Genomic DNA, 230,686 nt, shown 5'->3' with positions numbered 1-230,686 from the left:
ATAACTGCATAATTAGCATAACCGCCATGATTCACTAGTCCACAAACCTTAGCCCCCGGCTGAAAACGTTGATCCTGACTATGATTTTCAATGACTACTCCTGCAATTTCAACACCTAAAATAGGATAAGGCGCAGTTAAATTTTTATTTTCTCTTGTAACGATATCTGTTCGGTTCACTGCCGTAGCTTTGACTTCAATGAGTAATTCACCCGTTTTAGCTATGGGCATGTCGATATCTACTACTTTTAACACATCATAACTACCAGGTTTTTCCATTTTAATTGCCTGCATTTTATCGTCTCCCTAATAAAAAGTTTGTTGAGCCGGTTAGCTCTGGAAAGAAAATAGGAAAAATTGATAGGACGTTTTTTGTCCTCTCGAATTTTTATCTTTTTCTCGAAGAGTTGGCTCATAAGAACTGGCCTTGATAAAAAGTTTGTTGAGCCGGTTAGGCCTGTCAGAAAAATAGGAAATTCCAAGAAAAGTTGTTCTTTACTTTTTTGGGAATTTATCTTTTTTCCGAAGGACTGGCTCATAAGAACTGGCCTTGATAAAAAGTTTGTTGAGCTGTTTATCTCTGGCAAGAAAATAAGAAAAATTGACAGGACGCTTTTTGTCCTCTCGAATTTTTATCTTTTTCTCGAAGAGTTAGCTCATAAGAACTGGATTTCGACTCTAACCTACCTTTATTGTACCATAGCTCTCATCTAAACAAGTAGCCTAACCCTTAAAGTCTGCGATTCAAATACGTGGTAACTTGTCCATCTTTTTGTAATTCAACATTTATTTCTTCTTCAAAGAAAGCACTTAATGAGTCTTTCGTTATTAATTCCTGCGTTGCGCCTTTAGCAAAAATTTCACCAGACTTTAAAAGCAGCATTTTGTCAAAGCTAGGCAATAGTTCTTCTGTGTGATGGGTAATATAAAGTAACGTCGTTTGTGGGGCATGGCGAGCTAAGATATCAATATGATTCAACAAATTACGTTTAGCGACTAAATCTAATCCAGTACAAGGCTCATCTAAAATAAGTAATTTCGGTTCCGCCATCAACGCTCGAGCAATTAAAATCAATTGTCGTTGCCCTTGAGAACAGACTTCATATTTTTTCCCTATTAAATGTTCACCACCAGAAGCAATCAATTGCGTTTTAGCCTCATTCATTAATTCCTCAGTTGCTAGAACATGTAACCCTATGGTAGCAAATTTCCCACTTGCAACAATTTCTTCAGCTGTTTCATGCTCATACAATCGTTGTTGCAAAGCCGAGCTAACCCAACCAATGGATCGTCGTAAATCAGGCAAAGAAGTTTTTCCAAACACCTCATCTAGTACTGTAATTTGACCTTTGGTGGCCCACATATAGCCATTAATTAATTGCATGAGCGTTGTTTTTCCAGAACCATTTAAACCAAGGATACCCCAACGTTCACCGGCCTTTACTTGCCAATTAATATTTTTCAATATCCATTGTCCTTGCTTTTTAAACCAAACATTTTGAAATTCAAACATCTAATCCCTCCAATTAAATTTGACTTGTAACGTTATTATAATTAAGAGTAGCATACAATTGTCTGTTTTTTCAAAGTTATTATGAATTAAGTATGATTTAATAACTATCGACTCATCTTGATAGAAATGAACAATATGGTCGTTACTTCGAAAATGTTTATTCACTTATAAAAAATTATTAGTTATATCTGTTTACTATAGAGTTTTCCAATAAGAGATTAAGCTTACATCCATATATTTGATTTTCTATGTAAGGATATAGATAAAGCTAACAAAATCCTACAATATTTTAACCTATCTTAAAAACATAAATTGAGTTTTACTATTTTTAAACAAAAAAAGAGCAGCTAAAAAAGCAACTACTCCCAAAAGTTCCATTCATTTTGGAATCGAAATTAAATGGAACTTCCATATTTAATGCAACAAATTATTTTTAATTACTCTTTTATAAACAACTTTGCCAGCCTATCTATTTCCAACTTTTATTTTTCTAACAGTAAAGAAAATAACGCTACAAAAAATGATCAAGCAGAATGCAATGAGCAATAATTGTCCTCTATTTCTTTCATGCTCTGATTTTTTAACGTCCTCCTTCAGTTCCTCTGTATAAGGTATTCGATGTCCTCTAACCAATAGACGATGGGAATTGACCATAAACGGCGTACATGTCATTAAAGTAACATAGTCTTGCTCATCCACCACACGCAACAGTTCGATATCATCTGGTTCAATAACCGAAATTTTATCTACTTTATAAGCATGTTTTTCTTGAGCTATCGTGATAATAAACGTATCACCCATGACTAATTTGGGCAAATCAGTAAACAGCTTGGCAGTCTCTAATCCCCTATGGGCAGAAAGTACAGCATGTGTTCCCATTCCTCCGATAGGATAAGAAGTCCCTTCCAATAAGCCAGCTCCTTTTTCCAGTAATAGATCGTTGGTACCATTAAATACTGGCACTTTTACTTTAATTTTAGGAATATTAAGGTAAGCAATTGTTTGCTGTTCATAAAAATTTTTCTCTGGCTTTTCTGATTCTTTTTTCTTAGTTGAAAAAGGATCCGCACCAATCACTTGGTTATTTGCATCCTTTAACAATTGCTCATTTTTCTCTACCCACTTCTTTTTAGCCGCTTCCATCTCTGTTTCATTTTTTTTATTTGCTTGATTTTGATACGTTTCAATTAATTTATCATCAAGATAATTGTTCAAACCGTTAGAAACAAAGGGGTAAAGAACCAATAATAAGCCAAATAGAAAAAGTGCTCCAATAAAGATTGAGGATAGCTTTACTCTGCTTTTCATTATTCTTCCCCCTGTCTCAACAAACTATTAATCTAAGCTATTCTTCTCTTTACATACCAAACACCTGAAAGAATCATTGCCAAAACACCTATTCCAATAATGACATAAATTCCCATTCCACCAGTAACAGGTAGCGTCCCTTTGTGTTTATTGACAACGTTTGTTGTTAGGATTGACTCCCCATCATAATAACTATTTGCATTTACCGTGAAGGATATTCTATTGGTTAATTTTACATAACCTGTTGGAGGAGTTACTTCTTCTAGCCAGTATGTTCCTGCCTTTAGCCCAACAATATCAATCACACCTGTAGAATCTGTCAAAAATTCTCTTCGTTCACTGGAATTACCTGTCCATGTTGTTGATGTCACTTGTCCTGTCGTAACTACCTGTTTTAAATAGTTAGCTGTATTTGAATCTGATGATCGAACAATGAATGTTGTTCCTGCCAAAGGGATGTTATTATTATCTGCATCCACTTTAATAAATCGTTTACCATATGTCATAACTGATTCTGATGTTGTTGAAGCAGTTGATAAATTAGTCGTTACTGTAGCTGCATTTTCATAACCTTGCTCAAGAACCGAGGTGCCATTCAAATCCATGTTGTAGGTAAAAACAAGATTATTCTTGCCTGCCAACAATGCTTGAAAACCTGCATTTAGTTGGACTGTAAACCCAGTTGCAGTTGGTATCACAGTATAGGCACTGCTATTAATTGTTGTCGTATCTGCTTTTAGGACATAACCAGTAGATTCAAAAGTTAGTTGAGAAGCATGAGTATCTATAATTTCAAAGCTCGTATAACGATTCGTATTGTCAGAAAGCTCATCTGCAATTCCCAACGGGATGGGTACAGTAATCTTGTAAGGGATTGATTCACCAATATTGTAATCATAATCATTATTTGTATTTTTACCCGTCACCTTCGCAATAGCCATACCATCATTTTTCACCGCATCTGCTCCAGTAAATGAAGCATTTAGTGAATTAGTTGTGATTGTAAATGGATGGTTCACTGTTTGAGCATTGATAATTCCATGATTAACAGGAGCAACTACCTCTGTGAAATAATAGTCTCCAAATTCTAGACCATCTGCAAAAAATGAACCTGAAGTTATTGTAAATTGTTTTGCTAAAGCAGGATCTGTAGTCCACTCAATGATACCGTCTACTTTTAATACTTTGTAATATTCAGTACCTGAAATGCCATAATCTCCTTTTCTATGAACAATAAATTTTGCTCCATCTACAGATAAATCAGGAATTGTTGATTTCTTTTCAACGATTAGACTCCCTCTAATAACCACATTTTTAGGATATAAATGGATAGTCTGTAATTCGGTATCCCCGTATAGCAGTTTACCATCGGATGTTCCTGTCACCTCATACACAGGAAATGCTACAACCATATTTGCGGCTTTATTTGCCCCTTCTTTTGTTGTTTCAGTGACCAAATACACTAAATTTTTACCATTATCATCGACAGAGGGTAAATTGAATGATAAATAGCCATCCTCTGAACCATTTGCAGCAGTTAAGCCTGTAGCCACAGCTGTTTTCCCGCTAATATCTGTAGTTGCTACCGCCCCTTGAGCATTTTCTACTGTATTTCCAGCTGTTATAGCATCATAAAATTCTGTTGAAACATCATAAACTTTAAATTCAATTCCATTCAATCCATCTACACTGTCAAATACAGGCATTTGTTGCCCAGTATTTTGAACATTTGCTTGGGTCTCAGAAAATTTCTTTTTGTGTAAAATAATCGTTCTGGCTTCTGCTGCCTCAACTTTCACATCTAACTTTTCACCAAATCCCAATACCACTAGTAATGAAAAAATAACTAAGCCTACCAATTTATACATACTAATTCTATTCTTCTTCATTTCTTTCTCCTCCTTATCAGATAAAAAATTGTAGTACATAAAAGTATGCTTCCTATTACAATAATACTTGTAGAGATTACATCACCCATTTGTGGAAGATTCTCTCCATGTAACTGTTTTGGTACGTCAGGTACCTCTGATTCCTTTGTTATTTTTGCATTTACAATCATCAACGGACTCGTTGCTTGATCTCCTATGTGATAAGAACCCGATTCTATAGTAAAAGAGATCTCTTCATCTAGAATTTTATAGCCATCAGGGGCTTTTATTTCTACTAACTTGTAACTCCCATATGCTAATCCTTTAATAGAAAAATTACCGTTTTCATCTGATGTTAGCTGATAGGCATCGCTCTTATTACTACTCCATTTAAAAGTTCCATTTTTTTCAACCAGATAGCTTCCTTCCCAATTTTTCACAAGAAATGTTGCTAACGCTAGCCCTTTACTTTGCTCGTTCATATCTTTTTTCACAAAATGTTTTCCACCGGTCTCAACTGAAGGTGCTTCGGAAATAACTTCTGGCAGTTGGCTTCCTTCAAATAATGTGGATAAACGGACTGCATTGTCATATGGTACATCTGGTACAGCAGAGTCTGATAACCTCAACTGATAAACTACTTTCACTTTAGAACCAGCTGTAATCCCCCTTTCTCGCAAAATTTCCCCTGTAGCTTCCAAGGACAGCTTATTATTTTTTATATCCTCGATAAAAGTAAAGATGTCTTTTTTTTCTACATTGTTTATATAAACCCGAAGAGAACCTGACACATAATCCAATGGTTCATCATAGATATCTAACAATGTATATTTTGATAAATACATTGTGTTCGTAGGAATAGTCGATTCAATAACATATTCAATTGGTTCACCGTATGAAAAATTTTGCTTTTTCTCATTCAATTTTTTTGTTAACTGTACTTGATTATGAATGGAGCTCTTAGGATATAAATGAATAAATGGGTCCACTTCATTTACTTCATTAATTGGTAAACTAACAATGAAGACACCTGTATGCTCCAATTCATCCCATATAGGAGAGCTTTCTTCATTAAACAAGTACACACCATATTTCTCTTGACCCTCCACCATTACTAACTCAGGTAAACTCATCCTTGCCACACCTTCACCAAATAGTGGATCAGTTTCCGTTACCGTCTCCGCTACTTTTTTAGTATCTGTTATAAGAGTATGGGCATTTTCCTTTAACTTTATTACTATTTCGTCATTTGTTTTTCCTTCACTAGCCAGTTGCCAATACTCACTACTTACATTATAAACAGCATAAATGGCTCCATTAATCCCTTTTGAGTCCTTTAATTTTGGAGAATTTTCTTGCAACTGAACGTTCTCTTGAATAACAGGAATGTTTTTTTCATTCTGATACACCCGCTTATGAAGAACGAACGTTGCTTCTTTAGAACCTGCTTGAACTTGTTGGAAAGAGATAAACAAAGTCAAAACGATTATCACCATACTAATCATTACAAAGAATGATAAGAGGAATGTTTTTGTCTTCATTGTCTTACGCCCCCCTTTCTACATTTTCGATAGATGTAGATAAAGCTTGCGACCAACATTGCGATTGCTCCCGTAGTAATGGGCACATAAATTCCCATTCCCCCAGTTCTTGGTAGCGGCCGTTTTGGATCATTCGTCACTGTATATTGAATCGTATTGTTCCCTGACCCACTAGTTAACCCCACACTCATTTGACTATTGGTTAATACCGTTCCAGCATAATCAACTATTACTTGACCACTGGTTTTCACTTGAATCGTGAATACACCTGTGATTGGTAAATAGCCTTCTGGTACAGCTGTTTCTTTAACTGTATAGTTTCTTCCAGGAATGAGATTTTGATTAAAATCAACTTTTCCATTTACATCTGATACTTGTTTTTCAACAAAATTCCCACGATAGTAAAGTGAAAATTCAGCTCCTGCTATTCCCTTTTGTAGATTGTCTACTGCTACTTTATTTAGAGAAAGGTTAAAGTTTTTTAACTTATTTTGAACTTTTTTCTCTTCTGGAAGACCCTGCACAATGAACTCCCCATCATTTTTGTTTTTTGTAACAACAAGTGGGATATCACTAATCAAATTATAACCATTTGCGGAACTAACCTCCTTAAGCGTATAATTTCCTGGATAAATATTATTAAAAAGAACTGTTCCATTAGTTGTTGAAGTTACTTCCTGAACAACGGATCCTCCTTGTATTAAATCAAAAGTAACTTGACTTAATGGCGTAACTCCATCATTTCCAACTTTTTTAAAGCTAAACTTCCCTTTTTCATATTTATTAATAACAGTTAAATTTTGTCCAGACAAGGTATACATTTCAGCTGGCACTCCTGCCATATTATACGTAGTCGAAAGAAGAGTATCTGAAACCTTACTTACAGTTGCTTTAAAGGATGGCAAAGCTTGATAGCCATTTAAATCAGTAACCTCTGCAATCGAATGAGTCCCAATTGGAATCCCTGTAAAGGTTACAACTCCACTTGAATTAGATGTAGCTTGAATTTTCCGACCATTAGCTGCCCTTAGTTCAAATACAATATTTGGTAAGGCAGTTAGTCCATCATTATCTAATTTTTTAAACGTTAGATTGGTTGTTATTAATGCGTTTGTAACTGTTAAATTTTGATTTGAATATGTGGGAGTAGCATACCCCGTGGGTCCTGCATTTTCAATCACTTGATACGTGTAACGTTGACCGGTAGAATCAAATTTATCTAGTCCTGTAAACGTATTTTGTAACTGCGTCCCTGTGGCACTTGGCTGAATCGTATAAGTTGCACCAGACACATTCTGGTAACTCCCTCCAGGAACCATTCGTTGCAATTGAAGAGTTACTGGTGTTCTAAGTCCCCACATATTAGTACTATCTGACCAGACTTTCTGTACTGTAATACTAGTTGTTGCTTTGTATCTAGCAGACGGTATAGCGAAATGAAGTCGGTTAGCTGAATCATAGGGCGGTCCACTCATCGTAGTCCCATTTTCAACATAAGTTTCTCCATTTGTTTGCTGGAATAATCCAGATTGATACGGTTCTGAAATTTGTACTTGATAAGAAAAACTTAATCCTTCATTTTTACCAAGATAGATATTGCTCCACTCTAATCCTCTGTCTCCCGCTGATTTTGTTAGCACGACAAACTGTTTAGGATCATTTATTGATGTATCACTCCAAGCGGTTTTACCACTAGGGGCCACTGAAAATGAATTGACTATAGGATTTCCTACAAGTGTAACCCCGTCTCCTAACGGATCAATAATATGAGCATTTTTTACTGTTTTCGTAATACTTGAAGCAATTCGGGCTAGCATACCACCTACCTGATTTTGAGCATCGGCCCCAGAATAATGAGTTGGATCTTTTGCCAAATTTTTCAGCGTATTTCTTCCCATAGTTGAAAGGTTGTCTGAGCCACCAAGTCCTACTCCAATGTTATATAAGGAGAGATTAGCATACTGAGGATCTTGATTAAGCAACCAGTTTTCATAGCCTATTGTATAAACCATTCCATCTTTCGCTGAAGTCGTATCTCCTGTCCCTGCCCATTGATAGCCTGTCCACTGGTATTCAAAGTCAGAAACACCATCTGTTGCTGGAAAGCTCGGATTACCAGACGTAACCGGTCCAAATTTATTTGGGTATTTTTCATTATTTGCAATGAATGAACCATCGTAATTAAACAGTGGTCCAGAACTCACGCCAGGCGTCGTACCATTGTTTGTTGCTAAAAAATCTCCCCAGTTAGAGAAAGCACTTGGTGGGGACCCCACCGGTTTACTTCTTACTTGGACGGGCCGATAATACTTGGTTGGAGCTCCATCACTTAACACGATTAGGTATTTGTCAGCAGAATTTCTCGAACCGTTACCATACAAAGCAGCTAAGCCATTTTGTATACCTAATGCAGTTGGCCTATATCCTAACGGTGCTCTAGAAAGAACACTACTATTGTTAATAGTTGAATAAGATGCTGTTAAAAGTTCCGTATCAGAATAGGGCGTACCGCCATCACCTGCGTTACTTGTTGAGCCGAAGCTAGTCAATCCAATTTTTGCACTTAAACCAGCACCAAACATTTTGTCTGCAAAGTTTCTGACAGCCGCTTGAGTTTGAACGTCTTTTGTAGTTGATCCAAGCATTCCAGACATCGTACTGGATTTATCGATGACTATTACAATATCAATGTGCTTTGAGTTATCAACAGTACCATCACCTATGGCTTCTAGATATACATTGAATAGCGAAGGGTCAGTAATCACACCATTTTGATCTTTAGCTGGTTCTACCCATTTTTTTAAATAAGCACCTGAATAATCATGATAGCCTGTAGTGAAATTTAATGCTTGACCGGACATTGTAGAAGGTTTCGCAATAGGTGGCCTACTTCTACCTGTAATTAATGGTGTACTATCTGCAACTCCGTAATTATAATTCCGAACATCAGCTCCTTGTCCTGTAACGCTGTTGTGAGTAGGGTATTTCCCCAAAAGATCAGTGACATAGTTAAAAGGGTCCAATACACTTGGATTCGCAAATGCTGGTTGAATCAAGGAGAAAAGCGACTGACCATAAAAAGTTGGATACATGTCATTATCGTTTGCTTTAAGAACTGAAGGAGTTATATCGCTAGTAACTTCTTGTTTCTGAATGACCTTTTCTTCAAAATTTGATATATTTTTATCTTCAGCAATTTGTGAATTTCCTGTCGATTCTTTTGGAATTTCACTAGTTTGGTCAATTGTCTTTGGAATAATTTGGAAATTTCCATCTGTATTGGCATCAAGAATAATTTTGTTAACTCCATTATCATCGATTTGAGTTAAATTAAGATTAATAAGAACTTGGCCTGCTGCATCGTTTGGTAATTTTGTAGTTGAAAACTCAAATGTATATGAAGCTTCTTCCTTTGATAGTACTGCTTCTTTAAATTGATTCCCTTCACCAGCAATAATAGTATCTGGTAAATCCAATAATTGTGGTGTACCTATGCCTTCACCTTGGGACGATAGTCCTACAGAAAGAATACGATTTTCCATACTTGAATATTTTGTTATTACTAACCTCCAAAAAGTAGTTTTATCCGTCTCGTGATAATCAACTGTAGCTAAAATATCTCCCGTTTTTATCAATTCAACTTTTTCTTTGTTAAGAGATTCTGACTCAGCTTGCATAGTGTAATTTAAAAATATACCTGAAAAACTAGAAATTATAAAAGATAGAATAAAAACAAACCTAACTAATTTCTTACTCATGCATCTCACCCCTTATCATAAAGACATTTCCGAAATAAATATTGCAAATATACTAAAAACTATTTCCTATGATTAACTATTGAAAATTAATAATTTATCTTTTTCTTTCTTACTAAAATATTAATTATCATGATAAAGTAAAGAGCCATAGTAAACTGTATTTCTTACATTTACTATGGCCCTTCAAATTGTAGCGTCAAACCAAGACAACTATCATTTTTAATAAAGGCTTCGATATATAATTTTTCTTCTTAATTACTTACGCTATTCAACTACTAGCTAATGAATAATAGACTTTTTATTAGTGCTGATTTTGTATGAATTACTAGTTATTAAAGACTTAATTCTACCAAAACCACTTAAAAAATTCTCACTATATAATATCGCTTTCATAAAAAAACGAAATGATCACTACTTCACAAAACAGGGAATATTAGCTCTTTCTACTAAAAGCATGCCCTTATTTAGTGTTTAATACTTCTTTAATGCTCATATATTTCGTAAAGTATTCACAATCATATTCACGTTCCCCTTAAAATAACAAAACCATACAACTAAATCCCTATAATTTATTTATTTTTTAGAAATATATTTTTATAAAAAATATTAAAAACTATTGTTAACGACATACTAACACACTTATTTAAAATAAAGAAATGATATCACTTGACATAAATAACAAATGAACAATTCCCTTCAACCGTTATATATACGCATGATCAAAATCTGATTAATACGACTATAACAGCTCATACTCAGCAAACGAATGGATTCTAATAGTTATTTATTTGATAAAATATTCGCTAATAGACTTCCCTAAAATAAATTTGTAATGAACATTAACATAAATAATACTGCTAAAATACGCGTAGCTTCTCAAATATAATTGAAAAATAAATAACAAATAAGACAGTTAGTCTTTTGTATCTTATAATAGTCTATCTAGTAGTTTAACGACCTATACACTTATTTTAGAAATCATTAAGTTAGTGATTGAGTTAAATAAATAAAAAAGACATACCCTTATGTATATTAAAACAACATTTACTCTATTTTATAAGTTAATCAACTGTTTTATACCTTTCTTACTATAATCAATAAATTATAGTCTCTATAGAAAAAAGACATTGACAAAGTTTTTTAGAGTAACTTAGTCTATTCCTAAATAAAAACAGCATGGAAATCATTTTTAAAATGATTTCCATGCTGTTTTATATGTTAAAGTCACTAATAAAGTATACCAATTTCTAAAAAATAGTAGCAAATAATCCGCTGTTCTAACTAGTCATCTTAAAGCTGTTATCAATCATCTCTTTAATTTCTGTGAATTCTGAAATAGAATTTAAATCAATAGACACCCAATGTTCTTTATTCATATGGTATCCTGGATGATATCCTTCTTTTTGTAATAGTGCTCCTATTAATTCAGGTTCGACTTTTACATCAAGAATATCTATTTTTTCATCGCTTGCTATACCAATTTTCCTTTTGGATACATTCATAATAAGCCCATACCACTTATGATTGTCTTTATGTCTTAAAATACAATATGTTGGGAATTTTTTAAACGTCATTTCTGGTTTAGTTTGATAGTTATTTTCTACATAAGATAAAACTTCTTCTCTAGTAGTCATTTTTCACATCCCATCGTTGAACAGTTATTGAGTGATTGCAAGATAGTCATTTACCAATAACTAATCTTCTTGTATAAACTGCTTGACCAGAGTGCATCACAGCATCATCAATCGCTGATACTAAACGAATTTCACGTGTAACGGCAGGAGTCCAATTTCTATCAATAATCTCGCCAAGGCTTTCTTCGTTAAGTGTTTTTAAATAGCGAGTTGTAAATACTACACTGGCATTCAAATAATCTAGTAGTAGCTTTTTATCCGAAATTTGTACTTTAGCAGCTTCTTCTGGAGTGTGATGCCAATCTTCAGTATCATTAGGTAAATCCAATCCAAATTTTTCTGTCCAGCCATCATTCAACCACAATGGCTGACTCTTATTTAATTCAGAAATTTGATAATCAAGTTCTCGTGCAGTATGCCACATTAACCAAGTAACCGACTTAATCAAAGGAGTTGGAACTGTATTGGCTTCATCTAAAGTCATCTGACTAAGAGTATCTTCAAAACGTTCCTGAGCTCGTACTAAAATATCAACTAATAATTGTATCTGTTTCATTGCCATCATCCTTTTCATTAGTGTGAACTAGTATTATGAATCCGCTAACTCTATACATCAAAGTATATCACTAAGGTTTTATAAAAACAAAGTATTGCACTAGCTACGCTTTTGATTCATTTTCAAACTTGTTACTACATTTACTTCAGCAAATAAGCCCTAATAGTAAAACAAAAACAACATGAAATCACTCTTTTTAAGAATAGATTCCATGCTGTTTTATAAGTTTTATTTTTATTAATTTAAAATCAGTAACTTAAACTTTCGTACGATTTAAAGCTAAAGAATTTAACAATACACTCACCGAACTAAAGGCCATTGCGCCTCCAGCAACGATTGGGTTTAATAAGCCAATAGCGGCAAATGGAATCCCAATTGTATTGTAAATAAACGCCCAGAATAAATTCTGTTTAATTTTTCGCAATGTCACTTTTGATAAATGAATCGTTTTAGGAATATTATTTAAATCGCCATTCATTAAAGTAATATCTGCTGCTTCCATGGCAATATCTGTTCCTGTTCCCATCGCTAAACCAACATTTGCAGTTGCCAAAGCAGGAGCATCATTAATTCCATCGCCTACCATTGCAACAGATAAACCTTTTTCCTGAAGAGATACAACATGATTTGCCTTATCTGTAGGCAATACTTCTGCAAAAATATGTGCAGCATCAATTCCAACTTCGCTTCCGATACTCTCAGCAGTCAGACGATTGTCTCCAGTCAACATATAGACTTCGACGTGCATTTGTTTTAATTTTTGAATTGCTTCTTTAGATGTTTCTTTAATTTGATCTGCAACTGCAATCATAGCCACACATTGATCACCTTTTGCAAAAAGCATAGCCGTTTTCCCGCTACCTTCTAATGCTGTAATTTTTTCAGAAAAATGCGAATAATCACTATGATTTTCATCCATTAAACGTTTCGCACCCATGTACATAGTTTCGCCTTGAATATCACCAGAAATTCCAGATCCAACCAGCGCTTTGAAGTTCTCGACAGTCTGCTCTTCACGGTTCAATTTTTTCTTGCCATAGTTATAAATAGCTTTACCCAGAGGATGTTCCGAATTTTTCTCTAAAGCCATAATAAAACTTAATAGTTCCTCAGAATTTTCACCTGGTAGCACTTCATAATCAGTTACTTCTGGTTTTCCTTTAGTAATAGTTCCAGTTTTATCCAAAATAATGGCCTGAATTTTAGCAGCTCCTTCTAAAGCTTCGCCACCTTTAATCAAAATTCCATTTTTTGCTCCTAATCCGGTTCCCACCATAATCGCAGTTGGTGTTGCTAAGCCTAGCGCACAAGGACAAGCAATAACTAAAACAGCCACACTATGAATCAAAGCCAATTCCCAATCACCCGTTAACCAACCGGTAACAATCAGAGTACCTAAAGCAACGACTAACACAATTGGTACGAATATTGCTGAAATTCGATCGGCAATTTGTTGAATCGGCGCTTTACTGCCTTGCGCTTCTTCCACCATTCGAATAATTTGCGATAAAGCTGTCTCGCTTCCAATTTTAGTTGCTTGAAGGACTAGGGTTCCATTTGTGTTTACAGTCCCACCAAAAACAGTATCATCAACTGTTTTTTCTACTGGTAAACTTTCCCCTGTCAGCATACTTTCATCTAACGAGGTTGTTCCTTCAATAATCTTACCATCTACTGGAATCTGTTCACCTGGTTTAATTCGAATCAAATCATATAACTGAACAGACTCAATAGGTACTGTAATTTCTTCGCCATCTCGAATAACGACAGCTGTTTTAGCTTGCAAGGCCATTAATTGTTTGATAGCAGATCCTGTTCTATTTTTAGCATTGTGCTCTAAATATTTTCCAAGTAGAATCAGCGTAATAATCACAGCACTACTTTCAAAATACAAATCATGGGGACGGTTAGCAATAAAAGCATTATAAATACTCAAAGCATATGCAGCCGTTGTTCCCATTGCAACTAAAACATCCATATTAGGAGAAGCAGCTTTAATCGCTTTGTATGCTCCTTTATAAAAACGCCAACCAATAATAAATTGAACAGGTGTAGCTAGAATAAACTGAACAACCGGAATTTCAAAGAAACCTGTAATTGGATTATGCCACCCTGCCAACATAAAAATCATTGAGATAACCATTGGAGCACTTAAAATAGCACTAACTATAAAATCAATTTTTAATCTTTGACTCTTCTTCTCTTTTAACGCAGCCACTTCTTTTTGGTGCTCTTCATCGTAGACAATTGCTCCATACCCCGCCGCTTCAATACTTTTAATAATTTTTGGCAATGTTGTTTCTGCAGGATTATAGGTAACTGTGGCTTTTTCTGTTGCTAAATTGACGTTAGCTAATGTAATCCCAGATTCTTTATTTAATGTTTTTTCAATTGTTTGTGAACAATTCGCACAGGTCATTCCTGTAATTGCTAAAGTTTCCATCGTTGTTTGCTTTTTTTGTGTATTTTCCATTTTAAACCACCTCGGCTTGATAGCCTACTTCAGCAATTTTTTGACTAATTGTTTCATCAGATAATTGTTTCTCTTGATAAGTAACCGTCGCCGTTCCTTTTTTTAAATGAACTTTAACTTTATCTACACCCGCTAATTCTTGGATGCCTTTTTCAACCTTGGCTACACAATGAGCACACGTCATCCCTGTAATTTTAAATGTATTTTTCATTTTAACCGCTCCCTTTTTAGTATCTATTTTTGATTCTTTGGATTACGAATGTAAACGACCAACTAACAACAGTTTACATCTGTAATCGATTTATGTCAAGGATAAGTTTTAGGCGCTACATCATTTACTTCTAATTTCACTTTTAAAGAGACAAAAAAGCCACTCAAAATAGCATTTCAAGTGACTTTCTGATTTTTAAGTTCTTAAAATTTTTTCCATTTTCTTACCTTTCGCTAGTTCATCAATCAATTTATCAAGGTAACGAATTTTTTGCATCAATTCATCTTCAATCTCTTCAACACGATACCCACAGATAACACCTTTAATCAACGAAACATTCTCATTCATTTGTGGAGCTTCATCAAAAAATGTTTCAAAATCGACTTCCTTATCCACTTGCTCCTGTAAACTTTCTTGATTATATCCGGTTAACCAGAAAATAATTTCATCTACTTCAGCTTTTGTCCGCTCTTTTTTCTCCGCCTTTTTAATATAAAGTGGATATACACTTGCAAAGGACATTGTAAAAATTCTTGGTTTTTTCATCTTCACTCACTTTCCTTTCTTTTGTAGCATTTAATTTTAAACTATCTTTTAATCCATCAACTTATTTAAGTCAGCCCTCAAAACACGATCAACCCAAACCTTTTCAATGCCTCGATAAGGTTTAGCTGCAGATTCAAATATAATAAACAATTCATTTTGATACGTTGAAATCTGTTCAGCATGAGCTGGAAAATCACTTATTTTACTAACATCACTATCCAAAAAAACTTCCTTTTCTGCATCATAAGTGAATCTCAGTAATTTAGAATCTTTAAAAGCACCATAGGATTGAGTAATAAAAAATTGGTTCTTAAAAAAAGTAATTCCTTGTAGCTCTCTTACAACCGTATCCTTCTCATTACTTTTAACTAAATCAATTGTCGTCCGAATTCGTTGCTCTTTCGTTAACTTCCCAGCCATCTTTCCATCTTCATCCACAGGGTATGTTTCTAATCGACCTTCTTCATGATCAGCAAAATATCCCACATAAATAGCTTGATTCCAATAAGTAATAACAGATGCTCGTTTTAGTTGTGGCAATTCTACACGCTGAGAATACTCGATTGGTTGAACTTTCTGATTTAAATCATATTTTTCTAAATTAGCTAATGAAATGGCTACAATTTCAGCCTTGTCTTCATAACGCCCACAAACCCAAATATTTTTCCCCTTAGGATCATAGGTGACTCCTCCAGCGTGAGGTTGGTCTTGCAACACAATTGTTTTTAAGTACTTATGACTGTCTTTATCTAATACAAAAAGAACAGAATTGTGTTCATGGTCATGACAATAAGCTGAAATCAACACATAGCCTTCAACAACTGTCACTCCTTGAGGTGTCATAGACTTGCAATCAACTATCGCATTTGCTTCATTACTCGTAACCGATGTTGTATTCAATAAACCAGGAATTACATACATCCCTATATCTTTAACTGACTCATTTGATTCTACAGCCGCCTTAAATAAATCCGGAAAGTCTTTAAGTACATTCGCCTGCTCTTGATTTTCCGGATAAATTGCAGGTGTTTGATTTGATTCAAGTTTCACATTTGATTCAGAAGAATAATCGGATTTTTTATGATAACAGCCCATTAAAATAACTATACCAACAATGACTAACATTCCTATTTTAACTTTTCCTTTCATCTTATTTCCTCCATTCACTTCTTTCTTTAGTTTAGTAAAAAAGAATCAACTAGGCAAATTTAAAGCATTAAAAAAGACCCACATAAAAACTGGGTCCTCTTTATCTTTATTAATCTAAATAGTTATGTTTTAACGCAGCTTGGTCACTTGGAGAAACTTTCAGCCCATTTAAGATATATTCTTGAAATGAACCAAATTCTTGATCGATTGTACGCCAAGCAAATTCAAGATAATCTTGTTTGACACTCATTAAATTATTAAGTCCTTCTAATTGTGAGTCATTTAAACCTTTTTCTTTCGCTTCAGCTAAAATAAGTTGATTTGCTGCCACACGTTGGATATTTGTTTTAAGGTAATCTTGCATAATATCTTGTCGACTAACACCTAATATTCCCAACAAAATAGCAGCTCCCATACCCGTTCTATCTTTTCCAGCGAAACAATGAAATAGAATTGAGCCTTGCTCATTTTCAATCGATAAGTTCACAAATTCTTGATAGCCCTTAATTGCATAATCATTAATCACCATATCTTTATAAAGATCGTGCATTCGAGTAATTGACGCATCTGGATTTAAATTATGTAGCATTCCTTTTTCACTAGCTACATTATCTTCTTCTTTTTTCATAATGTCTATATTTGTATAGGCAACATTCTCTAATGAGTCATCTGGCTTCTCTGAAATTTCTTCGGCACTGCGTAAATCAATGATATGTTCTAATTTAAAGTTAGTTGTTAAAATGTTTGCATCCTGATTACTCAACCCAACCACTTCACCTGAACGCAAAAGACGCTTAGGTTGCAGAACTCGACCATCTCCAGTACTGTATCCTCCTAAATCACGAAAATTTACTAATGTTTTTAATTCAGTCAATTTAAATTCCTCCTTCTATTATCAATTTAATTCTCTATTTTAGTATTCCCTCGAACAAATAAAAAATATATCTCTATCTCTTAGTATAGCGAACCATTTATCCAAATTCAATATAAGAAAAATAGGGTGAAACATTTTCTGATAGACTTTACATTTTAAATAACTATTGGTATAATTAAAACAACTACATAAGATACCGCTTTCAAAAAGAAGGATTTAACATGATTTCTAATAAAAAAATGGAGAAAAAAGCAAAATTAACAACTCTTTCAATTATACTTGTATCCATTCTCACTATCACGGTTACCATCTTATTTAAATTTCCTGCTAATGCTGTACTAATCATTTATGGCTTTATTTGTTTAATTACTTTAGGAATGTACCTACTGAATGTCTATAAACATAAGGGGAAATCTGAAAGACTGATTTATCTTTTTGCTTTTTTAATTATCTTATTATTTGCTTTAAATACAATAAAAAGTTTTACTAACTAAATTATAAAGTAGACAATTTACTAAAAAAGCTTTCAACTTTACTAGGTCTAAACGGCTCAACGAACTTTTTATTCAGGCTAGTTCTTTTGATCCAACTCTTCGGAAAAAAGATGAACTTTCAAGGTGACAAAAAGCGTCACATCAAATTTCCCTATTTTTCTGCCAGAGCTAAACGGCTCAACGTACTTTTTATTCAGGCTAGTTCTTTTGACCCAACTCTTCGGAAAAAAGATGAACTTTCGAGGTGACAAAAAGCGTCACATCAAATTTCCCTATTTTTCTGCCAGAGCTAAACGGCTCAACGTACTTTTTATATAAGGAGGAAAATTTCATGAATGGTTATATTTTAAAATCTATGGAGCGGGTTGATTTTCAATTAAGCTCACAAGTGTCAATGCTCGATGAAGCGAATGAGGCTGACATAGTGCTGGCAAAAGTTGCAGAATCAAAACCAGAAATTCAATGGAAAATCGTTTCTTACGGGGAACTCCGTGATTTATTGGCAGAAAATCCGGAAAATGCTACTATTTTTCTCACGCGCTATTCTTTACCCTATAAAAATCAGTTAAAAAAACTTATCCTCTGATAACAATACTAGAAGATAGTGTTAAAGATATCCCTACAAGCAACAAAGCCATCGTAAAATATGAGAATTGGATTATCGGTATTATAGTGGCTACCTTACTTATTTTAATCACTCTCTCACTCATTAACTAACTCAAAATAAAAGTGCCACATTGCTGATTTTTCTAGCAATGTGGCACTTTTATCCTCCCTCAAATAAGAACTAATGGTATACAAGGAACTTCTCCCACTATCTCATTAATTTTTATTTTGTTGAATAATGGTGTATTTCAAGAAGAATGGCGCAATAATTGTAGTTAAAATAATGACCATAATAATAGATGAATAATACTCATTACTTAGCAAACTTGAATCCAATCCAAGCTTACTAATGATTAAAGCCATTTCACCTCGAGAAACTAAACCAGCTCCAATAATCGTTGCCGATGACCAACTAAATCCACTTAACTTAGCTCCTAATCCTCCACCAATCAGCTTAGAAAGGACAGCTATCAGCGTTAAGACTAAAATAAACGTGATGTGCTCATTAATTCCAACAAAGGTCATATTTAAACCGATACTAACAAAAAAGACTGGAACAAACAATGCATAGCTAACCGCTTCAATTTTTTCATCAATAATTTTTCTTGATTTTGTTTGTCCAACTGCAATTCCTGCGAAAAAGGCACCAATAATTGCTGCCATGCCCATAAAATCTGCAAAATAAGCAAATAGTAAACAGATGCTAATCCCTGCTGCAATCACGGCTTCTGAAGAAAGCATTTTTTCAGATAAACGCATGATCGTTGGCACAAGCCATTTGTAGGCAATAAATATAATAATAAAGAAGACAATTTTCTTCGTTAATAGCAACCATAATGGATAAGTAGCACTATTTTCATCAAACATACTAATCACAATATTTAGTAGAATAACAACTAACACATCATCTAAAACTGCTGCCCCTAAAATTGTTGCTCCTTCTTTACTATCTAATTTTTTATACTCTTTTAAAACTTGAACTGAAATACTTAACGAAGTCGCACCAAACAACAGTCCTAAAAACAGCGCATTTTCAGGAACAAATCCCCACAGCATTCCAATTGCAAAACATAGTGTAATTGGAACGAAAACACTTGATGTTGCAACAATAATAGATGGCTTCATATATTTCTTTAAAATACCTAAATCACTTTCTAAACCTGCCATAAACATTAATAAAATGACTCCAATTTCCGCAAAATCTAACAAAAATGTTGTAGGTAATACCCAACCTAGTAGTGCTGGCCCAATAATAATACCAATCAGTAGATCTCCAACTACAGATGGTATGCCCATTCTTGAACAAAAATGGCCTGCTACTTTCGTTAAAACTAAAATAATAAATAATGTAAATAAAAACTCCATCTTTCTCCCCCAAATCCTTTTTTAAATTAATCAAAACTTCCAAACAAGTATGTACTTGCTCGTGATACTTATTTAGTATAGCATATAAAAAAGCTCTCAACTATTAAAAATAACGTTTTTTATCATTATTTTTAACGCTCGTTATATTTTGTGAGTAACCACACAAAATAATTTCAAACAAAATCCTATTACTTTAAGGAAATTAGTGGAAAGTTTAGATTCTACTTTCTAAATTATGCGCTTTATTTAACTTGTTACTTTTTTTCTCTTCATTGACTCCTTTTTTTAAAGGTATATACTTATAGATAGATAAAAAAAAATAAATCAAAGGAGCAAATAAATGGATAAAAAAGAAGCAATTACCTTACTAAAAGATATTTTAAAAATTGATTCAACAAATGGCAATGAAAAAGCTGTCGCAGACTACTTAATAACCGCTCTAGACAGATATGGTATTGCCTCAGAGCAGGTTGAATATGCCAAAGGCCGTAATCAACTAATCGCCTCTCTTAAAGGCAAGCAACAACAAAATAGTAAAAAACTAGGCTTTACTGGGCACATGGATGTCGTTCCAGTAGGAGAAATCCCTTGGAAATATCCTCCTTTCAGTGCAACTGAAGAAGATGGAAAAATCTATGCGCGCGGTTCAAGTGATATGAAGGCTGGTTTAGCCGCACAAGTTGTCGCAATGATTGAATTAAAAGAGCAGGGACTACCTTTTGCTGGTGAAATTCAATTGCTAGCAACAGTCGGAGAAGAAACTTCTGCAATCGGAGCCGGTCAATTAGTTGAATTAGGTTATGGTTCTGATTTAGATGCACTAGTTATTGGTGAACCAACAAATAATTTAATTGTGATTGCTCATAAAGGGGCTTTGTGGTTACGAATTACGACTTTGGGAAAAACCGCTCACGGTTCAATGCCCAGCGAAGGAATCAATGCTGTTGAACATATGTTAAAATTATTAACTCGTTTCCAAGAAAAATTCGACTTCTCTTTAGAAGTGGATGAACTGGTTGGCGCTTCAACATCAAGTATTGATGTAATTCATGGTGGCAATGGTACCAACGTTATCCCTGATACTTGCACCGTTGAAATTGATATCCGCACAATTGCCAAACAAGATCATCAACTTATTTTAAAAGATGTTCAAACCATGATTACGGAGTTACAAGAAACGATTCCAAATTTAAATGCTACTATAGAGGTCATTAATGATTTAGAGTCTGTCCGGACAGAAAAAGATGATGCTTTTGTTGAACTTGTTTATTCCACAGTTGAAAGTGTGACTGGTAATCAAATTAAACCCTTTGGTGGGCCAGGTTATACAGATGGCTCACAATTTACGAAAGCCAAGAAAAAATATCCTATTGTTATTTTAGGACCTGGGATTGGAGAAATGGCTCATCAACCAAATGAATATGTTGAAATTGATGCCTATTTACAATCTATTGAGATTTATAAAAAATTAGCATTAAGCTATTTAACCGAAACAAACTAATTCTTTTCTGCTTGAACTGAATATAAAGTCCAATTTCTGACTTTATCTTCAGTTTTTTTATTGCTTCGTCTTTATACATAACGACAACTATATATATTTAGACACAATTTAGACATTTTATAGGACAATTTTCACATTTATATGCCAAAAAATCATTTTTTTACGCTAAATTTTACACACTTGTAAAATATAAAAGAAAACAACATAACCTTTATCCTCTATAGTTGATTAAGTAAGGAAAATGAATTATTGGAGGCAACAAAATGAAAATGACAAAATCTTTACTCATTATAGCTGCTGTTGGAGCAGGTCTAATGACGTTTGCACAACAAGCATCAGCACACGGTTACGTAATACAACCAGAAAGTCGTGCATATAAAGGAACAAATAAAATCGGCTTAAATACAAATGTAGGACAAGCACAATGGGAGCCGCAAAGTATTGAGGCGCCTAAGGGCTTTCCAAATGCTACAAACAGCCCTAAAGATGGAAAAATTGCTAGTGGAGACTTAGCAGCCTTTTCTCCATTAGATGAACAAAATCAAAACAGATGGCATAAATCTGATATTACAACCGGTAAATTAAATGTTACTTGGTTTTTAACTGCACAACATCGTACCGAAAAATGGACTTATTTCATGACAAAACAAGGTTGGAATCCAAATGAACAATTGAAACGTGACTCTTTAGAAAAAATCACAACTAAATTGGATAATGGTGCAAAACCAAATGAACTAATGACACAAGAAGTAAATATCCCTACAGATCGTTCAGGTTATCATGTAATTGTTGCTGTTTGGGATATCTATGATACAGCCAATGCTTTCTATCAAGTAATGGATGTTAACGTTAAAGGCAGTAGCGAAATCGTTGAAGATAAAGAAGCTCCAACTACTCCACAAAAACTAGCTGCAACTCACACAGCTTTTAACCAGGTTAGTTTAGCTTGGGATGCTGCAACCGATAATGTAGCCGTTACAAACTATGAAATCTTACGCGATGGAAAAGTTATTGGTGAAACTAAAGGCTTAACATTCTCAGATACAACTGTGGCCCCTAACACAAACTATAACTATCAAATTCGTGCGTTAGATGCTGCTGGAAATAAATCTGCCTTAAGTGCTAACTTAGCTGTTAAAACACCTGTAAAACCTGTTATTGATACAGAAAAACCAACTATTCCTGGTGGTTTAATGCCTCATATGACAACTGATACTTCAACTATGATTCATTGGACTGCTGCAACTGATAACGTTGGCGTAAGTCACTATCTAGTGCTTCGTAATGGCTCAGTTGTTGGCAATACAAAAGAGTTAATGTATACAGATAAAGATTTAACTCCTGCAACTGCTTATGTATACCAAATTGTGGCTGTTGATGCTGCCGGAAATAAATCTGATGCAAGTGCAAAATTAACAATCACAACTAAAGAAGCTGAAGGAACACCCGAAACAAATTGGGAACAAAATAAAACGTATGTTGGCGGAGAAGTAGTTCGTTACAACGGTTTAGAGTACAAAGCACAATGGTGGACTAAGGGAGATAAACCAAGCGCTTCTGGAGTTTGGAAACTTATGACTCCAAATGTCGTGACTGAATGGAATACTTCAATGGTATACAACAGTGGCGATAAAGTTACTTTTAATAAAGTAACGTATCAAGCTAAATGGTGGACACAAGGAGAAAAACCAGGTAACGCAGCCGTTTGGTCTGTCGTTAAATAAATTGATTCTAGAATAAAATAGGTGTACCTAAAGTGAACATTCACTTTAGGTACACCTATTTTATTTCGTCAACCTACTGCTAGGCTTCATTATAGATTCTTCTGAGTTCTTCACTATCTATCTTCATCATCCCATAGACTGCCTGCGTTACAGCAAGCGCTTTTGTTAAATTCTTTCGATCTAACATTGTATCCATATCCCTTGTAACGGTTTGCCAAGCGACACCAAATCGATCACCCATCCAACCACAGGGCATTTCTGTTCCTTTGCTAGTAATAGCTGTCCATAATCGATCAATTTCCTTTTGATTCTCACAATAAACATAAAAGGAGTTTGCCAAAGAAAAAGTAAAATCATGATCAACAGCACTATCCATCGCCATAAATTCTTGCTGATGCAAGGTGAATTTAGCTAATTTAGTCGTTAAATCCTCATTAGAATAATGTTCTAAGATCTCCCCTGATTGGAATACCTCAATCCATTCTGCTACAGCACGACTAGCATTGCCATATTGTTCACCAGAAAACATAAAGCAAGGTGTAATCTTTTGACTAGAGCTAGATTGATCTAAAGAAAACTGCCAAGATATGCCAAAACGATCTTCAAGCCAACCAAATTGTCCTACTCCTGGATAAATAGCCAAGTTCATCAATAATTTCCCGCCCTCACTCAGTTCCTGCCAAAGAACTTGAAGCTGAGTCTCTGACGTACAAGTAACCATATAGGAAATTGACGGTGTTGCCTTAAACTCTGGGCCACCGTTTAACAAAATAAATTCTTGATTCGCTAACTGAACCGATTGTGTTAAAATATCTCCAATCTTACCATGTGCATCTTCCAAAAAATACAATGTCTTTAATGGTTTCCCATTTTCAAAGACTTTTGTATACAATTCTGTCATTTCTTCCACTTGATTATCTACCCATAAACATGGTGCGAACTTATTTTTCATAAAATAATCCCCCTTTGTCTATCTGGACCCGATTCTCCAAAAACACTAGCATTAAACCATTCTTTAATCACCCATAGTATATCCGAATCCGTTTCCATTTGTCCATTATTAAGCTATTTTTAACAGAATGAAAAACCTGATTTAGCTAACTTACTCATTAGCCAAATCAGGTTTACCTTCAAGCAATAATTCAATCTGCTTTTTTAACATTCTAAAATCTTTTTCCGTTGGCTCACTATTCCATAAAAAAATTGGCAAATCAGAGCTTATATTAACTGGATAGTAATCAGATAAAATCAAGTCCACATTCAAATGTGCTTCATCAAAATAAACTTCTAAAGAATTAATCAGCTCAATCCTATTTTGAGTAAATTGTTGTAAAAATTTAGCACCTTGCTTTAATTCTTGGCTATATCCCTTTTCAGAAATAATCGTTACTCGAATCACTTTACTAATCCCACGTAATCTTTCTGAAAACTGATTCATCTGAAAAATGGATTTTAATAAGTATTGACGATTTACCTTTAAAAAATAAAAATCGGATTTTTCTTCATATTCACTAATTAAGTCTTCAACCTGTTTTACAAGTTCTTTATTTGCAAATAATTGTTCATTTTCTTCATCAGAAAATAGCTTAACAACAGAGATATCTTGATAAAGCTCGATAGCTGAGAACACGGCAAACATATCCAATAAATAAGCAAATCCAAAATAATTGGTTTTAGGATTTTCATGGAATACAGCAAACAGCTCTTTGGCAAGTTGATAACTTTCTGGTACCAATGCCTTAATATTTTTAATGCGGCTCATAGCATTTTCATAAGAAGAATAACGGAAAGGTAACTGAATAATACTGTACAGTATATTTATCCGTTCCGCTTCTTCAATTTTTTTACCAATCTTTCTTTCAAAATTTGAAAATGCATTGTTAAAATTGAATTGAGTTTGATAATATTTCCACGATTCCCATTGGCGCTCAGAAGGTTCCCCATGATAATCATTGCAAGAGCGCTGTAAATTAATAGCCACTGCTATACAAAATTGATACTCACAAACGGGGGAAAAATAAATACCTAATTCCTTTGCTAAATCTTGACTTAGCTGGGCAATGGCCTTGACATTATATTTTGAAAAAAGCCACTCTTCATCAATCAATGACGTGTGTTTAAATAATTGGAAGAATAAAAAACGGATTTGGTGTTCAGAACCTTCAATAGTAATAAACTCCCCACCAGTTACTAATTCCAATTTATTTTCTCTTAAAAAAGCGCGTATACTTTTCATTTTACTATAAACATAGGAAGTACTCATAAAATGGTCAAAAGCCCAACTTTCAATGGATACAATTTTTTCAAATAGAATGGAATAGACAAATTGGTATAAAACAGTTTCTTTCAAGATTATAGCTTTTATAAAAGCGTCATTAATGCTTTTTTTTTCTTTTAATATAATTCCATCACTACTCTTTTCAATTGATCCGTATCTGTCAATCAGATTATCTACCAATATCAAGGTGTTATTTAAAGTTGGTCTGGAACAGTTTAATTCCTTTGATAAGTCATTTTTAGTTAACGGCACTGACGAATTGTGCAATTGTCTCAATAACAAATACTGTCGACTTAACCCTTTACCAATTTCATAAGACAACTACATAACCACCTTATCTTTGTTTACTATCTTTCAACTAACTATTTATACTTATTATTAATTATGAATCATTCTAATTTTAAAAATACCATTAATAACAAAAAAAATCCATAGAAAAAAACACGAAGTTGGTTTTTTTTTATGGATTTTAATCTTAAAATACTAACAATAACTAGTCAAATAAACTAGTTGTATACCCCATATATCCTGTAAATAAAGCATAGTGATTATCTACCTCATGCTTTTTTTGGATTTTCATATAATCAATTACATCCGCATCGGATATCACTATCTGATTTGATTTTTGTGCATTGATTAAGAACTCAATAACTGTATCATTAAACTTAAAAAAGTTAAGATAGACTTCTTTATAAGGCGTTGACATGGCTGCTCGATCTTCACCAATACCATAACACAGAGAATTGATATCAGAATCATTATGCATTGCTTCTTGTAGCGCTTGAAATAAGTACAAGCATTCCCTTTTATATCCTGTTAAGTAGTTTTTTTCATCTATACGTAACTTATGCTCTTCTGTATGAACATAATAAGTATCCACCCAATAATCAACAAATGCAGTAGCGTGATTATATAAAAAGTTATAAATTGTCTCTTTACTCATTCCTTGATCCACCTCCATAATCTTAACGATTATATTTCAAATCCTAAAAATAGGATTGCTTAGTTATTTTACCATTTTAAGATTTACTTTTGTTAAAAATAAAATAAAGTTTTATAAATACCTAATCTTATTTTTTCCATAGAAAATGGAATTTCTCATACACTAAATTTTTTTTTTCAAAAACCTTGTCTGGATTGGTCTATAGCTTTTTTTTCAAAAAAAAGAAACGCGATTAGAATGAAATTTCGCCACAATCTTGTAACATTTCTTTTGTATACTCTAATCAATAATAAAAAAAGGATGGTCTATATGAAAAAAAAATTAATCATTACTCAAAAAAATAAAAAAATCATGTTAAGTCTACTACTATCTGTCAGTATTATAGGAGCCTTTCTGTTTTCAAATCGTCAACCAAAAGAATACGAATATGTTGCAGCTGAAGAATATTCAACAAAGTATCAAACTGTCTTTATTGATAAGATTGCCGATGAAGCTCAAAATTTACAAGCTCAAACAAACTTATTTGCTAGCATTACCATTGCACAAGCAATTTTGGAATCTGATTGGGGAAATAGTGAATTGGCGCAAGAATCAAATAACTTATTTGGGATTAAAGCACAAGAATCTGATCAAAGTACAACCTTACCTACCGACGAATATGAGGATGGGGAACGAATCACCATTGATGCTGCTTTTAAAAAATACGACACTGTTCAAGAATCTATGGTTGATCATATTGTCTTTTTAGAAGGCGCTAGTTATGCTCCGGTTAAAACAGCAAAAAATTATATAGAAGCTGCTCACGCTCTTAAAGCTGGTGGATACGCGACAGATCCTAAGTATGCAGAAAAACTAATTGAGCTTATCGAACAATTTAAATTAGATAAATTTGACACCATCTAATTTTAGCTTAAGGTGGCTAAACAATTAGCATTGCTGTATAGTAAAAAGATAATAACCCTATTAAAAGGAGCCTCTTAATCATGAATGTTTTAATCGCTGATGACAATCCAGAAATGCTACAAATTCTTTGTGCATACATGAAAAAAGCTGGATTTACTACTTTTACAGCAACTAATGGCGAAGAAGCCTTGGAAGTTTTTTATCAAGAACAGTTGGATATTGCGATTTTAGACTGGATGATGCCTAAGCTGGACGGTTTGGAAGTCGCTGCCCAAATGAAAAAAGAAAGTCCAATCAAAATTTTAATGTTAACGGCTAAAAATCAAGGCGAAGATGAATTTCACTCATTATCTAATGGAGTTGATTAATTTGTAACTAAACCCTTTCATCCTCAAGTACTAATCTTACGTGTCAAAAAGCTACTTAACTTAACGGATTCCATTCACTTAGCCGATTTAACCATTGACCCCATGACTATGAAAGTCTGGAAAAATGAAGTCCCACTAGATTTAACCAAGAAAGAATTTGATTTATTGATGCTACTCTATAAAAATAGAGGCCATATTCTAACTCGAGAACAATTATTAGTCGGTGTTTGGGGTATGGATTACTCAGGTGTCGATCGAACAGTCGATACGCATATTCGCCGTTTACGAGAAAAAGTTGGCGATACAGTTATTCACACTAAACGAGGAGTTGGCTATAGCATTGAAGCATAAACCTTATAAAATCAGTACCAAACTCCTTCTGATGTTAACAACTCTAATTGTTTCGATTTTTCTGCTAGTTATTCTAGTAAACACTTTATTTTTACCTCGTTACTATCTGCATCAAATGGAAGATAAAGTTGCTACTGTTACATCCACATTAAAAAAATCAACTAGCACAGAGCGAACACCTAAAAAGTTAAAAGAATTGGCTGAAAATGAACAAGTCACCATTATTGCGGCTGATTTCAACGGGTTAAGCACTGATGATTTAAATGAATCCTTGCACACAGCTCTCTTAAGAGAAAGAGTTGCTTTAAATCGTTTTTGGGTAACTGATGATACCATTCAACAGTTGCAAGCCTCACCGAAATCCATTCAAAAACTCTACGACCAGGGCAAACAAAAATCAAGCTTTTTAGTTCATTTACAAATCTTAGACAATCAACTTTATTTGGTTGGAATCTCGCTAGTTGATTTTTCGGAAACTGCAACGATTATCAACACCTTCACCTTTATTTCTTTAGGATTAATTTTAACGTTAGCACTACTTATTATTTATATTTCTACAAAAAAAATTACGGAACCTTTATCCGAACTTAAACGTGTTACAGAGCAGATAGCCAAATTAAACTTTATTAAAGTTGAGGATATTCCACCCAATGAAATCGGTGAATTAGCCATTCATATTAATAAAATGAGTGCTGATTTAGAGCATTATCAAATAAGTCTATTGAATAAAAATCAACAACTAAAACAGTTTACTGCTGATTTAACTCATGAATTAAAAACTCCAATCGCCTTAATTAAAGCATACGGAAATGGAATTATTGACGATTTAGACGATGGTAGCTACCTTGCTACTATTCTAAAACAGGCTGACTTATTAAGTTTAACTGTTGATCAAATGCTTGACTATGCTAAATTAGAGCAACAAGATTTACAAGTAGAAAAAATCGATGTAAAACAGCTATTTAAAGAACGGCTCAGTAATTTTCAACTCGCAGCAGATACGCAAAAAATCACATTCAACCTCACAGATAAAGTTCCAGCACATCGTTTGATTGATGCTGATAGGATTTTACTAGCTCGAGTCTTTGATAACTTGTTAAGCAACGCTTTAAAATATGCGACTGCACCTGAAATCACTATCACTTGGGAAAAAAATGATACTGACTTACAATTTTCAATTCAAAATAAAACATCTCTTTCCGATACTTTTGAGCCACGTAAACTTTTGGAAGCTTTTTATGTAGAGGAAAAGTCCCGTAATAAAAACCTAGCTGGGACAGGTTTAGGCTTAGCGATTGTAAATACGATTATTGAACAACATCAATTTGAGCTAGATGTCTCGATAAAAAAACAAATGATTCAATTTAAGCTACTCTTTCCATTCGCTGATTAAATAAAAAATATAGGCTACAATCATGAATAAAAATAGTCATGATTGTAGCCTATATTTTTCTTGCTTGCCCGTATAGAGAACTCTTATTTTTCTGCATATGGATAAATACGGATCTCACCAGAAATGTATTCCGCCATATAAATTTCACCCATGCTATAGCCACGCTGGTTTAATTCTCCTTCAATCCACTGTTGGTCTCTTTGAATCAGGTCTAAAACATCCTCATTCACCTGACCATCAACCACAATTGGATATTTAATACTTTCATCTCCATATTGAATAATGGTAAATTGTCCATTTTGCTCCATAACAGCTTTTTTGACCGTTGAAACTTCATAAATTCCAGCTGCTCTTAACTTAAAAGACAAATCATTAGCCGAGATACCGCATCTTAAACATTCCTTGACAGACACTTCTCCATTAGAAATTAAGGTAATTGGTTTTCCATCAATCAGACGTTTAATATACACATTATTATTTTTAGCGAATTTCATTACTAGCACTAAAATCGTCCAAATAACTAACACGAGGAAAAATTGCAAGATTGTTATGCTTTCATTATAAATAACCCCTCCAATAATGCCCCCTAACACATAATTTTGAACTTGATCCATAGCCGAACTAGGAGCTAAATTCCCTTTACCTAATAAATTGATTTGAATAATCAGGCAAATAAAGCCGAGACCTAACTTAATAATAGCTGAATAATATAAATCCATCTGACTTTCCCCCTTTTATTTTTGGTTCGTTCCGTTAATTTTTATATCAGAATCAACAATGTGAACTTTCATTAAACTGTATGCAGAAAAATCCGAATTAAAATCAACCTGATAATACTCGTTCTTTAGTTTAATCACCATTTCATCTGTCAGAGAAGTTGAATTCACACTAATTTCTTTCGTCTCAGTATCTTCATTAATCGCTACTTGAGTAATGAAATGAACCATTTGTCCTGACTGGGATATACTCGATTGACCTTGTGAATAATTGGTAAATTGTACACCAATGATAAAAACTAGACTTAAAAATAAAATTAAACTTAAATCTCGATACTTAGTTTGAATTCGATTTCGCATATATTTAATGATGACAAATGCTAAAAAAAGAAGGATACAAAAAATAAGAGAATACTTTAAATAGTTATTGCTTTGCGATTGATTGACTAAATAATCAAATGTATAAAATTCCATACGCTGCTCTCCTTACTACATGCTCAGTTATTTTATTAATCAACTAATTTTCATTCGTACTTATTTTAACGCATAACTAGAAATTTAGCTAGATTTCAACAAAAAAGAGACTGCTGGTTATTAAACTAGTCAGAGCCTTAAACTAAAAGTTTATAAATTGTTTATAGTTTTTTTAGTTTGTGTTTATGCCTTCTCCGTAAGCTCTATGCTAAGATATTGCTAAGATAACTAAAAAATAAAAAGGAGCTTGACTATGACAAACAAAACTAGCTTAAAAAAGTATTTTAATTTATTATTGGTGCTGATTCTGATGCTACCTTTACTACTTCCAATTGAAGGGCACGCTGTTACTAACCGAGCAAACTCAGATGTATTAGGTTCACAAAATTGGCAAGGGACTACCGTTACCGACCAAAACGGCAATGATGTAACAGATTTAAACACAAGCTTTATTGGTTTAGCAAAATATGAAGCTGCTACAAACCGTTATGAATTTTTTGATGCAGCAACTGGTCTTTCCCGTGGTGACAGCGGCATTTACTTCTTAACGCAAGATCAGAAAAAAAGGGTCCTGATTTCCCAAACGCGAAATTACAATGTCGTTGTCGATATTTTGACTCTAAATAATGAACTCTTTACTTACCGTCGGATGGGAAAACTTGCAGATGGTAGCGAAGGTTTAGTCGATGTTGCGCATATACCCTATCAAGGAACTTTAGACTTTACTACGCCACTAACTGATTTAGTTACTGAAACTGGTGAAATTGACAAAAGCAAGTCTGGACGAGATATTTTAGCAGATACTAAGTGGCAAGGTACTGTTGTTTATGATGAAAATGGCTTGGATGTTTCAGCTTATAATGGAGGATTTTTAGGTCTAGCCCGCTACGAGGCTTCAACCAATCGTTATGAATTTTTTGATAAAGTCAGTGGACAAACTCGCGGTGATTATGGGTATTATGATGTTATTCGTGAAAATAAAATAAGAACTCATGTCTCTTTAGGTATGAACTATGCGGCCGCTTTTGAATTGACTGAAATAAACAGCCAACGTTTTACCTATACTCGTATGGGGAAAAACGCTGAAGGAGCAGACATCAAAGTAACTGTAGAACATGAACCTTATTTAGGAGAATATCCTCTTAATTTTACATTTGGCGAAACAAATCCAGAACCTGAGATCCCTGAAATAGAAAAACCTGAAGAAAGCAAACCTGGTCAAGACTTATTAGGTTCTACAAATTGGCAAGGGACTACAGTCACCGATCAAAATGGCAATGATGTAACAGCTTTAAATGCGGGTTTTATTGGTTTAGCAAGATACGATGCGACTACAAACCGTTATGAATTTTACGATGCTGCAACAGGTCTTTCTCGTGGTGACAGTGGTATTTACTTCTTAACGCAAGATCAGAAAAAAAGAGTCTTGATTTCCCAAACTCGAAATTATAATGTTGTTGTTGATATTTTGACCTTAAACACTGACTTATTTACCTACCAACGAATGGGGAAACTGCTTGATGGTAGTGAAGGTTTAGTTGATGTTGCCCATGTACCTTATGCAGGTGAGTTAGAATTTACCACGCCTTTATCAGAACTAGTTACTGAAACTGGTACAATTGACCAGAATCTACCTGGTCGAGATATTTTGGCGAATACAAAATGGCAAGGAACTGTTGTGTATGACGAAAATGGGCAAGATGTTTCTGCCTATAATAGTAGTTTTTTAGGTCTGGCTCGTTATGAAGCGACTTCTAATCGTTATGAATTTTTTGACAAAGCTACTGGGCAACCGCGGGGAGATTTTGGTTACTATGATGTTCTTCGTGGCAATAAACTTAGAGCTCACGTCTCTTTAGGTATGAATTATGCAGCAGCTTTTGAACTGACTGAATTAAATAATCAAAGATTTACCTACTCAAGAATGGGAAAAAATGCCCAAGGCGAAGACATTAAAGTCACTGTTGAACATGAACCTTATCAAGGTGAATTTGCTCTTGATTTTAACTTTGGTCAACCTATTCCAGTTCCTGAAGTACCTGAAGTTCCTGAAACAATTCTTCCACCGACTGAAACGCCAGAAACTACTGTTCCTGAGACTCAACTACCTAAAGTTGAGCAACTAACAAATGATCCAAAACAAAAACCAGCTACTGACGCAGCTATTTTTCCAAAGCTAGAATCAGGCTCAACTGATGCTAGTGATTTCCCACAAACGGGTGAAAAAGACTCCAATCTGCCTATTCTTTTAGGATTTATAAGTACACTATTAGGCACAATAGGTTTTGCTTACCGTAAATTCAGATAAGAACACAGAGCATGAAACGAGGAATTAAAAGGGCTGATGCTCATTTAATTCCTCGTTTTTTATAGCGCCATATTTCTGTAACATTCCTCCTATATACTGGTATTTAATCGAGGAGGAGGAATAAATAGTGAATTTCAAAAAAATAGTTACATCACTAGCTTTACTAAGTTTAACGATGACTGGTTGCGGCATTACTGGTCAATCAAAAACAAATAAACCTAGCTTAAAAGTAACTGAACAAGAATTTTCAAAAAATAAAAGCTATGCTAAAAAGGATTTTGATTACAAAGTTGATCCTGAAACCTTTCAATTAAGCCTGACAACCAATGGCAAAACTGAAATTGTGGCACAACCTCAACAGCCACGAAAAATAGCCGATTATCAAGAAACAGCTAGCGAAATTAGTTGGAGCTATCCTGACGAACACGTTGAAATTACACTAAAAAAAGAAAAAGATCATTTAGCTGTCAAGATACTCAATCAAGCAAAAAAAGACAATACCTTTAGTTGGCCTAAAATTGATGCAGAAAATTACACACTCCCAATTGCTGAAGGGAAATCGATTCCTAATAACCAACCAGAATGGCTTAAGTATTTCCTGGGAAATAACGAAATCGACTTACTTGAAGCTTTCTCAATGAGCTTTTTTAGTATTAATCAACCAAACTTTGCCACGACCTTTGTTTTAGATAATACCTTCAATAGCCAAATGACAGCTGCTACTGAACCACATCTAAGTTTTGAAACGAGTCATACCTTTGTAGGCTTCGACCCGAATAAAACTTTGAATTATCGTATCTATTTAACCGATAATGATCCAGTTGCGATTGCAAAAACTTATCAAAAAGACCGAGTTGCACTGGATAAATTTAAAACATTAGAACAAAAAGCGCAAGAAAATCCTGAAATTAATAAGATGAATGGTGCTTTACAAATCTACTTTTGGAACAACCGACTGCTGACTAGTGACGATGTAAAATGGCAAGCTTTAGCTGCTAAAATAGATGAACCGATTTTCAAATGGATTGGCGAACTATTAGCCAAATATGGCGAAGATGGTGATGAAGAATACCAAAGTATTTTACCTGCTATCAAAGCTGGCGAAGCTTATAAATATGAACAAAATGTTTTCTTAAATTCACTAAACTATGTACTACTTTATCCGGAATTTTACAACTCTGAGATTTTCACCAAGCCTGATGAAGTTGCTAGTAAACTGATTGAAAAAGGCGTTGATAAGTTAACCGAGCAAGAACGTTACACATTAAATCAACATTTAATGGCTGGTACTTTAGGTACAGATGTTACAAAACCACTTGAACAATGGGGACAAAAAGCTTCAACTAATGTTCTAACCGATATGAAAAAAAGTGGAATCAACAAGGCTTGGATTGGCTTGCCTAACTGGGCAAATGGTTTAATGAATCCTAAAATGGTTGCTGAAGCCAATGATAAAGGCTATTTAGTTGGACCTTATGATTCTTATCAATCCATTCAAGAAGATGCTAGCATTGATTGGAATACGGCTTCTTTCCCAAATCCAACATTATATGAAGATGCTACTATTACCAATAAAAAAGGCGATAAAATCCCTGGTTTCTTAGGCAAAGGCCGTAAACTAAATTCTACGTTAATTTTCCCTGACGTAAAAGAGCGTGTAACTGGGATTTTAGCCAATAACATTCCCTTCAATTCTTGGTTCTTAGATACGGATGCAGCTGGCGAAATCTATAACGATTATGATCCTACTCATAAAACAACTCAAGCAGATGATGTTGATGCTAGATTAAAAAGAATGAATTATCTCAATTCATTAGGAATGGTAGTTGGTGCTGAAACAGGAAATGATTTTGCCAGTGAAGGGATGGTCTATGCTCATGGCTTAGAAACGCCTGTCATTATGTGGTCAGACCCTGATATGCGTCAGAATAAAGAGAGTGAGTATTATGTGGGTGATTACGCTGCTGTTGACGGTGGAATTCCATCTAAATACAATAAAGTAGTCCCAATTAAAGATGAATACAAACCAATCTACACGGACCCTTTATACTCTGTCCCTCTTTATAAATTAGTTTATAACCGCTCTGTTATTACTTCACACCACTGGGAATGGGATAGCTATAAAATAAAAGGACTAACCGGTCAACGTCGTTTACAAGAGTACTTGTATAACACTCCACCGATGGTTCATTTAGACCAAGCAACTTGGCAAGATAGAAAAGAAGATATTGTCCAAAATGCCAAAACATGGACCCCCTTCCAAGAAAAAGCGCTCCAACATGAAATGACTAATTTCAGTTATTTATCAGAAGACCGTCTCGTTCAAAGAACAGATTTTGGAGCTGATTTAAGTGTCGTTGCAAACTTTTCAAAAACTGACTTCCAACTGGGAAAAGAAACAATTCCACCAGGTACAGCTTTGATTATCGAAGGGACTAAAACGACTTTAATCGATACTCGTACTGTCGAAAAATAAGAATACTCAAATAAGTATCAAACAAAAAGGCTGAACAACTAGAAAAATCTAGTTGTTCAGCCTTTTTTATTTAGAGTTAATCTACCTCAAGTATTTTTAAATGTTAATCCCTAAACCAGCTGCAACACGCGCTCCATATTCTGGATCAGCTTTTAAGAAATGTTGGATTTGACGAACTTTAATCGCTTCATCTTCAACTGGCTGCATGTGTCCTACAATATTCGCAATCAAGCGTGTTTTACCATCTTCAGATAGTAGACGATATAAATCACCAGCTTGAGTATAATGGTCATCATCGTCATACGCTACTGAATCCGCCATTCCATGAACTTCAAAACTAGCTTGTTTATTTGCTAGCGTTTCAGTTGGTCCACCTAAGCTATTAGGCTCGTAATAAACGGAACTTCCACCATTCGCATCTGAACGCATTGCTCCATCACGATGGTAGTTTTTAACTTCATTTTTCGGGCGATTAATTGGCAATAAGTGGCTATTTGCCCCAACGCGATGACGATGAGCATCACCATAAGCAAATAAACGACCTTGCAACAATTTATCTGGTGAAAAATCAACTCCTGGTACAATATTGCCTGGCGTAAAGGTTACTTGTTCTACTTCTGCAAAGTAATTATCTGTATTACGATCTAAGACCATACGACCAACTTCAATTAATGGATAGTCTTTTTGTGACCAAACTTTGGTTACATCAAATGGATTAAAACGATAATGATCTGCATCGGCTAAAGGCATAATTTGGACACACAATTTCCAAGCTGGTGCGTCTCCATTTTCAATGGCATTAAATAAATCTTCTGTATGGTAATCAGGATTACTTCCTGCCAACTCTTCAGCTACTTCAGCTGTTAAATTTTTAATTCCTTGCTCTGTTTTAAAATGATATTTAACCCAAACACTTTCGCCAGCAGCATTGGTCCATTTAAAGGTATGACTTCCAAAACCGTGCATATGACGGAACGTCGCAGGAATTCCACGATCTGACATTAAAATCGTCACTTGGTGTAAAGATTCTGGTGACAATGACCAGAAATCCCAAATAGCATTATGGTTTTTCAAATGTGTTTGAGGATCACGTTTTTGTGTATGGATAAAATCTGGAAATTTGATTGCATCGCGAATAAAGAAAATAGGCGTATTATTTCCGACAATATCATAATTTCCTTCATCAGTATATAATTTTACTGCAAAACCACGAGGATCACGCAATGTATCTGCAGAACCACTTTCACCTGCAACCGTTGAAAAACGTGTGAATACAGGTGTCTTTTTCCCGATTTCAGATAAGAAATCAGCTTTTGTATATTCCGTTAAATCATTCGTCACTTCAAAATATCCATGGGCACCGGCACCTTTTGCATGTACCACACGCTCTGGAATACGCTCACGGTTAAAATGCGCCAACTTTTCTAAAAGTGCAACATCTTGGATTAAAACTGGACCACGATTACCAGCTGTCATTGAGTTTTGGTTATCCCCAATTGGTGCGCCTGCATCAGTAGTTAAATTCGATTTGTGGCTGTCTAGATTTTTTGTCACAAATAATCACCTCGTTAATTATTTCCATTCCTAAATAAGAATAGCTACAATTAGTATACCGATGAATAATTTGAAGGTCAACCTATCCTTTTTATAAAAAACCATATTATAACAAAAACATTCTCAAAAACCCTTTCAAATCAAGAATACAAACAATAGAAATAACAAAAAGATTTTTTACTTTCCCACTAAACAAGACCGCTTAAATCAAGCTAAAAAAATAAAAAGTAGAGCTAGACTCTACTTAATAATCTCAAGTAACCGTAATCCATTGAGAATGCCATCGTCCTCTGGTTTATCGGTAATATAATCAGCAATCGCTTTTAATTCCTCACGACCATTTTCCATGGCTACCCCTGTTCCCACAATTTTCAACATTTCTTGATCATTAAGCCCGTCACCAAAAGCGACTGATGCTTCTATTGGGAATTCTAAAAATTGCATTAATTTAGTAATTCCAACTGCTTTTGATCCATTATTTGGACAAACATCCACAGAATACGGATTCCAGCGCATAAAACTGCAGTCAGGAAATTCTTGACTATAATAGGCATCATGCTCTTCAGTTGCATGTAACATACATTGATAAATCAAACGATTCTCATAATACTCTTTCAAAACAGGGCGGTTGCCATGGATTTTATCTGAACGTTTAAAAGCCGCATTTATTAAAAAAGTCGGTGGACTGAAAGGCAAAATTCGACTTAATTTTTTCTGCCATTTGCGGCTTCCTGTTGTAGTTAGTGAATTTCCTGCTATCATTTCTGAGCCTGCAAAGGCAATGCCTTGTTTGTTTATTTCAGCTGCTTGGGCTAAGCGCTCGACTAAATGGGCTTCCATTGGGTTTTGGTACACAATCTCACCTTTATGCACAACATATTGACCATTTAAGCTAATATGTGTATCAATTGCTAATTCTTCTAAAATTTCTTTAATTAGAAAAGGTGGGCGACCAGTTGCTATCGCCGGAATAATTCCTTGTTTTTTCAATTCTAAAATAGCTAATTTTGCAGACGCGGGAATTCTTCGCTTCTTATCTAATAAGGTACCATCTATATCAAAAAACACTATTTTTGTCATTGTTTGTCCTCCCTCACTTTGTATTATTTGCCTTTAGTTTACCGTTTTACCAAAGCTGATACAAGGATAAAAAAGTGCCTAGTCACTAAGTACACCTATTCAATCGCGAAATTCTTATCTACACTCTTTAATCACAAGTACTTCTTGGTAAACATCAACCGAAAGAACCTCATGGACATCATTAAAGTTTCTTTTAATTATTTTTGAAATTTCATCTATCTCCAATTCCTCATATAAGACAAGCGTCTTATCAATTACGCGGAATAAATTACACTGTTCCACTCTAAATGTCACATAATATAAATAAGCATCTTTCCATTTATCTTCAATCTTCATCAATAATTTCCTCATTTCTATCTAATCGGTTATAAGTAAGAACTTAAAACTAAGTATAATATATTTATCAAATGTTATTTTATTTAAAATTAGATAAATAGTCACTAATTTCATAGAAAATGAGAATGGGTATCTTTTACTCCAAATAAAAAAGCTGAAAGGTTTCCCAATCAGCTTTTCAATCTATTTATATCCAACTATCGTATTTCAGCCAAAATTTTCTGAGCTTGTGCTAAATTTTGATTTTTTGATTTTTTTAATTGCGCTACAACTTCCTCAATTTCAGACTCTGTTGCTCCCGCATGAATCGCTAAAGATTTCATTTGTAAGGACATATGTCCCTTTTGAATGCCTTCAGAAACTAAGGCTTTTAAGGCAGAAAAATTCTGAGCAAGACCAACAGAAACAATAACACTTGCTAATTCACTCGCTTTTTCAATTGCTAAAAGTTGTTGATTAACTTTAACTAACGGTAATACACTAATGGCGCCGCCCACCATTCCTACAGGCATAGGTAACGTCAATTCTCCCACTAAATGACCGACTTCATTAATACTCCAATTAGACATTGCTTGATAACGTCCATTTCGACTAGCATAGGCATGCGCTCCAGCTTCAATCGCTCTAAAATCATTGCCCGAAGCTAACACAACTGCATCAATCCCATTCATAATCCCTTTATTATGGGTCGCTGCTCTGTACGGATCTAAATCAGCATAACGTGTCGCTTCCACAATTCGCTGAGCAATCCATTGTCCATCATAGCTCGAAGTTGTCAGTTGGTTTGGATCAATTTCACAAGTCGCCGTTACTAAAGAGCAATCGCCATAATTGCTCAATATTTCCATCAATACATCGCCTTGAATCCATTCCGTTATCGGTCCAACAGTCGCCTCTAAAATAGTATTAATCATATTGGCACCCATCGCTTCTTGAACATCAATAATCAAATGAACGGTTAAAAATTCAGGCTCAGATTTTTCATTTAGAATCACCCGCGTTTCAACGCGCTTCACTCCGCCGCCACGTTTCACAATTGATGGATACGCTAAATTAGCAATTTCAATAATCTCAGCGCTTCTAGCTTGCACTAATTTTTCAGCAGCTAGAACATCTACCAAATTTTGGAAAATCAATTGACCAATCATAGCACGTTCTTTAATAGTTGTCGTAAACCCACCTAATTGGCGAATCACTTTTGCGCCATTACTACTAGCAGCAATCACAGAAGGCTCCTCGACAACCATTGGTACGATGACATCTTTTTGATCGACTAAAAAATTCAAAGCCACTCCCAACGGTAACGGAAATTGCCCAATTTGATTCTCAATCATACTATCCGCAATCGCATCACTTAACAGTGGATTGTCCAACAATTGACGGCCCGCTTCCTGCGTTAAAAAACCTCGTTCCACCAAAAGCTGAATACGCTCAGAGCGGTTTTTTTGATAAAATTTAGAAATAGACGAATCCAAATTACATCTCTCCTTTAATTGACTGTTGAGAGCCGTCTTAAGCTCCTATCAAATGTTAATGGGCTGAATTAATCTCGCTCAACAACCATTGCCACACCTAGTCCACCACCGATACATAAGGAAGCTATCCCAACTTTAGTATTGGTTTGTTGTAATTCTTGAAGCAAACTGGTCACAACTCGTGCGCCTGATGCACCGATTGGATGACCTAATGCAATTGCTCCACCATAAATGTTTAACTTTTCCGCTGGTACTTCTAAGTCACGAGCAACAGCAATCGACTGAGAAGCAAAGGCCTCGTTTAATTGGAATAAATCAATTTGATCAATCGTATAATCGCCTTTTTCTAAGACTTTTTTTACAGCATAATAAGGTGCATAACCCATAATTTCAGGAGCAATCCCAACTTCAGAAGTTGCTTTTATTGTTGCTAAATAAGGAATTCCTTCTGCAATTGCTCGTTCCTTAGACATTAAAATCAAGGCTGATGCGCCGTCGTTAATGCCTGATGAGTTACCAGCAGTCACGGTCCCATTTTCTTTAAAAACCGTTTTTAAAGTTGCTAATTTTTCAACTGTTGAATTGCCACGAATCGTTTCATCTTCAGTAAACCATGTTCCTTCAGCTAATGGAACAGGAACAATTTCAGACTTAAATAACCCTTTTTCTTGAGCTGCGGCAGCCTTCATATGGGACTGATAAGCAAACAAATCTTGCTCTTCTCGACTAACCTTAAATTTTTCAGCAACATTTTCAGCTGTCACGCCCATTGGATATTCCCCAAAAGCGTCTGTTAATCCATCATGAAACATGCTATTGATTAATTCTTCTGATTTTAACTCCATTCCGACCGCTGTACTGGCAACCAAAGAAGGGGCCTGTGACATGTTTTCAGTCCCACCAACAACGACAACATCTGCTTCACCCAGTTGAATAGCTTGTCTACCTAACATGATTGCTTTTAAACCAGAACCACAAACTTCATTAATCGTCATAGCAACAGCTTGATAAGGAATTCCTGCTTTAATTGATATCTGACGAGCTACATTTTGACCTAAACCAGCTTGCAAAACATTTCCAAAGATAACTTGATCAACACTCTCTGGATCGATATTAGCACGTTCTAACGCACCCTTTACTACTGTTACGCCTAAATCAACTGCTGAGCTATCTTTCAAACTACCACGGTATTTCCCAATCGGTGTTCGCACTGCATCTATAATAACTATTTCTCTCATAGCAATCTCCCTTTTTAGTCTATTGAACTCGCAATTTTAGCCACATTATAAAAACAAAAAATACCCGAAAAAGTGTTTTTTTTACTTCTATTGGAATTCTGCTTTTTCCTCCCGTGGTTTGCGAGATGAAATGAACCTTAATTATAATCTACTTGCATTATAGCATGGGAATTCTTAAAAATTGTATAAATTTCTGAATTTCCAGTGATTTGACTCAAGCAAATCGAAAATTCCACTATTTAAATCGAAAAAGCAGTTAGGAACTAAAGATTTAACTAAATTTTGACTAGAATCAAGCGAATGTATTGTTTTTTACCAGATTTTCTACTAAACTTAAAGTGTTTCAAAATATATTAACAAAAAGGACGTTCATATGAAAATAGGAATCGATAAACTAAGTTTTTATACCCCTGCTTTTTATGTTGATATGACAGAATTAGCTAATGCGCGCGGTATCGACCCAAATAAATTCACCATTGGAATCGGACAAGACAAAATGGCTTTTGCACCGATTACCCAAGATGCTGTGACCATGGGTGCTAATGCAGCACTTAATTTTTTAACAGAAGAAGACCGCAAAAAAATTGATTTAGTCATCTTAGCGACTGAATCAGGAATTGATCAATCAAAATCTGGCGCTATTTATATCCACCGTCTCTTAAAGTTACAGCCTTTCGCTCGTTCAATCGAGTTTAAAGAAGCTTGTTACGGAGCCACTGCTGGCATTAACTTAGCAAAAGATTATATTGCACAACATCCTGATAGCAAAGTCTTAGTCATTGGTTCAGACATTGCTCGTTATGGACTTGATACGCCTGGAGAAGCGACTCAAGGAGCTGGAGCTGTTGCCATGTTACTTTCTACAAATCCACGCTGTATTGCTTTAGAAAATGACCAAGTTTTCTTAACAGAAGATATTATGGATTTTTGGCGTCCAACTTACTCTGAATATGCTTGTGTACAAGGAAAGTACTCAACTGAACAATACTTACATTTCTTTGAAACCATTTGGGCAGAATATCAACGGAAGTTTTCACAACCTCTAGAAAAATTTGCAGCCTTGTGCTTCCATTTACCCTATACTAAAATGGGAAAAAAAGCTTTAGACTTGATTATTGAAACTGCACCTAGTGACGTTCAAGAACAATTAACTGAAAACTATCGCTTAAGCACATTGTATAGTCGTAACATTGGCAATATCTATACAGGATCACTTTACCTAAGCTTTATTTCACTTTTAGACCATCAACCAAACTTAGCTGCCGAGGATAAAATTGGCTTCTTTAGTTATGGTTCTGGCGCTGTTGGTGAATTTTTCAGTGGAACTTTACAGCCTGGCTTTAAAGAATTCATCACTACTGCTGAACATCAAGACTTATTAACAAATCGCAAAAAATTATCTATTTCGGAATATGAAACACGCTTTAAAGAAGAGCTTCCTAAAGATGGTTCAACATTAGAAATTAGTAGCACTGACGAAGATCCAGCTCCAATTGTCTTAACTGGCATTACTGAGCATATGCGTCAATACAAACGCAAACAATAAAATTTCCATCAAAAAAACCTACCAAATTAGTTTAATTGGTAGGTTTTTTAATAAGTTACCCTTTCAACCACTTGTCTGTGACATCCTTGGCAGAAACAGGTTTCGAAAAATAATAGCCTTGAATAATAAAATTCCCCATCGTTTTAAGAGTGGCTAATTGTTCTTTCGTCTCGACTCCTTCAACAATAACTTGTAAATGCAGTTTATCTGCTAATTGAATAATTGTTTCAGTCACCGCCGTTACCTTCGCATCTAAATTTAAAGCCTCAGTAAAACTTCGATCAATTTTTAAACTTTGAATCGGAAAATCAATCACATAACGTAAAGAACTATAGCCCGTTCCAAAATCATCAATACTTAATTGGACACCCATTTTATGGAGTTGCTTCAAATTCTTTTGGGATTCAGCTAAATCAGCCATTAATACAGTTTCTGTAATCTCTAATTCCAATAAATTAGGTGGTATTTGATGCTTAGCTAACTGCTTCGCAACTAAACAAACCAAAGCATCTCCATGGAAATCATTGGCTGATAAATTCAATGAAACTGGGATTGTAAAACCTAGATTCAACCAGACTTTAATTTGATGACAAGCCATTTCAATTATTTGTTCACTGAGTTGAATAATATGTCCTGTCTGCTCAGCTAAAGGAATAAATTGATCTGGATAGCGTAAATCGTCTTCCCAAGGAACTTGCCAACGAATCAAGGCCTCAACACCATAAAGCTCCTCTGTGTCTGCATGAACCTTAGGCTGGTAGTGTAACAAGAATTCTTTTTTTCAATCCCCTTCATTAACTCTAGCTCTTTTTGATACTCATTTTGCAGTTGCTTTTCATATTGTGAATATGAAATAATCAATGTTTTACCTGTTTCACGAACTTGCTGTTTGGCAGAATACATCGCTATATCTACTTTTGTCAGTAATTCCTCAAATTCACTACCATCTTCATATGCCTTCACTAGCCCAATACTGGCTGCCGGAAATAATCGGATTTTTTCAATAACCATTGCTTTACCAAATACTTTTAATAAGTTTTCCCCTACATCTTCCGTTTCCCCAGCGTATTCCTCGATAAACGTTAAGACAAACTCATCGCCTCCAACCCTAGCTAAAAAGTATTCTTTTCCGATATACCGTTGAATTCTCTGTGCCACTTTTGTTAAATATAAATCGCCAATATTATGACCATAGCGATCATTAATTTTTTTCAATTCAGTCATATCAATATAATAAATACTGAGGATTGTCTTTTTTTGAAACGCATACCGTTGCCTCAATTCATTTAAACAATCTTCTATATATTCTTTCATAAAATAACGATTAGGGAGCTTTGTCAGTCCATCATGATAGGCTAAACTACGAATCATTTTTTCCACCTGATTTTCTTTCGTAATATCTGCCCCAACTAAAAATATTTCTGTAATTTTTAGCTCTTCAATTATGATAGGCACAATCTGAATCTTAAATTCCTTGACCGTTCCATCATTAGTTGTGACTTTAGTTTCAAATTGAACATTTTTTCTTTCATTTATTGCTTCAGTAAAATAACTAACTGAACGACAATATTGCTGTGGTTCCATTACTTCTTCAATCCTCGTAATCCCTTGCTCTAATTCCGTTGAAAAAAGCAACTGGGCTGCATCATTTAAACTAAGAATCTCCCCCGCTGCATTAATTAATAATACCGGATCCGGATTACTTTTTAGTAAAGAATAACTCATATCTTTTAACTTACTAATTTCACGACGATTTGTATCAAAGGCAAAACTAACAGCTGAAACCCCAAGAAAACTTAATTGTAGAAGAATGGTAAATAAGCTAATTGTAACAACTAAATAAGTAGCTTCTAGTCCCATTTCTGGTTGTAGAAAATAATCCGTTTCAAATTGAAGTTCGACTAATCCAAAATAAAATACGGCGCTTAATAATAACGCTAAAACAATCGCTTTTTTAGCATCTTGGATGATACGTAATTGTCCAGTCAATAACTTATTTTGAGTGATAACAATCCAAATAGTGTACATTCCAGAAATGAAACTAAGCAATACTGAACCCATTAAGAATAGTGGATGATACGAAATGCCATTTGAAACGATTGCTCGCATCCCCATATAATGAACACCTAGCAACCCGCCTGTTAACAACAATCCTGCTATGAATAAGTCATTTTTAGTTGTTTTTTTACGACTCATTAACAAAAAAGCTAAATAACAGCCTAAAAAAAGCAATCCAAGTGCGAACCAAGCAAAAAATGGTGTGTAGCTAAAATTTGTGTGATTTAAATAACCCATTAACCCCACATATTGCATCGCACCAATTCCAACACTCATCACGATTGCTTTCACCAAAATCCAACCATTCCGATACAAACTACTTTTATCATCTAATAAACGATTCACACTAACAACATTATATGCTGTAAACAGAGCGATCAAATACGAGCAAATAACTAAAATCGGGATATAATAACCCATTTGCATGTTGAACCACTCCTCTTTCTCTCCACTAATCTATCTAAAGCTTTATCTCATCCTTATTTTAATCTATTTTATTAAAAAAGGTCAAACATTTAATAACGATATATGTATTTTTTTAAAAATAAAAATTAGCCTGATTCACTTAGAATCAACAAGTCTAAGTGAATCAGGCTAAATTTCTGGCTCATTCTATTTTCCCAACTGTTTATTACACATCATACTCTAACTCTTTTATAGCTGCCTCAACAAAGTCATACGGGCTTTTAATCGTTTCTTGTACATATTCTGCCGCACCAGATTTTATCTCAATTTGAACTTGATTCTTAGCTGAAAAATCACTAATTGACTCTTCAAAAAATTCTTTAATCCGTTCTGTTACAACTCTTGCACCTGCTTGATCTGTAAAAAGTAGCAAACCCCAAGTTAAGTTTTCGCGTTCTAAGACATATAAAATATCATTATCTCGAATCGCCTGCTTCATTGTACTTGTAACACGTCCAATAACAGCCGAAATTTGGTCTTCCGACAACATTCGCTGCAATTCATTCCAGTGCTTCACCTGAATCACAACCATTGTTACAGGTAAGTTAAAACGACGTGAAGTTGACATAAACACCTGTGCATCCTCTTTATAGGCACGGATTGTTCGTAATCTCGTTTCATCATCCAATATTCCTAGCTGACGGTTCTTGCGTTCTAACTGACTATTTTCTGCTTGTAGCTTCTGTGTTCGATAACTAAACATATACAGAGTCACAGATAAAAGAGGTGTCATTACTAACCAAAAATACAAGCTCGCTCCAAATGTTTCACTTGTAGAAATAGATTGGTATAACGCATAACTTCCTTGTAAAAAGATAAAAATTAAATTTAAAATCAAACCAGCTGTAATTGTTGTAAAATATGTGATAATCGCCAATAGTAAGGCCACGTTCATAAAAATAATATTCTGAACAAAACTACTTTGATCAAATGTTGTAAATACGACGATAATAAACATTAATAATAGAAAACCTAATAAGGCTAAATCGGATAATAATTTATTATTTTTCATCATTATCCTCCTTGTCTAAACGATTTTTTCTAAATGCTAAGATTAAGGCAATTAGAATTGAAGCTAACACTAAGCCCACTAATCCAAGGTATAACAAAAGATTCGATTCCTTTTTAACTTTATCAACAAAGGTCGTTGCTTCTCCGATATCCCCTTTCTTTTTAAAGCGATAGCTATTAACCCGATTATCTTTATCCACAGTAAACGCATCTCCACTATGTTTTTGAACTTTGTCTTGAGTCGACAGCTCTTTGGAAGCCAAATAAACAGACTGCGGAGTAGCTCCTGTCACAACCAACAACCCATTACTAGCAGTGTATGGTGAGTGTAGTAACTGCCCAGTCCCAATTTGTTGTCCGTAATTAGATTCAATACTTAATTTTTCATTGGATAAAAATCCTGCTCCGTCTTTATCGTATTTAAAATATAACTTCTCATTAATTCCTTTAATAAACGTATTATCTAGAGCTGAACCCATAGTAATAATATTGCTAGATTTTAGCTCTTCTTTCGTTGCTGAACTTGAATAAAAAACAACTTCACCTGTATTATCTTGCGCGTATTTTCCTAGTAAATTAAAAATATTCGTCAGCCCACGATAATAGTCAGCATTCATCTCTTCCGGTAAAACCACTGCTATTTGATTAAAACTCCCATCTTTTAAAAATGGAAATGGATAGTTTTCAAACAATAAGTCTGTCCGATCTTTCGTGTTTACCCTCATCATAGACTCTGGAGAAATATAGGCCCACGGAGTCTCATCCTGTCTAGGGGTGCATTGTAAATCTTTAATTTCTAAATCAAAACTGACGGTCACTGCAAAATTGCCTGACACATCTAAGTCTGGCGGCAAGGTAAAAGTTGCTGTATCGCCATCAGCATATTCCTTCGTTAATTTTTTACTGCCAATCGGTATACCACCAATCGAAACAGTCATAAGTGAACGATCAAAATCAAGATTTTTAGCATAACGAAAAGCCAAATTCACTTGACTATTTGCAGCTAAAGAACGATTCGCTGGCAACGACATAAAGTAAGTTTGCTCTTGGTGAAAAGGCCCTTTTAATTCATCTCCTGTACTTGTCATTTGAAAATCCTCTTCAATTTTCAAATGAGACGTTGCCGTATCTAAATCTTTAGACACCTCTTTACTAACTAGTTGTGTTTCAGACATTAGTTCCTCGTTTGCACTATACCGTCCTGCCTTAACTAATGCTTTCTTATCACTAGAAGTGATGACTAACACCGTTTGATTTTCTTTTTTTATCACTTTTAGAACAGCTTGCTCTTTGACACTATTTTTATCAATTTTAGTTTGATAGTCAGCAGGTAAATGATCATACTCTGCTACTAAAACAACAAGTGGCAATTGCGCTAAATGCGAATCATTTAATGTGCCGATTGGAATTTGTTGATCATCTTGTCCATTTGCTTTTGCAGACCCAGATAAGGTATAAGTTGCTGTTTCCAATTCAGCTGGAGTGGCTTTTTCAGGAACTATAACGGCCACCTCTTTATGAACAACAGAATCCATCCCACTAAACCGCTCATAAAAAGCTTGGATTGTTTCTGGCATTTCTTTTTTGGTATAATTTACACCAACATTTGAGCCTTTAAAAATATGCAACCAATCAGCAGGTGTCTCCGTCAAACTACATTGATCTTCACCGTTGGTCGTCATAATTGCGCCTTCTATTTTTAATACATTTGAACCTTGTTTAATTAGTTCTTTAGGTATATCAATCACTAAGTGCTGTTTTTCAAGACTTGTTTCTGTTGGTCGAAAAGAATTGAACTTCATCCCATTAATCGATAACGTCACACTCGAAACATCATTTTTGGTCAATTGAGAAATTTGATAGTCCAAATTAAGTCTGACTTGATCGACTTCCCAATAATCCAAAATTTGAAAATATAAATTCGTTGTCGCTGAAACCCCAGTCAAGGAGCTATCTGTATTATCAAACTTGGTAATAAACGTTTGTGGTTCAGCTTCTGCTCCATAAACTACAACTGAGCTTGATACAATACTAAAAATAACAACGAATCCCATTAAAAACCATTTTTTCATCTAACTTTCCTCCACTTCTCGCTAAAACCGCTCTGTTTTATACCATTTGACTTCACGTTTTAGAACTGTTTCTTTAATAAACATTACCATTCCATATGCCGCAACAGCTAACCACATCTGACTGTATGTTACATACATAAGTAAAATAATGCCCAAATTTCCAAACGTCATTTCACCCTTTTCAGTTGTAATCGTAATAAATGTTCCTACGACGAAAAGAATGATTGCTAATAACCACAGCAACCCACTAAAACCAGCCAATGTTGTCGTCACATAGCCCATCAAATTAAGTAACAACAGTACATCTGAAACAACCAACGAAGTCATTAGCAAAAAATAAATGGATAAAAAGTACAAAATATCAAAACGGATTTTACGTGCTTTTGCGTTGAATAATAACGGTGCATTTTTCACAATAACATAAATATTGCCTTTCACCCAGCGTGTCCGTTGACGAAACCAGACCTTTAAGGTTTGAGGTTCTTGCTCCCAAGTTACCGCTTTAGGTTGAAACTTGATTTTATAACCCATCATGTAAATTCGAAAACTAATTTCGGTATCTTCTGCCAAAGCTTTCTCATCCCAACCACCAATTGCTTCAATAATTTCTCGCCTCATGATAAAGTTGGTACCAGGAATCGTACATAATTTGAATAATTGCCAACGACCTGCTTGAGCCATCCACTGAAAAGACAACGTTTCGATATTAATAAAACGCGTCAATAGACTGGCGTTGCGATTTCTAGTTCTAAATTTCCCAACTACGGCACCTAATTTTTCGTCATTGCTCAGTTCTGCTACAAGATAGCGTAATGCTGTTTTTTCTGGCGTATTATCTGCATCATAAATCGCAATTAAATCCCCTTTAGCCTGTTTAAAACCAATATTCAGAGCATTCGATTTACCCTTTCCTCCAACTACAGCATCCGTATTGATAATATGCAGCTGGCGAGTTGGATTTTTGGCTTGAATTGCAGCTAATAATTCTGCGCTATTATCTGATGAATTATCATTAATGACAATAATTTCATAGCGATCTTGTGGGTAATCAAAGCGCAATAATGACTCCACTGTCTTTACAATAACGACGCCTTCATTATGGGCCGGGACCATAATTGTCACCAACGGTGGAACACCCTTAATTTCAGGAAGTTCCTTTCCTTCTATTTTTATATAATAAATGTAGCCCGCAATAATCAAGGCCACATTAACTAATAATAATCCCCAAATAGAAAAAATTGCGACTAGTAATAAATAATCTGCTAGCGTCATATTTTTTCACTCACTTTCTATATTTTCCTTTATATAAATTATAGCCAATAACAAAAAAGATACTTAATACAAATAAAGTGGCACTAATAATAACGATGAAAATTTTGTCCTGTAAATTAAAAAAATCCGTTAAACTACCTGTATCTTTCACTGTTTTTGCTTGCTTTCCTGCTACTGATTTCACCATTGTTTCCGGATACTCACGTTCACCATTAACTGTTAAAATCGCATTTTCCACTTTTATTTGATTGGTTTCTGTCACCACATTGTGTTCTCTCAAATTTATTCCTCGAAATAAAAAAGGCAGCTGATTTAACTCTTTATTGATGCTATCCCATTCTTTTCTCGTGTCAGGTATTTTATAAGTCAAGGCTGTCGGAGTATTAAATTTATGCCTTTCTATTGCTCCCCATTCAATTGCCCTTAATGAAGAGACTGGCAACCCAAAATACGTCGTGTCATAAATTGGAGCAGTCGTCGTCTTATCTCGGTACTGAAGCTTCTTAGGGTTAGGCAGCAACAGAACTGTCGAACTATAAGACAAGCCATCTTGTTGATATTCTGTATCTTGATTCCAATAGGCCGGCGCACTAATGCCTACAGGAAAAACATTATCTGCCACTAGTTCATCAATTGTTTTCGGCATAATAGCTGCTAAATCGCGTTGCTCTCTACTAACACCCATTACCTCAGGAGTTTTTAAAAGTAGCCCGCCATTTCGAGCCGCTACATAACGTAACATGTCAGTATAATTTTTCATTGCTTTTAAATCTACATTTTGCCAAACGCTTGTTGCACTTAATGCAAAGGGAATCCCTGCATCATATAACTGATCTGCTAAATACTTAATAAGAGGGAGATTTGAAAAAGGTGTCACATCTGTGAAAACTAACATAGGGTTAAATGTCCCAGTTTGCTTCAACCATTTTTGAATAAGTTGGCTCGTTAAAATAAAACTCAACCCATCTGGCTTTAGATAAGGAAGATAAGCAGAGTTGCCATTTAAAATGCCATAAGGTTTCAATTCATTGTGGTTCTCAAAATCTATTCGTCCAAATTCTTCAGCTGCTTCCGAAATTCCAGCCACAACCTCAACCGTCAATTCCGTTTCCATGACTTCATTAGCTTTCTCACTAAGACTGACTAAGTTGCCTCGTTCACCATTAATTTGCTCCAATTCAATACCAAGCTGCTTTTGCCATTTCATAGGTAAATTACCACCAATATGTAATTTTAATCCTGTAAAAGCATCACGATCCTTTAAATAAAACGGATTTTCAATAGCCAAGTCTGGTGCATTAATCAATGTAATGATTCCATTAAAATCAGACATTTCGTTTTCATGGTACTCTGCAACTGAAATAGTTGTCACCACAACATTAAAACTAGTGAGCAAACGTTGCAAAGTACTAATTTTTTCTTCTCCTGAACCAGATGTATCTAGACTGTCATACACAAGTAATAGTTTCATCTCACTCTCGTCTGGCTTTGTATCAGCAAATACGGATGTCGGATAGGAAAAGCAACTAACTAACCAGAAAAGACAACCTATTGCCATTAACTTATACCACTTTATCATTTAACGCATCCCCCCTCCTGATTCATTTATTTTAGTTTCAGCGAATCAAATTCTGTTTCTTGCTGCCATAAGCGATTGAATAAAATATCGCTTAGCGTCATAATTGTTAGAAAATCGAATAAAACAGCTATTAAAAAAAGATGTTTTGCCAAATCGGCGTCTCCATCCCCCACGACAGAAATTAATAGAATTCCAAAAATCATGCCAATACTAGCTAAAATCAACCAATAACGCAATAAGCCTCGTGGATTATTTTGTTGATAAGCTCGGTATGTGCTAGGAAAATAGAGAGCTAAATAGACGAGTGTCCAAATAATTAAAAAACCTAGCGTTTTAGGATAGACAGTACGTTTTAAACGACTATAGAGAGTAAAATAAGTCGCCTGACTTTTAGCTTTTTTCCCAACTTTCTTTTCATAGTTCCCCATTTCAACGGTTTGAACTTCATGAATATCATGAGCAGCGACATCCAAAATATCATAAAATTCTTTAGGATGGGCTAAATAATTTTTTAAAATCCAACCGAATCCATATTTTTCATAAAAATTATCCACCATATAAGGACTATTTACATCAATAGCTGTATATTCTTGAAAATAAATATTTTCTTTTAATAAAGCAAATTGTTCACTAATTCCACCGTCACTAAGTGTTGCTTCTGGATTCTCAGATTCCAGTAAAACACCGCGTGTCATCGATTGAAATTGATTAATTTTGTTAAATTCTGAGGTGATTAACTTATAAGTTGCCACACCCGTCACTAATACTAAAACTAAGCTAAAAACAACCATCATTCGCGAAATCACTGTCTTTTTAATAAATAATAACCCAATATAAATAAATGCAATAAAAACTACTAATGGCGCGTTTTGTTGCTTAGATGTGATTAGTAACATCGAACTAACAGTTAATAAAACCAATAGGACACTATCATTGTAGCGTTTCCGACACATTAACAATGTCGAAGAAACAATATATAAACACATAATAAACATAATTGGCTCACTATAAAGTGAGTTAAAATAAGCTATATAAGCTGTATCTGTAAAGATAATCACTACAAAAAGGGCAATGAAGTAGCCTTTCCAACCTTTGATTCGATAAGTCAGAGCTTCTGTTAATAAATAAATGCTACCTAAAAACAAAACATAATAAATGAAGCTCAAAAAACGGATATCAAAAATAGTTTGGCTATAAAACAATTTATTCAATACCACAGCTAAGTGAATAAAAAGTGGCTCTGATGAAAATAAACTAGCACCATGTTCATTGTAATAGTGCATAATGCCATACTCTTTAATAAAATAACTGAAATATTGGTCACTATATTTTGGTAATTGATACAAGCCATTGCTGTACAACATTCTTAAAAAGTCACCATTATCTGCAATTCCTATTAAAGGTTGAATAAATAATGCAATACCAGCTACAATCGCTGCAAGAAAGACTGCTAATAACGACGGTGAAATAACAGTCGAAATAGTTATCCCGCTGTTAAGTAACAGCTTCTTTAGTTGTTTCACTTCTTTACCTCCTTATAAAAAGTTCTTTTGAGTCGTTTAGGCCTGGCAGAAAAATAGCAAATTCCAGAAAAAGTTGCTCTTTACTTTTTTGGGAATTTATCTTTTTTCCGAAGGACTGGCTCAAAAGAACTAGCCTTGATAAAAAGTTCTTTTAAGCCGTTTAGGCCTGGCAGAAAAATAGCAAATTCCAGAAAAAGTTGCTCTTTACTTTTTTGGGAATTTATCTTTTTTCCGAAGGACTGGCTCAAAAGAACTAGCCTTGATAAAAAGTTCTTTTAAGCCGTTTAGGCCTGGCAGAAAAATAGCAAATTCCAGAAAAAGTTGCTCTTTACTTTTTTGGGAATTTATCTTTTTTCCGAAGGACTGGCTCAAAAGAACTAGCCTTGATATATAGAATCAGATTTTCTTGTAGAATTAATATTGATACGCTAATAAAGCAATTAAATTATTGAACGAAAATAAAGCATTCGTTTGGCTATCTCCGTATCCACCGTTCAAAGGACTTGCTGGGTCATGAATCTGACTCGCTTCCATTCGATCCATCGCACGATTGTACAATTCTTCATCCCCAACTTCGGAAGCTATCATTGCGCAAATTCCATAAGCTGCAGCCGACTGATTCTGATCTAAAACTTCTCCAGTTTTTGAATAGCGATTATATAAAGTCCCTTTCTCAACATTTTCTTTAATAAAAGCTATACTTTGTGACTTCGTTTTTCCCGCTTCACTTAGATGCAAAATGGATAAGAGTGACTCAATGACATTGATTTCTTCACTAGCAATATAAGCTTTTTGGCTATAATCATAGCGTGTTTGATAGAAAGGAAATTGATCCCCTAGATAGCCTTCTGTTAAAATCATTTCTTGTGCATCTATTAAGGCTTTCTTGTCTTCAACTGCGATTGGCAATAAACTTAATGTTTTTAAATCTATATAACACAAAGTAATGGATTGATTGGTTATATCATACTGACTATCTCGAAAATCAACCAGTTTGTTTTGATTAACCATTTTTTTGTAAAAGCGACTACCATATTGTGTAACAAGATTCTCAGACGTTGCACCCGGTATAAATTGTTGAGCTTCTGCTAAACCACGAATAATTCGCAAATCATCGACACTTGCATTAACTGGATACCTTTTTTGCAGTTTTGGACTAAACCGATAACTGAATTGAGTTGATTCATTGAAGGTTGCGACTGTTGTTTCCCATGTTTTTTTAAATAGTGTTTCATCTTGTTTCAAAGCTGCATAGCGTAGCATTAGTCCTGCTGACTCACTAAGGACTTCATGGCCTGTAGCAACCTCTTCATTTTGATCCGTATCTAAATAATTTGTATAAATACCATAATCTCCCGTTAACTTTTCAGCGACGAAGGTTTCTAATTTTTGCTCATTATCCTTGGCGCCTTTACGGTTAGCACCATATTGGTTTGTCTTTTTTATTTTTATTTCCACAGGTGAGCTTTCAGCCTGACTATGCTGCTCCCCAATAAAATTTTTATTGGATTGAATTGGCTGACAACTTAACAAAAAAAAGAAGAGCCCACTTAATCCGCATAACCCAATTGCTTTTTTTAATCTCATAATAGAGTAACTCCCTAACCTTTATTTTCTAACAAAAATTGATTGATTTCATTCTGGTTTTTGAAGTTGGAAAGACGATTCGTTACTTGGCCTTTTTTTACTACCAGAACTGCTGGCACAGATTGAATGTCTGTCACATTAACAATTTTTTCAAAGTTTTTTATATCTGTTTTCTTACCTTCATCCGTATTGTAATACAGAATAGCTTGATTATTCTTTGCAAGTGCCTTTTCAAGCTTTGGCTGAAAAGCCTGACATTTATCACAAGTTGGTCGACCTATATAAATAATTCCATCCTTTTTTTCATCTATTAAGCCCATAATCTCCATCCCAGAAGCGGAAGTAAGAGTAGCCTTATTTTCTTTTGTTTCTGTTTTATTCATCATTATAAAAATAAAAAAAACCGTACTCAACAGAACAACCACTCCACTACCAATCAAAACTCCCTTTTTCATTACATAACCTCCATAATCAACTTATTGTTTAGTAGATTCTAGCACAGCTAATAAAATAAGTAACGTTAGAACTATTACCAATAAAAAATTTCTATTTATTTTTTAGTCATTCAATTCAACATTAAAAAATTCGTTTTTTAATTACTCTATCGTACTCTATTTATTCCTATTTATATATAGCCATACAGCAATTTTCCATGCTCTTTTTTATCATCTTTTGTTGTTATCTTAAAAAAAAATGATAAATAGTTAAATAAATTAACAGGGATTCTTCTCTACTCTTTATTTTGCTTCAATTAAACAAATCCGATTTACTTAAAAAATATCAAGATCCACCATGCTTTTTATGCCATTCATAGTTGCACTACAAAAAAAATCGTTAAATCAAGAAACTCTCCTGATTTAACGATTTTCACTTTTATTGTTCTTGATTCTCACTTTCACCTAAATTAGGATCCATTTTATTGGCTGCAATAACAAACGGTGCCCAAATTGCAAATGAAGCCAACACACAAACTAATGTGACAATAGGCGCACGCCAGTCAGCTCCTGTTGCTAAGAAGGATAATAGGAACGGAGGAGTTACCCAAACTATTGATTGAGAAACTGGATTCACTAAATCCAACATCGTTGCAAAATAACCAATGGATACTGAAACAACTGGTGCAAGCATAAATGGAATAAATAAAATTGGATTTAAAACAATTGGTAAACCAAACATAACTGGTTCATTGATATTAAAAATACCAGGTCCAAGAGATAAATTAGCTACAGCGCGGTAATCCGCACGTTTAGAGAAGATCAAGATAACAACGATTAAGACAATTGTTCCTCCTGAACCACCAAACATTGAATAAGCATCAAATGAACCACGAACCCATTTATATCCTTCTGCCTTAACTAATTCAACTCCACCTTCTTGGAAGAGATTTAAGTTTTTAAGTTGTGCAACACCAAAGACACCTTCTAAAACGGGTGCTAAAACGTTCATACCGTGAATACCGAAGAACCAGAATAATTGAATCGCGATAGTCACAACAACTACAGCACCAAATCCTTGAGAGAAACCAAGCAAAGGTTTAGCAATTGTTTCTTGAATCCATTCTAAGAACGTCATATTCGGAATCAATTTTGCGAATGCCCAATAAAAAACAGCGACTGAATATAAAGCAACTGTTGCGGGAATAATTGCTGCAAAGGCTTTGGAAACAGCAGGTGGTACTGAATCTGGTAACTTAATTGTCATATCTCGTAACATCAATTTACAAAAAATCATTGTTGCAACGAAACCGATAACCATTGCGGTAAAGAAGAAATTACTATCTAAATTATTTAATGGAATCCAACCCCAACCAGTAGCTGTAATTCCTTGAGAAGTAGCTGACCAACCAGTTGTTGCTGATTCTGCATTGATTGTTTCAACCATTTTAGCTGGAACACTTGTTGCCAAGTTACCAGTAAATGAGAATGTTATACCTGCAATAGATGCAGCTAATGAAACAATCCCACCAGCTAAATCATTGACACCATATGCTCGAGAGAGGTTATAGCCCCAAGAAAAAGCAAAAATTAAACCAGCGATAGCTAAAGTTCCATTCCAAATATAGCCATTTATAGAAATAATTTCCTTAATTATAGGAATATCTCCACCAACATAACCTGAGAAAAATTGCGGGGGTAAATCACGAATTATTGCGTTAATCATAACCGCTACTGAACCGGCCATTGTTGCTGGCATTGTGCCAATAAAGGCATCACGTAAAGCGACTAAGTGTTTCTGTGCACCAATCTTTGCCGCAATCGGGAGTAAATGCTTCTCTAGCCAAGCAGATAATGCTTCCATCATATTAAAAACCTCCAATAATTAATTTTATACGCACAAATAACCAATAAAACCCTTACATAGTTTTATTCTTTTAACAGTTGGAACTAACCTACTATTAAACCATGTTTTATTTTTACACAACTCCTCCTCCCTCTTATTTAATGCAAGAGTCGTGCCAAATAAATACGCTGTTTATTCCTATTCTATAAAGGTTCAACAAAAGATAACGCTTACACATAGTTTTAAAAAATCTACACAGTTTTAATTTAATTACTTTTTTTCAGCTCTCTATAACAGATCTAAAATGATTCTAATCCTGCCTTATATGTACGTATCGAACAAAAAAAGACTAAGGCATTTTCTTCCCTTAGTCTTTCCCGTATAATTTTTTAAATTAGTTTGTTTTTCCAGATAAACCTTCATATATTTTATCAATGTTCCATTTAATCATATCATAGTAGGTATCGCCATCTTCACCCTTATCTGCTAAAGAGTCAGTAAATATTTTTGCCGCAATTGGCACGCCTGTTTCTCTGGAAACGGCCTCCATTGTTTTTGGAGAAATACTAGTCTCCACAAACAATGCTTTTACATCATCCTTTTTAATACGCTCTACAATTCGTTTCATTTGTCCTGGTGTTCCTTGACTGTCTGTATTAATCTCCCAGATATACTCAGCTTGTAGCCCATATTGTTTTGAGAAGTATTTAAAGGCACCCTCACTGCTAACTAAGATACGATTTTCTTCAGGAATAGACAACATTTTTTCTTTTGCCTGCGTGTCTAATTCAGTTAATTTAGCTACATAGGCTTCTTTATTTTTTTCGAAATAATCTGCATTTTCTGGACTGATTTTGCTTAATTCATCGGTTATATTCTCAACATACTTAATCCCATTTTGAACATTTAACCATGCATGTGGGTCTTCTTCTGTTTCTTGGCCTGCTTCGCTTAAATACATTGGTTCAACACCCTTACTAACAGCAAATGTCACATCTTCCTTACGACTATTAGTAATAACTTTATCAAACCAGCCCTTACCTGTTTCAAGATTTAAGCCATTGTAAAAAACAATGTCAGATTTTTCAACAGCTTCGGTGTCTCTAGGGGTTGGGTCATAAATATGTGGATCCGTTCCAACTGGAACCATACTATATACATCAACTTTATCCCCGCCCACATTCTCAATCATATCTGCAATAATTGAATAGGTTGCTACAACTTGAATTTTCCCTGTCGAGTCTGCCTTTTTTTTATCTTGGCTACTACTACTTGCAGAACAACCTGCTACAGTCAGCAATACAACTGCTAATCCGACTAAATAAATCATTTTATTTTTCATATCGTTATCTCCTCTTTTCTTCGTTTTAAGAATCCATTTTTTGGTGACAGTATAAATGAGATGGTGAAAAAACTCGCTCCGACTAAAACAATAGCTGCACTGGTTGGCAAATCATAGCTAAAACTAATTAGCACTCCAATTATTCCACTGATTGTGCCTAATGCAGAAGCCATTATCATCATATGAAGTAATTTATTTGACCAAAGATACGCCGTTGCTGCTGGAGTAATTAATAAAGCAACAACTAAGACAATCCCGACTTGTGACAGCGCAGAGACAGTAAAAACTGTCAATAATAACATCAATAGATAATGATAGAAATTATTCTTCAATCCGTATGCTTTTGACATTACTGGATCAAACGAGGTAATCAATAATTCTTTATACAATAATGTGACTGTAACTAGTACTAAAATGAGAATAATCGCTGATGTTCCTATTTCTTGTGGTGTAACAGCTAAGATATTCCCAAATAAAACATGGTTTAAGTCAAGTCCACTATGGGCTTTTGTTATCAAAATGATTCCTAGTGCAAAAAACGTACTCAAAATAATTCCAATTGACGTATCCGTTTTAATTTTGCTTTTTTTGATAATAAACTCAATTAAAATTGATGCTAAAAGTCCAAAAAATGTTGCACCAACCATCATATTAACGCCAAACATATATGACAGTGCCACACCTGGTAACACGGCATGAGATAAAGCATCTCCCATTAAAGAAAGCTGTCTTAAAACAATAAAACTTCCGATAATGCCTGAAATTAAACCTAAAATAATCGATGACAACAAGGCGTTAATCATTGTGACTGACAGACCCGTTGCATCTGAAATTGAAAATAAAATATCCATACTTACCCCTCCACTCCTTTTATAACGATATCCCCTAGAGAATCACCATACGCTTCTTGGATAAATTTCGCCGTAAAAGCTTTATCAATTTGATCAGAGACAATCAACTTTTTATTCAAGATGACTAAGTGGTCAAAGTAATCCACGACTTTATGCAAATCATGATGGACGGTTAAGACTGTTTTCCCCTGTGCTTTAAGTTCATTGAGAATATCGATAATGATTTTTTCACTAACCATATCAATCCCAACAAAAGGTTCGTCTAAAAAGTAGTAATCTGCATCTTGTGCAAGTGCTCTAGCGATAAAAACTCTTTGTAATTGTCCACCAGAAAGGTTGCCGATTTGTTTCTTAGCAAGATTACTTAACCCAACTTTTTCTAAAGCCAGTTTTGCACGTTCTTTCTCTTTTCTCCCTGGAAAAACAAACAATTTTAAACTTGGGTATGTTCCAGTTAGAACAGTATCAAAGACGGTAATTGGAAAAGTTAAATCAATCTCACTCCGCTGAGCTACATAAGCAATTTTCTTTTTGAATCCTGAAATAGGTTGGTCGTTTATGTAGACTTCACCCGAATCTTTTTTGATTACACCTAACATCGATTTAAGTAAGGTCGATTTCCCAGCTCCATTTGGACCAATAATTCCAATCGACTGCCCTGTCGGTATTGTTGTTGTAATATCTGATAATGCATTATGTCCAAAATAGGACACATTAATATTTTTTAATTGAATCACTATATACACTCCTCGTATAAAAAGTTTGTTGAGCCGTATAGCTCTGGCAAGAAAATAGGGAAAGTTGATGTGACGTTTTTTGTCACCTCAAAATTTCATCTTTTTCTCGAAGAGTTGGCTCATAGAAACTAGCCTGATAAAAAGTTTGTTGAGCCGTTTAGCTCTGGCAAGAAAATAGGGAAAGTTGATGTGACGCTTTTTGTCACCTCGAAATTTCATCTTTTTCTCGAAGAGTTGGCTCATAAGAACTAGCCTGATAAAAAGTTTGTTGAGCCATTTAGACCTGGCAGAAAAATAGGAAATTTCAAGAAAAGTATCTTTTTACTTTTTTAGGAATTTATCTTTTTCCGAAGGACTGATTCATAAGAACTAGCCTTGATAAAAAGTTTGTTGAACCTTTTAAGCCTGACAATTTTAACTACTTTAGAAAAATAAGAAATTCTCCAAAAGGAAAGTTCCATTTTTGTTTTAAGGGGCTTGCGAATAAAGTTAACTTTATCTTGATATTCTTATTATAGCATCTATATAAGGTTAGTCAAACATTATTTTTAGCCACGCCTAACTTTTTGAGTATTTAATAAAATAGTAAGGCATTTACAGTGAATTTATGAACTATACATAATTTTCGAATCTTAATTATCTGACATAAAAGGTTACCCTTATTTTACTGAACACTAAAAAACCCAATCCAAAAATTCAGGATTGGGTTTTCGCTTGGTGGTTACTAAAATTAAGCGTTCATTATTTTAGTAACTCCCCTTTTCTTCTTTGAACTATATAAGCTAACATAGCTGTCATTACCACTAAGCTTCCTATAACCATCCATTTAACAGTAGGGTTTTCTCCTGTTTTAGGTAGCGTATAGGTATTATTTTTTGATACTGATGTTCGTGGTAAAGTCTTATTATTTAGTTGATCATTGTATTTATCTACCGTAATCAAATCACTACCTTGAGCAATAGAAAAGTTCATTGGCGTTTGTTCCAATTTATAGCCCGTTGGAGCTTTGGTTTCAACCAATTGATAGTCTCCATTAGCTAAATCTGAGATTTCTAAGGTTCCATTTTCTCCTGTTTCCAGGTTCTTCTGGATAACTTTTCCATCCTTATCTTGTAAGTCAAAGATAGCTCCTGCTAGTAATTCATCTGTTTTAGCATCTTTCTTTTGGACCCTAACTGTTTGCTGTTTCGCTTTATTTGTTTTAGATAGTTGAAGCGCAGAAGATTGCCCCTTTTCTACTGTAAAAATAATTGGCTCTTGGTCTAATTGATAACCAGCTGGGGCTTTCGTCTCAACTAACTGATAGTCATTTGCTTTTAAATCATTGATAGCTAATTTTCCAGCAGCATCGGTTACCATATGTTGAATCAATTTATTCCCTTGGCTGTCTTGTAAATCAAATTCTGCACCTGCTAATGTTTCGCCACTGCGCTCATCAATTTTTGTTAAGACCACAACACCTGCAATCAACTCATTTGAAACCGTTATGTTAACAGCTTCAGTCTGGTCTTTTTCAAGCGTAAAGACAACCGGTTTTTGATTTAATTGATAGCCTGTCGGAGCTTTTGTTTCAACAAATTGATAAGAACCAGGTTTTAAACCTGAAACAGCTAATTTGCCTGAAGCATTGGTTACTAAGTCCCTTTGAAGAACCTTGCCACTTTGATCTTGCAACTCAAAAATCGCTCCTTGTAAAACCGTCCCTGTTTGACTATCCACTTTAGTTAATAGAACGCTACTAGGATTAGCTCTATTCGTGATAGCTATTTTTAGAGCTTCCGTTTGACCTTTTCCAATTTTAAATGGCACTGGAGTTGCATCTAATTGGTAGCCTACTGGGGCTTTGGTTTCGACCAATTGGTATGCATTTGGAGCTAAATCATTGACGGAGATTTTACCAGATTCATCCGTTGTTAACGTACTTTGAACTTGTTTTCCTTCACTATCTTGCAGTTCAAAAACGGCTCCTGCTAAAACTTCACCAGTTTGATCGTCAGTTTTAGTAATCACAATACCACTAGGCGTTAGTTTATTTGTCATTGTGACTTCTGTTGCTTCACTTTGATTTTTTGCAATCGTAAATTCTACTGGTGTTGTATCTAGTTCATAACCTGTTGGCGCTTTTGTTTCAACAAACTGGTACGAACCAGGTTTTAATTCATCCACAGCTAATTTACCCAAATTATCAGTAGTTAATCCACTTTGAATCACTTCTTTGTTATTCTTTTGAAGCTCAAAGACGGCTCCTTGTAAAGTTTCACCTGATTGTTCATCGGTTTTAGTTAGTACGACACCACCAGGGATCAACTCGTTCGTCATTGCCACTTCAACACTCTCTGTTTGGCCCTTTTTGATTTCAAATGTCAATGGAGTTTCATCTAATTTATACCCAGTTGGAGCTTTGGTTTCAACAAATTGATACGATCCAACTTTCAAATCTTGTAATGTTAAGGTACCATTCACATCCGTTGTTAATGCACTTTCTAAAGGAGTGCCTGTTTCATCTTGTAATTCAAAAACAGCCCCTGCTAAAGATTCATTTGATTCTTTAGCTGTTTTTTTCAAAGTAACACTATTTAAAAAGGTGCGTTCATTCGTCACTTTAATTGGAAGCATCGACTCAGTTAAACTGATCAATTTACCTGTTTTATATTCTGGATTAATGTCATAACCAGTTGGTGCTTTGGTTTCTTTTAGTTGATAGTCTCCCAAAGGTAAACCAGTAAAGGTTAATTCACCTTGTGCATCTGTATCACCTTTCAACCCAGTTTCAGTTCCATCAGCTTTTAAAATTTCAAAAGTAGCGCCAGCTAATAATGTGCTTTCGTCTAAATTATCGACTTTTAAAATCGTTAAATCAGCGGTTTTTACAATTCCAGAACCACTCCCACTGGAGAAACCTAAATTAATCGCAGCTTCAGCTTGTCTGTAATACGCATTTAAACCAACATAACTAGCTGAATCAACCTGCGCTTTACTTTTTACTCCACCTGGAAATTCGCTAATTGTATTATAAGTTACTTGAATATTACTTTCAGCTTTATAATCTGTAAATGTTATTGTAAAAGTATTCCCCGTAATTTTCAAGCTATAGTGATCACTACTTATTTTTTCACCTGTTGCCGTATTTTTAACGACAAATGAAATTGGATCGTAAGCCGCATTCGTACTGCCATTATCCAAAGTATCAGAAATCACCGGATTTTCAACTGGCAAGTTTGTTGAAATACTTTTAGTTGTGACTGTCCAATTCGCTACATTTTCTTTAGCACTATCTAAAGTAACTGCCTTAGTTAAAGCCATTTCATAGTTGTATGCATAAACGGTTGTTTCATATTCTGCCGTTTTCGTGTCATACTTGACTACCGCTTTATTTTTCAATTGATTGTAGGTGTACCAATCTTTTTTCACTCGTGTTTTATATTTAACATAGACACGTTTACTACCCAGTTTATTAAATTCTAAATTAAGAGCATTGTTTTCTGTATCAATTTTTGTTGGATAAACATCATCTCCAACTGGAACTAAATTGTAATCATAGCGCAAGTAATTTCTCATGTTATCTAACATCGACTGGCTAGTTACTTCCTCAAATCTCAATGAGCCTGGTACAAGTTCACTACCTAATGGCAACGTATCCGATAGACTTGTTTGATTAAAGTTACTTCCTTTAGAGTTCACTAAAATCAACCAATTTTGGTATAAATACTGACCATCTGAGACAGCTGCTTCACCCATTTTTTGCCCGCCTGTGTAGTAAGGATCTATAAATGTCCCTTTAGCTTCATACTCGATTACACCGGGAACATCCCCATAATTTAGCGTAGCTTTATTTTTAATTTCTGTTTCTTCTTCTGAAGTATTTAATTTCGTATTGATAGTCACAACTAGGGTATCTTTCAATTGAGCGTATTCCCCAAGAAGGTCAATCCGAACTCCACCATTGAAACTTGCTGGCGCCCCATTTACATTGGGTTGTGCACCCACTGGCGACCCTGTTTCATCAAAAAGAGTGACTTTATAATCAATTCCTTCCGTCAAGTTTTCAAATTGTGTTTCTGACAACTTTTTCTTAACGGTTAAAGAGGTATGACTGACCACTGAATCAATAAAATAGTCATGAATAACAGGATTTTTCATGGTATATTTTTCAGCATTGATTGTAATACTCCACTCCATTGTCTGGTTAAAGACATCAATTTTACCTGACTCTTTTTGGAGTAAATTTGGAATTAAACTAATTTTTGCTTCTTTTTGCGTAGTGCCATCACTGATTTTATTCGTAATCACGCGTTCAGTAGGATCAGTGATTTTAGTTGAATAGGTTACACGGTACGCTTGATTTGTAGCACCGTTGGCATTCATTTGGATCGTGCCATTAGTGTTGATGCTTGGGGTTCCCCACTGATCAGCACCATCCCCTTGTTCAATCACTGTATAGTTATTTCCACTAATATAGTTAAATCCAATTTTTTCAATTTTTAAAGAATCAGGAATATATTCAACTCCTTGATTGGCCAAATCAGTTGTTAATTTCGACATCGTTGTTAACGGTTGTTCGTTAAAATTATAATCAATTGTCCAATCAATGAATCCTGTCTCTTTATTGATTTTTCCACTAGTTGTTAATGGCTGAACCGTGTAGAAATTTTGACTAGCAAATGAATACTGTGAATTTTTCCCATCTTCATATGTGTAAGAATATGAATAAAAATAATTGTACTCATTGCCACTAGTTGAATCATCTATATAAGATTTTCCATTAATTCCTGAGAGGGAAGATTCAACAATAATCGCTTTTTTATTTAACTTATTCGTTAATTTTATTTCTGCTGTTGCTTGATAAGTTCCACTATTTTTTTTCGTAACTTGAAAGTCGACGCCTTCCGTCAACTCCGTTTTTTCTCCAACTAGTACCCCATTAAAGTCTACATCACTAGTTGAAACTTTTACTGAATCAAAAACTAATTTACTATCACTTTGGTAAGGCTCAACTGTAAATCGACGATTCGCGCTATCTGTCCGATCCAAATTAAATATTGATTCTATTTTAGCTGTTTTTGGATTAAAATCCCCTACTGTAATAGCTGTGCTACTTTTTCCTGAATCAATGTTTGAGGTAACTTCTAAATGATAAATCGTTTCATTTGGAGTCGTTGTAAATATAATTTCTTGGTTTTCTTCAGCACTATTTGATACTTTTTCTAACGAAGTAATTAAACTCAATTTGTACTCTTCTGAGGCAATATTATCTTCTAAAAAAGTAATTGTTAATTTTTTTGTGGCTGCGTCAATCGCCCATTTTGCTGATGTCATCGGACTGAAATCACCAGATAAATCTTTGGCAATCGCTATTTGAGGCGGCAACTGAGTCGTAAAAGTATCTCCTGTTTGATAATTTTTATTTGTAAAAGAAAAGGTCATATTTAATTTAATTCCCGACATATTCGGAATAATATCATTTTCTTTAACTTCGTCTCCATTGATTTTATACATTTTTATATTCGTAAATAAATTATCTGTAATAGCTAATTTTGGTGCCTTTTCTATTAAAGTTTCAGGCTGTTTGTTAGTAGTCTCAGGCTTAACTTCATTAGCTTCTACTGGTTGATTTTCTTCAGCTTGAGTTGAAGTTGGTACTTCTTCTGGCTTAGTAGGTGTATCTACTTCAGTTGAATTTCCTTCATTTTCTACCTGCGTAGTAGGTTCTTCAACTGGTGCAATTCCTGTTGGCAACGAACTTTCTGCTGTTGCAGGAATCTCAGCATCGTGCTGGCTAGAGTTGGTTTCAGTTGCCGTTCCTTCCGCATAAATAAGTGCTGGGCTTGAAACTTGAAAAACCAGCATTGTGACTAAAAACAACGTAATGATCTTATTTTTCATTCCATATTTCCTCCTAATTATTACTATAAGATTGATTGAACTGACTAAATAAGGTAGAAAACACATACAATGTATCTTTTCTCGACGGATTGGCTCATAAAAATGGGCTTTTAGATATTTAGATACAACTATGAACCTTGATAAGCTAAGTATAATTGAGATTTTCCCCTATATTATCCACTATACAGAACTTAAAAACGGTCATTCACTTTAATTTTCTAGATAACTGTTGTATTTTGACAAAAAAAAGTGATTCGTTACTAATTTTTTTATATTTAGCTAATACTTTTTTTAACTTTCAGTTCCTATAAATTGATTCATGCGTTAAAATAAAGAAAAAGAGTCCTATTATTATGGCTAGCTCTTTTGAACCAACTCCTCGGAAAAAAGATGAATGGTAAAAATGACAAAAAGCGCCATTCCTCCCATTCCCTATTTTTCTGCTGGAGCTAACCGGCTCAACGAGCTTTTTATTAGGCTAGCTCTTTTGAACCAACTCTTCGGAAAAAAGATGAATGGTAAAAATGACAAAAAAAGCATTCCTTCCATTTCCTATTTTTCTTTCAGAGCTATCAGTTTCAACGAGCATTTTATTATAAGGAGGTTGCTATGATTACAATTGGTTTAACAAATTGGAAAGGTCACGAATCTTTGCTCGTAGATAAAAATAAAGAATTAGAAAATTATACAGCACATTTTCCTTTTGTTGAAATGGATACTAGTTTCTATTCCATTCAGCCCGAAACGAATATTGTTAATTGGATGGGGAAAACACCTGATGGTTTTCAATTTATTCCAAAAGCTTTTCAAGCTATGACTACCCATCGAGAATGGGGAGATTACTTTCCAAGTGAAAAAGCGATGTTTCAAGCTTTTATTGCTTCTTTCACACCTATGCTCGAGGCCAATCGCATTAAGGCTTTTTTATTTCAATTTCCACCTTATTTTGCTTGTACCAAAGAAAATGTCGATTATTTACGAAAAATTCGGTATTGGATGGGTGAATTGCCTGTCGCAATTGAATTTCGAAATAATAGTTGGTTTTCGGAAAATCATTATGGAGCAACACTTAAATTTTTAACTGAATTACAGTTTATCCAAACAACAGTTGATCAACCTCAAACTCAGACAAATAGTATTCCAATGGTTCTTAACGTAACCAATCCATCACTGACTCTTTTACGTTTGCATGGTCGGAATTTTACAGGTTGGTTGGAGTCCAGTAGTCCCGATTGGCGAAAAAAAAGGACCTTGTATAATTATTCTCCAACAGAAATTAAGGAACTCAAAGGATATGTAGAAACCTTAGCACTCGATGCTAAAGAAGTTGCCGTTATATTCAATAATAATTCTGGAGGGCACGCGGCTCCAAATGCAAAAGCTTTACAAAAAGAATTAGACCTAAGCTTTGAAAACTTAGCCCCACAACAATTAGGCTTAGATTTATTTTAACTTTTTAGATTTGGCTGTAAGGATTTGAATATTTGCATGAATATAATAGAAAGGTGGAGGGAGGGGTGATAGAAAGAATTGAAAAAGAAACCATGCATCAACATAGTTTCTTTTAAAGTAAAATTGTTCAAAAAACGATGACTCCTATGATAGCACTATTAAACCATCTAACTTGCCAAAGTGTTTAGATGGTTATTTTTTTTTGTTAAATTTTAGGATCGCGATAACTCGCAAACTGAAATTAATCAGTAATACTGGTGTATCGAAAATACTGCTAACTTATATTTGTAACATAAAATTAGTTTCTATTCTCAGTTGCAATAAAATTCACCCACACTCAATTATTTGAGCATGGGTGAATTTTTTTTATTCGCTTATTTTATAACTACCTTTAGTCTTCTAAAGGCACTTTATTTGCAGCTAAGACAAATGGCATCCAGATAACCAATGCTACTCCTAAGTTAACTAGAGTTAAGATAATTGCACGCCAGTCACCACCCGTGGCTAAGAAACCACTGATTCCCGCTGGCATTACCCAGATTACACTAACCACAACCGGATTGACCAACCCGGCCATTGTTGCAACATAAGCAACAGAAGCTGTTGCCATAGGTGCTAAGATAAATGGAATCATGTAAAGTGGATTTAAAACGATTGGCATACCGAACATCACTGGTTCATTAATGTTGAAAATACCAGGTCCTAAAGCTAATTTACCAACTGTTCTAGAATCTGCTCGTTTAGAGAAAATTAGAATTGCCACAATGAGCATCAATGTTACTCCTGCTCCACCTGGCCAAACAAATGCTTCAAAACTTCCTGCTACCCATTTGTAAGGAATCATTTCTTTTCTTTGATAAGCATTCATGTTTGTTGTCATTGCACTTCCATAAATTGTTTGTAAAACTGGTGCCATTACGTTTGTACCGTGGATTCCGAAGAACCATAATAAATGAACTAAGAAAACAATTAAAATTACGGCACCAAAACCTTGCGATAAGGCTAATAATGGTGTTTGAATTGTTTCTGTAATCCAGTCAATAATTGGTTGACCAGTTAAGGTTGTGAAACCATAGTTAATAATTCCACAGATATATAATGCCACTGTCGCTGGAATAATAGCAGCAAAAGCTTTAGCAACTGCCGGTGGAACAGAGTCAGGCATTTTAATTGTAATTTTTGCTAGCATTAATTTAGAAAAGATAATTGTTGCGATAAAACCGAAAATAATTGCTGTAAATAATCCTGTACCACCCATGTGTTTGCCGAAGTTAAAGAATCCCCAAGCTTCTGCACTGATAACATTACCATCTGTAACAGTTCCACCAGCTGCTGTAATCATGCTGATCGCTTTTTTAGGTAATTCACCATCTAGCGTTAAAGCTGTTGATGCAGTTTGAGTTAGACCCATAAAAAATGCTGTTAATGATACTACAGCGCCAGATAAAGCATCTACATTATAAGCTTTAGCCAAATTGTAACCCAAAGTCATTGAGAAAACGACTGCCATAATTGCTAAAGTACCTGTCCAAACAAATCCGTTAACGGCTACCACAGGCTTCATAAATTCAACAAAACCTAACCAACCCCATTCAGTTGGGAAATCACGGAAGAAGGCATTTAGTAAAACAGCTACTGAACCTGCCATGGTTGCTGGCATCGTAGCAATAAACGCATCCCGTAGCGCTACTAAGTGTTTTTGAGAACCAATTTTTGAAGCTACTGGAATGATATATTTTTCTAACCAATTCATTAATCCATTCATGTATATTCTCCTCCAAAGATGTATTTTTAGGATGTCGCTTTGGCCACCCTTTTCTAGTATATTTCACTTGATTGATACTACTTTCTTACCTATAAAATTGTAAACGTGTTCATTAAGTAGGTTTCGCTTTCTCTACCTTTTTCTGACTCCTTTCTTTTTATTTATTCATTAAAGCTAAGGCTTGATCCAAAACTTTTTCGCCATTCATCATACCGTAATCTTGCATATTGATGACATCTAGTGGGATTCCCTTAGCAGCAACTTTCGGTTCAAATTGTGCTTTCATAAATCGAACTTGAGGACCTAATAACATTACGTCAATTGGTTTTGTTTCAAGATTTCCATCAGCTTCTGACGCTGACACTGCAAAAATCTCAGCCTCCATTCCTCTAGCAATAGCTGCTTTTTCCATTTTTGTTACCAATAAACTCGTACTCATACCTGCTGAACAAACTAACATTATCGTCTTTTTTTCCATTTTCCTTCTCCTCCATCTCTCTTTCACTTAAAATAGATTAGCCAATTGACTTACTCACTATACTATATAGCAAATAGCGTGCCAAAGATTATAATGTTACAATCTTTGATTTGACTAGGTTTTACTAGACTTATTTATTACACACTTAATTGACACCGCTTACACAAATCGTTTTATGGCTACACACTCCTTAAAAGGCACATAAAAAAGCCAGATAATGAACTATCTGACTTTTATAATCTATTTTAATTAGAAGTAATTTTCTTTTTCAACTCAGCATTTCTTTATTCCCAATAGCAATAACCTTCTAATTTAAATTCTCGCATATTTTTTTTAATCGCTTCACTAATGATTTTATTTTCAGTTAACTTTGCAAATGAAGCTGCATGAAAATAAAATTCAGTTGCTTCTTCTATCCGATCTAACTTAGCTAAATTAAAGGCTTTTTCATAATATAAGCGATCTAATTCATAGTTGGTATGTTTCATTTGCTGCAATGTGATGCCTAATGTACAAAGGTTGACAGCTTTTTCGTAGTTTCCAATGTGAGAATAAAATTTCGCACTGTTAAAATAAATAATGGTAATCTCGGCACTATCATTTATCTCTCCTAAATCCTCAATTAGTTCATCTAATTGTACCAGAGATTTTTCATAATAAGTTAGTGCCTTGTCAAGTTCATCTTCTAATTCATAAGCTATTCCAATACCGTTTGTAGCTAAAACATCAATCAAATCTAACTTACTGTCTGATTTGTCTGACAATACTAAGTTAAAATAATAATGGGCATCAATAAAATTGTGATGACCTGCTAATGTTGTTAATCCTAAATAGTAATAATATTTTTTTCTTTCATAGGCTGTTTCAACTTTTTTTATATCTATTTCGTTTTTTAGTAATGTATAGGCTTCTTCATGCTGATAAGCCGCACATAATTGTTTGACTTTATTAAAAATACGGGAAGTCTGAGAATTAACACTAGTTAAGGCATAACCAGAAAGCTCACTAAATTCAATATTTAGTCGGTTGGCAATTGCTAATAAAATAGACATCGTGGGCATTCTAGATTTATTTTCCAGATTACTAACAGTCGCTTGTGTACAGATTCCCTCTGCCAATTCACTTTGCTTTAGTCCTTTAGCTAAGCGCTTCTCTTTTATTATTTCCCCTAGTGTGCTCACTATTATGACTTCCTTTCTATCATTAAATCCAGATTTATTGATTAATTGTACCTTACATTGTATTATTAGAGTAGTATTTTGTTTTTATTTTATTACTAAAGGAGGTACCACATTATGAACAGTGCAGATATTATTGCTATTTCAGCTGGATTCCCTATCACAACACCATTTGGAGATATTCCTCATGGCTAAATAATCTGACCATGCTTATATAAACCTAGTGCTTTAAATTAGCACTAGGTTTATTTTTTTATATTCGTTTACTACTTATCTTCTCCAATAATTCGCACTTCAGTCTCTAATTTAACTCCAGTGTTTGTCAGGATAACTTCCTGAATATAGGCAATCAACTCGATGTAATCTGTTGCTGTTGCTTCATTAATATTTACAATAAAACCGGCATGTTTTTCTGATATTTGAGCCCCACCCCAAATTTTACCTTGTAGTCCAGCTTCTTGAATCAATTTACCTGTAAAATAACCTGTTGGGCGTTTAAAAACACTGCCACATGATGGGAATTCTAAAGGTTGCTTGGCTTCACGTAAGGCTGTTAGCTCATCCATTCGTGCTTTAATCGTAGCTTTGTTGCCTTTTTTTAATTGGAAGACAGCTTCTAATATAATTCCGTGATGTTTTTGGATAGAGCTATAACGATAACTAAAATCCAAATCTTCATTACTTAAACGTGTAACTTCACCTGTTTCAGAAATCACTAGAGCACTCTCTAAAACTTCGCTAATTTCACCCTCGTAAGCCCCTGCATTCATAAAGACCGCTCCGCCAATACTACCAGGAATACCACAAGCAAATTCTAAACCTGTTAAGCCTTCTGACCAGGCACGATAAGAGGTATCAATCAATTTAGCGCCACTTTGGACGGTTAATTTTTCTTTTTTCACTTGCATTTGGTTCATTTCTGTTAAAATCATTACTACGCCGCGAATTCCGCCGTCTTTAACAATTAAGTTGCTTGCATTTCCTAACACTGTTAAGGGTAATTGTTGTGCTTTTATCCAAGCAACTAATTTAACAATCTCATCTTCTGTTTTTGGGAAAGCCAGTATATCTGCCGGACCACCTGTTTTAGTGTAGGTATAGAAGGACAGAGGTTCATTTGCTTTTATCAGCACCGTTGGAAATTCTTTTATCATTTCATTTAAGATCATTTTATTTCCCTCACAAACTTTTGTTTTTCATATTTCCCATTCTAACATGAGAAGTCCTACTTTAACAGCATTTGGATGATATTTATACGATCTTTAACAAATGGCGATTGAATTTAGTTTAGTTGAATATTCTTTGCTATTTTTTGATAATTTTCATAAGAAGGATGTTGCATTAAACTTTCATCTAGCTGTTCAAAATTTTGAGATTTGATAATTTCCTCTCCTAACTGATCAGAAAAAGCAACAAAATTATCCCCACTAATTTTCTGGTAATCTAGTGAATAATATTTTGATTGGCGGTATAGAGGTTGAAGTTTTTCTTCACTAATTGACTCTTTTTTATCAGCAAAATATTCATCATATCTAACCGTATCTATTTTTCCATCTTCTGTTGTCACTTGTAAACGGCCAACAATCCCATTCCCAAATTCTTCTGCATAACCATAATAGTATGATTTATATGGTGTTCGAATCCAATCAGCCATTTCAGCTGCGATCGGCATAAACCCATTTCGAGCACTTGTTGAGGAGCCTTTTACCGTTTCAAATGCGCCATCTACTCGATTTTCTTCACGCATTTGTTTTTCTAAAAAGGTAATTCCGTTTACAACAGTCACTAAGGTTTCATCTGTTCGCGTATTTTGGGCTTGGAAAAAAGCATAGTCTGAAAGTCGTTTCGATTTCCCTGCATACTTCGGTTCATAATAATTTTCAGAAGCAAATTCATTGAATTCAACATGTAAAATCTTGCTATCATCGTCTGTTACAACTTCAACAATCCCACGATAATCCCCGTCAAAACGCCGTTCATTTCGATAATAATTTCCTTCAATTAAGCCCAATGGCGGTTGTGTAGACCAAAACATCTTATCCAACTTTTCTTCATAAGTCATCTTAGCTGCCGGAGTAGTCCCGAAGGTTGTTTTAGTCGCAGAAGTTACGACATCGTAATCGTACTCATAGTTATCAAAACTGACTTGATTTTTTTCATTCTCTTCTATATTAGAAGAATCATTTACAACTTGTGATTCTTTAGGTTCTATAGTTGTTTGATTTTCTGAATTTTTTTGCTCATTTTTCCCACAAGCTGCAAGTAAAAAAAAGCTACTCACTACGAACATACTGATTCGCCATTTTTTAGTCATCATCATATCACTCCCCTATTTTTGCTGATTAAATCGATAGCCACTTCCCCAAATAGTCTCAATATAAAGTGGTGAACTACCTGTTTGTTTCATTTTCTCTCGAATTTTTTTAATATGCACAACTACAGTAGCCACATCTCCACCATAAATTTCCATTCCCCAAACCTGTTGGAACAGTTGCTCTTTACTTAACACTTGGTTGGGATGCTCCATTAAGTAAACGAGTAAATCAAACTCCTTTGTTGTAAAAAATTGTTCTTCCTCAAGTACAAAGACTTTTCTGGCTCGCTTATCAACATTGATTCCATCAATTTCAATTGTTTCTGTCGGTTGATGGCTAGCTGTTAAACGCTCATAACGAGCAAGGTGTGATTTCACACGAGCGATTAATTCCCCTGGACTAAAGGGTTTCGTCAAGTAATCATCCGCCCCTAAACCAAGCCCACGAATTTTATCTATTTCTTCTTTTTTTGCTGAAACCATAATAATTGGAATATCTTTGACTTTACGCACTTCTTTACAAATTTCGAAACCATTTAATGTTGGTAACATCAGATCTAAGAGAATTAAATCAAAATTATCATTCAAAGCTAACTCTAACCCTTCTTGACCATCTACACTGATAACTGAGGAAATGCCGTTAATTTCTAAATAATCTTGCTGTAATTCAGCGATGCTTCGTTCATCTTCAATAAGCAAAACTTTTTTCATTTCCACTCACTCTTTCTCTACTAGTTTATTTAAACAAAAGGCAATTTTTGCACCTTGGCCCTTAATACTATTTAATTGCAACGTTCCGCCATGAGCTTCAACTAATTGTTTGACAATAGCTAATCCTAAACCCGATCCACCCATTGCAATGTTACGTGAACTTTCACCACGATAAAAACGATCAAAGATAAAAGCCTGTTGCTCTTCGTCAATTCCAATACCATTATCTTCAACTTCAATCCAAACCTTACTTTCTGTTTGAGTCAAACGAAGAATAACTTGATTGAATTCTTTTCCCATATCTCTAAAATTCAAACTATTTTGGATTAAATTTCCTAATATCCGGTTTACTTGTTCTCGATCAATAAGACAATAGGCATCTTGCTCCTCACCAAATTCAGTGCTTAAATGTGTCCCTTGATTAGCCAACTCCATCTGATATTCTTCACTAATATGAACAAGAAATTGTCTGATATTGACTTCCTCAAAATTAAAGCCAATTTTTTGTAAGTCTAATTTAGAATAAAGAAACAACTCTTCAATTAAATGATTTAGACTTGTCGCTTTTTTATGAATTGTCGCTAAATATTGAGCTTCTTTTTCTTTTGTTGTAGCAACCCCGTCCTGCAAACCTTCGACATAACCGATAATGGAGGTAATTGGTGTTTTTAAGTCATGAGAAATATTGGCAATTAATTCTTTCCGATTTTCTTCATACCTTTTTTGTTCAATAGCCGATTGCTTAACTTGCAAACGCATCTCTTCAAAACTATCTGCTAACTCTTTAATTTCATTGGCTGCGTACTCATTATCTAATGGAACTTCTATACTTTCCAAATTTCCAGTTTTCATCGTTTCAGTGCTTTTTTTCAGCTGATCTAACGGTTCAATAATAGTTTTTGTAATCGACCGATTAAAGAGTTGCACAAAGATTAAAGCAATTAGTATAATTATGCCACTAATCAGCAGTCCCCATTTTTGTAAGAACTCCACAAAGGTATTTTCTTTTTTCAAAACCATCACACTGTTAGCCATCTGACTACTGTCTTTAAAATCAAATTTCATGTAGCGATATAAGCGACCAGCATTATCAATCGTACCATTAACTTTTAAATTATTGGGTTCATATATTGGGAAATGAGCCAAAAGCGATTTTTCAACAAGTCCATTAGAATAATAAGAAATATCCTCGCCTTGACGAATAACAACTGCTAAATTCTGCTGTTCAATTTCTTGAATAATTTTTACTAATTCAGGATTCTCTAAATTCTTTAAGCTATCTGGTTCATTTTTTGCCAATAAACGTAGTTCTAAAAAAGCCCCTTCTTCCTCAAGACTTAATGAACGTTCTCTGGTAATCATTTTATATAAATTATTTGGTGATGGAACGCTCCCTGTTACAACAAAAAGTGTGATTGAGCTAATTAAAAATAATGACAATAGCGTCACAATGATGCCGCCTAAATAAGAAATTAAAAACCGCATTTTTATCGTCATCCCGAACCTCCTTGTTTAAGTTCCTCTTTTTATCTATCCTAACATAAAGTTTAAAATTAATTAGTTAATCTACCTCTTTAGCATACCAATTAGACATAAATCTCACCTAAAATAAGTATAAACATTTGATAAACTTTTATGTAAAAAAGCTAGTCTAATAAAAATAGTTATTAGCAAATTCACTAATAACTATTTCTATTCTATAGAGTATGTTTAATGTCACCCATCACAATTTGATGGCATAGTTGATGGCTAATATAAGCAGATTCAGTACTTACTGGTTGTTCACCTGTCGATAATCCAGAAATAAATTCACGAATTAAAGGAGCAAATCCTCGTTTTTCTAGAGTTGGAGTCCAATCTCCAAAGTGTTGGATCGTCTCTTTTCCTAGTTCATTACTTGAATACTCCGTCAGATTCAATACGCGATGCGTTCCAGTTGGTGACATGACTTCCATTACTTCAGAATTAGCTCCTGAAACATAATTCATCGAAGCAACACAAACTGTACTAGCTGTAATTAGCTGCATGATACAATTTTTCAACTGACCTTTTTCTTCAACTAGATGATAGCTGCTTTTTAGAATAGGTTCATCTAATAAATACGTAGCTGTATCCAAAACATGAATAAACATATCATAAATTCCACGTTCGACACTACCGCCACCATTTTCTTTATTTTTTTGGACGAAAACCATATTTTTATTAGGTACAGCTTTTAATTTTTGAACCATTGGTGCAAAACGACGGTTGAAACCAGTCACTAGCTGTAAATTTTTACTTTCACCCAACTGAATCAATTCTTTTACTTCAGCTATATTCTCACTGATTGGTTTATCTACATAAACATGAAGATTATGCTCTAGTAATTGGCGAATAATCGCACCATGAGTTTCAGTGGCAGTATGCACAAAAGCTGCTGTTATTCCACTTTCAATTAAGGCTTCAATGCTTGGATAGGTATGTTCAACACGATATTGTTGGCTAATTTCAGTTAATCTTTCTTGATTTCGTGTATATAAATGCCATTCTACTTCTTGTCCCATTGCCATCATAACAGGTAAATAAGCTTTTTGAGAAATACCACCTAAACCAATAATACCAATTTTTTTCATTAAATTGCCTCATTTCATTTATTTTTTGAGCCTATTCTTTATGCTTAACTTACAGTTCTAGTTTACCAAATTTTATAGAGAAAGAGTACTTATTTATAAGCGCTTCAATTTACTATTGATCTTCCTTTGAGTACAATAGAGGAAAGAAACTTTATTTTCTTTATTAAAGTTGAAAGAATCGCAACATTAGATGAAGGAGCTGTATGTATGAAATTAATCTCATGGAACGTCAATGGTTTACGAGCTGTTGTGAAAAAAGGCTTTATCGATATTTTCAACCAATTGGATGCTGATTTTTTCTGTCTCCAAGAAACTAAATTACAAGCTGGCCAAATTGATCTTGAGCTACCCGGCTATCATCAATACTGGAATTATGCTGAAAAAAAAGGCTATTCGGGAACAGCTATTTTTACCAAACATGAACCTGATGAAGTTTTTTATGGATTAGGCAAAGAAGAACATGACCAAGAAGGACGAGTCATTACTCTTAGTTATCCTGACTATTATGTTGTAACTTGCTACACACCTAATTCACAAAACGAATTAAAACGCTTAGATTACCGCATGACTTGGGAAGAAGATTTCTTGGCTTATTTAAATCAATTAGATGCTGAAAAACCAGTTATTGTATGTGGTGATTTAAATGTAGCTCATGAGAATATTGATATCAAAAATTGGAAAACCAACCGGAAAAATGCTGGATTTACAGATGAAGAACGTGGCAAATTCACTGATTTTTTGGAAAATGGTTATATTGACACTTTTCGTTATTTTTATCCAGAACTAGAAGGGGCTTATTCTTGGTGGAGCTATCGTTTCAATGCTCGCGCTAATAATGCTGGATGGCGTATTGATTATTTCATTGTTTCTGAACGTTTACAAGAAAAACTCGTCTCTGCTGCTATCCTAAATGAAGTTGTTGGAAGTGATCATTGTCCAGTTGAGCTACAGATTAATCTATAATAGCTTATATTTACGTCTTCCACAAAAAATCTTTCTATCATATATGCAATTATGATAGAAAGATTTTTTTATGGTACGTCAGTCAATGTCCAATTCAGTGTTCCTTTATATGTCCCTAAATAATTATCATTAGCTATTGTTAACCTTAATCCTTTATCTTTAGACCAGACTTTTGAAATATCAACAACTGAATTCCCAATTGGCTTAGTTCCATTTTCAATTGTTTGAATAGTTGAACCAATTGCTAAATTGGCACCCTTACTATTTGCATAGCTTAGTTCTCCTTTTAATGCTTGTCCACTATCTGTTTTTAAACTTGTTGCCGTCACTTGCAGCTTCCAAGGACTACCAGATACACGAGTATCATTAATACTTAGACTTTTATTTGGTACAGCCTGTACTAAACCTAATGATACCGCTGGGTCTCCTTCAATAAAATCGATGGTTTCTGGAACAGAGCTAAAACTAAGAGCACCGTTCTGAAAAATAACCTGAATACTCAAAATTGAAGAGGAATTATCTGTTTTTTTTGCAATCAAATCTAGATTAACCACTCCACTTTTTAAATTCCTAATTCGATCATACACCGTTTCATCTACTGCTTGAATCGTAATTCCATCTGCTGTATTTCCTTCTGGATCATGCGCAACTATATTTAAATTTGTAATAAACCTTTGTAAAATTTGGCTATTTGTTAGTTTTAAAACATTGACTTCTTCTATCTCTGAAGAGGTTAGATTTATGCTTGGCTTGTCCGAAGTTAATATAAGTGTATCTCCTTTACCTTTTACAGAAAATGCTAATTTATTTGTGTCTCCAGTGTAATTATCAGCTTTGATTGTTGCTGATGCCCCAGTTTTTATTACATCATGGCGCCCTACATCCTCTGTCTCAACATCAAAAGAAATTGACGCCTTAGGATTTGTTAATGATAAATTAGTCGTTGGAACTACGAAAGATTTGTCAATCCATTTTGAGTCATCCATTTGAATTCCATTATATTTTAAAGTTCCTTTCTTATAATGGATTTTATCCTCTAATGCTAACTCTACAGTAGGAAGTAACAAATTTTGCTTTCCATTTAAATAATTAATATCAAACGTTGCTGTGATACTCTCTTTCTCAGCAACCTGTTTATCTTTTACTGTTTCTCCTTTTTGATTTACTAAATTCAGGTTTTCTGTCACGTTTACAAGTCCTGGTACTTTATTGAAAACAACAGCCGTTTCTGCTACATTAGCACCTGTAGAACCTGTAAATCCCCAATAAACTTTATCGCTCGAAAATATTAAATTAGTGTCTATCGGTACCTCTACCAATGGAGCAACATCAAATTTGTAACTAAGAACTTTTGAAGTTGCATTCCATTTCACTTCAAAAGGCTTCCATTTCCCATTAGCCAAGTAATCATTAGGATAATATACTGCAATATGGTGTAAATAGTTTAATTCTGGACCAAAACTGTAATAATTTTGTCTATTTGGAAAAGAATAGGCTACATGTCCCTCATTATTTCTTGGCCATAAGGTTGTATCCATACCACCAGCATTGAAATACGTATCAAATTCTATCGCAAAGCTATTTTTAATTTGCTGCGTCATAATATAACTACCCGAACGACGCTTAGCATATACCCCTAACTGCTCTCCAACACCTGCAGAAAATTTCTTCGTACTTTCTATATCATTATGCATGACAAATGTCATTCCATCCCCTGCAGAATATCTAGTATCCCCCAAATAAATAAACATACTTGCAGAAAAATCATAATTTAAGTCAAGCAAATTATTGGGAGTCGAAAAAATTGACCCAACTTGTGACTGTTGCGCTTTTGTAATAGTTACCATTTTCCCACCTGGGTCCACAAAACTATTCGATCCTGCGGGAACTGAAAAAACTCCAGACACAGGTACACCTTTAACTGGAGATGCTGGTGCAGCCTCTACTATATTGATATAAGTAAACAAAAACACACTACTTAAAAAAAGAAGTTTCAACGTACTACTTAAATTTTTTTTCATTATTTTCACCCTTATTCTTAAATTTATATGTGCAACATTGATTATTCCTTCATCAAAATAGCCTACTAACTAGTTAGTAAATCTTTGGTTTACGAAGGCGCATCTTGTAAGGTCCAACTTAAATTGGCTGAGTAACTATCTAACAATGCGTCTGATGGAACCGTAATCGTGACCGGTTCTCCATTCCCTTCAAAAGAATTGGTATATGTTCCCATTCCTTTTCCTTTTGGTGCAGAAAAAATTGAGCTATCAAATTCATTTAACACGACACTAGTCGCAGTAGGAGCATTTAGTATGTCGCTTTTCTGCGAGGCTACTTTTCCCGCTGGTATTGATACATCCGCTTTTAAAATACGATCTTTTTTCAAGTTCTGAAATTCAGATATTTTAACCATCACGTTCCATCCCGTTCCTAATCCCCGAGTATCTGTTACTTGAATTCCCAATACTTCACCTTGTGGTACTTGGGCTATCCCTTTCTTGCCCATTTCTATTGAGGCAAAATTAAACGTTGAAACTGCATCAATGGATAGAGGACCTAACTGCCCTGTGGCAGGTAAAATTGGAATTTCCGGATTAGTTTTACCTGATCCAGCTTTTATCACAACACTTGTATTAGATGAAACGGCTCCCGCTGTAGCAACAGTTGTTGGTACATATACTAAAACAATAGCTATTAATATTATTAAAATTCCTTTTGATCGTTTCATTGTCTTCACCTTCCACTCCCTAGATTATTTTGTAAAATTGCCTATCCATCATCTGAACTCAGTCATAAAATAATCTAAACTGATTAGCTTCTTGTCATTTTTCTTTTATGAGCTTGTCTTTTTCTTTTTCTAGCTAAACGTGCTCGTTTTTCTGCTGCTAGTTTCTTTTTATGGCGATAAATAAAATAGAAAATAATGCTTATTAGAAGAATAAAACTACCTATTACTATGAGAATTATCACTAGCCAATTCACTGGTTTTTTTTCTAATTCTACTGCTTCCTTATTTAGTTTATTGGATCCTTTTGCTGATATTTCAAAGTCTTTTTCAAATTTCCACTCATCTTCTCCTGATTTTGCATTTAATTTCAATGTATATGTTCCTACCTCTAAGGTTTGATTATCCCAATTAATCGGGAAATCAAAATTAGAATTAGGTGCCATGGATAGATTCTCTTTTACAGTTTCATGTAAGACGTCTGAACTCCCTTTTCTCATTACTTTTCCATCCACGCTTAAATCCTTAATCTTAGTAGCTTTCGTATTTTGTATATTTGCTGTCACCGCTGTTCGATAATTAAGTAGCGCTGGCTTAATTTGATTTAATTTTAAGTTAGGTTTTACTTCCGCTGTATTTTCACTTAATTGAATCCCAATAACGTATGAATAATTGTTAACTATCTGTACATTTTTTTCTGATTCTTCAGCTTTATCTTTGTTTTCTTTCTTAGCAATGTAAAAACCACCTAAAATCACCCCGTCAAATTCTTTCTCAGGCATTTGCAATGTAAAAGTTACTTGCTTACTTTCATTAGGAGCCAAGCTGACTTCTTGGGCTTCCGAAATGACTGATGTTAAAGGAACCGTAAGACTTGAATCTCCTTCACCTTTTGATTGACTATAGTCAATTACACCATTTTGATTTGTTTTTGCATTGTTTGGAGTGATCACTATAATTTCTTCTTTATCACTTGCGTTACTAACATTTAAGACAATCTCTTGTTTTTGATTTGGTTCCATTTTTAGATCAAAGTAAGTAAGTGTTTTGTCAATTTGATTTTCAGGTATTACGGCACTAACTGAATAGGCCATATTATCATCGGCTTGAGCAATGTAAGGTACTAGCTGGCTACTTAAAAAAAAGAAAGCCACTATTATAAGTATTTTTTTCATTTTTTTCTTTCCTCTTTTCTTAATGAAACAACAAGAATCACCTCATATGATTCTTGTTGTCAGGTTTAATTATTTAGGTGCATCCTCTAATTCCCACGTAATGGTTGAGGAGTACTCTGTATTTGCTTCTGGATTTCCTGCTAAAACATTCAGCTGAATCGCTTCGTTAGCTTGATCTGTACCCGACCAAACATTTAACCAAGTTCCACGACCGGATTTATTCTTCGCACTAAGAACGACTTTACTTTCTAGATTATCAAATACAACATCTGATTTGGCTGGAGCTAGAGAAACATTTCCTGTACTTCCCGCTTTTACAACACTATTTTTCATATTTAATGTTGCACCTTTTAAAACTTGCTGCTTACTACTTGTAAACAGACTCATTTTAGCGGACAAAGTCCACCCATCTCCATCTCCTCTCAAGTCAGTTACTTGAACAAAAGGATTTGGATTTAAGACTTTATAGTTTATGTTCTTTCCTGATATTTTATTTACTCCAAACTTTAAGTTAGATACATAATCCACAGACAGTGGTCCAGGTTGTCCTGTTCCTGGATTTCCTGGATCAACAGGATCAATCGGTAGAGTCGGATTTGGATTTTCAGGATCAAGTGGGTTAACCGGTGGTGAAACAATTAAATCACCCGGTGTAAACGAAATTTTATTATCTGAGGTTCCAATGCTAATTCCCGCTACAGGCTGTCCTCCCACTAAAATTAATCCCAAAGTTAAGGCTATAATTGCACTTATTTTCTTTTTCATTGATAGAACTCCTCCGTTTCCACTAACTAAATAGTAAATAGTTTTATGGTGCATCTTCTAATGACCAAGTAATAGTAGAACTATAATTACCTGCTTTATTCCCAGATGGGATTGCTAAAGTAACTTTCTCTCCTTTTCCTTCAAAGGAATTTGTCCAAGTGGAGCGCCCTTGTATTGTTGAAGCACTCATAATTGTTGCTGGTGTAGCTGTTAAACTCACTTTATTCGCTACTGGTGTTAGTAGTGGATCAACACCTGCTTTTGTAGTCAATGCACCTTCTGGGATTGTAACAACAGCCCCTTTTAGTTCAATAGTTTCTGGACCTTGCCCAATTTTTTCTGTAAAAGACGTTCCACTGACTTTTAGGTTCCAACCTAAATCTAACCCGCGATTATCCGTTACTTGAAGTCCTAACTTTGTTCCTGTTGTTGGTGTTGCATTAATTGGTGCAGAAGTCTCAGCACCTATTTTCTTTGTTTCAAATGTAAAGCTTGAAACAGAATCCAATGTTAACAAGCCTTTATTCCCTGTAGCTGGTCCTATTTCTGGATCTAAAATCTCTGGTGGTACCGTAGCATCTCCTGCTTGTAATTGAAATTTTGCAGTTGATTTTGCTGTACTCACTTCAACTGCTTCCACTTTTTGTTCTGCTAAAAAAAACGAACAACTTATTGCTACTATTCCAACACTCACTAGCCCATTTTTCATCTTCATATTTACTCTCTCCCTTTGATTTAATTATTTTGGTGCATCAGTCAGTGACCATGTAACAGTTGACATATATTCACCATTTCTATTTCCCGCAGGAACTGTTAATTTCAAGTCTTTTTCTGCAAATGTATTTACCCATGTACCAGCACCGCTACCTTTAGCAGCGTTTATTAATGTAACAGGTGTCTCATTTACTTCAACCGCATAAACCATAGGTTGAAGAGATACATTCGTTCCAGCTGTTTCAATTGTTCCAACAGGCAAAGTTAATTTTGCACCTTTCAATATTTTCAGTGGATCTACCACGTCTTTAAATTGTGTTTGTGAAACTTGAACACTCCAACCTGCTTCTTCCCCTCTGTTGTCGGTTACTTGCACATTTGATCCTACAACGGATGATGTATAAACTTGCTCTTTTCCTTCTAATTTATGTGTATCAAACAGTAACGGTGCTACATTATCAATTGTCAACGGACCTGCATTACCGGTATCTCCTTTAGGGGTTGTTGGTTTAACTGGAGCAACTGGTCCTACAGTAACATCTCCTGGTGTTAATTTAATATATCCATGTGAAGTACCGCCTAACCCATTCGTACTACCTAAAATTTCATCTTGAGGTGCTGCTTTTACAACTGTTGTTGCTCCTAAAATCGCACTTCCTAAAAAACCTACTAACACAACTTTTTTTAAGTTCATATTTTGCACTCCCTATTCCTCTTTTTCTTAACCATACGACTATACTTAATAGCAGTACTCCTATCAAAGTTAAAAGGCCTTGCCTTTTTTCTCCAGTTTGTGGAAATTGATTATTTTCTACGCCATTTTGTGAAATTTCTTCTACTTGTTTTCCATTTTCAGTAGAATGCTCACTTTCTTTTCCATGGTTCTCTCCCTTCTCACTCACCTCCTTTTCTGTAAATACAATTCCAACATTGCTAGTTGTTGTTGTAGCGCTACTATTAATTGGATAACAAAAAATAAAAACCAAACAACACATTGTTAAAAACATACGACCTTTTATATTCATTCTTTTCACCTTCTTTAAAAAAATTGACTTTCAATTCATTTATTTTAGATACAATCCGTCTCCCCATTCTTCAATAAACAATACTTTATCAACATCACGAAATTTTGTTTTTATAACTTCACTGATTTGACTTTCCTGATTAAAGGTTGCTGGAAACGTTAAAAATTTAGTTATTTTTCTTCCATTTTCCGTTTGGAATTCAGCACGATAGAGAATCACATCTGTCCAAAAATCTTCAATCCTCATATATTCATCTCCTTTCTTGATAAAACAATTCAAAAAAAAAATAACATCCACGTATATAATTGATAGTACTCTTTTACTATTCATTTTGTTTGAAATAATTTAATTGCTAAAAAAAATATAACATATACAAATCGTTAATTTTACACACTTATGAAAAGAAACACGCTGTTTCAGTGGAAAACACCTATTTAGGTAGGTTAAAATTTAAATCTGCCTAATTTCTCAAACAAAAAAAAGCGATAATTATATACAATTATCGCCTTTCTATTTCAACCCATATTCTTAAAACATAACAAAGAAAATTATGTGATATTCCCATTTACTATTGATTTTTTCCTGATGCTCATTTAAAATAAGCCTTACTCTTTAAATCTTAAACTAACAATCCTCACTAGCCTCTCATTCAAAGCTTCCAAATTAGTTATTTAATCTATTCAAAAAGTTTCTAAAAAACTAAATACTAGCCTTCATTTTCTATATCTAACTACTCAGTTCATTTATCAAAATAGAGCATGTAATTAATTTTTATAAGGGGGGATTCACTTGGACTTACTATTAGACAAAAGAAACTACCAAAAAATAGAACTAATAAAATATTTAAGCAAACAATATGAATTTATCTCAATTGATGAGCTATGCGAACTATTGGATTTATCTAAAGTGGCTATGCGCAGATTACTTGATTCACTTGAGGAAGATTTATATGAACTTTTCAATCATACAGTAAAAATTGATACCAATGAATCATCTCAGTACTATTTAGTCATTGATTCACAGTACTATAAAAGTGCTAACGTTATTAATATGTTAACACTACATTTTCTGAAGCAATCTCTGTCTTATCAATTTTTATTAACACTTTTTTACACTAAATACCCTTCATCAATTTCGCTGATGGATGAATTATTAATTAGTAGCTCTTATTTTTACAAACTTAATAAAAGCTTATCCAAAATCTTAAAAAAATGGTACCTTGAACTCGATTTTTCAATAAATGATTCTGGATTTAATTATATGGGTAAAACTGAATATATGCGCTTATTTACTTATTACTTTTTTTGGAATTCCTTTAAAGAACAAAAATGGCCATTTTCAAAAATCACCTTAGATACGACAAAAAGATATCTTGCTACTGAACCAGAGTTAGTTTCACCAAATCTTAGTTTATCTAAAGCAACGCGAGTTGAGTATTTCTTTAAAATTACAATGAATATGATTGTAAATGAAAAAAAGTATGTCTCTCTTGATAAAGAATATCAAGACTTCCTTACTTGTATTCAAGATGTCCATGATCTTTCAGAACCAATGAATCAAATTTTTAACAAGAGACTTCTTGTTCTTCCGCAAGAAAAAAAAGCTAGTGAGAAGCTATTTTTCAATTTTGCTTTAAGATTAATTTTAGCAAGTATTGATTCACCTGCGCAAAGAATAGAGATTGGACAAAAATTTTTATTACTCGATAATTCTTCTATTGATTTTAATAAAAAATTTTTCCACCGTCTTTTACAATTCTTTAACTTAACTTGTAACGACATCCAATATGCAGATATGATTTATTATGTGACTCTTTATTTTCTATCTATTGAAAAACTAAACATTAATTTACTCAGTTTTGCTAGAGAACATCCTCAAGTGAGTTGGTTTGGAATTGATCGGATTGAATCCAAAGAACTGTCTGATAATATCAAGAAATTTTCAAATGAATTTATTTCAGAACAACCCACTTACGATTCTAGCTATTACACGGAGAATAATCTAGATATTATGTATAATCTTGTTTACTTTATTATCAGCTCCCTGCAAGAGTCTAAATTTAATATTTACATTCAGTACTCAAAAAATATACATTCTGAAGCGTTTATAAAAAAAAGACTACATGCCGTTTTTGGAGATCAAATTCTAACAATTGTTACTAGCATCGAAGAAGCTGATTTGATTATTTCCGACTGTATTGAATTGACAGATTATAGTAAACAAGAATTTTTTTATTTTAATTTCACTTATGATATTGATACTTGGACCCAACTTACTAACTACATTCAAAAGAAAATTATGACATTAGCATTCAATGTTTAAAATGCTTTTCTGACTTTACTCTATGGACTATTTCAGTTATGATTATTAAAAATTAGTTGAAAGTAGCAACACTTTCAACATCTATTAGTGGAGGTTCTTAGCTATGCAAATGGAACAAGATTTTATGAAACGCGCGCTTGAACTGGCAAGTACAGCTGCCAAATCTGGAAATGAACCATTTGGAGCTATTTTGGTAAAAGATGGAGAAATAGTCTTTGAGACACAAAATTCTATCCACAAGTCTAGCGATCCAACAGCCCATGCTGAAATGAGCTTGATTAGAGAATTTTGTCATACCAACCAAATTAGTGATTTATCCGATTATACTTTATATACTAGTTGTGAACCTTGTTGTATGTGTTCAGGCGCCATGGTTTGGTCTAAATTAGGTAAATTAGTTTATTCTGCTAGCCATAGTCAATTACAAGAAATTGCTGGATTTAATATCATGATAAGTAGCGAAGAAGTTTTTGAAAAAAGCCCTTTTAGACCAACCACACATGGTTTGATTTTAAATAACGAAGGGACCAAAATTTTAGCGGATTATTTTTGATATGCTAAACAAACAGAGAATCTATTATTGTTAGGAATTATTCTAACAATAATAGATTCTCTGTTTTTATGTAAAAAAAACGAGCTTCATCAGCTCGTGGTCTTACTATTAAGCATATTGGCGACTGTTTTCGTCAAAAAATTGAATTTCAACGGATTGAGTCAAAACATCTGTATAACTATAAGAAACACGTTCAAATGCATTTTCATCTTGATCTAAATCTACAACGAAAACAGACGGGTAAGTTTCTCTCAAAACGCCCTTTCGTTCGGTCTTTCTTTTGCGACCCGTTTGCGCGGTCAACATAATCTTTCTACCTAACTGACAATCCAAGTTCTTTTTGATACTTGCTAATGTATTTGGCATTAGATTCACCTCACTGAGGTAAAGTATACCATATTCTGACAAATTTAACAAGTATACCACATGAAATAGCTAGATGCAACTACTTATTCTTTAAATTAGAAAAAATTAAAAAAACTAAGATTTTTTCGCAAAAGACTGCTATATATGGCTTAAAACCACTTAAAAAAACAATTTTTTGGTATATCATTATGACCCATAAGATAATAATATGAAAAATAAATCTACTAATACTAAGTACTAATTTATATCTTCACAGTTATTATTTTGGTCATTAAACTAAAATTGAACAAACTAGTAGTATCTAAAAAAATAGGTAACTAAATCAAATTAATTTTCCCTAGTTACCTCTATATCCTTTTCAATTTCGCTGATTTATTAGGTAATTTATTCATTTCCTGCCTTTTAAAGATAGAAAATAGAAAAACCTTAGTTCTTTCACTCTGTTATACTTAATTAGTCACCTATCTCACAGGAACAATCCCAATATGTGAGGAGGTGCTTCATTTGATTCTTTTTTAACAACGTTTATCTTACCTTTGTTGATTGCATTACTGGCAGAGTTTTTCGGTTATTGGCTTAACCGCAAAGATAAATAAGAGGTGACTAGGCCAGCACCTGTTTACTTAGATTAAACAAAACCCCCATACTCACAACAGTATGGGGGGTTCGGTGTTTCATTTGATTTTTTTCTACCTTGAGTATAACACGTATTTTTTATTTTTTCAAGTTTCTCTATCTAATTATTTTCTGGAAAGAATTCAACAATTGCATCTGATAATCGACCAAATTCAGCTAAACTTAGCGTTTCACCTCGACGTTTTGGATCTATATCCGCTAGTTCTAAAGCTTTAACTAACTTCTCTTTGATCTCTTCTTCTTTTCCGTAACGGACTAGAAGATTATTCCATAATGTTTTACGACGTTGAACAAAAGCAGCTCGTGCTACTTGGAAAAATATTTTTTCATTTTTAACAATGACACTAGGTTGCTCACGTCTAGTTAATTTAATAATCGCAGAATCAACATTTGGTTGTGGAACAAAAACTGTTTTAGGCACAATAAAAGCAATTTCTGCTTCCATATAATATTGAATCGCAATCGATAATGAACCATAGGCTTTTGTTCCTGGAGCAGCAGTAATCCGATCCCCAACTTCTTTCTGGGTCATAATTACTAGACCATCAATTCGGACTTCTGATTCTAGAAAATGCATAATAATTGGCGTTGTAATGTAATAAGGTAAATTAGCAACTACCATTAGGCGTTCTTCTAAATTAAGGCGCGGGGTTAATATCTCTGCCAAATTAGCCTTCAATACATCAGTATGGACAATTTCAACATTGTCATATGGACTTAATGTATCCGCTAAAACAGGAAGTAAGCGATCATCTATTTCAAAAGCTACTACTTCTTTACTGGCTCTGGCTAAATGTTCTGTCAATGCACCTATTCCAGGCCCAACCTCAACAACATTAGTATCTTTATCTAAACCTGCAGCCGCAACAATATTCACAAGGATATTAGGATCGACAATAAAATTTTGTCCAAGACTTTTCTTAACTGAAAAACCATGTTTTGCTAAGATTTCTTTAGTTCTGCTAGGTGTTGCAATATCTTTACGCTGGGTCATTTTCATCCTCCAAGATTCGTTGCATGGCCTCAATTACTTGTTCTGGGGTAATTTGAAACATCTGCAATCTTTTTTCAAGCTGTTTGCCGTTAGTATACCCGATATTTAATGATTCGCCTAATTTTTCACGCCTTTTTTTAGCAAACGGGCCTGCTAATAGACCGGCATCAATTAACAGCTCCCGTGAAATTAGTGATTCTTTCGAAATAGTTTCTGTATAAGCTTTTCCTAAAGCTTCACGAATCGCCTCTGGTGTCGCATGCTCAATCCCAAGGCTACCTTTGCCTTTAGGCTTGGCATCTGCAACTTTTAAAAAAGCATGTTTGACACCTGGAACAGCACGAGAAATTGTTTTTCTGATTTTCTCACCTGGAAAATCTGGATCTGTAAAAACGATAACACCTCGTGTTTCTTGAGCTTTTGCAATTAAAGCAAGAATTGAGTTATCGATAGCAGAACCGCGTGTTTCCAATGTGTCTGCTACGACTGCCTCTTTGATACGTCTTGTATCGTCACGACCTTCGACTACAATAATTTCTTTAATTTTATCCATTAGCGTAACCTAAATAGTTTTTCAGCATTTTCCGTTGTTTGAGTCGCAACTTCTTGGTAACTACACTCTCTCAATTCAGCAATTTTTTCAGCCACATATTTTACATAAGCTGGTTCATTCCGTTTGCCTCTAAAAGGTACCGGAGCAAGATAAGGAGCATCTGTTTCAACCAATAATTTATCAAAGGGAACCTGTTTAGCCACTTCATGAACTTCAAAAGCTTTTTTAAAGGTTACAACCCCACTCATAGAAATATGCATCCCTAAATCTAAAAAGCGTTCCATCCAATCTACATCTCCACTAAAGCTATGCATAATTCCACCAATATCTTCTACATGCTCTTCTTTCAAGATTTGATACGTATCTTCAATCGCATCACGCATATGAATACTAATTGGTAGTTTCAACTCTTTAGCAATTCGCATTTGACGGCGGAAAACATCTTTTTGAACATTTTTAGGTGATGTGTCCCAATGATAATCCAAGCCCATTTCACCCATGGCGACTATTTTAGGTAATTGTAATTGTTCAACTAACTTTTCTTCAATTTTATCTGTATATAGGTAGGCTTCTGTTGGATGCCAGCCAATAATACTATATAATCCATCATAATTTCGACTTAATTCTAGTGATTTTTCAATTGTTTTTTCATCGAATCCGACAATTGCCATTTTTGTGACATCATTTTCTTTGGCACGAGCGATTGCTTCTGGAATTTCTGTAGCAAAAGCTTCATCGTTTAAATGTGTATGTGTATCAAATAACATCATTTCAATCCTTTCTTATTGAGATAACTTTAGGTATTATAGTATGAGCAACAGCAACCCTGCTAATAATTTTACTTTAGCAGGGTTGCTGACTCAATATAATTACGCGATTTCAGAACCATTTGGTGCTGAAATTGGTGCTTCGATAACTTGTAAAACACCGTCTTTTTCTGCGGATAGAATCATGCCCTGACTAACTTCACCGCGCATTTTACGAGGTTTCAAATTAGCAACAATCACGACTTTTTTACCGATTAAAGCCTCTGGTTCTGGGTACCATTGAGCAATTCCAGAAAGGATTTGACGGTGATCCTTGTCTCCAGCATCTAAGCGGAATTTCAAGAGCTTATCTGCACCTTCAACTTTACGGCAATCAATTACTTCTGCTACCTTTAATTCAACTTTATCGAAATCTTCGTATTTAATTTCTTTTTCTTTTAGTGAAACTAACTCTGTTTCTTCTGGATTCCACACGCCAGCTTCCTCCTCTGTTGTTTCTGGTTTACCAGCAGCCATCTGCTCTTTGATATAATTTGCTTCAACTTCTAAGTCTAAACGTGGGAAGATAGGTGTGCCTTTTTCAACAACTTTAACGTCAGTCGGGAATTGACCAAAATCAACAGTTTTAAATTCACCTGCTTCTTTTCCTGTTACGCCTAATTGAGCAAAAATATCTTTTGGAGCATGCGTCAAGAATGGTTGTAAAAGAATCGCTGAAACACGTAAACTTTCTGCTAAATGAACCATCACGCTATCTAACTCAGCTTTTTTATCCTCTTCTTTAATTAATTTCCAAGGTTCTGTCTCGTCAATATATTTATTTGCACGGGAAATTAAACGCCAAACTTCAGCTAGGGCTGTACTGAATTGCATTTGATCCATTTCAGTTTGGTAGTTTTTAACGACTTCATCTGCAACAGCTTTTAATGGTGCATCAAAGGCAGTCACGTCACCTACATAAGTTGGTACAACTCCACCGCAATATTTATTAATCATAGCAACTGTTCGATTCAATAAGTTTCCTAAATCATTGGCTAAATCATAATTCACGCGAGAAACGAAATCTTCTGGCGTAAAGACACCATCACTACCAAATGATACCTCACGCATCAAGTAATAACGTAATGCATCCAAACCAAAATGTTCAACTAGCATTTCTGGATAAACAACATTACCTTTAGATTTAGACATTTTACCGTCTTTCATTAATAACCAACCATGACCGAAGATTTTTTTCGGTAATGGCAAATCAAGTGCCATTAACATAATTGGCCAATAAATTGTATGGAAACGGACAATTTCTTTTCCAACCATATGCACATCTGCTGGCCAGTAGCGATCAAATAATGTTGTATCGTCAGTTCCGTATCCTAATGCTGTGATGTAGTTAGCCAATGCATCAATCCAAACATAAATAACATGCTCCGGATTGCTTGGTACTTTGACACCCCAACTAAATGTTGTTCTTGAAACAGCTAAGTCCTCTAAACCAGGCTTAATAAAGTTGTTAATCATTTCATTTTTACGTGACTCTGGTTGGATAAATTCAGGATGCGCATTATAGTAATCTAATAAGCGATCCGCATATTTACTCATTTTAAAGAAATAAGACTCTTCTTTAACAAGCTCCACTTCATGTCCGCTTGGCGCTTTACCACCAATGACATTGCCTTCTGCATCACGATAAACTTCTTCCAATTGTGTTTCTGTAAAAAATTCTTCATCAGAAACTGAATACCAACCTGTATATTCGCCTAAATAAATATCTCCTTGCGCTAACAAACGCTCAAAAATATCTCCAACAACTTTTTCATGAACTGGATCAGTTGTTCGAATAAACTTATCATTACTAATTTCTAGTAAACGCCAAGTTTCTTGCATGTGATCAGCCATTGTATCCACATATTCTTTAGGCGTTATTCCCAACTCATCTGCTTTGTTTTCAATTTTTTGACCATGCTCATCTGTTCCAGTTAAATAGAATACATCAAAATCCTGCATTCTTTTATAACGTGCCATTACATCACAGGCAATTGTTGTGTATGAATTCCCAATATGTAGCTTACCACTTGGGTAGTATATCGGGGTCGTAATATAAAAGGGTTTTTTTTCGGTCATCTAAAGTGCCTCCTTGAGTATTTTAAATTTATAGACAATTTTCCATTCCTGAATAGTATAACATAAAATCCACTTCTATTGCGCGATAAGTTATGAAAAAGCCACTTGCATCAAGGGAATTTACTAAAGCTTCTTCTCCTATAATTTTTTCACTGATCAATTCCTTTAAATAATTCCAAGGCTTTTTGTCTCATCAATTTATGCTGAACAATCGGCTGTGGATAATCCTCACCAATGATAATCTGCTTTTCTTGTTGGATATTTAGTGGCATCTTACTTGGTTCATGAAGATAAGCATGTGGAATCCCTTTTAACTCTGGTACATACTTATAAATAAAATCTCCCGCTTCATCAAAACGTTGGCTTTGAGTTGTTGGATTAAAAATCCGGAAATAAGGAACTGCATCAGTTCCCGTTGAAGCCGCCCACTGCCAGCCACCAACGTTCGAAGCCGCATCGTAATCAATTAATTTTTCTGCAAAATAGGCTTCACCTAAACGCCAGTCCATTAATAAATCTTTAACTAAAAAAGAAGCCGTAATCATCCGTAAACGATTATGCATCCAACCTGTTTGATTTAATTGGCGCATGGCTGCATCTACTAAAGGATAACCTGTTTGGCCGGTTTTCCAAGCCTGCAAAAGTTGCTCATCACTGTTCCACTGTAAGTTACGATACTGTTCTTTTATTTCCAATACTTGCTGTTGTGGATTTTCAAAATAAATCATATTATAAAAATCACGCCAACATAACTCCTTTAGATACGTTTCTTTCCCTATACTATCTGGGGCCTCGGCCTTAATTCGATGATACACTTCGCGAATGGACAATTCCCCCGTTCTTAAAAACTGAGATAACCGACTCGTTCCTTTTTGGGCTGGAAAATCACGTGTTTGATCATACTGCTCGATCCCACTTGAAATAAATTGACGTAATCTCTTTCTCGCTTTTAACGCCCCAACTTCACTCGCCCATTTTTCATCAACCGATTGCATTAACTGAGTAAATTCAGCCTGTCCTTCACTAAATAGCTCTTGTTTGTCTAAAGCAAATTCTTTTAATTTTTGACTATCAATTTTTTGAAAGTTGGGTTTTCTAAGTTTTTCCCAACTTTTATAGTAAGGAGTAAAAACTTTAAACGCCGTCTGATCTTGTTTTCGATTCTCTGTTGCTCCATGCAGATGACTATCTTGAAAATGATGGCATTCAATCCCTTTTTCTGCAAAAAATGACTCCATTTTCCGATCTCGCTCTGCACCAAACCCTCGTTCATCTCGATTAAAGTAAATCTGGTTTAAAGTCGGAATTTTTTGAGTTAGTTCCTCAAAAGCTGCTTCTATCTCTCCATATAAAAAATGAATTGGCAAGCCAGCTGCTTTAGCTACTTCAACAAAATGCGCGACCGCAGTAAAAAAATAATCATGATTAAAACTCGTTACTTTAAATTGAAGCGGATTTAGATGGAAAATCCCAACTAGTTTGTCATTTTTTAATTGAGCCTCTTTCAGTGCTGCAATTAGTGCTGTATTGTCTGTTAACCTTAAATCTTTACGAAACCACATTCCTATCACACTCATTAAAATCTTCCCCCTATCTTCTATGTAAACATACAAAGTGCCGTTTTTTCGGCACTCTATATACTAAAAAAATTTAGACTAAATTTCTGCGTAAAACTTTACCACTAGCATTACGTGGCAATTGACTAACAACTTTATATTCTTTCGGTATTTTATATTGAGCTAATTGATTTTGACAAAAATGAATTAAGCCAGGGATATCTAACTCCTTATCTTGCTCTAAGACTAAAAAGGCAATTGGGACTTGCTCCCACTGAGTATCTTTTTTTCCAACGATTGCCACATCATTAATACTAGGATGTGCCATTAAAACTTGTTCTACCTCTGAAGGATAAATATTTTCCCCACCAGAAATAATTAAATCAGCTAAACGACTAACAATATAGAGATAGCCATCATTATCAAGATAACCGATATCTCCTGTGTAAAACCATTCAGTTTCAGAGCGCCGCGGCTGATTCAGGTACCCAACTGTCACGTTAGGTGCTTTGATTCGGACTTCACCATGCTGATAAGGAAGACAGACCTCATGACTTGGCATTACTACTTCTAATTGAACTGGAAATAAAGGCAAACCTGCCGAACCGCTTTTTTTGACAGCCATATCATTACTTAAAGCCACAACTTGCGAAGCCGTTTCAGTCATGCCATAGGATTGGATGACTGGAATTCCAAGTTTCTGACAATTCGTTAATGTTCCACTATCAATTGGTCCTCCACCTAATAGCATACAACGAAATTGTGGTGGATAGTGGCGATTTCCTAAATCAACTAGCAAACGTTTAAGCATTACAGAAACTACGGATATAATTGATCCTGCTCCTGACAACAGCGTTTGATTAATTTCTTTTTCATCAAATTTTTCAAATAAATAAACAGGCATTCCATAAATTAGACTGCGCATCATAATTGAAAAACCACTAATATGAAATAACGGAACTGGGCACAACCAACTATCCTCATCTGTTAAACCTAAATTGAGTACGGAGCCAATTGCACTCCACCAATGATTATCAAACGTTTGTTGAACCCCTTTAGCTTGTCCCGTTGTCCCAGACGTATACATAATAGTCGTCACTTTTTTTAAATCAAAATCTGGAACTGGTTTAAATTTCGTTTGTTCCTTTAATTCAGTCACCTGTTGAAAACTATGGCTACATTCTTGTAAATGAATAGAAAGCTGTTTAATTTTCCCTACAAAAGAAGCTTGATATAATACTCCAGCAACAGTAGCATCAATAAGTTGTTGCTCCATTTCATAACTCGTTAATCTGTGGTTCAAAAATACGATTGTGTGACCCATTTGTTGTAGCGCTAAAATAGTAAAATAAAGTTCAGGTGAGTTGCTCCCTAAGACGCCAATTCGGCTTCCCTCAGGATAAGAAAGAGTCAATAATCGCTTAGCTCGTTGATTGACTTCTACTTGCAATTCAGCAAAACTCCATTTTTTCTGTTTAAATACTAAAGCTGTTTTTTCAGGAGTTAAATGAACACGTTTTGTTAACCAATTCTCCATTTTTTACACAAACTCCTTTCATTAATTAGAAAAAACTGAGCCCCTTGATCCTTCCAAGGCCAACTCAGTTTCGCTTATTCTTTATGGAAATTTTGGAAATTGATTAAAGTCTGGATCACGACGTTCATTAAATGCATCGCGTCCCTCTTTCGCTTCATCAGAAGTGTAATATAACAATGTTGCATCACCAGCAAATTGTTGCAAGCCTGCTAAACCATCTGTATCAGCATTCATTGCCGCTTTAATAAAGCGCAATGCAGTCGGGCTTTTCTTCAACATTTCACGAGCCCAGTCCATTGTTTCTTTTTCAACATCAGCAACTGGAACAACGGTATTAATCCAACCCATTTCCAAAGCTTCAGCAGCTGTGTACTGACGACACATAAACCAAACTTCTTTGGCTTTCTTATGGCCGATGACACGTGCTAAATAACCAGAACCATAGCCGGCATCAAAGCTCCCAACATTAGGACCTGTTTGGCCAAACTTAGCATTATCACCTGCAATCGTTAAATCGCAAACCAATTGTAATACATTTCCGCCACCAATTGACCAACCTTTTACCATTGCAATAATTGGTTTTGGAATCACGCGAATTAAGCGTTGTAAATCTAATACATTCAAACGCGGAATATTATCTTCTCCAACATATCCACCATTTCCCCGTACACGTTGATCGCCACCAGAACAGAACGCATTGTCTCCTGCTCCAGTTAAAATAATTACGCCAATATCAGCGTCATCACGACTTAGTGTAAAAGCATCAATCATTTCAGAAACAGTCAATGGTGTAAATGCGTTGTGCACCTCTGGACGATTAATCGTAATTTTTGCTATATGATCAGTCTTTTCAAATAAAATTTCACGGTATTCTTTAATTGTTTCCCAATTTTCAGTCATCATTTAAGTCTCCTTTTTTATAAATTCACATTACTAGTTTAACCCATTTTAACAAAAATTACTTGCTTTCTGCCCCTATTTTCTTCAAATTATGTTAAATTTAAGGTACAAACTAAAAAATAACCCAAAAAAGGAGTTTTCTAAATGACATTAATGGACCATCTGGGGATTCACTACAAGAATATTTCCAAAGATTCTGTTGAACTAGAGCTCACAATTGAAGAACAACACAAACAACCACATGGTATTATGCACGGTGGAATATCCGCTGTTTTAGCTGAAACTGCGGCTAGTTTAGGAGCAAATGCACAACTAGATACAACGAAAGAAGTTGCAGTTGGGTTAGAATTAAACTTAAACCATTTACGAGCTGTACCAAATGGGACAATTATAGCTGTCGCAACGCCCTTACACATTGGTAAAAAGACCCAAGTTTGGGAGATTAAAATAACAAACGAACAAAAAAAATTAGTTAGCGCTGGACGTTGCACTTTATTTATTCAAGAACTTTAAGCTACTGAATAAACATTCTTATATAGATCTCCAAAAAAATGGAGCTTCATTAAAAATGAAACTCCATCTTATCTATTTTTATTACTCTTTCACAACTAGCACATTACATGGTGCATGTTGGACAACATAACTGGTTGTTGTTCCTAAAATAGCACTTTTAATTCTGCCTTTACCTGTCGCTCCAATGATGAGTAAATCAATCTTTTTTTCTGTCGGAATCGTATGGGCAATTGCATGTTTATGATTTCCTGTAGTCACGACTGCCACGGCATTTAGAACACCTTTTCTTTTTGCTTCCTCCACAAGTTCATGAACTTCATTTTCAACCCATTCCACCTCTTTTTGAACAACTTCTTGAAACATCTCAACAGCTTCTGGTGAATACGTTTGTGTTTGACTATTCAGCATTGGCGGTGCCACAAAATGTGTTTGATTATCCACTACTTCTAAAACATATAATGTCGCTTTTTCTTGTTCTAGAGCAATTTCCACAGCCTGTTGAAAAGCCAATTGAGCATTTTTCGATCCGTCTACTGCAACTAAAATATTTTTATACCGTGATAACATATACATCCCCCTCTTTCGATTTAAAAACGCTTCCATTTTATTCATCACATATAATTTAAATAATGACTAACTTATAATTTTATCTTAATTGTTTTTTTAATCTTTTGCAAATTTAACCACTCTTAGTTGCACCAAAAAACTTCAGATAGATCAATGCTATTTAAGAGCCTATCTGAAGACATTTTCGATTTAATTGAATAACATACCTTTGATAAAGTTTATAAATTGATCTTCAGCAATCGTATCTTCTGCTATTTTATTCAACTGTATCTTGCCACAATCTAAACAACAATGTTCAATTTGACATCCTTTTTTTAATTTATATCGATAACTAATCGGTTTCATTTTTATTGTACAACCAAAACACTTAGACTTTCATTTTCTATCTTTTTACTTTCTAAATTAACTATTTTTCATTTACTGATTAGGAGCCGTACCAAATAACATGATTCCTGAAAGATTCGAAAAAACCTCTTCTAAATAAGATGGTTCCTCCGAGTCGTCATCGTTCCCACCAGAAAAATTATTAAAAGGATCTAACGTGATCACTTCCAGGTTAGACATTCCGTGTGAGAATGGAAAGTGTTCCTTTTCGTCATCCTCTTGATTTGTTGAGCTTTTTTCTGAAGAATCCTCAATTAAGATTTTTTGACTGCCATCTGGTAAATCCAAATCGTCCTCAACAACAAGTGCATTTATTTCACCTGTATCCTGACTATTACTTGGTTTTGTGTCTTCCATTGTAGGAGGGACTGGTGTAGCCTCAATTCCTGGATTCAATGGATCCACTGGATGAACGACTAAGAAATGTGTTTGATTATCACTAGCTTGAATTTGATTTTGTTCAGCTCCTAATACCTCATTTACACTCCCTAAGGTTACTAAGATGCTACTAAACACTAAAACATCTTTTAATAAACCTAGTTCATGTTTATGTTGTCTCATCCAAATTCACCTCAGCTTCTCTATTTCTTTTTATTTTTGTCAAATGTGCACCTAGATTTGCCCAGTCAGCTGGAGTTGGAAGTACATTCCAAACTAAATAGTCGCAATTTTTTCTTTTGTCCGCAAAATAATAATCTGACAAGACCAAATCTGTGCCTTGATTCATTTCATCTATCACTTCTATATTTAAAAAACTAAATGTTTTAACATTCGCAGAAACCATGCTATTGTAATGTTTCCCTAGCGAAAAATCAATATAAATCTTGATTGATTTCATGAAAAAATCAGGTGGGAACACTTCTATTATTAAAAATAAATAGTGTCGAAATAAAAAGTCACTATTTTTATTAATTGATTTAAATTTCTTATTTCCCCCTCCTGTTTTTATAAATTGTTGACAAAAAAGAAAAGCATCTAAATAATTTTCTTTAATGAAGTTAGAACTCATAACATCTTCAAAAATTCCACCTATTTTTTCAAAATAAAGAACTTTAAAATGCAAAATCATTAACTCACTTTTCAGGTGATTCAAATAGCTTTTTTCAACTTTATTTTCAAAAAATGTACTGAATTCTTCCAAAAAAAAGTCGGTTAGCTGCTCATTTTTTATTAAAGGTTCTAGCCGCTTTTGGTTCAAAGAAAGCATATTCTCACTAATTAAGAATGCTAAAATAAATTTTGATTCGCTAATCAAATGATTTTGGTTTATTAGATGAACTTGTTCCATTAAAAATCCTTGAATTTTTTCGTAAATCGGCAAAAATAGTTGGACATTTATTTTTTTACGTTCCACAGTGCTACTATGCAAATCTGTTCCTTGCTGAATTCGATTTAAATTAACTGCAAGAAAAAAATCTAATTTTGCTTTATCTACTTCTGAAAAAGAATGCTCTAGTTGTTCTTCTAACTGCTGAATAAAAAGCATGTTTACTTCTTTCTTTTTAGGCTCAAATGGAAACTCAATTCGATTAAAACGTTCATAGTACACTTGATAAAAATACATTCTAATTTTCATTTCATCGCCAATCAGTTTAAATCTTGAAGATAGTTCAATTTCATAACTACGTAAAATTTTCTTTAACTCCTGAATACGATTATAAACACTTGTATAGCTGACAAAGTTACTTTCTGAATAGCTCGCTATATTTGTAAATGTACCTCGATAAATTTCATCTAAAATTTTAAAAGAATGGGATTTTTTTAAATAAAGCCAAGCTAACACCTGTACTGATGCTTTTCCTGATTTTTTTAGAATAATATGTTTTTCTGTTTTTTCCAGTTTAAAACAATCAGTTAATTGGTTTGCCTCAATATCTCTTGTTAATTCATCAACTGTATTCAATAAAATAAAGTCGGAGATATTTAGATTTTCTGATATATCACTAAATGTTGCTCGTTGTTGGTAACTGGCTTCCAAAAATTTAAATAATCCAATTTTACGTATATCTTGTTTTTCTAAAAATACAGTCAACTCCATTCTTCCTCCATTTCATGCTGATTTTATCTATTTACTAATTAAAGTTTACTTTTTTTCAGTTTTTACACTTTTTTTCTTTTTGCGCTTTCTAGCAGCTAGTTCTTTTTTACGTGCTTCTTCTTCTTTTTTCTTCTTACGTTTCCATAAAATAAACCATAAAATCAAAGCGACTAAAATTAAACTCACTCCGATTAAAATATAAATCCAATTCGAATTGTTCTCAATTGTTACATCAGTTTTGTTTAATTTGTTGGCTGTCTCACCATCAATTGTGAAGTTTTCTTTCCAGTGCCATGTTTTCCCTTTTGACTCTGCTGTCATTTCTAGTGTGTATTTTCCTGCTTCTAATTTAGCTCCATCTAAAGAAATCGGATAGTTAAAGTTTGAATTAGGTGCCATTTGCATACCTTCACTAGTGGATTTATAGAGAACTTCACTTTGACCTTGACGCGTGATTTTTGCATTTACAGACAATTGATTTACATACATAGCTGTGATATTTTGCAAATTCGCATTGATCACATTTCGGGCATTTACTTGTGCTGCTGCAATTTCATTCAATTCTAATTCAGGCACAATTTCGTTGTCATTTTCATTTAATACCAACGCAACTACATACGCATAACGATTTTGAATAGATAATCCTTGCTCACCTTTCTTGTTCGTATCAGTATCTGTTTGTTTTTCTTGAAGCGTAATCCCACCTGCTAAGATTCCATCAAATTCTTCTTTTGGCATATCAATCGTCAGAGGGAGACGGACATGACTTTCAGCTGGCACAATCACTTCATCTACAACAGTCACAATATCATTTAAATTATGAATCAATGTACTATCTTGTTTTTCAGGCAACTCGCCATATTCAACAACGCCTTTGATATTGGTGAGTGCGCTATTCACACGAGGCTGAATAATCACATCATTTTTTGTGTCATTTCTCAGATTGATTTCAATCGTTTGGCTTGCGCCTGCTTCCATTTTCAAATCAAAATATGTCTTCTTTTGATCTCGTTGATTTGCAGGAATAATAGGTTCTACTGAAAAATTCAACTCTGAAGCATTCACCTTAGGTATCAAAAATGTGCTAGTTGTTAATAGTGCCACCATAAAAATAATCAGTTTTGTATATTTTTTCATTATTACGATCTCCTTTTCATCAGATTGAAAGCACCGACAAATTTACTTATCGATGCTTCCAGAATATAATATGTCTTAATTAGTTAGTTGTTTTTAGATTTCGTTTGCTGGAACATCTGTTAGAGTCCAAGTTAATGTTGTTGCATAAGTTTCTGCTAATTTTGTTGTTGTTCCTGGTACAGATAAACTAACACTGTTAGCTTTTGTTGCATCTGTTCCAAAGCGGTAAACAAAAGTTCCTGCTCCTTCACCATCTTTAGCTGAGACGATATTTTCTGCAACTCCAGTACCGGCAACAGTTAAATCAAAGCTTGGTTTTGTAAATGATGGGGTAGCAGAAGTAGAGATTGTATCAAGTTGACCATTTGTAAAGCTAATCATTGCTCCGACTAATTCACGATTAGATTCTGACATAAATTGACCATCTTGTTTTACTTGTAATGACCAACCAGCTTCCGTTCCACGGTTATCTGTCACCTGAACATAGTTGGGACGATCTGATCCATCTTTTAATTTTTGAGCTACTGCATAGTAAACCTCGTCTTTTGAAGTAATCTTATTCTCACCAAAGTAAAATGCTGATGCATAATCTAAACTTAGTGGTCCAGCAGTTCCAGGCTCAATTTCTTTATCTGGATCAGTTGGGTCAACTGGTTCAATTACTTCTCCTGGATTTGTTGGATCGACAGGATTTGTGATATCTTCACTTGGTGCAAATTTAACGATTGTATCTGACTTATAATTTTGAGTAATATCTCCGGGTGCTGCAGACGCGATGCTTCCTCCAAGAATAACTGCACTGATAAGAACTGCCCCTGTAGTAATAAATTTAGTCGTTTTCATAATTTTTTGTTCTCCCCTATTGTTTTATTTTTTGTCTGATTTTTTTAAATTCTGTAGCGCTGGTCTACACTTATAATTCTACATACTTTTTCAACCACTCACATCGTCAATTTGACTACGTTAGATGGAAAAAATGCGTATGTTCATTAGGCAATAAAGCCTCACTAAAATAGAAATTATTCGTTGATTGGTGTATCTGTTAGTGTCCACGTTAATTGAGTTGAATATTTAACTGCATCTTTTGGCGTGCTTCCTGGAACTTCTAGTGAAATAGCTTTATTTTTTTGAACAGTTTCGCCTTCAACTTCTTCAGCAGTTACTGTTCCAAAACGATCAACCCAAGTACCTGAACCCGTCTCATTTGCAGCAGTCATAACATTTGAAGCTGCTCCTGATGCATCTAATTCAATACTTGGACTTAGCGGAGCCGTAACATCTATTTGATTACTAGCAGCTACTCCATTTGATAATTTAATGACTGATCCAGTTAGGACTTTATGCTGTGTTGTTTTATTCTCAAATTGACCTTCTTGTTTCACAGTTAAAGCCCAACCTGTATTAGTTCCACGGTTATCAGATACTTGAACATAGTTTGGTACAAATTTTCCATTCGTTAATTCTTGGGCATTTGCATAATAAACTTCGTCTTTATTTGTTATTTTATTTTTACCAAAATCCAAACTTGAAGCATAATCAATACTCAATGGGCCATTTGTTCCTGGTTCTGGTCCTTCTGGATCAGTTGGATCAATTGGAACGACAGGATTTGTCGGGTCTGGATCAGTTGGATCAACCGGTAATGTTGGATCTGTACTTGGAACAAATTCTACAATCCCATTTGAAGTATATGTTTTATCTTCGGCAGCCAATGCTGGAGCCACGTTCACTAATGTTGTTAATACAATTGCTGATAATGCGATAAATTTTGTTGTTTTCATTTCTTTTCCCCCTATTTTATGCTGCTAATTTCACTATTTTCGTTAAATTTTTTGTTTCCTAACTATATAGGCTAGTCCTAATAGAACAAAACCAGTTATCATCATATTGATGGGCAACTGTTCACCTGTTTGTGGCAATGTATACTTTTGATTTACAGTACCTTGGTTTAGTGGTGCATATATAATTTTATCTTTGGTTGTTTGTGGAAGTTCTTTATTAGCTTCTTTTTCTTCTTCTGTTAAAGGAATGTACTCCCCATAAAAACTAATATCTCCATTACTCTGGTATTCATTATCTTGGCCTTCTGCATTCGAATAGATTGGAGTAGCCAAGCAAAAAACAAAAATAATAAACGCAGCAATAACTGGTTGCTTTCTTTTCATTTTGACACCCCTATTCTCCATCCGGTGTATTTTGTAAGGTCCATAAAATAGTTCCTTCGTAACTTTCACTACGAGCAGCTCCTGCAGGTACAGTTAAGGATAAACCGTCGCCTTCTGGAGTCCATGTATCAGAAACAGAAAATGGTGCTTCATCTGTATTCGTATGTTGATAAATTTTTGTGCTAACATCACTTAATACTGTTGTGTTTCCACCTAAACTATGACGTATTGCATTTGGCAAGGTATGCCCTGTTCCACTTGTCAAAACCTTGTCAACTTTAGCTGTTAATGTCCACGAACCTTTAACTGCTCGGGTATCTTGAACTTTCAGTTGACCTTCTAAATTTTCTAATGGATAGGTTTGTTCTTTAGCACTCACTTTCAACTCTTCTCCAAAAGAAAGTTTTGTCGGAGCTGATAGAAAGGCCAATTCACCATCTGCTACAGTTACTTTTGTTGCCGCCTTAAACGTTGCATCATGAAAAACTGTGTCAACTAATGGATTTGCATTGCCTTCAGTATCTGTCAAAATAAATTGCAGTACATTTCCAAGAACAAGTTTCGTTTCTGGTGCTGGAATTTCCCATGTTCCATCTTCTTTTACTACTGTGCTACCTGGTACAGTTGTACCATTCAATGTGTAATAAAGAGTTGCACCTGGTTCTCCATTTATCCCAGTAAAAACAGTTGTAAATGGAGAAATACGACTTGTCACTTCAGCTGGAGTAGGCGGTGTTTTATCAATGACCGTCGTTTCAGCTAATTCTTCACTCTCATAGGGTCCTCGAATAGCTGTTGCTGTTAATTTTGTGCCTGCTTGATAAAAATCAGGCACTGTATAGCGCACATAACCATTTGCATCCGTAGGTAAATTAGCATAACTTAGCCCATTCGCTGGATCTGTAATTGTCACAGTTGCTTGCCCTGCTGAAGCATATACAGGTACATAATTAACGTGACCTGTTTCATCTGCCCCATTATTATCCGGAACCATTCCTATTTTCACACGGGATTTAACCGTTAAATCAGCATCTGTTACTTCTGTAAACTCAACTTCTGGTAGTTGATTCATGCCGGCAATCCGGCGGAATAAATTTGTTTTAAAATTGGCTTTCAAATCTGCATCAGTTGAAGCAACAACCTGACTATTGGGTGCTCCAGAAGCCGTTAAGCTACCGACTTTAGCGTAGGTTAATGAGGATGGACCTGCGACATCTACACCCATTTTCCATAAATCAATGTCTGAGTCTGTAATAGACATTTTATTTGTTGCATAATTGATTCCAACTGCATATGAAGATGCGGATGTTGCTAAATTTCGAATATCGTATTGAGCTGGTTGTTGAATATCTAGTGAATTATTTGATCCACTACTGATGTTAATCAACGCTGTATTACTTTTACCAATTGTATAAAAGTAAGCCCCTGGTTCTGTCTTAAAGGTACTATTTGTTGTATTGTAAGAAACAACAGCACCCGAGTCTCGTTTACTTGTTAAATTAACAATCGAACCTTTTTTAGCAGTAAAACTAGAGTTTGGTGCATCAAAACGCACAGCATTTCCAGGCATTGCCACATTAAAGACTACATTTTCTCCAATCGTCATCGCTTGATAATATTGATACACGGCAGGATAAGAGACACCCGATGTTTGTGTTTGACTCATACGCACTTTCGAATCTGCTCCAACTGTAAATTCTCTTGACTGACCTGTATCTCCAGCTCTAGCAGCTAAATTGTACCAAACTACTGAGAAGTCATAATAATTTACATTACCCTTGTAATTAGTGCCAGGTTCCATAATAAAACTACCTGTGTAAAAGTTTTCTGCCCGAGTGTTTAAATCCATATTTCCATAGATAGTTACTTGAGCATAGGTAGCACGAGCTAATCGTTGTACACTGGCTTCTGTTGTTACATTTCCAAACCGATAGTTCCATTTCCCTGTATAACCTCCAACTAAACGTGACCCGACAATGTCCTCGGAGTAGCCTCCTGCGTATCTTTGAGCGAGTACAATGTCATGCATATGAAAAGTAGGTCTAGCAGTTCCGGTTTCTCCTAACCAAATAGAAGTTCCTTGAAAATCAATTCGAAATCCATTTCCATTAATTTCAATATCTCTAGTAATTTGCGTTGTTGCTAAATTATTGGGATCACCCTCACCAGCTGTTCTGGTATTTGCAAAACTAGCCGTTAAGTTAATTTTTGAAATACTTGTATCCTTCATTGCATTCGCAAAACTATCCCAACTATTTACATCAATTTCACCAACAGCTCTTGCCACCCCACGATTTTCTGGCATAGCTGACTGTTCTATTGAAGAATCTGAAACTGGTTGATCTGTTGATAACGCTTCTTCTGAATTTAGTTCTTCTGGTGACTCTAATTCAGCTTTAGTTTCTTCTTCCAAATTAGCTACTTGGACTTCTAACATTAATGTGTTTGACCCAAAATCTTGCCCTTGATACGTAGATTGCGCCTTTATTTCATAACTTCCAGCAACTGAGCCACTTAAGCTTAAAGGTACAGAATCTATTTTTTCAGCTTCATTTTCCGAATTTAGAATTGTTATTTCAATTTGTTGCGCATCCTGATTAAAATTCACTGTAATATATGGATTTTCTGCGTTTAACCATTCTGTTTCATCTTGATTAAAAACCAAACCTTCTGGTAAAGCCATTGTAATAACTGTTTCTAAAACTTCTGTATTTTCTTCAAGTTTAGTTGTTGGCAAGCCTTTTAAGTTAATTTGAATAGGTGTATCTTTTAATATAGTTGACTCTACTACTTGTAACGACATACTTTCATCTGCTTGAACTCCTTCTTTTTGAAAGAAGACCCCTATGTCCATACTATTGATTTGAAAAACCGTCACGCTCAGTAATGCCACCATTAATCCAATGATGATACCTTTTTTATTCCTATAAGTTTTGTTCAAATTCTCACCTCCCTCCAATTATATTTCTACTCATGAAGCAAATAATATCATGAAGCTTTCGTCGTAACTGTTTTATTTTTTTCAAAAACTTACTAATTTTCTGAAAAAATAGTTGATTCATAGTAGCCTCCATACCTTTTTATTTATAATGTGCAAGAAATTTATTTCTTATTTTTAACCTATCTCTACTATACTTTCTTACGCAATACTCCACATCTCAAAAATGACTACGTTAAGAAGTCATTTTAGCTATCTAGATATCAATGACTGTTTGACCATAATTTTTCCTAGTATACATGTAGTTCTCCATTAAATTCTTATTTTCTGTTGCATTATCCTTGAATTTCTGTTAACCTTTAAAAACAAACAAGTTAACAGAAAAGAGGATGCTCTCATGCAAACAACGAAATTAAAACAAATGATTCTGAATGCACAATTCGCCGTAATCATTGCCATTATTGCTCAAATTACCATTCCATTAGGTCCTATCCCTTTAACAGGGCAAACTTTTGCCGTTGGTTTAGCTGCTACTATTCTAGGTGGATGGAACAGTATGATTGCTGTCTGTATTTATCTATTGATGGGATTAATTGGAGTTCCTGTTTTTGCTGGTTTTTCCGCAGGGATTAGCGCCTTGCTAGGACCAACTGGTGGTTTTTTGATTGGATTTATTTTTAATGCTTTAGCTACAGGATGGATTTTAGAAAAAACGAAGTTTAATTTACCCTGGGGAATACTTGCTAACTTAGCGGGAGCACTTATTACACTACTTTTTGGAACAATTTGGTTAAAATACGGAACTGGCCTCGACTGGCAAGCAGCTTTTACAGGTGGTTTTATACCTTTTATTATTCCTGGTATTCTTAAAGCTCTACTAGCAGCATTTTGTGGAATTGCTATTCGTAGAAGACTGGCTAAAGGCTCCTACTTAACAGATTAACAGTCAGTCAACACTTTCCTGTTCCCTTATTGCTTTACAAATACTAGTATAGTATGGAATTTTAAACCTGTGTTTTCAATTTTTACCGGAGGTCTAGAAATTTTTTTATCTACGTAATATGAAAAATTTCTTACTACCAAAAATTAAAAATAGAACTCCTCTTCCTTCACTACTAACACAAAAGGCAGCCAAAGAGTTTCCTCCTTAGCTGCCTTTTGCTATTTTCTTTATTTACTCTAACACAATCTTCAAATTCGTTTATATTGATACGTTTAAGCTAATCTTTGATTAAATTCTTCTTTAGTAATCTCTTCAATCAAAGATTTAATATGCTTTAAATCATTCAAACTTGGATTACGATCAATACATATAGAAGGAACACCATGAGAATCATATTCTGAAATTGTCGTTACCAACAATTGACTTTTTTCAATTTCACTTTGCTGATTTTTAGTTTGTTTATTAAAGATATAAGCGATATCAAGTTTTTGTCCCAGTTGATGCTCAATCAATGCAGCTAAATAGTTCGCAAATTCTATTGAACCATCTACTAGTAAGCTGACTTTTACTTTTGCATGATAATTATTTAAATGAGTCAAAAGACCTTTCCATTCAATCACTGTAGAAAAAATTAATTGGTTTATTAAAGATTCTTCGAATTCATTATCATATTTTTCACCAAAGCTGTTAATTGATTGCTTTAAATACTGAATAAATGCAGGATAATTACGCTCTAATCTAGAAACAAATAACTTATTGCGATCATGTAAAACAAAAAGCGGACCAACATAAATTGCCAAATCTACTGCTACTCGTTTAAGAATATCTTCTATATTATATAATGGAATTTGTAAATCTTTCGACATTTGAATAATTCGCTCTCCGATATTTGCCCCAAGACCTTGAAAAAATGCTTTTTCATCAAATTTCGGACCTCGATTTGGTAAAGAAAATTGATATGTCGTAAAAACACAGGTAATTTCTTCCAATAAGGATTGATTTAATTCTATTTTAAACACGTGGAAAAATTCACGTTTTAAAAAAGAGTCCTCTAGTATCCCTACAAAGGACAATGAATAACGGATTGCTACATTCTTTCTTCGTATATCCTCTGTGAGTAAATTCCTTCCATTCAAAACTCTTCTTAAAGAAATGATCAGATAATTTTCCATCTCTTTTCTTGCATCCATTCCATAACTTCTATTATACTCTTTTTCAAAATAATCCATTATTTTCCCGACTACTTGACGTTCAGTAGAGCTAAATGGTGCATCCTCATAATACATTTTCTCAAAAAAATAATAGACTAAAAAATTACGAACCTGTGCTTCTTCACCTACTAGGTTGCAGTGGCTATCTATAATCTCAATATTAAAACCTGATTCCTCTGTTTGTCTAGATAATGCTTTGATTTTTCTTCTCAAACCTGGCTCACTAGTATAGAGAATTTCCGATAATTCTGTAATAGTAATTCCTGGGTTTAAAAACAAATGTTCTATAACTTGATATTCTATACTAGTTCTTAACGTTTTACTGTAAATATATTCAATATTGATAGTGTGAGGATATTCTAATAGCACACCATTTGGAGAAGAAATAATCATAAATGGACTAAAATCAATATTTATTTTCTTAATGTCACTGCGTAATATTTTATCCGAACAGTCCAACTCTTCTGCAATCTTAGAAAGGGTGATCCAATCATCCTGTCGATGGAGTATTTCAATAAACTTCAACTTTCTATTCGCTTCATTATTTAAAAAATTATACATATACCCCATCCCCTTTTTATATAAAAATAACAAATAAAAACATTTACACTCCCATTTTTGAATTCGCCCCCATTTTAACATTCCGCCTCTATTAAAACAAGCAAATTCGACTGGTAAACACTCTAATTAACAATAGATATAAGCTTATAACTAACCTACCTAGCGACTGATTTAATTTATTAAAACACTGCCTTAAATTCGTTAGATTCACGTTTAAAATAACGCATTAAAATTTTATTTTTCACAATTAATGAATCTTTAAAAAACCAACTTGTTTAATTCTAACAGTATAAATGTCAGTTCTTATATCTAGAATTAAGTCCCACTCTATTCTTGTTTTAAAATTAATTTTCTATTAAGGAAATAAACGCTGATTTAATCATCTTTTCAGCTTTAAAACGATTTGTTATTCAACTTTCCAGACAGTTCACTTAATTTTTAGGGGTTGTCATTTTCTGAATAGGGTGCTACAATGAACCCGTTGATACATCAGAACGATTAATTAAAGTGTTACCAGTTAGGTGAGGCTCCTATGCAAATATAGGCCATTGCCCAAAAACATCGAAAGATGCCAATGGGTAGAACAGGGATTGTCGGATTAAGGCTTTCCATAAGATGGCTAAAAGTAGAATGATACTTTTTACGTTGCATAGTGCTAAAACTCGACGAGTGGTAGATTTATTTTTGTTGCCCTCGTCTACCCTAGATGAGGGCTTTTTTATGCCCAGCTAGCTTCATACACAATTCGATAAGATAATTTAAGTCAACAGATTGGTGGAGGTAAACAATTGGATCGACAACAAAATAAAGATGGCACTAGTGCGAATCAAGTTGGGATAACCTCCCAATTTTTGACTATCAATAAAACTAACTAAGTGCCATTAGTTAGGACGTGAAAGATATGGATTACACACAAGAAATTGTGCGCTTTGTTCGTTTTTATGGAATTAAAAATATCAAAAGCTACGAAACTTCTAAATGTAAATATTTTATTTATGTAGCCGATAACGGACAAAAGCAACTGTACTACTATGATAAACAAACAAAAAACTTTTATTTTAAAACAGCTAAAAAACAAGAGAAGTTATCTTGGCTATGAGCTTTTAATTTATTAGGCTAGCCTCATGCTATTTAGTCCTCGCTTTCTAGCATGATAGACTAGTCAATGAATCAAGCAATATGATTAGTTGACCATTTTAAATCAATTAAACAATTATATATTTGCCGATTTAAAATCGGTACTGTTAGGTGAGGCTCCTATATAAACATAGGCTACTGCCCAAAAATATCGAAAGATGCCAATGGGTAGAACAGGGATTGTCGAATTAAGGCTTTCCATAAGGTAGCTAAAAACGATGTGTTCGTTTTTTACGTTATATAGTGCTAAAGCTCAACGAAGGTAACTCTTATTTAACGAGCCTTTTGTTGCGCCTTCATGCAACAAAAGGCTTTTTCTATTGCTTAAATTCCATTCAAATTGCTCTATTCCCTAAGGAAAGTTGGTTGAAATTATGGAAACCATTTTTAGGATTTTGGGATTTTATCTAACCGCACTTATCACTTGGTATTTATTCATCAAACGAAAAGAAAAATAATCGTTGCTCATTTAAGTTGCGATTCATTCTTGATGAGACAACGGACAATTTGTTTCATCGTCTATAAAAAGGAGGCTATTTCAATGGCTAAAAAGAAAACAATCAACTATAAAGTAACCGATCAAATTTATAAATTTGCAGCAACCTCTCATCGTAAAAAGGTGGTCGATCACTTTAGTTCATCACTAGATGGATTAAATACAAATGAGGTTCTAACAGCGCGTAAAAAATATGGTAGCAATGAAATTCAGCATGAAAAACCTGAATCCATTCCAGCTAAACTTGTACGAGCTTTCATCAATCCTTTTACACTTGTTTTATTACTACTTGCTGCCATCTCATTTGTTACGGATTATTGGATTGCTGCTCCAGCAGATAAAGATTTAACAGGAGTAATCATCATCGTTACAATGGTGACAATCAGTGGTTTATTAACTTTTGTTCAATCCGTTCGTTCAACCAATGCAGCTGAAAAGCTAAGAACCATGGTTAAAGTGACTGCGACAGTAACTAGACGCACTAGCGGGAAAACTGAAATCCCAATGGAAGAATTAGTTTGCGGGGATATCGTTCACCTATCAGCTGGAGATATGATACCAGCTGATATCCGAATTTTGAAATCAAAAGACTTATTTATTAGCCAAGCTGCCATGACAGGTGAAAGCAATCCTGTTGAAAAATATGAAATTGATTTAGCTCCGAACACAAAAAATTCCAACGTGATGGACTATGAAAATGTAGCTTTTATGGGCAGCAATGTTGTGAGTGGTTCAGCAATGGGCATCGTTATTGCAGTCGGCCCTTATACGCAATTTGGCCGTATTGCCCATGATGTTTCAAGAAAAAAAGGTGATACTAGTTTTGAAAAAGGGATTAATTCTGTTTCTTGGTTATTGATTCGTTTTATGGCGCTAATGGCACCAGCTGTCTTTATTATTAACGGTTTAACAAAAGGCGATTGGTTAGAAGCTTTCTTATTTGGTTTATCAGTCGCAGTAGGCTTAACACCTGAAATGTTGCCCATGATTGTAACAACAAACTTAGTCAAAGGAACTCTTTCCATGGCTAAAGAAGGAACTATCATAAAAAATATCAACTCTATTCAAAATTTTGGTGCAATTGATGTGCTTTGTACTGATAAAACAGGAACATTAACACAAGACAAAATTGTCTTAGAGTATCATTTAGATGTCTTAGGTAAAGAAAATGATCGTGTTCTAAAACATGCTTTCTTCAATAGCTATTACCAAACAGGTCTTAAAAATTTAATGGATTTAGCGATTATCGAAGCAAGTCAAAATGAACTAAACATTCCCATTAATGAATACGAAAAAATAGATGAAATTCCTTTTGATTTTAATCGCAGACGGATGAGTGTCGTGATTCGAAACCAAGATGGGAAAACACAAATGATTACTAAAGGTGCCGTTGAAGAAATGTTGAGTATTTCTTCTCATGTAGAATATATGGGCGAAGTCACCGTTTTGACTGAGACTCTAAAAAATAAAATATTGAAAACTGTTGATGATCTAAATGAGGATGGTTTACGCGTTATCGCTATCTCTCAAAAAACGAATCCAGCAGCAATTGGTGAATTTTCAGTTAAAGATGAGTCAGATATGGTGCTAATGGGCTATCTAGCTTTCCTCGATCCACCAAAAGAAACAACAAAACCCGCACTTGAAGCCTTAGCTAAAAATGGAGTAGCTGTAAAAATTCTGACAGGCGATAACGAAAAAATCACCCGAACTGTTTGTAAACAAGTTGGGATTAAAGTAAAAAATGTTGTTTTTGGTAGTGATATTGATTCGCTTGACGAGGCGCAGCTAACTGCGGTAGTTGAAGAAAACAATATTTTTGTGAAACTATCTCCGCAACAAAAAACACGGATTGTAAAAACATTGCGTAATAATGACCATACAGTTGGTTTCATGGGCGATGGAATTAACGATGCTTCTGCAATGAAAGAAGCTGACGTTGGAATCTCTGTTGATACAGCTGTAGATATTGCTAAAGAATCAGCAGATGTTATTCTTTTAGAAAAAGATTTATTAATTCTAGAAAAAGGGCTAATTTCTGGTCGTAAAATATTTGGAAATATCATTAAATATATTAAAATGACAGCTAGTTCTAATTTTGGTAACATGTTCTCTGTTTTAGTCGGAAGTGCTTTTCTACCATTCTTACCAATCTTACCGATTCAAGTTCTCTTTTTAAATTTAATTTACGATATTTCATGTATCTCAATTCCTTGGGATAATGTCGACAAAGAATATTTAGAAAAACCTAGAAAATGGGATTCTTCTTCAATTGGATCTTTCATGAAATGGATTGGTCCAACAAGTTCAGTTTTTGATATTACAACATATCTGTTAATGTTCTTTGTCATTTGTCCACAAGTTTTAGGCGGAAGCTATAGCTCTCTTCCACCTGAAAAACAATTGATTTTTGCAGCTTTGTTTAATGCTGGTTGGTTTGTAGAATCACTTTGGTCTCAAACATTAGTCATTCATGCATTACGGACTCCAAAAGTTCCGTTCCTACAAAGTCGGGCATCTTTCATTGTTACCACTGTTACAGGTTTAGGAATTGCTGTTGGAACAGTGTTGCCTTATACAAATTTAGGAGCTCACTTGGGCATGGTTCCACTCCCACTTAACTTCTTTGGTTGGTTAGCCTTGACGATTATCGCCTATCTAACCTTAGTAACCTTTATGAAAAAAATCTATATTAAACGCTTTGGTGAATTGCTTTAAGTCGTTAAAAAAAGCAGCTGAGAAAATTTCTCAGCTGCTTTTTATTATAAATCATGAAAAATAGGTTCCATCTTATCAAAGGTACAGAACTGTGTATAACCAATACTTTTCAACAATTCTTTCGATTCTTTGATTTTCCATGCTAAATGTTCAGGCTTATGGCTATCACTTCCGATTGTAATAATCTTGCCACCAAGTTCATGATACAGTTTTAGAATTTCAATAGAAGGAGTTAAACCATTGATTTCATAGCGCTCCGAAGAGGTATTTAGTTCAATTCCTTTATTATTGGCAATCACAATTTTAAGGATCTTTTCTATTTTAGCTTTACTGTAATGAAATAGATCAACTTCCTTGTCTAAATAACGTCTGACTAAATCCATATGAGCGAGTACGCTATAATCTTGATAAGCAGTCACTAGTTGCAACATTTCATTATAATAACAATCATAAACTTCCTCATGAGTACGTCCTTTTTGAAACTCTCCTAACCAAAATTCCTGATCTTCAATTTGATGGATTGATAGCAAAATAAAATCAAAAGAGTGGGAGTGGTAAAGCTTTTCAAATGGCTCAATTGTATGAACTTGCATACCAAATTCTAAGCCAGTCTTTATTCTTATTTGATCTGCATATTTTTTGGTCAACCTTTCTAATTCAGAAAAATATAAGTCATAGTGAACATTCTTAACCTCTTTATTCGCTCCTATTTGAAATATATCTTCTGGCTGCCAATCTGGTTTGACGCCATAATCTACATGATCAGTAAAACATATTTCTTCTAAACCAAGTTGAATGGCATCTTTTACAACATCTTCCATTAAATACCAAGAATCATCACTATAATCGCTATGAACATGGTAATCTGCATACACCATAAACGTTTTCCCCCTCCAGTATCAAATAGAAATAGGGCTACTTCCCTTTGACTTGTCATCAGAAGTAAGTAGCCGTCTTTCGGTTAGTTCATTGATAGATTTATAACTTTAGCTAGAGCTTATCTTATCGAACACGGACACCAAAACTTGGTGGATTATAGGAAGAAACACTCGAAATTTTCACTACGTCACCAGTTTCAGGTGCATGAATATACTGGTTCCCGCCCATATAAATCCCTACATGATGGGTCGATCCTCGACCACCCCAAAAGATTAAATCACCAGCTTGAAGCTGACTTAATTCTAAATAGGTTCCTTGGTATTCTTGTTGATAGGTAGTTCGTGGCAAGCCAATTCCCAAACGCCCAAAGACATATTGAACAAAACTTGAACAATCAAAACCGACTGTATTGGCACCTTCCCCAAAACCTAAACTTGGACCATTTGTATTTCCACCACCCCAAGAATAAGGTGTTCCAATCCATTTCTGGGCCTCCGCTAATAACGCTGGTACATTAAACCCTACCGTTGGAGGATCCGGTGTGGGTGTTGGTACTGGAGGTTGTGCAGGCGGCGGGGTTACTTCCAAAGGTTTTTCTGGTTCTACGACACTAACAGGCGTCGGGTTAGATGCTTGAACTTTTTCATCCTCCGTTTTTTTGTTAGTTGCTGCAGCCAAAGCTTTTTCTTCAGCTAGTTTTTGCTCATCTGCAACTTTCTTCAAACGCTCATTCTCAGCTTGTTGTAATTGTGCCGCTTCTTTTTCGCCAATATATTTATTTTTTTGCTCTTCCTCTGTACTACGTCTTGCTGCTAAGTCACTTTGTAAAACAACTTGTTGCAATTGCTTATTTTGCAGCTCAGATTTCTTTTTCTCTGATGCTAAAATGGTTTCATTTAGTTTCTTAATGGTCATATCAATTTCAAATTGGCTCGCTTCTACCAATTTTTTGTCTTGCTCTTGTGTTTTAAGAATAGATGTATTTGCAGAAATTAGCGTCCAGACTGCATGAATTCTTCCTAAAACTTCAGATATTGAAGTAGCTTCTGTAATCATTCGCAAATAATTAGCTGGATCGCCATTAACTTGAGCTGCTCGAGCTTGATTAGCTATTTCAACTTCTCTTTGATCGATGATTGTCGTTAATTTTTCAATATTTTCATTTAACCGTTGCTTATCTTGATTTAACCCTTTTTCTTTTGTTGCTAATTCAATCGCCGTATTTTCTATTGTTGCCATATCTGTTTGGACCGATTTCAATTCTGCCTCTACTTTTTGTTCTTGTTGGGCAACCTCATTAATTTTTGTTTCTTGTGAAGTGATTTTATTATCCAGCTCATCTGCCCAAACACTTAAAGGCATATTAAGCACGGAAGTAGACAATAAGCCAAGTACCACTAATTTTATTGCTTTTTTCTGCATTTTTTCCCCTCCTGATTTGTTTAATTATCTATGTACAACTACTTTATTAGTATAGCATATGTATTTTTTTATTGCTTCTGCAAAGGCTATTATCCACTAATCTTAAGAATTTAATTTGTACCTTTGTGTAGAAAAAATAAAAAAACTGCGGATAAATCCACAGTAAAAATGTACAATCTTATATTATTTATCCTTTTGATCTGGTTTATAAAAAATACTAAATGCCGTTGCTATGACAAAAGCGTAGACTACTGTCTGGATGATAGTAGGCTGACTTCCAAAAACTAAATCAGCTATGGCAACAATAAAAATAGCGGCAATAAAGTTACCAATAAAAAAAGTTAAACGCTTTTTCCGAATAAATTTACGAAAAGCTTCCATAAATCCAACTCCTTTGTTTAAAATAAGTAGCTTGAGTATAACACAAATAAAACTTGACATGGTATCCATTACACAGCTTATGATAGAGAAAGAAACAAATTAGGAGGAATGCGTTTATGTATCAATTAATTGCTTGTGATTTAGATGAAACACTCATTGGTGAAGATAAACAAGTATCGAAAGAAAATAAATTAGCCATCCATCAAGCTCAACAAAAAGGTGTCAAATTCGTTATCGCAACAGGTCGTGGTTATCGAACGGTTCAAGATACCTTAGTCGAATTAGGGTTAGCAGATTTACCAGCAGAATATGTGATTTCATTTAATGGAGGAGTTATTACTGAAAATAAAAACAATCAAGTCTTAGAGTTCAATGGCATTACTTTTGAACAAGGCGAGCAACTTTTTAATTTTGGTCTAAATTATGATGTTTGTATGCATATCTATACAGAAGACGACGTCTATATTTACAATTTTCACGAAGAAGAAAAAGCGTATCTTAATGGTCGTATCAACAATTGCATTGAATTAATCGAACCCTCAATTGAGTTTTTACGTGATATTCCCTTGGTTAAAGTTTTGTATCAAAATCTAGATAAACATTATTTAGAACAAATCCACGCAGATATTACTCCTATTGTTCAAGATGCATTTGATATCAGCTATTCATCAAATCGATATATTGAATTTAATCATCAAGGAGTCAACAAAGGTTCTGCCTTATTACGCTTAGCAGATCGACTTGGAATTCCTCATAACCAAACGATTGCAATCGGAGACAATACAAATGATTTGACGATGATAAAAGCTGCCGAACTTGGAGTTAGTGTTCAAAATGGAACTCCTGATGTAAAAAAAGCTGCTAATTATATTGCACCTGAAACTTTTAGGGAACATGCGGTTGCGGCTGTAATTAATAAATTCGTATTGAAATAAACTGAAAACCCAAGACAGCTCCTACTAACGGGGCCTGTCTTGGGTTTTCAGTTTTATTTAGACGAATCGTTTCCACAGCTATCTTTATCTGGTTACAAAAGCTTGATTCTCGTAAACTTCAGAAAATCTCCTCAATCGAAAGTTCACGATTGACTGTATTTCCTTCCAGTTTAGACGAATCAGAGCAGCTTTTTCCACACCTATCTAAACATGGTTTGAGTTGCTTTAGCTAATACTTTAGGATCTTTATTATGAGGAGTCACCGGTATAATTTTTTTGTTAATATCAAATAGCGTATATACCGCAATTCGTGCAGCACGAACAGAATATTCTTCTGTAAAGACCATATCTTTTGGAATCTCTACAAATTGGCTAATCATCGCAAAATTCGTACTTCCTTCTGGTACAACTTGTGGACGATCACTCATTGCACGAGGTTGGAATTGTGCATCGATATAAGGCATGTAACATGGAATGACATTCACAACATCTGCTTTAATGTCTTCCCAGTCTTCTTCCCATTTCAAATGACAGATTAATTCATATAAAATTTCTTCCCCAGTACACTCTTTCATTGGTTTTTTTACATAATCCCCAATGCGATCTGGGTATAAACCATAACCCCAGAAAATAGTTGTATTCGCATCTTGAGCTTTAAAATGAGGTTGCGCTGCAACAACAATACTCATTAACCAATTAGAATCTTTAAACGTCATCAAAGCACCACTACCTGGAATATTTCCAGTAAAGCGTTCAATCCGTTTCAATAATTCATCCCCACGATTTGTCACCGTAAAACTTTGCCAATTCGTTTCAGACTCATGTGCAAAGAATGGCTCAGGATTGCCTAAATTAGCTTTCTTTTGAGCAATTTTATACCATAATTCTCCTGAAATCGGACGTTCTTCTGGCACTGGAGCAGGTGTATTAAAATCACCTTCTGTCGTACTATCTGTCATGCATGCATTCGTCATCATCACAACATCGCCAGCATTTAAGTCAATTGTTGATCCATCAGAAAAGTGGAGTGTTTCGGCAGTAATTCCTTCTCCATCTTTAAAATCAATATCTGTTACAGTTTTATTCATGCTGAAATCAACTTGATGTTTATCCAAGTAATCCTTTAATGGCAATATAAGACTTTCATATTGATTAAAACGAGTACGTGTCACACCTTCAAGTGTATCGATTCGACTGAATTCTAGCATCATTCGATTCATATAACGACGAAATTCAAACAGGCTACTCCATTTTTGGAATGCAAAGGTAGTTTGCCACATAAACCAGAAATTGGTTTCAAAGAAATGTGGTCCAAACCATTCTTCAATTGTTTTATTGTCTAATTTATCTTCTGGCATTGCTAATAATTTTGTCATTAATGCTCGGTCACTGTTGTCAAAGCCCATTGAATGCGCATCTAAAATAGTCCGATCTTTATCAATTAATCGAGCTTGAGCATGAGTTGGATGTAAATGATCAAAATTTAAAATTTCTTCTGTCACACTTTGATTTGGCATTTCTAAAGAAGGAATACTAGCAAATAACTCCCAGAAATTTTCATAGGTTTCTTCATTTAACATCCGACCTCCACGACATAAAAAGCCATCCTTCATCGTTCCAGAACCGTCATTACTTCCACCTAGAATGTCCATACCTTCAATAATGTGAATATTTTTACCTGCAAAATTTGCATCACGAATCAAATACGCAGCCCCTGATAAACTACCAATTCCACCGCCAATAAAATAAACTTGCTTGTCGCCATAATAACGCGCTTTTATTTCTTCATCTACCTTTTTTTCATCTGCTTGAACTTTGCCTTCTTGCAATTTTTTTGTTCCATAGGCAGCACCTAAAACTGTTGCACCAGCTGCGATTAGTCCGATTGTTTTTTTACTCATCCTAAAATCCCTCCCGTTTTATTTAATAAAACGAGTATATCTTAAAAAGTCGGAACTGACTCTAGCCAATCTATAGGAACTGTCTTAAATTCAGACAAAACAAGACAATTGTCTAGTAATAAAATTGAGTTATTTGTTAACCTTCATGTAACCGTTGATAGGCTAAAAGTTCAGTATCATTGGCTAAACGAACGAATTGAGTCGCAATCGTTTCAGGAGTTTCTTTCATCCCAACTTTAATCCAATCAACTAAAACACCGCAACACCCATAAGAAAAGAAGCGGGCATAAAAACACCTATCTGCCTGACTGACGTGATTCTCCAAATCTAAACGCTCAAATAATTCCATAAAGAGTGTACTTGTCACTTTAGAAAAACAAGCTGATAAAATTTCAGAATCACTGCTAACTGTATTTTGATAAAAATCAGCTTTCTCTTTGATTTCAATCAACATTTTTAAAACATGTTCCTCCCAATTTTCTAGTGTTACTCCTTCAGCTAAATAGCTAAAAGCACCTACTTGATACGTCCACTCCAACAAATCATACTTATCTGAAAAATGATAATAGAGTGTTTGACGATTTAATCTACATTTATCTGTAATATCCGCAATACTAATTTTATCAAAACGCTTATAATGGCACAGTTCGATTAACGCATCAGAAATAGCTTTTTTAGTAATGAATGAATCCTTCATAAGAGCACCTCTAGCCTTCATAGTTGATAGAATTTTTTTCACAAGTTCTCTAATAGTAGTTTACCACGAATCTCACTTTATATTCCAATTTCGACCTGATTGGATAATTATAAACCCACTCTAAAAAAATACCTTAACAAATCCTACATTTAACAGTATAATGATACATGGTAAAGCGAATTTTAAATCAGAAGGTGAGTGAAAATATGGGTCGTAAATGGGCAAATATTAAAGACAAAAAAGCATCAAAAGATACGAATACCAGTCGTATCTATGCAAAATTCGGTATTGAAATCTATGTAGCTGCAAAGCAAGGTGATCCTGATCCTCATACTAATCAAAAATTACGATTCGTCATTGAGCGAGCAAAAACCTATAATGTACCTAAACATATTATTGATCGGGCAATTGAAAAAGCCAAAGGAAATGATGAAGACAATTATTCTGAGCTACGCTACGAAGGCTTTGGACCAAATGGTTCTATGATTATTGTGGATGCACTAACAAATAATGTCAATCGTACTGCCTCAGATGTCCGTGCTGCTTATGGTAAAAATGGCGGAAACATGGGTGTTAGTGGAGCTGTTGCTTACATGTTCGACAACACAGCTGTTTTTGGTGTCGAAGGAAAAGATGCAGATGAGCTATTAGAAATTCTAATGGAAGCAGATCTTGACGTACGAGATATTTTAGAAGAAGATGGTCAAGCGATTATTTATGCTGAGCCAGCTGATTTCCACGCCGTTCAAGAAGCACTAAAAGCGAGTGGCATTGAAGAATTCACAGTTGCTGAAACAGAAATGTTGCCACAAAACGAAGTCACTCTTGAAGGTGATGATTTAGTCAATTTCGAGAAATTAATTGATGCTTTAGAGGATTTAGATGACGTTCAAAAAGTTTATCACAACGTTGATTTAGGCGAATAATAATAAAAAGAGACAGAGTGTACTCTGTCTCTTTTTATTGTAGTTTCTTTTATGCACTAGGAGGCATAAATTGAATGATTTTTTTATTCAGATGTGCATATCCACTTGCAATGCTCATAACAATCAATAAAAGCTCTAATTCATACCCATTAACAAAACCACTTGTTGATTTCAACATAAAGATAGCTGTTCCCAATATTGCAATGAAACCTAATGAAACTAACGGAACCAACAAACCAATAATCATAAAAATACCACCGACAACTTCAATTAAGGCAATAATTATCGGCATAAAACTTGGCAAGCCTAAGCTTACAAAGAAATCTGTTGTGTCTGATAAATTCATAAATTTTTGAATTCCATGTAATGCCATCGTAATTCCTAACATAATTCTAATCAACAATAGACTAATACTTACTTTATTTTTATTTGCTCCCATTCATCTATCACTCCCATTTAATTTTTTAATCCCAAGCCTGCTCTCCAGTTACTACTTTTGCGCTCATTTCCAAAGAACCTTCAGCTAAATCAGGATAAGCTGCTTTCATTTTTTGCATAATTTCTGCGCTTGTTTGACTTGATTGTTCAACTTCAATAAATTTTTGGATATAGTCTTTAGTAAATGTAATATTATCAGCAGTAAATTTATTCCCTTGACCAAAATGACCTGGGATAACTGTTTTAGCTTGCAATTCTTCCAAACCAGTTAGATCATTAATCCAATTTTCTTGGCTCTCAACCGTTTTAGTATCAGCCATAAATAAATGCCCATCTGTTGAAACTGGAATACCGCCCAAAATTAACTGATCTGTTGCATTATAAAGCACTGGTTTATCTGTCCCAGTAATTTGAAATTTTTCATTTCCTAATGCTACCTTGTTATCAATGGCTTCTGGAATAATCACCTCTTTAGGCGCTTTATCTTTTAATGTATCTGCCCAGACTGTTAATTTATTTTCATACGTACTCTTAATGCGGTCAATTGTCCCTTCAGTTGCTACAACTTTTGCAGTTGGAAAAGCCTCTTGAATAAAAGCTGTTCCAAAATAATAATCAGGATCGCTATAAGATACATAAATGGTTTCTAAATCAATTTTTTTCGACTTAATTAATTGAATCGTTTTATCTGCATCATCTTTAGAAAACTGAGTATCAACTAGTAAACCTTTGCCATCCTTTTCAATCAACACAGCTGTTGATCCAAAAACGGGATCTGGATTCATCACATAATAGGTGACATTTTCACCTTTAATTTTTTGATAATTCGTTTGTTTTCCCTCTTTTTTCTTTTGCTTGCTTTCTGTTTGATTTTTTTCGCTCTTACTAGATTTATCCATTTTTGATGTCGCTCCACATGCAACTAAAAAAACTGCCATCACAGAAATACTTATATAAATAAGTGCTTTTTTTATCATCTTATCTTCTCCTTATAATAAAAGTTTGTTGAGCTACTTAGCTCCGGCAGAAAAATAGTGAATTTCAAGAAAACTGCTTTTTTACTTTTTTTGGAAATTCATCTTTTTTCCGAGGAGTTAACTCATAAAAACTAGCCGTATTGAACACAAACTAGGCGTATCTAAAAAAATTTCTGATTTTAGATACGCCTGCTTCGTTAGAAATTTTTACTCTTATTTAGAACCAACTGTAAAACGTTGATTGATGTGTTTACCAGCTTCAGCTTCATCAAGCAAAGCAATCGCATAATCTGCATAAGATATTTCACTTGCTCCAGCAGCATTGGCCAACAAGTTGTCTAAACCAACTGTATAGCTGCCAGTTCGTTCACCATCAGGTAAGAACATCGCTGATGGGCTTAAATACGTCCAAATAATCTCATTATTTGCTTTCAATGCATCAAATGCTGTGCCCATATTGCTTGCTGTTGGTAAAAAGGCATCTGGAAAATCTGGTGTGTCCATCACACGAATCGTTTTCGCTGGATCAACGTATAAACTACCTGCTCCACCCACTACAATCAAACGCGGTGTTTTATGTCCTGCTAAAATTTTTGTTAAATGAGCCAAACTTGTTTGATGTAACTCTTCTTGACCATGTGGCGCATTAAATGCATCTACTAAAATATCAAACTCTTTTAAATCTGCATAACTGATTTCTAAAATATCACGTTCTAAAACTGTCACTTGGCTATCTGTAATTTTTGCTGCATTTCTAACAATAGCCGTAACCTCATGTCCTCTTGAGATTGCTTCCTTCAAAATCATCGTTCCTGCTTTACCACTTGCTGCAATAATTCCAATTTTCATCTTATTTTCCTCCTGTTTTTTGTAACCATTCAAGTTACAATCGATTTAAAATAAAAAGGTGAACGTTTCTTGTTCAACCTTATACATCCTGTGAATCAAGTAGCTTGGTCAAGTTGTTGAATCTCTTCAATCGTATCTGCCAACGTCACCTGTTTTAACTCATTTTCTAACGCTTCTTCTGCCGTCTGCATCACACCTTCTAATGAATGTTGAATGTTTTTCCCGACAATACAATTTGGATTTGTATCTTGATGTAAAGTAAATAAATCCTTACTTGTTGGGTTAACCGCCTCATAAATATCATAAAGGGTAATATCTGTTGGTTCCTTGATTAACGAAATACCGCCAACACCTGGCGCAGAATCAACGAGTCCCGCTTTTTTTAAAAGACCAACAATTCTTCTAATCACAACTGGATTTGTATTAACACTAGCTGCAATAAAATCTGAATAAACCGTTGTTTGCCGATTTAAAGCAAGGACAGATAAAACATGAACCGCTACAGGAAACTTTGTTGAAATACTCATAACAACCCTTCCTCTCTATCTGTAACCATTATAGTTACAATATAAAAATAAGTCAAGAGTTTTGGTGAAAAATAATAAAATAATCGCTCCTTTAACAATAGAATGGCTCTATTATCCCTTTCTATATAAATCTAATACTTGTTTGAAATCACTTGGATTTCCTCCAATCGGGTAATTTATTGGGAGTAATGCAGTAAAGCTTAGTACATAGAAGCAGAAATTAAACTCTTGAACAAATGAATTATCCCAAAATAAATTGATAATGAGCCAGATCACTGTGGAAAACAGTATTCCATTTAGAAAGAAAAACACTAATTCAAACTTTGACTGATTTTCCTTATAGTTAACACCAGTATACCCTCTAAAAATAAAAAAGTATTTATTGATTCTAAATTTTTTAAAGCTCCATAATTCAGGTCCGTGACCCAAACTCACATAAAGAAAGTCTCCGCCAATTAGTTTGATTGCAATTACATGGCCTAATTCGTGTATAAGTAACACAAGATATAATACAAAAATTAACTGAAAATTGATTTCTATTTCCATAATTACCTCCTAATTCTTTTTCACTCTCACTTATATGTATATAAACCTTTATGATAACGTGCAATATTCAACATATTTTTATAAATTATAACAGACGGAATATAATAAGTCATTACATTATTAGAAAAATCAACTAAGCCTAACTTAATAACGTTAGGCTAGTTGATTTAATTCTTTCATTCAGACCCCATCAACTGGATTAAATTACTGGTAAAGTCCTCATAATTTTCAGATTCACTCAAACTTCGGACATTATCTCCTTCTGATAAAACACGAATAAAATTTTCAAACATGGGACTAAAAATCGGGCGATTTTCTTTATTTACCGCAAAAATAGCGACAATATAAACTACTTTTCCATCCCAATCAATCGGTTCATCAAAAATCGCAACTGATACTGCTGTTTTAATTGCATTCATTTTTAATGCATGAGGAACAGCTACGCCATCACTAAATGCCGTTGATGATAGCTTTTCTCTAGCCAAGACTTTTTCTGTAAAACCTGACGACACATAACCAGCTTTAAATAATTGCTCTGTCATATAATAGATAGCTTTATTTTTGTGTTTAAATGACAACCCTCGATAAAAAAATTCAGGACGAAAAAATTCTTTTATATAGCCTGTCATTTTTATTTGCTTACGATTTTGTTTCACCTTACTGATTGCATCTGAAATATTCTTATAATCTTTATCAGTTAAAAAAGGATGTACTAAAACAAAATGTGCAGATACCTCTTCTGAAAAAGGCGAGATTGAAATAATTAACTCAGGCTTCATTATTTGCCAATTGGAGCTCATATCCGTTACGATTTTTTGAATATTAATTTGTTCCCGATATGTTTCTTTTATTTTCTTCAAAAGTCCTTGATGGATATCATAGTATCTTGGACACAAAATAACACAACTAACAGCATCCGATTCCTTCGTGACAGATTCTAAGTAAGCCCCTAGATGCAAGGCAATATACGCAATTTCATCCTCGTTAACTTGAATCAACAGCCGTTTTTCTAATTCACTCGCAATCGAAACAGCCACATCATAAATCAGTGGATAGGTTCGTTTCATATCCTCTCGTAATGGATTTTTGGACAACTTACTTAAATTTGAACGACTGATTAAATTTCTGACATGAATCATAAATTTAGTCGTAAAAGCTTCATCACTAAGATGAATAAAGTACATTTGACCAATATCAGCTAATACCTCTTTCACAATATCTACAGTTTGATTTCCAATATACTCCTTCAAATGCTCTGGACTCAATGATTCATAGGTAGTCAATGTTGTATTTCCAATAAAAAGTAAAAATAAATTATAAATTTCAGCATTGGAAAAAACTATTCCAAACTGTTGTGCGATTTTTTGCGTGATGTCCTTCGTCATGCGATACTCAACTGAATCTAATTCTTTCTCCTCTACAGCTTCAATCGCCTTTTCTTCCCTCATGCGCTGCAGTGTTACAGCAAAATGAAGCAAAATATTATTCAAAGAATATTGATTAATAAAATAGTCGTACTGTTCAAGAGTGTCACTGATTATTTCTTGCAAAACCAACAGATCAATATCCCCTAGTAATTGCTGAACCATTTTCCGTTGATCCATCGTTTTTTTAGACTCTTCAAAAATTAAATACGTCATTGCCTTGCGCTTTTGTGCTTCAGACCCTTTGATTTGATAATCTTCTTCTTTTGAAACTACCTGAATATCAAATTTAGTTAAACGTTTCTTAACACTTTTGATATCACGACGAATAGTCGCCTCCGAAACACATAACATTTCAGCTAAATCAAATAAATTTACCCCACCCTTAGCAGAAGAAAGAAAGGTGCGAATTAAAAAGAATTGCCGCTCTTTAACCGTTACAGGAATAGCATTAACTATTTCTTCTTGCTTTTTATTTTGGAGACGATAGGCATCTGCATCTATTTTGTATCCTTGACGGCTAGAAATAATGACCGGCTTAACTCTTTTTTGATTAATCCCATTAATTCTATTTCGTATAGTACGCTCAGTGAATTGAAAATGACTAGCAATGATTGATGCCTTTGTCCAGCCATTTTGACTGAATAAATAATGAATCAATTGATTTTCAGTAACTTTCTTCATCATTTAACTATCCCCCTTAATACACCTATAGGAAGTAGCTAGATAAGCTACCTCCTATAGACTAACCATTTACAGTATTTCACCATTAGATGCAATTACGGTTTTATACCAGTCAAAACTTTTCTTTTTCAAACGTTTCCCCGTACCTTTTCCAAAATTATCTAAATCAACATAAATGAAACCATATCGTTTTTCCATTTCGGCTGAAGAACAACTAACAATATCAATCGGTCCCCAAGCACAATAGGCAATCACTTCAACCCCGTCTTTAATAGCTTCTTTTAATTGCATCAAATGTTCACTTAGATAAGCTATGCGATAATCATCATTAATTTCGCCATTTTCTTCAACTTTATCGTACATTCCAAATCCATTTTCAGCAATCATCAAAGGGACTTGATAACGATCATAATATTGACTCAAACAATTATAAAAACCTTTTGCATCAATTGCCCAGCCCCAAGGATTTGCCTTTAAATGTGGGTTTTCCATCACATCAGTTGGATCCATTCCATTTTCCTTAGCCGAAACCGTTTGCGAGTAATAATAAGAGATAGCTAAATAATCCATTGTATTTTCACGAAGCAAGATTTCATCTGCTGGCTCCTCTTGCAAATCAAGCTGGTTTTCAGCAAAGTAGCGACGCATATAAACTGGATATGCGCCTCTAAATTGCACATCTGTAAAGAAATACTGCATTCGATTTCGCTTCATTGCTAGCATGACATCATCTGGTGCACATGAAAAAGGTGAAGCCGTACAATCTGCTAACATCGTCCCCATTTGAAATATTGGATTGATTTCACGAGCTTTTTTTACAATCAGCGCTGATGCCACAAGTTGGTTATGAATCGCCTGGTATTTAGCCTCTTCATTATTTTCAACTTGATCCTCGCAAATTGCAATCGAATTAAAAGACTCTAAATGAACTAAATTAATCTGGTTAATCACAATCCAATACTTAACCTTATCTTTGTAACGTTTTAGTAAAACTTCGCCATATTTTGCGAATAACTCAATCACTTCACGGTTGTTCCAACCACCATAATTCAAGGTAATTGCTAAAGGTGTTTCATAATGAAGCATTGTAATAATTGGCTCCATTCCCAACGCTAAACATTCGTCGATTAAACGATCATAAAATTGTAACCCTAATTCATTTGGTTCCGCATCATCCCCATTTGGAAAAATTCGCGACCAATCAATCGAAGTTCTAAACGTTGTAAAACCCATTTCAGCTAATAATTTTAAATCCTCTTTATAGGTATGATAAAAATCAATGCCATGTCGTTTTGGGTAATAACCTTCTTCATCCAACATCGCTCGTTTGACTTCCGCCAATGTCATTTCAGATTCTTGACTCGCAGTTTTAATATCTAGCTCTGGATTATATAAATGGACATCTGCCACACTCAATCCCTTGCCATCTAATCCAAATCCACCTTCAATCTGATTTGCAGCAACTGCTCCGCCCCATAAAAAACCTTTTGGAAAACCTGTCATTGTCATCGCTCCATTCCTTTTATTTTTTTGTCAGCTTTTCTACCAGTGAAACCATTTTATTCGCAATATTCCATTCTGAACTAATCGTCATCAACGTATCTTGAGCATGTGCAAATAATAATGAAAAATCATGATGGATGCCACTTGCTTCTGCCTGAATGGTTTCAGTCTGGGCTTTATGAGCTAATACTATTTCTTTCTTGGCTTCCTTTAATAACTCTTTAGCGTGGTCAAAATGTTCATCTCCAATTTCATCAAAAACCTCAAAAATAACTTGTCTTGCATTTCCAGCATGTAAAATAATTTGCATCGCGACTTGATTCATTTCGTCATTCATATTTTTTGTTCCCTTCATTAATTAATTACAGCTAATTCTTCTTCCAATTCATTTTTTACTTCTGCATTATCATAGGCTTTAAAGAATGGATACCAAATGCATAAAGATACTCCTGCTAATAGTGCAAAAAGGAAGATTCCTTTGATATCACCCGAGACTAAATACGTTGAAATCGGATACGGCAGATACCATAATTGGAATGCTTTTGCCGGAATCGAAATCCATCCTGTGCTTAATACAAGATACGTAATCGCCGGAATAATTGCGCCATTTAACCAAAAAGGAATCATCAACATTGGATTAAAAACAATTGGTGCACCATAAACAAGTGGCTCATTTATATTAAAGATAGACGGTAAAATAGTGGCTTTACCAATAGCTCGTAAACGAGTTGATTTAGCGAGAAGTAACAATATTGCCAGTATCATTGTGTAACCGACCCCACCAAATGCACACCAACCTGAATAAAACGTTTCTTGCGTGTTGATATAAACAGCATCCATGCCTTTTTCGACTAGTGCGGCATTATCCGCAATTCCTTTTAACGCAATCGGCATAAATACTGGTGTTAATACCCATGTGCTGATTCCAAATGAATACAAGAACGCCATTAAGAAGCCCATTAAAACAAATCCCCAAAAGCTTTGTCCCAACATTTGCAGGGGTTCAAAAAGAATCGCAATTAAATCAAAGACATCGATTTGGAAAATAGAATAACATAACCAGCCACTGACGATAATCACAGTAATAGGTAGTAAAGAATCAAACCAGACAATAATGAAATCTGGTAAGCTTGTTTCATCCTTATTAAAAAAAGACCATTTAGAAAATAAATTCATAATAATCGCAACAAATATTCCTACAACAATGGAGACGAACATACCAACTGCACCAAAACGTGCAAGTGTGAAAGTAATTGATCCTCCATCAGTACTCATCTCAGGGAAAATCAACAATAAGTATAAAGCTAACCCAGTTAAACCAGCTAATAGCTTCTTATCCCCTCTTTTTTTCTTTTCCATAATAAAGTAAGGCAGCAGAAACGCCACAAACATCCCCGATAAACCAAATGTAAAAGTATTAATAATAGACAAATCTGGAATAATATCTGCAATTTCATTAATCAATGAAACCATTGTTACAATCGAACTCACTAGTATAAATGGTAAAATAGCCATAACTGAGTCCTGTAATGATGCAACCCAAACATTTTTAGTAATCTTATTTACTTTAGGGGCAAAACTATTTGTCATAAAATCAATTATTTTTTGCATATCCTCATCCTCCTCGATAAAATTTTGTTGATCCGGTTAGCTCTATCAAAAGCTTGTTAAGTTCGCACAGGCTCGACTGAAGAATAGGGAAATTTGATGTGACGTTTTTTGTCACCTCGAAATTTCATCTTTCTTCCGAGAGGCTAACTCATAAAAGCTGGCCTTGACAAAAAGATAGGAAAATACACACAAAGTATTTTTTTACTTTGAGGGGATTTTATCTTCTTTTTGAAAAGTTGGCTCATAAGAACTAGACTACTTACTATCTAATAATTCTAAGGCACCTACACCATCCATCATTCCATAGACTTTCTGAGGGATAACCTTAACAAGAATCTCTCTGCCTGAACTTTCAGCTTTTTCTTTTGCCTCTTCTTCCATATAAGCTAAATGCGGTCCAATTAACAATACATCAATGGTATCCAAATGCTCATCTAACTCAGATTCACTTCTGGCTGAAATAGATACCTCTAAGCCTTTCTTTTTTGCTGCTTTCCGCATATTTGCTGCCATAAATCCACTAGAAGCTCCGCCACCACAAATTAATAAAATCGTTTTCATTTTTATTCACTCCTTTTTCTTTTCGATTTCTTACTCCTAGCATACAACCCTATGCAAAATCCTACCACTCAATAAATTTCCGCTATGTAGGAAAACGATTAGATAACAAAACAAGCTTATCACCTAATTATAGGGATAAACTTGTTTCAATTGTCTTCATTTTGTTTCATATACAACAATCATTCCAATATGACAACTAATTAAATAACTGGTTTCATTCAATAAAATGGTATGCTATACTTTTAGAGTCACCTATCTCACGAGGGACTAGTCTTAGTGAGAGGAGGTGTATGCAATGAATTTGTTTCTTGTAACGTTTATCTTGCCTTTGACTGTAGCAATACTTGCAGAGGTTTTCGGCTATTGGCTAAACCGTAAAGATAAATAAGAGGTGACAACTGTCAACACCCGTTATGTTTTTTTACTTAGTATAACAAAAACCCCCATATCGTGCGAAATATGGGGGTTTGGTGTATACAATGAATTTTTCTTATCTCAATCTTACCATGGTTAGCAATACTTTTCAAGTCAGTAACATCTTTAGAATTCTCTATCTACTGACTTCTTTATTTTCACTTTATTTAAAGTAATTCATTTGCATCTGTCAATTCAAACGTTGCTTCTGTATTCTCATTGATAAACGTAAAAGCTGCCGGTTCATTTTTCAATTCAATCACAATCATAAAATTATCAGGATTGACCATATTAAAAGTAAATTTAGTTGTTTCTTTTTGACGTTGTAAAAATTCAATGATTTCATTAGCTGTCATTTGATTCATGGAAATCCCACCTTTCAATTAATAAAACGCTTCCTTTTATGCTCTTTAATATAGCATACTTTTCACTAAAAATCATAGTTTTTTGTTTGTTTCGTTACGCACAAATACATATAACGACAAATAAAGTTCTAGATTAATCCTAATCTAAAACTTTACTTAACTTGACTCAGCAGTATTAAATACTTACCTACGCTCACCATAAATTACATCCAAACAAAATGCACAGGGTTCATCCCCAACTCTTCTTGAGCCATAGAAGACATTACAAACATGAAAGCCATCTTCATATAGCTTTTCTAAATTCATGCGAGATTTTGTCATTTCTGGTTCGACTACCTCTTCATCAATTCGTTTCTGTTTTTCTATATCATCTAAACGATCTCTTAAATGTTGGTTTTCAATCTGTAGCACCGCATTTTCTTCAACTAACTCTTCTACACCTTTTTTTAACGCTGTAATTTGGTGTAAAGTAGCATCAGTATCCAATTCTAACTTGGTGAAGCTATCATATAAAGTTCTTTTATCCATCGGTCCTCACCTACTCTTTTATATGAAATCGTTCTGAGAAAGTAACACAATGTACCTTCTTTACATATTAGCAGTTGCTTCATTTAATTCTTCTAAAGTATACTCTAAGGGCGTTTCTTTCCCATTCAAGCGCACTTTAATAATTCGGCTCAATAAGTTTAAGCCAATAACTGTTCCTTCACCATCTGGTGTTACTACCTTTTTCCCATAGTCTGGCAACTCACGTTTAGCTGCTTCGTATTCATCATTTTCATACTTTAAGCAACACATTAAACGGCCACATAAGCCTGAAATTTTCGTTGGGTTTAACGATAAATTTTGATCTTTAGCCATTTTAATAGATACCGGCATAAAGTCTCCTAAGAAAGTTGAACAGCACAGCATACGTCCACACGGTCCAATTCCACCAAGTAATTTAGCTTCATCCCTAACACCAATTTGGCGTAATTCAATCCGTGTTTTAAACACACTAGCTAAATCCTTAACTAACTCTCGAAAATCAACTCGACCTTCTGCACTAAAATTAAAGATCATCTTGCTACGATCAAAAGTATATTCTACATTAATCAGTTTCATTTCCAACTGATGATGAGTTATTTTTTCTGTCGCAATATCGTAAGCCTTAGCTGCATCGATTTTATTTTGCTCTTCCTTTTGGAAATCTTTTTCAGTAGCAATACTGTTAATTTCCTTGAGAGGATGAATTAAATCTTCTTCTAAAACTTCTTTTTTATCTATCACAACATTGCCCATTTCGATGCTATGTTGCGTTTCTACAACCACTTGGTCGCCAACGTGACATTCCCAACTACCAGGAGAAAAGTAATAAATTGTGCCAGCATGTTTAAATCTAACACCAATTACTGTTTTCATGAATCGTCCCTCACTCCAGCTTTATTCTGTCTAAATAGAATTTCTCATTAATAAAAGAACCATTTGTTCAAAAACACCTTGCGCTGAAACATTACTTTCTAGTTTTTTTCGACTAAATAAAATCGTTTCAATCGCTGCTGTTACATCTTTCCCTCGACTTCTTGCCAGAAAATCTTGTAGTATCTTTTGATGTTGAGGATAAGCTAACTGATCAACTGAACCATACAAAAGCATCAGTGCATCGCGATAAGCTAACAACAACAATTCAAAAGCCAGCATTTGTTGTTCTCTTTCCTTAAAATGAGGCATAACGTCTGTTTGAACAAAAATAAAAGCTTGTTTTTCATTTTGAGAAATTAACTGAAACCATTTCCAGATAATATCCCTAGCTTCATTAAACCATTCATTGCGATTCATTTCAACTGCTGATTCCAAACTATTGGTCAAATGTACTAATAAAGCGCCCTGTTTTTCACTAATTTCTAATTTTTTTAATTCAGTTAATAACATTCGTTTAGAAAGTGGTGAAAAATGAACAAGTTGGCAACGGGATAAAATAGTCGGTAAAATTTTTTGTTTAGCCGTTGTTAATAAAAAAGCCACGACTGTTCCTTCAGGTTCTTCTAAAAATTTTAGTAAACTATTGGCTGCTCCAACTGTCATTTTTTCAACATCTTCAACAATAAAAACTTTTTGACGGCCTTCAACACCACTTTTAGAAAATTCGGTTTTTAATTCTCTAACTTGATCGACTTTAATAGAAAGGCCATCTGGAGCAAGCTCAGTAACGTCTGGGTGTTGGTGTTCCAAAATTCTAGTACAATTTTGGCACTTCCCACAAGGTAGACCATCTTCAGGTTCTAAGCAAAAAATAGCTTGCGACAACCAAATAGCCATTTCCTTCTTACCAACACCTGGTACGCCCTCAAAAAGGTAAGCATGAGCAAGTTGCCCATGCTGTAAGTTTTTTTTGAAGCGATTAAAAAGTTGCGGTTGTAACCATTCTAAATTGTTTTCGTTATCCATCTTAGTCCCCTTATCTTCTAAAATTGATGGAATTGTTCTACCGGCATAACAAATACTGTTGCACCACCAACTTGGACTTCAATTGGATAAGGCATATGTGTATCCATAGAAACGTCTAGGCTAATTGGCGGAGTCATAAATTGTTCTCTTGCTTGACAGGTTTCACGAATAATATCTAAAACTTCTTGAATCCGTTCATCTTCAATCCCAACAATAAACGTTGTATTCCCTGATTTCAAGAACCCACCTGTTGTAGAGAGTTTTGTTGCTCTTACACCTGCATCAACAAATTCATTTGAAAGACGTGCGCTATCTTTATCTTGAACAATCGCTAATAGTAATTTCATTTTATTCAACCTCTTTCAATTTTAATTTTTCTGTAATTAACGTATAACAAGCTGCTACAACTTCTGAAATAGACCCACTAGCATCAATCATTTTAATTCTTTTTGGATTTTCACTAGCTAGTTTCAGATAAGCTGTTCGAACTTTTTCATGAAATTCAATTTTTTCTTGATCCAATCGATCAAACTGACGACTATCCTTATTACGTGTAATTCGTTCGATTCCAACACTTGCCTCAACATCTAAATAGAGCGTTAGGTCCGGTTCCAAGCCTTCTGTAGCAAATAGATTCATCTCTCTTACAGCTTCAACTCCGATGTCTCTACCAGCACCTTGATAGGCTAGAGAGCTATCTACAAAACGATCACACATTAATAAAGCACCACTTTCTAAGGCGGGTTTTATTTTTTCAATCAAATGTTGTCTCCGTGCTGCGGCATAAAGTAAAGCTTCTGTCCGAATATCCATTTCCGTATTGACTGGATTCAAGATTAATTCTCTAATTTCCTCTGCAATTCGACTACCACCAGGTTCCCTAGTTGCAATAACATCCATTTGCACTGTTGCTTCCAGTAATGGCAACAACTCCTTTAAGACACTTGTTTTCCCAGCACCGTCTGGACCTTCAATTGTTATAAAAATACCATCCACTTTACCGTACCCCTTATCATCACTTATTCTACTATTCATTATACTTTATCTAGTGCCAACCGTCTAATCAAAAAATTTAAGGTACCAAAAAAACTGATTTTATTCGGATAAAAAGCTCTTTGAATCCCCTAAATCAAACAAAAAAACAAATCCCCATAAAGTAGTTCTTTACTTTGAGGGGAATTCATCTTTTTCAAAAATCAGATTTAACAGACCTAGTCTAATAAGCTAGAATTATCAACAAAAAACGCCATTCTTGGTGCTAGCAATTTAAACATAATTTAAGTCTCAACAAGTCCGCGCTTATATAGAAATAAAATCGCTAGTGCAATGAGAATCACACCCATAAAAGCAGGAGCTGCATGACCTAGTATAATATAGATTTGACCTCCAATAATCGGTCCAACAATTCTTGCTAAAGCTTGAATTGATTGACTACCGCCTTGGATTCTCCCTTGTTCACTAGCATCAACAGATTTAGATAACATTCCATTAAATGATGGACCAAAAATTGAATCCCCAAATCCAAAAACAAACATTCCAATAATAAAAAATGGATAAAATGAAAACAAAGCTGAGCCTGCAATCAAGCTATACCCGATAATTTCAGCTGTCATTCCAATAATTGCAATTTGCTTGTCCGTATATTTCAATAAAAGTTTAGGCATGATTAACCCTTGTGAAAGAATATCTTGGATGCCTATAATTGAAAACATCAATCCAATTATAGCTGGTTTCCAATTAAAATTATCAATTGTAAATTGTGAAAAAACAGCCTGTAATGAGCCATTTGGTAACCACAATAAGAAAGCTGATATCAACAACCATTTTAAATTTTTCATTGATAAAATAGTAATTAGTTGTGTAAATGGATTCAATCTTACTATTGGAATAGCTACAATTCGATCTTTTTTATCTAAACTCTCAGGCATATAGATAAATCCATATACAACGTTGATTACTGTAATTAATGCTCCAAAATACAGCGGCAATGAGTAATCAAACCTAGCCAGTAAACCACCCAATGCTGGGCCAATAGCCGTTCCAACTCCAACTACAGCACTAATCCATCCAAAATATTTGGTTCTTTGCTGAGCAGGAATGATATCAGAAAAATAAGCAAAAATCGTACTAATACTTCCACCTGTCACTCCTTCAACAATACGTCCAGTGAATAAAACCCATAGAGCTCCACCTATTCCAAAAATTAGGTAGCCAATAGCCGAGCCGAGAAGACAAATTATTAAAACTGGTCGACGACCATATCTATCGCTTAGTACTCCGATTCCAGGAGCAACAAAAAAGACACAGACTGCATAAACAGATGTAAGTAACGTAACAATAATAGTTTGATTTTGAGGGCTATTTACATAAGGGTGCACTAAAAATGGAACAACCGGCATAATGATACTAAAACCAACCCCACAAAGGAAAGCTGAAATAAGACCAAAGGCTAACGCATGCTTGTCTATTCTTTTTTCTGAATTTTGATCATTATTTTCTTTAAATTTTGACATTGAATTTCTCCTTAATTAGTTAAATATTGTTTCTTAGTCAACAATATAATAACTAATTTTAGTTTCCTTGTCAACAAAAATACAGCCCGCTCAATAAAATTGGGCTGTATTCTTTTATTCTGATTTAGTATTCAGCGTTACTTTCTTTATTTCTTTATCTAGATGCTGACTGTACAATTCGACAAACTGTAGCATGCTATTAAATTGTTCATCAGTTACCTGCTCAAAAACAACTTTATCTCGTTCGCTGAATTCATTATGCAACTTTTCATGAATATCATATGCTTCTCGCCCTTTTTCTGTCAGCCTAAAGTAAATTTCTTTCTTATTATCGGACTTTTGATAGCTCTCAATCAGCTCTTTTTTTATCAGCTTCTTCGTTAGCTTGCTGATAGCACCTCTCGTCATATAAAAAGAGTCAGCTAATTTAGTCACATTAGAGTCTTTATTTTTTTCGATGTACTCCATACAATGAACTTCAGAGGACGTATAGCCTTTCAAACTGTCTTCCATCTTCCTTCGATTTAACCAGCTCATTTTATCATATAACTCTCTAAATCCTACTTTAATTTGTTCTTCTTTATTCATGAGCACACCTCCTACTTCATTACTCTATTATAATTAACTATTGTTTCCATTTCAACAATAGAAAATCAGACAATAAATAAAGACAGATTGCACCTACTATATCAGGTGCAATCTGCCTTTAACCTTTAATTAATAAGAAAACCCTTCGTCAGCTAAATAGCCTTCTGCTGCTTCTTTGGTTTTAAAAATTGCTTCTAAACCACCATGTGACATATAAATTGACCACATGCCATTGCCATATTTCAATGTCAATTGATCATTGTGATCATCATGCCACTCTTCTTCGTAGCCTTCTTCATAACCATCTTCTGTTTTTTTCAAATATTCAATGGCTTGTTGAACATACTTATGAATAGTTCCCGCGTCTTCATCACGAATCGAAATATACCCTTTATTAGTGTCCTCATCAGGTAAATACCCTGCATAAATAAAGGCATTACCGCTTTTAGGATGTAGAAACTTAACAACTATCGTTTTTGCAACTGCACTATCTTCAAAATGGTAATTTAAGCGTTCCATCGAAACTTCATGTACCGTTAATTCATCATATTCATCAAAAATTGCTTTTTTTTCTTCAAATGATAACATTATATCATCCTTTCCCTAGTTACCTGTTCCAATTATAACAGGATTCTCTTGGAATTACTCATTAAAAAAAATTTCTTTTGAACCCACCAACTTAATATAAATTTTCACGGTAAATGCGAATATTTAATAAACCTTCTTGGCAGGTAATTTCAGCTGAGTCTACTAACATTCCCACTAAGCTATAATCCTCTTGTTCCCTGTGCATGCCCATTAAATGTTCGTAGTAGTCATCCATTTCTGGTTGCCTTTTTACTTCCAATAATGTTTTTAAATTTTCTAGATTACCAGGTTTGCGCGGGACAAGTCCTTCTAACTCTAACCAAATGCCTTCTCCATTTACTGTTAAATTCATTTGGGTTTCTTCGCAGCCGTTTTCCAAAAAGTACCCTACTAATTCCTGCAAAATTTTTTGCGCTGTTTCTCGCTCTTCATTCATGCTTTTTTCTCCTTTTTTAAATTTAAGATAGCATCATAAATTGGAACCAAAATTGCGGCTGTAAAGCCACCAGAAAAACCATTATTATATAAATTCATACCACCATGCAAATAGCCGATATTCATCACTAATGCCATATGCAAAAAGCCTGCTACGACTCCTGCAAAGCTGCCATAGTAACCACTAATCGGAGCTAATGTTGTTCCAAATAAAGCTGCTAATAAAGCATTTGTTGAATTAGGTTGGTAAATATTAAAAATTGCGGCTAAATAAACGCCAATAAAAATTGGGATGCTATTACGCGGATGTTTCCCGAAAGCACTAAATCCCATAATTGTTAGAATTCCACCAATAACTGGCCCATTTAGCTCTCCACCAACTAACAAAACATAAGATGTTGCTACAATTCCTTGCAAACCCATATTGATTAATGTTGTCCCAAATCCTTCTAGTAAGAAAAAATCAGTAACCAACTTTCCAGAATGTTTCAACAACTTGGGATAACCACCAATACTCATACCGTTATAGTAGAAACCCAATCCAAAAAAAACAAAACAAAAACCAATAATTACGATTGATAAACTCAGATTGTTTCCACTAGAAAGGATTGAGACACTCTCAATTTCATGACCAAACATGCGGCTAATAGCTGTAATAAACATACCAATAATGCCAGAAGTAAACCCGATATTATATAAACTGAATCCTTTGTGAAAGCTTAAAAAATGGCTCGATAAAGGCGGCAAAATTAGACCTATGCCAATCCCAATTAAATAGCCTAAAGCAATTCCTTTCCAAGGCTCTAATCCCATTCCAAAAGCAAACTCACTAACTACAGGTCCCAATGCTGTTCCAAATAAACTAATTAAAACAAAGTGTGAAAATGGACGCCGCTCGAACTTGGCATATAACATAACCCCTAATGTGATTGGAATTGAGTTAAATAAATTTTTCCCAAATAAAGAGAAACCACAGACAGTCAAAATCCCTGCCACTAACGGTCCTGAAATCGTGATTTTTTGGGAACGCACCATCAAAACGCTCAATAACGTTAACAATCCACTATTAAAAAAAGCTGCCCCAATTGACGTCAGTTCCATATAATCTGTTAACAGTTTCCCTGATGATCTCATAATCACTTTCATTCCATCAAAAATTTCGATAGGCGATTGGAACAAAAAAGCAATTGCCATTAACGCTAAGCTGAAGCTGACTAATAAATAGTACTTACTATCTTCAGTTATTTGTGGTTGCATTACCTTGTTAGTAACTTCATCCCTAGTTACTTCCAATGTAGTTTCACTATTCTTTTTTTCTAACTTTCCTTTCATATCTTCCTCCTATTTTTCTTCCAAATAAACCTGTATTTCACCTTGCTCTGTTAATCCAACCACTCTTGCTCCTTGGCTCAACCAACCTGCTAACTGAGTGATATGCTCTTGTTGAATTTTTTCACCCTTTAACGCTAAAGGAACTCCTGGTGGATAAGGCGTAATATTCTCTGCTGCTATTCGGCCGATACTTGTTCGCCACATTATTTTCTCAAACGTCAATCCCACTTGCGCAGCATAGGTTAACTCTAGTTCACTCAGTCTTGAATAATGACCATTCACAATAAAATTATTTCTTTTCTCGCTACTCTTTTCTAAACCTAACTGACACTTATCAAACTCTGAAAAAGCACCCAAATCTTGGTTCTCTTTTATTAGCGGGAAATTTAGAACGATTTTTTCATGATCTACTAGTTCTGGAAATAAACCAGATTTCTCTAGTTTTTTTCCTAATTCTATTCCGGTCAACCCTTGATACCTCAAAATTAATTTAAGAGGATCTGCACTTATTTCAGCATTCAATCCTTGCTCTTCAAAAAAACATTTCCAATTTTTTACAAGTACAAGACTGGCCTCCAAATCAGCTGCTGTTAAACTGGCTAAAAACCAACGTGCATATTCCAAAGATAGCATAAGTAAGTACGAAGGACTACTAGACTGAAGCATATGTAAATAATGCTCCACTTTACTCTTTTGTTCCTCAGTAAGATTATTCCCAATATGCAAATAAGCCGATTGGGTTAATGCTGGCAACATTTTATGTGCTGATTGTACTACAATATCAGCTCCCAAAAATAAGGCTGACTTTGGAAAGCTGGCGTTTTGTTCTCCTAATATAAAATGCGCGCCATGAGCTTCGTCAACTAAAGTTAAACAATTATGTGCTTTGGCTAAATCAAGTAGCTCTTCAATTGGATAAATAGCTCCTGCATACGTTGGATACGTCAAAATCAACGCTTTTACTTCTGGATAGGCCAATAAAGCTTTTTGTAAAGTGGCAAGTGAGATACCTACTGGTGATTGATGTTTAGACTCGATTTCAGGCGCTAAAAAAATAGGACGTAATTCATTTAACTCCAAACCATGAATAATTGATTGATGGACATTACGATCAACAAATACTCGGTCACCTTTTTGCGTTGTGCCTAAAATCATAGCTAAGTTCCCAACAGTTGAGCCATTAACTAAATAATAACTTTGTTGACTCTGATAGAAGTTCGTTAACAAATCTTGACTCTTTTTAATTGCTCCTTCTGCTTCATGTAAATAGTCTAACCCCGTCACTTCCGTTTGATCAAACGGTAGAATACCTCTGAATGCCGCCATATCCTCTAGCCAGTTTAATCCATTTTTATGTCCTGGCACATGAAAAGAAATTTTTTCCTGTTTGTGGTGTTTTTTTAAGGCGTCAAAAAGAGGCCGCTGTTTCTGATCGAAGTTTTTTTTCTCTCCCATCACCCTGGCCTCCATTCTTTCTATCATCAAAACATGAGAACTGGATTTTCTAGACTCAGTCCAGAAGGCACTCGCTATTCTTCTGAACTTTACTCTCATGTTTATCTTACTTTAGTACTTTTTAATTTTCTAATCCGAGCTTCTTTAAATAGATAAAAATACTTAGCTTCAGCTAATTTTGTTTGAGCAAACAAAAGACCGTCTTTGTCAAAAACAGAATCTTCAATATCTTTTTTATACTCCCACTCATCTTTTGTTTTATACATTAACTCAAGTAAGGATTCATCGTATTCTTTTCTTAATAAGCCTTTTTTATTTTTTCCAAATAACATTTTCATCCCCACCTTCTTAAAGTTCTCTACGCCCTTCAACTGCTTTAAGTAATGTAATTTCATCTGCGTATTCAATATCGCTTCCCACTGAAAGACCATGGGCTAGACGTGTAACCTTAATTCCAGCTGGTTTAATTAAACGAGATAAATACATCGCTGTTGCTTCGCCTTCAGCAGTCGCATTAGTGGCGATAATGACTTCATTAATTTCATCAGATTGCAATCGTTTAATCAAGCTAGGAATATTAATATCTTCCGGACCTGTCCCTTCAATAGGTGATAAAACGCCATGTAAAACATGATATAAACCGTGATATTCTCGCATTTTTTCTAAAGAAATAACATCTTTAGGATCTTCTACAACTAGTACAACACTACGGTCACGAGTCGTATCCTTACAAATCTCACAAGGATCTTCTTCTGTAATATTTCCGCAAATCGAACAATAATGTAAGTCGCGCTTGGCGCTAATCAACGCTTTCGCAAAATCCGTCACATCTTCTTCCTTCATATCAATGGTGAAAAAAGCTAAACGAGCCGCTGTTTTTGCACCAATACCTGGTAATTTTTGATAACTATCAATTAATTTTGAAATGGGTTCTGGATAATGCATTTTCTTTTCCTCACATTCATTTAGTCAAAAGAAAGCTGGGACAAAAAGCCCCAGCTTAATCTTTTTATCTAAATAATTCAAAGATTACCTCTCGAATTATTTAATTAGAAGCCTGGGATTCCTTTAGTGAATTTACCCATTGTTGCTTGTGTTTCATTATCGACTTTATCTAAAGCTATATTTGTTGCCATTAAAATTAAATCTTGCAACATATCAATATCATCTGGATCAACTGCTTCTGGTTTAATCACAATATCTTTCATTTTTTTATCGCCAGTCATTGTTACAGTAACTAAATCGCTACTTGCTGAACCAATAAATTCTTTTTCATTTAGGGCCTCTTGAGTTTCAGCCATTTCTTTTTGCATTTTTTGCATTTGTTTCATCATACCTTGCATATTTCCCATTCCACGCATCTTAAAATCTTCCTCTCATTGGTTAGTATATCTTATTTTAACGAAAAATCTCGTTAAAGTCACTTTTATTGCTAGTTCTTAAGAATAAAAAAACTTTTTAATCATTCACAACTTCAACAATTGATTCACCAAATAGCTCTAAGGCTTCGCTTACAACTGAATTATCGGTTTTGGACTCATCTGGTGGTGGAGCTAAATCATCAAGTCCATCAAATGGTGAAGCTTCGACTCGTTGCTCTGTCTCTTGACTAACTTGATGGTTCGTAGGCACATTTTGCTGTTGATTATCTCCTGCTGCTTGATTAGCTTGAATCGAATTTTTTGAACCTTCACTCTTATTTTGTGTAACTGTATCTGGTTTATTTTGACTTAAATACTGCGTTCTGATAGTTGGCCATTGTTCACTTGGTACACAAATCATTTTAGGTGTATGCCCGATTAAACGACGCATATATTCACTGACTGCTTCAATTAATTCAGTATCGTTGGTTGCTTTTTGACATAAAATATCATATTCAAATGAAACAATCAAACCGTTTGGACTTGCTGCTACTGGTGTAGAAGCCTTCATAATCGCCCGTTGTGTAACAGAAAGCATGTTCAATAAATCAGGCCATAGATCACGGAGTTGGACTAAATTATCTTTAGTTGCTTCTTTTAGCACACTATAAATTCCGGTAGTATTCGGTTTGAACTGTCCACCAACAACTTTTTTCTGAACTTTAGCAGGAGCTGTCTTAGATGCTCCACCAGAAAAACCTTGCTCTTTCATTTCTTGGAGTTGCTTCTTCAATGCTGCCAATTCTGATTCTAAATAAGCAGTATTGGCATTCCCAGAAGACTCTTGTACTCGATCTACTTGTTGAGTTGGTACTTCCTTAATTACAGCTGGTGCTTCATTCCGAAGCTGGGTCATTTTAACAGTCGCTACTTCCAAATAGATATCCGGATGATTACTAAAACGCATCTCTCCTTGCGTTTCATTTAAAATCGTAATGACACTATACAACGTTTTAGCAGGAATTTTTTGGCTTAACTCTTTGAATCCATTATCGGCACTTGCTTCTTCTAATAAATCAAGCATTTCTGGAGCTTGTTGATAGACAAGCAAATCTCGACTGAATAGAATTAAGTCTTCTACAAAACGAGCAGCATCTTTACCTTCAGCTAAAATACTTTGGAGGATAGACAGTCCTTTTTCAGTATTATTCATTACAATAGCATCAAAGTAACTTAGTAGTAATTCTTGCGTCAAACTACCTGTAACACTCATGGCATTCGCTACTGTCACCATATCATCTCCGTAAGAAATAACTTGGTCTAAAATACTTAATGCGTCCCGCATGCCACCTTCAGCGACTCTAGCAATCACAGGCAATGCTGCATCTTCAAATCCAATTTTTTCTTGATTTAAAATATAAACCATGCGCGCACAAATATCTTTCACCGAAATACGTTTAAAATCAAAACGCTGTGTTCGTGAGATAATTGTTAATGGAATTTTATGTGGTTCTGTCGTAGCTAAAATAAAAATAACATTTTTAGGAGGTTCTTCTAATGTTTTTAATAGCGCGTTAAATGCACCTGTTGATAACATATGAACTTCATCAATGATGTAGACTTTATAGTCCGCGCTTGTAGGAGCATACTTAGCCTTATCTCGAATATCACGTATTTCCTCAACACCATTATTACTTGCTGCATCAATTTCAATAACGTCGTTTAATTGACCAGATGTAATGGCTTTACACGTCTCACATTCATTACAAGGTTCGCCATCTTCTAAAAACTGACAATTAATCGCCTTTGCAAAAATCTTAGCGGCACTGGTTTTACCAGTTCCACGTGGACCGGTGAATAGATAAGCATGACTAGATTTGCCTTGTATCAAAGCATTTCTAAGAGTCTGTGTAATTGCTTGTTGACCAGCAATATCTTGAAAACGTTGAGGGCGCCATACCCGATAAAGTGCTTGATAACTCATCTATTTCCCTCTTTCTTGTTCATATAGTTTCTACCTATTATTATACTTTATTTAGGCTTATATTTCATTAGGAAAGAGCCATTTAATTTTAATCTGGTCTCTTCTCGTATACATATTCCTATTGAATCAAAAAAATTACATATTTTTACCCCAATTTTCAAAAAAATAAACACAGTTTTTAAATTTATTTCATGGTATCATTTAGCTATTACTTATAGAAGGAGAAGAAAATGATGAAAAACAAAAAAATTTTAGTTGGGGTACTCTTTATGAGTCTCTTAGTATTAGCTAGTTGTGGACCACAAAAAGGAGCTTCTGTAGAAAGTTCCAACATAGAAAACAAGTCTGAAAAAAAAGAAGAACATTTGGATTACAAAAATCAAGCAGAGTGGGATTTTGAAGTTGGTGATGCTCAGTCGCCAATAAATATCGAAACTAGCACTGCCGTTCCCATGGTAGATGCTGGAGAAATCACCATCAACTACAATGATCTTGTAATTGACGAAGTTGATAATGGACATAGTATCCAAATTGATGACACTGGTACGGCAGTCATTAATGGACGGAATTTTGATTTAAACCAATTCCATTTTCATGCTAAAAGTGAACATACCATCAACTCAGAATATTTTCCACTTGAAGCACACTTTGTTAATAAAGCTCAAAACGGTCGCTTAGCGGTACTAGCCGTTTTATTCAAAGAAGGTCAAGCCAATCCAGCTTTTGAAACCATTTTACAAAATATTAAAAAAGGTGAAAAAGCTACCGTTTCTGATCCAATTAATACTAGTCAACTTTTCCCAACTGACTTTAGCTACTATCATTATTTAGGTTCACTAACAACTCCACCGCTAAGTGAAAATGTTGAATGGTACGTGATGGAGCATCCTGTAGAAGTTTCTAAAGAACAATTAAAAACATTTAACACCTATTACGATGGAAACAATCGTGAAATCCAGCCATTAAATGAGCGTATAATTCTAAAACACGAGAATCAATAAAAAATTTAAGAAAAAAGAATCTAATCAAATTGATTAGATTCTTTTTTCTCTATGTACATACAGCACATGGCGAAATCAACTTAGTGCTGCTTCCTTCCGGATCTGACACGATTCGTAGACTCACCATTGCCATACGGCCTTGCGGCAATTTCTATTCTACCGTACATCTATAATAAAAGCTAGTCTTTTTTTCAATAAAAATGGAGCTAAATAAGTCAACCTCTAAAAATAGCCGTAGCCAACGCATGCTGATTAAAATGTGGTAAAATAAAAGTTAGTTTGAATACAACTACTAACCAAGGAGTGATATGATGAAAATAGGCTTTATTGGAACAGGAAATATGGCACGAGCCATTATTAAAGGCATCATTGAAAGCAAACAATTACCTAATGAAAATATTTTTGTCTTTAATAGGGATTCAGATAAGACCACTAGTTTTGCTATTGAAACAAATACACACCCTTGTACTTCTAGTCAAAAACTTGCAGAATCTGTGGATGTGCTTGTTTTAGCTGTTAAGCCAGGAGTAATTCCTACAGTTTTAAAAGAACTGCACACGACATTTTTAAAACATCAACCTTTGTTGGTATCGATAGCAGCAGGCACAACGATTGCTTCCCTTGAAGACACTCTTGAATCTATGCAAAAACATCCTATCATCCGTGTAATGCCAAATTTAAATGCGTTGATTGGTAAAGGGATGGCAGCAGTATGCAGTAATCAATTTGCTTCAAAACAACAAATTAGCTTCGTTTTAGATTTATTTAATTCAATTGGGATAGCGATTGAACTAGAGGAGCATCATTTCAGTACCTTTACTGCTATCGCAGGGAGTTCGCCAGCTTATACATTTTTATTTATCGACTCACTTGCTCGAGGAGCCGTTAAAAATGGGATGCCAAAAAATTTAGCCACTAAAATTGCAACTCAAGCAGTCCTTGGCAGTGCCGAAATGCTTTTAGCCAGCGACAAATCTCCTTGGGATCTAATTGATCAAGTTTCGTCTCCAGGTGGGACAACTGTTGCTGGACTGGTTGCCCTCGAAGACGAAGCATTTATATCAACAGTCATTAAGGGTGTGGATGCGACAATAAAAAGAGATCACGAGTTAATGAACGACTAAAAAGTTACCCACAGACTTAGAATAAATTCTTCTAAGTCTGTGGGCATCTTTTTTAATTTATCGTTTATCCACAGCTATTTTGTGGTATTTATTTCATCTGTCGCTATTTTTTGTTTTGTTTTTTCTATTTTTTTCCTTTTTCGCAATTCTCTGAAAAAATCACTTAGGAGTTTTCCACATTCTTCTTCTAAGATTCCTTTTTCCACAGCAACTTGATGATTAAATCGAGTATCTGTTAATAAGTTTAATAGAGTTCCTGCTGTTCCACCTTTAGGATCTGCTGCTCCATAATAAACGGCCTTCATTCGAGACATAATAAGCGCGCCACTACACATTGGGCAAGGCTCCAAAGTCACGAACAAACTAGCCTCCTCTAAGCGCCAACTCTCCATTACCTGATTTGCTTCTCGAATAGCAATCATTTCAGCATGGGTTGTTGCATCGTTCGTTTCTTCACGACGATTATGACCTCTAGCAATGATTTTTCCATCTAAAACGATGACTGCTCCAATCGGTACTTCCAACTTATCCCCAGCTTTTTTAGCTTCTACGATAGCTTCTCGCATAAATTTTTCTTTTTCCACATGTGTATACATTAGTCAATTCCTTCTTTATTTTTCTATATCATACCATATTCAGCTTCTTTTTTTGTCAATTAATGGTAAAATAAAGACAACTCTTAAGACTTTAATTCGTGTTTTGTCTATAGAGATGACTATACGAAAGGGGCGATTTAATTGGATTTCCAACAACTTAAAACAATCTATCCAACCGCTAAATTATCCGATACTCGTCAGCTTGATACAGCGCTCTTAAATTTTCCCTACTCTAATCAATGGATACAAATTGAAAGCCAAGACTTATCCACATCCGAAATAAAACTACTTAATCAACTGTTTAAGTATTCTGAAACAGCGGCTAACTCGCTCAATACACACTTTTGGTATCAATTTTTATGGGAAAATAAACAGATATCCACAACTAAGCACGGTGACTATCGAGTGATTCAATTTGAAATTGTTCATCCTTCTCAAAATGAAAACGCTACTTCTTGGTTAGAAGCTTTTCAAAATATTTTTGAAGGCTGTGAAGATGCCTTTTTCATTAGTGAAAATTACGGAATTATCATCGAAGAAAAGCAAAAAACTGAACTAAGTACTAAAGAAATAGTAGGCGTCCTTCAAGCCTTAGAAGATGATTTTTCTATAAAATCCATTTGCTATATTGGGCAATATTGGACTATAACTCCATCTTTTCCAAGTTTATTTAATGAAGAGTATACCATTTTTCAAAAACAAAAAGGGCAAAATAAAGGTTTAGCAGTCCTCTCTTTATCTCAACTAGCCCTTTCCCACTATATCAAATCTGCTCTGGAAGAGAGCGAATTACTTAGTGAACTCAAGAAAATATTCTCTGATCAAGCGGAGTGGAGAGAATTAGTCAAAGCCCTTTGGGAAACGCAAGGGAATATTTCAATGGCTGCCAAAAGCCTCTATGTGCATAGAAATACCTTGCAATATCGTATAGATCGGTTCAATGAAGCAACTGGCTTTTCTTTAAAAGATAAAGACGATTTAATGTTGTGCTACCTTTTATTACTTTAATATTTTAGTTATCCACAAATTTTGCAAAAAAAAGCACCAGACTCCAATAACTTAGGAGCTGATGCTTTTTTTAATTAATTTTCAAACTTTTCTTTAACGGTATCTTTGTAACCATGTAATGTGCTTTTGAATTCTTCAGCAGCATCTTTCAAGTTATCCCCATACACGTTAATACGTCCTTTTAAGCTATTAACTTTATCCACAATTTGTAGCAGGTTTGTAATTTCTTCGTCAGATAAATGGTCAACAACTTCTAATGCATCATTGTTACCATTTAACTTTTCTTTAATAAAATCTTTCGCACGTTTGCGGTTCATAAAACTTTCGATCTTCTTAACAGCTTTTTCTGATGATGAAACGATAATTGTTCCAACAACGACTGTAGCTCCTAATCCAATTAATAATCCTTTAGTTGCGTTTTTCATTCTATTCACATTCCCTTCAAATTAATAACAATCTACTCTTTTATAGTAACATAGTTTAAAAAAATTCCCTAATAAAAACAATTTTGCTTAAGAAGTTAAACTTTATTTCACTTCAACTGTCTCAGGTTTTGCTTTTTTTTTCAATTCTTTAACTTGAATGTTAATTTTACCTTTAGCAGCACCAATTGTCACATGGTCTCCAATTTTAACTGTTTTATTTAGTAATTCTTCACTCAAACGATCTTCAACTTCTTTTTGTAAGGCTCTACGTAATGGACGAGCTCCATACTCTGGATCAAATCCAGCTTTAGCAATTACTTCAATAGCTGCTGGAGTAATTTTCACATGGATATCTAGATCTTTTAGGCGTTTGACAATAATTGCTGCCATCAGCTTAACAATTTCATTTAATTCATTTTTTTCTAAACTGTGGAAAACAATAGTTTCATCAATTCGATTAATAAATTCAGGTCTAAACGTATTTTTCAATTCTTCCAGAATACGTTTTTCCATTGCTTTATGATCTTTTTTCGTATCTTTCGTACTAAATCCAACTGATTTTTCATCTCTTAATGATGTTGCGCCAAGGTTTGAAGTCATAATTAAAATTGTATTTTTAAAATCGACTTTGCGACCCTTAGCATCTGTTAAATGTCCATCATCTAGAACCTGTAACAGAATGTTAAAGACATCTGGATGAGCTTTTTCAACTTCATCCAATAGAACAACTGAATATGGTTTTTGACGAATTTTTTCAGTCAATTGTCCACCTTCATCATATCCAACATAGCCTGGTGGGGAACCTATTAAACGACTTGTACTATATTTTTCCATGTATTCAGACATATCTACACGAATCAACGCATCTTCACTGCCAAACATTGATTCAGCTAAAGCTTTGGCTAATTCCGTTTTCCCTACACCTGTAGGTCCTAAAAACATAAATGAGCCTATTGGTCTGTTAGGATCTTTCAAACCGCTTCTAGCACGTCTCATTGCTCTAGACACTGCACTTACAGCATCTTCTTGTCCAACAACCCGACTATGCAATACTTTTTCTAAATTCAGTAAACGTTCACTTTCTTTTTGTTCCATTTGTTGCACTGGAATTCCAGTCCAAAGAGAGACAACCTCAGCAACATCAAACTCGGTTACTTGTAATTTGGATGCAGAATGTTGTTTTCCTTCTTTGACAATCAAGGTTTCTATTTTTTTCTTTTGACGCATTTCTTTCGTCCGAATAGCGGCAGCTTTTTCAAAATCTTGCATTTGAATAGCCAGTTCTTTATCATTTACAAGTTGATCTAATTCTGCAACTGCTACAGCAACTGGAGTTGGTTTATCAGAAACATCTAACCGAACTTTAGCAGCTGATTCATCAATTAAATCAATTGCTTTATCTGGCAATTGTCGAGATGTAATGTAGCGAGTTGAAAATTGGACAGCAGCATGGATAGCTTCGTCTGTAATTTCCACACCATGATGTTCCTCATACCGTGAACGAAGACCTAAAAGAATTTCCTCAGCCTCTTCCGGAGTTGGTTCATCAACAGTAATAGGCGCAAAACGTCTTTCTAATGCAGCATCTTTTTCAATATATTTTTGATATTCATCTAAAGTCGTAGCACCAATGGTTTGTAACTCACCACGGGCTAAGGCAGGTTTTAGAATGTTTGAAGCATCAATAGCGCCTTCAGCTCCACCTGCACCAATTAGGGTGTGTAATTCATCAATAAATAAAATGACTTGGCCATCTTGATAGATTTCTTCAATAACTTTTTTCATTCTATCTTCAAATTCACCACGATACTTAGTACCAGCTACCATAGATCCCATATCTAGCATCATCAAACGTTTTTTAGCCATATCTTTGGGTACTTCACCATTGATAATCTTTTGCGCTAAACCTTCTGCAATAGCTGTTTTACCAACTCCTGGTTCACCTACTAAAACTGGATTATTTTTAGTTCGGCGGCTCAAAACTTGAATTAAGCGGTGAACTTCTTTATGCCGACCCACAACTGGATCCATTTTACCCTCTTTAGCAAGTGCTGTTAAATCTCGTGCTAATGAATCTAACGTAGGAGTTCCACCTGTTGCTTGTTTAGGTGATTGACGACCGCGTCTTGCTCCTTTAGTCCCGTTAACGTCGGAGACACCGATTTTCTTCAATAATAGTTGGCGCGTTTTATTTAAACTAACATCTAGATTACTTAAAATTTTTGAAGAAAGGATTTCTTCTTCGCGTAATAAACCTAATAACAAATGCTCCGTTCCAACCAAAGGTGCACCCAAGCGTCTAGCCTCATCGGTTGCAAATGTAATCACTTGTTTCGCACGAGGAGAGTACGGTAGCAAAGCATTTTTAGGAACATTTTTCATGGTGCCGTAACCTGTGAAATGTTCAATTTCTTCACGGACATCTTGTTCGTTTACGGCAAATTGTCGTAATGTTTTCCCAGCCATCCCATCTTGTTCAACAACTAGAGCTAATAAAATATGCTCTGTGCCAACTGAATGATGACGGAAATTTTTAGCCTCTTCTTGGGCAAGTATTAAAACTAGCTTAGCTTTTTCAGTGAATAATTCATCCATAAATCGTACCTCCATCATTTAACGTAATAGTTACTCATATCTTAGATTATTTAAGAATGCAATTAAAATTTGAGCTCGCAATTCATTTTCTAATTTCCCACACAAAGTTAAGACTGGTTTTTCCATTGCAGAAAGGATTAGAGTTGCCTCACGTTTTGTTAACATATCATCTTCATATAACTTTTGAACAATTGAATAGGCATCTTTTTGTGAAATTTTATCGCCAATAATTTGAATCATGGCATCGAGCATTTCTGCTTTGTCTAATAATTTTACTTTAATAATTCTAATGTATCCACCACCACCGCGTTTACTTTCAACTAGATAACCTTGTTGGATGGTAAAGCGCGTGTTAATTACATAATTAATTTGAGAAGGCACACAATTAAATTGATTAGCCATTTCACTACGCCGAATTTCAATTTGTTCATGGGCAGTTAAAACTTGTTTCAAATAGGCCTCAATAATATCAGACATATTTTGATTTTGCATGAGTCTCCTCCTTTAAAAATATTTTATTAGATTTTGACTAATACTGACTTTAATTATACGAGAAAATAATAGATTTGAAAAGCAAGTCTACTTATTTCTACAATATTTTTATAAAAAACAGTTAAAATATGTCACAGATCAGCTAATTTCCTAAAATTACAATTAAAAAAAATGATTTTAACTCCAAAAATGGAATTAAAATCATTTTTTATCGTTCATTTTATCGGGAAGACAGGATTCGAACCTGCGACCCCTTGGTCCCAAACCAAGTGCTCTACCAAGCTGAGCTACTTCCCGTGGGTATGAATCGTAATTGTTCCTATTTTCTTTATAAAAAAAAAGAAATGCACCCAAGAGGAGTCGAACCTCTAACCGCTTGATTCGTAGTCAAGTACTCTATCCAATTGAGCTATGGGTGCAAATGGTGCCGAGGGCCGGAATCGAACCGGCACGGTGATCACTCACCGCAGGATTTTAAGTCCTGTGCGTCTGCCAGTTCCGCCACCCCGGCATGGAATGTGGATCAGATTTCAAAGAAATCTGGGCAAGCTAGACGAATCTAGTAAGCGAAAGACGGGGTTCGAACCCGCGACCCCCACCTTGGCAAGGTGATGTTCTACCACTGAACTACTTTCGCATCGCATATATTTTATTTAATGAAATAGTATAAAAATGGTGCCGGCTAAAGGAGTTGAACCCTCGACCCTCTGATTACAAATCAGATGCTCTACCAACTGAGCTAAGCCGGCTATATAAAAAAATAATTATGGTGCGGGTGAAGGGACTTGAACCCCCACGTCTTACAACGCTAGATCCTAAATCTAGTGCGTCTGCCAATTCCGCCACACCCGCGCAAAAAAGGGCAGCTAACTATTCATTTAAAATGTTTAGTTATGAGTCATGTAGGATTCGAACCTACGACCCTCTGATTAAAAGTCAGATGCTCTACCAACTGAGCTAATGACTCATGGTGGGGGTTAACGGGCTCGAACCGCTGACCCTCTGCTTGTAAGGCAGATGCTCTCCCAACTGAGCTAAACCCCCAAAATGAATGGATATTTTGACTAAATGTATTGAATCCGCGTGGCAACGTCCTACCCTCACAGGGGGAAACCCCCAACTACTCTCGGCGCTGAAAAGCTTAACTGCTGTGTTCGGCATGGGAACAGGTGTATCCTTTTCGCTATCGCCACCACACAATTTTTTTACAACTTGCGGCGCTACTCTGCGTCTGTTTCCTTTACTCCACTCCTCATGCACACTAGTGCATTCCGGGGTTCGCTCAGTTACATCCTTGATTAGCTTGCAATTTGTTAAAAAATGCTTGTTTAGGTTGATGGTTACATCGACACTAAACTGCGATTCAATTATTTAGTTGTAGAGAGTTTGATCTCTCAAAACTGGAACTGTTTAAAAAGTAATTGTTTTGGAAACGTTCTTCACCGTTTATTTCTTGGTTAAGTCCTCGACCGATTAGTATTGGTCCGCTCCATACATCGCTGTACTTCCACTTCCAACCTATCTACCTGATCATCTCTCAGGGGTCTTACTCACTTACGTGATGGGAAATCTCATCTCGAGGGGGGCTTCACGCTTAGATGCTTTCAGCGTTTATCCCTTCCACACATAGCTACCCAGCGATGCTCTTGGCAGAACAACTGGTACACCAGCGGTGTGTCCATCCCGGTCCTCTCGTACTAAGGACAGCTCCTCTCAAATTTCCTGCGCCCGCGACGGATAGGGACCGAACTGTCTCACGACGTTCTGAACCCAGCTCGCGTACCGCTTTAATGGGCGAACAGCCCAACCCTTGGGACCGACTACAGCCCCAGGATGCGATGAGCCGACATCGAGGTGCCAAACCTCCCCGTCGATGTGGACTCTTGGGGGAGATAAGCCTGTTATCCCCAGGGTAGCTTTTATCCGTTGAGCGATGGCCCTTCCATGCGGAACCACCGGATCACTAAGCCCGACTTTCGTCCCTGCTCGACTTGTAGGTCTCGCAGTCAAGCTCCCTTCTGCCTTTACACTCTACGAATGATTTCCAACCATTCTGAGGGAACCTTTGGGCGCCTCCGTTACTCTTTAGGAGGCGACCGCCCCAGTCAAACTGCCCGTCTGACACTGTCTCCAGCCACGATTAGTGGCTAGGGTTAGAGTGGTCATACAGCAAGGGTAGTATCCCACCAATGCCTCCATCAAGACTGGCGTCCTGACTTCTATGGCTCCTACCTATCCTGTACAAGCTGTACAAACACTCAATATCAAACTGCAGTAAAGCTCCATGGGGTCTTTCCGTCCTGTCGCGGGTAACCTGCATCTTCACAGGTACTATAATTTCACCGAGTCTCTCGTTGAGACAGTGCCCAAATCGTTACGCCTTTCGTGCGGGTCGGAACTTACCCGACAAGGAATTTCGCTACCTTAGGACCGTTATAGTTACGGCCGCCGTTTACTGGGGCTTCAATTCTTAGCTTCGCCGAAGCTAACCAATCCTCTTAACCTTCCAGCACCGGGCAGGCGTCAGCCCCTATACGTCATCTTTCGATTTTGCAGAGACCTGTGTTTTTGATAAACAGTCGCTTGGGCCTATTCACTGCGGCTGATCTTTCGATCAGCACCCCTTCTCCCGAAGTTACGGGGTCATTTTGCCGAGTTCCTTAACGAGAGTTCTCTCGCACACCTTAGGATACTCTCCTCGACTACCTGTGTCGGTTTGCGGTACGGGCAATTTCTTTCTAACTAGAAGCTTTTCTTGGCAGTGTGACATCAGAAACTTCGGTACTGTAATTTCCCTCCCCATCACAACTTGTCCGTATAGAAGCAAGCATTTAACTCACCTCAAGACTCATTGCTTAGACGCACATATCCAACAGTGCGCATTTCTTAGCCTCCTGCGTCCCTCCATTGTTCAAACAAAAGAAACTGGTACAGGAATATCAACCTGTTGTCCATCGCCTACGCCTATCGGCCTCGGCTTAGGTCCCGACTAACCCTGGGAGGACGAGCCTTCCCCAGGAAACCTTAGTCATACGGTGGACGGGATTCTCACCCGTCTTTCGCTACTCATACCGGCATTCTCACTTCTAAGCGCTCCACTAGTCCTCACGGTCTAGCTTCGACGCCCTTAGAACGCTCTCCTACCATAGAACCCTAAGGTTCTATCCACAGCTTCGGTGTACTATTTAGCCCCGGTAAATTTTCGGCGCAGGGTCACTCGACTAGTGAGCTATTACGCACTCTTTAAATGATGGCTGCTTCTGAGCCAACATCCTAGTTGTCTAAGCAACCCCACATCCTTTTCCACTTAATAGTAACTTTGGGACCTTAGCTGGTGGTCTGGGCTGTTTCCCTTTCGACTACGGATCTTATCACTCGCAGTCTGACTCCCGGATATAAATCAATGGCATTCGGAGTTTATCTGAATTCGGTAACCCTAGAAGGGCCCCTAGTCCAAACAGTGGCTCTACCTCCATGATTCTTAATTCCGAGGCTAGCCCTAAAGCTATTTCGGAGAGAACCAGCTATCTCCAAGTTCGATTGGAATTTCTCCGCTACCCACACCTCATCCCCGCATTTTTCAACATACGTGGGTTCGGTCCTCCAGTGCGTATTACCGCACCTTCAACCTGGACATGGGTAGGTCACTTGGTTTCGGGTCTACGACCACATACTCATTCGCCCTATTCAGACTCGCTTTCGCTACGGCTCCGTCTTATCAACTTAACCTCGCATGTAATCGTAACTCGCCGGTTCATTCTACAAAAGGCACGCTATCACCCATTAACGGGCTCTAACTATTTGTAAGCACACGGTTTCAGGAGCTCTTTCACTCCCCTTCCGGGGTTCTTTTCACCTTTCCCTCACGGTACTGGTTCACTATCGGTCACTAAGGAGTATTTAGCCTTGCGGGATGGTCCCCGCGGATTCCGACGGAATTTCTCGTGTTCCGCCGTACTCAGGATACACAACAGAGTGAACTTTGTTTCGATTACGGGGCTTTTACCCTCTTCGGCGGACCTTTCCAGATCGCTTCTTCTACAAAACTCATTTATGACTCTTAATGTCGTGTCCTACAACCCCAAAGAGCAAGCTCTTTGGTTTGGGCTCTTCCCGTTTCGCTCGCCGCTACTCAGGGAATCGAATTTTCTTTCTCTTCCTGCAGGTACTTAGATGTTTCAGTTCTCTGCGTCTACCTCTACTAGCCTATGTATTCAGCTAGCAGTAACATTCTATAAAAAATGCTGGGTTCCCCCATTCGGAAATCTTTGGATCAAAGCTTACTTACAGCTCCCCAAAGCATATCGGAGTTAGTCCCGTCCTTCATCGGCTCTTAGTGCCAAGGCATCCACCGTGCGCCCTTATTAACTTAACCTAATTTATCTGTATTGCTTCCTACTTCTTCGTCCATTTAGTGTTCTGCGATGCTCACGTACGCTAGTACGCTCTGCTTCTCAAACCCTTCATGTCCTCGAATTAGAAACCACTACAACTAAATTTTTATCGATGGTATTCCAGAAGGAATCTCATGATGTTAGTCAATGATTTTATTCATTATCTTACGATAAGAACTAATTAAAAAACTCATTTAAAACGCGGTGTTTTCTCGGTTTCTTACTTTAATTACTTTTTAAACAGTATCCAGTTTTCAAAGAACAAATTCTGTAATCTGCAATCAGATTACAATGGAGCCTAGCGGGATCGAACCGCTGACCTCCTGCGTGCAAGGCAGGCGCTCTCCCAGCTGAGCTAAGGCCCCTTATTAAGGGTATTTAATTAAAAATAAATAATCCAATGGGCCTAAATGGACTCGAACCATCGACCTCACGCTTATCAGGCGTGCGCTCTAACCAGCTGAGCTATAGGCCCAGGAAATTAGGACTCTAAAAGACTATTTATAAGTACCAATTTGAGAGTTAGACCTCTCAAAACTGAACAAAGTAAAAACGAATGTGTGGGATTTCCGTAATATTCCTTAGAAAGGAGGTGATCCAGCCGCACCTTCCGATACGGCTACCTTGTTACGACTTCACCCCAATTATCTATCCCACCTTAGACGGCTGGCTCCTAAAAGGTTACCTCACCGGCTTCGGGTGTTACAAACTCTCGTGGTGTGACGGGCGGTGTGTACAAGACCCGGGAACGTATTCACCGCGGCGTTCTGATCCGCGATTACTAGCGATTCCGGCTTCATGTAGGCGAGTTGCAGCCTACAATCCGAACTGAGAATGGCTTTAAGAGATTAGCTTGGCCTCGCGACCTTGCGACTCGTTGTACCATCCATTGTAGCACGTGTGTAGCCCAGGTCATAAGGGGCATGATGATTTGACGTCATCCCCACCTTCCTCCGGTTTGTCACCGGCAGTCTCACTAGAGTGCCCAACTAAATGCTGGCAACTAGTAATAAGGGTTGCGCTCGTTGCGGGACTTAACCCAACATCTCACGACACGAGCTGACGACAACCATGCACCACCTGTCACTTTGTCCCCGAAGGGAAAGCTCTATCTCTAGAGTGGTCAAAGGATGTCAAGACCTGGTAAGGTTCTTCGCGTTGCTTCGAATTAAACCACATGCTCCACCGCTTGTGCGGGTCCCCGTCAATTCCTTTGAGTTTCAGCCTTGCGGCCGTACTCCCCAGGCGGAGTGCTTAATGCGTTAGCTGCAGCACTGAAGGGCGGAAACCCTCCAACACTTAGCACTCATCGTTTACGGCGTGGACTACCAGGGTATCTAATCCTGTTTGCTCCCCACGCTTTCGAGCCTCAGCGTCAGTTACAGACCAGAGAGTCGCCTTCGCCACTGGTGTTCCTCCACATATCTACGCATTTCACCGCTACACGTGGAATTCCACTCTCCTCTTCTGCACTCAAGTTCTCCAGTTTCCAATGACCCTCCCCGGTTGAGCCGGGGGCTTTCACATCAGACTTAAAGAACCGCCTGCGCTCGCTTTACGCCCAATAAATCCGGACAACGCTTGCCACCTACGTATTACCGCGGCTGCTGGCACGTAGTTAGCCGTGGCTTTCTGGTTAAATACCGTCAGGGGATGAGCAGTTACTCTCATCCTTGTTCTTCTTTAACAACAGAGTTTTACGATCCGAAAACCTTCTTCACTCACGCGGCGTTGCTCCGTCAGACTTTCGTCCATTGCGGAAGATTCCCTACTGCTGCCTCCCGTAGGAGTCTGGGCCGTGTCTCAGTCCCAGTGTGGCCGATCACCCTCTCAGGTCGGCTACGTATCATTGCCTTGGTGAGCCATTACCTCACCAACTAGCTAATACGCCGCGGGTCCATCCATTAGTGGTAGCCGAAGCCACCTTTCCTTCAAGAATCATGCGATTCCTGAAACTATGCGGTATTAGCATCCGTTTCCGAATGTTATCCCCCTCTAATGGGCAGGTTACCCACGTGTTACTCACCCGTCCGCCACTCACTTGGTTAAAGAGCAAGCTCTTCAACTTCGTGCGTTCGACTTGCATGTATTAGGCACGCCGCCAGCGTTCGTCCTGAGCCAGGATCAAACTCTCATATAAAATGATGCTTGAAGCTCATTAGTTTTGCTAGCGAATAATTATTCACTTTCTTGCTTGTTTGACTCAACCTTGTTGAGTCATCCTACACATTTGGTTCGTCTTACTTTGTTCAGTTTTCAAAGGTCTAAGTTGTTTCGTTTGTCGTTTTGACAACTTCTATATATTAGCAAATATCTTTTCGGTTGTCAACACTTTTTTAAAATTTATTTTTCGTTGAGACGCGAATACGTCGTAACGACATGTATTAATATACCAAGTATGACAAGGTTCGTCAACACTTTTTTATCTTTTTTTATCTTTTTTATTTAAAGATGAACATTAGATAAAAATACATTCTAATTTCTAAAGTTATTCCTACTAAAATACGAATTTAACAATGTGATTAACCTTTATTGTTCGTGATAAAAACTCCTTACCAATTTATTCTTTATTTCCATAGGGTGTATATTTCCACAAAATCGTTTATTTTATTCATGAATTTACGAAAAAAATTCATTTCCAATCTAGATTATTCTTTAATTCCTCACTTTTTCCTAAAAAATTCTGCTATATTTCATTCTTTTTAAAAGAATTAACTAGCGTAAAATTAAAGTCAACCGAAGCTTTTTATTTTTTTATTGCATCTATTTTAATTTTTAACTAGCATTCTCTATTTTTGAATTTTTATGCAAACGCATTCAGTAAGGAATAAGAAGCAACCAACTTTTATATAAAACAAAAAAGTATAATCACCTTAACTTACTCAGGCAATTATACTTCATTACATCTAGCTCATTTATTTAGTTGATTTTTGTTTTCGATAATTGATAAACAATATGACTGCAAAAATGATAGCTATAACTAGTAACCCAATCAAACAGATATCAATTAATAACGAATTTGTATCCTTAGTAAAAAAATACAATACTAAGAAAAGAATAATTAAAGTTGAGTAAATTGAGCTAAGCATACTAAAAACTTTCTTTTGATCCATATTTTTCACGGTTATTGCCACTCCTTTATCAGATTGGTACCATTAGCATACCGTAATCTTATTTTGATAGCAAATAAAATTACTCTTTTTCTTTCTAGCTTTAAAATAGGTCATTCCCAATGCTATCTTTAGTTCTATTTAGCTGTTTACGCATCTCTTTACCTACCAGTTCAATCGTATACAACGCTGGCAATTGCGAGGTGATATTTGCCTCTTGAAATTGTTCTTTATTTATATAGTAGGAAATGTTTGCATCTGATAGTCTAGCAATGGTGGACTTAGCGCTGTTAGTTATAGATATAACCTTTATATTTTGCATTTTTAAGTGATGAATATTTTTAATTATTTCTTTGTTCTCACCATCAACTGAAACTATAAACAAACAAGATTTTTTAGATACTTGGTTCGACAGATAATATAATGGATGATTAAATAAATCATCTATATGAATCGACATGAGAAATAATGAAGAAAAATATAAAGCTCCATACTCTGCCATCAGCTTAGATGATCCAACTCCAACAAAAATAACCAGTTCCGCTTCAGCTAAAACCGTTACAACTTCTTGAACGGAACGCTGAAACTCAGGTTGTGCTGTTCGGTTCAAAAAATCAATATATGTCGTCTCATCTGTCGTATCAATTGGAATTTGTTTTTGATTTTTACGAAACATTCGCAACTTAATTCTAAATTCAGCGAAACCCTGACAGTCAAATTTGCGACAAAAACGCAAGATGGTGGTCGTACTATAATGAACTTCATCTGCTAAATCACGAATTCTCATAAAAATAACTTTATCAATGTTCCCGCTGATATAATGATATATCTCCATTTCAGTATCATTTAATTCCACCGTTTTATCCAAAAACAACATATTTTATTCCCCCTAGCTTACTCCAGTATTTTAACATGTAACAAGGCGTAACGTAAAGGTAACGCTTTCCTTTCCTTAGTAATGAATCTCCTTATCTTTAATACACCTGTTAAAAGGGTATTTTAAACATTATAATGATTTGTGTAAAGCGCTTTACTTGTTGCTACACTTATATTATTTTAACTATGGAGGTTTAATGATGCAAGGATTAATGAATTGGTTAGAGAAGTATATCATTCCTATTGCTGCTAAAATCGGGAATGAAAAACATTTAGTTGCGTTACGTGATGGTTTTATCGGAACTATGCCAGCGACCATGGCTGGATCGATTGCCGTCTTATTAAATGCTTTTTTACGTGACTTCCCGACTACTTGGGGTTGGACTGGTTTTGTCACTGCGATGGAACCAATTATTGGCATTAATGGGTATGTTTGGCTTGGTAGCTTAGCTATTGTTGCAGTGATATTCGCAGTTGCGCTTGGCTATAATTTAGCAAAAGTTTATCATGTCGATCCTTTGTCCGGAGCTGTCGTGGCTTTAGCTGCTTTTTTTATGGGCTTAACTCAAACTGCAACAACAAATTTAGCTCTGTCAGAAAAAATACCTGGTAACATGGTAAAATTGATTAATGAAGCTGGCGGTAGTGTTACTGATGGAAATACTATCGTCACTAGTGCTTGGGGCTTTTTTAACTTCGACGCACATATGGGCGGATCAGGATTATTTACAGCGATTATCTTTGGTTTTATTTCAGTAGTAATCTTTTCAAAATTAATGTTAGCAAATATCACAATTAAAATGCCTGATTCTGTTCCACCAGCTGTGGCAAAAGCTTTCGCTGCTATTATTCCAGCTTGCGTAGCTTTATATACCTGCGGACTCATCAATTATGGGTTTTCTAAATTAACTGGTATGCCGATGATTGACTGGATTACATCTACCATTCAAGAACCTCTTCTAAACTTATCTCAAGGTTTCGGGGCCGTTTTACTCATTGTTTTCCTAGTTCATTTGCTATGGTTCTTTGGGATTCATGGAGATAACGTCATGGCTCCAGTTCTATCTACTATTTGGGGAAATGCCATGAATCAAAATATGAATGCTTTTCAAAATGGCCAAGATATCCCCTACAAATGGGTTTCAGGAACGTTCCAAGCTTTCGTTTGGCCAGGCGGGTCTGGCGCAACATTAATGCTAATTGTTGCAATCTTTGTTTTTTCTAAGCGTCCAGATTCAAGAGCTGTAGCAAATTTAAGTATTGGACCAGGAATTTTTAATATTAATGAACCTGTTATGTTCGGTATGCCGATTGTTTTGAATCCTCTTTACATGATTCCTGTCATTCTAGCTCCTTGTGTTATGGCTGGTGTAGCTTACTTCGCTACCATGACTGGCCTAGTCGCACCTGTAGTTGTTAGTGTCATTTGGGTCATGCCACCAATTGTTAATGGCTTCCTAGCGACTGGTGGCGATTGGCGTGCGATTATTCTTTCGATTGTTAATCTAGCAATTGCTTTCGTCATCTGGGCACCTTTCGTTATCGCTGCTAATAAAATAAAACTAGAAGATGTTGATTAATTTAAAAAAATAAAAAATACCGACTTAAACCTTTTGTAAAAGTTTAAGTCGGTATTTTAGTTAATCAAATTATAAAATTTCGTAATCTTCTTTCTGCATTGGCTCAACGACTCCTAATAGATAGCCATTTCCAACTTGTGAGAAGAAATCATGGTTACTTGTTCCAGCAGACATTCCATTCATAACAATTGGATTAACATCTTCTGCTGTATCAGGGAATAATGGTGCCATACCTAAATTCATTAAGGCTTTGTTTCCATTATAACGTAAATAAACTTTAACTTCTTCAGTCCAACCAACTGTATCATATAATAATTCTGTATACTTCACTTCATTTTCATAAAGTTTATACAATAATTCATAAATCCACCCTTGCAAACTTTTTTGTTCATCTTCTGATAACTCATTGAAACCTAGTTGGAATTTATAACCGATATACGTACCATGGACAGATTCGTCACGGATAATCAATTTAATGATTTCAGCAACGTTAGGCAATTTGTTAATTCCTAGATAGTATAACGGTGTGTAGAAACCAGAATAGAATAAGAAAGTTTCCAAGAAGACACTTGCTACCTTCTTTTGTAATGGCGAGCCTGTTTGATAAATATCATTCATAATCGCTGCTTTTTCTTGCAAATAAACATTTGAATTCGTCCAGTTGAAAATCTCTTCTATTTCTCTAGGCGTATTTAATGTACTAAATATAGAAGAATAGCTCTTAGCATGTACAGATTCCATAAATTGAATATTATTTAATACAGCTTCTTCATGAGGCGAACGGACATCTTGACGTAAAGCTGAGATTCCATCTTGTGATTGAAGCGTATCTAATAAAGTTAATCCACCAAAAACACGTTCTACTAAAGTTTTTTCAATACTTGATAGGTTACGCCAATCATCTAAATCATTTGAGATTGGAATTCGTGTATCTAACCAAAATTGTTCTGTTAATTTTTCCCATGTCTTTTTATCAAGAATATCTTCAAAACTATTCCAATTTATCGCCGCATATTGTTCTGATTCAGTCATCGTCTAAAATCCCTTCTATCTTGAAAAATAGCGCAGTTTAACGTGCGCTATTTCAACTTTTATTTAATCTTATATCGAGCAACTTTCACATGCATTACTACCGATTTCATCTGTATCATCTGTAAAGGTACGAATATAATAGATTGATTTACAACCTTTATGGTAAGCATAGTTACGTAAGATACTTAGATCTCTTGTAGTTTGCTTCTCATTTTCGCCTTTCCATTCATATAAACCTGCTGGAATTGTTGAGCGCATAAACAAGGTTAAGCTCATTCCTTGATCAATATGTTGTTGAGCAGCTGCATAAACATCGATTACTTTACGCATGTCCATATCGTAGGCTGATTTATAATAAGGCATTGTTTCATCTGATAAAAATGGTGCTGGATAATACGTTTTACCCGTTTTCTTTTCTTGACGCTCTTCAATTCTTTGCGTAATTGGGTGTAAACTAGCACTAGTTTCGTTCACATAAGAAATAGAACCATTTGGTGCTACCGCTAAACGGTTTTGATTGTATAAGCCAAATTCTTTAACATTATCACGTAATTTTTCCCAGTCTTCTGTGGTTGGAATAAATATACCTTCAAATAATTCGCGGACACGTTGAGACTCAGGTTGCCATTCTTTTTCGATATATTTGTCGAAGTACTCACCTGTTGCGTATTTAGACTCAGCAAAATCAACAAAAGTCTCATTGCGCTCTTTAGCAATATTATTACTTTCAACTAATGTCCAGTAATTTAATAATAAGAAATAAATATTAATGAAATCAACTGATTCCGGTGAGCCATAATGGATTTGATTCATAGCTAAATACGTATGCAGTCCCATTGCTCCTAAACCAATTGTATGAGCTTGATCATTACCTTTTTTAACAGAAGGAACTACTGCAACAGATGAACTGTCTGTAATAAATGTCAGTGCACGAGTCATTGTTCGAACAGAACGGCCAAAATCTGGTGAAGCCATTAGATTCACAATATTACTTGAACCTAAATTACAGCTAATATCTGTTCCAATTTCTTCATAGCTTTGGTCATCATTAATAATAGAAGGTTTTTGAACTTGTAAAATTTCTGAACATAGGTTACTCATCAAGATTTTCCCTTTAATTGGATTGCTACGGTTAGCAGCATCAATATTAATCACATAAGGATAACCTGATTCTTGTTGCAATTTACTGATTTCTATTTCTAAGTCACGTGCTTTAATCTTAGATTTTTTAATATCAGGATTATTCACTAACTCGTCATATTTTTCTGTGATATCAATATACGAGAAAGGCTCTCCGTAGATACGCTCAACATCGTATGGGCTAAATAGATACATATAATCATCATTTTTAGCCAATTCATAAAATTTGTCTGGAACAACTAATCCAAGAGACAATGTTTTAACACGAACTTTTTCATCCGCATTTTCTTTTTTAGTTGCTAAAAATGCGACAACATCTGGATGGAAAACACTTAGATAAACAGCTCCTGCTCCTTGACGTTGACCTAGTTGGTTACTGTATGAAAAACTATCTTCTAATAATTTCATAACTGGAACTACGCCGCTTGCTGCGCCTTCATAGCCTTTGATTGGGTCTCCAGCAGCACGCAAGTTAGAAAGTGAAATCCCTACGCCTCCACCGATTCTTGATAATTGTAGGGCGCTGTTAATACCACGACCAATACTATTCATATCATCAGTTAATTGTAGCAAGAAACACGAAACTAATTCACCACGACGCTTACGCCCAGCGTTTAAGAATGAAGGCGTTGCAGGCTGATAACGTTGTGTAATCATTTCTTCAGCTAAATCCATTGCTAGTTCTTCATTGCCATCGGCAAAATAAAGCGCATTAAACGCAATTCTATCTTCATAACGCTCTAAATAGCGTTGATTATCATTCGTTTTCAAAGCATATTGAGTATAAAATTTATGAGCTCCCATAAATGAACGGAAACGGAATTTATGATCGTAGGTTTTTTGGAATAATTTCTTGATAAATTCAAATGAATACTTAGAAATAAACTCTTCTTCAATATAATCATTTTCTAGTAAGTAGTCCAATTTTTCTCTTAATGTATGAAAAAAAACAGTGTTTGGATTTACATGCTCCAAAAAGTAAGCACGAGCGGCTTCTTTATCTTTGTGCATGGGTATTTTTCCATTCACTGGAATATTTAATTGATTATTTAATTTAAAATAGCTAGGGTTGTTTTGTTCTTTAGGAATTTTTGTTATGTTCAAGTTTATCAACCTCTTTCTTAAAGTTAATGACATCTAAGTCTGTTCCACTAAATTCAAATGCAAATAGCATTGGAACGTTGTATTTTTTGGCTAAATCTTTTGCTGTAAAGACAAAAAGATTGGCGAAGTTTAGGTTTCCACCACCCGCTACGCCTTTCAAGTGCATTTGATTATCACTATACTCGATAAAATCATTAATCAATTCGGTTACTTCGATGTCATAAGTAGGGGCCACTACGACATAGTCCTCTTCAATACGATAAAAAGGATTTGTTTCAGTGACCTCATAGCTATCTAAGTCTAATTTTTTTACAAAACGTCTGGTTTGTCCGGTTAAGGAAAAATAAACGATTTTCATAATTAGATTGCTTTCAATTCTTTTAGACGTTCTGGTTGGAAACCAACGATTGGTTCAATTCCTTCCACCATTACTACAGGAACACTCATATAGCCAAGATCTTTTAAATAATTTAAATGGCTTTCGTCTTCCATAATATTCTTTTCGTGGAACTCTATATTTTCATTTTTTAACAAAAACTTTGTCATGTCACATTGTGGACAATTTGGTTTACTATATAAGTGGATTTTATTCATTTTTACTGCCTCCATTTTGTTAAATAATTGTTTTTTTATATCGACAAGATTCATTATAAGCCATCTCACAACTAAACACAACATATAGATACGCTACTTGCAAACTTTATTAAAAAACACCATATATAGTCGTTTAGAAAAACTTAAGAAACCCTATTATAGCTTAGACAATTGCCGATTTGCAACTTATTCGCTCAAAAATTTTAACCTTTTTTCTTCATTTTACTATTGACTTTTTAGCTATTTAAATTTCTAACTTTTTCCTACAATTAATCCAACACTTTTCGTACATTTACAACTAGCTATTTCCAATCATTCCGTTGCTAAAAATAAGTTATTTTGATAATTAATGACTGGCGCATCTCCACTGTCGATTAAAGCGTAAAGATAGCCTTCTTTTTCAACGTTGACTTCCAATTCCGATCCTAAGCGATCTGGAGTAATGACTGTCACACGTTCATAAGGATTTCCCTCTTTTGAATAATAATTAAAATCAAACTCTGAGAATTTCGCGATTGCCGTTGGATTTTCTGGTGCGACAATCTTACACTTCAAACGATTCAAGATATATTCTTTACCTGCTGGCGCCATAGGATTAAACTGATTTTCACCAACTAATAAACGCCACGCCTCTTCTCCACGAATGGAATTTAAAACAGTAACCTCCAATTCAGCAGGAAAAAAAGTCATCGTGTTTAAATCTAAAAAATTTGCCGCCACTCTTACTGGTTGTGAAAACGGCTGTGGGTTTTCTTGTGTTCCTGTTTTTTCTGGGACTTCATCTTTTTCAATCGACTGTTCAGGGGTATCTAAAATAAGGTGATTTTGGTCAGCATTAACTTCAGTCTTGAAAGTATTCTCTGAACTAGCTTTAAATCTGTTTTCTGAATAGAATGGCAGTGTCAAACCTACCATTAAACTTACTAAACCAAAACAAATCACAAAAACTAAACGTTTAGCTAGACGCTTCTTCAACATTTTTTGATTCTGATTCCATCTCAACTGCGCTTTTCGTTGACGTGTATTAGGCTTTTTAGTCATCAACCGTTTGATTTTTTTCTTCAACTGAATATGTAAATAAAGAGAGAGGACAAATAGACTAAGAGAGAAAATCAATAGTGTACTTATTAATATTTTTTCCATCTAACCATCCTCCTAGTTACTTCAACTCTATTTGAATTCAAATTAAAAAGTACTCTTCACCACAATTAACGGAAAAGTACCTTTTACTTCTTAAATCTCGGTAGATCCTTCAGCAATTCCTTTTTGCATATCGATCTGAATGATCCCCAGATATTCTTCTTCATAACTGTAAACTTCAACTTCTAGCGGGTATTTATTATTTCTTAACTTCCACACAGTTGCGCATTTTAATTGGCTTTCTGGCTCTACCAGCTCAAAAGTATTATTTAATAGAGTTAAATCTTCTTCATCTAGTAACCCATCATAAATATCAGCTTCATAAAGCTCTGTATCCCCGTCTGCTATTTTACTCGTTTGATAAGCATCCATATAGAGGTCATATGGTGAAATTTCTTCTTCACTACTATTAACAAATTCATAATACATCATCAAAGCCGGCATATTCTCGCTATCTCGAATTACTTTATACCCCGTCACTCGAACACTGTACTCCTCACCTTCTACAACTTGATCCATCTCTACCTTTTTATCATAAGTAAAATCTTTAGAAACATCATGCTCTGCTTCTTTTCTCATTCCACAACCGACTAGCAGTAAGAGTCCCAACATCAAAGCAAAAATGTTGATTTTCCTCCATTTTTTCAATGTCTTCTTCCTCCTCCAGTTCCAAATTTTGCAAATAAAAACAAAAAACGAACGTTACTTGAACAGTATACCATATTTTTATTTCAATGTTTGCTTTTATTCTTTTCTTTTTTACACAAATTAAGAATAACTAAATAGCTTTTGGACAGACTTATTATGTATTGATTTTAAAGACAAAAAAAGAGACAGTGCGCCATTGCACTCTCCTTCTAAGCTTCTTTTAAATGGCCATTTTCCATGATCCATTCTGTCGGCTCTCCCGATTGATTTAAAATGTTTGCTTCGACTAAAATTTGATAAAGCGATTTATTGTGTGTTTTTACTCCTTGCTCTTTCAAATCTGCATCTGCCTGTATGATAAACTTTGGGTACGATAAAATATTGTTCTTTTTACTAATAAGCGTCACCTTCCCTTCTCTATATAGAATACCTTGTTTTATCAGTAATTACAAGTTTTTGCCCCCTCTAATTCCAATCAGGCTAAGCACATTTATCTGACCTAGCCTGATTTTCTTTATAGCAAATTCAATTTAACGTAGCAGGAAGAGGTAAAAGAACTTTTAGTAAAAACCAATTATTTTTTACAGAAACATTCATATTCCCTTCATACTTCCCAGCGATATAATCAATGCTTTTTAATCCATATCCATGGTAATCTTTATTTGTTTTAGTTGTTTCAGGCAGCCCTTCTGAAAGTTCATCTAGGTCTGGAACATAGTTTTCCACCAAAATGATGACAAAATCACCCCTTTTTGAGACGCGTAAATTCACTAGTCTTTGCTCTAGTTCAGCATTTCTTAAAACAGCTTCAATTGCATTATCAAGAGCATTCCCAAACAAGCTACAAATATCCATAGTATCTAGAAAACTAAGTAATTTCCCTTCCACGATACAAGTAAAACGAATATCTTGTTCTAGACAATAACTATTTTTCCGTGACAAAATAGTATCTAAAATTCCATTTCCTGTATGAATATCAGAACTAAATGTATTAATCGCCTTCGTCATTTCTTCAAGATAAGCTTCTTTCTTCTCGATATTTTCTTCTGAACGAATTGTTTCAATTTGATGTTTTAAATCATGGACTTTCCGTTCAATCAAACTAGCACTTTCTTTATAAGCAACATATTGTTCATAATGATTTTGAAAGATATTATTAACTGCCTTCAATTCATTTTGTAAATGGTGTTCATATTGTTGGTTCTCTTGCATATATAAAATACAGATACCACAAAAATTAATTAATGATCGTATCAAAAAAACGGACAATGGATCACCAAAAGAGTATTCTGTTCTTGAGATGATAAAACCGATATTACTAATAGAAAAAATAATCACTGCAGTTAACATCGCAATAAAGACATTTTTATTTTGAATAGTTAAATTCACATCTGTTCGCTCTACTCTTTTTTCAACCAAAAACACAGTAGTTAGAATTATTGCATATAGCAAAACAGGGAACCAAATGGAAATAAATGCCCCTTTAGCCACACGATTCAAAATTAGCTGACAATACATCTGCCAAGTAAATGATGCTGTGAATTCTGCGACAATAAAGGCTTTTGCACAAAGATAGCTAGCATTTTTCAAACTAATTTTACTACTGACGACAATTGTTAAGAACATCCAGCAAACATTGACAACCATACCGGGAATCCATAAAGGCAAGGGCCATGAACCAACCATCATTTGCAGCGCATATTGTCCAACGCCCATTAACAAAACTAAGAATTGCCAACGCTCTCTTTTAGCAGCCAGAGGAAAAATAAACACTACACAAGTCAACCACTCAGCCAAAGCCGTATAGTGCCTAGGAATATTGGGTAAAACTTCTTGGATCAACTTACTCGCCTCCAATATAAGCTGTTAAAGCTTCTAAGAACTCTTTTTTCCGAGGACGACTGATTTGTAAATTATAGTGACCGACTTTAGCCGTACTTTTTTCAATACCTGTAACATATTTTAAGTTAACTAAGTAACAGTTATTGCAACGAAAGAAATCTTCTTCCAATAACTTTTTTTCCATATTTTTCATAGATTCTAGCAGTGTAAAGGTTTGCTCATGGGTATGGATTTTAAGATAGTGACCCTCACTTTCAATAAAAAAAAGTTCACTTAATTTAATTTTTGTAAAACCGCTTCCAGCTTTAATTGTTAGATATTTTTGTTCATTATGATTCAATCTCTTTTGTATTTTTTTAAAATGCTCACTAAAATTAAAATAACTTAATGGTTTAAGCAAAAAATCAGTCGCATTGACAGTGTATCCTTCAATTGCCCATTGCACATAATTCGTAACAAAAACAATTAATACTTCTTCGTCAATTTGTCTAATCTTTTTTGCTGCAGTCATGCCATCCATTAACTCCATTTCAACATCAAAATAAATAATGTCATAGTTGTTTTTAAAGGAATTAACTAATGCTAATCCATCAGGATAGTAATCAATTGTGCCGATTAAATTATGGGCTTTAAAAAAAGAGTCAATATGCTGTTTTAATGTTAAATAGTTCGCCTCATTATCCTCCACAATTGCAATTTTCATTGATTTCCGACCCTTTCTCTATTTAGTCTACAGAATTATTGGATGACGTTAGTATAACAAAATTAGTTCAAATGTGCTAGATGTCAATTTCCAGTTATTTCCCCTTCAATTTTTAGCAATTTTTGGGTATTTCAACAGCCCATGACAGAACATGAAGGAAATCTTTCAAATTATGCACGCTTAATTGCAACCGTTTCCGCCAATGCTATACTGAATTTAATTATATCTTTCCACCCTAGCGTAATCTTATTGCTAAGGGATTATAAAAGTTAATTTATCGATAGAGAGGGCTAACAATGAACAATACAGAGTTAATTAATAAAATGACACTGCAACAAAAGGCTTTTTTTATGTCTGGCAAAAGCACTTGGGAGACTGTTTCTTATGAAGAACTAGGCATTCCATCTATTTTTCTATCTGACGGTCCCCACGGTTTGCGCAAACAAGAAGGAGCTGCTGATCACTTGGGCTTAAATGCCAGTTTAAAAGCAACTTGTTTTCCGACAGCAGCCACTATTGCCAATAGTTGGGATGAAGAGTTAGGTGAAGAAATTGGGAGGAGCCTAGGCGCAGAAGCTCGTAATAGTGATGTCCATGTGGTTTTAGGGCCCGGTTTAAATATCAAACGCAACCCTCTTTGTGGACGTAATTTTGAATATTTCAGTGAAGATCCCTATCAAGCTGGGAAAATGGCGGCTGCTTATACACGCGGAATCCAAGAAAACGGTGTGGTTGCTTGTCCTAAACACTTTGCTGCAAATAGTCAAGAAACTAGACGGATGACCGTTGATTCTATTATAGATGAGCGCACCCTCCACGAAATTTATTTAACTGGATTTGAAATTGCCGTCAAAGAAGGCAAGGCTAAGTCAATAATGTCTGCCTATAATAAAGTCAATGGCATCTATGCCAACGAGGATAAAGAATTGCTACGTCACACCTTAGTAGATAAATGGGGATTTTCAGGATTTGTTGTCTCTGACTGGGGTGGGAGCAATGACCATGTCCTTGGAGTAAAAAATGGCAGTCATTTGGAGATGCCCTCAACTGGAGTAAACGGTGCAGCAGAAATTGTTGCCGCGGTTCAAAATGGGCAGCTTTCTGAAGCTATTTTAGATGAACGTGTCGATGAACTACTTACGATAATTTTAGAAACTAGTAGACATGCTACAAATAAAAGTGATCGTACTTTCGAGCTGCATCATGAAGTTGCAAAAAAAGCAGCTCGTGAAAGCATTGTTTTGTTAAAAAATGAAGAAAATATTCTTCCGCTTCAAGCAGATGAGTCCATCGCCATTATTGGTGATTTCGCCCAAACACCAAGATATCAAGGAGCTGGGTCTTCAGTTGTTAACCCAACACAATTAGATTCGACACTAGAGCTAATCGACTCCTATCCGCTTAATTTTAAAGGTTATGCTCAAGGATATAAACGTAGTTCCACTAGTGATCAGTCTTTGATTTCAGAAGCTGTTGCTTTAGCGAAAAAAGTCGACACCGTTTTACTTTATGTTGGCTTGGATGAGATTAGCGAATCAGAGGGATTAGATCGTACGACTTTATCTTTGCCAGAAAATCAATTAGCTTTAATCGCAACTATCGCAGAGGTAAATCCACAAATTGTAACCATTTTATCAGCTGGATCCGTCATTGATATGAGTTGGGATACAGCGAGCAAAGGTGTGCTCCATGGTTATTTAGCTGGACAAGCTGGTGCCGGCGCTATTCTGGATATTTTAACAGGAAAGTACTCACCTAGCGGAAAATTAAGTGAGACTTATCCAGTGGACTATTGGGATTTGCCTTCTGCTAAAGATTACCCTAGCTCAACAAATCAAGCTATTTACCAAGAAGGTCCTTACATTGGCTATCGTTATTTTGAAACAGCCAATAAAAGCGTCAAATACCCTTTTGGATTTGGATTAAGTTATACAGATTTTGAGTATTCTGATTTACAAATTTCTGAAACTGGCATCAGTTGTCTAATTAAAAACAGTGGCACAGTTGCTGGTGCAGAAATTGTTCAGTTCTATGTGTCTTGTCAATCTGATGCTATCTATCGACCAAGCAAGGAGCTAAAAGGATTTAAAAAACTGTTTTTAGAAGCTGGCGAAGAACAGTTGGTGGAACTACCTTTTGATGATAAAACATTTAGATATTATAATACTGCTACTAAAGCATGGGAGATTGAATCTGGAACGTATCATCTGCTAGTTGGAACAAATGTCCAAGATATCCGCTTAACCGGTTCAGTTTATCAATCGGGTAAGCAAGTTCCGCTTCCATATAACCCTACTGCTATTTCTTCCTACTTTACTGCTGCGGTTGAGAATTCCTCAATGAGCGAGTTTGAGCTCTTACTTGGTCGAGCAGTACGCATAACTCCTTTTACAAAAGGGCAAACTCTAACAATCAATGATTCTATTAGCCAACTTGCTTATGCCAAAAGCTGGCTAGCTCGTGCTGTTTATCAGATTTTAAATCGTATTTTAAAACAGAGCAAGAAAAAAGGGAAACCCAATCTTAATGTTTTGTTTATCTATAATATGACATTTAGAGCCGTGAGTAAAATGACCGATGGGCTGATGAGTTTTGCAATGATGGAAGGATTAATGGTCATGATTAATGGTCGTTTTTGGTTTGGTACAAAACAATTACTAAAAGCAACACGAATGAACCGCAAACGACAAAAACAAGGTATTTAACTATAAGACTAACGATTAAAGGTGATGAAAACTTGGAAACTAAAAAACAGAGGGGACTTGTAACGGCTATTAAAAACTTTAAAGCCAAGCACCCTGACTTATTTGAATTTATCTTGTTTAATATTATGAGTAACGTTGCTACTATTGTAAATTTCATTGTTTTATGGATTGGAACTGGATTTTTATTCTCTCAGTTAGCTAGCATCAATTTCCATTGGTTTATATTTAACTATTCAACCGCTGAAGGTGGTTTAAGTAGCTTTTTAAGCTTCCTGTTGGCTTATGTTTGTGCACAAATCGTCAATTTTTTTGTCCAACGAAAATTTGTTTTTTCAGCAACGATTGAAATTCGAAAAGTCTTGCCACTCTATATTTTAACAGTTGTTTTTGCTGGATTGATTTCTGTCTGGCTTCCACCACATATTATTAAGTTAACACAACCTTTTATTCACGGATTGGCTCCTACTTTAGCAAACGTCGTCAATATTGTTTTACAAGTTGTGATTAACTATCCAATGATGAAGTTTAAAATCATGAAAAAGGAGTAAAAAATGAAAGCTTTGAGTGTTGTTGTCCCCTGTTATAATTCAGAAAATTACATGAAGCATTGTCTAAATTCTTTATTAGTCGGGGGTACAGATATTGAAATTATTATTGTCAATGACGGTTCTACTGACCAAACTGCTACTATCGCTCAACAGTATCAAGAGCGTTTTTCAACTGTCATTAAAGTTATTCACCAAGAAAATGGCGGTCATGGCATGGCCGTTACTTCTGGAATACAGCAGGCGACCGGTCGTTACATTAAAATTGTAGACAGCGATGACTGGGTCGATGCTGAAGCACTGCATTCGGTCTTAACTTTCATAAATAATCAATCTGCAATGAATGAAGTTGATTTGATTATTAATAATTATGTCTATGAAAAAGTCGGGGCTCGTTATAAAAAACGGATTCACTATGCTTCAGCTTTACCAGTTAACCGAGAATTTTCTTGGGATGAGGTGAAGTTACCTGTTGGAAAATATTTGTTGATGCATGCACTTATTTATCACAGAAGTGTGTTACAAAAAAGCAAGTTAACCTTACCAAAGCACACTTTTTATGTCGATAATCTTTACGCTTTTGAACCCTTACCCTTTGTAAAGAAAATGTATTACCTAGATGTTGATTTATACCGCTATTTTATCGGGCGCAACGATCAGTCCGTCAATGAACAAGTCATGATTGCACGTATTGATCAACAGCTATTTGTCAATCGACGTATGATTGACTTCTATACAAATTTGCCTGAGATTGATAATGATCAACGCAATTATATGCGTCAGTATTTAGAGATTATCACAACGGTATCTTCCGTTCTCTTAATTAAAGAAGGATCTGTTGAAAACTTAGCTAAAAAAGCAACTTTATGGAAATATATTGCTGAACAGAATCATCCCCTTTATCGAGAACTGCGCAAAAGCTTAATTGGCTACAGCGTCAATCTTCCTGGAAAAACGGGACGCTATACAGTTATAGGTGTTTATCGTGTCTTGCAAAAAATATATGGATTTAATTAAACCGGCTGGAAGGAGCGTATTATGACAGAAAAATTCGATTATCTAGTTGTTGGGTCAGGGTTGTTTGGAGCTGTATTTGCCTATGAAGCAGCTCAACGTGGCTTCAAAGTAAAAGTAATTGAAAAACGTGAGCACATCGCTGGCAATATTTATACAGAACGCATTGCAGATATTGACATTCATCGCTATGGTGCTCATATTTTCCATACTAATAATGAAACGATTTGGCAATACATGTCTCAATTTACCGCCTTTAATCATTTTGTTAATGCACCCATCGCTAACTATCAGGGAAAGCTATATAATTTACCTTTTAATATGAATACTTTCTATCAACTATGGGGGACTCGGACACCGCAAGAAGCCCAAGATAAAATTGCTGAACAACGGAAAATTATAGGAACTAAAATACCCGAGAATCTTGAAGAACAAGCAATTGCGTTGGTTGGTACTGATATTTATACTACCTTAATTAAAGACTACACTAAAAAACAATGGGGAAAAGACCCAAAAGAATTGCCAGCATTCATCATAAAACGTTTGCCTGTTCGTTTTACCTTTGATAACAACTACTTTTCAGATAAGTATCAAGGTATTCCCGTAGATGGGTATACAGCGATTATCGAAAAAATGCTCGCATCTGATGCTATTCAGGTCGAAACAAAGACAGATTTTTTTGCAGATAAGGAGATGTATTTATCTACTTATCCTAAAATTATTTATACGGGAATGATTGATGAATTTTTTGACTACCAACTAGGTATTTTAGAGTATCGCTCTTTGCGTTTTGAAACTACACTTTTACCAGAAACGGCTAACTACCAAGGCAATGCCGTCGTCAATTATACTGATGCCGCTACACCGTATACACGAATTATTGAACATAAGCATTTTAACTTTGGAGAACAGCCCGAAACCATTATCACAAAAGAATATTCTACAGCTTGGCACAAAGGGGATGATGCTTACTATCCTGTGAATGACCAAGTCAATAATCAGTTGTATAAACGCTATGTTCAATTGGCAAAAAACGAACCGACTATCACATTTGGTGGACGCTTAGGTACCTATCAATACCTAAATATGGATCAAATTGTAGCCAGTGCTTTAGCGCTTGTTAAGCGAGAGTTCCAACAAGAAAATAGATAATTTTGCTAAATTATAGGAAGACATTTAAACAATCTAAGCTTCACTATTCATCCTTTAATAATTACTGGCTTTAAGATACGTCCGCGCCGTAACTTAGCTTAGTATCTACTGGATGTTGGATATGGATAAATTAATCTACACAGATGAATCAAGTGATTTCTGCTACTATCTGAGGACAAAAAAAGAGCATGAGAAAGACTCAAGCTCTTTTTGCTCTATTTTCAACATTACTTAAGAATAAAATGCAAAATAAATGCTAGGCCAAACCATCCTACTAGACTGATGCCTATCACGATTAGCCAACCAAAAATATTTTGCTCCAAGGGTAAAGGCATATTCATACCGAAATAACCTGTTACAATGGTTGGTACAGTTAATAAAAGCGATAAGACTGTTAGTATTTTCATGGTGTCATTTAGATTATTATTTAGAATATTGTTATATGTGCCAGATAATTGTTGAAGGACTTGTGCCGTTAATTGAGTCATTTCAACTAATTGCTTGGCTTCAATCAGCGTATCCTCAAGTTGCTCGCTTTCTTCTTCATTTAATCGTCGATAGATGGCGTTCGTTTTTATCTGTTCCAATAAAACTGCATTTTGCTTTGTCCCAGAGATAAAATAAGTTGTCCCTGTTTCTAAATCAGATAGCGCAAGTAAATTTTTCTTTGTCGTTTTTTGTTTTAGCATATCATTAATATAGTTTCGTTCTTTATTCATTTCCTCAATTAATGGAAAGTAATTATCTGAAATAATAAATAAACTAGCGAAAAGGAATTTAAATACCGAATCTGTAGGATTTTTTTCAAGGTATCTTTCCATTTGTGGAATAATATACTCATTTGTATGATTGGATATCGTTAGCAGACGTTGATTTTGGATTAAGAAGGTCATTGGTGCTGTTTCATAATATTGATTCTGCCCCTTTTTTTTAGGAACATTATAAATCAATGTAAAAGCATCAACCTCATCATCATAGTCCGCACGTGCTCGCTCATTTCTGTCCAATGCGTATGAAATCAGTTCACTATCAATTCCATATTGTTTATATAAATCTGAATCATTTCCAACGGTATCTGAATTTATATTAATCCAAGTATTGATTCCATTTTGAAATTTTCTTTCTGTAATCATCAAAAATCCCTCCTTTTTTGTAATGCTTCTCGTATCAAAGTCTAATCCAAAGTTTGATACTTTACAACTCTTAACAGCAAAAGATTTTTCTTTTAAGCTATTTTTGATTGGAAATTATAAATGCTGACATACTATTGTCCAGTTATTTATGAGATACTTACTCTAGATAAAAAATCGTATAAAGGAGAATGACCATGACACCTTTTGAAAGTAGCGAAGTTAAAGCAGTTTTCAACCAATACTCACCCCAATGCAAAGAAGCACTTTTAACTATTCGCCAATTAATTATCGACACAAGTGCAGAACTAACACCACATGAGAAATTGGTTGAGAATTTAAAGTGGAATCAGCCCACCTATACAGCAAAAGCTGGGACGCCCATACGAATTGGGATTTTTGAAGAGACTAAAATTGCTCTTTTCTTCCATTGCCAAACAACCTTGATTGAACAATTTAGAGAATTATTTACAGACACTTTAGTTTTTTCTAAAAACCGAGCTATTGTTATGGACCCAACGAAGCCATTACCTATCAACGATCTCAAATTATGTATTCAAATGGGGCTAACTTACCATTCTAGTTAATAAAAAGGATTGATCACCGAAAATCGGTAGTCAATCCTTTTAGTTTATCACTCTAGCAAAGAATCAGTTGCTTTAGCGGCATCAAAATCAGCTAAAATTTGTCGAACTTGTTCCGTCGATTTAGTGTTCATTAATTTAACCCGTAATTCACTTGCACCAGGAAAGCCTTTAACATAAATTTTAAAGAAACGATGCAATCCCACAATTGAACGTGGAACCAGCTCAGCGTACTTATCTTGTAAATCAAGCTGCAAATGTAATAATCCTAGCAACTCTTGTGAAGTGTGTTCTCTTGGCTCTTTTTCAAAAGCATATGGATTTTTAAATATACCTCGACCAATCATAATCCCATCCACACCATATTGCTCGGCAAGTTTCAATCCAGTCTCTCTGTCTGGAATATCTCCATTAATCGTAATGAGCGTTTGAGGCGCAATTCGATCACGAATTGCCATGATTTGCGGAATAATTTCCCAATGAGCATCAACTTTACTCATCTCATCCCTCGTCCGTAAATGAATCGATAAATTCGCAATATCTTGCTTGAGCAAGTGAGTAATCCAGTTTTCCATTTCACTTATCTCTTTGTAACCGATACGTGTTTTTACACTGACAGGGATACCACCAGTTTTGGCTGCTGCAATTAATTCAGCTGCTACTTCTGGTCGCAAAATAAGACCGCTGCCTTTCCCACGACCTGCTACGTTAGGAACTGGACAGCCCATATTGATATCAATACCCTTAAAACCCATTTTTGCTAAACCAAGACTCATTTCCCGGAAAAATTCTGGCTTATCGCCCCAAATATGCGCTACTACTGGCTGCTCATCTTCAGTAAATACTAAGCGACCACGCACGCTCTCTATACCATCTGGATGACAATAGCTATCCGAATTTGTAAACTCAGTAAAAAATACATCTGGCGAACCTGCTTCTTTAATCACATGGCGAAAAACGACATCCGTCACATCTTCCATCGGTGCTAAAATAAAAAAGGGCTTTGGTAGTTCTGCCCAAAAATTAGTTGTCATTGTATAATCTCCATTTCCTTACTCTCTGTTACTTTTGGAAAAAGCATAGTTATTATACTAAGAATTCTCCAAAAAATCAAAGGTAAGATTTGCTTTTTACATGTACCTTTATCTTTGTTGATGAAATCTTTTCTGCAATAGCCTGTCTATTTTCTTACAATACGCGCTATCAGGCTTGTCTCTTTACAGTACACTCAATTTCAATATCTGCTTCTAAAGGCAATTCTAAAACAGCAACACAAGTCCTTGCTGGAAATGGATGCTTAAATAGTTCTTTATAGACAGCATTCATTTCATCAAAATACTTCATACTTGTCAAATAAACATTGACTTTAACTACATCATCTAACGTAACATTTGCTTCCGCCATCACATCGCTTAGGTGATTAAAACATTTTTGCGTTTGTGTCGCAATATCGTATTTTTCGCCATTGTACCCAATAGCATTGTAAGCCGTTTGACCTGAAAAAAACAAATACTCTCCAGCATCAACAACATGCGAATACGGACCAGATGCTCCCACATTTTTTCCCGTATAAATTTTTCTGCCCATCAAAGACTCCCCCTTCTTTTACTCTTATCATAGCATAATCCTATTGGCTATTGGAAGATTTCCATATTGAACAAATCAGTGTTGATAAAGTATTCAGATAAAAAGAAACAACTTAGCAGAGCTCAGTAATTCTGAGTTTTCTAAGTTGTTTCTTAGGATAAAAGAGAATTTCTGATCTCAATCTCTTCTATGGAAGTACTTTATTTTTTAGTAAAAAGCTTAAATTTTCTTGCTGGTTTTTTCCGATGAGTTGTTTTTGTAAAACAAAACAGTAGGAAAGTGAAAACGGCAATATTAATTGTAACAAGCAAGTAAATCCAATTTGGAACATTCGTTTCTGCAACTTCATATGCGTGACTATTTACCACCGTATATAGAATATTGTGGCTAGCTTTACGCATATTTTGTTGACCCCAATCAGTATCCGTTGTAACATTGTTTAGTTTCGTTGGCAACAAGTACAGAACTAAATCATTTCCAGCACTTAACCCTTGATCAACATTCATATATTGTGGTTTATAGAAATCTGAAATAACTGTTCCTCTAAAGCCCCACTCATCTCGCAAGACATTTTGTAAAAGAGCTTCACTTTCGCCAACCCATTTAGGTCCAATTCGATTATAAGAAGACATGATTCCTGTAATACCTGAGTCTTTGACAGCAATTTCAAACGGCTTCAAGAAAACTTCTCTCATCGCTTGTTCCGTTGACCAAGTTGCTGCCCCTGTTGGAAATTCATATCTGCGCGTTTCTTGATCATACATCGCAAAATGCTTCATGAAGACATAGCTACCTTGATCCATTGCACCCTTAGATAGGCTTGAACCAATTTTCCCAGATAGTAAGGCATCTTCAGAGTAATACTCAAAGTTACGTCCACCAAATGGAGAGCGGTGAATATTAACCCCAGGCAGATAGAGTCCTGTAATATTTGATGCTTTGGCTTCTTTTCCAAGAGCTGCTCCCATCTCTTCAACCAACTCTGTATTCCAGGTAGAAGCTACAACGACCTCACTTGTGTATTGATTCCCGTGGGCTTGACTGACTAAATGATTAATTCCAGCCGGTCCATCTGCATCAATTGTTGCTGGTTTCTTGACTGAATTAATTGCTGGCGTTTGGAACCCACCATAGGTAATTAGGTTTTCCATATCTTTGACAGACAATTGTTCCAATAATTGATCCCATTTCGGATCATCATAGTCAACACCTTTTAGATCATACAATTCCAGACCATGTTTTTTAAATTTGATTGGATCTGCTTTTCCTTCATTCACACTTTGATCTTTCAAAGCCTTCAATAATTCTTTAGAGGCTTCTTTAGGTTGTGCCATTTCTTTTGGCATCGTTTCTTCCCAATTCCAACGTGATAAATACTGAACATCGCCTTTGGCATCTTCAAATTGATTAGTAGCTGAAAGTTGATCACTCTCACGTTTATTTTCTTGATCGAAGACGATATCTTTAGCGACTTCATAATTTTTTGAGTCAATAACATCATGAGAATTGTTCATCAATTTAATTTCATAATTTCCTTTTTCAAGAACATAGGCTTTGTTTTGTTTCTCATCATAACTTGCCATATTTTCAACATCAAAAGAAAGATTAACTTCTTCAGATTGATTTGGTGCTAATTCTTGTGTCTTTGCAAATCCAGACAAGACTACGTGAGATTTTTCAATTCCACCAATTGTGTAGGGCGGCGTATAATACAATTGTACGACATCTTTCCCAGCCTTTTTACCCGTATTTGTTACTTTAACGGTCATTTTAGCCTCATTACCATCTACTTTGAAATTTGTAATTTCTTGTTTAAAATTCGTATAGGATAATCCATAACCAAATGGATATTGAACCGCTTTTTCATACGCAGCTTCATCCATTTTACCTGTTTGGTTATCAATATAACGCGTTTCATAGTAACGATAGCCTACATAGATTGATTCTGCATAATTGACATATTTGTAATGCCATGTATCTTTTTCGTAGTCAAATTCAGAATTAGAGTAAGGGAACTCACCAATATTATTAAATGAAGGCGCACTGGTTTCATCATAGGCATAAGTATCCACTAAGCGTCCTGATGGATTAATCTCTCCAGCTAAAATTTCTCCAACTGCATTAAATCCAACCGAACCTGGCCCACCAATCCAAAGTGCTCCAGCAATTTTTTCATCATCCAAGAAACCTAATTCCATTGGGAACGATGAATTAAGAATCACCACGACTTTATCGAAATTTTCTTTCACTAAATCGAGTGTCGCTGCTTCATCATCTGAAAGTTCTAGGTAATGCTTTCCGGCAGTTCCGCCTGCATAACCTTTCATTTCATTGGTAATATCAGCACCTTCACCACTATTTCTAGAAAAAACAACTAGTGCAGTGTCACTAAATTCTTTAGCAGAGGTTAGTAACGACTCACTATACTCACTCGCTTTTGGCTCATGAATATTAAAATCACCACCGACTAGTTTATGAATATTGACTTTTTCACGAGGCACATAGCGATCATCATAAAAAGTCGTTAGCTGATCGTTTACTTGGAAGCCTGCATTTTTTAGGCCTTGTTGTAAATCAACATTATTGTCTTCTTTACCACCGCCAGAACCTGTTCCGCCATAGACAACATTACGAGAAGCATAGCCAAAGACATTAACTTTCTGATTTTGTAACGGCAAAACTTCATTTTTGTTTTCTAAAAGAACAGCACCTTCACCTTCTATTTTCTCCGTTAAGGCCATAGCTTGTTCTGTTGTTTTTTTCACTTCCGACTGATTAATTTGTGAAGCCGAAAAATAAGTATTAATAATCATTGCATATTGATTTACCGCTAAATTAAAGATAATCAAGATACCTAGTAATAATGAAGATAATACATACAAGAATTTTCTTGTCTTGCGAATTTTAACAATTCTGTATATCGAATAGGCAATTAAGGAGATACTTAATAGAATGATTATTTTCGTAATCCAACCAACTAAAAATTGAACATTAATCCCAAATGACGGATTGTCCCCACTAGCTTTGCCATGATTAAGCAAATAAAGATAGATACCTCCGACAATTGCAATCCAGATCCCTAAGATTGCCCACTTCTTTTTATTCATTTTAAATTTTTTCACAGCGTTCCCTCCTAAATTTGTCTAGCTATCAGTTGCTTTACTAACAATTTCAGTATAGCTAGCCATAGGTTTATTGAAAACGCTACCTTCTTAAACTGTACACTTTCATTCATAACTTGTTTGAAATTAGAGAGGTCTATGGAAAGAGGGTATAAAAAAAGCCCCTTCTTTTTGTGAAGTGGACTCTTTTGCTTGGGTTGTTTAGTTAAACTTAACCTTCCGTTTTACTCTGGAAATTTAATAGAAATAACGGGTAAATGTATTTAACATAACCCTTTAAATTTGAGGGATACTATCTGAAGCATTTTCCCACAATTCCTCTGGAGAGTACTTATCCTTTTCATTCATCCAGATTGTACCATCATCTTCTATAGTGAATGTCGAGCCTAACCACATATTGCTTGACATAGCTAATACATTTGCTCTTTTTCCTTTTCCTTTGCTTGGTGAAAGAGCTTCTGACATCTCCTTAACATAATGGGATTTTAAGTATTTCGTTTTTCCATTATCAAACTCTATTTTTAAGATATTGGCTATATTTTCTACCTTTACTGCTTTAGGAATAACTTTAATCATGACACTCTCTCCTTTTGCTTTTTATAATTAAGTATATCAATGTATACCCTTTCATAATACTCCATTATAAATTTTAATCAAGACCTTTCATTTCATTATATAGATAATGAAGGAACAGTTTCTTAAAAAAAAATGTCCCTTCAAAATAAATTATAAAATGTAACACCCTATTTCAGTTATTCAATGACTGAAGAGGAAGCAGATTCATCAATTCATAGCCTGTGTTCATTTTAGAATAAATTGAACACACAACAAATAGTTCTTTTCCTGCAAATTTCATGATTTTATATCGGTCTGAAGATGCTGGTATATGGTGATGGCCGTGGATAGCTCCAATTATATTGTATTCTTCAACTAATTTTTCGATTTTCGGTTCCGAGCAACCATAGTCTTTATTGTACGCTTTACTCTTTGGTGAAAGCATACTAAGCTCATTAAAGAGAGGTGCGTGTGAAACTATGACTGTTGGTGTATCATAATCGTTATTTAGTAGCTTATTTAACCACTTAAGAATAAATTTTTGTTGCTCCTGTTTCCTTTTTACTAAGACAACCGGAATGGTTAACCCTATATAGCGAATTCCATTATGGATTACACTACTATTGTTTAGCACCGTTATTTTAGGGAAACGTTTTTCAAGTTCTACTTTTACGATGTCATAATAGGTATGGTCACCAGTAGGTAATAAATACCATGACTCATCTGGATTCTCTAAGAGCTGCTCAAACCATTTGTTTTTGAAAAATGGTGTCCACTTGTCCCATTGCCTATTCTTTAGATTGTCATTCGTTGGCAATACATCTAGCAAATCGTGATTTCCAATAACATAAATTCCCTCAATTGATTTATTTGTTACACGAGAATCAGAAGCATCACCTACTAAGATATTAAAGTTCTCATTAATGAACGGAAGTTTCCCAACCAGCGCATGAACATCCGAAACTACATTTACCAAGTTTCGATTTTCTGTCTTATGAACATTTTCAAAATGGTGTTCTATTTCTTTTGGCTGAATACTGTGGGCAACATATTTATTTCTAACCTCCGATAATTCTTTACCATATTCTGAACGTAAAAGCACCTTATTATTGGTAGGTATAGTCTTTTTAGCAATAGCCATTGAACTTTCGATCTGTTGTTTTACTTCTTGAGGTAGTAAATCTAAAGCTTGATTAATATCTGAATCAAAAGCTAATTCTGTATTCATATTTTGTTTAGACAGAATACCCTCTTGTACATTTGAGTCTAACAGTTGTATCTCTTTTCCATCCGTGGTTATCGGTAAAGAGCTCGTACACTGAATAACAAAGTTAAGATATTCTGAAACATATCCAGCTATTCCTGTTTTTACATTTTCACTAAATAAAAACTTCCCTGCAAGATTGGCAGAAAGCGCACCTGTGTCATCATGTTGCAATAACCGACCTAGAATTTGAATTTCAAATAACGGATTTTGAAATATTGCATTATACGCTTGAGTAACTTCAAATGAATTCTTAGCAGGTCGTTTTTTAGTCACTTGAAAAATACTTTCAACAAGGTATGTTTCTAAATTAACCTTATGAGATTCAATATACCGACGGGCCTCTTCCGGATGAAGCAAGTATTGAATCGCCGCACGTTGAATATAGTTTCTAGCAGTATCATAAGGAATCGCTGAATAAACGAGATCGCCTCTTGATGATACAGCCATAGAATTTTCTTTCATGTTATAGCACAATTGAAAATAATCATTTCTAAATAGTGTTTTGTTAACAGGTCTTCGTCTATTTTCTGGATAAAGCTCAAAACGAGCAGCTAGTTCTGAAGGCAATGTAATTTCAGTATTCAGCGGCAAAAGTGGATTGTGTTTGCTCCCGACTAAAGGATTTTTATTCATTTTTATTTAAGCACCTCGTCCTATATAGATAATGAGTAACTATATTTATTTTATTTCCCCATATTTAATAGACTCATTATAACATGTTCAGGTTCCCTACTTTATACTATTATCTACTAGTAAAGAAAAATAGTATAATTTTAGCCAGTTAAAATTAATACATCAAAAAAATTCATTATCTATATTCTTTTGGTCATTTTTGGTGAACCTTATTGCTTCACCTTACCCAAGATTGTTTATTCTCAACACTTTTGTTTATATTCGTCTTTTAAAGTCTTTACCGAATTATGATTCAATAAGAAAGCGGTCCGCACCATAATCGTGGAAAACGTCCCAATTAGTGTACTTGAATGGCATAATACAAAAAAGTCAAAGAATCTAAGATTCCTTAACTTTTTTGTATAAATTAAAATTTAGTTCTATTTTGCTGCTTCTAAAGGTAAATCAACTGTGTAAGCATGTGTTATCTCTTCATCAGCACTATCCTTTGCTTTAAATGTCAATTTCACACTAGCGATTTCTTTTAATGCTTCTTCATCTTTCACTTTAAAATAAAGAAATCCATCTTTATGTTCATTTTTAGTTAAAACTTCATCATCCCAATAGTTCATGAATACTTTTGCATCAACTTCTGTGCCATCTTTTAATATAAGAACAGCATTATCTGGTGTAATATGTTTATCATCAGAACCTTCATTTGTTAATTTATATTTAAAAGAAAGTAATTCTTTATAAGCCATATCATCTCTATCTTTGAAATCAGCTACACTGACAATTCTAACATGCTCAATATCTAAAGTTGTATCGTCCCAATCTGAATTTTTGTAGTCTGTTTCGTATGAAATAGTGTCTTTAACTTTCGGGTTAATTCCATCTGTAACGAGTTCTTTAAAGTAACCATCATCTTTTAACGTTCCTTTAACTTCTATCACCTCTCCTGAAGAATCTGAGTAAGTTGTTTCTGTTTCTGAGTCATTTACGATTTCAGCTTTATCTGTTTTGCCGCATGCCCCAAGGACAAGTACTGCACCTAAAGTAATCAATGGTAGTTTTAATGTTTTAAAGTTCATAATAAATCCTCCTAATTTTTTGTTTATTTGATGATTAAATTCTTTTAACTTAAATGTTTTTTGGCCATCTCTACATCTTTTTTTACTTCTTCATAATCAAATCTCTCAATTTTTCCATCTAATTTTTCTACAACCATTGTATTTAATAAATCTTCATTAGTTTCATTCATTAAAATCAGTAATCCAGCTTCATCAGGAGCTAAGCTTTCTGCAATTTTATCAAAGACAGTAATTTCTTTTTTAGACTTCACATAATTTATGCCCATACCTGCTAGATCCCCAACAATCCAGCCACATAATACGCCTAAAGGACCTCCTAAAATACCAACAATCATCCCGATAATACTGCCTGTTGCAATACGTTTCCCGCTTTCATAGTCTAGGCTATCTTTAATACTAAACTTTGTTCCATCATGACTTTTTTGCACAACAGCTACTTCTTTTAGTCCAAAACTATTTGTTTTACCTAATTGTTTTAGCACTGACATCGCTTCATACGCTTTTGCTTGTTCTTCATAGGTTATTAAAGCCGCTTTTTTCATAACTATTTCCTTCTTTCTCTTACTAAAATTTTAATCACTTGCCTCAACTACTTCTTCAATTCGACTTCTCCTTTCTTTTATTTCCTTTTTCCTTAAGTTTATAAGGCTCATTTTGCAAAATTCTAACTAGTATAGAATGTAGCAAATCTCTCTGGAATTACTCAGACTAATAACTATTTGCTCTGAATATAAAGTTAGAGGTTACATAAGGGATATAACAAGGAGTTTACGGTTACTTACAAAGTCTATTATAAAAGAATTTGATTCTACTAACTGTTAATCTTTGTCGTTCCAACTGTACTTTTTTTTCGGTTTTAAAATAAGAAAGCACTAATGATAAAATACAGTTATTATGCTATTTATGGAATAATTACTTTGGATAAAAATAAAATATATTAGACTATTCTATATGACACCCTTTAAAGAGCAGACAGTCAAACAAGTTGTATAGAACCACTTTAAAAATTCGTTGCTTATTTATAGATACAAACAATACTACTAAACTTAAAAATCTGAAATAATACTATTTAGACTATAACAACTTATGCTATTCTCGAAATAGCGCAATACAAGAATCTCGTAAAATTCATTTTTTAGGTTCTACATTCTTTTTCTTTATTATTTTTCAGTACTACAAAACTATCACTATATGTACTTCTACGCAAAATAAAAAAGCACCAATAAAAATCAGTGCTCTAAACGTTTCTATTTATTATAAATCTTTGGACCTTTACGCATATTTTTTTGATCATTTTTTGGAGGAGCCATTTGTTTAGATCTTCCGCCAGATTGTTTATTTTTGATGATTTCTAACATTTTTGCTTTATCTTTTGCATTCATTCTTCTTACCACCTTTGTTCATATTCGCTTTTTAACTATATTTACTGTATTCTATTTCAATAAAAAAAGACGTTTCGCAACATAATCGTGCGAAACGTCCGAAATAGTGTAATTGAATGGAATGGTACTCGTAATCGAATAAATTCGAAACGGCTCCAGTAACGATTCCAATAATTAACGTTTTGAGAATTGTGAAGCTTTACGGGCTTTCTTAAGACCTGGTTTTTTACGTTCCTTCATACGAGGGTCACGTGTTAATAGTCCAGCTGCTTTAAGAGGAGCGCGGAAATCTGGGTCAACTTGTAATAATGCACGAGCGATTCCGTGACGAGCAGCTCCTGCTTGTCCAGTGAATCCTCCGCCATTAACGTTAACATAGATATCGTAGCTTCCTAAAGTTTCCGTAGTTGCAAGAGGTTGTTTAACTACCTCGTGTAAATATGGAAATGGAATATATTCGTTAATATCTTTTTTGTTCATGATGATTTTACCTGTTCCAGGTACTAAACGTACGCGAGCAGTTGAGTTTTTACGACGGCCTGTGCCGGTATATTGTACTTGTGCCAATGAAATTCCCTCCTTAAATTAGGTTTGTAATATCCAAAAATTCTGGTTTTTGTGCTTGATGTTCATGTTCAGAACCACCGTAAACGTTTAATTTCATATATTGTTTACGACCTAAAGTATTCTTTGGAAGCATACCTTTTACAGAGGTTTCAATCAATCTACGAGAATTCGTTGCACGTAATTCACCAGCTGATACTTGTTTCAAACCACCTTGGAATCCTGAATGGTGATAATAAATTTTATCAGTTGCTTTTTTACCTGTTAATTTAATTTTGTCTGCATTAATAACGATCACGAAATCACCTGTATCTACATTAGGTGTGAAAGTTGGTTTATTTTTGCCACGTAAAATGGTTGCTACTGTAGTTGAAAGACGTCCCAATGGAATATCAGTTGCGTCTACTACGTACCATTTACGTTCTACTTCGTTTGGTTTTGCCATATAAGTTGTACGCACGTTTTTTTCCTCCATATTCTTATCTGTTTGTTTGAATGCACAATAAGTTTCCGGGGCTCATCGTGGGGCAAACAATACCATCTAACATAATATCGTTTTTTTGACGATTTGTCAATAAAAAATCGTGTTTTTTTCAAATAAATCCCGGTTTTTATCTGCTTGCTCAGACAATTTTTTTATAAAATAATGCCCATAAATATATCGTCGACGTATTTGTCTCCAATTTTAAATTCTTCTTTTAAATTGCCTTCGATTTCAAAGCCGTTGCGTAAGTAAAAACGTTGCGCACCTATGTTAGTTCCCATCACACGCAAGGAAAGTTTATGAATCCCTTCCTCGCGTGCTTTGGCTTTTAAGGCTTCCAGTAACTTCTGACCAACACCACGACCTTGTGCTTGGCTAGCTACTCCGATTCCCAATAACCAAGTTTCACTATGAGCTGCTAACGGACTTGGGTTGTTAAAGTTGACTAAACCCAATACTTCTTTGCCGTCAACTGCCACGAGCATACTGCCAACTGGATAACGTAATTGATACTCAATCACATTTTCATACACATGGACAAAGGGTGTATTTTCATCGTTCCAGACGCTATTTTCAATTTCCATTAACCCAACGTAGTCCTCAACTTGATTTAATCTAATCTCAATCCCCATTATTTTCGCGCCTCCATTGTTCACTCTCTTTTAAAATCTGTTGGATCTCTGCTTGTGACTTGTATGTCACTTTTAGTAAATATAAACCGGATGGTGATGCTGTCGGTCCGGCTTGTTGTCGATCTTTAGCTTCGATAATTCGAGCTAAGTCATGTACAGGTCGTCTACCATTGGCAATTTGCAATAATGTACCAATCAGTATCCGAACCATGTTATATAAGAATCCATTTCCTCTAAAGGTAAAAATTAAGTCTCCTGTAGCTTCATTCCAAGTAACATCAGCTTCATAAATGGTTCGAACTTTATTTTCACGTCCGCTTTTCACGGCGCAAAAACTAGAAAAATCATGCTCGCCAACAATATCCGTTAAAGCAGCTTTTAAATCATCTAAATGAACCGGATAGGGATGGTGAAGCGCATAGTTCCGTCTAAATGGATCGACAACTTGATTTGTATTTACTCGGTACTGATAGGTCTTTTCTGCCGTGAAATAGCGGGCATGGAAAGTCTCATCAACAATTTCTACTTTTACAATCGCAATTTCATCAGTTGTCAGGCTGTTTAAGGCTTGTTGCATCCGTTCTGGCGGAATCATGGCTGGATAGTCATAATGGATCACCTGTCCCAAAGCATGGACTCCTGCATCGGTTCTACCTGAAGCTTGCAGCTTAATCGCGATTCCTTTAGTCATGGTCTTTAAGGCTTTTTCAATATCACCTTGGACGGTTCTGTCTTTAGGTTGAATTTGAAACCCAGAATAGTTGGTTCCATCATACTGAATAGTCACTTTATAGCGGGTTGTAGTCATTTTATGCTTAAACTCCTATCTGTTTGTTCAGACTAAAAAAGTTATTTCATCACGAAATAACTTTTTAGTAGCATTTAGCTGCGTAAATACACAAGGGCAACCGTTACGATTGCATAAGCTATAATGACAGTTGAATCGGTTAATTCCCATTTTAATAAACGGTATTTTGTCCGACCTTCCCCGCCTTGATAACCTCTAGCTTCCATCGCTGTTGCCAATTCTTCTGCTCGGTTAAAGGAGCTAACAAATAGCGGAACAAGCAATGGGACGATTGATTTCATTTGTTGGAAAACATTTCCTTCTCCGAAATCAACACCACGGGCTCGTTGTGCATTCATGATTTTCTCCGTTTCATCCATCAACGTTGGTACAAAACGTAAAGCAATTGATAACATTAAGGCAATTTCATGAACTGGAAACTTAATCACTTTTAGTGGGCGTAATAAATATTCAATCGCATCGGTTAAAGATAAAGGCGCTGTGGTTAATGTTAGTAATGTTGACATAAAAATAATTAACACAAAACGACAGAAAATGAAGAGTCCATTTTTCAATCCTCCCGAGGATACGACTAAAATGCCCCACTCAAAGTAAACTTCTCCACCTCTACTAAAGAGGACTTGTAAAATAACAGTAAATAAAATTAGCCAAATTAACGGTTTGACACCATTAATAAAAAATTTGAATTTTATTTTTGACATAGCAATCGAGAATAAGGTAAAGGCAAACAAGAATAGATAGCTTTGCCAATTATTTGCTAAGAAAATAATTCCAATAAAGTAAAAACTCGCCAATAATTTAACGCGAGGATCGAGCTTATGAACGAAAGAATCACCAGGGATATAGCGTCCAAAAATCAGTTTATCCATCATTGTGCTGCACCTGCTTTACTGGCTTTTTCAATTTCGGCAACAAGTAAATCTGCCAAAATTTCAGTCGTGATTGGCAACTCGCCTAAATCAATTCCTTTTTTCTCTTTTAATAAATTGCCAAAAGAAACTGCGGTTGGAACACCAAGTTGTTTTTCTTCTAGCCATTCAGTTTCTTTGAAAATCTCAGTTGGTAGTCCTTTTTTAACAATTGTTCCACCTTCTAGAACGATCATTTGATCCGCATAGTCGGCAACATCATCCATTTGATGAGTAACCAAAACAATCGTTAGACCTTTTGTAACATACAATTGATGGAACATCTCCATCATATCTTTCCGACCTTTTGGATCAAGACCAGCTGTCGGCTCATCAAGCACTAAGACTTCTGGCTCCATCGCTAATACCCCTGCAATCGCCACACGACGCATTTGCCCACCTGACAAGTCAAATGGTGAACGTTCTAGATATGTCTCGTCTAAGCCCACGAGAGTTAGCATTTCTTTAGCTAAGACTTTCGCATCCTCTTCTGGCACGCCGAAATTCATCGGGCCAAAGCAAATATCTTTCTCAACCGTCTCTTCAAATAATTGAGCTTCTGGAAATTGGAAAACAATCCCAACTTTTTTACGAATGCCTTTAAGATTTTTATTATTAGTTTCAGGAAGTATTTCACGATCACCAATCGTAACTTTGCCTTCAGTTGGCTTCATTAAAGCATTTAAATGTTGTAAGATAGTCGATTTCCCACTACCTGTATGCCCCACTAATGCTGTAAAACTCCCTGTTTTAATTTCTAAATCAATATCATAGAGAGCTTTATTTTGGAAAGGTGTGCCTTTTTGGTAGGTATAGCCTACTTTTTCGAAAGTAATGTCCATAGCCAATCCACCATCCCTTCCTCAGTTAAATAGTCTTTAGGTACATCAATGTTACGTTTTTTTAATGCACTTTTTAATTTTTCAGGGAAAGGTAAATCCAGTCCCATTTCAATTAATTCATCACCGAAAGAAAAAATCTCTTGTGGCGTTCCTTCTCTAATCAACTGACCGTTTTTCATCACTAGAATACGATTAGCACTAGCGGCTTCATCAATATCATGAGTAATTGAAATGACAGTTAAATTTTCTTCTTCTTTAATCGCTTTAACCGTCGCCAAAACTTCTTGTCTACCTTGAGGATCTAGCATACTTGTTGCTTCATCCAAAATGATAATATCAGGTCGTAAAGCCACAACCCCTGCAATCGCAACACGTTGTTTTTGACCACCAGAAAGTCGAGCCGGCTCTTTTTCAATAAAATCAGACATTTTGACCTTATCAATAGCGTCGGTAACTCGTTTGACCATTTCATCACGAGGAACACCACTATTTTCTAAACCAAAAGCCACGTCGTCCTGGACTGTTGAACCGACAAATTGATTGTCTGGATTTTGAAATACCATTCCAACCATGCGACGAACATCCCAAACTGTTTCTTCGGTTAAAAGTTGATTCCCAACCGTTACCGTTCCATTTGTTGGTGCCAGCAAACCGTTGATTGTTTTAGCCAAAGTTGATTTACCTGAACCATTATGACCGATAATCGCAACCCATTCGCCTTTTTCAATTGAAAGGGATACGTTTTTTAATGCTTCTACCTCTTCGTTGGGGTGATATTTATATGAAATGTCATCTAATTTAATGATTTTCTCCACTGAGCAAACCTCCGCGTTCTTTTCAATTCAATTTCTCTAAGACTACCAAAAACGCGACTAAAATACAATAACTACGCGCTTTCATTAAACATATTTTACGTTTAATTATACCGCTTTAAACATGAAATTGAAAGGTCTAAAAATTGATTTGAACGCTAATTAAATTTTCTTTCTTGTTATTAAAGTAGATAAAAAGGCAAAAGATGTGCGAATAATTCAACATCTTCTACCTTTTTTGATTTCAACTTTATTGATTTAAATAATTATACGCATATTGCGCATACAATTCTGCCCCTATCTTCATGGCCGCTTCATCAACATTAAAACGCCCATGATGATGTGCCCACTGGGTATCTTTTTCAGCATTTCCACATCCAACTAGAGCAAAACAACCTTTTGTATTCTCTGTAAAATAACTAAAATCTTCACCGCCAGTAGTTGGTCGTTCATGCATCAATACATCTTCCCCTAAATGCTCACGAATCACCTGCTGAGCGAATAAAGCATCCGTTTCACCATTAACAACTGGCAATGTGCCATACTCATAATTCACTGTCGCTGTCGCTCCATAACTTGCTGCAACATGCTCAGCATAGCGCTCAATCGCTTTTTGAACGCGACTTCTAGTTTCTACGCTAAAACAACGCACGGTTCCTTCTAAACGCGCATTTTCAGCAATCACATTGAACCGTGTGCCAACATCCATCTTACCAATCGTCACAACAACCGGATCTAACGGATCAGTTTCTCTTGCAACAATCGCTTGAATATTCATTACAAATGCAGAAGCAACAACTGCTGCATCGACACAATCATGGGGCATAGCACCGTGACCACCTTGCCCTTTAATATCAACTGTAAAAATATCTGCAGAAGCAAAACTAGATCCGACCACACAAGAAGCTTTACCTGTTGGCATTTGCGACCAAATGTGAATTCCAAAAACATTATCAACACCTTCGACCGCACCTTGTTGCACCATAGCTTTAGCTCCCTTAGCATTTTCTTCCGATGGCTGAAAAATAAAGCGGACTGTTCCGTGGATTTCAGGCTGTAACTCTTTTAGTGCTTTTGCAGCCGTTAATAACATTGCCGTATGAGCATCATGGCCACAAGCATGCATTTTCCCGTCTTCTAAAGATTTATAGTCTAGGTTCTGATTTAGTTCTTGAACAGGCAGAGCGTCCATATCAGCACGCAATGCTACAGTTTCACCTGGCTTACCACCAACTAGTTCAGCAATCAAACCTGTTGGCTCAGTTTTGCGATATGGGATGTCTAATAAATCTAATGCATCAGCTACTTTTTGAGTCGTTCTAAACTCTTCCCATTGCAATTCTGGATGTTGATGTAAATCTCTTCTAAAAGCAATCATTTCTGCTTCATATTTATTAATTTGTTGTTTTAATTTATTCATCTTCTCTTAACCCCTATTCTTTTATAAATTTATTAAAATACTTGAGAAAATTCCAGCCAAGATAACCGACACAATTGTAACTGTCACAAATCCTGCTACTAACATCGGTGGCAACATATGGCTAGTTAAAGCTTCTTGTTCGTCCTTGTCATCAGTCAAAGCTTTAATGACTTCATTTGTAATAATATAGTCAGCTGGAAATCCATATAATGCTGTTAGTGAAACTGCAAAAGCCATCTCTTTACTGACTCCTAATAATTTCCCAACAATCCCAGAAAAAATATACATGCCTATTACACCAATTACAATAATGCCAATCATTGGAACTGCTAACTTTTTTATCATATCTGGCGTGGCATTCTTTAATCCATCAAAGATAAACAACATCAAGCCCATGATGGCAAAACCAAATCCATTGGCTTTTTGTAAAGGCTGTTTTTCTAAAAAACCCATACTACTTGCAATCACACCAAACAGTAAACATAAAACAAACGGACTAATCGTCACGAATGGGCTACACCAAACTGAAACATAATAGGCCAACATTCCAACTAAGCCTAATCTGAAAAAACGTGAGAAGTCTGTATGATAGGCTTTAGGAATTTTAGTAAATAACTTTGGCGTATCTAATTCTTCTTGTTTTTTAGATCCCTCTTTTTGATTATCAGGTATCCATTCTCCTTTGCGGTACTTCTCAAGCATATGTTTACCTTCTTTTTTCAGCATAATCGATGTCAGTGGATACCCAGCAAAACCTTGCATCACATAAATTAAAATAGCTAGAATTGATAAAGAGGTTAAGCCAGCCGTTTGAGCAGCTTCCGACATAATTAAGGACGATACCACACCTCCTACTAATGGTGGAATAGCAACTAACACTGTTTCCAAATCAAAAATAAGCGTTCCAATGGTGAGCAATAAAATCACTATACCTGCAATTCCTGACAATGTGATTACTATCGTTTTCCATTGCTTAATTAGCTCATTGATAGATAAAAGTGTACCCATATTTGTAATCAACAAATACATCAGTAACGTTGCAACAATACTTGGAATCCCTGCGATTTCCACAATATTCTTAGGAAATACCGTCCAATACCCAATGATAAATAAAACAGCACAGACAAATACTGATGATACTGAAGCTTTGGTTCTAGTTGACACCACGTCTCCTATGTATAAAATTCCCATCAATAACGTAAAGGCAGCCATTTGCGACATAAACATTCCTCATTTCTTTTTTTATTATCAGAATATTCTGATGTATTAACAGTGTACTAAAAATTCAATAAATATGCAACGATATATAATGAATGTTTTGTATTTTCGGTTTATTTCTAAGTATGAAACTTGCGACCAGCATTTCCTCTTGGTTCATATGCGAATAAAAAAGAGACCTAGGAGCAATAGCATCCCATGTCTCTTTAGTGAAAAGTTAGTCAGTTTGTAGTTCATGATCAAGAACGTCAATGGCTTGACCTAAAAAATCATTAATCAATTGGCATTCATCATCGCTATAATTAGCTGCTAGTTGAAGCATTCTTGCATTCAATCAAAAAAATAGCTGGATTTGCAATTAAAGCCTAATCTTTGATTGCAAATAAAAAAGAACTATTTCTATCAACAAATATATGTTGATAGAAATAATTCCTTTTCGACAAAAAAAAATCACATTTGATGAATTTACCTCTCCTGAAAGCGAAGTTCCAGGAGAAGTTTCGAGCTAGACTTGGAAATAAATTTCCATCATCGTAACACTCTTTGCACACATCCAAAAGTGAATCAATTTTTATTTTGAAAAATTAAACCAATTCAATGATAACCATTGGTGCAGCGTCTCCGCGGCGAGGTTCAGTTTTCATAATACGTGTGTATCCACCTTGACGCTCAGCGTAACGAGGTGCGATATCACTAAATAATTTTTGTAAAGCAGATTCAACAACGATTTTATCGCCATCTTCTTTAATTGCAGCAGTTTCGTTACGAACAAAACTAGCGGCTTGACGACGTGCGTGTAAATCGCCACGTTTACCTAAAGTAATCATTTTCTCAGTAGTAGAACGAATCTCTTTAGCGCGAGCTTCAGTTGTAACAATACGTTCGTTAATGATTAAGTCAGTCGTTAAATCACGTAACATTGCTTTACGTTGAGAACTTGTGCGTCCTAATTTACGGTAACCCATTCTGATTTTTCCTCCTTCGGTACGGTACTAATCGTCTTGACGTAAACCTAAACTTAGCTCAGCTAGTTTAAATTTCACTTCTTCAAGTGACTTACGACCTAGATTACGTACTTTAATCATTTCTGCTTCAGATTTATCAGTCAATTCTTGAACTGAATTAATACCAGCACGTTTCAAACAATTGTATGAACGTACAGATAGATCCAATTCTTCAATTGTCATCTCAAGCATTTTTTCTTTATGAGTCTCTTCTTTTTCTACCATGATTTCCACTTTGCGAGCTTCGTCAGATAGATTTACGAAGATATCTAAATGCTCTGTTAAAATTTTTGCTGCTAAACTCACAGCGTCTTCTGGGCTAATAGAACCATCTGCCCATACATCAAGTGTTAATTTATCAAAATTATCTTTTTGACCCACTCGAGTATTTTCTACTTGATAGTTCACACGACTAACTGGGGTGTAAATCGAGTCGACTGGTAATACGCCAATTGGCATATCATCGTGTTTATTATGTTCAGCTCTTGCATAACCTCTACCTTGTTTCGCAGTTAAACGTACGTGGAAACGTGCGCCTTCAGCTACGGTACAAATGTATAAGTCAGGGTTTAAGATTTCAACATCGCTATCATAAGTGATATCGGCTGCTGTAACTACCGCTGGACCTTTCACATCGATTTCAATCGTTTTATCTTCACCAGAATATAACTTGAGTGCAAGTTTTTTAATATTCAAAATGATTGATGTCACATCTTCTACAACCCCATCGATTGTTGAAAATTCGTGTAACACACCATCGATTTGAATAGTAGTTACTGCTGCTCCTGGAAGAGAAGACAACAAAATACGACGTAGAGAATTCCCTAACGTAGTACCATAACCGCGTTCAAGTGGCTCTACAACGAATTTACCAAATTTGGCATCATCGCTGATCTCAATCGTATTAATTCTTGGTTTTTCAATTTCGATCATTCTCTATATACCCCTTTCAAAACGTTAAGTTCATGTTACTGAGTGCAAACAAGCATAATGTAGCAGCTCTCAATTAAACACGACGGCGTTTTGGAGGGCGGCATCCATTATGAGGAACTGGAGTTACGTCACGAATTGCTGTAACTTCTAAACCAGTAGCTTGTAATGAACGGATTGCAGCTTCACGTCCTGAACCAGGACCTTTAACAGCAACTTCAACTGTTTTCATACCATGTTCCATACATGCTTTAGCAGCAGTTTCTGCAGCTAATTGAGCAGCAAATGGTGTAGATTTCTTAGAACCGCGGAAGCCTAATGCTCCTGCTGAAGACCATGAAATTGCATTACCATGCGCATCAGTAATCATTACAATTGTATTATTGAAAGTAGAACGGATATGAGCTATCCCAACTTCTACATTCTTTTTCACACGACGTTTACGTACAACTTTTTTTCCTGCCATGAAGTGTTACCTCCTTACTTATTAATTATTTTTTCTTGCCTGCAACTGTTCTAGCTGGGCCTTTGCGAGTGCGCGCGTTGTTTTTCGTGTTTTGTCCACGAACTGGTAAACCACGGCGGTGGCGCATGCCTCGGTATGATCCGATTTCGATTAAACGTTTAATGTTTAGGTTTACTTCACGACGAAGATCCCCTTCAACTTTAATTGAGTCAATCTCAGCACGGATGCGATCTAATTGATCATTTGTTAATTCACGTACGCGAATTTCTTCTGATACGTCTGCAGCTTTCAAAATTTTGATTGCTGTGTTTTTACCGATTCCATAAATATAAGTTAAAGATATTACTACACGTTTGTCACGCGGAATATCAACTCCTGATATACGAGCCATTACAATTACACCTCCTGTTATAGTTAATTATTATCCTTGGCGTTGTTTGTGTTTAGGATTTTCACAAATCACCATAACACGCCCGTTACGACGGATAACTTTGCATTTTTCACAAATTGGTTTTACTGATGGTCTTACTTTCATGAACTATACCTCCCATTTTATTGACGGAGTACAATTATTTAAAGCGATAGGTAATGCGACCGCGGGTTAAATCATACGGTGACAATTCTACTGTTACTTTGTCTCCAGGTAAAATACGAATGTAGTGCATACGGATTTTTCCTGAAACATGTGCCAATACAACATGGCCATTTTCAAGTTCCACTTTAAACATTGCATTCGGCAAAGTTTCAACGACTGTTCCTTCAATTTCAATGACATCGTCTTTAGCCACGCCTAGTACCTCCTTAAAATTGTTTCGCAATTAAATGCGATAAACCTAGCGAGAACCTTAGCCCCCACAATTTTTACACTTAACCTACTAATTCTATCACAAACTCTGGCCTTTTAAAAGCCAAGACCTCGAATATTGTAACATAAAATTAAATTAGTGACAAGTCCCTCGTTAGACAACCGCTTTTCCTCGCGAATAATTTCTTTGGAAACGAGGCATCATTCGTAATAAAAGAGTGACTTGCTATTTTATTTTGCAATAATTGCTTGTACTTCTTTGAAAACATCCTGAATATCTTGATCACCTTTAACAGTGTTCAATACCTGGCGTGCTTCATAAAAGTCTAACAAAGGTTGTGTTAACTCAAGGTTAACGTTAATTCTATTTTCAACTGTTTCAGGTTTGTCATCTTCTCGTTGATAGAAGTCATGTCCGCCACAGCGATCACAAGTTCCAGCAACTGTCGGTGGGTTAAAGACTTTATGATAAGTCGCTCCACACGTACGACAGATGATGCGGCCTGTTAAGCGTTCCATCAAAATGTCTTTATCAACGTGAATGTTAATAACGGCATCGATTTTCTTACCAAGTTCAGTCAAAATTTGTTCCAAAGCTTCTGCTTGGTTCAAAGTTCTTGGGAACCCATCTAGTAAGAAACCATTGTCAGTATCAGCCTCAGCTAAACGTTCTTTTACAATCCCGTTTGTTACTTCATCTGGTACCAAATTGCCTTTATCCATATACGCTTTCGCTTCAAGACCTAAGGCCGTTTCATTTTTGATTGCGGCACGAAACATATCCCCTGTTGAAATGTGTGGAATTTTATAAGTATCCACAATTTGCTCAGCTTGTGTTCCTTTACCAGCACCAGGAAGACCCATTAAAATGAGATTCATCATTTTTCCTCCTTAAATGTAAGAATGAGTGCTGAAGGAAATCCCTCAACACTACTTTCTTATTGTATAAAGCCTAGATAACTACGCTTAATCATTTGTCCTTCTAATTGTCTAGTTGATTCTAACGCAACACCGACTACAATAAGTAGACTAGTTCCGCCAAGACCGATAGATTGTGGTAGATTCCAAAGAATTCCCGCTACAATTGGAAGTAAAGCAATTAATCCTAAATATACTGCTCCGACTGTACTCAAACGCATTAATACACTTGAAATATAGTCCTCAGTCCCTTTACCAGGACGCACACTTGGAATATAGCCACCTTGTTTTTGTAAGTTTTCAGCAACTTTCTCTGGATTCACTTGAATGAATGCATAGAAGAAAGTAAAGACAACAATTAGTAATGTATACAAAGCAGCACCAATTGGTTTTTGATAGTCAAAAACGTTACTCAAAATTTGGAACCATTGCGTATCGCCTTGTGTTCCACGGAAGAAACCCATTATCGTTTGCGGAGTTACAATAAATGAACTTGCAAAGATAACTGGAATAACACCAGCAGAGTTGATTTTTAATGGTAAGAATGTGCTTTGGTCGGAAGCCGCTGCACGTTTTGAGTAAGAGATTTTGATTTTTCGTTTTGCTGTTTCAAAGTAAACAACTAAGATCACAACTGCGATAATTGCAACAATTAAAGCAAGGGTGAATAAAATTGCTTTCCAAAGGTCTGGTCCAGCATTTCTGATTTGTGCATTATAATAATCCATCACATCAGCCGGCACACGTGCCACAATACCAGAAAAGATAATCATAGAGACGCCGTTCCCAAATCCCTTAACAGTGATTTGTTCACCCATCCACATAACTAACATTGTTCCAGCCGTAAGAATTAATGCGATACTTAGATAAGTTGAAGCGCCTGGATTTTTAATTAAACCCATGCCTGATAAAGCGTTAAACCCGTAAGAGATTCCGATTGATTGGACAAATGCCATGATAATCGTTAAGTATCTCGTTACTTGATTTAATTTTTTACGACCAACTTCTCCTTGTTTCGACCATTCAACAAACTTAGGAACAATATCCATTTGTAATAATTGAACAACGATTGAAGACGTGATATAAGGTGATACACCCATTGCAAAAATGGAGTACTGGCTTAACGCGCCTCCACCAAATGTGTTTAACATGCTAAAGATTCCTGAATCCGAAAATTCTGAAATTGCTTTAGCGTTAACGCCAGGAACAGTTATATGTGTTCCTAGACGAAAAATAATTAAAACACCTAAGGTAAATAATATTTTGTTTCTAATGTCCTTCTCTTTTAAAGCACTTGAGAGCATTTTAAACATTAGATCACCTCGATTGAACCACCAGCAGCAACGATAGCTTTTTCTGCTGCTTCGGAAAATTTGCTTGCTTTAACGGTAAGTTTTCTTTCAACTGCACCGTTACCCAAAACTTTAATCCCTGATTTTTCATTTTTAATGATTCCAGATTCAACCAACAATGCTGGAGTTACCTCTGTACCATCTTCAAAGCGATTTAATGTATCTAAGTTTACAATAGCAAACTCTTTGCGGTTAATGTTGGTAAATCCACGTTTTGGTAAACGACGGAATAAAGGTGTTTGTCCACCTTCAAAGCCTAAGCGTACGCCACCACCTGAACGTGAGTTTTGTCCTTTTTGACCACGACCTGAAGTTTTACCATTTCCTGATGAAGTTCCTCGTCCAACACGGTTACGTACTTTACGAGAACCCTCTGCAGGTTTTAATTCATGAAGTTTCATATAGATTGGGCACCTCCTTCAATAATAAGTCTCATTCTTTTATTAAACTTCTTTTACGTCCACTAAATGTGAAACAGTGTTAACCATACCTTTGATTGCATCATTAGCAGGTTTCACAACTGTACTGTTAATTTTAGTTAAACCTAAATGTTTAACAGTATCACGTTGGTTTTGAGGACGTCCGATCACGCTACGTTTTAAAGTAATTTCTAAATTAGCCATTTTCTTATGTCCTCCTTTTATCCTAGAATTTCTTCTACAGATTTGCCGCGAAGTTTTGCAACTTCTTCAACACGTTTTAATTGAGTTAAACCTTGAACTGTAGCACGAACCATGTTAATTGGAGTGCTTGAGCCAAGAGATTTACTTGTAATATCAGCAACACCTGCTAACTCAAGGACTGCACGAACAGGTCCTCCAGCGCTGACTCCAGAACCGGCTACGGCTGGTTTCATTAAGATGTTTCCGCCGCCAAAGCGTCCGATAACTTCGTGAGGAATCGTTGACTCTACCATTGGTACTTCAATTAGATTCTTTTTAGCATCTTCAATTGCTTTACGGATAGCTTCAGGTACTTCTTGAGCTTTACCAGTACCGAAACCTACGTGACCATTTCTATCTCCAACTACAACTAATGCAGCAAAACGTAAACGACGTCCGCCTTTTACTACTTTAGTTACGCGGTTGATAGCAACGACACGATCTTCTAATTCCAAATGTGATGGATCAATATAAACCATGAATGGTGTTCCTCCTTTTCCTAAAATTCTAGTCCATTTTCGCGTGCAGCTTCAGCTAAAGCTTGTACACGGCCATGGTATAGGTAACCACCACGGTCAAAGACTACTTCTTTAACGCCTTTTTCTACGGCGCGTTTAGCTACTAATGTTCCCACAGCTGCTGCTGCGTCGACTTTAGATTCGCCACTTACTTCTTTGTCTAATGTAGATGCACTTGCTAGCGTTACACCCGCTACGTCATCAATTACTTGTGCGTAGATGTTTTTATTAGAACGGAAAACGTTCAAGCGTGGGCACTCTGCAGTACCAGAGATTTTAGACCGCACACGTGCGTGTCTTTTTTGACGCATTTTATTTTTATCTGGTTTCGTAATCACAATTGTCACCTCTTTATAGTAGTGCTGCGAAAATCAGCAAGCTTTCACCGGCTGAATTAAGCAGGGTTGTAACCACACAAATGTGCAGTTACAGAGTTGGTAATAAACTTTAACCGAAAAACGATTAAATTATTTACCAGTTTTACCTTCTTTACGACGAACATGTTCGCCAACGTAACGAATTCCTTTACCTTTATAAGGCTCTGGAGGACGTACTCCGCGAATGTTAGCAGCTAATTCGCCAACGCGTTCTTTGTTTGCTCCTTTGATGATTACACTAGTGTTTGAAGGAACTTCTACAGTGATTCCTTCTTCTGGTGTAAACTCAACTGGATGTGAGTAACCAACGTTTAATACAAGTTTTTTACCTTGTAATTGCGCACGGTACCCAACCCCAATTAATTCTAAAGCTTTTTCAAATCCTTCAGTTACTCCGATAACCATATTATTTAGGTTAGCGCGCATTGTACCATGTAAAGCACGGTTTTCTTTGTCGTCGTTAGGACGAGTAAAAGTAATTTCGTTGCCTTCGGTATGCATTGTAATGACAGGGCTGAAAGAGCGAGTTAGTTCACCTTTTGGTCCTTTAACAGTAATCTCGTTACCATTTTCAGTAACAGTTACGCCTGCAGGAATAGTGATTATTTTTTTACCAATACGGCTCACAGCAATGCACCTCCTTATATATTCTTAATTATTACCAAACGTAAGCTAAGATTTCTCCGCCAATGTTTTTAGCTCTTGCTTCTTTATCAGTGATAACACCTTCAGAAGTTGAAACGATAGCAATTCCAAGTCCGTTAAGTACTTTAGGAACCTCGCCTGTTTTAGCATAAACACGTAAACCTGGTTTAGAAATACGTTTCAAGCCTGTGATAACACGTTCATTGTTTTTACCATATTTTAAGAATACACGGATAACATTTTGTTTGTCGTCTTCGATGTATTCAACATCTTTAATAAAGCCTTCACGTTTAAGGATATCAGCGATATCTTTTTTTATTCTTGAAGCAGGTAATTCTAGTGATTCGTGGCGAACCATGTTCGCATTACGAATGCGTGTTAGAAAATCTGCAATCGGATCTGTCATGACCATTGTACTTATTACCTCCTTTATGCAAGTATCGTTTTACCAGCTTGCTTTCTTCACGCCGGGAATTTGTCCTTTATAGGCAAGTTCGCGGAAGCAAATACGGCAAAGTTTAAATTTACGATAAACTGAATGTGGACGACCACAACGTTCACAACGCGTATAAGCTTGAGTTGAGAATTTTGCAGGGCGTTTGTTTTTAGCAATCATTGATTTTTTAGCCACGTAGTTCGCCTCCTTTTATTATTTTTGGAACGGCATTCCAAGTTGTGTTAAGAGTTCGCGTGATTCTTCATCGGTTTTCGCAGTTGTTACAATAACAATGTCCATTCCGCGTACTTTGTCTACTGTATCGTAGTCAACTTCAGGGAAGATTAATTGTTCTTTAATACCTAGCGTGTAGTTACCACGTCCATCGAAAGCTTTTTTAGAAACTCCGTGGAAGTCACGTACACGAGGTAATGAAACTGAAACCAATTTATCTAAGAATTCATACATTCTTTCGCCACGTAGGGTAACTTTAGTACCGATTGGCATACCTTCACGTAGACGGAAACCAGCGATTGAGTTTTTAGCTTTAGTAATCATTGGTTTTTGACCAGAGATTACAGTTAATTCGTCAACAGCTTTGTCTAAGTTTTTAGCATTTGAAACAGCATCACCAACACCCATATTGATGACAATTTTGTCAACTTGTGGAGTTTGCATGATTGATTTATAGCTAAATTTTTCCATCATAGATGGTGTAATTTCTTTTACATATTTTTCTTTAAGGCGGTTCATGAAGTTAGTACCTCCTTCCTTATATTATTATTTATCTAAAACTTCACCGGTTTTTTTAGAAACACGTACTTTTTTGCCATCTTCAACTTTAAAGCCAACACGAGTTGGTTCGCCAGTCTTAGAGTCAATTAGCATTACGTTTGACACGTGAATAGGAGCCTCTGTTTCAAGAATGCCACCTTGTGGATTCATTGAACTAGGTTTTTGATGTTTTTTCATCATGTTCATTCCTTCAACGATCACGCGATCTTTTTTAGGGAAAGCTTTTAAAATTACGCCTTCTTTACCTTTGTCTTTACCAGTAATAACTTTAACTTTGTCACCAGTTTTTACGATCATGTTTTTCTTGCACCTCCTTCATGGATGGTTATATTAAAGAACTTCTGGAGCTAGGGAAACGATTTTCATGAAATTGCTGTCACGTAATTCGCGAGCAACAGGTCCAAAGATACGTGTTCCACGTGGGCTCTTGTCATCACGGATGATAACACAAGCATTTTCATCAAATTTAATATATGAACCGTCTGTACGACGAGCTCCGGTTTTAGTACGAACGATTACAGCTTTCACTACTTCACCTTTTTTGACAACGCCACCTGGTGTTGCATGTTTAACAGTACACACGATAACGTCACCAATATTAGCAGTTTTACGGCCTGATCCGCCTAACACTTTAATAGTTAGTACTTCACGAGCTCCTGAATTATCAGCAACTTTTAAACGACTCTCTTGTTGGATCACTTCAGTATCCTCCTTTCGGAATTAGAACTCACATTTATCATTAAAATTGTTTGATTAAACAATTACTGCTTCTTCAACAACTTCTACTAAACGGAAACGTTTTGTAGCTGATAATGGACGAGTTTCCATAATTTTTACAACATCTCCAGTTTTTGCAACATTGTTTTCATCATGTGCTTTAAACTTTTTAGAGTATTTTACACGTTTGCCATAAATGCCGTGTTTCTTGTAAGTTGCAATTTCAACTACAATGGTTTTATCCATTTTGTCAGAAACAACGCGACCTTGATAGACTTTACGTTGATTACGTTCTTCACTCATGCTTTATTGGCCTCCTTTACTTACTAGTCAACTATTTTTGTAATTCACTTTGACGTAACGCAGTTTTAATACGTGCAATCGATTTGCGAACTTCACTCAAGCGAGAAGTATTTTCTAATTGACCAGTTGCCAATTGGAATCGTAGATTGAATAACTCTTCTTTGTATTCTTTTTCTTTTTCAACCATTTCAGCAGTGGATAACGCGTTAAGTTCATTAGCTTTCATTCGATTCACCACCATTTTCTGTACGTTTTACAATCTTAGTTTTAACTGGTAATTTGTGAGATGCCAAGCGTAATGCTTCGCGTGCCACTTCTTCAGATACGCCAGCAATTTCAAACATGATTTTACCACGTTTTACTGGTGCTACCCATCCTTCTGGAGCTCCTTTACCTGAACCCATACGGACTCCGATTGCTTTTGCGGTATATGATTTATGAGGGAAGATTTTAATCCATACTTTCCCACCACGTTTCATATAACGTGTCATTGCAATACGGGCAGCTTCGATCTGACGGTTAGTAATCCAGTGCGAGTCAACAGCTTGTAAGCCCCACTCACCAAAGGTTACTTCTTTCCCACCTTTTGCTTCACCACGCATTTTACCTCTAAATTCGCGACGGTATTTCACACGTTTAGGTACTAACATGATTATTTCCCTCCTTTCTCAGCGTTCTTTTTTGTAGGAAGTACTTCTCCACGGTAGATCCAAACTTTAACGCCTAGTTTACCGTAAGTAGTGTCTGCTTCTTCCCATGCGTAGTCGATATCGGCACGCAATGTGTGAAGAGGAACAGTTCCTTCAGAATAGCCTTCGCTACGAGCGATATCTGCACCATTTAAGCGACCAGAAACTTGAGTTTTGATCCCTTTAGCGCCAGAACGCATCGTACGTTGAATTGCTTGTTTTTGTGCGCGACGGAAAGCCACACGATTTTCTAATTGACGAGCGATTCCTTCGCCAACTAATTTTGCATCTAAATCAGGTTTTTTGATTTCAACGATGTTGATGTGAACTCGTTTACCTGTTAATTCGTTTAAGTTTTTACGTAATGATTCAACTTCAGATCCACCTTTACCGATAACCATTCCTGGTTTAGCAGTATGAACTGATACATTTACGCGGTTAGCGGCACGTTCAATTTCAACGGTAGAAACTGCAGCGTCACTAAGGTTTTTAGCTATATAGCTACGGATACGTAGATCTTCATGTAGATAGTTTGCATATTCTTTCTCAGCATACCATTTAGCATCCCAATCACGGATTATGCCTACACGCAAACCTATTGGATTAATTTTTTGACCCACAGATTATCCCTCCTTTTTCTCTGATACCACGACTGTAATGTGGCTTGTGCGTTTCATAATTGGTGAAGCTGAACCTTTTGCACGAGGACGGAAGCGTTTCATAGTTGGTCCTTCATTAGCATAAGCTTCGCTTATTACCAAGTTTTCTACGTCTAAATCGTAGTTGTGTTCTGCATTCGCTACTGCTGACATTAGTACTTTCTCAACAGGAACAGAAGCACCATTTGGAGTGAATTTCAAAATTGAGATTGCTTCTCCGATGCTTTTTCCTCTGATAAGATCGATTACTAAACGAACTTTCCGAGCTGAAATGCGAACAGTATTTGCAGTTGCTTTAGCTGCTGTAATTTGTTCTGACATGAGTAAATCCTCCTCTCGAAATTTTAACGTTTAGTTTTCTTATCATCCGCAGCATGACCGCGGTAAGTTCTTGTTGGTGCAAATTCACCTAATTTGTGTCCGACCATATCTTCTTGCACATATACTGGTACGTGTTTACGTCCATCATATACTGCAATAGTGTATCCAACAAAGCTTGGAAAAATTGTTGAACGGCGTGACCAAGTTTTAACAACGTGTTTTTTATCACTTTCAGCTAAAGCATTCATTTTTTTCATTAAATGCTCATCGACGAAAGGTCCTTTTTTCAAACTACGTCCCATGGTTGAACCTCCTTCTATCCTTTTGGGTTAGCCGGCTTTCAGCCAGCTAACTTGATTTTTATTTAGTCTTACGACGACGTACGATAAATTTATCAGATTTAGCTTTTTTGTTACGAGTTTTGTAACCAAGAGCTGGTTGACCCCATGGACTAACTGGTGCTTTACGTCCGATTGGAGCTTTACCTTCACCACCACCGTGTGGGTGATCGTTCGGGTTCATTACAGATCCACGAACTGTTGGGCGTTTACCCATCCAACGTGAACGACCTGCTTTACCAATATTGATTAATTCGTGTTGTTCGTTACCTACAGAACCGATTGTAGCACGGCAAGTAGCTAAGATCATACGAACTTCACCAGAGTTTAAGCGAACTAATACGTATTTGCCTTCTTTACCAAGTACTTGAGCACTCGTTCCAGCTGAACGAACTAATTGTCCACCTTTACCAGGTTTCATTTCAATATTGTGAATAACAGTACCAACTGGAATATTTTCTAATGGTAAAGCATTACCGACTTTGATATCTGCTTCTTTACCAGAGAAAATACGTTGGCCTACTTCAATTCCTTTTGGTGCAATGATGTAAGTTTTAATTCCATCAGTGTAGTGAATTAAAGCGATATTAGCTGAACGATTTGGATCGTATTCAACTGTTTTTACGATACCTGCGATATCGTCTTTATTACGTTTAAAGTCAATCACACGATATTGACGCTTGTGGCCACCACCGTGGTGACGAACAGTAATTCTACCATTATTGTTACGGCCCGCAGTTTTTTTAGTTGGTTCTAACAAAGTCTTTTCAGGCGTTGTTGAAGTGATTTCTGCGAAATCTGAACCAGTCATATTACGACGTCCGTTTGTGGTAGGTTTATACTTTCTAATTCCCAAGTTTATTCCCTCCCGATACTTATTTCTAAGCTTTTAATTAAGCTTCAAATAGTTGGATTTCTTTAGATTCTGCTGTTAACGTTACAATTGCTTTACGACGTTTTTTAGTGTATCCAGCGTATTTACCCATACGTTTTAATTTACCACGTACGTTCATGATATTTACGTTTTTCACTTTAACGCCGAAAATTTCTTGAACGGCTTGTTTTACTTGTGTTTTGTTTGCGCGTACGTCCACTTCAAAAGTGTACTTTTTATCATCTGTAATCAACATTGTTGCTTCAGTGATAACTGGGCGCTTAATGATATCGCGTGCATCCATTATTTAAGAGCCTCCTCTACCTTAGTAAGAGCAGTTTGCGTTAAAATCATTTTTACGTTAGAAACAACATCAAGAACAGTAATTCCATCATGAGTTACTACTTTAACTCCTGGAAGATTACGTGCTGATAAAGTTGCAAAGTCGTTATCAGATTCAACAACTACTAATACTTTTTGGTCAACGTTAAGATTTTTTAACACTTGTGCAAATTCTTTTGTTTTTGGTGCATCAAAGTTCAATGCGTCTACAACAATCAAGTTGTTTTCTGCTACTTTAGTAGAGAGAACAGATTTAATCGCTAAACGACGAACTTTTTTAGGAAGTTTGTAGCTGTAAGAACGTGGTGTTGGTCCGAAGACAACTCCACCGCCACGCCATTGTGGAGATCTGATTGACCCTTGACGAGCACGACCAGTTCCTTTTTGACGCCATGGTTTACGTCCACCACCGCGGACAGCACTACGGTTTTTAACCGAATGATTTCCTTGTCTTAATGAAGCGCGTTGCATAATGATTGCATCAAACACAACGTTTTCGTTTGGTTCGATACCGAAAATTGCGTCGTTTAAAGTAACTTCGCCGTTTTGAGTACCATCTTGTTTAAATAATGCTACATTTGCCATTCCTTAGTTCCTCCTCTCTTTTCTATTATTTTGCTGCTGATTTAAGAGCAGTTCTGATTTGGATTAATGATTTTTTAGCTCCAGGAACGTTACCTTTAATTAAGATTACGTTTTTCTCTACGTCGATACGGACGATTTCAAGGTTTTGAATCGTAATACGATCTCCACCCATACGGCCTGGTAATAATTTACGTTTAAATACTCTATTAGGAGCAACTGGACCCATTGAACCAGGACGACGGTGGTAACGAGAACCATGTGACATTGGTCCACGAGATTGTCCGTGACGTTTAATTACGCCTTGGAAACCTTTACCTTTAGAAGTCCCTGTGACATCAACGATGTCTCCCGCTTCAAATACATCAACTTTAATTTCTTGTCCTACTTCGTATTCTCCTAGCGTTACATCGTTAAATTCACGAATGAAGCGCTTAGGAGTAGCATTTGCTTTTGCTACATGACCTTTCGCAGGTTTGTTAGACAATACTTCACGTTTATCTTGGTAACCTAGTTGTACTGCTTCGTAGCCATCATTTTCCATTGTTTTAAGTTGTAAAACAACGTTTGGAGTAGCTTCGATTACAGTTACTGGGATTAATTCACCATTTTCAGTAAAGACTTGTGTCATTCCTACTTTTTTTCCTAAGATTCCTTTGGTCATGAGTACACCTCCATTTAATTTTATTTTTTAGTTTAGGTATTGCTTCGGTATTACAGTTTAATTTCGATGTCTACGCCACTTGGTAAATCAAGTTTCATCAATGCATCAACAGTTTTTGGTGTTGGATTAACGATATCGATTAAACGTTTGTGTGTACGCATTTCGAATTGTTCGCGTGAATCTTTGTATTTATGTGTCGCACGAATAACAGTGTAGAGTGTTCTTTCTGTTGGCAATGGAATTGGTCCAGACACGCTAGCTCCAGTTCTTTTTGCTGTTTCTACAATTTTATCCGCTGATTGATCTAAAATACGATGTTCATACGCTTTTAAACGGATACGAATTTTTTGTTTTGCCATTTTTATGTTCCCTCCTCGCCTATTTTTGAAAATTAGACATAGCTCCACGAAAATCTCTGTCACACACGCCCGTGACAAAGCGGCCGGGTGTGTCACAACCTCTCGTTTCTTCGCCGGAGAATTCTTTCGAAAACTCCAGTGCAAATTCGTCTCCAAATTCAGCACCTTTATCATTATACAAATAAAGAAAGACAATTACAAGCTTTTTCTGTTGATTTATCAACATTTCTTAAAGAAAAAAATGAAAAGGATTACAAAAATCAATTGCCTCTCAAAAAATCTTTTCCAAGTTTTAATTATCCCGTACAACCTTCACTCTACTCTTCTTTATTTATAGTAGAGATTTTTTTAACTAGCTATTTTACAGTCTATCTAATAAACAAGAAGTCTACTATATAATATAGTAGACTTCTTGTTTATTAGATTTTGATAATCCAACCTTCTGGGGCTTCTTTATCACCAAATTGAATCCCACATAATTCATCATATAACCTACGTGTAACAGGACCTACTTCCGTTTCACTATAAAATACATGGAAGTCCTCTCCGTATTGAATACCAGCAATTGGCGAAATAACCGCGGCTGTTCCACAAGCGCCAGCCTCGACAAACCGCTCTAACTGATCTATATAAACATCGCCCTCTACAGGGATCATTCCCAATCTTTTTTCAGCTAAATGTAACAAAGAGTACTTAGTAATGCTCGGCAAAATAGATGGAGATAACGGAGTAACAAATTCATTATTAGCAGTAATACCAAAAAAGTTTGCTGCGCCGACTTCTTCAATCTTCGTATGGGTAATTGGATCTAAATAAATGCAGTCACTAAACTGCCGTTGATGCGCCTCTTCTCCTGGCAATAAACTTGCAGCATAGTTTCCGCCGACTTTAGCAGCACCAGTCCCATGCCCAGCAGCTCGATCATATTCTGAAACAACAAAGTTAGTTGGTGTTAGTCCACCTTTAAAATAAGCTCCAACAGGCATACAAAATACTGAGAATAAGTATTCCGGAGCTGGGTTCACACCAATGTTGTTTCCTACACCAACAATATAAGGTCTTAAATAAAGTGTTCCTCCTGTTCCATAGGGAGGAATAAAATGCTCATTAGCCTTTACTACGTCCACACAGGCTTTTATAAAGACATCAGTAGGAACTTCTGGCATTAACAAACGGCGACAGCTGTCTTGTAATCGTTTGGCATTCTCATCTGCTCGAAATAGATTAATACTGCCATCTTTACAACGATAGGCTTTTAATCCTTCAAAAGCCGTCTGCCCATAATGCAATGCAGTTGAACCTTCACTGATATGAACTTGATTGTCTTCTGTCATCACGCCTGCGTCCCATGCACCATTTTTCCAATAAGATAAGTAACGTAAATCTGTTTTAATGTAAGTAAATCCTAAATTTTCCCAATCGATATCTACTTTTTTCATCATCAAGCCCCTTTTCTTTTACATCGTCAGTAATCATAATCAATCTTATTCACTATCTATATTAAAAGTAAATTTGATAACTAAGTTTGTAATTTTTCTATTAAATGCGCCTTGAATATCTAAGGTTTTATCCATTTTACCACACATTATGAAAAAATGATGAGTTTTTCATAAAAAAATAGCCATTTTACCAATAGAATCAAACAATAAAATAAAAAATCGTATTCTCAAAAGAGAATACGATTTTTTTCGTCTGGACACGCATTAGTTACCTTCACTAATGTCTGATTATTTGATTGTTCTTTTAAAGGTTAAATTAAGCTTGGATTTCAGCTACAACGCCGGCTCCAACTGTACGTCCACCCTCACGGATAGAGAAGTTAGTTCCTGCTTCGATAGCGATTGGGTTGATAAGAGTTACTTCAATTGTAACGTTATCGCCAGGCATTACCATTTCAACGCCTTCTGGTAACTCACAAACACCAGTTACATCAGTTGTACGGAAGTAGAACTGTGGACGGTAGTTTGTGAAGAATGGAGTGTGACGTCCACCCTCTTCTTTTGATAATACATAGATTTCAGCTTTAAACTTTGTGTGTGGAGTGATTGTACCTGGTTTAGCAAGTACTTGTCCACGTTCGATATCTTCACGAGCTACACCACGTAGTAATGCGCCAATGTTATCTCCAGCTTGTGCGTAATCTAATAATTTACGGAACATTTCAACACCAGTTACAGTTGTTTTTGTAGGTGCTTCGTTGATTCCAACGATTTCGATTTCTTCACCAACACGTACTTCACCACGTTCAACACGTCCTGTTGCAACAGTTCCACGTCCAGTGATTGAGAATACATCCTCAACTGGCATCATGAATGGTTTTTCAGTATCACGTTGTGGAGTAGGGATATACTCATCAACTGCAGCCATTAATTCTAAAACTTTTTCTTCGTATGCAGCTTCGCCTTCTAGGGCTTTAAGAGCTGAACCAGCGATAACTGGAGTGTCATCACCTGGGAAATCGTATTCTGTTAATAAGTCACGAACTTCCATTTCTACTAATTCTAATAATTCTTCATCATCAACCATGTCTACTTTGTTTAAGAAGACAACGATGTATGGAACACCAACTTGACGAGAAAGTAAGATATGCTCACGAGTTTGTGGCATTGGACCATCTGCAGCAGATACTACTAAGATAGCGCCATCCATTTGTGCAGCACCAGTGATCATGTTTTTAACGTAATCCGCGTGACCTGGGCAATCTACGTGTGCGTAGTGACGAGTGTCAGTTTCATATTCGATGTGTGAAGTATTGATTGTAATACCACGTTCTTTTTCTTCTGGAGCGTTATCGATATCTGCATAGTTTTGTGCAGAACCGCCACCATGTTTAGATAATACAGTTGCGATTGCAGCTGTTAAAGTTGTTTTACCATGGTCAACGTGTCCGATAGTACCAATGTTAACGTGGGGTTTTGAGCGATCAAAAGTTTCTTTTGCCATTTTAATATTTCCTCCTCATATTGAGTAATAGTTTTTTGTTTTAATATAAATAGCAAATTGGCCGAAGCCTCTTCACTATTTATAAGAAATTATAAAGGTTGTTTCAATTAAAATCAACCGTTAGGAATGTCGGACTAAGCAAAGCCTAGTTATTTCCACCATTTTTAGCGATGATTTCTTCTTGAATAGATTTTGGTAAATCTTCATAGTGATCAAAGACCATCATGAAAGTACCGCGTCCTTGTGTTGACGAACGTAAAGTTGTTGCGTATCCAAACATGTTAGCTAAAGGAACAATCGCGTTAACGATTTGTGAGTTACCATGAGCTTCCATACCTTCAACACGTCCACGACGAGCAGTAATGTGTCCCATAATATCACCTAGGTAATCTTCAGGAACTGTAACAATTACTTTCATCATTGGTTCAAGAATTACAGGGTTAGCTTTTTTAGCAGCTGCTTTCAAGGCCATTGATGCGGCAACTTTAAAGGCAGTCTCATTTGAATCGACATCATGGTATGAACCATCGTAAAGTTTTGCTTTAATATCTACTAATGGATATCCAGCAAGAACCCCATTGTCTAATGAAGCTTCCAAACCAGCTTTAACAGCAGGAATGTATTCACGAGGGACAACCCCTCCGACAATTGCGTTTTCAAATTCGAATCCTGCTCCTTCTTCATTCGGTGTGAATTCAATCCATACGTGACCGTATTGACCTTTACCACCCGATTGACGAACGAACTTACCTTCTGCTTGTGTAGAACCACGGAATGTTTCACGATAAGATACTTGAGGAGCACCTACGCTAGCATCAACGTTAAATTCACGACGCATACGGTCTACTAATACATCTAAATGTAATTCACCCATACCAGAGATAACAGTTTCACCAGTTTCAGCGTTTGTTTCAACGCGGAATGAAGGATCTTCTTCTGCAAGTTTTTGTAATGCAATACCCATTTTATCTTGGTCAGCTTTTGATTTAGGCTCAACAGCGACTTGGATAACTGGTTCTGGGAATTCAATAGATTCAAGAATTACTGCTGAATCTAATGCACATAAAGTATCACCAGTAGTTGTGTCTTTAAGACCAACTGCAGCAGCGATATCTCCTGAAAATACTTTTTCAATTTCTTTACGTGTGTTTGCATGCATTTGTAAAATACGACCGATACGTTCTTTTTTGTTTTTAGAAGCGTTCAAAACATATGAACCACTTTCAAGAACACCAGAATAAACACGGAAGAAAGTTAGACGACCAACAAACGGGTCAGTCATTACTTTAAATGCTAATGAAGCAAATGGAGCTGAGTCATCAGCAGGACGAGTAGTTTCTTCCTCTGTTTTAACGTCAATCCCTTTAATAGCTTCAACATCAAGTGGTGATGGTAGGTAATCAAGAACTGCATCAAGCATTAATTGAACCCCTTTATTTTTAAAGGCTGAACCTGCCATTACTGGGAAGAATTCAACATTAATTGTTGCTTGGCGGATACCCGCTTTTAATTCTTCTTCAGTGATTTCTTCACCATCAAGATATTTCATCATTAATTCTTCATCAGTTTCAACAACTGCTTCGATTAATTTTTTGCGCCATTCAGTAGCTGCTTCTAAATACTCTTCAGGAATATCTGTTTCTTGGATATCAGTTCCTAAGTCATTTGTATAGATTTCAGCTTTCATTTTAACTAAGTCAATAATACCAGTGAAATCGTCTTCAGCACCAATTGGTAACTGAATTGGATGTGCATTAGCTTGTAGACGTTCGTGTAATGAATTTACTGAGTATAAGAAATCTGCTCCAATTTTATCCATCTTGTTACAGAAAACGATACGCGGAACTCTATAGTCAGTCGCTTGACGCCAAACTGTTTCAGTTTGAGGCTCCACTCCTGATTGTGAGTCAAGAACTGTTACAGCACCATCTAATACGCGTAGAGAACGTTGAACTTCAATTGTGAAATCCACGTGACCAGGAGTATCGATGATATTTACACGGTAATTTTTCCATTCTGCTGTTGTTGCAGCAGAAGTAATTGTAATACCACGTTCTTGCTCTTGTTCCATCCAGTCCATTTGTGATGCACCTTCATGCGTTTCACCAATTTTATGGATTTTACCAGTATAATATAAGATACGCTCTGTTGTAGTAGTTTTACCTGCATCAACGTGAGCCATAATACCGATATTACGAGTTTTTTCTAGAGAAAATTCTCTATTTGCCATAGCATTAATAACTCCTCTCTATATTTTAATAAGAAGGAAGATTCTTTTTAGTAAATACCTTTTCTGTCAAAGTCTAGCTACAAAGTAGTCCAGACTCTCCTACAGAAAAAATTTTACCAACGGTAGTGAGCAAACGCTTTGTTCGCTTCTGCCATTTTATGAGTATCTTCACGTTTTTTAACAGCTGAACCAGTATTGTTAGCAGCATCCATGATTTCTTTTGCAAGACGTTGTTCCATAGTATCTTCTCCACGTAGACGAGAGTAGTTTACTAACCAACGTAATGCTAAAGTAGTACGACGTTCTGCACGAACTTCAACTGGAACTTGGTAGTTAGAACCCCCAACACGACGAGCTTTAACTTCAAGAACAGGCATGATGTTTTTCATAGCTTGTTCAAATACTTCCATAGGATCGTTGCCAGATTGTTCTTTAATAGTATCAAAAGCATTATAAAGAATAGTAGCAGCTTTTCCACGTTTTCCGTCAACCATTAAACGGTTGATTAAACGAGTAACTAATTTTGAATTATACATTGGATCAGGTAACACATCACGTTTAGTAATAGGACCTTTACGAGGCATCCAAATTCCTCCTTTCAAAGAGTATATTTTTTAAGTTTCATAAGTTTTATAGGTTTAAAGTAAAGCTTAAGCTTTAGGTTTTTTAGCTCCGTATTTAGAACGGCTTTGTTTACGGTCTGTAACACCAGCAGTATCTAAAGCACCACGAACTACGTGATAACGAACCCCTGGTAAATCTTTAACACGTCCACCACGAATAAGAACAACACTATGTTCTTGTAAGTTATGTCCGATACCTGGGATATAAGCTGTAACTTCAAGCAAGTTAGACAAACGTACACGAGCATATTTACGTAACGCTGAGTTAGGTTTTTTAGGAGTCATTGTTCCCACACGAGTACACACACCACGCTTTTGAGGTGAGCTAGTATTTGTTGCTGCTTTTTTGAAGCTATTGTAACCTTTGTTTAAAGCTGGAGAATCTGACTTATCCATTTTCGCTTTACGAGGTTTACGCACTAATTGGTTAATAGTAGGCATTGAATTATTTCCTCCTTCCTTATTATCTTTCTAGGTCCACACATCCAGGCGGTTCATATTTAGCAAAAAAATATATGCTGCATTATGCAACCTTAATCTGGCTATGTTTCTAATTGATAACCCTTGTACCAGTCAGAACGACTGATAAACAGGAATCTGTGTACAAAAGCACCTTAGAAAGCATACCATGTTTTTCCTTTTTTTGTCAACATTTTTCTATTTATTTTCTAAAATTTATGCAACTACTATTTTTGCTAATTTCAATGGCTTCAAATTTAATAGCCTAATTAAAACAGATTGCCTTTTTTTACGTATAGTTCTAGTACCACAAAAATTAAAGGAGGCATTTTAATGCTACACATTTTCTCTCTTTTTCTACTCTGGTTTGTCGGCTGCTGTCTAGGCTCTTTTTTTATGGTTATAGGAACAAGAATCCCAATTCATCAATCCATCATTGTTCCGCGTTCTCATTGTCCAAATTGCCAAATCCCTCTTCATCTCTATCAATTAGTTCCTTTAATTTCATATTTTGTTCAAAAAGGACGCTGTGTGACTTGCCGGATTAAGATACCTTTTTTATATCCGATAATTGAAGGCCTTTCTGGATTTTGTTACTTGGTCGCTTATTTAAGCTTTGGTCATTCCCCAACTCAATTTAGAATCATCCTTCTATTAATTAGCTTTAGTTTGATTTTTATTGTTAGTGATATTTTTTATCAATTATTGCCTGATTCAGTTATGTTCTGTTTTTTTTGCCTAACTATTCTAGTTCAGATTAGAAACTTTCCCACTCACTTCCTTGGTGGGTTTAGTTTATTTAGCTTGTTTTTTCTGGTTGCTTACTTATCACCTGATGGGTTAGGCGGAGGTGATATAAAATTAGCAGGCGTACTAGGTTGGTTACTAGGTTTCAAATTAGGACTTCTAGCCATTTTACTGGCTTGCTTAGCAGGTTTCACTTATTTTTTATTTTTATTTAATTATAAACAAGCGGACTTAACAACTAAAGTACCTTTTGCTCCTTTTATCTTGTTTGGTGCATTAATTGCTTACTTCGTTACAAATCAAAGCTCCCTAGCAGCTATTTTTTAAACAAAAAAAGTACGGAAAAACCTCTAGGATAAGAGGATTCTCCGTACTTGTGTTAGTTATCTATTCAGCTGAAGTGTCAACTGTATCGTTGATACTATAAACATTTTCACTAACTACACCAATGCTTTTTGGTTCCATATTGCGATATTTCGCCATTCCGGTACCAGCAGGGATGATTTTACCAATGATAACATTTTCTTTCAGACCTAGTAATGGATCACGTTTTCCGCGAATTGCCGCATCCGTTAAGACACGAGTTGTTTCTTGGAATGAAGCTGCTGATAAGAAACTGTTTGTTTCTAATGAAGCTTTTGTGATTCCTAGCAAGACTGGACGTCCAGTTGCTGGCACATCGCCTGCTACTAGGGTCTTCAAGTTTTTATCTGTAAATTCACTGATATCCATCAATGTTCCTGGTAAGATGTCTGTTGAACCTGGGTCCATAACACGAATCTTACGTAGCATTTGACGAACCATTACTTCGATATGTTTATCGCCGATTTCTACCCCTTGCATACGGTAAACTTTTTGTACTTCACGCAATAGATAGTTTTCAACAGATAATACGTCACGAACACGTAATAATTGTTTAGGATCAATAGAACCTTCAGTTAACGCTTCTCCACGGTGAATGTAATCACCTTCAACTACTTTAAGACGAGCAGTGTAAGGAACTGGGTAACTACGAGTATCTGTTGCTCCTTTAATTGTAACTTCTTTCGTACGTTCAGCAGCATTTTCTTCAATGACAATGACTTCACCAGTAACTTCAGTGATGACAGCTTGCCCTTTTGGATTACGCGCTTCAAAGATTTCTTGAATACGAGGAAGACCTTGAGTAATATCATCTCCGGCAACCCCACCTGTATGGAAGGTACGCATTGTTAACTGAGTACCTGGCTCACCGATTGATTGAGCGGCAATCGTTCCAACTGCTTCTCCAACTTCAACTTCAGAACCTGTTGCAAGGTTACGACCATAACAATGTTTACATACACCATGTTTAGTGTTACATGTAAAGACTGAGCGGATTGTAACTTTTTCGATACCAGCATCGATAATCTCTTTAGCGATATCTTCAGTAATAATATTATTTTCAGTAATGATTTTCTTGCCTGTTTCCGGATGGAAGACAGTCTTACGAATATAACGGCCAAGTAAACGTTCTTCCAATGGCTCGATAACTTCATTACCTTCTTTAATTGCTGCAATATCTAAACCACGGTCAGTTCCACAATCTGTTTCACGAATGATAACATCTTGTGCCACATCAACCAGACGACGAGTCAAGTAACCTGAATCGGCAGTCTTAAGGGCTGTATCGGTCATACCTTTACGAGCTCCATGGGTAGAGATAAACATTTCTAAGACAGATAATCCTTCACGGAAGTTCGAAGTGATTGGTAATTCCATGATTTGACCATTTGGAGCCGCCATCAGTCCACGCATACCAGCAAGCTGAGTAAAGTTGGAGATGTTACCACGGGCACCAGAGTCACTCATCATAAAGATTGGGTTTTTAGCATCTAGACTTTCCATCAGTTTGATCTGAATGGTATCTTTCGCTTTATTCCAAATCGCAATAACACGTTCATAACGCTCTTCATCAGTGATTAAACCACGTCTGAATTGTTTCGTTACGTTATCAACTTGATTATGAGCATCATCTAAGACTTCTTGTTTTTCGTGTAAAACAACGATATCCGCAATCCCTACTGTAATCCCTGCACGAGTAGAATGTTTGTAACCTAAATCTTTCATTCTATCTAACATTTTAGAGGTTTCAGTAATATGGAATTTCTTGAAGACTTCGGCAATGATATTTCCTAAGTTTTTCTTTTTAAATGGTAAGATTAAGTCTTGTTTTTTAATATGAGCAGGAATATCTGTTCCAGCTTCAACAAAATACTTGTCAGGTGTTGAATCTTCTAAGTTAAAGTTTGTCGGCTCATTTAAATATGGGAACTCTGGCGGCATGATTTCATTGAATAATAATTTCCCAACTGTGGTAATTAAAATTCGTTCTTTTTGCCAATCAGAGAATGGTTTTTCAATTGGGTGATTTGACTCACGATAAATATTATCTGTTTGAACACCAATTCTTGAATGCATATGCACATAACCACTTTGGTAAGCTGTAATGGCTTCAGTCAAGTCTTTGAAGACCATTCCTTCACCTTCGCGTCCCTCTTCTTCCATAGTTAGGTAATAGTTACCTAATACCATATCTTGAGAAGGAGTTACTACTGGTTTACCATCTTTAGGATTCAAAATGTTTTGAGCAGCTAACATTAACATACGTGCTTCTGCTTGCGCTTCATCACTTAATGGTACGTGAACCGCCATTTGATCTCCATCGAAATCGGCATTGTAAGCTTCACAAACAAGTGGATGCAAACGAATTGCACGACCATCAACTAATATCGGTTCAAATGCTTGGATACCAAGTCTGTGTAACGTAGGCGCCCGGTTCAATAGAACTGGATGCTCACGAATAACATCTTCTAAGACATCCCAAATTGCTTCGTCTTGACGATCAATTTTACGTTTTGCATTTTTAATGTTATTAGCTAGTTCACGTTCTACCAACTCTTTCATAACGAAAGGTTTGAATAGTTCGATAGCCATTTCTTTTGGTAAACCACATTGGTACATTTTTAAATTTGGTCCTACAACGATAACGGAACGACCAGAATAATCGACACGTTTACCAAGTAAGTTTTGACGGAAACGACCTTGTTTCCCTTTCAACATATGTGAAAGAGATTTTAATGGACGGTTACCTGGTCCAGTTACTGGACGGCCACGACGACCATTATCAATCAAAGCATCTACCGCTTCTTGAAGCATACGTTTTTCATTTTGAACGATAATGTTTGGTGCATTTAAATCTAATAAACGTTTCAAACGATTATTACGGTTAATTACACGACGATATAAATCATTCAAATCACTTGTTGCAAAACGTCCACCTTCTAATTGAACCATTGGGCGCAAATCAGGAGGAATAATTGGAACAACATCCATAACCATCCAGCTAGGGTCATTTCCAGAATTACGGAACGCTTCTAAAATATCTAGGCGACGAATTGCGCGCGTACGTTTTTGACCTTGAGCAGATTTCAATTCTTCTTTTAATTCAGCAACTTCTTTTTCAAGTTGAACATCTAAAAGTAATTGTTTAATCGCTTCAGCTCCCATTGCTGCTTGGAAACCTTGACCATATTGCATACGTTTTTCGCGATATTCTCTTTCAGTTAATAACTGTTTCTTCTCTAATGGTGTGTCACCGGGTTCGATAACAACATATGAAGCAAAATAAATGATTTCTTCTAACGCACGTGGACTCATGTCTAAAACAAGTCCCATACGGCTTGGAATTCCTTTAAAGTACCAGATATGAGAAACTGGTGCTGCTAATTCGATATGTCCCATGCGTTCACGACGAACTTTTGAACGTGTAACTTCAACGCCACAACGATCACAGACAATCCCTTTATAACGGATTCGTTTGTATTTACCACACGCACATTCCCAATCTTTTGAAGGTCCGAAAATGCGTTCACAGAACAAGCCATCACGTTCTGGTTTCAGTGTACGGTAGTTAATGGTTTCTGGTTTTTTTACTTCCCCATAAGACCAGCTACGGATCTTGTCTGGTGATGCTAAACCAATTTGCATATTTTCAAAATTATTAACGTCTATCAAGGGGCCTACCTCCCTTTAATTATTAGTTGAGCTGCCCTATCTGCTCGAATATTTATCAACCAAGCGGGTGACTTTAATTTGCTAGTAAACTCTCGTCCACATGCAAATTAAAGTCTACTTGGTGCAATCAATCTTGCTTAGTTTTCTTCGTTTGCTAGTCTTTCTTTTTCAGCTGCTTCAGCACGGATTTTTTCTTGCTCTTCAGCATATTTGCTTAAAGCATCAATGTTGACAACATCATCATCATCATCTAAATCACGTAACTCGATTTCTTCATCATTAGCATCCAATACTTTCATATCCAATCCTAAGGCCTGTAACTCTTTAACTAATACGCGGAAGGATTCAGGAACTCCTGGTTTAGGAATTTTTTCACCCTTAACGATTGCTTCATAAGTTTTCACACGACCAACAACGTCATCTGATTTGTAAGTTAAGATTTCTTGCAAGGTATAAGCTGCCCCATACGCTTCCAGTGCCCAAACTTCCATCTCTCCGAAACGTTGTCCACCAAATTGAGCTTTACCACCCAATGGTTGTTGTGTAACTAGTGAGTAAGGTCCAGTTGAACGAGCATGCAACTTATCATCAACCATGTGGGCTAATTTAATCATATACATAATTCCAACTGAAATACGGTTATCAAATGGTTCTCCTGAACGTCCATCATACAAAATAGTTTTTGCATCATTGGCCATACCAGCTTCTTGAACAGTTGCCCATACATCTTCTTCACTTGCTCCATCAAAGACTGGTGTTGCAATGTGAATGCCTAGCTGACGAGCAGCCATTCCGATGTGTAATTCAAGTACTTGTCCAATATTCATCCGTGAAGGTACCCCAAGTGGGTTTAACATGATATCAACTGGTGTGCCGTCTGGTAAATAAGGCATGTCTTCTTCAGGCATAATGCGTGAAACGACCCCTTTATTTCCGTGACGTCCCGCCATTTTATCCCCTTCATTGATTTTACGTTTTTGCACGATATAAACACGAACTAACATGTTTACACCTGGAGATAATTCATCTCCTGCTTCACGTGTAAATATCTTAACATCATGAACAATTCCGCCGCCACCATGTGGTACACGAAGTGATGTATCACGAACTTCACGTGCTTTTTCACCAAAGATTGCGTGTAGTAAACGTTCCTCAGCTGATAATTCTGTCACTCCCTTAGGTGTAACTTTACCAACTAATAAATCGCCATCGCGTACTTCAGCACCAATTCGGATAATTCCGAATTCGTCTAAGTCTTTCAAAGCATCGTCTCCGACGTTTGGAATTTCACGGGTAATTTCTTCAGGTCCTAATTTTGTATCACGTGCTTCTGATTCATATTCTTCAATATGGACAGATGTGTACACGTCATCTTTAACTAGGCGTTCACTCATGATGATCGCATCTTCATAGTTATACCCTTCCCAAGTCATGAAGGCTACTAAGACGTTTTGGCCTAGAGCCATCTCGCCATTTTCCATTGAAGAACCATCTGCTAGAATTTCGCTAGCGTCAACACGGTCACCTAAAGCTACGATTGGGCGTTGATTGTAACAAGTTCCGGCATTTGAACGACGGAATTTAGTGATTGAATATTTATCTAACGCACCATTATCTTGACGAATACGAATTTCTTTCGCATCAACATATTCAACTACTCCAGGATTGCGACAAATTAATGCAGCACCTGAATCATGAGCTGAGATATATTCCATCCCTGTTCCAACAAGTGGAGCTTGTGGGTGAATCAAAGGTACAGCTTGACGTTGCATGTTGGCTCCCATTAGGGCACGGTTACTATCATCGTTTTCCAAGAAAGGAATACATGAAGTCGCAACTGCAACTACCTGTTTAGGAGAAACATCCATATAATCGACACGGCTAATTGGTACTTCTAAGTTTTCAGAGATAAAACGAGCCATTACAATATCACTTTCAAAACTACCATCTTCTAATAAGACTGAGTTTGCTTGCGCTACAACATAATGATCTTCCTCATCAGCAGTCAAGTAATCAATGTGTTTCGTTACTTTACCTGTTTCGCGATCAACACGACGATAAGGCGTTTCAATGAAACCAAATTTATTAATTTTTGCATAACTAGATAGGCTGTTAATCAGTCCGATATTCGGACCCTCAGGTGTTTCAATTGGACACATACGGCCATAATGGGAATAATGTACATCTCGTACTTCATATCCAGCACGGTCACGTGTTAATCCACCAGGTCCTAAGGCTGAAAGACGACGTTTATGCGTCAATTCACCAAGCGGGTTGGTTTGATCCATGAACTGAGACAGTTGTGAAGAACCAAAGAACTCTTTGATTGCTGCTACAACAGGACGAATATTAATCAATTGTTGTGGCGTTACAGTTGCTACATCTTGAATAGACATACGTTCACGAACCACACGTTCCATACGAGATAAACCAATACGGAATTGATTTTGTAATAATTCTCCAACTGAACGAATACGACGATTACCTAAATGATCGATATCATCTACGTTGCCGATTCCTTCTTGTAAGTTAAAGAAGTAACTCATTGATGAAATGATGTCAGCAGACGTTACGTTTTTAATATCTGTTGAAACATCACCATTTCCAATTACATTAACGATGCGATCTGGATCTTTTGGTGAAACAACTTGTACCACTTGAATTGTGAAAGGCTCTGGAACAACCCCTTCATCAGATGGATAAAGTGTTACACTATTAATTCCAGCATCGATAAATGGACTTAATTTATTGATCATATCACGATCTAATAACGTACCTTTTTCAGCAATAATTTCTCCTGTTTCAGGATCAATTAATGTTTCTGCTAAAGTTTGGTTAAATAGACGTGTTTTTAGATTTAATTTTTTGTTGACTTTATAACGACCAACATTGGCTAAATCATAACGTTTTGGATCAAAGAAACGAGCATTTAACAGACTTCTTGAACTATCTGCTGTTTTAGGCTCACCTGGACGTAGACGCTCGTAAACATCTTTCAAGGCTTCTTCAACACGTGAATCATTGGCATTTTTGTGTAGGTCTTTTTCTAAGGTTAAACGTAGGCTTTCATTGTCACCGAAGATTTCTAGAATTTGATCATCTGATCCAAATCCTAAAGCACGAACTAAAACAGATAAAGGAATTTTACGCGTACGGTCAATACGAACATACGATAAATCTTTTGCATCTGTTTCATATTCTAACCATGCGCCACGGTTAGGAATAACTGTCGAACCAAATCCTTGTTTCCCGTTTTTGTCGACTTTACCATGGAAATAAACCCCTGGTGAACGAACTAATTGAGAAACGATAACACGTTCAGCTCCATTGATAATGAACGTTCCCATATCTGTCATCAGTGGGAAATCACCAAAGAATACTTCTTGGTCTTTTACTTCGCCTGTTTCTCTATTTTGCAGACGTAACTTCACATGCAATGGTGCAGAGTAATTTGCGTCATGACTTCTAGCTTCTTCAACAGTGTATTTTGGGCTGTACAACTGATAATCAACAAATTCTAATGATAGGTTTCCAGCGAAATCTGCGATTGGAGAGATGTCTTTAAACATTTCACGCAATCCTTCATCTAGGAACCATTGGTAGGAATCAGTCTGTATTTCAATTAAGTTTGGAAGTTCTAAAACCTCGCTGATTCGTGCAAAACTTCTTCGTGTGCGGTGTTTACCGTAATTTACTAAGTGGCCTGCCAACCTATTCACCCCTCAAAACATATTTACATATACTAAGCAACAATCGCCAAAAACGAAATATTACAAATGAGTTACGAATGTTAAAATTCGTTAACAAAACTCTTTTTTTGCTATTTTTTGGCAAAAAAAAACCAAAAGATCCGTGACATTTTAAACTTAAAATTCACATTTTCTTTTGTTTCTTCCTTTAAAAACTCGCTCTGGACAATATTTCAGGACGAATTTCATGCTACTGAGTACAGTATTCGCATTAAAATAGTATACCTGTAATTCGCCTAACTGTCAATAGTTGATATTGAGCTACAAATTAAAAAAATTTCATCCTTCAGAAAGATTCTGAAAGGATGAAATTTCCCTACTACTATTTATTTTTTTGCAAGGCTTGGCTATGCCAATCACCCTCTGGTAAATAAAGACTATGTTGAGCAAATGAAGCATCATTATCTATACGATAAGGATAACAATACACTTCGAGTTTTTCATCAAATAGTTGAGTTTGTTCATTGTATAGCCAAACCGTTACAACTTTCCTTTCATATTCATTTTCTGGATGGTTAGAACCATAATAATTTTCTAGTGTATCTAATTCTTTTAGCGTTGGATGAAAATCACATAATTCAAACACTTCCCCATATACCCAGTCATCTCCCACTAATAAAGCTGGATAACCTTTTTCCGTCAAATGATATAGCTCCCCTTTAATTCTGGCTCTCCTTGGTTTGCCCATGACTTTTCCAGCTAAATATAGCTGATAGTTAAAAAGCCCCTCCATTAAACTTCCATAAGTAAACAGTGGACGTGGTTGTTCTTCTTGCATTAGTGAATGGCACCTCCAACGGCTTTTAAGTCCGCTTTTCCATCATATTCGACAATCGCTGAAATTGCTGCGGTCAGTCCCTTAGTAATATCTGGCAAACTCATATAAGGTTGATTCGCTTTATCTAAAACTTGTGTTGGAATAAAAGGCACGTGAATAAAGCCACCTTTAAGATTAGGGTATTCTTTTTCAATCAAGTATTGAACTTGATACATAATATGGTTACAAACAAATGTCCCCGCTGTATTTGAAACACTGCCTGGAATTCCTGCTTCTTTAATCGCTGTTACCATTGCTTTAATTGGTAATTGAGTAAAGTAAGCCGGTGCTCCATCTGCTTGAATGACTTCATCAACGGGTTGATTACCTTCATTGTCCGCAATTCTAGCATCATCAATATTAATTGCAACTCGTTCTGGCGAGACAGTAAAACGTCCACCTGCTTGCCCGATATTTAGGACAACATCTGGTTGGTGTTCTTCAATTGCTTTTTTAACGACTTCTGCTGCTTTTCCAAAAACAGTCGGAATTTCTAATTGAATGACTTCTGCACCATTAATAACTGGCGCTAAACCTTTAACAGCTTCTAGAGCAGGGTTAATTGATTCGCCACCAAATGGATCAAAACCTGTAACTAAAATTTTCATTTCGTATTCTTCCCTTCTGTAGTTCATTCTATTGATTCAAGATTTTAATTTAAATTTTAACACTAAAACGCCCAGAAATACATTAAAACGACATGAACCACTAACATAATTATAGCTAATGGAGCTTGAGCTTTTATAACAGCATTTTGATCTTTAATTTCTAGCAAAGCCACTGGCAAAGCATTGAAATTAGCCGCCATCGGTGTTAATAATGTTCCACAGAAACCTGCTGTCATCGCTAAAGCCCCTGCAATGACTGGATCCGCTCCTTGAGCAATAACAAATGGTACACCAATTCCTGCTGTAATAACTGTAAAGGCTGCAAAACCATTCCCCATAATCATTGTAAAGATCATCATACCTAAACAGTAAGCAATAACACCAATTAAACGATTACCCTCTGGAACAAATCCAGAAATACCGTTTGAAATCACCGTTCCCACACCAGCTGCATTGAAGATTACGCCTAACGCTGCTAATAATTGTGGCAAAATCCCTGTCGTTCCAACTTGTTGAATCATACGATCTGTATCATCTAAAACAACTTTAGGTTTTGCTTTAGTAATAAACATTGCAACAACTAAAGAGATGACTGCTGCAATTCCAATTCCAATTTGTCCAGATAAAGGACCAAATGGAGCTGTCTGAGCCACAACAACTGCCACTAACGCTAGAACTAAACAGGGAACAAACACAAGATTCCCTAGTTTTCCTGCCGCCTGCTCAGATTCTTTTTCATTTAAATCTGCCACTTTTCCTAACCTAACTTGTTTAAATAGAGTTAACACACCCATTAACAAAATAATGATGCCATCAACTATAAACGGAATATAGTTTCCAGCTCCGAAAACAACTCCTAATAACAGCCAAAAAGCAGCTGTGCCTATACGAGCCGGATTTGTTTGATCACGGAAAGCTCGAACAGCTGTCATAATTAAGATTAAACCAATTAATATATAAAAGAATTCTAAAATAGTACTTGCAAAATTTTCCATATTCTAACGCTCCCCCTTTTCTTTAGAGGCTGCGCCGACATTTACGCCATATTTTTTAGCCATCTTTTTATCAAAAATCATATTATAAATTGCTACCATTACTAACATAATCAACGCAACAGGAACTGATGCTAATGCAATCGAAACATTCGAAACTTCATATCCTAATGAATCAAATGTCGTCTGAATAAGCAATACTCCCGCCGCTGCAATAAACGTATTTTGGGCAAAAAAGTTTCCGAAATTTTCTGTTGCCGCTGCCCGAGCTTTTATTTTATCCTGATCTTCTTCACTCACGTCACCATATTTATTAACTGCCGCTGCTTGAGCCATTGGATTTACAATTGGACGAATAAATTGCGTCTGACCTTGCACACGAATAGAAAGCGTTCCTGCAATTTCTCGAATAATCATATAGATTGTCAAGAATCTACCCGGTGTTAAATTTTTAATTTTTTCAATAATCACGACGGCTTGCTGACGTAACCCAAACCGTTCTGACAAACCAATCATTGGCAATGTCAATAAAAACAAAGTAACTAATCGATTTGAAACAAATGCCTCTCCTAATAATGCCAAAAACTCAGTGAATGAAATCCCTGAAACTAAAGCTGTCGCCAATGCTGCAACTAAAACAACAGCAATGGTATCAAATTTAAAAATAAATCCAACTAAAATAATTAAAATACCAATCAATTTAATAATTTCCACTTTTTTCTCCCCTTATTTTTTTATTTTCCTCATTATACACTACCTAACTAGCAATGTTAATTACTTTTTAATGATAGCATCTATTCATTTAACCCACAAAAAAAGTCAACAAAAACTTTTTCAGAGTTCGTGTCGACTTTTTATTCTTTAATTTACTTGTTTAATACTTTGAATAATCCAGTAGCCTTTATCTTTAGCAATAACCTCAGCATTGCCAAAAGTTTCTTCCATTTTCGCTTTTGCAGATGGCGCTCCTTGTTTCTTTTGGATCACAACAGTTAAGCTGCCACCCTCTTTTAAATAATGATACGCTCCGGTCAAAATACTATGAACAACTTCTTTTCCTGCCCGAATTGGTGGATTACTAACAATCGCTGCAAAATCTTTGCCTTTCACCTGATCATATACATCAGACACATGAATATCGACTGTTGAAATCCGATTATTTGACGCGTTTTGTTTTGCCAAACCCAAGGCACGTTCGTTGACATCAACCATTTCAACTTGTCGTTCTGGATCTGCTTTAGCTAGTGACAACCCCATTGGACCGTACCCACATCCAACATCTAGTATTGGACCATCTACTAATTCTTTCAAATCAAGCGTTTCAATTAGCAATCTTGAACCAAAATCAACTGTCTTTTTCGAAAAAACCCCTTGATCTGTAACAAATTTAAACTCATGCCCTTTTAGCGTATACGTCCATGCTGCTTCTTTCGAGACAGCGGACGGTTTATTTGTATAATAGTGATCTGCCATTTTGCGCTATTCCTCGTTTCCTTTTCATTTACTCTTTTCTATTCTACACTTTTTCAGCACAACTTCCTACTTTATCTGTTAAATCAACTGAATTATTTTTGCCAGAATTGCTCTAATTCTGTACTAACTTCTTTTGTATTCGTTACTCGTTTCGCATTGCTCCAATGTTCTGGAAACAGCATCTGATATCTAGTTGAATGAAACCTTTGATCTAGTAACAGCACAACACCTTTGTCACTGCGACCTCTTATGACTCTCCCCGCTGCTTGCAAAACCTTATTCATTCCTGGAATTTGATAGGCATATTGATATCCTTGACCATTTTCATGGTCGTAGTATTTTTTCACTAAATCTTGCTCTACATTTAATTGCCCCAAACCCACACCTATGATTGCTACGCCAATTAAACGTTCACCTTTTAAATCAATTCCTTCAGAAAAAATTCCACCTAACACACAAAACCCAGCCAAACTCTCGGATGGGTTATCTTGAAAACTTGCTAAAAAAAGTTCTCGCTCGCTTTCATCCATCATAGACTCTTGAATAATAGTCTTAAATTTAGGATATTTTATTGAAAACTGTGTATATACTTGATCTAAATAGTGATAAGAAGGAAAGAAGAAAAGATAATTCCCATTTTTTCCTTCTATCAATGCCGCTAAGCTATCAATAATCGGTTCAATACTCGAATCCCGATTTTGATATTTCGTATCAACGTAATCTGATACTAACAGTAATTGTTTTTCAGGAGCAAATGGTGAAGGCAATTGGTAACACAAAGCTTCCTTTTCACCTCCTAAAATCTGTGAAAAATAAGACATTGGCGATAATGTAGCCGAAAATAAAATAGAGGCTTTCCCCATTTTTAAAGTTTGGTTTAGTAAATAAGAAGGATTTAAGCACAACTGTTTAATCGTGACTTCGAAACCTTTGACCTGAATATAAGTAACGTATCGTTCGTCATAGAGTTCAGAAATTTTCAAATAGGTTAAGGCTTCAAAATAAACAGCTAACAATTCCCCTTGTACTTCAGATTGCATATTTAATGGTAACCAAATTTTCGCTGCTTCTGTAAATTTCCATACGTGATTTAAAAAAGTATCTGCAGGTTCAGTTTGAATTAAGAATTCACGTCCCTCACAATTTTTCTTAAAGGCAACTAAATCTTTATCTAGTCGGTTAACTGCTCTTAAAAGTTTTTTATCTTCATCTTGATTCTGTAATGCCTTTTTCAGTTGGTGGATCTTGCTACGGCTCAAACTAGCTGAAAACATCGATTTTGAACGCTCAACTAAATTATGCACCTCATCAATTAAAAACACATAATCATTTTTTTCTTCTGTAAAAAAACGTCTTAGATAAACGACTGGATCAAATAAATAATTATAATCACAAATAATTGTATCGCACCATAAACTAACATCTAAAGATAACTCAAAAGGACAAATAGTGTATTTACGCGCGTAAGTTTCAATCACATCACGAGTTAATTGATTTTCTTTTGTTAACAGATCAAACATCGCTTCATTTAAACGGTCATAGTAACCTCTAGCATAAATACAATGATCCGGGTTACAAATTCGCTCATCTAAAAAACAAATTTTATCCTTAGCTGTTAACGTGACACTTTTTAACTGCAGACCCTTTCGTTCCATTTCAGAGACAGCATCTTCTGCTACTTGACGTGTAATTGTTTTGGCTGTTAAATAAAATAATTTTTCTGCTTTTCCCTCACCAATTGCTTTAATACTTGGAAACAGCGTTGACATTGTTTTCCCAATACCAGTCGGCGCTTCACAAAAAAGCTCTTGTTCAGTCAAAATTGTTTTGTAAACTGCTACAGCTAACTCTCGTTGTCCGTTACGATAGCTGCCATAGGGAAACTCTAACTCTTTAATGGATTGGTCCCGTAGTTTTGTCCAATTATCTTTAAAAATAATCCAGTCTTCATACTTTTTTAAAAGATCATCAAAAAAATGGATTAACTCTTTTCTAGTCCAAACTTCTTGCGTTTTCGTCAGTTCTTCAGTTAGCGTTTGGAAATAACTTAACTGTAAACAAACCTCATCTAGATCTTCCTCCTGACAAAGTAAATAGCCGTAGCATTTTAATTGTCCCCAATGTAAGGCTTGTTCAGCTTCATTCAATAAATCAAATGGTGTTTCCGAGGTTTTTATTTCATCAATCAAGACTGGTTGATTTTCTTCACGAACAATTCCATCAAGTCGCCCTTCAATAGTATATTCTTTCTGATTTAACATCCTTTTCGTTTTTAAAACAACCTCTGCTTGATAGTTTTCACCAGCAGCTTTTTGGATTTTTTTATGAATACGCGTACCTTCAATAGCCGTATGGGCGGAACTGGTAAAACGTTGATCAATGCTACCTTTACGCAAAATAAAGCTAACTAATTGACGCACAGCAATTTTTTCTTTCACCATAGTTCACACCCCTTTTCAAAATACTCTGACTCCATTATAGAACATACATTCCCATAAAGATATAAAAATTTCAAGGCACTAGGACAGTCAGATTACTTTGATTAAATCTTAGACAAAATCTATTTTACAAAAAAAGACTAAAGATTTTTCTCCTTAGTCTTTTCCTACTGCTTATTTAATATAATGTCGGAACCAAACCGCCATCTACTCGCAAAGCTGCTCCATTGATAGCACTAGCCATAGGACTACTTACAAAAACTACCATCCGTCCAATTTCTTCTGGTGCAATAAATTTCTGAATTAAAGAGTTAGGTCGATTTTCTTTCATAAAACGCTGGCCTTTTTCAACCAATGTTTCATTGCCGCCAGGAAACCAATTTTCCAGCATCTCAACAACTCCTTCAGTCATTGTCGAACCAGGCATCACTGTATTCACAGTAACTTTACTGCCTTGGGTCAACTTTGCCAATGTTTTAGACAGCGACAGTTGCATCGTCTTCGACATACTATATTGCGGCATTTCTGCATCTGGCATCACAGCTACTTCACTAGCAATAAACAAAATGCGCCCCGCATCAAGCTCTAGCATCTGAGGTAAATAATAGCTTGCTAAACGATTGCCGCTTAAAACATTTACATCAAAATAATGTTGCCAATCTGCATCAGTTAACTGAAAATAATCAGAATTGGTAAAAATCCCTAAATTATTAACTAAAATATCCACTTTTGGAAAAGCATCCGTCATCTGTTTTGTACCCTCTTGAGTCGTGATGTCGAATGGCGCAGCAGATGGATTCGTCATTGGATACGCCGTTTTTATTTCCGCAACAACTTCATTAACCGTCCCTGTACTTCGACCATTAACAATGACATCAACACCTTCTTTAGCAAGTTCAAATGCAATTGCTTTGCCAATTCCTTTTGTAGAGCCTGTAACTAATGCTGTTTGTCCTTTTAAATACATATCCATTTGGTTTCCTCCATTATTATTCAGACTATCTATTTTTATTCCAGTAGATTCCCATTGATTTATTCTGATTAAAAATCAAAATTATCAGGATCTGGCCCAATTCGATGATTTTCATTTAATTGTTGAATTTGTTGCATGTCTTTTTCAGATAAATTAAAATCAACTATATCTTTATTTTGTGCTAAACGCTGTTCATTTGTTGACTTAGGAATAGTGATCACTCCATTTTGTAAATCCCAACGTAGAATTACTTGAGCAGCCGTTTTCCCGTGTCTTTCTGCAATTGCTAAAATAACCGGATTCGTTAAAATTTCACCATTCATCAGCGGCGACCATGCTTCCATTTGAATATTATGTTGCTTCAAGTAATTTTGCAACTCCAACTGTGTTAATTTAGGATGGTACTCGACTTGATTAATCACAGGTTTAATTGATGTTTCTGCAAATAATTCTTCTAAATGGTGAATTTGGAAATTGCTGACACCAATACTCCGAATTTTTCCATCTTGATAAAGTTCTTCCATTTTTTTCCAAGTCGGAATAAATTTACCTGATACTGGCCAATGAATTAAATATAAATCTAAATAATCTAAGCCTAGTTTATCCAAACTGACTTGATAAGCTTTTTCAACTTCTTCAAAACCCATATCAGCTGTCCAGACTTTCGAAGTGACAAATAGCTCTTTTCGAGAAATACCTGCTGCTACAATCCCTTGACGAATCCCTTCACCAACTGCCTCTTCATTTCCATAGATACTAGCTGTATCAATACTGCGATAGCCTTGAACAATCGCTAGTTTAATTGCCTCAACCAACTCTGCGTGGTCTTCTACACGAAAAACACCTAGGCCAATCCACGGCATGTTTACCTCGTTGTTTAATGTAACTTGATTCTCAAAATTAATGTTCATTTAAAATTCCTCCATGAAAATGATTTACTTTTTTTTAGTATAGGTTTACTATATACCTAACACTTTCAAATAGGAAGTAGGTACTTTATTGTGCTATAGGTACCAAAAAGTACCTATATAGAGACTAAAGAAATGAGTGAAGAAGATGAAAACCATTACGTACAATATCGGTGTTGAGGCAACAATTGATGTGATTGGCGGGAAATGGAAGCCAATTATCTTATGTCATTTGAAACATGGAACCAAACGGACTTCTGAATTAAAACGATTAATGCCGTCTATAACCCAAAAAATGCTCACACAGCAATTACGCGAATTAGAAGCAGATGGTGTCGTAACCCGAATCGTTTACGAACAAGTCCCACCTAAAGTTGAGTACTCTTTAAGTAGCTACGGTCAATCACTAGCACCTGTTTTAGAATTACTTTGTCTATGGGGTGAAAAACACATTGAACAACGCGTCTCTCTTTACCAAGAAGACATTGTGTTGGAAAATACTGAATTAACTTAAATTTAAAATTCCTATCGACTAGAAAGAATCTGGTCGATAGGAATTTATTTTATCGTTTAATATATTCTGATTTTAAGCAAATTTTTTGATACTCTTTTGTACAAACTAAATCAAATGCTAGGCGACCTATTTCTGATAATTGTAAATCGATAGTAGAAATCCCCATCGCTTCACTTACATACATATTCGATTGCCCAATCACTTGAACTGTAAGCCCTTTTCGTTGGAATACTTGAAAAATCGCCACTGCCGTCTCATCATTGTTTGTAAAAACTACTTCTGGAACATCTTTCAGTTGACTAAAATAGTCGCCCGCTATAATCCCACCCGGACCATCGTAACAATTATCAACTAAATAATCTGGGTTTAACGGACCAAAGTTTTTTTGATATGCCTCAAAAGTTAATCTGGCACTGTTACTAATCAGCTGGCTACGACCTAAAGTTAACGCTATTTTATTTTTTCCTTGCGCCTTTAATTCAGCAAAAACTTGATTATAAGCTGCTAATCGATCCACATAAACACCGGACACAAGATAATCCCCTGTATCTTCACAACAAACAATCGTCCCATATTTTGTAAATTTTTCAATTTCAGCCATTTCATGAACTCTAGATGTCACAATAATACCGTCAAAGCGTTTATTTTTCA

General features: G+C 35.6%; 212 protein-coding genes, 10 tRNA genes, 3 rRNA genes, 1 other RNA gene and 2 riboswitches (2 of these 228 running past the window's edge). Of the genes, 32 read left to right on the top strand and 194 right to left on the bottom strand.

The window, feature by feature from the left end; genetic code table 11:
• The 13 genes from MHI00_RS02135 to MHI00_RS02075 all read right to left on the bottom strand — a co-directional run.
• Positions 1-293, bottom strand: partial view of an NAD(P)H-quinone oxidoreductase gene (locus MHI00_RS02135; protein ID WP_057000087.1) — the start only. The gene continues 688 nt to the left of window position 1, outside the view; the window shows 293 of its 981 coding nt (coding positions 1-293); the start codon lies at positions 291-293; the stop codon falls past the left edge of the window.
• A gap of 436 nt (positions 294-729) precedes the next feature.
• Entirely contained in the window at positions 730-1,512 is a 783-nt protein-coding gene (locus MHI00_RS02130) for an ABC transporter ATP-binding protein (protein ID WP_015077563.1), read from the bottom strand.
• Between the two features lie 465 nt (positions 1,513-1,977).
• The gene (locus MHI00_RS02125; RefSeq protein WP_341110653.1) at positions 1,978-2,820 is read right to left on the bottom strand and encodes a class C sortase; all 843 of its coding nucleotides are present in this window, start codon (positions 2,818-2,820) and stop codon (positions 1,978-1,980) included.
• Positions 2,821-2,852: 32 nt separating this feature from the next.
• Positions 2,853-4,709 carry a pilin N-terminal domain-containing protein gene (locus MHI00_RS02120; RefSeq protein WP_341110650.1) on the bottom strand — a complete coding sequence of 619 codons (1,857 nt, stop codon included), beginning with the start codon at positions 4,707-4,709 and terminating at the stop codon, positions 2,853-2,855.
• Positions 4,706-6,229 carry a pilin N-terminal domain-containing protein gene (locus MHI00_RS02115; protein ID WP_341110647.1) on the bottom strand — a complete coding sequence of 508 codons (1,524 nt, stop codon included), beginning with the start codon at positions 6,227-6,229 and terminating at the stop codon, positions 4,706-4,708. Before MHI00_RS02115 ends, MHI00_RS02120 begins: the two co-directional genes overlap by 4 nt.
• Entirely contained in the window at positions 6,226-9,987 is a 3,762-nt protein-coding gene (locus MHI00_RS02110) for a SpaA isopeptide-forming pilin-related protein (RefSeq protein WP_341110643.1), read from the bottom strand. Before MHI00_RS02110 ends, MHI00_RS02115 begins: the two co-directional genes overlap by 4 nt.
• Positions 9,988-11,264: 1,277 nt before the next feature.
• Entirely contained in the window at positions 11,265-11,621 is a 357-nt protein-coding gene (locus MHI00_RS02105) for an MmcQ/YjbR family DNA-binding protein (protein ID WP_341110641.1), read from the bottom strand.
• A gap of 46 nt (positions 11,622-11,667) precedes the next feature.
• Positions 11,668-12,177 carry a DinB family protein gene (locus MHI00_RS02100; protein ID WP_010052655.1) on the bottom strand — a complete coding sequence of 170 codons (510 nt, stop codon included), beginning with the start codon at positions 12,175-12,177 and terminating at the stop codon, positions 11,668-11,670.
• 256 nt (positions 12,178-12,433) lie between these two features.
• Complete coding sequence (locus tag MHI00_RS02095) at positions 12,434-14,650, bottom strand: heavy metal translocating P-type ATPase (protein WP_341110636.1); 2,217 nt, start codon at positions 14,648-14,650, stop codon at positions 12,434-12,436.
• Position 14,651: 1 nt separating this feature from the next.
• Positions 14,652-14,861, bottom strand: coding sequence for a copper chaperone CopZ (gene copZ / locus MHI00_RS02090; protein WP_187958024.1), 210 nt, complete (start codon positions 14,859-14,861; stop codon positions 14,652-14,654).
• Positions 14,862-15,056: 195 nt separating this feature from the next.
• Entirely contained in the window at positions 15,057-15,407 is a 351-nt protein-coding gene (locus MHI00_RS02085) for a DUF2200 domain-containing protein (protein ID WP_015077573.1), read from the bottom strand.
• A 48-nt stretch (positions 15,408-15,455) separates the two neighbouring features.
• Entirely contained in the window at positions 15,456-16,556 is a 1,101-nt protein-coding gene (locus MHI00_RS02080) for a YncE family protein (protein WP_341110630.1), read from the bottom strand.
• Positions 16,557-16,665: 109 nt separating this feature from the next.
• Entirely contained in the window at positions 16,666-17,430 is a 765-nt protein-coding gene (locus tag MHI00_RS02075; RefSeq protein WP_010052639.1) for a tyrosine-protein phosphatase, read from the bottom strand.
• A gap of 221 nt (positions 17,431-17,651) precedes the next feature.
• Here MHI00_RS02075 and MHI00_RS02070 point away from each other — a divergent pair, with 221 nt between their 5' ends.
• Both MHI00_RS02070 and MHI00_RS02065 read left to right on the top strand, forming a co-directional pair.
• The gene (locus tag MHI00_RS02070; protein ID WP_341110625.1) at positions 17,652-17,924 is read left to right on the top strand and encodes a hypothetical protein; all 273 of its coding nucleotides are present in this window, start codon (positions 17,652-17,654) and stop codon (positions 17,922-17,924) included.
• A 331-nt stretch (positions 17,925-18,255) separates the two neighbouring features.
• On the top strand, positions 18,256-18,510 hold the full coding sequence (locus tag MHI00_RS02065) for a hypothetical protein (RefSeq protein ID WP_229251610.1): 255 nt from the start codon (positions 18,256-18,258) through the stop codon (positions 18,508-18,510).
• 236 nt (positions 18,511-18,746) lie between these two features.
• Here MHI00_RS02065 and MHI00_RS02060 read toward each other — a convergent pair whose 3' ends face one another.
• Entirely contained in the window at positions 18,747-19,895 is a 1,149-nt protein-coding gene (locus tag MHI00_RS02060; RefSeq protein ID WP_010052634.1) for a cation:proton antiporter, read from the bottom strand.
• Between the two features lie 340 nt (positions 19,896-20,235).
• On the opposite strand from MHI00_RS02060, the gene MHI00_RS02055 reads away from it, so the two are divergent.
• Positions 20,236-21,396 (top strand): ArgE/DapE family deacylase, encoded by a 1,161-nt coding sequence (locus MHI00_RS02055; protein ID WP_341110618.1) that lies wholly within the window; start codon positions 20,236-20,238, stop codon positions 21,394-21,396.
• Between the two features lie 263 nt (positions 21,397-21,659).
• Complete coding sequence (locus tag MHI00_RS02050; protein WP_341110614.1) at positions 21,660-23,120, top strand: lytic polysaccharide monooxygenase; 1,461 nt, start codon at positions 21,660-21,662, stop codon at positions 23,118-23,120.
• Positions 23,121-23,199: 79 nt separating this feature from the next.
• Here the strand turns inward: MHI00_RS02050 and MHI00_RS02045 are convergent, their stop codons facing one another.
• The 3 genes from MHI00_RS02045 to MHI00_RS02035 all read right to left on the bottom strand — a co-directional run bounded on the left by MHI00_RS02045 (position 23,200) and on the right by MHI00_RS02035 (position 26,341).
• Positions 23,200-24,072: a VOC family protein gene (locus MHI00_RS02045; protein ID WP_341110612.1), complete on the bottom strand. Its 873-nt coding sequence runs from the start codon at positions 24,070-24,072 to the stop codon at positions 23,200-23,202.
• A 150-nt stretch (positions 24,073-24,222) separates the two neighbouring features.
• Positions 24,223-25,719 (bottom strand): helix-turn-helix domain-containing protein, encoded by a 1,497-nt coding sequence (locus tag MHI00_RS02040; protein ID WP_341110609.1) that lies wholly within the window; start codon positions 25,717-25,719, stop codon positions 24,223-24,225.
• 172 nt (positions 25,720-25,891) lie between these two features.
• Positions 25,892-26,341, bottom strand: coding sequence for a hypothetical protein (locus MHI00_RS02035; RefSeq protein ID WP_318589373.1), 450 nt, complete (start codon positions 26,339-26,341; stop codon positions 25,892-25,894).
• A 309-nt stretch (positions 26,342-26,650) separates the two neighbouring features.
• Between MHI00_RS02035 and MHI00_RS02030 the strand changes: the two genes are divergently transcribed.
• The 4 genes from MHI00_RS02030 (at position 26,651) to MHI00_RS02015 (ending at position 29,356) form a co-directional block, all read left to right on the top strand.
• Positions 26,651-27,244, top strand: coding sequence for a glycoside hydrolase family 73 protein (locus MHI00_RS02030; RefSeq protein ID WP_229252208.1), 594 nt, complete (start codon positions 26,651-26,653; stop codon positions 27,242-27,244).
• Positions 27,245-27,324: 80 nt separating this feature from the next.
• Positions 27,325-27,612, top strand: a complete 288-nt coding sequence (locus tag MHI00_RS02025; RefSeq protein WP_341110600.1) for a response regulator — start codon at positions 27,325-27,327, stop codon at positions 27,610-27,612.
• Positions 27,613-27,720: 108 nt separating this feature from the next.
• Positions 27,721-27,963 (top strand): winged helix-turn-helix domain-containing protein, encoded by a 243-nt coding sequence (locus MHI00_RS02020; RefSeq protein WP_341110598.1) that lies wholly within the window; start codon positions 27,721-27,723, stop codon positions 27,961-27,963.
• On the top strand, positions 27,953-29,356 hold the full coding sequence (locus tag MHI00_RS02015) for a sensor histidine kinase (RefSeq protein WP_341110597.1): 1,404 nt from the start codon (positions 27,953-27,955) through the stop codon (positions 29,354-29,356). The genes MHI00_RS02020 and MHI00_RS02015 overlap by 11 nt, the downstream gene beginning before the upstream one ends.
• A gap of 83 nt (positions 29,357-29,439) precedes the next feature.
• Here the strand turns inward: MHI00_RS02015 and MHI00_RS02010 are convergent, their stop codons facing one another.
• Both MHI00_RS02010 and MHI00_RS02005 read right to left on the bottom strand, forming a co-directional pair.
• Positions 29,440-30,075: a DUF421 domain-containing protein gene (locus tag MHI00_RS02010; RefSeq protein WP_010052620.1), complete on the bottom strand. Its 636-nt coding sequence runs from the start codon at positions 30,073-30,075 to the stop codon at positions 29,440-29,442.
• Between the two features lie 15 nt (positions 30,076-30,090).
• Positions 30,091-30,546 (bottom strand): DUF3290 domain-containing protein, encoded by a 456-nt coding sequence (locus MHI00_RS02005; RefSeq protein WP_010052618.1) that lies wholly within the window; start codon positions 30,544-30,546, stop codon positions 30,091-30,093.
• 253 nt (positions 30,547-30,799) lie between these two features.
• Here MHI00_RS02005 and MHI00_RS02000 point away from each other — a divergent pair, with 253 nt between their 5' ends.
• The gene (locus tag MHI00_RS02000) at positions 30,800-32,854 is read left to right on the top strand and encodes a DUF4822 domain-containing protein (RefSeq protein WP_341110586.1); all 2,055 of its coding nucleotides are present in this window, start codon (positions 30,800-30,802) and stop codon (positions 32,852-32,854) included.
• A gap of 127 nt (positions 32,855-32,981) precedes the next feature.
• A complete protein-coding gene (locus MHI00_RS01995) occupies positions 32,982-35,330 on the top strand; it encodes a glycoside hydrolase (RefSeq protein ID WP_341110583.1) in 2,349 nt (782 codons plus the stop codon).
• 96 nt (positions 35,331-35,426) lie between these two features.
• Here MHI00_RS01995 and MHI00_RS01990 read toward each other — a convergent pair whose 3' ends face one another.
• From MHI00_RS01990 to MHI00_RS01970, 5 genes are all read right to left on the bottom strand, one after another.
• Positions 35,427-36,806 (bottom strand): catalase, encoded by a 1,380-nt coding sequence (locus tag MHI00_RS01990; RefSeq protein ID WP_390882041.1) that lies wholly within the window; start codon positions 36,804-36,806, stop codon positions 35,427-35,429.
• Positions 36,807-37,124: 318 nt separating this feature from the next.
• Positions 37,125-37,964: a Cof-type HAD-IIB family hydrolase gene (locus tag MHI00_RS01985; RefSeq protein WP_057000110.1), complete on the bottom strand. Its 840-nt coding sequence runs from the start codon at positions 37,962-37,964 to the stop codon at positions 37,125-37,127.
• Between the two features lie 114 nt (positions 37,965-38,078).
• Complete coding sequence (locus MHI00_RS01980) at positions 38,079-38,300, bottom strand: hypothetical protein (RefSeq protein WP_341110568.1); 222 nt, start codon at positions 38,298-38,300, stop codon at positions 38,079-38,081.
• Between the two features lie 197 nt (positions 38,301-38,497).
• Entirely contained in the window at positions 38,498-39,775 is a 1,278-nt protein-coding gene (locus tag MHI00_RS01975; protein WP_341110565.1) for a hydroxymethylglutaryl-CoA reductase, degradative, read from the bottom strand.
• A 68-nt stretch (positions 39,776-39,843) separates the two neighbouring features.
• On the bottom strand, positions 39,844-41,013 hold the full coding sequence (locus tag MHI00_RS01970; protein WP_341110562.1) for a thiolase family protein: 1,170 nt from the start codon (positions 41,011-41,013) through the stop codon (positions 39,844-39,846).
• A gap of 373 nt (positions 41,014-41,386) precedes the next feature.
• Here MHI00_RS01970 and MHI00_RS01965 point away from each other — a divergent pair, with 373 nt between their 5' ends.
• A complete protein-coding gene (locus MHI00_RS01965; RefSeq protein ID WP_341110559.1) occupies positions 41,387-42,559 on the top strand; it encodes a hydroxymethylglutaryl-CoA synthase in 1,173 nt (390 codons plus the stop codon).
• Positions 42,560-42,614: 55 nt separating this feature from the next.
• Here the strand turns inward: MHI00_RS01965 and MHI00_RS01960 are convergent, their stop codons facing one another.
• From MHI00_RS01960 to MHI00_RS01895, 14 genes are all read right to left on the bottom strand, one after another.
• Positions 42,615-43,328 (bottom strand): putative bifunctional diguanylate cyclase/phosphodiesterase, encoded by a 714-nt coding sequence (locus MHI00_RS01960; protein ID WP_080639166.1) that lies wholly within the window; start codon positions 43,326-43,328, stop codon positions 42,615-42,617.
• Complete coding sequence (locus tag MHI00_RS01955; RefSeq protein WP_341110555.1) at positions 43,265-45,043, bottom strand: sensor domain-containing diguanylate cyclase; 1,779 nt, start codon at positions 45,041-45,043, stop codon at positions 43,265-43,267. Before MHI00_RS01955 ends, MHI00_RS01960 begins: the two co-directional genes overlap by 64 nt.
• Positions 45,044-45,248: 205 nt before the next feature.
• Complete coding sequence (locus MHI00_RS01950) at positions 45,249-46,094, bottom strand: diguanylate cyclase domain-containing protein (protein ID WP_010052603.1); 846 nt, start codon at positions 46,092-46,094, stop codon at positions 45,249-45,251.
• Positions 46,084-48,165, bottom strand: a complete 2,082-nt coding sequence (locus tag MHI00_RS01945) for a cellulose biosynthesis cyclic di-GMP-binding regulatory protein BcsB (RefSeq protein WP_341110548.1) — start codon at positions 48,163-48,165, stop codon at positions 46,084-46,086. Before MHI00_RS01945 ends, MHI00_RS01950 begins: the two co-directional genes overlap by 11 nt.
• A 21-nt stretch (positions 48,166-48,186) precedes the next feature.
• Complete coding sequence (locus tag MHI00_RS01940) at positions 48,187-49,437, bottom strand: glycosyltransferase family 2 protein (RefSeq protein ID WP_010052599.1); 1,251 nt, start codon at positions 49,435-49,437, stop codon at positions 48,187-48,189.
• Between the two features lie 10 nt (positions 49,438-49,447).
• A complete protein-coding gene (locus MHI00_RS01935) occupies positions 49,448-51,016 on the bottom strand; it encodes a hypothetical protein (protein WP_341110543.1) in 1,569 nt (522 codons plus the stop codon).
• Between the two features lie 26 nt (positions 51,017-51,042).
• Positions 51,043-52,539 (bottom strand): glycan biosynthesis hexose transferase WsfD, encoded by a 1,497-nt coding sequence (gene wsfD, locus MHI00_RS01930; RefSeq protein WP_287429929.1) that lies wholly within the window; start codon positions 52,537-52,539, stop codon positions 51,043-51,045.
• A 414-nt stretch (positions 52,540-52,953) separates the two neighbouring features.
• Positions 52,954-54,126 carry a hypothetical protein gene (locus MHI00_RS01925; protein WP_201730607.1) on the bottom strand — a complete coding sequence of 391 codons (1,173 nt, stop codon included), beginning with the start codon at positions 54,124-54,126 and terminating at the stop codon, positions 52,954-52,956.
• Between the two features lie 14 nt (positions 54,127-54,140).
• A complete protein-coding gene (locus tag MHI00_RS01920; RefSeq protein ID WP_201730608.1) occupies positions 54,141-54,581 on the bottom strand; it encodes a thioredoxin family protein in 441 nt (146 codons plus the stop codon).
• A 418-nt stretch (positions 54,582-54,999) separates the two neighbouring features.
• Complete coding sequence (locus MHI00_RS01915) at positions 55,000-56,424, bottom strand: PTS sugar transporter subunit IIC (protein WP_016356652.1); 1,425 nt, start codon at positions 56,422-56,424, stop codon at positions 55,000-55,002.
• A gap of 376 nt (positions 56,425-56,800) precedes the next feature.
• Positions 56,801-57,748: a metal ABC transporter substrate-binding protein gene (locus MHI00_RS01910; RefSeq protein WP_057000117.1), complete on the bottom strand. Its 948-nt coding sequence runs from the start codon at positions 57,746-57,748 to the stop codon at positions 56,801-56,803.
• Entirely contained in the window at positions 57,745-58,599 is an 855-nt protein-coding gene (locus MHI00_RS01905) for a metal ABC transporter permease (RefSeq protein ID WP_010053567.1), read from the bottom strand. The genes MHI00_RS01910 and MHI00_RS01905 overlap by 4 nt, the downstream gene beginning before the upstream one ends.
• Positions 58,600-58,601: 2 nt before the next feature.
• The gene (locus tag MHI00_RS01900; protein WP_015077605.1) at positions 58,602-59,336 is read right to left on the bottom strand and encodes a metal ABC transporter ATP-binding protein; all 735 of its coding nucleotides are present in this window, start codon (positions 59,334-59,336) and stop codon (positions 58,602-58,604) included.
• 741 nt (positions 59,337-60,077) lie between these two features.
• Positions 60,078-65,219 carry a SpaA isopeptide-forming pilin-related protein gene (locus MHI00_RS01895; RefSeq protein WP_341110535.1) on the bottom strand — a complete coding sequence of 1,714 codons (5,142 nt, stop codon included), beginning with the start codon at positions 65,217-65,219 and terminating at the stop codon, positions 60,078-60,080.
• Between the two features lie 609 nt (positions 65,220-65,828).
• Between MHI00_RS01895 and MHI00_RS01890 the strand changes: the two genes are divergently transcribed.
• On the top strand, positions 65,829-66,671 hold the full coding sequence (locus MHI00_RS01890; protein WP_057000120.1) for a DUF72 domain-containing protein: 843 nt from the start codon (positions 65,829-65,831) through the stop codon (positions 66,669-66,671).
• 391 nt (positions 66,672-67,062) lie between these two features.
• On the opposite strand, the gene MHI00_RS01885 is transcribed toward MHI00_RS01890, so the two are convergent.
• From MHI00_RS01885 to MHI00_RS01850, 8 genes are all read right to left on the bottom strand, one after another.
• Positions 67,063-68,436, bottom strand: a complete 1,374-nt coding sequence (locus tag MHI00_RS01885; protein WP_015077610.1) for a PTS sugar transporter subunit IIC — start codon at positions 68,434-68,436, stop codon at positions 67,063-67,065.
• A gap of 157 nt (positions 68,437-68,593) precedes the next feature.
• On the bottom strand, positions 68,594-68,914 hold the full coding sequence (locus MHI00_RS01880; RefSeq protein WP_010053562.1) for a PTS sugar transporter subunit IIB: 321 nt from the start codon (positions 68,912-68,914) through the stop codon (positions 68,594-68,596).
• Positions 68,915-69,198: 284 nt separating this feature from the next.
• Entirely contained in the window at positions 69,199-70,095 is an 897-nt protein-coding gene (locus MHI00_RS01875) for a helix-turn-helix domain-containing protein (RefSeq protein ID WP_016356654.1), read from the bottom strand.
• Positions 70,096-70,358: 263 nt separating this feature from the next.
• A complete protein-coding gene (murB, locus tag MHI00_RS01870; RefSeq protein ID WP_341110532.1) occupies positions 70,359-71,261 on the bottom strand; it encodes a UDP-N-acetylmuramate dehydrogenase in 903 nt (300 codons plus the stop codon).
• Positions 71,262-71,374: 113 nt separating this feature from the next.
• Positions 71,375-72,406 carry a hypothetical protein gene (locus tag MHI00_RS01865; RefSeq protein WP_341110530.1) on the bottom strand — a complete coding sequence of 344 codons (1,032 nt, stop codon included), beginning with the start codon at positions 72,404-72,406 and terminating at the stop codon, positions 71,375-71,377.
• A 15-nt stretch (positions 72,407-72,421) separates the two neighbouring features.
• Complete coding sequence (locus tag MHI00_RS01860; RefSeq protein ID WP_010053558.1) at positions 72,422-73,117, bottom strand: response regulator transcription factor; 696 nt, start codon at positions 73,115-73,117, stop codon at positions 72,422-72,424.
• 6 nt (positions 73,118-73,123) lie between these two features.
• The gene (locus tag MHI00_RS01855; RefSeq protein ID WP_341110528.1) at positions 73,124-74,614 is read right to left on the bottom strand and encodes a sensor histidine kinase; all 1,491 of its coding nucleotides are present in this window, start codon (positions 74,612-74,614) and stop codon (positions 73,124-73,126) included.
• Positions 74,615-74,814: 200 nt separating this feature from the next.
• On the bottom strand, positions 74,815-75,729 hold the full coding sequence (locus tag MHI00_RS01850) for a Gfo/Idh/MocA family protein (protein WP_341110526.1): 915 nt from the start codon (positions 75,727-75,729) through the stop codon (positions 74,815-74,817).
• A 207-nt stretch (positions 75,730-75,936) separates the two neighbouring features.
• On the opposite strand from MHI00_RS01850, the gene MHI00_RS01845 reads away from it, so the two are divergent.
• A complete protein-coding gene (locus MHI00_RS01845) occupies positions 75,937-76,692 on the top strand; it encodes an exodeoxyribonuclease III (RefSeq protein ID WP_057001197.1) in 756 nt (251 codons plus the stop codon).
• 68 nt (positions 76,693-76,760) lie between these two features.
• Here the strand turns inward: MHI00_RS01845 and MHI00_RS01840 are convergent, their stop codons facing one another.
• The 8 genes from MHI00_RS01840 to MHI00_RS01805 all read right to left on the bottom strand — a co-directional run bounded on the left by MHI00_RS01840 (position 76,761) and on the right by MHI00_RS01805 (position 83,345).
• On the bottom strand, positions 76,761-78,713 hold the full coding sequence (locus MHI00_RS01840; RefSeq protein WP_287429910.1) for a lectin-like domain-containing protein: 1,953 nt from the start codon (positions 78,711-78,713) through the stop codon (positions 76,761-76,763).
• 89 nt (positions 78,714-78,802) lie between these two features.
• A complete protein-coding gene (locus tag MHI00_RS01835; RefSeq protein ID WP_287429909.1) occupies positions 78,803-79,423 on the bottom strand; it encodes a WxL domain-containing protein in 621 nt (206 codons plus the stop codon).
• Between the two features lie 83 nt (positions 79,424-79,506).
• On the bottom strand, positions 79,507-80,595 hold the full coding sequence (locus tag MHI00_RS01830; protein ID WP_229252189.1) for a DUF916 and DUF3324 domain-containing protein: 1,089 nt from the start codon (positions 80,593-80,595) through the stop codon (positions 79,507-79,509).
• A gap of 69 nt (positions 80,596-80,664) precedes the next feature.
• Positions 80,665-81,360 (bottom strand): WxL domain-containing protein, encoded by a 696-nt coding sequence (locus MHI00_RS01825; protein ID WP_341110520.1) that lies wholly within the window; start codon positions 81,358-81,360, stop codon positions 80,665-80,667.
• 43 nt (positions 81,361-81,403) lie between these two features.
• Positions 81,404-82,075, bottom strand: a complete 672-nt coding sequence (locus MHI00_RS01820; RefSeq protein ID WP_341110518.1) for a WxL domain-containing protein — start codon at positions 82,073-82,075, stop codon at positions 81,404-81,406.
• A 24-nt stretch (positions 82,076-82,099) separates the two neighbouring features.
• Positions 82,100-82,768 carry a WxL domain-containing protein gene (locus tag MHI00_RS01815; protein WP_087064505.1) on the bottom strand — a complete coding sequence of 223 codons (669 nt, stop codon included), beginning with the start codon at positions 82,766-82,768 and terminating at the stop codon, positions 82,100-82,102.
• A complete protein-coding gene (locus MHI00_RS01810; RefSeq protein ID WP_229252185.1) occupies positions 82,680-83,099 on the bottom strand; it encodes an LPXTG cell wall anchor domain-containing protein in 420 nt (139 codons plus the stop codon). Before MHI00_RS01810 ends, MHI00_RS01815 begins: the two co-directional genes overlap by 89 nt.
• Positions 83,100-83,138: 39 nt before the next feature.
• Positions 83,139-83,345 carry a hypothetical protein gene (locus MHI00_RS01805; protein ID WP_057000131.1) on the bottom strand — a complete coding sequence of 69 codons (207 nt, stop codon included), beginning with the start codon at positions 83,343-83,345 and terminating at the stop codon, positions 83,139-83,141.
• Positions 83,346-83,888: 543 nt separating this feature from the next.
• Here MHI00_RS01805 and MHI00_RS01800 point away from each other — a divergent pair.
• A complete protein-coding gene (locus MHI00_RS01800; RefSeq protein ID WP_057000132.1) occupies positions 83,889-85,421 on the top strand; it encodes a helix-turn-helix domain-containing protein in 1,533 nt (510 codons plus the stop codon).
• A 103-nt stretch (positions 85,422-85,524) separates the two neighbouring features.
• Positions 85,525-85,974, top strand: a complete 450-nt coding sequence (locus tag MHI00_RS01795; RefSeq protein ID WP_057000133.1) for a nucleoside deaminase — start codon at positions 85,525-85,527, stop codon at positions 85,972-85,974.
• Positions 85,975-86,082: 108 nt separating this feature from the next.
• Here the strand turns inward: MHI00_RS01795 and MHI00_RS01790 are convergent, their stop codons facing one another.
• From MHI00_RS01790 to menB, 8 genes are all read right to left on the bottom strand, one after another.
• The gene (locus MHI00_RS01790; RefSeq protein WP_010053550.1) at positions 86,083-86,340 is read right to left on the bottom strand and encodes a Veg family protein; all 258 of its coding nucleotides are present in this window, start codon (positions 86,338-86,340) and stop codon (positions 86,083-86,085) included.
• A gap of 736 nt (positions 86,341-87,076) precedes the next feature.
• Positions 87,077-87,970, bottom strand: a complete 894-nt coding sequence (gene rsmA / locus MHI00_RS01785) for a 16S rRNA (adenine(1518)-N(6)/adenine(1519)-N(6))-dimethyltransferase RsmA (RefSeq protein ID WP_010053547.1) — start codon at positions 87,968-87,970, stop codon at positions 87,077-87,079.
• Entirely contained in the window at positions 87,957-88,523 is a 567-nt protein-coding gene (rnmV, locus tag MHI00_RS01780) for a ribonuclease M5 (RefSeq protein ID WP_010053544.1), read from the bottom strand. The genes rsmA and rnmV overlap by 14 nt, the downstream gene beginning before the upstream one ends.
• The gene (locus MHI00_RS01775; RefSeq protein ID WP_135027897.1) at positions 88,523-89,290 is read right to left on the bottom strand and encodes a TatD family hydrolase; all 768 of its coding nucleotides are present in this window, start codon (positions 89,288-89,290) and stop codon (positions 88,523-88,525) included. The genes rnmV and MHI00_RS01775 overlap by 1 nt, the downstream gene beginning before the upstream one ends.
• 102 nt (positions 89,291-89,392) lie before the next feature.
• Positions 89,393-91,408, bottom strand: coding sequence for a methionine--tRNA ligase (gene metG, locus MHI00_RS01770; protein WP_341110507.1), 2,016 nt, complete (start codon positions 91,406-91,408; stop codon positions 89,393-89,395).
• 149 nt (positions 91,409-91,557) lie between these two features.
• Entirely contained in the window at positions 91,558-92,985 is a 1,428-nt protein-coding gene (locus MHI00_RS01765) for a cryptochrome/photolyase family protein (RefSeq protein ID WP_341110505.1), read from the bottom strand.
• A 73-nt stretch (positions 92,986-93,058) separates the two neighbouring features.
• Positions 93,059-94,501 (bottom strand): o-succinylbenzoate--CoA ligase, encoded by a 1,443-nt coding sequence (locus tag MHI00_RS01760; protein ID WP_287429900.1) that lies wholly within the window; start codon positions 94,499-94,501, stop codon positions 93,059-93,061.
• 81 nt (positions 94,502-94,582) lie between these two features.
• Complete coding sequence (gene menB, locus MHI00_RS01755) at positions 94,583-95,401, bottom strand: 1,4-dihydroxy-2-naphthoyl-CoA synthase (protein ID WP_010053538.1); 819 nt, start codon at positions 95,399-95,401, stop codon at positions 94,583-94,585.
• 144 nt (positions 95,402-95,545) lie between these two features.
• Here menB and MHI00_RS01750 point away from each other — a divergent pair, with 144 nt between their 5' ends.
• Positions 95,546-95,914, top strand: a complete 369-nt coding sequence (locus tag MHI00_RS01750) for a PaaI family thioesterase (protein WP_341110501.1) — start codon at positions 95,546-95,548, stop codon at positions 95,912-95,914.
• An 81-nt stretch (positions 95,915-95,995) separates the two neighbouring features.
• On the opposite strand, the gene MHI00_RS01745 is transcribed toward MHI00_RS01750, so the two are convergent.
• The 9 genes from MHI00_RS01745 to MHI00_RS01705 form a co-directional block, all read right to left on the bottom strand.
• Positions 95,996-96,481 (bottom strand): universal stress protein, encoded by a 486-nt coding sequence (locus MHI00_RS01745; protein ID WP_015077626.1) that lies wholly within the window; start codon positions 96,479-96,481, stop codon positions 95,996-95,998.
• 189 nt (positions 96,482-96,670) lie between these two features.
• A complete protein-coding gene (locus tag MHI00_RS01740) occupies positions 96,671-96,832 on the bottom strand; it encodes an RNHCP domain-containing protein (RefSeq protein WP_318589415.1) in 162 nt (53 codons plus the stop codon).
• 66 nt (positions 96,833-96,898) lie between these two features.
• A complete protein-coding gene (locus tag MHI00_RS01735; protein WP_341110499.1) occupies positions 96,899-97,426 on the bottom strand; it encodes a hypothetical protein in 528 nt (175 codons plus the stop codon).
• The gene (locus tag MHI00_RS01730; protein WP_341110498.1) at positions 97,413-98,903 is read right to left on the bottom strand and encodes a helix-turn-helix domain-containing protein; all 1,491 of its coding nucleotides are present in this window, start codon (positions 98,901-98,903) and stop codon (positions 97,413-97,415) included. The genes MHI00_RS01735 and MHI00_RS01730 overlap by 14 nt, the downstream gene beginning before the upstream one ends.
• A gap of 45 nt (positions 98,904-98,948) precedes the next feature.
• Positions 98,949-100,040: a DUF916 and DUF3324 domain-containing protein gene (locus tag MHI00_RS01725; protein WP_332489507.1), complete on the bottom strand. Its 1,092-nt coding sequence runs from the start codon at positions 100,038-100,040 to the stop codon at positions 98,949-98,951.
• Positions 100,041-100,133: 93 nt separating this feature from the next.
• Complete coding sequence (locus MHI00_RS01720) at positions 100,134-100,883, bottom strand: WxL domain-containing protein (RefSeq protein WP_015077632.1); 750 nt, start codon at positions 100,881-100,883, stop codon at positions 100,134-100,136.
• 176 nt (positions 100,884-101,059) lie between these two features.
• Entirely contained in the window at positions 101,060-101,821 is a 762-nt protein-coding gene (locus MHI00_RS01715) for a WxL domain-containing protein (protein ID WP_201730651.1), read from the bottom strand.
• Between the two features lie 42 nt (positions 101,822-101,863).
• Complete coding sequence (locus tag MHI00_RS01710) at positions 101,864-102,205, bottom strand: LPXTG cell wall anchor domain-containing protein (RefSeq protein WP_010053528.1); 342 nt, start codon at positions 102,203-102,205, stop codon at positions 101,864-101,866.
• A gap of 10 nt (positions 102,206-102,215) precedes the next feature.
• Positions 102,216-105,146 (bottom strand): pectate lyase-like adhesive domain-containing protein, encoded by a 2,931-nt coding sequence (locus tag MHI00_RS01705; RefSeq protein WP_341110491.1) that lies wholly within the window; start codon positions 105,144-105,146, stop codon positions 102,216-102,218.
• Between the two features lie 394 nt (positions 105,147-105,540).
• On the opposite strand from MHI00_RS01705, the gene MHI00_RS01700 reads away from it, so the two are divergent.
• Complete coding sequence (locus tag MHI00_RS01700; RefSeq protein WP_015077636.1) at positions 105,541-106,086, top strand: biotin transporter BioY; 546 nt, start codon at positions 105,541-105,543, stop codon at positions 106,084-106,086.
• 272 nt (positions 106,087-106,358) lie between these two features.
• Here MHI00_RS01700 and MHI00_RS01695 read toward each other — a convergent pair whose 3' ends face one another.
• On the bottom strand, positions 106,359-107,939 hold the full coding sequence (locus MHI00_RS01695) for a helix-turn-helix domain-containing protein (protein ID WP_287429893.1): 1,581 nt from the start codon (positions 107,937-107,939) through the stop codon (positions 106,359-106,361).
• 425 nt (positions 107,940-108,364) lie between these two features.
• A riboswitch (M-box (ykoK) riboswitch) is annotated at positions 108,365-108,538 on the top strand.
• Between the two features lie 221 nt (positions 108,539-108,759).
• On the opposite strand from MHI00_RS01695, the gene MHI00_RS01690 reads away from it, so the two are divergent.
• Positions 108,760-108,957 (top strand): hypothetical protein, encoded by a 198-nt coding sequence (locus MHI00_RS01690; protein WP_010053518.1) that lies wholly within the window; start codon positions 108,760-108,762, stop codon positions 108,955-108,957.
• 134 nt (positions 108,958-109,091) lie between these two features.
• A riboswitch (M-box (ykoK) riboswitch) is annotated at positions 109,092-109,266 on the top strand.
• Between the two features lie 270 nt (positions 109,267-109,536).
• Positions 109,537-112,209 carry a magnesium-translocating P-type ATPase gene (gene mgtA, locus MHI00_RS01685; protein ID WP_317914515.1) on the top strand — a complete coding sequence of 891 codons (2,673 nt, stop codon included), beginning with the start codon at positions 109,537-109,539 and terminating at the stop codon, positions 112,207-112,209.
• A 44-nt stretch (positions 112,210-112,253) separates the two neighbouring features.
• On the opposite strand, the gene MHI00_RS01680 is transcribed toward mgtA, so the two are convergent.
• From MHI00_RS01680 to MHI00_RS01670, 3 genes are all read right to left on the bottom strand, one after another.
• On the bottom strand, positions 112,254-113,087 hold the full coding sequence (locus MHI00_RS01680) for a histidinol-phosphatase HisJ family protein (RefSeq protein ID WP_016356657.1): 834 nt from the start codon (positions 113,085-113,087) through the stop codon (positions 112,254-112,256).
• 124 nt (positions 113,088-113,211) lie between these two features.
• A complete protein-coding gene (locus tag MHI00_RS01675) occupies positions 113,212-114,510 on the bottom strand; it encodes a C40 family peptidase (protein WP_341110477.1) in 1,299 nt (432 codons plus the stop codon).
• A 183-nt stretch (positions 114,511-114,693) separates the two neighbouring features.
• Positions 114,694-114,891 carry a hypothetical protein gene (locus MHI00_RS01670; protein ID WP_341110474.1) on the bottom strand — a complete coding sequence of 66 codons (198 nt, stop codon included), beginning with the start codon at positions 114,889-114,891 and terminating at the stop codon, positions 114,694-114,696.
• A gap of 116 nt (positions 114,892-115,007) precedes the next feature.
• On the opposite strand from MHI00_RS01670, the gene MHI00_RS01665 reads away from it, so the two are divergent.
• Positions 115,008-115,826 carry a Cof-type HAD-IIB family hydrolase gene (locus MHI00_RS01665; protein ID WP_057001175.1) on the top strand — a complete coding sequence of 273 codons (819 nt, stop codon included), beginning with the start codon at positions 115,008-115,010 and terminating at the stop codon, positions 115,824-115,826.
• A gap of 200 nt (positions 115,827-116,026) precedes the next feature.
• Here MHI00_RS01665 and MHI00_RS01660 read toward each other — a convergent pair whose 3' ends face one another.
• Both MHI00_RS01660 and MHI00_RS01655 read right to left on the bottom strand, forming a co-directional pair.
• Complete coding sequence (locus MHI00_RS01660; protein ID WP_341110471.1) at positions 116,027-117,727, bottom strand: oleate hydratase; 1,701 nt, start codon at positions 117,725-117,727, stop codon at positions 116,027-116,029.
• 136 nt (positions 117,728-117,863) lie between these two features.
• The gene (locus MHI00_RS01655) at positions 117,864-118,424 is read right to left on the bottom strand and encodes a TetR/AcrR family transcriptional regulator (protein WP_015077644.1); all 561 of its coding nucleotides are present in this window, start codon (positions 118,422-118,424) and stop codon (positions 117,864-117,866) included.
• Positions 118,425-118,630: 206 nt separating this feature from the next.
• On the opposite strand from MHI00_RS01655, the gene MHI00_RS01650 reads away from it, so the two are divergent.
• Positions 118,631-119,350: a YebC/PmpR family DNA-binding transcriptional regulator gene (locus tag MHI00_RS01650; RefSeq protein ID WP_010053508.1), complete on the top strand. Its 720-nt coding sequence runs from the start codon at positions 118,631-118,633 to the stop codon at positions 119,348-119,350.
• 49 nt (positions 119,351-119,399) lie between these two features.
• Here the strand turns inward: MHI00_RS01650 and MHI00_RS01645 are convergent, their stop codons facing one another.
• The 26 genes from MHI00_RS01645 to dnaX form a co-directional block, all read right to left on the bottom strand.
• The gene (locus MHI00_RS01645) at positions 119,400-119,789 is read right to left on the bottom strand and encodes a DoxX family protein (RefSeq protein WP_010053507.1); all 390 of its coding nucleotides are present in this window, start codon (positions 119,787-119,789) and stop codon (positions 119,400-119,402) included.
• A gap of 25 nt (positions 119,790-119,814) precedes the next feature.
• Positions 119,815-120,765 carry an MBL fold hydrolase gene (locus MHI00_RS01640; RefSeq protein WP_341110465.1) on the bottom strand — a complete coding sequence of 317 codons (951 nt, stop codon included), beginning with the start codon at positions 120,763-120,765 and terminating at the stop codon, positions 119,815-119,817.
• Positions 120,766-120,978: 213 nt separating this feature from the next.
• Entirely contained in the window at positions 120,979-121,614 is a 636-nt protein-coding gene (locus MHI00_RS01635; RefSeq protein WP_341110463.1) for an NAD(P)-dependent oxidoreductase, read from the bottom strand.
• A 95-nt stretch (positions 121,615-121,709) separates the two neighbouring features.
• The gene (locus MHI00_RS01630; RefSeq protein WP_015077648.1) at positions 121,710-122,141 is read right to left on the bottom strand and encodes an Rrf2 family transcriptional regulator; all 432 of its coding nucleotides are present in this window, start codon (positions 122,139-122,141) and stop codon (positions 121,710-121,712) included.
• A 111-nt stretch (positions 122,142-122,252) separates the two neighbouring features.
• On the bottom strand, positions 122,253-122,687 hold the full coding sequence (locus tag MHI00_RS01625; RefSeq protein ID WP_341110460.1) for a site-2 protease family protein: 435 nt from the start codon (positions 122,685-122,687) through the stop codon (positions 122,253-122,255).
• Positions 122,688-122,863: 176 nt separating this feature from the next.
• On the bottom strand, positions 122,864-124,798 hold the full coding sequence (locus tag MHI00_RS01620) for a BglG family transcription antiterminator (protein ID WP_015077650.1): 1,935 nt from the start codon (positions 124,796-124,798) through the stop codon (positions 122,864-122,866).
• Positions 124,799-124,864: 66 nt separating this feature from the next.
• Entirely contained in the window at positions 124,865-126,298 is a 1,434-nt protein-coding gene (locus MHI00_RS01615; RefSeq protein WP_341110455.1) for a glycoside hydrolase family 1 protein, read from the bottom strand.
• A 19-nt stretch (positions 126,299-126,317) separates the two neighbouring features.
• Entirely contained in the window at positions 126,318-126,635 is a 318-nt protein-coding gene (locus MHI00_RS01610) for a PTS lactose/cellobiose transporter subunit IIA (protein WP_016356659.1), read from the bottom strand.
• 17 nt (positions 126,636-126,652) lie between these two features.
• Complete coding sequence (locus MHI00_RS01605) at positions 126,653-127,909, bottom strand: PTS sugar transporter subunit IIC (RefSeq protein ID WP_332629115.1); 1,257 nt, start codon at positions 127,907-127,909, stop codon at positions 126,653-126,655.
• 255 nt (positions 127,910-128,164) lie between these two features.
• Entirely contained in the window at positions 128,165-128,470 is a 306-nt protein-coding gene (locus MHI00_RS01600) for a PTS sugar transporter subunit IIB (RefSeq protein ID WP_341110444.1), read from the bottom strand.
• Positions 128,471-129,051: 581 nt separating this feature from the next.
• Positions 129,052-129,249, bottom strand: coding sequence for a hypothetical protein (locus MHI00_RS01595; RefSeq protein WP_010053490.1), 198 nt, complete (start codon positions 129,247-129,249; stop codon positions 129,052-129,054).
• A 183-nt stretch (positions 129,250-129,432) separates the two neighbouring features.
• Positions 129,433-129,777 carry an initiation-control protein YabA gene (locus MHI00_RS01590; RefSeq protein WP_010053489.1) on the bottom strand — a complete coding sequence of 115 codons (345 nt, stop codon included), beginning with the start codon at positions 129,775-129,777 and terminating at the stop codon, positions 129,433-129,435.
• Between the two features lie 60 nt (positions 129,778-129,837).
• Positions 129,838-130,650 (bottom strand): PSP1 domain-containing protein, encoded by an 813-nt coding sequence (locus MHI00_RS01585; protein WP_010053486.1) that lies wholly within the window; start codon positions 130,648-130,650, stop codon positions 129,838-129,840.
• Between the two features lie 30 nt (positions 130,651-130,680).
• On the bottom strand, positions 130,681-131,676 hold the full coding sequence (gene holB / locus MHI00_RS01580; RefSeq protein ID WP_010053485.1) for a DNA polymerase III subunit delta': 996 nt from the start codon (positions 131,674-131,676) through the stop codon (positions 130,681-130,683).
• A 17-nt stretch (positions 131,677-131,693) separates the two neighbouring features.
• The gene (locus tag MHI00_RS01575) at positions 131,694-132,023 is read right to left on the bottom strand and encodes a cyclic-di-AMP receptor (RefSeq protein ID WP_010053484.1); all 330 of its coding nucleotides are present in this window, start codon (positions 132,021-132,023) and stop codon (positions 131,694-131,696) included.
• 1 nt (position 132,024) lies between these two features.
• A complete protein-coding gene (gene tmk, locus MHI00_RS01570; RefSeq protein WP_010053483.1) occupies positions 132,025-132,672 on the bottom strand; it encodes a dTMP kinase in 648 nt (215 codons plus the stop codon).
• Positions 132,673-132,953: 281 nt separating this feature from the next.
• Positions 132,954-134,189 (bottom strand): MFS transporter, encoded by a 1,236-nt coding sequence (locus tag MHI00_RS01565; protein ID WP_341110441.1) that lies wholly within the window; start codon positions 134,187-134,189, stop codon positions 132,954-132,956.
• Between the two features lie 114 nt (positions 134,190-134,303).
• Positions 134,304-134,777 (bottom strand): MarR family transcriptional regulator, encoded by a 474-nt coding sequence (locus MHI00_RS01560; protein ID WP_341110439.1) that lies wholly within the window; start codon positions 134,775-134,777, stop codon positions 134,304-134,306.
• Positions 134,778-134,906: 129 nt separating this feature from the next.
• Entirely contained in the window at positions 134,907-135,365 is a 459-nt protein-coding gene (locus MHI00_RS01555; RefSeq protein WP_010053475.1) for a hypothetical protein, read from the bottom strand.
• 91 nt (positions 135,366-135,456) lie between these two features.
• Positions 135,457-135,801, bottom strand: coding sequence for a hypothetical protein (locus MHI00_RS01550; protein WP_010053472.1), 345 nt, complete (start codon positions 135,799-135,801; stop codon positions 135,457-135,459).
• Positions 135,798-137,132, bottom strand: a complete 1,335-nt coding sequence (locus tag MHI00_RS01545; protein ID WP_287429575.1) for a DUF1576 domain-containing protein — start codon at positions 137,130-137,132, stop codon at positions 135,798-135,800. Before MHI00_RS01545 ends, MHI00_RS01550 begins: the two co-directional genes overlap by 4 nt.
• A 9-nt stretch (positions 137,133-137,141) precedes the next feature.
• Complete coding sequence (locus MHI00_RS01540) at positions 137,142-138,587, bottom strand: aminotransferase class I/II-fold pyridoxal phosphate-dependent enzyme (protein ID WP_341110437.1); 1,446 nt, start codon at positions 138,585-138,587, stop codon at positions 137,142-137,144.
• Between the two features lie 101 nt (positions 138,588-138,688).
• Complete coding sequence (locus tag MHI00_RS01535) at positions 138,689-138,919, bottom strand: YaaL family protein (protein WP_010053463.1); 231 nt, start codon at positions 138,917-138,919, stop codon at positions 138,689-138,691.
• Between the two features lie 16 nt (positions 138,920-138,935).
• Complete coding sequence (recR, locus tag MHI00_RS01530) at positions 138,936-139,532, bottom strand: recombination mediator RecR (RefSeq protein WP_010053460.1); 597 nt, start codon at positions 139,530-139,532, stop codon at positions 138,936-138,938.
• 104 nt (positions 139,533-139,636) lie between these two features.
• Complete coding sequence (locus MHI00_RS01525; RefSeq protein ID WP_010053459.1) at positions 139,637-139,948, bottom strand: YbaB/EbfC family nucleoid-associated protein; 312 nt, start codon at positions 139,946-139,948, stop codon at positions 139,637-139,639.
• Positions 139,949-140,045: 97 nt separating this feature from the next.
• Positions 140,046-141,932, bottom strand: coding sequence for a DNA polymerase III subunit gamma/tau (gene dnaX / locus MHI00_RS01520; RefSeq protein WP_229252167.1), 1,887 nt, complete (start codon positions 141,930-141,932; stop codon positions 140,046-140,048).
• A 233-nt stretch (positions 141,933-142,165) separates the two neighbouring features.
• Between dnaX and MHI00_RS01515 the strand changes: the two genes are divergently transcribed.
• Complete coding sequence (locus MHI00_RS01515; RefSeq protein WP_341110423.1) at positions 142,166-142,933, top strand: carbonic anhydrase; 768 nt, start codon at positions 142,166-142,168, stop codon at positions 142,931-142,933.
• Between the two features lie 51 nt (positions 142,934-142,984).
• Here the strand turns inward: MHI00_RS01515 and ffs are convergent.
• An RNA gene (gene ffs / locus MHI00_RS01510) (signal recognition particle sRNA small type) lies at positions 142,985-143,071 on the bottom strand.
• Positions 143,072-143,244: 173 nt separating this feature from the next.
• Here ffs and proC point away from each other — a divergent pair.
• Positions 143,245-144,057 (top strand): pyrroline-5-carboxylate reductase, encoded by an 813-nt coding sequence (gene proC / locus MHI00_RS01505; RefSeq protein ID WP_341110420.1) that lies wholly within the window; start codon positions 143,245-143,247, stop codon positions 144,055-144,057.
• 74 nt (positions 144,058-144,131) lie between these two features.
• Here proC and tadA read toward each other — a convergent pair whose 3' ends face one another.
• A complete protein-coding gene (tadA, locus tag MHI00_RS01500) occupies positions 144,132-144,653 on the bottom strand; it encodes a tRNA adenosine(34) deaminase TadA (protein ID WP_317946650.1) in 522 nt (173 codons plus the stop codon).
• A 141-nt stretch (positions 144,654-144,794) separates the two neighbouring features.
• On the opposite strand from tadA, the gene MHI00_RS01495 reads away from it, so the two are divergent.
• Positions 144,795-145,661: a helix-turn-helix domain-containing protein gene (locus MHI00_RS01495; protein ID WP_010049713.1), complete on the top strand. Its 867-nt coding sequence runs from the start codon at positions 144,795-144,797 to the stop codon at positions 145,659-145,661.
• 74 nt (positions 145,662-145,735) lie between these two features.
• Here the strand turns inward: MHI00_RS01495 and MHI00_RS01490 are convergent, their stop codons facing one another.
• The 17 genes from MHI00_RS01490 to MHI00_RS01410 form a co-directional block, all read right to left on the bottom strand.
• Complete coding sequence (locus tag MHI00_RS01490) at positions 145,736-146,086, bottom strand: hypothetical protein (RefSeq protein ID WP_010049709.1); 351 nt, start codon at positions 146,084-146,086, stop codon at positions 145,736-145,738.
• A 102-nt stretch (positions 146,087-146,188) separates the two neighbouring features.
• Positions 146,189-148,681 carry an ATP-dependent Clp protease ATP-binding subunit gene (locus MHI00_RS01485; RefSeq protein WP_187958636.1) on the bottom strand — a complete coding sequence of 831 codons (2,493 nt, stop codon included), beginning with the start codon at positions 148,679-148,681 and terminating at the stop codon, positions 146,189-146,191.
• 30 nt (positions 148,682-148,711) lie between these two features.
• On the bottom strand, positions 148,712-149,173 hold the full coding sequence (locus MHI00_RS01480; RefSeq protein WP_010049704.1) for a CtsR family transcriptional regulator: 462 nt from the start codon (positions 149,171-149,173) through the stop codon (positions 148,712-148,714).
• Positions 149,174-149,396: 223 nt separating this feature from the next.
• Positions 149,397-149,470, bottom strand: a tRNA-Pro gene (locus MHI00_RS01475).
• 48 nt (positions 149,471-149,518) lie between these two features.
• Positions 149,519-149,592: transfer RNA gene (locus MHI00_RS01470), tRNA-Arg, on the bottom strand.
• Between the two features lie 3 nt (positions 149,593-149,595).
• A tRNA-Leu gene (locus MHI00_RS01465) sits at positions 149,596-149,684 on the bottom strand.
• 54 nt (positions 149,685-149,738) lie between these two features.
• Positions 149,739-149,810, bottom strand: a tRNA-Gly gene (locus tag MHI00_RS01460).
• 36 nt (positions 149,811-149,846) lie between these two features.
• Positions 149,847-149,922 (bottom strand) — tRNA-Thr (locus tag MHI00_RS01455).
• Positions 149,923-149,940: 18 nt separating this feature from the next.
• Positions 149,941-150,025 (bottom strand) — tRNA-Leu (locus MHI00_RS01450).
• A gap of 42 nt (positions 150,026-150,067) precedes the next feature.
• Positions 150,068-150,140, bottom strand: a tRNA-Lys gene (locus MHI00_RS01445).
• 1 nt (position 150,141) lies between these two features.
• Positions 150,142-150,217, bottom strand: a tRNA-Val gene (locus tag MHI00_RS01440).
• 37 nt (positions 150,218-150,254) lie between these two features.
• Positions 150,255-150,370, bottom strand: a 5S ribosomal RNA gene (gene rrf, locus MHI00_RS01435).
• Positions 150,371-150,626: 256 nt separating this feature from the next.
• Positions 150,627-153,548, bottom strand: a 23S ribosomal RNA gene (locus MHI00_RS01430).
• A 311-nt stretch (positions 153,549-153,859) separates the two neighbouring features.
• Positions 153,860-153,932: transfer RNA gene (locus MHI00_RS01425), tRNA-Ala, on the bottom strand.
• 36 nt (positions 153,933-153,968) lie between these two features.
• A tRNA-Ile gene (locus tag MHI00_RS01420) sits at positions 153,969-154,042 on the bottom strand.
• A 110-nt stretch (positions 154,043-154,152) separates the two neighbouring features.
• Positions 154,153-155,707 (bottom strand): 16S ribosomal RNA (locus MHI00_RS01415).
• Together the 16S, 23S and 5S rRNA genes with 10 tRNA genes alongside form the textbook arrangement of a ribosomal RNA operon.
• 1,073 nt (positions 155,708-156,780) lie before the next feature.
• The gene (locus tag MHI00_RS01410) at positions 156,781-157,554 is read right to left on the bottom strand and encodes a MurR/RpiR family transcriptional regulator (RefSeq protein ID WP_057001675.1); all 774 of its coding nucleotides are present in this window, start codon (positions 157,552-157,554) and stop codon (positions 156,781-156,783) included.
• A gap of 199 nt (positions 157,555-157,753) precedes the next feature.
• Here MHI00_RS01410 and MHI00_RS01405 point away from each other — a divergent pair, with 199 nt between their 5' ends.
• Positions 157,754-159,133 (top strand): PTS sugar transporter subunit IIC, encoded by a 1,380-nt coding sequence (locus MHI00_RS01405; protein WP_010052138.1) that lies wholly within the window; start codon positions 157,754-157,756, stop codon positions 159,131-159,133.
• A gap of 69 nt (positions 159,134-159,202) precedes the next feature.
• Here MHI00_RS01405 and nrdF read toward each other — a convergent pair whose 3' ends face one another.
• The 9 genes from nrdF to MHI00_RS01360 form a co-directional block, all read right to left on the bottom strand.
• Positions 159,203-160,165, bottom strand: a complete 963-nt coding sequence (gene nrdF / locus MHI00_RS01400; RefSeq protein ID WP_010052137.1) for a class 1b ribonucleoside-diphosphate reductase subunit beta — start codon at positions 160,163-160,165, stop codon at positions 159,203-159,205.
• 69 nt (positions 160,166-160,234) lie between these two features.
• The gene (gene nrdE, locus MHI00_RS01395; RefSeq protein WP_015077731.1) at positions 160,235-162,409 is read right to left on the bottom strand and encodes a class 1b ribonucleoside-diphosphate reductase subunit alpha; all 2,175 of its coding nucleotides are present in this window, start codon (positions 162,407-162,409) and stop codon (positions 160,235-160,237) included.
• Positions 162,387-162,767: a class Ib ribonucleoside-diphosphate reductase assembly flavoprotein NrdI gene (gene nrdI / locus MHI00_RS01390; RefSeq protein ID WP_010052135.1), complete on the bottom strand. Its 381-nt coding sequence runs from the start codon at positions 162,765-162,767 to the stop codon at positions 162,387-162,389. The genes nrdE and nrdI overlap by 23 nt, the downstream gene beginning before the upstream one ends.
• Positions 162,768-162,769: 2 nt before the next feature.
• Positions 162,770-163,003 (bottom strand): glutaredoxin-like protein NrdH, encoded by a 234-nt coding sequence (gene nrdH / locus MHI00_RS01385; RefSeq protein WP_010052133.1) that lies wholly within the window; start codon positions 163,001-163,003, stop codon positions 162,770-162,772.
• 312 nt (positions 163,004-163,315) lie between these two features.
• Positions 163,316-164,146: an S-layer protein gene (locus MHI00_RS01380; RefSeq protein WP_341110379.1), complete on the bottom strand. Its 831-nt coding sequence runs from the start codon at positions 164,144-164,146 to the stop codon at positions 163,316-163,318.
• 90 nt (positions 164,147-164,236) lie between these two features.
• Entirely contained in the window at positions 164,237-164,791 is a 555-nt protein-coding gene (locus MHI00_RS01375; protein WP_010052130.1) for a DUF5067 domain-containing protein, read from the bottom strand.
• A 209-nt stretch (positions 164,792-165,000) separates the two neighbouring features.
• Positions 165,001-165,198 (bottom strand): hypothetical protein, encoded by a 198-nt coding sequence (locus MHI00_RS01370; RefSeq protein WP_010052128.1) that lies wholly within the window; start codon positions 165,196-165,198, stop codon positions 165,001-165,003.
• 118 nt (positions 165,199-165,316) lie between these two features.
• Positions 165,317-166,633 carry an ATP-binding protein gene (locus MHI00_RS01365; RefSeq protein WP_010052127.1) on the bottom strand — a complete coding sequence of 439 codons (1,317 nt, stop codon included), beginning with the start codon at positions 166,631-166,633 and terminating at the stop codon, positions 165,317-165,319.
• Between the two features lies 1 nt (position 166,634).
• The gene (locus MHI00_RS01360; RefSeq protein WP_010052125.1) at positions 166,635-167,336 is read right to left on the bottom strand and encodes a LytR/AlgR family response regulator transcription factor; all 702 of its coding nucleotides are present in this window, start codon (positions 167,334-167,336) and stop codon (positions 166,635-166,637) included.
• 296 nt (positions 167,337-167,632) lie between these two features.
• Between MHI00_RS01360 and MHI00_RS01355 the strand changes: the two genes are divergently transcribed.
• Genes MHI00_RS01355 through glf form a run of 4 tightly spaced genes read left to right on the top strand, consistent with a single transcriptional unit; the run spans position 167,633 to position 172,752 of the window.
• The gene (locus tag MHI00_RS01355) at positions 167,633-170,041 is read left to right on the top strand and encodes a glycoside hydrolase family 3 C-terminal domain-containing protein (protein WP_341110375.1); all 2,409 of its coding nucleotides are present in this window, start codon (positions 167,633-167,635) and stop codon (positions 170,039-170,041) included.
• Positions 170,042-170,073: 32 nt separating this feature from the next.
• On the top strand, positions 170,074-170,589 hold the full coding sequence (locus MHI00_RS01350; RefSeq protein ID WP_341110373.1) for a GtrA family protein: 516 nt from the start codon (positions 170,074-170,076) through the stop codon (positions 170,587-170,589).
• Between the two features lie 3 nt (positions 170,590-170,592).
• Complete coding sequence (locus tag MHI00_RS01345; RefSeq protein WP_341110371.1) at positions 170,593-171,603, top strand: glycosyltransferase family 2 protein; 1,011 nt, start codon at positions 170,593-170,595, stop codon at positions 171,601-171,603.
• Between the two features lie 21 nt (positions 171,604-171,624).
• Positions 171,625-172,752, top strand: a complete 1,128-nt coding sequence (glf, locus tag MHI00_RS01340; protein WP_341110370.1) for a UDP-galactopyranose mutase — start codon at positions 171,625-171,627, stop codon at positions 172,750-172,752.
• A 227-nt stretch (positions 172,753-172,979) separates the two neighbouring features.
• Here glf and MHI00_RS01335 read toward each other — a convergent pair whose 3' ends face one another.
• On the bottom strand, positions 172,980-173,885 hold the full coding sequence (locus tag MHI00_RS01335; protein ID WP_010052118.1) for a magnesium transporter CorA family protein: 906 nt from the start codon (positions 173,883-173,885) through the stop codon (positions 172,980-172,982).
• Between the two features lie 194 nt (positions 173,886-174,079).
• On the opposite strand from MHI00_RS01335, the gene MHI00_RS01330 reads away from it, so the two are divergent.
• On the top strand, positions 174,080-174,469 hold the full coding sequence (locus MHI00_RS01330; RefSeq protein WP_015077739.1) for a DUF1801 domain-containing protein: 390 nt from the start codon (positions 174,080-174,082) through the stop codon (positions 174,467-174,469).
• Between the two features lie 47 nt (positions 174,470-174,516).
• Here the strand turns inward: MHI00_RS01330 and MHI00_RS01325 are convergent, their stop codons facing one another.
• The 51 genes from MHI00_RS01325 to rpsL form a co-directional block, all read right to left on the bottom strand.
• Positions 174,517-175,500, bottom strand: coding sequence for a tRNA dihydrouridine synthase (locus MHI00_RS01325; protein WP_057001680.1), 984 nt, complete (start codon positions 175,498-175,500; stop codon positions 174,517-174,519).
• A gap of 169 nt (positions 175,501-175,669) precedes the next feature.
• A complete protein-coding gene (locus MHI00_RS01320; RefSeq protein ID WP_135057354.1) occupies positions 175,670-176,053 on the bottom strand; it encodes a RidA family protein in 384 nt (127 codons plus the stop codon).
• 200 nt (positions 176,054-176,253) lie between these two features.
• On the bottom strand, positions 176,254-179,175 hold the full coding sequence (locus MHI00_RS01315) for a glycoside hydrolase family 3 protein (RefSeq protein WP_229252510.1): 2,922 nt from the start codon (positions 179,173-179,175) through the stop codon (positions 176,254-176,256).
• A gap of 276 nt (positions 179,176-179,451) precedes the next feature.
• The gene (locus tag MHI00_RS01310; RefSeq protein ID WP_101703682.1) at positions 179,452-179,751 is read right to left on the bottom strand and encodes a hypothetical protein; all 300 of its coding nucleotides are present in this window, start codon (positions 179,749-179,751) and stop codon (positions 179,452-179,454) included.
• A 172-nt stretch (positions 179,752-179,923) separates the two neighbouring features.
• Complete coding sequence (locus MHI00_RS01305; RefSeq protein WP_341110353.1) at positions 179,924-181,630, bottom strand: metallophosphoesterase family protein; 1,707 nt, start codon at positions 181,628-181,630, stop codon at positions 179,924-179,926.
• Positions 181,631-182,049: 419 nt separating this feature from the next.
• Positions 182,050-182,700, bottom strand: coding sequence for a hypothetical protein (locus MHI00_RS01300; protein ID WP_341110351.1), 651 nt, complete (start codon positions 182,698-182,700; stop codon positions 182,050-182,052).
• Positions 182,701-182,744: 44 nt separating this feature from the next.
• Entirely contained in the window at positions 182,745-183,242 is a 498-nt protein-coding gene (locus MHI00_RS01295) for a hypothetical protein (RefSeq protein WP_015077744.1), read from the bottom strand.
• 705 nt (positions 183,243-183,947) lie between these two features.
• Complete coding sequence (locus tag MHI00_RS01290; protein WP_010052107.1) at positions 183,948-184,082, bottom strand: hypothetical protein; 135 nt, start codon at positions 184,080-184,082, stop codon at positions 183,948-183,950.
• A gap of 174 nt (positions 184,083-184,256) precedes the next feature.
• Complete coding sequence (gene rpsI / locus MHI00_RS01285) at positions 184,257-184,649, bottom strand: 30S ribosomal protein S9 (RefSeq protein ID WP_010052106.1); 393 nt, start codon at positions 184,647-184,649, stop codon at positions 184,257-184,259.
• A 13-nt stretch (positions 184,650-184,662) separates the two neighbouring features.
• Positions 184,663-185,106, bottom strand: coding sequence for a 50S ribosomal protein L13 (gene rplM, locus MHI00_RS01280; protein WP_010052105.1), 444 nt, complete (start codon positions 185,104-185,106; stop codon positions 184,663-184,665).
• Positions 185,107-185,282: 176 nt separating this feature from the next.
• Complete coding sequence (locus tag MHI00_RS01275) at positions 185,283-185,762, bottom strand: GNAT family N-acetyltransferase (protein WP_010052104.1); 480 nt, start codon at positions 185,760-185,762, stop codon at positions 185,283-185,285.
• Positions 185,752-186,570 (bottom strand): tRNA pseudouridine(38-40) synthase TruA, encoded by an 819-nt coding sequence (gene truA, locus MHI00_RS01270; RefSeq protein ID WP_135057382.1) that lies wholly within the window; start codon positions 186,568-186,570, stop codon positions 185,752-185,754. Before truA ends, MHI00_RS01275 begins: the two co-directional genes overlap by 11 nt.
• Positions 186,571-186,644: 74 nt before the next feature.
• A complete protein-coding gene (locus MHI00_RS01265) occupies positions 186,645-187,442 on the bottom strand; it encodes an energy-coupling factor transporter transmembrane component T family protein (RefSeq protein WP_010052101.1) in 798 nt (265 codons plus the stop codon).
• The gene (locus tag MHI00_RS01260) at positions 187,439-188,320 is read right to left on the bottom strand and encodes an energy-coupling factor ABC transporter ATP-binding protein (protein ID WP_187958483.1); all 882 of its coding nucleotides are present in this window, start codon (positions 188,318-188,320) and stop codon (positions 187,439-187,441) included. Before MHI00_RS01260 ends, MHI00_RS01265 begins: the two co-directional genes overlap by 4 nt.
• A complete protein-coding gene (locus tag MHI00_RS01255; RefSeq protein ID WP_010052098.1) occupies positions 188,296-189,135 on the bottom strand; it encodes an energy-coupling factor ABC transporter ATP-binding protein in 840 nt (279 codons plus the stop codon). The genes MHI00_RS01260 and MHI00_RS01255 overlap by 25 nt, the downstream gene beginning before the upstream one ends.
• A 247-nt stretch (positions 189,136-189,382) precedes the next feature.
• Complete coding sequence (locus MHI00_RS01250; RefSeq protein WP_341110339.1) at positions 189,383-190,552, bottom strand: M20 family metallopeptidase; 1,170 nt, start codon at positions 190,550-190,552, stop codon at positions 189,383-189,385.
• Between the two features lie 21 nt (positions 190,553-190,573).
• Positions 190,574-191,773, bottom strand: a complete 1,200-nt coding sequence (locus tag MHI00_RS01245; RefSeq protein WP_341110337.1) for a hypothetical protein — start codon at positions 191,771-191,773, stop codon at positions 190,574-190,576.
• A gap of 581 nt (positions 191,774-192,354) precedes the next feature.
• On the bottom strand, positions 192,355-192,735 hold the full coding sequence (gene rplQ, locus MHI00_RS01240) for a 50S ribosomal protein L17 (RefSeq protein WP_010052093.1): 381 nt from the start codon (positions 192,733-192,735) through the stop codon (positions 192,355-192,357).
• Positions 192,736-192,762: 27 nt separating this feature from the next.
• A complete protein-coding gene (locus MHI00_RS01235) occupies positions 192,763-193,707 on the bottom strand; it encodes a DNA-directed RNA polymerase subunit alpha (protein WP_010052092.1) in 945 nt (314 codons plus the stop codon).
• Positions 193,708-193,780: 73 nt separating this feature from the next.
• Entirely contained in the window at positions 193,781-194,170 is a 390-nt protein-coding gene (gene rpsK / locus MHI00_RS01230) for a 30S ribosomal protein S11 (RefSeq protein WP_010052091.1), read from the bottom strand.
• 25 nt (positions 194,171-194,195) lie between these two features.
• On the bottom strand, positions 194,196-194,561 hold the full coding sequence (rpsM, locus tag MHI00_RS01225) for a 30S ribosomal protein S13 (RefSeq protein WP_010052090.1): 366 nt from the start codon (positions 194,559-194,561) through the stop codon (positions 194,196-194,198).
• 30 nt (positions 194,562-194,591) lie between these two features.
• Positions 194,592-194,705, bottom strand: coding sequence for a 50S ribosomal protein L36 (gene rpmJ / locus MHI00_RS01220; protein ID WP_010052089.1), 114 nt, complete (start codon positions 194,703-194,705; stop codon positions 194,592-194,594).
• A 34-nt stretch (positions 194,706-194,739) separates the two neighbouring features.
• Entirely contained in the window at positions 194,740-194,958 is a 219-nt protein-coding gene (gene infA / locus MHI00_RS01215) for a translation initiation factor IF-1 (RefSeq protein ID WP_010052088.1), read from the bottom strand.
• A gap of 248 nt (positions 194,959-195,206) precedes the next feature.
• Complete coding sequence (locus tag MHI00_RS01210) at positions 195,207-195,854, bottom strand: adenylate kinase (protein WP_010052087.1); 648 nt, start codon at positions 195,852-195,854, stop codon at positions 195,207-195,209.
• Between the two features lie 59 nt (positions 195,855-195,913).
• The gene (secY, locus tag MHI00_RS01205; protein WP_010052085.1) at positions 195,914-197,206 is read right to left on the bottom strand and encodes a preprotein translocase subunit SecY; all 1,293 of its coding nucleotides are present in this window, start codon (positions 197,204-197,206) and stop codon (positions 195,914-195,916) included.
• Entirely contained in the window at positions 197,206-197,646 is a 441-nt protein-coding gene (gene rplO / locus MHI00_RS01200; RefSeq protein ID WP_010052083.1) for a 50S ribosomal protein L15, read from the bottom strand. Before rplO ends, secY begins: the two co-directional genes overlap by 1 nt.
• Positions 197,647-197,688: 42 nt before the next feature.
• Positions 197,689-197,868: a 50S ribosomal protein L30 gene (gene rpmD, locus MHI00_RS01195; protein ID WP_010052081.1), complete on the bottom strand. Its 180-nt coding sequence runs from the start codon at positions 197,866-197,868 to the stop codon at positions 197,689-197,691.
• Positions 197,869-197,885: 17 nt separating this feature from the next.
• Positions 197,886-198,386, bottom strand: coding sequence for a 30S ribosomal protein S5 (gene rpsE / locus MHI00_RS01190; RefSeq protein ID WP_010052079.1), 501 nt, complete (start codon positions 198,384-198,386; stop codon positions 197,886-197,888).
• A 20-nt stretch (positions 198,387-198,406) separates the two neighbouring features.
• Positions 198,407-198,772: a 50S ribosomal protein L18 gene (gene rplR / locus MHI00_RS01185; protein ID WP_029451410.1), complete on the bottom strand. Its 366-nt coding sequence runs from the start codon at positions 198,770-198,772 to the stop codon at positions 198,407-198,409.
• A 120-nt stretch (positions 198,773-198,892) separates the two neighbouring features.
• Entirely contained in the window at positions 198,893-199,429 is a 537-nt protein-coding gene (rplF, locus tag MHI00_RS01180) for a 50S ribosomal protein L6 (RefSeq protein ID WP_010052076.1), read from the bottom strand.
• A 31-nt stretch (positions 199,430-199,460) separates the two neighbouring features.
• Complete coding sequence (rpsH, locus tag MHI00_RS01175) at positions 199,461-199,859, bottom strand: 30S ribosomal protein S8 (protein WP_010052072.1); 399 nt, start codon at positions 199,857-199,859, stop codon at positions 199,461-199,463.
• Between the two features lie 33 nt (positions 199,860-199,892).
• Positions 199,893-200,078 carry a type Z 30S ribosomal protein S14 gene (locus tag MHI00_RS01170; RefSeq protein WP_010052071.1) on the bottom strand — a complete coding sequence of 62 codons (186 nt, stop codon included), beginning with the start codon at positions 200,076-200,078 and terminating at the stop codon, positions 199,893-199,895.
• A gap of 18 nt (positions 200,079-200,096) precedes the next feature.
• On the bottom strand, positions 200,097-200,636 hold the full coding sequence (gene rplE / locus MHI00_RS01165; RefSeq protein WP_010052070.1) for a 50S ribosomal protein L5: 540 nt from the start codon (positions 200,634-200,636) through the stop codon (positions 200,097-200,099).
• 27 nt (positions 200,637-200,663) lie between these two features.
• Entirely contained in the window at positions 200,664-200,975 is a 312-nt protein-coding gene (rplX, locus tag MHI00_RS01160) for a 50S ribosomal protein L24 (protein WP_010052069.1), read from the bottom strand.
• Between the two features lie 33 nt (positions 200,976-201,008).
• Complete coding sequence (gene rplN, locus MHI00_RS01155) at positions 201,009-201,377, bottom strand: 50S ribosomal protein L14 (protein ID WP_010052067.1); 369 nt, start codon at positions 201,375-201,377, stop codon at positions 201,009-201,011.
• Positions 201,378-201,431: 54 nt separating this feature from the next.
• Complete coding sequence (gene rpsQ / locus MHI00_RS01150) at positions 201,432-201,698, bottom strand: 30S ribosomal protein S17 (protein ID WP_010052065.1); 267 nt, start codon at positions 201,696-201,698, stop codon at positions 201,432-201,434.
• Positions 201,699-201,729: 31 nt separating this feature from the next.
• Entirely contained in the window at positions 201,730-201,924 is a 195-nt protein-coding gene (gene rpmC, locus MHI00_RS01145; RefSeq protein WP_010052061.1) for a 50S ribosomal protein L29, read from the bottom strand.
• Positions 201,914-202,348, bottom strand: a complete 435-nt coding sequence (rplP, locus tag MHI00_RS01140; protein ID WP_010052060.1) for a 50S ribosomal protein L16 — start codon at positions 202,346-202,348, stop codon at positions 201,914-201,916. The genes rpmC and rplP overlap by 11 nt, the downstream gene beginning before the upstream one ends.
• Before the next feature lie 2 nt (positions 202,349-202,350).
• The gene (gene rpsC, locus MHI00_RS01135; protein WP_010052059.1) at positions 202,351-203,007 is read right to left on the bottom strand and encodes a 30S ribosomal protein S3; all 657 of its coding nucleotides are present in this window, start codon (positions 203,005-203,007) and stop codon (positions 202,351-202,353) included.
• Between the two features lie 3 nt (positions 203,008-203,010).
• Positions 203,011-203,367, bottom strand: a complete 357-nt coding sequence (gene rplV / locus MHI00_RS01130; protein ID WP_010052058.1) for a 50S ribosomal protein L22 — start codon at positions 203,365-203,367, stop codon at positions 203,011-203,013.
• Positions 203,368-203,390: 23 nt separating this feature from the next.
• On the bottom strand, positions 203,391-203,669 hold the full coding sequence (rpsS, locus tag MHI00_RS01125; RefSeq protein ID WP_010052056.1) for a 30S ribosomal protein S19: 279 nt from the start codon (positions 203,667-203,669) through the stop codon (positions 203,391-203,393).
• A gap of 58 nt (positions 203,670-203,727) precedes the next feature.
• Positions 203,728-204,561: a 50S ribosomal protein L2 gene (gene rplB, locus MHI00_RS01120; RefSeq protein ID WP_010052050.1), complete on the bottom strand. Its 834-nt coding sequence runs from the start codon at positions 204,559-204,561 to the stop codon at positions 203,728-203,730.
• A 37-nt stretch (positions 204,562-204,598) separates the two neighbouring features.
• On the bottom strand, positions 204,599-204,883 hold the full coding sequence (rplW, locus tag MHI00_RS01115) for a 50S ribosomal protein L23 (RefSeq protein ID WP_010052049.1): 285 nt from the start codon (positions 204,881-204,883) through the stop codon (positions 204,599-204,601).
• Positions 204,883-205,506 carry a 50S ribosomal protein L4 gene (rplD, locus tag MHI00_RS01110; RefSeq protein WP_010052048.1) on the bottom strand — a complete coding sequence of 208 codons (624 nt, stop codon included), beginning with the start codon at positions 205,504-205,506 and terminating at the stop codon, positions 204,883-204,885. Before rplD ends, rplW begins: the two co-directional genes overlap by 1 nt.
• 25 nt (positions 205,507-205,531) lie before the next feature.
• A complete protein-coding gene (rplC, locus tag MHI00_RS01105) occupies positions 205,532-206,167 on the bottom strand; it encodes a 50S ribosomal protein L3 (RefSeq protein WP_010052047.1) in 636 nt (211 codons plus the stop codon).
• A gap of 50 nt (positions 206,168-206,217) precedes the next feature.
• Entirely contained in the window at positions 206,218-206,526 is a 309-nt protein-coding gene (rpsJ, locus tag MHI00_RS01100; RefSeq protein WP_010052046.1) for a 30S ribosomal protein S10, read from the bottom strand.
• Positions 206,527-206,945: 419 nt separating this feature from the next.
• Positions 206,946-207,965 carry a branched-chain amino acid aminotransferase gene (locus tag MHI00_RS01095; protein ID WP_341110275.1) on the bottom strand — a complete coding sequence of 340 codons (1,020 nt, stop codon included), beginning with the start codon at positions 207,963-207,965 and terminating at the stop codon, positions 206,946-206,948.
• Between the two features lie 316 nt (positions 207,966-208,281).
• Positions 208,282-209,469 carry an elongation factor Tu gene (tuf, locus tag MHI00_RS01090; RefSeq protein WP_010052044.1) on the bottom strand — a complete coding sequence of 396 codons (1,188 nt, stop codon included), beginning with the start codon at positions 209,467-209,469 and terminating at the stop codon, positions 208,282-208,284.
• Between the two features lie 145 nt (positions 209,470-209,614).
• Positions 209,615-211,699 (bottom strand): elongation factor G, encoded by a 2,085-nt coding sequence (gene fusA / locus MHI00_RS01085; protein ID WP_015077775.1) that lies wholly within the window; start codon positions 211,697-211,699, stop codon positions 209,615-209,617.
• Positions 211,700-211,812: 113 nt separating this feature from the next.
• Positions 211,813-212,283 (bottom strand): 30S ribosomal protein S7, encoded by a 471-nt coding sequence (gene rpsG / locus MHI00_RS01080; protein ID WP_010052039.1) that lies wholly within the window; start codon positions 212,281-212,283, stop codon positions 211,813-211,815.
• A 66-nt stretch (positions 212,284-212,349) separates the two neighbouring features.
• Positions 212,350-212,763: a 30S ribosomal protein S12 gene (gene rpsL, locus MHI00_RS01075; RefSeq protein WP_010052037.1), complete on the bottom strand. Its 414-nt coding sequence runs from the start codon at positions 212,761-212,763 to the stop codon at positions 212,350-212,352.
• Between the two features lie 351 nt (positions 212,764-213,114).
• Between rpsL and MHI00_RS01070 the strand changes: the two genes are divergently transcribed.
• Entirely contained in the window at positions 213,115-213,855 is a 741-nt protein-coding gene (locus MHI00_RS01070; protein ID WP_341110270.1) for a prepilin peptidase, read from the top strand.
• Between the two features lie 60 nt (positions 213,856-213,915).
• Here MHI00_RS01070 and rpoC read toward each other — a convergent pair whose 3' ends face one another.
• The 10 genes from rpoC to MHI00_RS01020 form a co-directional block, all read right to left on the bottom strand.
• Positions 213,916-217,563: a DNA-directed RNA polymerase subunit beta' gene (rpoC, locus tag MHI00_RS01065; RefSeq protein ID WP_010052035.1), complete on the bottom strand. Its 3,648-nt coding sequence runs from the start codon at positions 217,561-217,563 to the stop codon at positions 213,916-213,918.
• A 137-nt stretch (positions 217,564-217,700) separates the two neighbouring features.
• Positions 217,701-221,282, bottom strand: coding sequence for a DNA-directed RNA polymerase subunit beta (rpoB, locus tag MHI00_RS01060; RefSeq protein WP_087064591.1), 3,582 nt, complete (start codon positions 221,280-221,282; stop codon positions 217,701-217,703).
• A gap of 352 nt (positions 221,283-221,634) precedes the next feature.
• Positions 221,635-222,090: a gamma-glutamylcyclotransferase family protein gene (locus MHI00_RS01055; protein ID WP_015077780.1), complete on the bottom strand. Its 456-nt coding sequence runs from the start codon at positions 222,088-222,090 to the stop codon at positions 221,635-221,637.
• The gene (gene pcp, locus MHI00_RS01050) at positions 222,090-222,737 is read right to left on the bottom strand and encodes a pyroglutamyl-peptidase I (RefSeq protein ID WP_317913149.1); all 648 of its coding nucleotides are present in this window, start codon (positions 222,735-222,737) and stop codon (positions 222,090-222,092) included. The genes MHI00_RS01055 and pcp overlap by 1 nt, the downstream gene beginning before the upstream one ends.
• Positions 222,738-222,799: 62 nt before the next feature.
• Positions 222,800-223,732, bottom strand: a complete 933-nt coding sequence (locus MHI00_RS01045; RefSeq protein ID WP_010052031.1) for a DUF979 domain-containing protein — start codon at positions 223,730-223,732, stop codon at positions 222,800-222,802.
• Between the two features lie 3 nt (positions 223,733-223,735).
• On the bottom strand, positions 223,736-224,443 hold the full coding sequence (locus MHI00_RS01040; RefSeq protein WP_035065117.1) for a DUF969 domain-containing protein: 708 nt from the start codon (positions 224,441-224,443) through the stop codon (positions 223,736-223,738).
• 147 nt (positions 224,444-224,590) lie between these two features.
• Positions 224,591-225,202, bottom strand: coding sequence for a class I SAM-dependent methyltransferase (locus tag MHI00_RS01035; RefSeq protein WP_010052029.1), 612 nt, complete (start codon positions 225,200-225,202; stop codon positions 224,591-224,593).
• A 92-nt stretch (positions 225,203-225,294) separates the two neighbouring features.
• Positions 225,295-227,643 (bottom strand): ATP-dependent DNA helicase, encoded by a 2,349-nt coding sequence (locus MHI00_RS01030; RefSeq protein ID WP_341110262.1) that lies wholly within the window; start codon positions 227,641-227,643, stop codon positions 225,295-225,297.
• 175 nt (positions 227,644-227,818) lie between these two features.
• Positions 227,819-228,613 carry an SDR family NAD(P)-dependent oxidoreductase gene (locus MHI00_RS01025; protein WP_317913146.1) on the bottom strand — a complete coding sequence of 265 codons (795 nt, stop codon included), beginning with the start codon at positions 228,611-228,613 and terminating at the stop codon, positions 227,819-227,821.
• A 68-nt stretch (positions 228,614-228,681) separates the two neighbouring features.
• Positions 228,682-229,524, bottom strand: a complete 843-nt coding sequence (locus MHI00_RS01020; RefSeq protein ID WP_015077789.1) for an aldo/keto reductase — start codon at positions 229,522-229,524, stop codon at positions 228,682-228,684.
• 145 nt (positions 229,525-229,669) lie between these two features.
• On the opposite strand from MHI00_RS01020, the gene MHI00_RS01015 reads away from it, so the two are divergent.
• Entirely contained in the window at positions 229,670-230,035 is a 366-nt protein-coding gene (locus MHI00_RS01015; RefSeq protein WP_010052024.1) for a winged helix-turn-helix transcriptional regulator, read from the top strand.
• 49 nt (positions 230,036-230,084) lie between these two features.
• Here MHI00_RS01015 and MHI00_RS01010 read toward each other — a convergent pair whose 3' ends face one another.
• Positions 230,085-230,686, bottom strand: partial view of a LacI family DNA-binding transcriptional regulator gene (locus MHI00_RS01010; protein WP_010052023.1) — the 3' portion only. The gene runs 334 nt beyond the window's last position; the window shows 602 of its 936 coding nt (coding positions 335-936); the start codon falls outside the window, past its right edge — the gene reads right to left on this strand; the stop codon is at positions 230,085-230,087.

This window comes from Carnobacterium sp. FSL E2-0243 (genome assembly GCF_038003605.1).
In the GTDB taxonomy this organism is placed as follows: domain Bacteria; phylum Bacillota; class Bacilli; order Lactobacillales; family Carnobacteriaceae; genus Carnobacterium; species Carnobacterium maltaromaticum.
Note: the sequence above shows the minus strand (reverse complement) of the source record. Positions and strands in the feature narration are given on the sequence as shown.

What these genes read in the sequence shown, in the direction of transcription:
- MHI00_RS02130 (WP_015077563.1), bottom strand. Translation starts at nt 1,512, where the DNA reads ATGTTTGAATTTCAAAATGTTTGGTTTAAAAAGCAAGGACAATGGATA.
- MHI00_RS02125 (WP_341110653.1), bottom strand. Translation starts at nt 2,820, where the DNA reads ATGAAAAGCAGAGTAAAGCTATCCTCAATCTTTATTGGAGCACTTTTT.
- MHI00_RS02120 (WP_341110650.1), bottom strand. Translation starts at nt 4,709, where the DNA reads ATGAAGAAGAATAGAATTAGTATGTATAAATTGGTAGGCTTAGTTATT.
- MHI00_RS02115 (WP_341110647.1), bottom strand. Translation starts at nt 6,229, where the DNA reads ATGAAGACAAAAACATTCCTCTTATCATTCTTTGTAATGATTAGTATG.
- MHI00_RS02110 (WP_341110643.1), bottom strand. Translation starts at nt 9,987, where the DNA reads ATGAGTAAGAAATTAGTTAGGTTTGTTTTTATTCTATCTTTTATAATT.
- MHI00_RS02105 (WP_341110641.1), bottom strand. Translation starts at nt 11,621, where the DNA reads ATGACTACTAGAGAAGAAGTTTTATCTTATGTAGAAAATAACTATCAA.
- MHI00_RS02100 (WP_010052655.1), bottom strand. Translation starts at nt 12,177, where the DNA reads ATGAAACAGATACAATTATTAGTTGATATTTTAGTACGAGCTCAGGAA.
- MHI00_RS02095 (WP_341110636.1), bottom strand. Translation starts at nt 14,650, where the DNA reads ATGGAAAATACACAAAAAAAGCAAACAACGATGGAAACTTTAGCAATT.
- copZ (WP_187958024.1), bottom strand. Translation starts at nt 14,861, where the DNA reads ATGAAAAATACATTTAAAATTACAGGGATGACGTGTGCTCATTGTGTA.
- MHI00_RS02085 (WP_015077573.1), bottom strand. Translation starts at nt 15,407, where the DNA reads ATGAAAAAACCAAGAATTTTTACAATGTCCTTTGCAAGTGTATATCCA.
- MHI00_RS02080 (WP_341110630.1), bottom strand. Translation starts at nt 16,556, where the DNA reads ATGAAAGGAAAAGTTAAAATAGGAATGTTAGTCATTGTTGGTATAGTT.
- MHI00_RS02070 (WP_341110625.1), top strand. Translation starts at nt 17,652, where the DNA reads ATGATTTCTAATAAAAAAATGGAGAAAAAAGCAAAATTAACAACTCTT.
- MHI00_RS02065 (WP_229251610.1), top strand. Translation starts at nt 18,256, where the DNA reads ATGAATGGTTATATTTTAAAATCTATGGAGCGGGTTGATTTTCAATTA.
- MHI00_RS02060 (WP_010052634.1), bottom strand. Translation starts at nt 19,895, where the DNA reads ATGGAGTTTTTATTTACATTATTTATTATTTTAGTTTTAACGAAAGTA.
- MHI00_RS02055 (WP_341110618.1), top strand. Translation starts at nt 20,236, where the DNA reads ATGGATAAAAAAGAAGCAATTACCTTACTAAAAGATATTTTAAAAATT.
- MHI00_RS02050 (WP_341110614.1), top strand. Translation starts at nt 21,660, where the DNA reads ATGAAAATGACAAAATCTTTACTCATTATAGCTGCTGTTGGAGCAGGT.
- MHI00_RS02045 (WP_341110612.1), bottom strand. Translation starts at nt 24,072, where the DNA reads ATGAAAAATAAGTTCGCACCATGTTTATGGGTAGATAATCAAGTGGAA.
- MHI00_RS02035 (WP_318589373.1), bottom strand. Translation starts at nt 26,341, where the DNA reads ATGAGTAAAGAGACAATTTATAACTTTTTATATAATCACGCTACTGCA.
- MHI00_RS02030 (WP_229252208.1), top strand. Translation starts at nt 26,651, where the DNA reads ATGAAAAAAAAATTAATCATTACTCAAAAAAATAAAAAAATCATGTTA.
- MHI00_RS02025 (WP_341110600.1), top strand. Translation starts at nt 27,325, where the DNA reads ATGAATGTTTTAATCGCTGATGACAATCCAGAAATGCTACAAATTCTT.
- MHI00_RS02020 (WP_341110598.1), top strand. Translation starts at nt 27,721, where the DNA reads ATGAAAGTCTGGAAAAATGAAGTCCCACTAGATTTAACCAAGAAAGAA.
- MHI00_RS02010 (WP_010052620.1), bottom strand. Translation starts at nt 30,075, where the DNA reads ATGGATTTATATTATTCAGCTATTATTAAGTTAGGTCTCGGCTTTATT.
- MHI00_RS02005 (WP_010052618.1), bottom strand. Translation starts at nt 30,546, where the DNA reads ATGGAATTTTATACATTTGATTATTTAGTCAATCAATCGCAAAGCAAT.
- MHI00_RS02000 (WP_341110586.1), top strand. Translation starts at nt 30,800, where the DNA reads ATGACAAACAAAACTAGCTTAAAAAAGTATTTTAATTTATTATTGGTG.
- MHI00_RS01990 (WP_390882041.1), bottom strand. Translation starts at nt 36,806, where the DNA reads ATGACAGCTGGTAATCGTGGTCCAGTTTTAATCCAAGATGTTGCACTT.
- MHI00_RS01985 (WP_057000110.1), bottom strand. Translation starts at nt 37,964, where the DNA reads ATGACAAAAATAGTGTTTTTTGATATAGATGGTACCTTATTAGATAAG.
- MHI00_RS01980 (WP_341110568.1), bottom strand. Translation starts at nt 38,300, where the DNA reads ATGAAGATTGAAGATAAATGGAAAGATGCTTATTTATATTATGTGACA.
- MHI00_RS01970 (WP_341110562.1), bottom strand. Translation starts at nt 41,013, where the DNA reads ATGAGAGAAATAGTTATTATAGATGCAGTGCGAACACCGATTGGGAAA.
- MHI00_RS01965 (WP_341110559.1), top strand. Translation starts at nt 41,387, where the DNA reads ATGAAAATAGGAATCGATAAACTAAGTTTTTATACCCCTGCTTTTTAT.
- MHI00_RS01955 (WP_341110555.1), bottom strand. Translation starts at nt 45,043, where the DNA reads ATGCAAATGGGTTATTATATCCCGATTTTAGTTATTTGCTCGTATTTG.
- MHI00_RS01950 (WP_010052603.1), bottom strand. Translation starts at nt 46,094, where the DNA reads ATGAAAAATAATAAATTATTATCCGATTTAGCCTTATTAGGTTTTCTA.
- MHI00_RS01945 (WP_341110548.1), bottom strand. Translation starts at nt 48,165, where the DNA reads ATGAAAAAATGGTTTTTAATGGGATTCGTTGTTATTTTTAGTATTGTA.
- MHI00_RS01940 (WP_010052599.1), bottom strand. Translation starts at nt 49,437, where the DNA reads ATGACGCTAGCAGATTATTTATTACTAGTCGCAATTTTTTCTATTTGG.
- MHI00_RS01935 (WP_341110543.1), bottom strand. Translation starts at nt 51,016, where the DNA reads ATGATAAAGTGGTATAAGTTAATGGCAATAGGTTGTCTTTTCTGGTTA.
- MHI00_RS01925 (WP_201730607.1), bottom strand. Translation starts at nt 54,126, where the DNA reads ATGAGATTAAAAAAAGCAATTGGGTTATGCGGATTAAGTGGGCTCTTC.
- MHI00_RS01920 (WP_201730608.1), bottom strand. Translation starts at nt 54,581, where the DNA reads ATGAAAAAGGGAGTTTTGATTGGTAGTGGAGTGGTTGTTCTGTTGAGT.
- MHI00_RS01915 (WP_016356652.1), bottom strand. Translation starts at nt 56,424, where the DNA reads ATGGAAGCATTATCTGCTTGGCTAGAGAAGCATTTACTCCCGATTGCG.
- MHI00_RS01910 (WP_057000117.1), bottom strand. Translation starts at nt 57,748, where the DNA reads ATGAAAAATAAAATGATTTATTTAGTCGGATTAGCAGTTGTATTGCTG.
- MHI00_RS01905 (WP_010053567.1), bottom strand. Translation starts at nt 58,599, where the DNA reads ATGGATATTTTATTTTCAATTTCAGATGCAACGGGTCTGTCAGTCACA.
- MHI00_RS01895 (WP_341110535.1), bottom strand. Translation starts at nt 65,219, where the DNA reads ATGAAAAATAAGATCATTACGTTGTTTTTAGTCACAATGCTGGTTTTT.
- MHI00_RS01890 (WP_057000120.1), top strand. Translation starts at nt 65,829, where the DNA reads ATGATTACAATTGGTTTAACAAATTGGAAAGGTCACGAATCTTTGCTC.
- MHI00_RS01885 (WP_015077610.1), bottom strand. Translation starts at nt 68,436, where the DNA reads ATGAATGGATTAATGAATTGGTTAGAAAAATATATCATTCCAGTAGCT.
- MHI00_RS01880 (WP_010053562.1), bottom strand. Translation starts at nt 68,914, where the DNA reads ATGGAAAAAAAGACGATAATGTTAGTTTGTTCAGCAGGTATGAGTACG.
- murB (WP_341110532.1), bottom strand. Translation starts at nt 71,261, where the DNA reads ATGATCTTAAATGAAATGATAAAAGAATTTCCAACGGTGCTGATAAAA.
- MHI00_RS01865 (WP_341110530.1), bottom strand. Translation starts at nt 72,406, where the DNA reads ATGACTAAAAAATGGCGAATCAGTATGTTCGTAGTGAGTAGCTTTTTT.
- MHI00_RS01860 (WP_010053558.1), bottom strand. Translation starts at nt 73,117, where the DNA reads ATGAAAAAAGTTTTGCTTATTGAAGATGAACGAAGCATCGCTGAATTA.
- MHI00_RS01855 (WP_341110528.1), bottom strand. Translation starts at nt 74,614, where the DNA reads ATGACGATAAAAATGCGGTTTTTAATTTCTTATTTAGGCGGCATCATT.
- MHI00_RS01850 (WP_341110526.1), bottom strand. Translation starts at nt 75,729, where the DNA reads ATGAAAAAAATTGGTATTATTGGTTTAGGTGGTATTTCTCAAAAAGCT.
- MHI00_RS01845 (WP_057001197.1), top strand. Translation starts at nt 75,937, where the DNA reads ATGAAATTAATCTCATGGAACGTCAATGGTTTACGAGCTGTTGTGAAA.
- MHI00_RS01840 (WP_287429910.1), bottom strand. Translation starts at nt 78,713, where the DNA reads ATGAAAAAAAATTTAAGTAGTACGTTGAAACTTCTTTTTTTAAGTAGT.
- MHI00_RS01835 (WP_287429909.1), bottom strand. Translation starts at nt 79,423, where the DNA reads ATGAAACGATCAAAAGGAATTTTAATAATATTAATAGCTATTGTTTTA.
- MHI00_RS01830 (WP_229252189.1), bottom strand. Translation starts at nt 80,595, where the DNA reads ATGAAAAAAATACTTATAATAGTGGCTTTCTTTTTTTTAAGTAGCCAG.
- MHI00_RS01825 (WP_341110520.1), bottom strand. Translation starts at nt 81,360, where the DNA reads ATGAAAAAGAAAATAAGTGCAATTATAGCCTTAACTTTGGGATTAATT.
- MHI00_RS01820 (WP_341110518.1), bottom strand. Translation starts at nt 82,075, where the DNA reads ATGAAGATGAAAAATGGGCTAGTGAGTGTTGGAATAGTAGCAATAAGT.
- MHI00_RS01815 (WP_087064505.1), bottom strand. Translation starts at nt 82,768, where the DNA reads ATGAACTTAAAAAAAGTTGTGTTAGTAGGTTTTTTAGGAAGTGCGATT.
- MHI00_RS01810 (WP_229252185.1), bottom strand. Translation starts at nt 83,099, where the DNA reads ATGAATATAAAAGGTCGTATGTTTTTAACAATGTGTTGTTTGGTTTTT.
- MHI00_RS01805 (WP_057000131.1), bottom strand. Translation starts at nt 83,345, where the DNA reads ATGAGGATTGAAGATTTTTGGACAGATGTGATTCTCTATCGTGCTGAA.
- MHI00_RS01795 (WP_057000133.1), top strand. Translation starts at nt 85,525, where the DNA reads ATGCAAATGGAACAAGATTTTATGAAACGCGCGCTTGAACTGGCAAGT.
- MHI00_RS01790 (WP_010053550.1), bottom strand. Translation starts at nt 86,340, where the DNA reads ATGCCAAATACATTAGCAAGTATCAAAAAGAACTTGGATTGTCAGTTA.
- rsmA (WP_010053547.1), bottom strand. Translation starts at nt 87,970, where the DNA reads ATGACCCAGCGTAAAGATATTGCAACACCTAGCAGAACTAAAGAAATC.
- rnmV (WP_010053544.1), bottom strand. Translation starts at nt 88,523, where the DNA reads ATGGATAAAATTAAAGAAATTATTGTAGTCGAAGGTCGTGACGATACA.
- MHI00_RS01775 (WP_135027897.1), bottom strand. Translation starts at nt 89,290, where the DNA reads ATGTTATTTGATACACATACACATTTAAACGATGAAGCTTTTGCTACA.
- metG (WP_341110507.1), bottom strand. Translation starts at nt 91,408, where the DNA reads ATGACCGAAAAAAAACCCTTTTATATTACGACCCCGATATACTACCCA.
- MHI00_RS01765 (WP_341110505.1), bottom strand. Translation starts at nt 92,985, where the DNA reads ATGAGTGTGATAGGAATGTGGTTTCGTAAAGATTTAAGGTTAACAGAC.
- MHI00_RS01760 (WP_287429900.1), bottom strand. Translation starts at nt 94,501, where the DNA reads ATGGAGAATTGGTTAACAAAACGTGTTCATTTAACTCCTGAAAAAACA.
- menB (WP_010053538.1), bottom strand. Translation starts at nt 95,401, where the DNA reads ATGACTGAAAATTGGGAAACAATTAAAGAATACCGTGAAATTTTATTT.
- MHI00_RS01750 (WP_341110501.1), top strand. Translation starts at nt 95,546, where the DNA reads ATGACATTAATGGACCATCTGGGGATTCACTACAAGAATATTTCCAAA.
- MHI00_RS01745 (WP_015077626.1), bottom strand. Translation starts at nt 96,481, where the DNA reads ATGTTATCACGGTATAAAAATATTTTAGTTGCAGTAGACGGATCGAAA.
- MHI00_RS01735 (WP_341110499.1), bottom strand. Translation starts at nt 97,426, where the DNA reads ATGAGACAACATAAACATGAACTAGGTTTATTAAAAGATGTTTTAGTG.
- MHI00_RS01730 (WP_341110498.1), bottom strand. Translation starts at nt 98,903, where the DNA reads ATGGAGTTGACTGTATTTTTAGAAAAACAAGATATACGTAAAATTGGA.
- MHI00_RS01725 (WP_332489507.1), bottom strand. Translation starts at nt 100,040, where the DNA reads ATGAAAAAATATACAAAACTGATTATTTTTATGGTGGCACTATTAACA.
- MHI00_RS01720 (WP_015077632.1), bottom strand. Translation starts at nt 100,883, where the DNA reads ATGAAAACGACTAAATTTATTACTACAGGGGCAGTTCTTATCAGTGCA.
- MHI00_RS01715 (WP_201730651.1), bottom strand. Translation starts at nt 101,821, where the DNA reads ATGAAAACAACAAAATTTATCGCATTATCAGCAATTGTATTAACAACA.
- MHI00_RS01710 (WP_010053528.1), bottom strand. Translation starts at nt 102,205, where the DNA reads ATGAAAAGAAAGCAACCAGTTATTGCTGCGTTTATTATTTTTGTTTTT.
- MHI00_RS01700 (WP_015077636.1), top strand. Translation starts at nt 105,541, where the DNA reads ATGCAAACAACGAAATTAAAACAAATGATTCTGAATGCACAATTCGCC.
- MHI00_RS01695 (WP_287429893.1), bottom strand. Translation starts at nt 107,939, where the DNA reads ATGTTAAAATGGGGGCGAATTCAAAAATGGGAGTGTAAATGTTTTTAT.
- MHI00_RS01690 (WP_010053518.1), top strand. Translation starts at nt 108,760, where the DNA reads ATGGATTACACACAAGAAATTGTGCGCTTTGTTCGTTTTTATGGAATT.
- mgtA (WP_317914515.1), top strand. Translation starts at nt 109,537, where the DNA reads ATGGCTAAAAAGAAAACAATCAACTATAAAGTAACCGATCAAATTTAT.
- MHI00_RS01680 (WP_016356657.1), bottom strand. Translation starts at nt 113,087, where the DNA reads ATGGTGTATGCAGATTACCATGTTCATAGCGATTATAGTGATGATTCT.
- MHI00_RS01675 (WP_341110477.1), bottom strand. Translation starts at nt 114,510, where the DNA reads ATGCAGAAAAAAGCAATAAAATTAGTGGTACTTGGCTTATTGTCTACT.
- MHI00_RS01670 (WP_341110474.1), bottom strand. Translation starts at nt 114,891, where the DNA reads ATGGAAGCTTTTCGTAAATTTATTCGGAAAAAGCGTTTAACTTTTTTT.
- MHI00_RS01665 (WP_057001175.1), top strand. Translation starts at nt 115,008, where the DNA reads ATGTATCAATTAATTGCTTGTGATTTAGATGAAACACTCATTGGTGAA.
- MHI00_RS01660 (WP_341110471.1), bottom strand. Translation starts at nt 117,727, where the DNA reads ATGAGTAAAAAAACAATCGGACTAATCGCAGCTGGTGCAACAGTTTTA.
- MHI00_RS01655 (WP_015077644.1), bottom strand. Translation starts at nt 118,424, where the DNA reads ATGAAGGATTCATTCATTACTAAAAAAGCTATTTCTGATGCGTTAATC.
- MHI00_RS01650 (WP_010053508.1), top strand. Translation starts at nt 118,631, where the DNA reads ATGGGTCGTAAATGGGCAAATATTAAAGACAAAAAAGCATCAAAAGAT.
- MHI00_RS01645 (WP_010053507.1), bottom strand. Translation starts at nt 119,789, where the DNA reads ATGGGAGCAAATAAAAATAAAGTAAGTATTAGTCTATTGTTGATTAGA.
- MHI00_RS01640 (WP_341110465.1), bottom strand. Translation starts at nt 120,765, where the DNA reads ATGATAAAAAAAGCACTTATTTATATAAGTATTTCTGTGATGGCAGTT.
- MHI00_RS01635 (WP_341110463.1), bottom strand. Translation starts at nt 121,614, where the DNA reads ATGAAAATTGGAATTATTGCAGCAAGTGGTAAAGCAGGAACGATGATT.
- MHI00_RS01630 (WP_015077648.1), bottom strand. Translation starts at nt 122,141, where the DNA reads ATGAGTATTTCAACAAAGTTTCCTGTAGCGGTTCATGTTTTATCTGTC.
- MHI00_RS01625 (WP_341110460.1), bottom strand. Translation starts at nt 122,687, where the DNA reads ATGGAAATAGAAATCAATTTTCAGTTAATTTTTGTATTATATCTTGTG.
- MHI00_RS01620 (WP_015077650.1), bottom strand. Translation starts at nt 124,798, where the DNA reads ATGATGAAGAAAGTTACTGAAAATCAATTGATTCATTATTTATTCAGT.
- MHI00_RS01615 (WP_341110455.1), bottom strand. Translation starts at nt 126,298, where the DNA reads ATGACAGGTTTTCCAAAAGGTTTTTTATGGGGCGGAGCAGTTGCTGCA.
- MHI00_RS01610 (WP_016356659.1), bottom strand. Translation starts at nt 126,635, where the DNA reads ATGAATGACGAAATGAATCAAGTCGCGATGCAAATTATTTTACATGCT.
- MHI00_RS01605 (WP_332629115.1), bottom strand. Translation starts at nt 127,909, where the DNA reads ATGCAAAAAATAATTGATTTTATGACAAATAGTTTTGCCCCTAAAGTA.
- MHI00_RS01600 (WP_341110444.1), bottom strand. Translation starts at nt 128,470, where the DNA reads ATGAAAACGATTTTATTAATTTGTGGTGGCGGAGCTTCTAGTGGATTT.
- MHI00_RS01595 (WP_010053490.1), bottom strand. Translation starts at nt 129,249, where the DNA reads ATGAATCAAATGACAGCTAATGAAATCATTGAATTTTTACAACGTCAA.
- MHI00_RS01590 (WP_010053489.1), bottom strand. Translation starts at nt 129,777, where the DNA reads ATGGATAAAAGAACTTTATATGATAGCTTCACCAAGTTAGAATTGGAT.
- MHI00_RS01585 (WP_010053486.1), bottom strand. Translation starts at nt 130,650, where the DNA reads ATGAAAACAGTAATTGGTGTTAGATTTAAACATGCTGGCACAATTTAT.
- holB (WP_010053485.1), bottom strand. Translation starts at nt 131,676, where the DNA reads ATGGATAACGAAAACAATTTAGAATGGTTACAACCGCAACTTTTTAAT.
- MHI00_RS01575 (WP_010053484.1), bottom strand. Translation starts at nt 132,023, where the DNA reads ATGAAATTACTATTAGCGATTGTTCAAGATAAAGATAGCGCACGTCTT.
- MHI00_RS01565 (WP_341110441.1), bottom strand. Translation starts at nt 134,189, where the DNA reads ATGTCAAAATTTAAAGAAAATAATGATCAAAATTCAGAAAAAAGAATA.
- MHI00_RS01560 (WP_341110439.1), bottom strand. Translation starts at nt 134,777, where the DNA reads ATGAATAAAGAAGAACAAATTAAAGTAGGATTTAGAGAGTTATATGAT.
- MHI00_RS01555 (WP_010053475.1), bottom strand. Translation starts at nt 135,365, where the DNA reads ATGTTATCATTTGAAGAAAAAAAAGCAATTTTTGATGAATATGATGAA.
- MHI00_RS01550 (WP_010053472.1), bottom strand. Translation starts at nt 135,801, where the DNA reads ATGAATGAAGAGCGAGAAACAGCGCAAAAAATTTTGCAGGAATTAGTA.
- MHI00_RS01545 (WP_287429575.1), bottom strand. Translation starts at nt 137,132, where the DNA reads ATGAAAGGAAAGTTAGAAAAAAAGAATAGTGAAACTACATTGGAAGTA.
- MHI00_RS01540 (WP_341110437.1), bottom strand. Translation starts at nt 138,587, where the DNA reads ATGGGAGAGAAAAAAAACTTCGATCAGAAACAGCGGCCTCTTTTTGAC.
- MHI00_RS01535 (WP_010053463.1), bottom strand. Translation starts at nt 138,919, where the DNA reads ATGTTATTTGGAAAAAATAAAAAAGGCTTATTAAGAAAAGAATACGAT.
- recR (WP_010053460.1), bottom strand. Translation starts at nt 139,532, where the DNA reads ATGCATTATCCAGAACCCATTTCAAAATTAATTGATAGTTATCAAAAA.
- MHI00_RS01525 (WP_010053459.1), bottom strand. Translation starts at nt 139,948, where the DNA reads ATGCGTGGAATGGGAAATATGCAAGGTATGATGAAACAAATGCAAAAA.
- dnaX (WP_229252167.1), bottom strand. Translation starts at nt 141,932, where the DNA reads ATGAGTTATCAAGCACTTTATCGGGTATGGCGCCCTCAACGTTTTCAA.
- MHI00_RS01515 (WP_341110423.1), top strand. Translation starts at nt 142,166, where the DNA reads ATGAAAAACAAAAAAATTTTAGTTGGGGTACTCTTTATGAGTCTCTTA.
- proC (WP_341110420.1), top strand. Translation starts at nt 143,245, where the DNA reads ATGAAAATAGGCTTTATTGGAACAGGAAATATGGCACGAGCCATTATT.
- tadA (WP_317946650.1), bottom strand. Translation starts at nt 144,653, where the DNA reads ATGTATACACATGTGGAAAAAGAAAAATTTATGCGAGAAGCTATCGTA.
- MHI00_RS01490 (WP_010049709.1), bottom strand. Translation starts at nt 146,086, where the DNA reads ATGAAAAACGCAACTAAAGGATTATTAATTGGATTAGGAGCTACAGTC.
- MHI00_RS01485 (WP_187958636.1), bottom strand. Translation starts at nt 148,681, where the DNA reads ATGGATGAATTATTCACTGAAAAAGCTAAGCTAGTTTTAATACTTGCC.
- MHI00_RS01480 (WP_010049704.1), bottom strand. Translation starts at nt 149,173, where the DNA reads ATGCAAAATCAAAATATGTCTGATATTATTGAGGCCTATTTGAAACAA.
- MHI00_RS01410 (WP_057001675.1), bottom strand. Translation starts at nt 157,554, where the DNA reads ATGTTGTTTTTGGATAAAACGGTGGAATTAAATGATACTGAAATGGAG.
- MHI00_RS01405 (WP_010052138.1), top strand. Translation starts at nt 157,754, where the DNA reads ATGCAAGGATTAATGAATTGGTTAGAGAAGTATATCATTCCTATTGCT.
- nrdF (WP_010052137.1), bottom strand. Translation starts at nt 160,165, where the DNA reads ATGACTGAATCAGAACAATATGCGGCGATAAATTGGAATAGTTTTGAA.
- nrdI (WP_010052135.1), bottom strand. Translation starts at nt 162,767, where the DNA reads ATGAAAATCGTTTATTTTTCCTTAACCGGACAAACCAGACGTTTTGTA.
- nrdH (WP_010052133.1), bottom strand. Translation starts at nt 163,003, where the DNA reads ATGAATAAAATCCACTTATATAGTAAACCAAATTGTCCACAATGTGAC.
- MHI00_RS01380 (WP_341110379.1), bottom strand. Translation starts at nt 164,146, where the DNA reads ATGGAAAAAATATTAATAAGTACACTATTGATTTTCTCTCTTAGTCTA.
- MHI00_RS01360 (WP_010052125.1), bottom strand. Translation starts at nt 167,336, where the DNA reads ATGAAAATTGCAATTGTGGAGGATAATGAGGCGAACTATTTAACATTA.
- MHI00_RS01355 (WP_341110375.1), top strand. Translation starts at nt 167,633, where the DNA reads ATGAACAATACAGAGTTAATTAATAAAATGACACTGCAACAAAAGGCT.
- MHI00_RS01345 (WP_341110371.1), top strand. Translation starts at nt 170,593, where the DNA reads ATGAAAGCTTTGAGTGTTGTTGTCCCCTGTTATAATTCAGAAAATTAC.
- glf (WP_341110370.1), top strand. Translation starts at nt 171,625, where the DNA reads ATGACAGAAAAATTCGATTATCTAGTTGTTGGGTCAGGGTTGTTTGGA.
- MHI00_RS01335 (WP_010052118.1), bottom strand. Translation starts at nt 173,885, where the DNA reads ATGATTACAGAAAGAAAATTTCAAAATGGAATCAATACTTGGATTAAT.
- MHI00_RS01330 (WP_015077739.1), top strand. Translation starts at nt 174,080, where the DNA reads ATGACACCTTTTGAAAGTAGCGAAGTTAAAGCAGTTTTCAACCAATAC.
- MHI00_RS01325 (WP_057001680.1), bottom strand. Translation starts at nt 175,500, where the DNA reads ATGACAACTAATTTTTGGGCAGAACTACCAAAGCCCTTTTTTATTTTA.
- MHI00_RS01320 (WP_135057354.1), bottom strand. Translation starts at nt 176,053, where the DNA reads ATGGGCAGAAAAATTTATACGGGAAAAAATGTGGGAGCATCTGGTCCG.
- MHI00_RS01310 (WP_101703682.1), bottom strand. Translation starts at nt 179,751, where the DNA reads ATGATTAAAGTTATTCCTAAAGCAGTAAAGGTAGAAAATATAGCCAAT.
- MHI00_RS01305 (WP_341110353.1), bottom strand. Translation starts at nt 181,630, where the DNA reads ATGAATAAAAATCCTTTAGTCGGGAGCAAACACAATCCACTTTTGCCG.
- MHI00_RS01300 (WP_341110351.1), bottom strand. Translation starts at nt 182,700, where the DNA reads ATGAACTTTAAAACATTAAAACTACCATTGATTACTTTAGGTGCAGTA.
- MHI00_RS01295 (WP_015077744.1), bottom strand. Translation starts at nt 183,242, where the DNA reads ATGAAAAAAGCGGCTTTAATAACCTATGAAGAACAAGCAAAAGCGTAT.
- MHI00_RS01290 (WP_010052107.1), bottom strand. Translation starts at nt 184,082, where the DNA reads ATGAATGCAAAAGATAAAGCAAAAATGTTAGAAATCATCAAAAATAAA.
- MHI00_RS01275 (WP_010052104.1), bottom strand. Translation starts at nt 185,762, where the DNA reads ATGGGGATTGAGATTAGATTAAATCAAGTTGAGGACTACGTTGGGTTA.
- truA (WP_135057382.1), bottom strand. Translation starts at nt 186,570, where the DNA reads ATGACTACAACCCGCTATAAAGTGACTATTCAGTATGATGGAACCAAC.
- MHI00_RS01265 (WP_010052101.1), bottom strand. Translation starts at nt 187,442, where the DNA reads ATGATGGATAAACTGATTTTTGGACGCTATATCCCTGGTGATTCTTTC.
- MHI00_RS01260 (WP_187958483.1), bottom strand. Translation starts at nt 188,320, where the DNA reads ATGGACATTACTTTCGAAAAAGTAGGCTATACCTACCAAAAAGGCACA.
- MHI00_RS01250 (WP_341110339.1), bottom strand. Translation starts at nt 190,552, where the DNA reads ATGAATAAATTAAAACAACAAATTAATAAATATGAAGCAGAAATGATT.
- MHI00_RS01245 (WP_341110337.1), bottom strand. Translation starts at nt 191,773, where the DNA reads ATGTCGCAAATGGCTGCCTTTACGTTATTGATGGGAATTTTATACATA.
- rplQ (WP_010052093.1), bottom strand. Translation starts at nt 192,735, where the DNA reads ATGGGTTACCGTAAATTAGGACGCACAAGTTCTCAACGTAAAGCAATG.
- MHI00_RS01235 (WP_010052092.1), bottom strand. Translation starts at nt 193,707, where the DNA reads ATGATCGAAATTGAAAAACCAAGAATTAATACGATTGAGATCAGCGAT.
- rpsK (WP_010052091.1), bottom strand. Translation starts at nt 194,170, where the DNA reads ATGGCAGGAAAAAAAGTTGTACGTAAACGTCGTGTGAAAAAGAATGTA.
- rpsM (WP_010052090.1), bottom strand. Translation starts at nt 194,561, where the DNA reads ATGGCTCGTATATCAGGAGTTGATATTCCGCGTGACAAACGTGTAGTA.
- rpmJ (WP_010052089.1), bottom strand. Translation starts at nt 194,705, where the DNA reads ATGAAAGTAAGACCATCAGTAAAACCAATTTGTGAAAAATGCAAAGTT.
- MHI00_RS01210 (WP_010052087.1), bottom strand. Translation starts at nt 195,854, where the DNA reads ATGAATCTCATTTTAATGGGTCTTCCTGGTGCTGGTAAAGGAACACAA.
- secY (WP_010052085.1), bottom strand. Translation starts at nt 197,206, where the DNA reads ATGTTTAAAATGCTCTCAAGTGCTTTAAAAGAGAAGGACATTAGAAAC.
- rplO (WP_010052083.1), bottom strand. Translation starts at nt 197,646, where the DNA reads ATGAAACTTCATGAATTAAAACCTGCAGAGGGTTCTCGTAAAGTACGT.
- rpmD (WP_010052081.1), bottom strand. Translation starts at nt 197,868, where the DNA reads ATGGCTAATTTAGAAATTACTTTAAAACGTAGCGTGATCGGACGTCCT.
- rpsE (WP_010052079.1), bottom strand. Translation starts at nt 198,386, where the DNA reads ATGGTTTATATTGATCCATCACATTTGGAATTAGAAGATCGTGTCGTT.
- rpsH (WP_010052072.1), bottom strand. Translation starts at nt 199,859, where the DNA reads ATGGTCATGACAGATCCGATTGCAGATTTTCTAACACGCATTCGTAAT.
- rplE (WP_010052070.1), bottom strand. Translation starts at nt 200,636, where the DNA reads ATGAACCGCCTTAAAGAAAAATATGTAAAAGAAATTACACCATCTATG.
- rplX (WP_010052069.1), bottom strand. Translation starts at nt 200,975, where the DNA reads ATGATCGTAAAAACTGGTGACAAAGTTAAAGTTATTACTGGTAAAGAC.
- rpsQ (WP_010052065.1), bottom strand. Translation starts at nt 201,698, where the DNA reads ATGAGTGAAGAACGTAATCAACGTAAAGTCTATCAAGGTCGCGTTGTT.
- rpmC (WP_010052061.1), bottom strand. Translation starts at nt 201,924, where the DNA reads ATGAAAGCTAATGAACTTAACGCGTTATCCACTGCTGAAATGGTTGAA.
- rplP (WP_010052060.1), bottom strand. Translation starts at nt 202,348, where the DNA reads ATGTTAGTACCTAAACGTGTGAAATACCGTCGCGAATTTAGAGGTAAA.
- rplV (WP_010052058.1), bottom strand. Translation starts at nt 203,367, where the DNA reads ATGTCAGAACAAATTACAGCAGCTAAAGCAACTGCAAATACTGTTCGC.
- rpsS (WP_010052056.1), bottom strand. Translation starts at nt 203,669, where the DNA reads ATGGGACGTAGTTTGAAAAAAGGACCTTTCGTCGATGAGCATTTAATG.
- rplW (WP_010052049.1), bottom strand. Translation starts at nt 204,883, where the DNA reads ATGGATGCACGCGATATCATTAAGCGCCCAGTTATCACTGAAGCAACA.
- rplD (WP_010052048.1), bottom strand. Translation starts at nt 205,506, where the DNA reads ATGGCAAATGTAGCATTATTTAAACAAGATGGTACTCAAAACGGCGAA.
- rplC (WP_010052047.1), bottom strand. Translation starts at nt 206,167, where the DNA reads ATGACCAAAGGAATCTTAGGAAAAAAAGTAGGAATGACACAAGTCTTT.
- rpsJ (WP_010052046.1), bottom strand. Translation starts at nt 206,526, where the DNA reads ATGGCAAAACAAAAAATTCGTATCCGTTTAAAAGCGTATGAACATCGT.
- MHI00_RS01095 (WP_341110275.1), bottom strand. Translation starts at nt 207,965, where the DNA reads ATGAAAAAAGTAGATATCGATTGGGAAAATTTAGGATTTACTTACATT.
- tuf (WP_010052044.1), bottom strand. Translation starts at nt 209,469, where the DNA reads ATGGCAAAAGAAACTTTTGATCGCTCAAAACCCCACGTTAACATTGGT.
- fusA (WP_015077775.1), bottom strand. Translation starts at nt 211,699, where the DNA reads ATGGCAAATAGAGAATTTTCTCTAGAAAAAACTCGTAATATCGGTATT.
- rpsG (WP_010052039.1), bottom strand. Translation starts at nt 212,283, where the DNA reads ATGCCTCGTAAAGGTCCTATTACTAAACGTGATGTGTTACCTGATCCA.
- rpsL (WP_010052037.1), bottom strand. Translation starts at nt 212,763, where the DNA reads ATGCCTACTATTAACCAATTAGTGCGTAAACCTCGTAAAGCGAAAATG.
- MHI00_RS01070 (WP_341110270.1), top strand. Translation starts at nt 213,115, where the DNA reads ATGCTACACATTTTCTCTCTTTTTCTACTCTGGTTTGTCGGCTGCTGT.
- MHI00_RS01055 (WP_015077780.1), bottom strand. Translation starts at nt 222,090, where the DNA reads ATGCAAGAAGAACAACCACGTCCACTGTTTACTTATGGAAGTTTAATG.
- pcp (WP_317913149.1), bottom strand. Translation starts at nt 222,737, where the DNA reads ATGAAAATTTTAGTTACAGGTTTTGATCCATTTGGTGGCGAATCAATT.
- MHI00_RS01045 (WP_010052031.1), bottom strand. Translation starts at nt 223,732, where the DNA reads ATGGAAAATTTTGCAAGTACTATTTTAGAATTCTTTTATATATTAATT.
- MHI00_RS01035 (WP_010052029.1), bottom strand. Translation starts at nt 225,202, where the DNA reads ATGGCAGATCACTATTATACAAATAAACCGTCCGCTGTCTCGAAAGAA.
- MHI00_RS01030 (WP_341110262.1), bottom strand. Translation starts at nt 227,643, where the DNA reads ATGGTGAAAGAAAAAATTGCTGTGCGTCAATTAGTTAGCTTTATTTTG.
- MHI00_RS01025 (WP_317913146.1), bottom strand. Translation starts at nt 228,613, where the DNA reads ATGGATATGTATTTAAAAGGACAAACAGCATTAGTTACAGGCTCTACA.
- MHI00_RS01020 (WP_015077789.1), bottom strand. Translation starts at nt 229,524, where the DNA reads ATGAACATTAATTTTGAGAATCAAGTTACATTAAACAACGAGGTAAAC.
- MHI00_RS01015 (WP_010052024.1), top strand. Translation starts at nt 229,670, where the DNA reads ATGAAAACCATTACGTACAATATCGGTGTTGAGGCAACAATTGATGTG.